The sequence below is a fragment of the Paracidovorax sp. genome, assembly GCF_057642795.1.
In genome coordinates, this window is record NZ_JBXYZY010000044.1 from 1 (window position 1) to 225,637 (window position 225,637).

Annotated in this window: 215 protein-coding genes, 2 tRNA genes and 1 pseudogene (1 of these 218 cut by a window edge); 120 read left to right on the plus strand and 98 right to left on the minus strand. The window is 68.6% G+C overall.

Going from position 1 to position 225,637, the window contains the following annotated elements; genetic code table 11:
* Positions 1–209: 209 nt before the first annotated feature.
* Together AC3A84_RS17335 and AC3A84_RS17340 are read right to left on the minus strand one after the other, a co-directional pair.
* Positions 210–1,253, minus strand: a complete 1,044-nt coding sequence (locus AC3A84_RS17335; RefSeq protein WP_487971277.1) for a phage portal protein — start codon at positions 1,251–1,253, stop codon at positions 210–212.
* Positions 1,254–3,140 (minus strand): terminase large subunit domain-containing protein, encoded by a 1,887-nt coding sequence (locus tag AC3A84_RS17340; RefSeq protein WP_487971278.1) that lies wholly within the window; start codon positions 3,138–3,140, stop codon positions 1,254–1,256.
* A gap of 150 nt (positions 3,141–3,290) precedes the next feature.
* Here AC3A84_RS17340 and AC3A84_RS17345 point away from each other — a divergent pair, with 150 nt between their 5' ends.
* The 25 genes from AC3A84_RS17345 to AC3A84_RS17465 all read left to right on the plus strand — a co-directional run bounded on the left by AC3A84_RS17345 (position 3,291) and on the right by AC3A84_RS17465 (position 24,492).
* The gene (locus AC3A84_RS17345) at positions 3,291–4,142 is read left to right on the plus strand and encodes a GPO family capsid scaffolding protein (protein ID WP_487971279.1); all 852 of its coding nucleotides are present in this window, start codon (positions 3,291–3,293) and stop codon (positions 4,140–4,142) included.
* 42 nt (positions 4,143–4,184) lie between these two features.
* On the plus strand, positions 4,185–5,189 hold the full coding sequence (locus AC3A84_RS17350) for a phage major capsid protein, P2 family (RefSeq protein ID WP_487971280.1): 1,005 nt from the start codon (positions 4,185–4,187) through the stop codon (positions 5,187–5,189).
* Between the two features lie 50 nt (positions 5,190–5,239).
* Complete coding sequence (gene gpM, locus AC3A84_RS17355; RefSeq protein ID WP_487971281.1) at positions 5,240–6,139, plus strand: phage terminase small subunit; 900 nt, start codon at positions 5,240–5,242, stop codon at positions 6,137–6,139.
* Between the two features lie 120 nt (positions 6,140–6,259).
* Positions 6,260–6,751, plus strand: coding sequence for a head completion/stabilization protein (locus AC3A84_RS17360; protein ID WP_487971282.1), 492 nt, complete (start codon positions 6,260–6,262; stop codon positions 6,749–6,751).
* Between the two features lies 1 nt (position 6,752).
* Positions 6,753–6,965, plus strand: a complete 213-nt coding sequence (locus AC3A84_RS17365; RefSeq protein WP_487971283.1) for a tail protein X — start codon at positions 6,753–6,755, stop codon at positions 6,963–6,965.
* Between the two features lie 32 nt (positions 6,966–6,997).
* Positions 6,998–7,480 carry a hypothetical protein gene (locus AC3A84_RS17370; protein ID WP_487971284.1) on the plus strand — a complete coding sequence of 161 codons (483 nt, stop codon included), beginning with the start codon at positions 6,998–7,000 and terminating at the stop codon, positions 7,478–7,480.
* Complete coding sequence (locus tag AC3A84_RS17375) at positions 7,477–8,049, plus strand: glycoside hydrolase family 108 protein (protein ID WP_487971285.1); 573 nt, start codon at positions 7,477–7,479, stop codon at positions 8,047–8,049. The genes AC3A84_RS17370 and AC3A84_RS17375 overlap by 4 nt, the downstream gene beginning before the upstream one ends.
* Positions 8,046–8,582, plus strand: a complete 537-nt coding sequence (locus tag AC3A84_RS17380) for a hypothetical protein (protein WP_487971286.1) — start codon at positions 8,046–8,048, stop codon at positions 8,580–8,582. The genes AC3A84_RS17375 and AC3A84_RS17380 overlap by 4 nt, the downstream gene beginning before the upstream one ends.
* On the plus strand, positions 8,579–9,076 hold the full coding sequence (locus AC3A84_RS17385; protein ID WP_487971287.1) for a phage tail protein: 498 nt from the start codon (positions 8,579–8,581) through the stop codon (positions 9,074–9,076). The genes AC3A84_RS17380 and AC3A84_RS17385 overlap by 4 nt, the downstream gene beginning before the upstream one ends.
* Positions 9,077–9,080: 4 nt before the next feature.
* Complete coding sequence (locus AC3A84_RS17390) at positions 9,081–9,548, plus strand: phage virion morphogenesis protein (protein ID WP_487971288.1); 468 nt, start codon at positions 9,081–9,083, stop codon at positions 9,546–9,548.
* Between the two features lie 78 nt (positions 9,549–9,626).
* On the plus strand, positions 9,627–10,310 hold the full coding sequence (locus tag AC3A84_RS17395) for a phage baseplate assembly protein V (RefSeq protein ID WP_487971289.1): 684 nt from the start codon (positions 9,627–9,629) through the stop codon (positions 10,308–10,310).
* The gene (locus AC3A84_RS17400) at positions 10,310–10,648 is read left to right on the plus strand and encodes a GPW/gp25 family protein (protein WP_487971290.1); all 339 of its coding nucleotides are present in this window, start codon (positions 10,310–10,312) and stop codon (positions 10,646–10,648) included. The genes AC3A84_RS17395 and AC3A84_RS17400 overlap by 1 nt, the downstream gene beginning before the upstream one ends.
* On the plus strand, positions 10,645–11,547 hold the full coding sequence (locus AC3A84_RS17405; protein ID WP_487971291.1) for a baseplate assembly protein: 903 nt from the start codon (positions 10,645–10,647) through the stop codon (positions 11,545–11,547). Before AC3A84_RS17400 ends, AC3A84_RS17405 begins: the two co-directional genes overlap by 4 nt.
* Positions 11,540–12,103 carry a phage tail protein I gene (locus tag AC3A84_RS17410; RefSeq protein WP_487971292.1) on the plus strand — a complete coding sequence of 188 codons (564 nt, stop codon included), beginning with the start codon at positions 11,540–11,542 and terminating at the stop codon, positions 12,101–12,103. Before AC3A84_RS17405 ends, AC3A84_RS17410 begins: the two co-directional genes overlap by 8 nt.
* A 5-nt stretch (positions 12,104–12,108) precedes the next feature.
* A complete protein-coding gene (locus AC3A84_RS17415; RefSeq protein ID WP_487971293.1) occupies positions 12,109–15,978 on the plus strand; it encodes a tail fiber protein in 3,870 nt (1,289 codons plus the stop codon).
* 14 nt (positions 15,979–15,992) lie between these two features.
* Positions 15,993–16,772 (plus strand): DUF4376 domain-containing protein, encoded by a 780-nt coding sequence (locus AC3A84_RS17420; protein WP_487971294.1) that lies wholly within the window; start codon positions 15,993–15,995, stop codon positions 16,770–16,772.
* Positions 16,769–17,962 carry a phage tail sheath protein gene (locus AC3A84_RS17425; protein WP_487971295.1) on the plus strand — a complete coding sequence of 398 codons (1,194 nt, stop codon included), beginning with the start codon at positions 16,769–16,771 and terminating at the stop codon, positions 17,960–17,962. The genes AC3A84_RS17420 and AC3A84_RS17425 overlap by 4 nt, the downstream gene beginning before the upstream one ends.
* 39 nt (positions 17,963–18,001) lie before the next feature.
* A complete protein-coding gene (locus AC3A84_RS17430) occupies positions 18,002–18,511 on the plus strand; it encodes a phage major tail tube protein (protein ID WP_487971296.1) in 510 nt (169 codons plus the stop codon).
* A 78-nt stretch (positions 18,512–18,589) separates the two neighbouring features.
* Complete coding sequence (locus tag AC3A84_RS17435) at positions 18,590–18,928, plus strand: phage tail assembly protein (RefSeq protein ID WP_487971297.1); 339 nt, start codon at positions 18,590–18,592, stop codon at positions 18,926–18,928.
* A gap of 8 nt (positions 18,929–18,936) precedes the next feature.
* Entirely contained in the window at positions 18,937–19,053 is a 117-nt protein-coding gene (locus AC3A84_RS17440) for a GpE family phage tail protein (RefSeq protein WP_487971298.1), read from the plus strand.
* A 15-nt stretch (positions 19,054–19,068) separates the two neighbouring features.
* Positions 19,069–22,299, plus strand: a complete 3,231-nt coding sequence (locus AC3A84_RS17445; RefSeq protein WP_487971299.1) for a phage tail tape measure protein — start codon at positions 19,069–19,071, stop codon at positions 22,297–22,299.
* A 17-nt stretch (positions 22,300–22,316) separates the two neighbouring features.
* The gene (locus AC3A84_RS17450; protein ID WP_487971300.1) at positions 22,317–22,766 is read left to right on the plus strand and encodes a phage tail protein; all 450 of its coding nucleotides are present in this window, start codon (positions 22,317–22,319) and stop codon (positions 22,764–22,766) included.
* Positions 22,763–23,908, plus strand: coding sequence for a contractile injection system protein, VgrG/Pvc8 family (locus AC3A84_RS17455; RefSeq protein ID WP_487971301.1), 1,146 nt, complete (start codon positions 22,763–22,765; stop codon positions 23,906–23,908). Before AC3A84_RS17450 ends, AC3A84_RS17455 begins: the two co-directional genes overlap by 4 nt.
* A gap of 40 nt (positions 23,909–23,948) precedes the next feature.
* Positions 23,949–24,215, plus strand: coding sequence for a BrnT family toxin (locus AC3A84_RS17460; protein ID WP_487971302.1), 267 nt, complete (start codon positions 23,949–23,951; stop codon positions 24,213–24,215).
* Positions 24,202–24,492, plus strand: coding sequence for a BrnA antitoxin family protein (locus AC3A84_RS17465; RefSeq protein ID WP_487971303.1), 291 nt, complete (start codon positions 24,202–24,204; stop codon positions 24,490–24,492). The genes AC3A84_RS17460 and AC3A84_RS17465 overlap by 14 nt, the downstream gene beginning before the upstream one ends.
* A gap of 12 nt (positions 24,493–24,504) precedes the next feature.
* Here AC3A84_RS17465 and AC3A84_RS17470 read toward each other — a convergent pair whose 3' ends face one another.
* Genes AC3A84_RS17470 through AC3A84_RS17480 form a run of 3 tightly spaced genes read right to left on the minus strand, consistent with a single transcriptional unit; the run spans position 24,505 to position 26,233 of the window.
* Complete coding sequence (locus AC3A84_RS17470; protein WP_487971304.1) at positions 24,505–24,960, minus strand: thermonuclease family protein; 456 nt, start codon at positions 24,958–24,960, stop codon at positions 24,505–24,507.
* Positions 24,961–24,968: 8 nt separating this feature from the next.
* Complete coding sequence (locus tag AC3A84_RS17475; protein ID WP_487971305.1) at positions 24,969–25,484, minus strand: hypothetical protein; 516 nt, start codon at positions 25,482–25,484, stop codon at positions 24,969–24,971.
* A 44-nt stretch (positions 25,485–25,528) separates the two neighbouring features.
* A complete protein-coding gene (locus tag AC3A84_RS17480; protein ID WP_487971306.1) occupies positions 25,529–26,233 on the minus strand; it encodes an XRE family transcriptional regulator in 705 nt (234 codons plus the stop codon).
* 113 nt (positions 26,234–26,346) lie between these two features.
* On the opposite strand from AC3A84_RS17480, the gene AC3A84_RS17485 reads away from it, so the two are divergent.
* From AC3A84_RS17485 to AC3A84_RS17570, 18 genes and pseudogenes are all read left to right on the plus strand, one after another.
* Complete coding sequence (locus AC3A84_RS17485) at positions 26,347–26,553, plus strand: hypothetical protein (protein WP_487971307.1); 207 nt, start codon at positions 26,347–26,349, stop codon at positions 26,551–26,553.
* A 224-nt stretch (positions 26,554–26,777) separates the two neighbouring features.
* Positions 26,778–27,065 (plus strand): hypothetical protein, encoded by a 288-nt coding sequence (locus tag AC3A84_RS17490; RefSeq protein WP_487971308.1) that lies wholly within the window; start codon positions 26,778–26,780, stop codon positions 27,063–27,065.
* 65 nt (positions 27,066–27,130) lie between these two features.
* On the plus strand, positions 27,131–27,823 hold the full coding sequence (locus AC3A84_RS17495) for an Ogr/Delta-like zinc finger protein (protein ID WP_487971309.1): 693 nt from the start codon (positions 27,131–27,133) through the stop codon (positions 27,821–27,823).
* Positions 27,824–27,943: 120 nt separating this feature from the next.
* Positions 27,944–28,366 (plus strand): hypothetical protein, encoded by a 423-nt coding sequence (locus AC3A84_RS17500; RefSeq protein WP_487971310.1) that lies wholly within the window; start codon positions 27,944–27,946, stop codon positions 28,364–28,366.
* Positions 28,357–28,521 carry a hypothetical protein gene (locus tag AC3A84_RS17505; RefSeq protein WP_487971311.1) on the plus strand — a complete coding sequence of 55 codons (165 nt, stop codon included), beginning with the start codon at positions 28,357–28,359 and terminating at the stop codon, positions 28,519–28,521. Before AC3A84_RS17500 ends, AC3A84_RS17505 begins: the two co-directional genes overlap by 10 nt.
* Positions 28,518–28,682, plus strand: coding sequence for a hypothetical protein (locus AC3A84_RS17510; protein ID WP_487971312.1), 165 nt, complete (start codon positions 28,518–28,520; stop codon positions 28,680–28,682). Before AC3A84_RS17505 ends, AC3A84_RS17510 begins: the two co-directional genes overlap by 4 nt.
* Before the next feature lie 20 nt (positions 28,683–28,702).
* On the plus strand, positions 28,703–29,107 hold the full coding sequence (locus AC3A84_RS17515) for a hypothetical protein (RefSeq protein WP_487971313.1): 405 nt from the start codon (positions 28,703–28,705) through the stop codon (positions 29,105–29,107).
* Between the two features lie 3 nt (positions 29,108–29,110).
* Positions 29,111–31,063, plus strand: a complete 1,953-nt coding sequence (locus AC3A84_RS17520; RefSeq protein ID WP_487971314.1) for a replication endonuclease — start codon at positions 29,111–29,113, stop codon at positions 31,061–31,063.
* Positions 31,060–31,326, plus strand: coding sequence for a hypothetical protein (locus AC3A84_RS17525; RefSeq protein WP_487971315.1), 267 nt, complete (start codon positions 31,060–31,062; stop codon positions 31,324–31,326). The genes AC3A84_RS17520 and AC3A84_RS17525 overlap by 4 nt, the downstream gene beginning before the upstream one ends.
* Positions 31,327–31,330: 4 nt before the next feature.
* A complete protein-coding gene (locus AC3A84_RS17530; protein ID WP_487971316.1) occupies positions 31,331–31,549 on the plus strand; it encodes a hypothetical protein in 219 nt (72 codons plus the stop codon).
* A 30-nt stretch (positions 31,550–31,579) separates the two neighbouring features.
* Positions 31,580–31,789, plus strand: coding sequence for a hypothetical protein (locus AC3A84_RS17535; RefSeq protein ID WP_487971317.1), 210 nt, complete (start codon positions 31,580–31,582; stop codon positions 31,787–31,789).
* 3 nt (positions 31,790–31,792) lie between these two features.
* Positions 31,793–31,999: a hypothetical protein gene (locus AC3A84_RS17540; RefSeq protein WP_487971318.1), complete on the plus strand. Its 207-nt coding sequence runs from the start codon at positions 31,793–31,795 to the stop codon at positions 31,997–31,999.
* Between the two features lie 10 nt (positions 32,000–32,009).
* Entirely contained in the window at positions 32,010–32,534 is a 525-nt protein-coding gene (locus AC3A84_RS17545; protein ID WP_487971319.1) for a hypothetical protein, read from the plus strand.
* Positions 32,534–33,340 carry a DNA-methyltransferase gene (locus AC3A84_RS17550; protein WP_487971320.1) on the plus strand — a complete coding sequence of 269 codons (807 nt, stop codon included), beginning with the start codon at positions 32,534–32,536 and terminating at the stop codon, positions 33,338–33,340. The genes AC3A84_RS17545 and AC3A84_RS17550 overlap by 1 nt, the downstream gene beginning before the upstream one ends.
* Positions 33,341–33,380: 40 nt before the next feature.
* A pseudogene (locus AC3A84_RS17555) lies at positions 33,381–33,845 on the plus strand (DNA cytosine methyltransferase); the annotation flags it as partial.
* 22 nt (positions 33,846–33,867) lie between these two features.
* Positions 33,868–34,833: a hypothetical protein gene (locus tag AC3A84_RS17560; RefSeq protein ID WP_487971506.1), complete on the plus strand. Its 966-nt coding sequence runs from the start codon at positions 33,868–33,870 to the stop codon at positions 34,831–34,833.
* Entirely contained in the window at positions 34,830–35,714 is an 885-nt protein-coding gene (locus AC3A84_RS17565) for a DUF4406 domain-containing protein (protein WP_487971321.1), read from the plus strand. The genes AC3A84_RS17560 and AC3A84_RS17565 overlap by 4 nt, the downstream gene beginning before the upstream one ends.
* A 326-nt stretch (positions 35,715–36,040) precedes the next feature.
* Positions 36,041–36,238: a helix-turn-helix transcriptional regulator gene (locus AC3A84_RS17570; RefSeq protein ID WP_487971322.1), complete on the plus strand. Its 198-nt coding sequence runs from the start codon at positions 36,041–36,043 to the stop codon at positions 36,236–36,238.
* Here the strand turns inward: AC3A84_RS17570 and AC3A84_RS17575 are convergent.
* From AC3A84_RS17575 to AC3A84_RS17590, 4 genes are all read right to left on the minus strand, one after another.
* On the minus strand, positions 36,214–37,410 hold the full coding sequence (locus AC3A84_RS17575; RefSeq protein ID WP_487971323.1) for a tyrosine-type recombinase/integrase: 1,197 nt from the start codon (positions 37,408–37,410) through the stop codon (positions 36,214–36,216). The genes AC3A84_RS17570 and AC3A84_RS17575 overlap by 25 nt on opposite strands.
* A 187-nt stretch (positions 37,411–37,597) precedes the next feature.
* A tRNA-Ser gene (locus tag AC3A84_RS17580) sits at positions 37,598–37,687 on the minus strand.
* 33 nt (positions 37,688–37,720) lie between these two features.
* The gene (gene serS, locus AC3A84_RS17585; RefSeq protein WP_487971324.1) at positions 37,721–39,037 is read right to left on the minus strand and encodes a serine--tRNA ligase; all 1,317 of its coding nucleotides are present in this window, start codon (positions 39,035–39,037) and stop codon (positions 37,721–37,723) included.
* 47 nt (positions 39,038–39,084) lie between these two features.
* On the minus strand, positions 39,085–40,026 hold the full coding sequence (locus AC3A84_RS17590; protein WP_487971325.1) for a threonine/serine dehydratase: 942 nt from the start codon (positions 40,024–40,026) through the stop codon (positions 39,085–39,087).
* A 218-nt stretch (positions 40,027–40,244) separates the two neighbouring features.
* Here AC3A84_RS17590 and AC3A84_RS17595 point away from each other — a divergent pair, with 218 nt between their 5' ends.
* Positions 40,245–40,931 (plus strand): CBS domain-containing protein, encoded by a 687-nt coding sequence (locus AC3A84_RS17595; RefSeq protein ID WP_487971326.1) that lies wholly within the window; start codon positions 40,245–40,247, stop codon positions 40,929–40,931.
* Positions 40,932–40,976: 45 nt separating this feature from the next.
* On the opposite strand, the gene AC3A84_RS17600 is transcribed toward AC3A84_RS17595, so the two are convergent.
* From AC3A84_RS17600 to AC3A84_RS17610, 3 genes are all read right to left on the minus strand, one after another.
* Positions 40,977–42,332, minus strand: a complete 1,356-nt coding sequence (locus AC3A84_RS17600) for a hemolysin family protein (protein WP_487971327.1) — start codon at positions 42,330–42,332, stop codon at positions 40,977–40,979.
* 183 nt (positions 42,333–42,515) lie between these two features.
* Complete coding sequence (gene ispH / locus AC3A84_RS17605) at positions 42,516–43,514, minus strand: 4-hydroxy-3-methylbut-2-enyl diphosphate reductase (RefSeq protein WP_487971328.1); 999 nt, start codon at positions 43,512–43,514, stop codon at positions 42,516–42,518.
* A 4-nt stretch (positions 43,515–43,518) separates the two neighbouring features.
* Positions 43,519–44,007, minus strand: coding sequence for an FKBP-type peptidyl-prolyl cis-trans isomerase (locus tag AC3A84_RS17610; RefSeq protein ID WP_487971329.1), 489 nt, complete (start codon positions 44,005–44,007; stop codon positions 43,519–43,521).
* A 60-nt stretch (positions 44,008–44,067) separates the two neighbouring features.
* Between AC3A84_RS17610 and radC the strand changes: the two genes are divergently transcribed.
* From radC to AC3A84_RS17630, 4 genes are all read left to right on the plus strand, one after another.
* The gene (gene radC, locus AC3A84_RS17615; RefSeq protein WP_487971330.1) at positions 44,068–44,769 is read left to right on the plus strand and encodes a RadC family protein; all 702 of its coding nucleotides are present in this window, start codon (positions 44,068–44,070) and stop codon (positions 44,767–44,769) included.
* Positions 44,766–45,953 carry an esterase-like activity of phytase family protein gene (locus AC3A84_RS17620; RefSeq protein WP_487971331.1) on the plus strand — a complete coding sequence of 396 codons (1,188 nt, stop codon included), beginning with the start codon at positions 44,766–44,768 and terminating at the stop codon, positions 45,951–45,953. Before radC ends, AC3A84_RS17620 begins: the two co-directional genes overlap by 4 nt.
* Positions 45,954–46,008: 55 nt before the next feature.
* On the plus strand, positions 46,009–46,671 hold the full coding sequence (locus AC3A84_RS17625; RefSeq protein WP_288508704.1) for a Smr/MutS family protein: 663 nt from the start codon (positions 46,009–46,011) through the stop codon (positions 46,669–46,671).
* A 110-nt stretch (positions 46,672–46,781) separates the two neighbouring features.
* Positions 46,782–48,161, plus strand: a complete 1,380-nt coding sequence (locus AC3A84_RS17630) for an amidase family protein (RefSeq protein ID WP_487971332.1) — start codon at positions 46,782–46,784, stop codon at positions 48,159–48,161.
* A 108-nt stretch (positions 48,162–48,269) separates the two neighbouring features.
* Here the strand turns inward: AC3A84_RS17630 and AC3A84_RS17635 are convergent, their stop codons facing one another.
* From AC3A84_RS17635 to apbC, 20 genes are all read right to left on the minus strand, one after another.
* Positions 48,270–50,372 (minus strand): bifunctional 2',3'-cyclic-nucleotide 2'-phosphodiesterase/3'-nucleotidase, encoded by a 2,103-nt coding sequence (locus AC3A84_RS17635; protein WP_487971333.1) that lies wholly within the window; start codon positions 50,370–50,372, stop codon positions 48,270–48,272.
* 189 nt (positions 50,373–50,561) lie between these two features.
* Positions 50,562–50,969, minus strand: coding sequence for a group II truncated hemoglobin (locus tag AC3A84_RS17640; RefSeq protein ID WP_487971334.1), 408 nt, complete (start codon positions 50,967–50,969; stop codon positions 50,562–50,564).
* Between the two features lie 54 nt (positions 50,970–51,023).
* A complete protein-coding gene (locus AC3A84_RS17645) occupies positions 51,024–51,779 on the minus strand; it encodes an alpha/beta hydrolase (protein ID WP_487971335.1) in 756 nt (251 codons plus the stop codon).
* A gap of 106 nt (positions 51,780–51,885) precedes the next feature.
* The gene (locus AC3A84_RS17650; RefSeq protein ID WP_487971336.1) at positions 51,886–54,495 is read right to left on the minus strand and encodes an ABC transporter permease; all 2,610 of its coding nucleotides are present in this window, start codon (positions 54,493–54,495) and stop codon (positions 51,886–51,888) included.
* Positions 54,496–54,570: 75 nt separating this feature from the next.
* Positions 54,571–55,476 carry a formate dehydrogenase accessory sulfurtransferase FdhD gene (locus tag AC3A84_RS17655; RefSeq protein WP_487971491.1) on the minus strand — a complete coding sequence of 302 codons (906 nt, stop codon included), beginning with the start codon at positions 55,474–55,476 and terminating at the stop codon, positions 54,571–54,573.
* A 104-nt stretch (positions 55,477–55,580) separates the two neighbouring features.
* Positions 55,581–55,985 (minus strand): hypothetical protein, encoded by a 405-nt coding sequence (locus tag AC3A84_RS17660; protein WP_487971337.1) that lies wholly within the window; start codon positions 55,983–55,985, stop codon positions 55,581–55,583.
* Positions 55,982–57,193, minus strand: coding sequence for a formate dehydrogenase subunit gamma (locus tag AC3A84_RS17665; RefSeq protein ID WP_487971338.1), 1,212 nt, complete (start codon positions 57,191–57,193; stop codon positions 55,982–55,984). The genes AC3A84_RS17660 and AC3A84_RS17665 overlap by 4 nt, the downstream gene beginning before the upstream one ends.
* Before the next feature lie 17 nt (positions 57,194–57,210).
* Complete coding sequence (locus AC3A84_RS17670) at positions 57,211–57,453, minus strand: hypothetical protein (RefSeq protein WP_487971339.1); 243 nt, start codon at positions 57,451–57,453, stop codon at positions 57,211–57,213.
* Positions 57,450–58,073 (minus strand): formate dehydrogenase FDH3 subunit beta, encoded by a 624-nt coding sequence (fdh3B, locus tag AC3A84_RS17675; protein ID WP_487971340.1) that lies wholly within the window; start codon positions 58,071–58,073, stop codon positions 57,450–57,452. Before fdh3B ends, AC3A84_RS17670 begins: the two co-directional genes overlap by 4 nt.
* A gap of 95 nt (positions 58,074–58,168) precedes the next feature.
* Positions 58,169–61,138 carry a formate dehydrogenase subunit alpha gene (locus tag AC3A84_RS17680; protein ID WP_487971341.1) on the minus strand — a complete coding sequence of 990 codons (2,970 nt, stop codon included), beginning with the start codon at positions 61,136–61,138 and terminating at the stop codon, positions 58,169–58,171.
* A 17-nt stretch (positions 61,139–61,155) separates the two neighbouring features.
* Entirely contained in the window at positions 61,156–61,371 is a 216-nt protein-coding gene (locus tag AC3A84_RS17685) for a twin-arginine translocation signal domain-containing protein (protein ID WP_092938372.1), read from the minus strand.
* Between the two features lie 140 nt (positions 61,372–61,511).
* Positions 61,512–62,144 carry a TorD/DmsD family molecular chaperone gene (locus tag AC3A84_RS17690; protein WP_487971342.1) on the minus strand — a complete coding sequence of 211 codons (633 nt, stop codon included), beginning with the start codon at positions 62,142–62,144 and terminating at the stop codon, positions 61,512–61,514.
* Positions 62,141–64,201, minus strand: a complete 2,061-nt coding sequence (locus tag AC3A84_RS17695; protein ID WP_487971343.1) for a 4Fe-4S dicluster domain-containing protein — start codon at positions 64,199–64,201, stop codon at positions 62,141–62,143. Before AC3A84_RS17695 ends, AC3A84_RS17690 begins: the two co-directional genes overlap by 4 nt.
* The gene (locus AC3A84_RS17700; RefSeq protein WP_487971344.1) at positions 64,161–64,862 is read right to left on the minus strand and encodes a DUF3306 domain-containing protein; all 702 of its coding nucleotides are present in this window, start codon (positions 64,860–64,862) and stop codon (positions 64,161–64,163) included. Before AC3A84_RS17700 ends, AC3A84_RS17695 begins: the two co-directional genes overlap by 41 nt.
* Positions 64,855–65,424 (minus strand): DUF3305 domain-containing protein, encoded by a 570-nt coding sequence (locus tag AC3A84_RS17705; protein WP_487971345.1) that lies wholly within the window; start codon positions 65,422–65,424, stop codon positions 64,855–64,857. Before AC3A84_RS17705 ends, AC3A84_RS17700 begins: the two co-directional genes overlap by 8 nt.
* A 114-nt stretch (positions 65,425–65,538) precedes the next feature.
* Positions 65,539–66,384 (minus strand): formate dehydrogenase accessory sulfurtransferase FdhD, encoded by an 846-nt coding sequence (fdhD, locus tag AC3A84_RS17710; protein WP_487971492.1) that lies wholly within the window; start codon positions 66,382–66,384, stop codon positions 65,539–65,541.
* Between the two features lie 341 nt (positions 66,385–66,725).
* Entirely contained in the window at positions 66,726–69,047 is a 2,322-nt protein-coding gene (locus AC3A84_RS17715; RefSeq protein ID WP_487971346.1) for an FdhF/YdeP family oxidoreductase, read from the minus strand.
* 109 nt (positions 69,048–69,156) lie between these two features.
* Positions 69,157–70,833, minus strand: a complete 1,677-nt coding sequence (locus AC3A84_RS17720) for an OFA family MFS transporter (RefSeq protein WP_487971347.1) — start codon at positions 70,831–70,833, stop codon at positions 69,157–69,159.
* Between the two features lie 329 nt (positions 70,834–71,162).
* Positions 71,163–72,116 (minus strand): LysR family transcriptional regulator, encoded by a 954-nt coding sequence (locus AC3A84_RS17725; protein WP_487971348.1) that lies wholly within the window; start codon positions 72,114–72,116, stop codon positions 71,163–71,165.
* Positions 72,117–72,184: 68 nt separating this feature from the next.
* The gene (gene apbC, locus AC3A84_RS17730; protein ID WP_487971349.1) at positions 72,185–73,276 is read right to left on the minus strand and encodes an iron-sulfur cluster carrier protein ApbC; all 1,092 of its coding nucleotides are present in this window, start codon (positions 73,274–73,276) and stop codon (positions 72,185–72,187) included.
* Between the two features lie 125 nt (positions 73,277–73,401).
* Here apbC and AC3A84_RS17735 point away from each other — a divergent pair, with 125 nt between their 5' ends.
* The 5 genes from AC3A84_RS17735 (at position 73,402) to AC3A84_RS17755 (ending at position 79,616) form a co-directional block, all read left to right on the plus strand.
* Positions 73,402–73,974, plus strand: coding sequence for a restriction endonuclease (locus tag AC3A84_RS17735; RefSeq protein WP_487971493.1), 573 nt, complete (start codon positions 73,402–73,404; stop codon positions 73,972–73,974).
* A gap of 16 nt (positions 73,975–73,990) precedes the next feature.
* On the plus strand, positions 73,991–75,241 hold the full coding sequence (locus AC3A84_RS17740; protein WP_487971350.1) for a patatin-like phospholipase family protein: 1,251 nt from the start codon (positions 73,991–73,993) through the stop codon (positions 75,239–75,241).
* Between the two features lie 74 nt (positions 75,242–75,315).
* Positions 75,316–77,067, plus strand: coding sequence for a ubiquinone-dependent pyruvate dehydrogenase (gene poxB / locus AC3A84_RS17745; RefSeq protein ID WP_487971351.1), 1,752 nt, complete (start codon positions 75,316–75,318; stop codon positions 77,065–77,067).
* Positions 77,068–77,166: 99 nt separating this feature from the next.
* Complete coding sequence (gene metG / locus AC3A84_RS17750; protein WP_487971352.1) at positions 77,167–79,293, plus strand: methionine--tRNA ligase; 2,127 nt, start codon at positions 77,167–77,169, stop codon at positions 79,291–79,293.
* 65 nt (positions 79,294–79,358) lie between these two features.
* Entirely contained in the window at positions 79,359–79,616 is a 258-nt protein-coding gene (locus tag AC3A84_RS17755) for a hypothetical protein (protein ID WP_487971494.1), read from the plus strand.
* A 130-nt stretch (positions 79,617–79,746) separates the two neighbouring features.
* On the opposite strand, the gene AC3A84_RS17760 is transcribed toward AC3A84_RS17755, so the two are convergent.
* Both AC3A84_RS17760 and AC3A84_RS17765 read right to left on the minus strand, forming a co-directional pair.
* Positions 79,747–80,379, minus strand: a complete 633-nt coding sequence (locus tag AC3A84_RS17760) for a YitT family protein (protein WP_487971353.1) — start codon at positions 80,377–80,379, stop codon at positions 79,747–79,749.
* A gap of 99 nt (positions 80,380–80,478) precedes the next feature.
* Positions 80,479–80,985 (minus strand): outer membrane protein assembly factor BamE, encoded by a 507-nt coding sequence (locus tag AC3A84_RS17765; RefSeq protein WP_487971354.1) that lies wholly within the window; start codon positions 80,983–80,985, stop codon positions 80,479–80,481.
* Positions 80,986–81,164: 179 nt separating this feature from the next.
* Between AC3A84_RS17765 and AC3A84_RS17770 the strand changes: the two genes are divergently transcribed.
* The 11 genes from AC3A84_RS17770 (at position 81,165) to AC3A84_RS17820 (ending at position 89,712) form a co-directional block, all read left to right on the plus strand.
* Positions 81,165–81,368, plus strand: a complete 204-nt coding sequence (locus AC3A84_RS17770) for a DUF3460 family protein (RefSeq protein WP_486160784.1) — start codon at positions 81,165–81,167, stop codon at positions 81,366–81,368.
* 150 nt (positions 81,369–81,518) lie between these two features.
* A complete protein-coding gene (locus tag AC3A84_RS17775; RefSeq protein ID WP_487971495.1) occupies positions 81,519–82,316 on the plus strand; it encodes a segregation and condensation protein A in 798 nt (265 codons plus the stop codon).
* A gap of 133 nt (positions 82,317–82,449) precedes the next feature.
* Positions 82,450–84,051: an L-aspartate oxidase gene (gene nadB, locus AC3A84_RS17780; protein ID WP_487971355.1), complete on the plus strand. Its 1,602-nt coding sequence runs from the start codon at positions 82,450–82,452 to the stop codon at positions 84,049–84,051.
* Positions 84,052–84,096: 45 nt separating this feature from the next.
* On the plus strand, positions 84,097–85,449 hold the full coding sequence (gene bioA, locus AC3A84_RS17785; protein WP_487971356.1) for an adenosylmethionine--8-amino-7-oxononanoate transaminase: 1,353 nt from the start codon (positions 84,097–84,099) through the stop codon (positions 85,447–85,449).
* Positions 85,446–86,126 carry a dethiobiotin synthase gene (gene bioD / locus AC3A84_RS17790; protein ID WP_487971357.1) on the plus strand — a complete coding sequence of 227 codons (681 nt, stop codon included), beginning with the start codon at positions 85,446–85,448 and terminating at the stop codon, positions 86,124–86,126. The genes bioA and bioD overlap by 4 nt, the downstream gene beginning before the upstream one ends.
* On the plus strand, positions 86,123–87,361 hold the full coding sequence (gene bioF, locus AC3A84_RS17795) for an 8-amino-7-oxononanoate synthase (RefSeq protein WP_487971496.1): 1,239 nt from the start codon (positions 86,123–86,125) through the stop codon (positions 87,359–87,361). The genes bioD and bioF overlap by 4 nt, the downstream gene beginning before the upstream one ends.
* Positions 87,358–87,996, plus strand: a complete 639-nt coding sequence (gene queE / locus AC3A84_RS17800; protein ID WP_487971358.1) for a 7-carboxy-7-deazaguanine synthase — start codon at positions 87,358–87,360, stop codon at positions 87,994–87,996. Before bioF ends, queE begins: the two co-directional genes overlap by 4 nt.
* An 84-nt stretch (positions 87,997–88,080) precedes the next feature.
* Positions 88,081–88,443 carry a 6-pyruvoyl trahydropterin synthase family protein gene (locus tag AC3A84_RS17805; RefSeq protein ID WP_487971359.1) on the plus strand — a complete coding sequence of 121 codons (363 nt, stop codon included), beginning with the start codon at positions 88,081–88,083 and terminating at the stop codon, positions 88,441–88,443.
* Positions 88,444–88,503: 60 nt separating this feature from the next.
* The gene (locus tag AC3A84_RS17810) at positions 88,504–88,863 is read left to right on the plus strand and encodes a 5-carboxymethyl-2-hydroxymuconate Delta-isomerase (protein WP_487971360.1); all 360 of its coding nucleotides are present in this window, start codon (positions 88,504–88,506) and stop codon (positions 88,861–88,863) included.
* A gap of 13 nt (positions 88,864–88,876) precedes the next feature.
* Positions 88,877–89,011, plus strand: coding sequence for a hypothetical protein (locus tag AC3A84_RS17815; RefSeq protein WP_487971361.1), 135 nt, complete (start codon positions 88,877–88,879; stop codon positions 89,009–89,011).
* Entirely contained in the window at positions 89,008–89,712 is a 705-nt protein-coding gene (locus AC3A84_RS17820; protein ID WP_487971497.1) for a tRNA-uridine aminocarboxypropyltransferase, read from the plus strand. Before AC3A84_RS17815 ends, AC3A84_RS17820 begins: the two co-directional genes overlap by 4 nt.
* On the opposite strand, the gene AC3A84_RS17825 is transcribed toward AC3A84_RS17820, so the two are convergent.
* From AC3A84_RS17825 to nadC, 3 genes are all read right to left on the minus strand, one after another.
* The gene (locus tag AC3A84_RS17825) at positions 89,642–91,534 is read right to left on the minus strand and encodes a chorismate-binding protein (protein ID WP_487971362.1); all 1,893 of its coding nucleotides are present in this window, start codon (positions 91,532–91,534) and stop codon (positions 89,642–89,644) included. The genes AC3A84_RS17820 and AC3A84_RS17825 overlap by 71 nt on opposite strands.
* Positions 91,535–91,568: 34 nt before the next feature.
* A complete protein-coding gene (gene nadA, locus AC3A84_RS17830; RefSeq protein ID WP_487971363.1) occupies positions 91,569–92,696 on the minus strand; it encodes a quinolinate synthase NadA in 1,128 nt (375 codons plus the stop codon).
* A gap of 70 nt (positions 92,697–92,766) precedes the next feature.
* Entirely contained in the window at positions 92,767–93,663 is an 897-nt protein-coding gene (nadC, locus tag AC3A84_RS17835) for a carboxylating nicotinate-nucleotide diphosphorylase (protein ID WP_487971364.1), read from the minus strand.
* Between the two features lie 167 nt (positions 93,664–93,830).
* On the opposite strand from nadC, the gene AC3A84_RS17840 reads away from it, so the two are divergent.
* The 3 genes from AC3A84_RS17840 (at position 93,831) to panC (ending at position 97,473) form a co-directional block, all read left to right on the plus strand.
* Positions 93,831–95,612, plus strand: a complete 1,782-nt coding sequence (locus tag AC3A84_RS17840) for a diguanylate cyclase domain-containing protein (protein ID WP_487971365.1) — start codon at positions 93,831–93,833, stop codon at positions 95,610–95,612.
* Between the two features lie 82 nt (positions 95,613–95,694).
* A complete protein-coding gene (panB, locus tag AC3A84_RS17845) occupies positions 95,695–96,585 on the plus strand; it encodes a 3-methyl-2-oxobutanoate hydroxymethyltransferase (protein ID WP_487971366.1) in 891 nt (296 codons plus the stop codon).
* 30 nt (positions 96,586–96,615) lie between these two features.
* Entirely contained in the window at positions 96,616–97,473 is an 858-nt protein-coding gene (gene panC, locus AC3A84_RS17850; protein ID WP_487971367.1) for a pantoate--beta-alanine ligase, read from the plus strand.
* Positions 97,474–97,732: 259 nt separating this feature from the next.
* Here the strand turns inward: panC and AC3A84_RS17855 are convergent, their stop codons facing one another.
* The 4 genes from AC3A84_RS17855 to AC3A84_RS17870 form a co-directional block, all read right to left on the minus strand.
* The gene (locus AC3A84_RS17855; protein ID WP_487971368.1) at positions 97,733–98,752 is read right to left on the minus strand and encodes an NAD(P)H-dependent glycerol-3-phosphate dehydrogenase; all 1,020 of its coding nucleotides are present in this window, start codon (positions 98,750–98,752) and stop codon (positions 97,733–97,735) included.
* Positions 98,753–98,813: 61 nt separating this feature from the next.
* Complete coding sequence (gene secB, locus AC3A84_RS17860) at positions 98,814–99,275, minus strand: protein-export chaperone SecB (protein ID WP_092938432.1); 462 nt, start codon at positions 99,273–99,275, stop codon at positions 98,814–98,816.
* Positions 99,276–99,447: 172 nt separating this feature from the next.
* Complete coding sequence (grxC, locus tag AC3A84_RS17865) at positions 99,448–99,708, minus strand: glutaredoxin 3 (protein ID WP_092938434.1); 261 nt, start codon at positions 99,706–99,708, stop codon at positions 99,448–99,450.
* 68 nt (positions 99,709–99,776) lie between these two features.
* A complete protein-coding gene (locus tag AC3A84_RS17870) occupies positions 99,777–100,184 on the minus strand; it encodes a rhodanese-like domain-containing protein (protein ID WP_487971369.1) in 408 nt (135 codons plus the stop codon).
* A gap of 72 nt (positions 100,185–100,256) precedes the next feature.
* Here AC3A84_RS17870 and gpmA point away from each other — a divergent pair, with 72 nt between their 5' ends.
* From gpmA to AC3A84_RS17890, 4 genes are all read left to right on the plus strand, one after another.
* Positions 100,257–101,000, plus strand: coding sequence for a 2,3-diphosphoglycerate-dependent phosphoglycerate mutase (gpmA, locus tag AC3A84_RS17875; RefSeq protein WP_487971370.1), 744 nt, complete (start codon positions 100,257–100,259; stop codon positions 100,998–101,000).
* 120 nt (positions 101,001–101,120) lie between these two features.
* Positions 101,121–102,557: a S41 family peptidase gene (locus AC3A84_RS17880; protein ID WP_487971371.1), complete on the plus strand. Its 1,437-nt coding sequence runs from the start codon at positions 101,121–101,123 to the stop codon at positions 102,555–102,557.
* A 118-nt stretch (positions 102,558–102,675) separates the two neighbouring features.
* Complete coding sequence (locus tag AC3A84_RS17885; RefSeq protein WP_487971372.1) at positions 102,676–103,446, plus strand: HesA/MoeB/ThiF family protein; 771 nt, start codon at positions 102,676–102,678, stop codon at positions 103,444–103,446.
* A 128-nt stretch (positions 103,447–103,574) separates the two neighbouring features.
* Positions 103,575–103,976 carry a response regulator gene (locus AC3A84_RS17890; RefSeq protein WP_487971373.1) on the plus strand — a complete coding sequence of 134 codons (402 nt, stop codon included), beginning with the start codon at positions 103,575–103,577 and terminating at the stop codon, positions 103,974–103,976.
* 162 nt (positions 103,977–104,138) lie between these two features.
* Here AC3A84_RS17890 and AC3A84_RS17895 read toward each other — a convergent pair whose 3' ends face one another.
* Positions 104,139–104,771, minus strand: a complete 633-nt coding sequence (locus AC3A84_RS17895; RefSeq protein ID WP_056662412.1) for a response regulator — start codon at positions 104,769–104,771, stop codon at positions 104,139–104,141.
* 161 nt (positions 104,772–104,932) lie between these two features.
* Here AC3A84_RS17895 and AC3A84_RS17900 point away from each other — a divergent pair, with 161 nt between their 5' ends.
* The 6 genes from AC3A84_RS17900 to AC3A84_RS17925 all read left to right on the plus strand — a co-directional run bounded on the left by AC3A84_RS17900 (position 104,933) and on the right by AC3A84_RS17925 (position 109,726).
* Positions 104,933–106,270: a sensor histidine kinase gene (locus tag AC3A84_RS17900; RefSeq protein WP_487971374.1), complete on the plus strand. Its 1,338-nt coding sequence runs from the start codon at positions 104,933–104,935 to the stop codon at positions 106,268–106,270.
* 220 nt (positions 106,271–106,490) lie between these two features.
* Positions 106,491–106,655, plus strand: coding sequence for a DUF1328 domain-containing protein (locus AC3A84_RS17905; protein ID WP_487971375.1), 165 nt, complete (start codon positions 106,491–106,493; stop codon positions 106,653–106,655).
* 54 nt (positions 106,656–106,709) lie between these two features.
* A complete protein-coding gene (locus AC3A84_RS17910) occupies positions 106,710–107,111 on the plus strand; it encodes a hypothetical protein (protein WP_487971376.1) in 402 nt (133 codons plus the stop codon).
* 74 nt (positions 107,112–107,185) lie between these two features.
* The gene (locus tag AC3A84_RS17915) at positions 107,186–107,755 is read left to right on the plus strand and encodes a ferritin-like domain-containing protein (RefSeq protein WP_487971377.1); all 570 of its coding nucleotides are present in this window, start codon (positions 107,186–107,188) and stop codon (positions 107,753–107,755) included.
* A 120-nt stretch (positions 107,756–107,875) separates the two neighbouring features.
* Positions 107,876–108,190, plus strand: coding sequence for a BON domain-containing protein (locus AC3A84_RS17920; protein ID WP_486160311.1), 315 nt, complete (start codon positions 107,876–107,878; stop codon positions 108,188–108,190).
* A gap of 249 nt (positions 108,191–108,439) precedes the next feature.
* A complete protein-coding gene (locus AC3A84_RS17925; RefSeq protein WP_487971378.1) occupies positions 108,440–109,726 on the plus strand; it encodes a zinc-binding metallopeptidase family protein in 1,287 nt (428 codons plus the stop codon).
* A 107-nt stretch (positions 109,727–109,833) separates the two neighbouring features.
* Here AC3A84_RS17925 and AC3A84_RS17930 read toward each other — a convergent pair whose 3' ends face one another.
* The 7 genes from AC3A84_RS17930 to AC3A84_RS17960 all read right to left on the minus strand — a co-directional run bounded on the left by AC3A84_RS17930 (position 109,834) and on the right by AC3A84_RS17960 (position 121,522).
* A complete protein-coding gene (locus AC3A84_RS17930; protein ID WP_487971379.1) occupies positions 109,834–110,841 on the minus strand; it encodes a transglutaminase family protein in 1,008 nt (335 codons plus the stop codon).
* Between the two features lie 37 nt (positions 110,842–110,878).
* Positions 110,879–113,572: a circularly permuted type 2 ATP-grasp protein gene (locus AC3A84_RS17935; protein ID WP_487971380.1), complete on the minus strand. Its 2,694-nt coding sequence runs from the start codon at positions 113,570–113,572 to the stop codon at positions 110,879–110,881.
* A 125-nt stretch (positions 113,573–113,697) separates the two neighbouring features.
* Positions 113,698–117,192: a transglutaminase family protein gene (locus tag AC3A84_RS17940; protein ID WP_487971381.1), complete on the minus strand. Its 3,495-nt coding sequence runs from the start codon at positions 117,190–117,192 to the stop codon at positions 113,698–113,700.
* A gap of 111 nt (positions 117,193–117,303) precedes the next feature.
* Positions 117,304–117,798: a pantetheine-phosphate adenylyltransferase gene (gene coaD, locus AC3A84_RS17945; RefSeq protein ID WP_092938464.1), complete on the minus strand. Its 495-nt coding sequence runs from the start codon at positions 117,796–117,798 to the stop codon at positions 117,304–117,306.
* A 137-nt stretch (positions 117,799–117,935) separates the two neighbouring features.
* On the minus strand, positions 117,936–118,610 hold the full coding sequence (gene rsmD / locus AC3A84_RS17950) for a 16S rRNA (guanine(966)-N(2))-methyltransferase RsmD (RefSeq protein WP_487971382.1): 675 nt from the start codon (positions 118,608–118,610) through the stop codon (positions 117,936–117,938).
* A complete protein-coding gene (locus AC3A84_RS17955; RefSeq protein WP_487971383.1) occupies positions 118,607–120,040 on the minus strand; it encodes a M16 family metallopeptidase in 1,434 nt (477 codons plus the stop codon). The genes rsmD and AC3A84_RS17955 overlap by 4 nt, the downstream gene beginning before the upstream one ends.
* Positions 120,041–120,058: 18 nt before the next feature.
* Positions 120,059–121,522 carry a M16 family metallopeptidase gene (locus tag AC3A84_RS17960; protein ID WP_487971384.1) on the minus strand — a complete coding sequence of 488 codons (1,464 nt, stop codon included), beginning with the start codon at positions 121,520–121,522 and terminating at the stop codon, positions 120,059–120,061.
* Between the two features lie 368 nt (positions 121,523–121,890).
* Here AC3A84_RS17960 and ftsY point away from each other — a divergent pair, with 368 nt between their 5' ends.
* The 6 genes from ftsY to AC3A84_RS17990 all read left to right on the plus strand — a co-directional run bounded on the left by ftsY (position 121,891) and on the right by AC3A84_RS17990 (position 128,825).
* Positions 121,891–123,027, plus strand: coding sequence for a signal recognition particle-docking protein FtsY (gene ftsY / locus AC3A84_RS17965; protein WP_487971498.1), 1,137 nt, complete (start codon positions 121,891–121,893; stop codon positions 123,025–123,027).
* Positions 123,028–123,301: 274 nt separating this feature from the next.
* Entirely contained in the window at positions 123,302–124,915 is a 1,614-nt protein-coding gene (locus AC3A84_RS17970) for a methyl-accepting chemotaxis protein (RefSeq protein WP_487971385.1), read from the plus strand.
* Positions 124,916–125,132: 217 nt separating this feature from the next.
* Entirely contained in the window at positions 125,133–126,074 is a 942-nt protein-coding gene (gene rpoH / locus AC3A84_RS17975) for an RNA polymerase sigma factor RpoH (RefSeq protein ID WP_487971386.1), read from the plus strand.
* Between the two features lie 139 nt (positions 126,075–126,213).
* The gene (locus AC3A84_RS17980; protein WP_487971387.1) at positions 126,214–127,275 is read left to right on the plus strand and encodes a Bug family tripartite tricarboxylate transporter substrate binding protein; all 1,062 of its coding nucleotides are present in this window, start codon (positions 126,214–126,216) and stop codon (positions 127,273–127,275) included.
* Positions 127,276–127,383: 108 nt separating this feature from the next.
* A complete protein-coding gene (locus tag AC3A84_RS17985; protein WP_487971388.1) occupies positions 127,384–127,764 on the plus strand; it encodes an oxidoreductase in 381 nt (126 codons plus the stop codon).
* A gap of 128 nt (positions 127,765–127,892) precedes the next feature.
* Entirely contained in the window at positions 127,893–128,825 is a 933-nt protein-coding gene (locus AC3A84_RS17990; RefSeq protein WP_487971389.1) for a Crp/Fnr family transcriptional regulator, read from the plus strand.
* A 20-nt stretch (positions 128,826–128,845) separates the two neighbouring features.
* Here the strand turns inward: AC3A84_RS17990 and AC3A84_RS17995 are convergent, their stop codons facing one another.
* From AC3A84_RS17995 to AC3A84_RS18015, 5 genes are read right to left on the minus strand one after another with little or no spacing between them, the layout of a single operon-like run.
* A complete protein-coding gene (locus AC3A84_RS17995) occupies positions 128,846–129,481 on the minus strand; it encodes an SCO family protein (RefSeq protein WP_487971390.1) in 636 nt (211 codons plus the stop codon).
* Positions 129,482–129,488: 7 nt separating this feature from the next.
* Positions 129,489–130,412 (minus strand): heme o synthase, encoded by a 924-nt coding sequence (gene cyoE, locus AC3A84_RS18000; RefSeq protein WP_487971391.1) that lies wholly within the window; start codon positions 130,410–130,412, stop codon positions 129,489–129,491.
* A complete protein-coding gene (locus tag AC3A84_RS18005) occupies positions 130,409–131,656 on the minus strand; it encodes a COX15/CtaA family protein (RefSeq protein WP_487971392.1) in 1,248 nt (415 codons plus the stop codon). The genes cyoE and AC3A84_RS18005 overlap by 4 nt, the downstream gene beginning before the upstream one ends.
* Positions 131,653–132,435, minus strand: coding sequence for an SCO family protein (locus AC3A84_RS18010; protein ID WP_487971393.1), 783 nt, complete (start codon positions 132,433–132,435; stop codon positions 131,653–131,655). The genes AC3A84_RS18005 and AC3A84_RS18010 overlap by 4 nt, the downstream gene beginning before the upstream one ends.
* Entirely contained in the window at positions 132,371–133,174 is an 804-nt protein-coding gene (locus tag AC3A84_RS18015) for an SURF1 family protein (RefSeq protein ID WP_487971394.1), read from the minus strand. The genes AC3A84_RS18010 and AC3A84_RS18015 overlap by 65 nt, the downstream gene beginning before the upstream one ends.
* Positions 133,175–133,189: 15 nt before the next feature.
* Here AC3A84_RS18015 and AC3A84_RS18020 point away from each other — a divergent pair, with 15 nt between their 5' ends.
* Positions 133,190–133,411, plus strand: coding sequence for a twin transmembrane helix small protein (locus AC3A84_RS18020; protein ID WP_487971395.1), 222 nt, complete (start codon positions 133,190–133,192; stop codon positions 133,409–133,411).
* A gap of 79 nt (positions 133,412–133,490) precedes the next feature.
* On the opposite strand, the gene AC3A84_RS18025 is transcribed toward AC3A84_RS18020, so the two are convergent.
* From AC3A84_RS18025 to AC3A84_RS18055, 7 genes are all read right to left on the minus strand, one after another.
* Positions 133,491–134,372: a cytochrome c oxidase subunit 3 gene (locus AC3A84_RS18025; protein WP_487971396.1), complete on the minus strand. Its 882-nt coding sequence runs from the start codon at positions 134,370–134,372 to the stop codon at positions 133,491–133,493.
* Between the two features lie 55 nt (positions 134,373–134,427).
* Positions 134,428–134,661, minus strand: coding sequence for a DUF2970 domain-containing protein (locus AC3A84_RS18030; RefSeq protein ID WP_288508894.1), 234 nt, complete (start codon positions 134,659–134,661; stop codon positions 134,428–134,430).
* A complete protein-coding gene (locus AC3A84_RS18035; protein ID WP_487971397.1) occupies positions 134,658–135,275 on the minus strand; it encodes a cytochrome c oxidase assembly protein in 618 nt (205 codons plus the stop codon). Before AC3A84_RS18035 ends, AC3A84_RS18030 begins: the two co-directional genes overlap by 4 nt.
* Positions 135,276–135,285: 10 nt before the next feature.
* Positions 135,286–135,396, minus strand: a complete 111-nt coding sequence (locus AC3A84_RS18040) for a cytochrome oxidase small assembly protein (RefSeq protein ID WP_487971499.1) — start codon at positions 135,394–135,396, stop codon at positions 135,286–135,288.
* Positions 135,397–135,420: 24 nt separating this feature from the next.
* Positions 135,421–137,052 carry a cytochrome c oxidase subunit I gene (ctaD, locus tag AC3A84_RS18045; RefSeq protein WP_487971398.1) on the minus strand — a complete coding sequence of 544 codons (1,632 nt, stop codon included), beginning with the start codon at positions 137,050–137,052 and terminating at the stop codon, positions 135,421–135,423.
* A gap of 37 nt (positions 137,053–137,089) precedes the next feature.
* A complete protein-coding gene (gene coxB, locus AC3A84_RS18050) occupies positions 137,090–138,259 on the minus strand; it encodes a cytochrome c oxidase subunit II (protein WP_487971399.1) in 1,170 nt (389 codons plus the stop codon).
* Positions 138,260–138,818: 559 nt separating this feature from the next.
* Entirely contained in the window at positions 138,819–139,730 is a 912-nt protein-coding gene (locus AC3A84_RS18055; protein WP_487971400.1) for a class I SAM-dependent methyltransferase, read from the minus strand.
* Positions 139,731–139,800: 70 nt separating this feature from the next.
* Between AC3A84_RS18055 and AC3A84_RS18060 the strand changes: the two genes are divergently transcribed.
* From AC3A84_RS18060 to AC3A84_RS18080, 5 genes are all read left to right on the plus strand, one after another.
* A complete protein-coding gene (locus AC3A84_RS18060; RefSeq protein WP_487971401.1) occupies positions 139,801–140,532 on the plus strand; it encodes a phosphoribosyltransferase family protein in 732 nt (243 codons plus the stop codon).
* 71 nt (positions 140,533–140,603) lie between these two features.
* Positions 140,604–141,092, plus strand: a complete 489-nt coding sequence (locus tag AC3A84_RS18065) for a tRNA (cytidine(34)-2'-O)-methyltransferase (RefSeq protein ID WP_343592720.1) — start codon at positions 140,604–140,606, stop codon at positions 141,090–141,092.
* 242 nt (positions 141,093–141,334) lie between these two features.
* Positions 141,335–141,970 (plus strand): glutathione transferase GstA, encoded by a 636-nt coding sequence (gene gstA, locus AC3A84_RS18070; RefSeq protein ID WP_487971402.1) that lies wholly within the window; start codon positions 141,335–141,337, stop codon positions 141,968–141,970.
* A gap of 19 nt (positions 141,971–141,989) precedes the next feature.
* Positions 141,990–142,955, plus strand: a complete 966-nt coding sequence (locus tag AC3A84_RS18075) for a Bug family tripartite tricarboxylate transporter substrate binding protein (RefSeq protein WP_487971403.1) — start codon at positions 141,990–141,992, stop codon at positions 142,953–142,955.
* Between the two features lie 16 nt (positions 142,956–142,971).
* Entirely contained in the window at positions 142,972–143,964 is a 993-nt protein-coding gene (locus tag AC3A84_RS18080; protein WP_487971404.1) for a Bug family tripartite tricarboxylate transporter substrate binding protein, read from the plus strand.
* Between the two features lie 45 nt (positions 143,965–144,009).
* Here the strand turns inward: AC3A84_RS18080 and AC3A84_RS18085 are convergent, their stop codons facing one another.
* The 3 genes from AC3A84_RS18085 to AC3A84_RS18095 form a co-directional block, all read right to left on the minus strand.
* Positions 144,010–144,474, minus strand: coding sequence for a MaoC family dehydratase (locus tag AC3A84_RS18085; RefSeq protein WP_487971405.1), 465 nt, complete (start codon positions 144,472–144,474; stop codon positions 144,010–144,012).
* Positions 144,475–144,560: 86 nt separating this feature from the next.
* A complete protein-coding gene (locus AC3A84_RS18090; protein WP_487971406.1) occupies positions 144,561–145,181 on the minus strand; it encodes a nucleotide-binding protein in 621 nt (206 codons plus the stop codon).
* 155 nt (positions 145,182–145,336) lie between these two features.
* Entirely contained in the window at positions 145,337–145,984 is a 648-nt protein-coding gene (locus tag AC3A84_RS18095; protein ID WP_487971407.1) for a LysE family transporter, read from the minus strand.
* 263 nt (positions 145,985–146,247) lie between these two features.
* On the opposite strand from AC3A84_RS18095, the gene kefC reads away from it, so the two are divergent.
* The 3 genes from kefC (at position 146,248) to AC3A84_RS18110 (ending at position 151,069) form a co-directional block, all read left to right on the plus strand.
* A complete protein-coding gene (gene kefC, locus AC3A84_RS18100; protein ID WP_487971408.1) occupies positions 146,248–148,134 on the plus strand; it encodes a glutathione-regulated potassium-efflux system protein KefC in 1,887 nt (628 codons plus the stop codon).
* Positions 148,135–148,233: 99 nt separating this feature from the next.
* Positions 148,234–150,408 (plus strand): TonB-dependent siderophore receptor, encoded by a 2,175-nt coding sequence (locus AC3A84_RS18105; RefSeq protein WP_487971409.1) that lies wholly within the window; start codon positions 148,234–148,236, stop codon positions 150,406–150,408.
* Between the two features lie 118 nt (positions 150,409–150,526).
* The gene (locus AC3A84_RS18110; RefSeq protein ID WP_487971410.1) at positions 150,527–151,069 is read left to right on the plus strand and encodes a cytochrome b; all 543 of its coding nucleotides are present in this window, start codon (positions 150,527–150,529) and stop codon (positions 151,067–151,069) included.
* Positions 151,070–151,090: 21 nt separating this feature from the next.
* On the opposite strand, the gene AC3A84_RS18115 is transcribed toward AC3A84_RS18110, so the two are convergent.
* The 6 genes from AC3A84_RS18115 to AC3A84_RS18140 all read right to left on the minus strand — a co-directional run bounded on the left by AC3A84_RS18115 (position 151,091) and on the right by AC3A84_RS18140 (position 158,663).
* Entirely contained in the window at positions 151,091–151,549 is a 459-nt protein-coding gene (locus AC3A84_RS18115; RefSeq protein ID WP_092938917.1) for a MarR family winged helix-turn-helix transcriptional regulator, read from the minus strand.
* Between the two features lie 60 nt (positions 151,550–151,609).
* The gene (gene pncA, locus AC3A84_RS18120) at positions 151,610–152,326 is read right to left on the minus strand and encodes a bifunctional nicotinamidase/pyrazinamidase (protein WP_487971411.1); all 717 of its coding nucleotides are present in this window, start codon (positions 152,324–152,326) and stop codon (positions 151,610–151,612) included.
* A gap of 81 nt (positions 152,327–152,407) precedes the next feature.
* On the minus strand, positions 152,408–153,724 hold the full coding sequence (locus AC3A84_RS18125) for an MFS transporter (protein WP_487971412.1): 1,317 nt from the start codon (positions 153,722–153,724) through the stop codon (positions 152,408–152,410).
* A gap of 263 nt (positions 153,725–153,987) precedes the next feature.
* Positions 153,988–156,888, minus strand: a complete 2,901-nt coding sequence (locus AC3A84_RS18130; RefSeq protein ID WP_487971500.1) for a c-type cytochrome — start codon at positions 156,886–156,888, stop codon at positions 153,988–153,990.
* Between the two features lie 23 nt (positions 156,889–156,911).
* Positions 156,912–157,469 (minus strand): (2Fe-2S)-binding protein, encoded by a 558-nt coding sequence (locus tag AC3A84_RS18135; protein WP_487971413.1) that lies wholly within the window; start codon positions 157,467–157,469, stop codon positions 156,912–156,914.
* A 36-nt stretch (positions 157,470–157,505) separates the two neighbouring features.
* Complete coding sequence (locus AC3A84_RS18140) at positions 157,506–158,663, minus strand: FAD-dependent monooxygenase (RefSeq protein ID WP_487971414.1); 1,158 nt, start codon at positions 158,661–158,663, stop codon at positions 157,506–157,508.
* Between the two features lie 129 nt (positions 158,664–158,792).
* On the opposite strand from AC3A84_RS18140, the gene AC3A84_RS18145 reads away from it, so the two are divergent.
* From AC3A84_RS18145 to AC3A84_RS18175, 7 genes are all read left to right on the plus strand, one after another.
* A complete protein-coding gene (locus AC3A84_RS18145; RefSeq protein ID WP_487971415.1) occupies positions 158,793–158,990 on the plus strand; it encodes a hypothetical protein in 198 nt (65 codons plus the stop codon).
* Positions 158,987–159,766 (plus strand): maleate cis-trans isomerase family protein, encoded by a 780-nt coding sequence (locus AC3A84_RS18150; protein WP_092938528.1) that lies wholly within the window; start codon positions 158,987–158,989, stop codon positions 159,764–159,766. The genes AC3A84_RS18145 and AC3A84_RS18150 overlap by 4 nt, the downstream gene beginning before the upstream one ends.
* A gap of 11 nt (positions 159,767–159,777) precedes the next feature.
* Complete coding sequence (locus AC3A84_RS18155; RefSeq protein WP_487971416.1) at positions 159,778–160,614, plus strand: alpha/beta fold hydrolase; 837 nt, start codon at positions 159,778–159,780, stop codon at positions 160,612–160,614.
* A 71-nt stretch (positions 160,615–160,685) separates the two neighbouring features.
* The gene (locus tag AC3A84_RS18160) at positions 160,686–161,771 is read left to right on the plus strand and encodes a 2,5-dihydroxypyridine 5,6-dioxygenase NicX family protein (protein WP_487971417.1); all 1,086 of its coding nucleotides are present in this window, start codon (positions 160,686–160,688) and stop codon (positions 161,769–161,771) included.
* A complete protein-coding gene (locus tag AC3A84_RS18165; RefSeq protein ID WP_487971418.1) occupies positions 161,768–162,445 on the plus strand; it encodes an N-carbamoylsarcosine amidohydrolase in 678 nt (225 codons plus the stop codon). The genes AC3A84_RS18160 and AC3A84_RS18165 overlap by 4 nt, the downstream gene beginning before the upstream one ends.
* A 48-nt stretch (positions 162,446–162,493) precedes the next feature.
* Positions 162,494–164,776, plus strand: a complete 2,283-nt coding sequence (locus AC3A84_RS18170; RefSeq protein WP_487971419.1) for a xanthine dehydrogenase family protein molybdopterin-binding subunit — start codon at positions 162,494–162,496, stop codon at positions 164,774–164,776.
* Between the two features lie 2 nt (positions 164,777–164,778).
* A complete protein-coding gene (locus AC3A84_RS18175; RefSeq protein ID WP_487971420.1) occupies positions 164,779–165,798 on the plus strand; it encodes an XdhC family protein in 1,020 nt (339 codons plus the stop codon).
* A gap of 24 nt (positions 165,799–165,822) precedes the next feature.
* On the opposite strand, the gene AC3A84_RS18180 is transcribed toward AC3A84_RS18175, so the two are convergent.
* The 10 genes from AC3A84_RS18180 to AC3A84_RS18225 form a co-directional block, all read right to left on the minus strand.
* Positions 165,823–166,827, minus strand: a complete 1,005-nt coding sequence (locus tag AC3A84_RS18180; RefSeq protein ID WP_487971421.1) for a Bug family tripartite tricarboxylate transporter substrate binding protein — start codon at positions 166,825–166,827, stop codon at positions 165,823–165,825.
* Positions 166,828–166,898: 71 nt separating this feature from the next.
* Entirely contained in the window at positions 166,899–167,183 is a 285-nt protein-coding gene (gene catC, locus AC3A84_RS18185) for a muconolactone Delta-isomerase (RefSeq protein ID WP_487971422.1), read from the minus strand.
* 58 nt (positions 167,184–167,241) lie between these two features.
* Complete coding sequence (locus AC3A84_RS18190; RefSeq protein WP_487971423.1) at positions 167,242–168,579, minus strand: short-chain fatty acid transporter; 1,338 nt, start codon at positions 168,577–168,579, stop codon at positions 167,242–167,244.
* 71 nt (positions 168,580–168,650) lie between these two features.
* Complete coding sequence (locus AC3A84_RS18195) at positions 168,651–169,379, minus strand: SDR family oxidoreductase (protein WP_487971424.1); 729 nt, start codon at positions 169,377–169,379, stop codon at positions 168,651–168,653.
* Positions 169,380–169,428: 49 nt separating this feature from the next.
* Positions 169,429–169,725, minus strand: coding sequence for a YciI family protein (locus tag AC3A84_RS18200; RefSeq protein ID WP_487971425.1), 297 nt, complete (start codon positions 169,723–169,725; stop codon positions 169,429–169,431).
* A 77-nt stretch (positions 169,726–169,802) separates the two neighbouring features.
* Positions 169,803–170,873 carry a cyclase family protein gene (locus AC3A84_RS18205; RefSeq protein WP_487971426.1) on the minus strand — a complete coding sequence of 357 codons (1,071 nt, stop codon included), beginning with the start codon at positions 170,871–170,873 and terminating at the stop codon, positions 169,803–169,805.
* A 14-nt stretch (positions 170,874–170,887) separates the two neighbouring features.
* Positions 170,888–171,688 (minus strand): 3-oxoadipate enol-lactonase, encoded by an 801-nt coding sequence (pcaD, locus tag AC3A84_RS18210; protein WP_487971427.1) that lies wholly within the window; start codon positions 171,686–171,688, stop codon positions 170,888–170,890.
* A gap of 13 nt (positions 171,689–171,701) precedes the next feature.
* On the minus strand, positions 171,702–172,910 hold the full coding sequence (gene pcaF, locus AC3A84_RS18215; RefSeq protein WP_487971428.1) for a 3-oxoadipyl-CoA thiolase: 1,209 nt from the start codon (positions 172,908–172,910) through the stop codon (positions 171,702–171,704).
* Positions 172,911–172,933: 23 nt separating this feature from the next.
* On the minus strand, positions 172,934–173,581 hold the full coding sequence (locus tag AC3A84_RS18220; protein WP_487971429.1) for a 3-oxoacid CoA-transferase subunit B: 648 nt from the start codon (positions 173,579–173,581) through the stop codon (positions 172,934–172,936).
* 29 nt (positions 173,582–173,610) lie between these two features.
* Positions 173,611–174,312, minus strand: a complete 702-nt coding sequence (locus AC3A84_RS18225; RefSeq protein WP_487971430.1) for a 3-oxoacid CoA-transferase subunit A — start codon at positions 174,310–174,312, stop codon at positions 173,611–173,613.
* 118 nt (positions 174,313–174,430) lie between these two features.
* On the opposite strand from AC3A84_RS18225, the gene AC3A84_RS18230 reads away from it, so the two are divergent.
* The 4 genes from AC3A84_RS18230 (at position 174,431) to AC3A84_RS18245 (ending at position 180,475) form a co-directional block, all read left to right on the plus strand.
* Complete coding sequence (locus AC3A84_RS18230; protein ID WP_487971431.1) at positions 174,431–175,234, plus strand: IclR family transcriptional regulator domain-containing protein; 804 nt, start codon at positions 174,431–174,433, stop codon at positions 175,232–175,234.
* Positions 175,235–175,407: 173 nt separating this feature from the next.
* Complete coding sequence (locus tag AC3A84_RS18235; RefSeq protein ID WP_487971432.1) at positions 175,408–177,243, plus strand: methyl-accepting chemotaxis protein; 1,836 nt, start codon at positions 175,408–175,410, stop codon at positions 177,241–177,243.
* A gap of 75 nt (positions 177,244–177,318) precedes the next feature.
* On the plus strand, positions 177,319–177,753 hold the full coding sequence (locus AC3A84_RS18240; RefSeq protein WP_487971433.1) for a DUF1841 family protein: 435 nt from the start codon (positions 177,319–177,321) through the stop codon (positions 177,751–177,753).
* 151 nt (positions 177,754–177,904) lie between these two features.
* Positions 177,905–180,475, plus strand: a complete 2,571-nt coding sequence (locus AC3A84_RS18245) for a bifunctional diguanylate cyclase/phosphodiesterase (RefSeq protein WP_487971434.1) — start codon at positions 177,905–177,907, stop codon at positions 180,473–180,475.
* Between the two features lie 109 nt (positions 180,476–180,584).
* Here the strand turns inward: AC3A84_RS18245 and AC3A84_RS18250 are convergent, their stop codons facing one another.
* Positions 180,585–181,247 carry a c-type cytochrome gene (locus AC3A84_RS18250; RefSeq protein ID WP_487971435.1) on the minus strand — a complete coding sequence of 221 codons (663 nt, stop codon included), beginning with the start codon at positions 181,245–181,247 and terminating at the stop codon, positions 180,585–180,587.
* Between the two features lie 101 nt (positions 181,248–181,348).
* Here AC3A84_RS18250 and AC3A84_RS18255 point away from each other — a divergent pair, with 101 nt between their 5' ends.
* From AC3A84_RS18255 to AC3A84_RS18295, 9 genes are all read left to right on the plus strand, one after another.
* A complete protein-coding gene (locus tag AC3A84_RS18255) occupies positions 181,349–182,203 on the plus strand; it encodes an AAA family ATPase (protein ID WP_487971436.1) in 855 nt (284 codons plus the stop codon).
* Between the two features lie 18 nt (positions 182,204–182,221).
* A complete protein-coding gene (locus tag AC3A84_RS18260; RefSeq protein ID WP_487971437.1) occupies positions 182,222–182,830 on the plus strand; it encodes a GNAT family N-acetyltransferase in 609 nt (202 codons plus the stop codon).
* 48 nt (positions 182,831–182,878) lie between these two features.
* Positions 182,879–184,066: a vWA domain-containing protein gene (locus tag AC3A84_RS18265; RefSeq protein ID WP_487971438.1), complete on the plus strand. Its 1,188-nt coding sequence runs from the start codon at positions 182,879–182,881 to the stop codon at positions 184,064–184,066.
* 126 nt (positions 184,067–184,192) lie between these two features.
* Entirely contained in the window at positions 184,193–186,061 is a 1,869-nt protein-coding gene (locus tag AC3A84_RS18270) for an autotransporter assembly complex protein TamA (RefSeq protein ID WP_487971439.1), read from the plus strand.
* A gap of 45 nt (positions 186,062–186,106) precedes the next feature.
* The gene (locus AC3A84_RS18275; protein WP_487971440.1) at positions 186,107–190,339 is read left to right on the plus strand and encodes a translocation/assembly module TamB domain-containing protein; all 4,233 of its coding nucleotides are present in this window, start codon (positions 186,107–186,109) and stop codon (positions 190,337–190,339) included.
* 170 nt (positions 190,340–190,509) lie between these two features.
* Positions 190,510–190,584 (plus strand) — tRNA-Arg (locus AC3A84_RS18280).
* 117 nt (positions 190,585–190,701) lie between these two features.
* Entirely contained in the window at positions 190,702–191,931 is a 1,230-nt protein-coding gene (locus tag AC3A84_RS18285; RefSeq protein ID WP_487971501.1) for a DUF3734 domain-containing protein, read from the plus strand.
* Positions 191,932–192,049: 118 nt separating this feature from the next.
* Positions 192,050–192,799: an acetoacetate decarboxylase gene (locus AC3A84_RS18290; RefSeq protein ID WP_487971441.1), complete on the plus strand. Its 750-nt coding sequence runs from the start codon at positions 192,050–192,052 to the stop codon at positions 192,797–192,799.
* An 84-nt stretch (positions 192,800–192,883) separates the two neighbouring features.
* Positions 192,884–193,666, plus strand: coding sequence for a 3-hydroxybutyrate dehydrogenase (locus AC3A84_RS18295; protein WP_487971442.1), 783 nt, complete (start codon positions 192,884–192,886; stop codon positions 193,664–193,666).
* Positions 193,667–193,768: 102 nt separating this feature from the next.
* Here the strand turns inward: AC3A84_RS18295 and AC3A84_RS18300 are convergent, their stop codons facing one another.
* The 5 genes from AC3A84_RS18300 to AC3A84_RS18320 form a co-directional block, all read right to left on the minus strand.
* Positions 193,769–195,064: an aspartate carbamoyltransferase gene (locus AC3A84_RS18300; RefSeq protein ID WP_487971443.1), complete on the minus strand. Its 1,296-nt coding sequence runs from the start codon at positions 195,062–195,064 to the stop codon at positions 193,769–193,771.
* A gap of 175 nt (positions 195,065–195,239) precedes the next feature.
* Entirely contained in the window at positions 195,240–196,643 is a 1,404-nt protein-coding gene (locus AC3A84_RS18305) for a phospholipase D-like domain-containing protein (protein ID WP_487971444.1), read from the minus strand.
* Positions 196,640–198,070: an ATP-binding protein gene (locus AC3A84_RS18310; protein ID WP_487971445.1), complete on the minus strand. Its 1,431-nt coding sequence runs from the start codon at positions 198,068–198,070 to the stop codon at positions 196,640–196,642. Before AC3A84_RS18310 ends, AC3A84_RS18305 begins: the two co-directional genes overlap by 4 nt.
* Positions 198,067–198,726 (minus strand): response regulator, encoded by a 660-nt coding sequence (locus tag AC3A84_RS18315; protein WP_487971446.1) that lies wholly within the window; start codon positions 198,724–198,726, stop codon positions 198,067–198,069. The genes AC3A84_RS18310 and AC3A84_RS18315 overlap by 4 nt, the downstream gene beginning before the upstream one ends.
* Before the next feature lie 162 nt (positions 198,727–198,888).
* Positions 198,889–200,433 carry a Do family serine endopeptidase gene (locus AC3A84_RS18320; protein WP_487971447.1) on the minus strand — a complete coding sequence of 515 codons (1,545 nt, stop codon included), beginning with the start codon at positions 200,431–200,433 and terminating at the stop codon, positions 198,889–198,891.
* A gap of 222 nt (positions 200,434–200,655) precedes the next feature.
* Here AC3A84_RS18320 and gspF point away from each other — a divergent pair, with 222 nt between their 5' ends.
* From gspF to AC3A84_RS18335, 3 genes are read left to right on the plus strand one after another with little or no spacing between them, the layout of a single operon-like run.
* Positions 200,656–201,888, plus strand: a complete 1,233-nt coding sequence (gene gspF, locus AC3A84_RS18325; RefSeq protein WP_487971448.1) for a type II secretion system inner membrane protein GspF — start codon at positions 200,656–200,658, stop codon at positions 201,886–201,888.
* 42 nt (positions 201,889–201,930) lie between these two features.
* Positions 201,931–202,881, plus strand: a complete 951-nt coding sequence (locus tag AC3A84_RS18330; RefSeq protein WP_487971449.1) for a 5'-nucleotidase — start codon at positions 201,931–201,933, stop codon at positions 202,879–202,881.
* Positions 202,881–203,348: an EF-hand domain-containing protein gene (locus AC3A84_RS18335; protein WP_487971450.1), complete on the plus strand. Its 468-nt coding sequence runs from the start codon at positions 202,881–202,883 to the stop codon at positions 203,346–203,348. The genes AC3A84_RS18330 and AC3A84_RS18335 overlap by 1 nt, the downstream gene beginning before the upstream one ends.
* A gap of 94 nt (positions 203,349–203,442) precedes the next feature.
* Here AC3A84_RS18335 and AC3A84_RS18340 read toward each other — a convergent pair whose 3' ends face one another.
* From AC3A84_RS18340 to AC3A84_RS18350, 3 genes are all read right to left on the minus strand, one after another.
* Positions 203,443–203,910, minus strand: coding sequence for a hypothetical protein (locus AC3A84_RS18340; protein ID WP_487971451.1), 468 nt, complete (start codon positions 203,908–203,910; stop codon positions 203,443–203,445).
* 190 nt (positions 203,911–204,100) lie between these two features.
* The gene (locus AC3A84_RS18345) at positions 204,101–204,598 is read right to left on the minus strand and encodes a cyanophycin metabolism-associated DUF1854 family protein (protein WP_487971452.1); all 498 of its coding nucleotides are present in this window, start codon (positions 204,596–204,598) and stop codon (positions 204,101–204,103) included.
* 37 nt (positions 204,599–204,635) lie between these two features.
* A complete protein-coding gene (locus tag AC3A84_RS18350; RefSeq protein WP_487971453.1) occupies positions 204,636–206,969 on the minus strand; it encodes a cyanophycin metabolism-associated ABC transporter in 2,334 nt (777 codons plus the stop codon).
* 233 nt (positions 206,970–207,202) lie between these two features.
* On the opposite strand from AC3A84_RS18350, the gene AC3A84_RS18355 reads away from it, so the two are divergent.
* From AC3A84_RS18355 to AC3A84_RS18365, 3 genes are all read left to right on the plus strand, one after another.
* Positions 207,203–209,440 (plus strand): cyanophycin synthetase, encoded by a 2,238-nt coding sequence (locus AC3A84_RS18355; protein WP_487971454.1) that lies wholly within the window; start codon positions 207,203–207,205, stop codon positions 209,438–209,440.
* A 70-nt stretch (positions 209,441–209,510) separates the two neighbouring features.
* Positions 209,511–212,096 carry a cyanophycin synthetase gene (gene cphA, locus AC3A84_RS18360; protein ID WP_487971455.1) on the plus strand — a complete coding sequence of 862 codons (2,586 nt, stop codon included), beginning with the start codon at positions 209,511–209,513 and terminating at the stop codon, positions 212,094–212,096.
* 16 nt (positions 212,097–212,112) lie between these two features.
* Entirely contained in the window at positions 212,113–212,610 is a 498-nt protein-coding gene (locus AC3A84_RS18365; RefSeq protein WP_487971456.1) for a CreA family protein, read from the plus strand.
* A gap of 99 nt (positions 212,611–212,709) precedes the next feature.
* Here the strand turns inward: AC3A84_RS18365 and AC3A84_RS18370 are convergent, their stop codons facing one another.
* Together AC3A84_RS18370 and AC3A84_RS18375 are read right to left on the minus strand one after the other, a co-directional pair.
* Complete coding sequence (locus AC3A84_RS18370) at positions 212,710–213,396, minus strand: DsbA family oxidoreductase (protein ID WP_487971457.1); 687 nt, start codon at positions 213,394–213,396, stop codon at positions 212,710–212,712.
* Positions 213,397–213,583: 187 nt separating this feature from the next.
* A complete protein-coding gene (locus tag AC3A84_RS18375; RefSeq protein WP_487971458.1) occupies positions 213,584–214,501 on the minus strand; it encodes a transglutaminase-like domain-containing protein in 918 nt (305 codons plus the stop codon).
* 321 nt (positions 214,502–214,822) lie between these two features.
* On the opposite strand from AC3A84_RS18375, the gene AC3A84_RS18380 reads away from it, so the two are divergent.
* Positions 214,823–215,194 (plus strand): response regulator, encoded by a 372-nt coding sequence (locus AC3A84_RS18380; RefSeq protein WP_487971502.1) that lies wholly within the window; start codon positions 214,823–214,825, stop codon positions 215,192–215,194.
* Positions 215,195–215,227: 33 nt separating this feature from the next.
* On the opposite strand, the gene AC3A84_RS18385 is transcribed toward AC3A84_RS18380, so the two are convergent.
* The 5 genes from AC3A84_RS18385 to AC3A84_RS18405 all read right to left on the minus strand — a co-directional run bounded on the left by AC3A84_RS18385 (position 215,228) and on the right by AC3A84_RS18405 (position 222,365).
* Entirely contained in the window at positions 215,228–216,400 is a 1,173-nt protein-coding gene (locus AC3A84_RS18385) for a hybrid sensor histidine kinase/response regulator (protein ID WP_487971459.1), read from the minus strand.
* Positions 216,397–217,020 (minus strand): chemotaxis protein CheB, encoded by a 624-nt coding sequence (locus AC3A84_RS18390; protein ID WP_487971503.1) that lies wholly within the window; start codon positions 217,018–217,020, stop codon positions 216,397–216,399. The genes AC3A84_RS18385 and AC3A84_RS18390 overlap by 4 nt, the downstream gene beginning before the upstream one ends.
* 5 nt (positions 217,021–217,025) lie before the next feature.
* Positions 217,026–217,883: a CheR family methyltransferase gene (locus AC3A84_RS18395; RefSeq protein WP_487971460.1), complete on the minus strand. Its 858-nt coding sequence runs from the start codon at positions 217,881–217,883 to the stop codon at positions 217,026–217,028.
* Positions 217,883–221,317 (minus strand): response regulator, encoded by a 3,435-nt coding sequence (locus tag AC3A84_RS18400; RefSeq protein ID WP_487971504.1) that lies wholly within the window; start codon positions 221,315–221,317, stop codon positions 217,883–217,885. Before AC3A84_RS18400 ends, AC3A84_RS18395 begins: the two co-directional genes overlap by 1 nt.
* A 196-nt stretch (positions 221,318–221,513) precedes the next feature.
* Entirely contained in the window at positions 221,514–222,365 is an 852-nt protein-coding gene (locus AC3A84_RS18405) for a ParB N-terminal domain-containing protein (protein ID WP_487971461.1), read from the minus strand.
* 307 nt (positions 222,366–222,672) lie between these two features.
* On the opposite strand from AC3A84_RS18405, the gene AC3A84_RS18410 reads away from it, so the two are divergent.
* Positions 222,673–224,022 (plus strand): diguanylate cyclase domain-containing protein, encoded by a 1,350-nt coding sequence (locus AC3A84_RS18410; RefSeq protein ID WP_487971462.1) that lies wholly within the window; start codon positions 222,673–222,675, stop codon positions 224,020–224,022.
* Positions 224,023–224,075: 53 nt separating this feature from the next.
* Here AC3A84_RS18410 and pdeM read toward each other — a convergent pair whose 3' ends face one another.
* Together pdeM and AC3A84_RS18420 are read right to left on the minus strand one after the other, a co-directional pair.
* Positions 224,076–224,783: a ligase-associated DNA damage response endonuclease PdeM gene (pdeM, locus tag AC3A84_RS18415; RefSeq protein WP_487971463.1), complete on the minus strand. Its 708-nt coding sequence runs from the start codon at positions 224,781–224,783 to the stop codon at positions 224,076–224,078.
* 23 nt (positions 224,784–224,806) lie between these two features.
* On the minus strand, positions 224,807–225,637 hold the 3' portion of the coding sequence (locus tag AC3A84_RS18420) for a ligase-associated DNA damage response DEXH box helicase (protein ID WP_487971464.1). Its footprint extends 2,133 nt past the window's final position; 831 of the gene's 2,964 nt are visible here — the last part of the coding sequence; its start codon lies beyond the right edge, outside the window; it ends in the stop codon at positions 224,807–224,809.

Sequence of the window (225,637 nt, forward strand, 5' to 3'; positions counted from 1 at the left end):
ATCGTGGGGGATAACGGAGCGAAAGCTTTGCTAATACCGCATACGATCTACGGATGAAAGCAGGGGACCGCAAGGCCCCGGGGGCGGGGAGCCCCAGGGAGGGGCGAAATCGGGCCAGGAAGGCGGGGAACGCGGCGCGGCGGGCTTGGAATGGAGCGGGCGCAAAAAAGGGCGCCGTGGCGCCCTGGTGGGTTGTGCGAACGCGCGGGCTACGCTGGCAGCTCCAGCGGCTTGAAGCGCACCACCTCCTGGCCCATCCACTCGTTGAGCGACCGCAGCCGCGTCTGCAGCGGCGCCACCTCGTTTGCGAAGAACACCCGCAACGCCTCGCCCGCGTTGCCGAACCCGCCCGTGTTGTTCGGGATGATGCCCAGCAGGCCGGGCGGCACCCGGTGCGCGGCCAGCACGTCGGCCATGCTGGTGCCCTTGATAGCGGCAAAGTCATCCTTCGCGGCGATCTCGCTGATGGGGATCAGCTTGAGCCCTTCCGGCTTGCCGCCCGGCGAGTGCAGGAACAGGTTGCGGAAATTGCCCGGTCCCTTGGAGTTGCGCAGCTGCTCGCGCAGCGTGTCCACGTCGGTGGTGCTCACCTGGGCGTCGGACAGGTAGAGGATGAAGCCCGCGTGGCTCCCGTTCTCGTAGTAGCGGCGCCGGAACATCGTCGCGGCCTCGTTCAGGTGGGCCGACTGCAAGGCGCTCAGGTACTCAGGCACGCCGTACACCTCTTGCGTCAAGTCATCCTCGCGCAGCTGGAACATCGATCCTTCGGCGAATTCATGCTCATCGAAGTAGTTGCGCGCGAAAAAGAAGCGGCCATCCTTGCCCCGTCGCGTGTACAGGCCCAGCGAATGCCGCAGGCCCAGGTCCGTGCGGAACACCGACCGCTCGCGCTCCAAGAAGGCATTGCCCAGCACGAGGAAATCCAGCACCAGCGCCGCGAAGGCCGAATGCGATAGCAGCTTGTGCGGCACGAACGTGGTGGCCAGCAGGTTGCGCTTGAGAAAGATCGCGCTACCGTGGTGCGGCGAAGAGCGGAAAACCCGCGCCAGGCCAGGGAACGAGACCGGCGGCTCATACCAACGGCCATTGAACGCGGTTTCCACGTAGTCCAGCAGGCTGCGCTGCTGGATCACTTCAGGTTCGCCGAAGGTGAACGCCTCCACGCTGCCAGCGGGTGCAGCCGCGGCGGGCGGCTGCGCCTCTGCTGCTGCATGGGGCGTGAAACGTGCGCGGCGCGCGCGGTGCTTTGCCATCTAGAAAATCTCCATCGAGGAATTGCCGCCGATCACATCGCCGGCCAGGGTTTCAAAATCGAATGCGTGCATGCAGGCCCAGGCCAGGTCCGCGTGGCCGGCCTCGTCGCTGCGGCCGGCGGTGTAGGTAATCTGGCGCTGCGAGGCCGTCAGCACCTTGCGGATCGCCATGAACGCCGCCGCCACATCGGTGCAGCTGCTGTCCATCTCGAACCGGCCCTTGCCGATCACCTGCTTGGCCTTGAGCACCAGCCGGCTTTTCACCTCCACGCTGTACTGGTAGGCCCGCGCGTTGGGGAAGAACTTCACGACGTGCTGATAGACACCCTGCCCCAGGCCCGTGGTGTCGATGCCGATGTTCACGACGTTGTATTGCTGCGTGATCTGCCGGATGGCTTCGGCCTGGGCCTCGTAGTCCGCGCCCTTGAACTGCTGGCGGTGCAGCAGCCGGAACTTGCCGCCCGGCGTGCGCGGCGGTGCGATCACCACCAGCGCCGCCGAGTCGCCCGTGTGCGATGGGTCATAGCCCACCCACACCGGGTGATAGGCATAGGGGCGCATCGCCAGCGGCTTGAAGTCATCCGCCCAGGCCTCCCAGCTGTCCACCATGCAGCCCTGCATTTCCTTCAAGCCGAACAGGCTGGCGCTGTCGTCGATGAACTCGCACATGAAGAGGTTGGCGAACTCTTCAACCGTGTACTCGCGTCGCAGCTCTTCGATGTCGAACAGCGTGCAGCCCATGCGCGCCGCATCCTCCACCGTCACGAAGTCGCGCCACCGGCCATCCGCGCAGCGCATGCCGCCGCGCAGCGCGCCATGGCTGGTGTCGATGTGGATATGGTCCGCCTTCGCCCGCCCCTTGTTCATCGACGCGCCCGTCCAGAACGGGTAGGCCTCATGCGACATGGCCGAAGGCGTGGAAAAGTAGGTGCGCCGCCAGTGCTTGTGCGTGGCCATCGCGCTGGCGACCTTGTTCAACACCGTGAAGCTAGGCACCCAGAAGAACTCATCGAAATAGAAGTCGCCGCTGCGCCCCTGCGCCGTCTTCGCATTCGTGCCCAAGAAGTGCAGCTCGGCCCCGTTCGGCAGCACGATAGGGTCGCCGCCCAGGTCCACGCCCACTTCCGCCGCGGCCTGCACCATGTAGTTCTTGAACTGATGCGCCTGGGCCTTCGATGCGCTCAAGAAAATCTGATTGCGCCCCTCCACCACCGCGCGCACCAGCGCCTCGTTGGCGAAGTAGTACGTGGCGCCGATCTGGCGGGCCTTGAGCAGGATGCGCGTGCGCTCCGCCTGGGCCTCGAACCATTTGGCCTGATACGGGAAGTTCGTGGAGTGAAACCGCTCCACCAGCTTTTCTATCTGCTCTTCGGTGAAGTAGTTGCGCTTCGGCCGCTTCTTCGGGCCCGCGTTGCGCGATGCGATCGCCGGGTTCAGGTCCCGTTCGTTGCCGGTGGACTGATACCGCTCCACCCGCGCCGTGCGCTCCAGCTGACGGCCCAGCAGGTCGATTTCCTTGAAGTCGCCGCCGGTCTTTTCGTCCTTCAGGATCAGCTGGATCATGCGGACTTCGATGGCGCCGTTCACCCGGTCCAGCGGCGCCGCGTCATCCCACTTTTCCGCATCCTTCCAGCCATAGACGGTGGACGGTGGCAGCTCCAGCTTCTCGGCGATCTGCTTGCACCGCCAGCCCTGGAAGTAGAGGAACCGCGCCTGCATGCGGCCTTGCGCATCGGCGCCCAGCGTGGGAACATGGTTTGCCGTGGCAGCGTCCACCACGGCGCCAGCATCACCCACAGCAGTGCGCGTGCATGCCTTTCCAGTAGCGGCACGCGGCTGTGCAGTCTTGCGCGGCGTCTCGCGCGTGGTGGTGGCTTTCTTCGGCATGGCTTGTAGCGTGCCGGCCACCCCTCTTTCCCTCCATCCCGCCCATCCGTCCCCGCCGCCGCTACACGCGCGCGGCGTTGAGCGTGCGCCGTGTCAGCGCGACATTGAAGCCTCTGCAGCAACGCACCTTCAACCACCGCCGACACCGCCATGAGCAAAACACCTAAGCCCAAGCAATCCCGCTTCTTCCGCGTCGCCGTCGAAGGCGCCACCACCGATGGCCGCAAGATCGAACGCGAGCATCTGGAGCAAATGGCCACCAGCTACGACCGCAACACCTACAGCGCGCGCATCAGCCTGGAACACATCAAGGGCATCGTCCCCGATGGCCCCTTCAAGGCCTACGGCGACGTGACGGCGGTGAAGACCGAAGAAGTCACCATCGCCGGCAAGAAGAAGCTCGCCCTCTTCGCCGCCATCGAGCCCACCGACGAACTGGTGGCGCTCAACAAGAAGAAACAGAAGCTCTACACGTCCATCGAAATCGCCCCCGAATTCGCCGACACCGGCGAGGCGTATCTGGTGGGCCTGGCCATCACCGACAACCCCGCCAGCCTGGGCACCGAGGCGCTGGAATTCTGCGCGAAGCACCCCAGCGCCAACCAATGGACGGCGCGCAAGGCCGACCCCGACAACGTGGTCACCGAGGCGCTGGAATTCACGTTGCAGATGGACGGCGAGAACGACGACGACGGCGAAACCACCGTCGCCAAGTTCCGCGCCACGCTGGCCACGGCGCTGGGCAAGTTCAAGAAGAAGGGCGCCACCGACGACGCCCGTTTCGATGCCGTCGCCGACAGCCTCACCGACCTGGGCGACGCATTCAGCGCGCACGCCGAAGACACCGCCGCGCGGCTCAAGGAAGCCACCGACAAGGTGCAGGCCCTCTCCAGCGAGCTGGAGGACATGCGCAGCAAGTTCGCCGCGCTCGACGCCCAGCCCTCCGGCAGCCGCCGGCCCGAAGCCACGGGCGGCAACGCCGATGCCGTCACGGACTGCTGATCGTCCGGCAGCACCCCATCGCAACCGCAAGAAGGAACCACAGTGAAGAACCCTACCCGCAAGAAATTCAACAATCTGCTGTCGCACCTCGCCACGCTCAACGGCGTGGATTCCGTCAGCACCGCCTTCAACGTCGCCCCCGCCATCCAGCAGAAGCTGGAAGCGCGGCTGCAGGAATCGTCCGCGTTCCTGGGCTCCATCAACGTCATCGGCGTGGATGAGCAATCCGGCGCCAAGGTCGGCATCGGTGTCAGCGGACCCACGGCCAGCCGCACCAACACCCAGGCCGGCGGCGTGCGCAAGCCGCGCAACGTGGCGGCCTCCGATGAGCGCGGCTACACCTGCGTGCAGACCAACTTCGACACGCAACTGCCCTACCGCCTGCTCGACGCCTGGGCGCATCGCCCCGAATTCCAGACGCTGATCCGCGACGCCATCGTGCAGCGCCAGGCGCTGGACCGCATCACCATCGGCTTCAACGGCGTGAACGCCGCCGCCACCACCGACCTGGCCGCCAACCCGCTGCTGCAGGACGTTAACAAGGGCTGGCTGCAGCAGTACCGCGAAAACGCACCCGCCCGCGTCATGGGCAAGGCCGACGCCAAGGTCAAGGTCGGCACCGCCTCCGGCACCGACTACAAGAACCTCGATGCCCTCGTGATGGACGCCATCCAGCTGCTGGACCCATGGCACCAGGGCGCGCCCGATCTGGTGGTGCTGGTTGGCCGCAACCTGCTGCACGACAAGTACTTCCCCATCGTCAACAAAGACCAGCCCAACACCGAAACGCTGGCGGCCGACCTCATCATTTCGCAGAAGCGCATGGGCAATCTGCCGGCCGTCACGGTGCCCTTCCTGCCGGACAACGCCATCTTCGTGCAGCCGCTGTCCAACCTGTCGCTCTACTGGCAAATCGCCGGCCGCCGCCGCTACATCAAGGATGCGCCCGAGGTGGACGCCATCCAGAACTTCGAGTCGTCCAACGACGCCTACGTGGTCGAAGACTACGGCCGCGGCGCCCTCATCGAGCACATCCAGCTGATGTAACCCCCACGGCGGGCCAACGCGGCCCGCCGGCCAGACCACACCGCCACACCATGCGAGAACTCACCCCCGCCCAGCGCCACCGCGCCCGCGTCCTGGCCGAACAGGCCCACGCGCAAACGCCCTACGGCCAGCACCTCGAAAGCTCCGCCTACCAGCTCATGCTGGTCAAGCTCGCGGCCGACAAACGCACGCTCAAGGGCATCGAATCCGTGCATGCCAAGGCCGCCATGAAAGCCAAGATGCTGCCTGCCTACGCCGACTGGATCGCGGGCGCCCTGGCCGGCGGCGGCGGTGCCGACGATGTGGTGCTCACCACCTGCATGGTGTGGGCCATCGACGCGGGCGCCTACGCCCTGGCGCTCACCATCGCGCCCTACGTGCTGCAGCACGGCCTGCCCATGCCAGACCACTACCAGCGCAAGGCCGCCTCCATCCTCGTGGATGAGATGGCCGACGCCTACCTGCTCGGCCGCTGGAACGCCATCACCTACGGCGCAACGGCCGAAGGGGAAACCATCCAGCAGCAAGGCAACGAAGGCGCGGTGGAGCTGCTGGCCCAGGCCCTGGCCCTCACGCAAGAGCACGACATGCCCGACCAGGCCCGCGCCAAGCTCTACAAGGCAGTGGCCTACGCCGCGCTCGGCAAGGTGCAAACGGCCGAAGTCGTGGACCTCGACAAGATGCCCCGTCAGACGCTGCAGGACGTGCGCGATTTGCTCGGCACCGCCGTGGCGCTCGACTCGATGTGCGGCGTCCGCAAAGACATAGAGCGCATCGACCGCAAGTTGGCCGCCGATGCCGCCGGCAAGGTCACGCTGCCCACCGCAGCGCAGGCCGCCGAAGCCGCCGCAACTCCCACCGCCACCACCGCGCGCATTGATTCCGCGCCCACCGCCCGCAAGCGCAGCGCACCGGCCACCAAGCCGGCCGCTCGCACCCGCAAACGGTAGGCGCCCACCAAGCACCACAGTGCCGGGCGGCTCGCAGTGCCGCGCCCAGGGCTTCGGCCCATCGGGCAACGCACTGCGACCACCGCCCACCTATTCCGCCAACGCCACCACCAGCGCCCCATGTCCTCGCTCATCGCCAACCCGCCCACCGTGCGGACCACCCCGCCCAGCGACCCTGCGCCGCTCGGCACGCTGCAGGCCGGCGCCTTCTGGCCCGCCATCGACCTGGCCCACCTGCGCGCCGCGCTGGTGGTGGACGGCACCGCCACCGCCGAACGCCTGCAGCACGCCGCCACCGAAGCCCTGGCCATGACGGTGGACCAGCTCACCGCCTGGGCCACCCGCCAGCAAGCCGCCGGCCACGACACCCTGGCTGCCGTGCCCGCGCCCGCCATCAACGCCGAAAGCGTGCAGGTCCAGCGCTTCCGCCGCGCCGTCTATGCCTACACCCAGGCCGCGCTGCTCACGCGCTACGCCGCCACCAGCGCCACCGGCCGCAGCGACGACGCCGCCGCGCTGCGCGACGCGCAGGCCGAACAGCACGCCCGCGACGCCCTCTGGGCCGTGCGCGACATCGCTGGCACCGGCCGCATGGCCTGCGAGCTGATCTGACATGGCCACCACCGTGCGGGCCATGCAGGGCGACACCGTGGACCTGATCTGCGCCCGCCACCTGGGCCGCACATCGGGCGCGGTCGAAGCCGTCTATGCCGCCAATCCGGGCCTCGCCGCGCTGGGCGCCGTGCTGCCCATCGGCACCCCCGTGGTGCTGCCCGCCCTTTCCTCCACCACCCCCACCGCCAAGACCGTGCAGCTATGGGACTGACCACTTTCCACACCACCACCAGGGCCACCACCATGACCGAACCCACCGCCGCCGGCACCTTCGCGGGCTACAAGCTCGCCCTCTTCACGCTGCCCATCGTCGCCAGCCTCATCGCCTTCTGGCTGGGACTGCGCTTCGTGCCGCTGCGGCGCGAAGACCCGCACGCCGACCTCATCAACCGCGTGCTCGCCTGCATCGTGTCGGCGTTCCTGCTGGGCATCACCGCGCTGGTGGCCCTCATGCACCACATGCCCCGCGCGTTCGATGCCGGCACAGCCCTGGCCCTCGTCGCAGGCCTGCCGCCCATCGCCGGCTTCTTCGCCATCACCCTCTGCGTATTCGTGGTGTGCTCCATCCCCGGCCCGTGGCTGCTGGCCGCCGTGTTCATCTGGCTGGAGCGCCGCAAGGGCCGCGACATCGCCGAGCTGGTGCAAGACGCCCGCGAAGAGGTAAGCCACATCGTCGCCGGCAAGACCACCGCCACCACCGCAACCACCACCGAAGCAACGCCATGAACCCGCGCGCCCTCTCCTACATCGCCGAAGTCATCCGCCGCGAAGGCGGCTACGTCAACGACCCGAACGACAGCGGCGGCGAAACCGCCTACGGCATCACCAAGGCCGTGGCCCGCGCCTACGGCTACCAGGGCGCCATGCGCGACCTGTCCGTGGGCGTGGCGCAGGACATCTACCTGCAGCGCTACTGGATCGAGCCCGGCTTAGCCAAGGTGGATGCCATCGCCCCCAACCTGGCCGAATGCCTGCTGGATTACGGTGTGCTCACCGGCCAGGCCACCGCCGCCCGCCACCTGCAGCGCGCCCTCAACCACCTCAACCGCCAGGGCACCGACTACCCCGACGTGGGCGTGGATGGCCGCATCGGCACGCTCACCCTGTCGGCCCTGGCCGCCTACAAAGCCAAGCGCGGGCGCGCAGGCCTCGACGTGCTCGCCGATCTGGTGGAGTCCCTGCACCGTGTCTATCTGGTGGAACTCACCGAGCGCCGCCAGAAAGACGAGGAATATGCCAACGGCTGGCAGGCACGGGCCGGCGCAACGCGCAACGCCGCAGGGGCCGCTGCATGACGGCCGCGCTGCAGGCTCTGCTGCAGCAGCTGCCGCGCCTGCTGCTGGTGGCCGCCATCGCGCTGGCTGCGTACACCATCCACGGCCTGGGCGTGGCCGCCGGCCGCGCCCAGGTGCAGGCCCGGTGGGACGCGCAGACCATCGAGCGCACCACTGCTGACCGCGACCAGCTTGCCCGCGCCATCGAGCGCACCGCCGCGCTGGGCGACCAGATAGCCACCCTCCAATCCGACAACCGAAAGGGCCAAGCCGATGCACTGCGCGCTTCGCAAACTCTCGCTGCTGACCTGCGCGCTGGCCGCATCAGCCTGTCAATCCCTGCCGCAGCAGCCAGCGGCGGCCATGTGCCAGGCGCCGCCGCTGGTGCCGCCGTTGGGCCTGACCAAGCGCGAACCGAACTTGACCCAGCGACTGGTGCAAACCTTGTCGCCATCACCGACGACGGCGACGCCGGCATCCGCGACCTCAATACCTGCATCGACGCATACGCCGCCGTCCGCGCCCAGGTGAACGCCGCCCGGGGCCAGCCATGAAAAAGGCCCACAGCCTGCGCGCCTTCCTGGCCAACGCCGTGCCCGAGCTGCGCGAACAGCCCGAGCGCCTGAAGCTCTTCGTGGAAGGCGGCCACATCCTCTCCACGGGTAGCGATTCGCTCTCCTTCGTGTACCGCTACACCCTGCGCGCCGTGCTGATCGACTTCACCGCCGACCTCGACGTGCTCACCGTGCCGGTCCTGCTCTGGTGCCGTGAACACGAGCCCGAGCTGCTGGACAACAAGGAACGGCGCGAGAACGATCTGCGCTTCGACGTGGAACTGCTCAACGACCAAGCGCTCGACCTCGTGATGCAAATCGACCTTACCGAGCGCGTGGTGGTCACGGATGAGGTGATCGACGGCCGCACCCGCCTGACGGTGCGCCACCCGGACGAAATCTGGTCCCCCGCCCCCTACGCCACCGGCGACTACGCCCTCTACCTGGGCGACCAAATCGGCAGCGAATGGCACACGCGGCCCGAGGTGGGGTAACGCCATGGCCGACAGCCTCGACCAGCTCGCCGCCTGGGCCGCGCCGCTGCTGGCCCAGCTGACGCCGGCCGCCCGCCGCGCCGCCATGCGCGAAGTGGCGAAGGTGCTGCGCCAGCGCCAGGCCGAACGCATCAAGGCCCAGCAGAACCCCGACGGCACGCCCTACGAGGCCCGCCGGCCGCGCCACCAGCTCAAGGCCAAAGCCGGCGCCATCCGCCGCGACATGTTCGCCCGCATGCGCCGGCCGGCGAACCTGCGCATGTCATCCAGCAGCGAAGAGGCGGCGGTGTTCATCAACACGCGCGCCGCCGCCACAGCCCGCGTGCATCAGTACGGCCTGCGCGACAAGGTGGACTGGCGCCAGGCAAAAAGCCCAACCGTGCGCTACGCGCGGCGGGAGCTGCTGGGCTTTGCCGACGACGACGTGGACGCCATCGCCGAAACCCTGCTGCACCACATCGACGGGCACTGACCCACCGGCATCCGTGCCCGCCGCAGGCACGCGCGCGGATGCTCGCGCGTACGCGGGCCGCCCGGCACTCTACGGGTCATGACATCGCCCGAGAACTTCGCCGGCAGCATGGCCGACGTGCAGCGCCTGCTGCATAACCTCATCCGCGTGGGCTCCATCCACGCGGTGGACCTCGCCAGCACGCCGGCCCGCGTGCGCGTGCTGCTCTCGGCCGAAGACGAAACCGCAGGCGGCCAGCTGGTCACCGACTGGCGCCCCTACTTCGAGCGCCGGGCCGGCACCACCAGCACCTGGAACCCGCCCACCGTGGGCGAACAGTGCGCCGTCATCTCGCCCGGCGGCGATCTGGCGGCCTGCCTGGTGCTGGTGGGCCTGCACAGCACCCGCAACCCGGCGCCCAGCAACTCGCCTGACCAGCACACCACGCGCTACCCTGACGGCGCCGTCATCCAGTACGACCACGCGGCGCACGCCCTCACGGCCACGCTGCCGGGCGGCGGCACCGCCACACTGGTGGCGCCGGGCTCCGTCACCATCGATAGCCCCGATGTGACGATCACCGGGAACTGCACCGTGCAGAAGACGCTCACCTACCTGGGCGGCATGGTGGGCCGGGGCGTGGCGCAAGGCGCCCAGGGCGCGGCCCAAATCGAAGGCAGCGTGCGCACCACGGGCGACGTGGTGGCCGGCGGCATCAGCCTGCAGGGCCACACGCACGGCGGCGTGCAGCGCGGCGGCGATTCGACGGGGGCGCCGCAATGATGGAAGCCAGCACCGGCCGCGCCATCGGCCAGGCCGCGCACATCGGCCAGTCCATTGCGGACATTCTCACCACGCCCATCGGCTCGCGCCTCATGCGCCGGCTCTACGGCAGCTACCTGCCCGCGCTGGTGGACCAGCCCGCCACGCCCGCCAACATCCTGCGCCTCAAAGCCGCCACCGCCCAGGCCATCATCAAATGGGAGCCGCGCACGCGGGTTTCCCGCATCGGCGTTGCCGTCACGGCGGCCGGCAACGTCGAAATCAGCATCGAGCGCAAGGACCGGGGCCAGGCCGCCATCGAGCGCCAGACCATCCGCATGGGCGGTGCAGCAGCATGAGCAACGCCCAGCTGATCGACATGAGCAAGCTGCCCGCGCCCGCCGTGGTGCAGGTGCCGGCGTTCGAAGCCATCCTCGCCGGCCTCAAGGCCGACATGGCGGCGGCCTACCCGCCCGCCGCCGACGTGCTGGCGCTGGAGTCCGAACCGCTCACCAAGTGGCTGGAGCGCCTGGCCTACCAGCTGGTGGTGGAGCGCAGCGCGCGCAACGACAGCGCCCACGCCGTCATGCTGGCCTACGCCCAGGGCTCCGACCTCGACCACCTGGGCGCCTTCTTCGGCGTGCCGCGGCTGGTGGTCACGCCCGCCAACCTGAACGCCATGCCGGCCGTGCCGCAGGTGATGGAAGACGATGACGCCTTCCGCGCCCGCATCCAGCTGGCGCCGCGCGGCTACAGCGTGGCCGGCCCGGTGGGCGCCTACGTGTTCCACGCCAAGAGCGCCGACGGCCAGGTGCTGGACGCTGCCGCCACCAGCCCGTCGCCCGGCCGCGTGGTGGTGTCGGTGCTGGCCCGTGCCGGCTCCGGCGTGCCCGGCGCCGATCTGCTCGCCAAGGTGCTCGCCGCCGTCAACGCCGACGACGTGCGCCCCCTCACCGATGAAGTCGTGGTGCAGGCCGCCGGCATCGTGCCCTACGCCATCGCCGCCACGGTGTACACGCTGCCGGGGCCTGATGCCTCCAGCGTGCTGGCCGCCATCCAGCAGCGCATTGCCGCCTATGCGGAAGCCATGCACCGCATCGGCCGCCAGCCCACGCTGTCGGGCATCTACGCCGCGCTGCATATCGAGGGCGTGGCCCGCGTGCAGCTCGCAAGCCCCGCCGCCGACGTGGCCGTAGGCCCCACCCAGGCCAGCTACTGCACCGGCATCGCCATCACCTTCGGGGGCCTCGTTGACTGACGCCGCCCTGCCCCTGTCCTCGTCCCTGCTGCCGCCCAACGCCACCGCGCTGGACCGCGCGGCCGAAGCCGTGGCCGTGGGCGCCCTGCGCGCCATCGGCCAGCCGCACCGCGCCCTCTGGAACCCCGACACCTGCCCGCTGGAGCTGCTGCCCTGGCTGGCCTGGCAGATGGGCGTGGAGGCCTGGCGCACCGACTGGCCCGAAAACATCAAGCGCGCCATCGTGCGCAACGCCATCAACGTGCAGCGGCGCCGGGGCACCCTCGCCAGCGTGCGCGACACCGTGGCCGCGTTCGGCGGCCAGATTGCCCTGCGCGAGTGGTGGCAGACGAACCCGAAGGGCCAGCCGCACACCTTCGAGCTGGTCTTCACCCTGGCCGGCCAGGCCAACCGATCCGCCGCGTTCGTGGAAGACGTGATGGCCGAGGTGGCCCGCGTCAAGCCGCTGCGCTCGCACTTCACCTTCATTCAGGGCCTGGGAACTTCGGGCTCTCTCAAGCTGGCCGCCGTGGGCCGCCCCACCGCCTACGCGCGCCTGGACATGCAGGCGCAGTGAACCCCATGCCATCCATCATCTTCAAGCTCACCCAGGCCGGCCGCGCCGCCCTCGTCAACCCCAGCAACACCGGCACGCAAGCCCGCACCGTGGTGTCGGTGGGCGTCACCGCTGCCGCCTTCACGCCCACGGATGCGCTCACGGCCATCCCCCAAGAGATCAAGCGCATCGGCACCCTGGCCGGCGACGTGGTGGACGATGACACCGTGCATGTGACGGTGCGCGACGACGGCACCGACAGCTACACCGTGCGCGGCCTGGGCCTCTGGCTGGACAACGGCGTGCTGCTGGGCGCCTACAGCCAGGCCGAGCCCATCGTGGAAAAGTCCCGCGCCTCCATCATGCTGCTGGCCTGCGACCTGCGCGTGCTCGACGGCGGCGTGGACATCTCCACCCTGATCTTCGGCAACAAGGATTTCCTGAACCCGCCCGCCACCACCGAACGCCAGGGCGTGGTGGAGCTGGCGACCGAAGCCGAGGCCGACGCGCTGGAAGACGCGCAGCGCGCCGCCACCCCGCGCAGCCTGCGCGGCCTCTTCACCCGCACCGCCCTGGCGGCCCGCATGATCGTGGCCGGCACCGGCCTGCGCGGCGGCGGCGACCTCTTCGGCGACCGAACGATCTCGCTCGCCAACACCACCGTGGCCGCCGGCCAGTACGGCAGCGCATCGGCCGTGCCCTCGTTCGTGGTGGACGCGCAGGGCCGCCTCACCTACGCAGGCGCCGTGACCGTGGCCGCGCCGTGGGGGAGCATTACCGGCATGCCCCGCTGGCTGCTGAGCGAACGGGGCTTCGTTTCCATGGACAGCGAAACCGTGGATTTCAACGACGTGCAGGAACCCGGCATGTATCAGACCAGCGGCCCGCGCCGCGTGGCGAAGAACAGCCCGCCGGCCTACCCCTTCGGCCTGCTGCTGGTGCTGGGCGCGGCCTGGGGGCCGCGCACGCAGCTGTACTTCTCGCACGATGGGCAGCAGCTCTACCGCACCAAATACAACGACGCCGACTGGTCCAGCTGGAAGCGTGCGGCCATCCTGGGCGATGACGCGGCGTTCAAGGATCTGAAGGCCGCCACCTTCGCAGGGAACGGCTACGGCCTTTCCGGCCTGCGCTGGGGCAGCGTCATCGAGCGCCCCACCACGCTGGGCGGCTATGGCATCACCGATGCCGCCCTGGCGGCGCGCCGCGTGATCGCCGGCACCGGCCTGGCGGGCGGCGGCGATCTGGCCGAAGACCGCACCCTCTCGCTCACCAGCACGGGCGTGGCGGCCGGCCAGTACGGCAGCGCATCGGCCGTGCCCAGCTTCGTAGTGGACGCGCAGGGCCGGCTGACCTATGCCGGCGCCTTCACCGTGGCCGCACCCTGGGGCGGTGTCACCGGCAAGCCCACCACGCTGGGCGGCTACGGCATCACCGATGCCTTGCCCCTGGACGGCACGCGGACCATCGGGCTGGCCAAGGGCTTCGACCTCAACGACCTGCGCACGACGGGCTTCTACCGGGGCGAGCAGCTGCTGAACGCACCGGATGCCGGCTGGTGGACGATCATCGCCGCGTCGCATGACTCTGCCGACGTGGCCAAGGGCTGGCGCCAGCAATTCGCCATCGCTTTCGGTGCGGGCAACGGCGTCCCCGCCGGCACCATCGCCAAGCGCATTTGTCCCGCGGGGAGCTGGGGCGACTGGGTCATCGTGGTGGACGCACGCAACACCGCCGCAACGGTCAAGGAACTGGCCGGCCCGGCCGCGTGGGCGCCGGACAAGACCGGGGGCGCCATCGAGGTGCGCGAAGCGGGCCGCAACGGCATGCAAACTGGCGCTGATAACGAAGCGCCTCGCGTGCGCTTCCACTGGAGCGGCAGAGCCGTCGCAGAAATGGGCATGGATGCCGCCGGCATCGTCAACCTCTGGGGCGAAGCGCCAGGCTCCAGCGCCGACGAACACCGCGACCTGCGGGTGCGCCGGATTTTCACGTTGGGCTACAGCCATGTGCAGGGCGATGCACGCACGGTGTACGGCCCGAACTCCAGCTACGGCGCCTCCCTCATCGTGGGCGGGAATGGCCGCGATGACGGCGAGACACGCGCCGGCATGGTCACCACCAACGGCAATCTGCACCTCGACTCCGCGCCAGGCAACGCCACTTACCTAAACTGGTACGGCGGCACGGCCGGGATCATCTTCGGCAATGGCTCGCGCGGCGAGGCGGGCCGGATCACCGCCGCCGGCGACCTGAGCATCAAGGGCAGCTTCTCCGCAGGCGCCGCACTGAGCTGGGGCGGCATCGCCGCAGGCCGGGGCGACAACATCACCGGCCTGAAGTGGGGCAACCTCGTGGGGCTCCCTGCCGGCCTGCTCTATTCGCGCGGGTCGCTCGACGCCCCCACCGCCAACTGGAACGACTACACCACCGAAGGCACCTATCAGGTGGGCGGCGCCAGCATGGGCGGCGCCAACTGCCCGCCAGGCGCTTACTCCTGGGGCCTGCTGATCGTCATGCGCGCCCAGGGCGAAGCCATGGCGCAGCTGTATATGGCGCACAACGGTGAACAGTGGCTGCGCTGCGCTTTCAGCGGCGCCTGGGCGGGCTGGGCCAAGACCGCCGCCCATGGCAGCGCCGCTGATTTCGCATCGCTCAAGGTGGGTTCGCGCACCAGCCACGGGCCGAACCCGGAATGGGCCGGGGTGCTGCACACAGGTTCTGGTGCTTGGGGCGCCTCGCTGCAGGGCCGCAGCGACGAAGCGTCCGTGCTCACCACGAACGGATCGCTGCATCTAGACGCTGGCGACACGCGCTCGATCTATGTGAACTACTACCGGGGCGACGGGGTGAAGTTCTGCAACGGCGCGGGCGACGTGGTGGCAAGCATCGCAAACGACGGCCGGGGCACCTTCTCCAAGGTGGACGCGGGGGCGTTCACGGGCTCTGGCTACGGCCTCACCAGCCTGCGCTTCGGCAACCTCACCGAACTGCCCGCCACGCTGGTTCTGGAACGCGGCCAGCTCGACACCAAGACCGCCGACTGGAACACCTACCTCACCGCAGGCACCTACGCCGTGAACGGCGATGGCTGGGGCGGCAGCAACTACCCGGCAGGGGCCTATCAGTTCGGGCTGCTGCTGGTGATGCGGGCGGGCGGAGCCATCACCACGCAGCAGTACTTCTCGCACCGAGGCGAACATTTCCAGCGCTCCAAGTTCAACGCGGCGGACTGGACGCCCTGGAAGAAAGCCACAGCGCACGGCGAAGTGGTCAGCTTCGACGGCCTCACCGTCGCCGGCTGCACCGGCGGCGTGGTGCCGCCCGGAACCATCATCCAATACGCCGGCCACAACGCCCCGGTGGGCTACCTGCGCGCCAACGGCGCCGCCGTGTCGCGCACCACCTACGCCGCGCTCTTCGCCGCCATCGGCACCACGCACGGCGCAGGCGACGGCTCGACCACCTTCAACCTGCCCGACCGCCGAGGCGTGTTCATGCGGGGCGTGGATGACGGGCGCGGCATCGACCCCGGCCGCGCGCTGGGCTCGTTCCAAGGCTCGCAGAACGCGGCGCACGGCCACGCCGCGACCATCCACGAAAACGGCTGGCACGGCCACGGCGCCAGCGCGTCCGGCGTGGGCGACCACGTCCACAACATGACGTTCCGCCCCTACCAGTGGGACCACGGCATCACCGGCGAGGTCGGCGACAACGGCGACCCCAACTACGGCGCGCAGGTCACCAGCGGAACCATGCAGGGCGCTGGCGCGCACGGACACACGATCTGGATCGAGGGCAGCGGCACCCACACCCACGCCATCTCCATCGCCGCCGACGGCGGCAACGAAGCGCGCCCCATCAACGCCGCCGACCTCTTCTGCATCAAGTATTGAACCGAGCCCACCCCATGAGCGAACCGAAGACCAAGGAAGTCCCCCAGCTGAACGCGCAGGGCCTCTTCACCGGCCCGGCCGTGGCCGACCTCTGCCCCATCGACGGGGTAACGTGGATCGTGCCCGGCGGCGCCGTGGATGCGCCCCTGCCCCGCCCGCTGGGCACGAACGAATGCGCTCGCTACGCGCCGGAAGGCGACCCGGCCGCCCCCTGGGAATATCTGCCCGACTACAGCCGCGCCACCGTGTACAGCCTGGAAACGGGCCAGCCCATCCGCGTGCCGCCCGGCTGGACGCTGGAACAGGCGCGGGGCACGCTGCAACCGCCCGAAGCTCCTGCACCGCAGGCTCCGGCCGAAGACACGCTGGAGGCCGTGCAGGCCCGGCTGCTGCAGGACGTGGCCGCCAAGCGCTGGGCCGTGGAAACCGGCGGCATCACCGTGGCCGGCCTGCGCGTGGCCACCGGCATCGAAGACCAGAACCGCATCACCAGCGTGGTGGCGAATGCCGAACTCGCCCAGGTGGATGCCGTGGACTTCAAGGGCGCCGACGCCTGGGCCACGCTCACGGTGGCCCAGGTGCGCGCCGTGGCCGGCGCCGTCGCCCGCCATGTGCAGCGCTGCTACAGCGCCGAACGCGCCCACGCCGAAGCCATCGCCGCCCTGCCGGACATGGACGCCGCGCGCACCTACGACACCACGGCCGGCTGGCCGGACCCCACGCAAGAAGCCGCCATCGCAACCAGCACCACAACCACCCCGACCACCAACGAAACCCAGAAGGAAACCCAATGAGCACCGAATACCACCACGGCGTCCGCGTCATCGAGAAGAACAGCACGGGCGCCGCCATCCGCGTCGTCGCTACCGCCGTCATCGGGCTGGTGGCCACCGCGCCCAATGCCGACGACGAAGCCTTCCCGCTCAACGTGCCCGTGCTGCTGACCAACCCGGCCGGCGCCGTGGGCAAGGCCGGCACGGCCGGCACGCTGGCCGGCGCGCTCGCCGCCATCAGCAAGCAAGCCCGCGCCATGACCGTGGTGGTGCGCGTGGCCGAAGGCGCCAACGCCGCCGAAACCACCACCAACATCATCGGCACCACCACCGCCGCAGGCCAGCGCACCGGCCTGCAGGCCCTGCTGGCGGCCGAAGGGCAACTGGGCGTGAAGCCGCGCATCATCGGCGCGCCAGGCCTGGACACCAAGGCCGTCGCCACCGAGCTGGCCAGCGTGGCGCAGCAGCTGCGCGCCTTCGCCTACGTGTCGGCCCGCAGCAGCACGGGCGGCTACGCGGCCAAGAAGGAAGAGGCCGTGGCCTACCGCGGCGACTTCGGCCAGCGCGAAGTGATGGTGGTGTGGCCCAACTTCCTGGCGTGGGACGGCGCGGCCGGCGACGCGGTAGAAGTGCCCGCCGTGGCCTACGCCCTGGGCCTGCGCGCCAAGCTCGACCAGGAAATCGGCTGGCACAAGTCCATCTCCAACATGGTGGTGAACGGCGTGCAGGGCATCAGCCGCGACGTGTTCTTCGACCTGCAGAGCCCGGCCAGCGATGCCGGCTACCTCAACAGCAAGGAAGTCACCACGCTGATCCGCCGCGACGGCTACCGCTTCTGGGGTTCGCGCACCTGCGAAGCGCAGGGCGGCAAGTTCTCTTTCGAGCCCTACACCCGCACCGCCCAGGTACTGGCCGACACCATCGCCGAGGCGCATTTCGTGTTCATCGACAAGCCCATGCACCCCTCGCTGGTGCGCGACATGCTGGGCTACATCAACAGCCGGTTCCGCGATCTGGTGAACGGCGGCTACCTCATCGGCGCCAACGCGTACTTCGACCCCGACCTGAACGCCAAGGAAGACCTCGCCGCCGGCCGCCTGCAAATCAGCTACGACTACACGCCCGTGCCGCCGCTGGAAAACCTCATCTTCAACCAGTCGATCACCGACACCTATCTGGCCGAGTTCGCCCAGGCCATCGCGGCCAGCTGATACCGCGCCAACCATCAACGCACGTAGGAGCACAACACCATGGGCATGCCCAACAAACTCAAGAATTTCAACCTCTTCGGCGACGGCAATATCTGGAAAGGCCTGATCGAAAGCGTGGCCCTGCCCAAGCTCACCCGCAAAGTGGAAGAGTGGCGCGGCGGCGGCATGCATGGCCCTGTCGAGGTGGACTTCGGCCTGGAAAAACTGGAGATGTCCTTCAAGGCCGGCGGCCTGCTGGTGGACGCCTTCCGCGCCTTCGGTGGCACCACGCACAAGTCCAACCAATGGCGCTTCGCCGGCGCCTATCAGGACGATGCGGACGGCAGCGTCAAGGCCTGCGAGGTGCTGGTCTATGGCCGTGTGAAGGAAATCGACTCCGGCGACGCCAAGGCCGGCGACAAAACCGAGCACACCCACACCATCGCCGTCAGCTATTACAAGCTGACCATCGACGGCGCCGAAGTGATCGAGATCGACATGCCAGGCCTTGTCTTCAAGGTGGACGGTGCCGACGTGCTGGGCGACATTCGCCGAGCCATCGGCCAGTAACCGCCCCCAGCGCGCGCCGCGCGCGCTGGCACCTTCTTCTTTCCTCCCGCTTCCTCTCTCCCCTTTGTTGGACACGCCATGACCACCACAACCGACACCACCGCCCGTACCACCACCGAAGAGCAAGCCGTGCCCGCCGGCACGGCGCTGGACTTCCCCATCCAGCGCGGCACCCAGACCATCACCCATGTGCAGCTGCGCAAGCCCATGGCCGGCGAGCTGCGCGGCATCAAGCTCACCGAGCTGCTGCAGCTGGACGTGGGCGCGCTGCAGGCCGTGCTGCCCCGCATCAGCGCGCCCACGCTCACGCCGGCCGAAGTCGCCGCCATGGACCCGGCCGACCTCACCGAGCTGGGCACGCAGGTGGTCGGTTTTTTTATGCGCAAGAGCATCCGCGAGGAATTTGCGAACACGTAGAAGACGCCATGGCCGACGTTGCCATGGTCTTCCACTGGCGGCCGGCGGACATGGACCCCATGACGCTGGCCGAACTGGCCGAATGGCGCGAACGTGCGCGCCTGAGATACCACCCACAGAAATAGCCCCCCTGCCCCACCATGGCCGCATCCCTGAAACTCCAAGTCGTCATGTCCATGGTGGACAAGGCCCTGGCCCCGCTGCGCGGCATCGACCGCCAGGCCAAGGCCACAGCGCAGGGCCTCAAGGCCACACGCGAAGCGACCGGCGCCCTAAGCAAACAGCTGAGCGACATTCGCGGCTTTCACCGGATGGCGAAAGAGCAAAAGGCGCTAGAGGCCACGCAAGCCAGCTTGACCGAGAAAATCAAAGCGGCGAACGCCCACGTTCAGCAGCAGGGCTCGAGAATCTCCAACATGGCGGCCAGCGTGAAGGTGGCACGGCAAGCCCATGACAAGCTGATTCAGGGCTTCCAAGATGGCAACATCGAGTCCGCCGCGTACATCCGGCAGATTGAACTCGCACGCATTACCTTGCTGAAGGTCACTCAGGCACACCGCAAAGCCACCGATGAGGTAAGACGCGAACAAGACGCCATCAAGGCCCACGAAAACGAGCTGGGCAAGCTTCGCCGCCGGCAGGAAGAGGTGAACGCATCTCTCAAGGGCTACAAGGGCCGTCTTGACGAATCAGGCGTGGGAACGACCCAGCTCGCCGCGAAACTGCGCCAGATCAATCGAGAGTGGAAGGCTGGCACCACGGAAGTGGAACGCCAGCGCGAGGCTATGGCGAAGGTGGCAGACCAGCACCGCAAGATGGCCGCGCTGAAAGAGGCGCACGGCAAGCGCATGGCCGGCACCGCCGCCATGGCTGGAGCAGGCGTGGCCGGCGTGGTCACGGGCGCCGCCGTGGCCCGGCCCGTGGCCGCCAGCATGGGCGCCTATGCCGAGCAAGAGAACGCCACGACCCAGCTGAAGGCCAGCATGATGGAGTCGGACGGCAGCGTGGCTGCGGACTTCGAGAAAATCGACGCGCTCGCCCAGCGCCTGGGCGACCGCCTGCCCGGCACCACGGCCGAGTTCACGGAAATGATGACGGTGCTCAAGCGCCAGGGCCTGAGCGCGAAGAGCATCCTGGGCGGCACGGGCGAAGCCGCCGCGCTGCTGGGCGTGCAGCTTCGCATGCCCGTCACCGAGGCGGCCGAGTTCGCCGCCAAGATGCAGGACGCCACCAGCACCACCGAGAAAGACATGCTCGGGCTGATGGACATGATCCAGCGCACCTATTACCTGGGCGTGGACAGCACCAACATGCTGCAGGGCTTCGGCAAGCTCTCGCCCGCCATGTCCATGATGAAGAAAGAGGGCCTGGAGGCAGCGAAGATCCTGGCGCCCATGCTGGTCATGATGGACCAGAAAGGCATGCCTGGGGAACAGGCGGGCAACGCCATCCGCAAGGTGGTGCAGGCCGGCTTCGATGAAAAGAAAGCCGGCAAGGCCAACGCGCTGCTGAAGAAGAACAAGGCCGGCTTCACCCTCGACTTCACCGATGGGAAGGGCGAGTTCGGAGGCGTGGAAAAGATGTTCGCCCAGCTCAAGCAGCTGGAGAAACTCAGCACCCAGAAGCGCACCAGCGTCATCAAGGAACTGTTCGGCGACGACGCCGAAACGCTGGACGTATTGAACGTCTTCCTGAGCAAAGGCATCGACGGCTACAAGGAAGTCGTCGGCAAGATGCAAGCCCAGGCCGATCTGCGCAAGCGCGTGGATCTGCAGCTCGGCACCATCACCAACGCGGTGGAGGCCGCCCAGGGCACCTGGACCAACGTGCTGGCCGCCATCGGCGAAACCGTGGCGCCGGACGCGAAGAATCTGGTGAACTGGCTCGGCGAGACAGCCGCTGCAGTGGGCGCATGGGTCAAGGCCAACCCGCAGCTGGTGGCCTGGCTCACCAAGGCCGCCGCCGCCGTGGCGGTGCTGTATGTCGGCATCGGCGGCCTCATGGTCGGCCTGGCCGGCATGCTCGCGCCGCTGCTGGTGGTGCGCTTCGCGCTGGCCGCCATCGGCGTGCAGGGCGGCGTGCTGGCGCTGGTGCTGCGCGGCCTGGGCGCAGCGCTGGGATTCGTCGGCACCGTAGTGGCCGGCGTGCTGCGGCTGCTGATGGCCAACCCCATCGGCGCCGCCGTGGCCGCCATCGCGCTGGCGGCGTATCTGGTCTATCGGCATTGGGGCGCCATCAGTAGCTTCTTCGCTGGCGTGTGGCAGCGCGTGCAGACCATCGCCGCAGGCGCGTGGCAGGCCATCACCAGCACCCTGGCCGCCGCATGGCAGGCCGTGCGCGGCATGGCCGAAAGCGCGTGGCAAGGCGTGGCCGGCGCGATCGAGGCGGTGTGGCAGAGCCTGCTGGCAGCGGCCAGCAGCGTGTGGCAGCAGCTGGGCGGCTCGTTCCCCGCCGTGCTGGCCACCATCGGCGCGGCCATCGTGAACTGGTCCCCGCTGGGCCTCTTCTACCAGGCGTTCGCGGGCGTGATGGGCTACTTCGGCCTGGAACTGCCGCAGCGCTTCACAGAGTTCGGGCGGAACATCGTGCAGGGACTGGCGAACGGCATCACCAGCACCGTGGGCATGGTGCGCGACGCCATCGGCGCGGCGGCGGATTCGGCCATCGGCTGGTTCAAGGAAAAGCTGGGCATCCACTCGCCCAGCCGCGTGTTCCTGGCCGCCGGCATCAACGTGGGCGAAGGCGCTGCCCTGGGCATCGAGGGCACCCAGCGCATGGTGCGCAATGCGGCCGGCGCCATGGCCGCCGCTGCGGCGGTGGCACTTCCGGCGCCCGCCATGGCCGCACCCCCCGCGCTGCCCGACCTTGTGCAGCGCGTGGCGCTCGCCGCCCCCCCGATGCCACAGCTGCCACTGCTGGCAGCGCGTCCCCTTGCCGTGGCGCCCCCTGCCCTGCCGGCGCCGGCCATCGCCCCGCCCGTGCTGCCCGCCTTGCCGGACATGGTGCAGCGCATCGTCGCCGGCACGCCGCCCCAGTTGCCCGACCTTGTGCAGCGCCTGGCGCTGGCCGTGCCCCAGGCCATGCCCCTGCCCGCCCGCGCAGCGGATGCCGGCGCCCTGCCCGCTCTGGCACAGGTGCAGCCGCTGGCCCCCATCGACCGCCGCCCACCGCTGCAGGCGCCACAGGTGCCCCGCCCTGCCGCCCCGGCGCCCGCCGCGCTGGCCGCTGGCGACCGCATCGAAATCCACATCCACGCCGCGCCAGGCATGGATATGCAGGCCCTGGCCGCAGCGGTGCGCTCCGAGCTGGACCGCCGCGAGGCCGACAAGCGCGCACGCGCTGGCGGCGGCTTCTACGATCTGAGCAATTGAGACAGAGAGGAAGAACCATGATGCTGGCCCTGGGCCTTTTCGTTTTCGCCATCGACACGCTGGCCTATCAAGAGCTGCAGCGCCGCAGCTCTTGGAAGCACCCCACGCAGGCCATCGTGGGCGGGCGCGATGCCTCGCAGTTCCTGGGGCCGGGCGAGGACACGATCACCATCACCGGCAACGTGGTGCCGGAGTTCGGCAAGCTCGACAGCCTCGACACCCTGCGCGCCATGGCCGATCAGGGCCTGGCCTGGGCGCTGGTGGAAGGCACGGGCCGCAACTACGGCGCCTACGTCATCACCGACATGCAGGAGACCAAGGGCCTCTTCTTCGCCGACGGCATGCCGCGCAAGACCGATTTCAGCATCACCCTGCGCCGCGTGGACCAGGGCGTAGAAGAAGCCGCCCCTGCGCCAGAGATGGGCGACCTGGGCGCCGTCGCCAGCGCGCGGGGGATGAGCCTGTGACCAACGACGTGCAGGCCATCGCCGCCACCCTGCCCGCGCCCCAGGTGCGCGGCGCCCGGCCCGCGCCGCCGGGCGTCCACATGCGGCCCGTCTGGCGCGTCACCGTCAAGGGCCAGGACATTTCCGCGCGCATCGCGCCCCGGCTGGTGCGGCTTGCCATCAGCGACAGCCGCGAGAACGCGGCCGACGAGGTGGAGGTGGTCATCAGCGACCACGACGGCGCCGTGGCCCTGCCCGAAACCGGCGACCCGCTCACCGTCGCCATCGGCTGGGAAACCGCCACCGGCACGCGCGACGGCAGCGGCGCGGGCCAGCCCATCGGGCTGGTGGACAAAGGCAGCTACACGATTCAGGCCGTGGAATACAGCGGCGCGCCCGACACCATCACCCTGCGCGCCCGCGCCGCCGACCTGCTGGACGAGCTGCGCATGCTCAAGGACCGCAGCTGGCACGCCACCACCGTGGGCGCCATCGTGCGCAGCATCGCCACGCAGAACAAGCTGAAGGCCCAGGTGGATGCCACCATCGCCAAGCGCGCCGTGAAGCACGCCGACCAGGCGCAGGAGTCCGACGCGTCATTCCTGCGCCGGCTGGGCCGGCAATTCGACTGCATCGCCACCATCAAGGCCGGCTGCATCCTGTTCAGCCAGAAGCGCAACGCCCGCACGCCGAGCGGCAAGGAACTGCCCCCGGTGCTCATCACGCGGATGGACGGCGACAGCCACCGCTACAGCCGCAGCGACCGCGAGGCCTACAGCGGCGTGAAGGCCTACTACACCAGCACCAAGGCCGGCGCCCGCAAGAGCGTGGTGGCCGGCATCAGCGGCCGGGCCAAGACCCTGCGCGCCACCTTCGCCAGCCAGGCCGACGCCATGGCCGCCGCGCGCGCCGAGTGGCTGCGCGTGCAGCGCGGCATCTACAGCTTCGAGATCACCCTCGCCTACGGCCGGGCCGACCTGACGCCCCAGCGCCCGGCCGCCGTGGCCGGCTACAAGCCGCAAATCGACGCCACGCCCTGGATGATTACCGCCGTGCGCCACACGCTGGAGGGCGGCGGCTACACCTCGCACATCACGCTGGAGACGATGCAGGCCGAGGGGGTGGAAGGTGGGGATGAGGCAGAGCCAGACGGAGATCGATAAAACACTAGACAAAGCGAATTAATGTACATACAATAATTCCATGCGCATCGAATTCGACACCGCCAAGGATGAACTCAACAAAGACAAGCATGGTGTTTCGCTGGCCTTGGCGGAACGCATCGAATGGGCTGATGTGCTTTGTGCCCCCGACGTGCGGCGCGACTATGGCGAGGTGCGAGAAATCGGCTTCGCCGTGATCGAGCGCCGGCTGTACATGGTGGTGTTCGTGCAGCGCGGCGATGCCATGCGCATCATCAGCCTGCGCAAGGCCAATACACGCGAAGTGAGGTTGTATGACGCGATCTAAAAAGCTCGGGCTGCTCATGCCCACGGCGGCCGAAGATGCCGCCATCGAGGCCGGCATCGCCGCCGACCCCGACACCATGGAAATCACTGCCGCCGACGTGGCACGCATGCAGGTGCGAGGCCGTGGGCGCCCCCGCCTGGCCGCGACCAAGGTGCCGGTGACCATGCGCCTGGATGCCGACGTGCTGGAGAAAATGAAGAGCACCGGCGAAGGCTGGCAGACGCGAGTGAATAACCTGCTGCGCGAGGCCGTGGAAAAGGGCAAATTGGCCGCGTAATCGCGGCGGCGGCTACCTGGGCACAGCCGCAGGCCGTCGCGCCTGTCGGCGCCAGTCCCATGGCGGCACTGCATCCGCATCGGCCCACAAGCCAGCGCCGGCCGCACGGGCGCGCCGCTGCAGGTCATAGAGCGGCGCATCCTGCGGCGTCGCATAGCGGTCATACACCCACGCCATGCCGGCAGCCACCTGAGCGCGCCCGGCGTCCTGGCCCGCGCATGCGACATCGGCCACCGTGCGCCCGTAGCGGTCCCTGGCGCGCGGGTGGATCACCGCCTCGCGCTGGTGGCAGAGCACCGCCAGATGCTGACGACTGGCACGGCCGAAAGGCTGGCGCGACTCGGGCGCATCGATGGCCGCCAGCCGCACGGTGATCTGCTGGTACGCGCCCGGATCGCCGCAGCGCGCCTTGAGGGTGTCGCCGTCAGTGATGCCAACGACAAGGCAAAGCAGTGTGGATGCAAGCAAGCTGCGGCCTACGCCCCGCCCATTGGCTTGCCGATGCTCGCGCAGTGCGAACTGGCTACGTCCACCAATTCGCCTATGTCTTCGCGCAGGCCTGGCACGGTCGTGCTCGGCGCCCAAATGTCGTCGCGGCGCAGCCACCCGCGCGCCTCTGGGTTGCGGCTACCGATCAACTGGTAGCGCTTGCCGCCAGCCTCAAGCGTGAGGTGGTTTGCATCCTCACAATGAACGACTACCTGCGACACCGTAAGCGGCCAAGGTTTTTGGAGATCGGCCGCAGTCAGCGTGCCAGGCGTAGGATTGACTTGGGAAGCAACGGTCGTGACGGGGCTTGATGGAATGAGCATCAGCAGGCCAATCAACGCCGGCGGAATAGGTGCCAGCCACGCCACAAGGAACATGCGCAGGCGTGTGGGCGGCCTACCGTCTTTGGTATTGATAGCGCTGGGCTTGATGAAACCCACCACGCCTATCGTGAAGAACACCACCGCCAGAAGCACGAACGCCCATCCGATAAAAGAAACCATGCCATCCCCTTGTTGCGGGCTCTACGCCCTGTTCTAACCTGGCGTCAAAAACGGCGCCCGTTCCATCCATACACCACCCGTCCGCAAATCCGCACCGGCTGCGAACCGTCGAGCACGTCCACCGTCCGAACGCTGGGGTTGTCGCTGCTGACGACATGCGCGCCGTCCATGCGCCGCGTCACGCGCTTGATGAACAGCTGGCCGTTGGCCTGCAGCACATAGACGCCATCGATGTCGGCAACCTTGGCGTCTGTGTCCACGATGGCGAAATCGCCGGATGCGAGGGTCTCTCCCATGCTGTCGCCGTAGGCATGGACCATGCGCAGCGCCTCAGGCCGGCTGCGCGGCAGGTGTCGGCTCAACCACTGGCGTGACACGGGCACGTCGCCCAGGATCACGTCATCGGGCATGAGTTCATTGCCCGGCCCCATGCTGCCGACAGCGTTCAAGAGAGGGATGTGGATGGAGTCAGCATCGTTGATCGGCGTCGGTGCGGACACGGGTCGAGCCGGAGCAGAACGGCGGCCAGTGATGATGTATTGAACGTCAAGCCCGAGTTCCTGCACATCGGCGAAAAATTCGGCTTTAGGGGAGGTTCGGCCTGCCTCCCAACTACTGACGGTTCGAACGGGCCAATCCCCATACCGGCCGTAATCTGCCTGCTTGAGTCCAAGACGCTCACGCTCCTCCCTCATCCTCAAGCCAATTTCCGCCCTCAAGGCGTTTTCCTGCTGGTTTTTTTCGTCCATATGTAATTTTTTGCTTGTGACCGGCAAAAAAATGCCGCACAATCCAGCGCATAAGGTAAACACGCCATCTAACACGATGGTACACGCCGCCATTTGCGCGGGGAGGCTTGGCTATGGCTTACGAAAACAGGGAAGAACACGCCCGCGTGTTCCGTCACACCGTCCGGTTCAAGCGCGCCGACCAGCAGCTGCTGGAAGTGCTGGCCGACCGCCTGGGCATGCAGAAAGCCACGCTGATCGAGAGCATGACCATGCAGGCCGCTGAAAAGGCACTGCAGGAACTTGGCTTGCAGGCGCTGCCCGCCCAGGCAGGCCGCTAAAGAGCGCAAGGCCCCATGCCCGATGCACACGAAAGACACCCAGGTGGATGTTTCCGCCCCGCTGGAAAGCCGCCTGGAGCTGCTGCGCCAGCACTACCAGCTGCCCAGCACCACGGCAGTGATCGAGCTGCTGATTAGCAGGCAGCTGGAGCGCGTCGTTCACGGAATGACGGGCAAACGGCCCGGCCCCCGGCTGGCCATCGACAACACGAAGGAATCCACCCATGCACAACGCGAACCACTCCAGCAGCAGCTTCCAGGCCCTGGTGCAGAAGAACCGGGCGGCCGGGCGATTGGCCGCCCCCGTTGAAGCGCAGCTGAAGCCCAAGATGCAGCAGACCGGCATGCGCCTGTGGCCCGAAGAACTGGCCGAGGCCGTGCAGCTGGCCCAGGCCGAAGAGCGCAGCGCGGCCAGCTTCATGCGCCGCGTGTACCTGCGCGGCCTGGAGGCCTACCGCGCCGAACACGGCCTGCCGCCCGCGGCCGAAGCGCAAGGCGCCCGCAGCAATTAGCCGCTGTTGAGCCGCTCAATAGCACCCGCACGCCCAGCCCGCACCCCACACAGGAAGCCCCGGACATGATGCACACCACGGCCGAACGCGAAGCGCTGCACGCCGCCGCGCAAGACCCGCACGCCTACATGCGGATCACCATTGCCTGCCCGCACTGCCGCAGCCGGGCCAAGGCCGTGCATAGCGTGGAGGTGTCGCCCACGCTGCGCGAGATAACCTACCAGTGCGCCAACTGGCGCTGCGGCCATGTGTACGTGGCCGGCCTGGAGGTGGCGCGCACCCTGGTGGCCAGCGCCACGCCGTCGCCCGCCGTGCGCCTGCCCATGAGCCGCTTTGCGCGGCGCGAGCAGCTGGCCTTCGACATGGCATCGGACCCCGAGGCCGACTACGCCGCCAACCTGCACCAACCCATGAGCGATTGGGGCGCGGTGACGGCAGCTTGCCGCGCCAGCAGCCACGCGCCGGCCGACCGCTACATGAGGATCACCACCACCTGCCCGCACTGCCGCCAGCGGGCGGTGGCCATCGATAGCCGCGAGATGAGCCGCACCATGCGCGAAATCACCTACCGCTGCAGCAACTGGCGCTGCGGCCATGTGTACGTGTCGGCGCTGGAGGTGCTGCGCACGGTGTCGCTCAGTTCAATGCCCGCCATGGATGTGGCCTTGCCCCTGGATGCCGGCGTGCGCCGCGAGCGCCTGGCGCTGCAGCTGGCACGGGCCGACACGGCCCGCAGCGGGGCGGCCATCACGACCTAGCTTTCCCCCCTGGAGCCGCTCAATAGCAGCGGCGCCCTACCCCATCCCACCCCCTGATTTTTGCAAGGCGGAAACGCCAGGCAGGGGGTTGCTTTGCCCGAAGAAACCGGAGGTTTGCCCATGTCGTCACGTTCCACCACCCGGCGCGATGAAGCGCCAAAGCCGCTAGGCGCACAGCTGCTGGCCTATGAGCATGCCCGCCACGCGGATCGGCTGGCCGGCATCAAGCGCATGGCCGCCCGGCTGGCGCTGCTGGATGCGTTCATGCCGGCCATCGCTGCAGCAGGCATCGTGCTGAATCTGGATGAGGTGCGGGACTGGGGCAGCAAGGCGATCTACCTGGGCTCCGGCGTCCTCGACCGCACGCGCAATGTCAAGCTGGCCAACGTGCTGATGGCCGCCGGCATGCGCGTGGACGTGCGCAAGGAATACGACTACGGCGACAGGGATTTGCGGCTGGAACTGGTGAAGGGCCGCCTGCGCGTGTCGATCAACATCGATGGCCGCGCCAAGCACCTGCTGGAGGTGCCGGCATGCGCGTGATGGCTTTCCGCATCGCCCTGCTGTCCATCGCGCTGGGCGTGGCCGGCATGGCGGCCGATGCCGCGCCGCTGGTGTGGCTGTCTCTGGCGCTGGGCTGCGTGGGCCTGGGCGCGTTCGCGGCAGCGCTGGCCGGCCCCGAAGGGAGCGGCCGGTGAACACCTACGCCATCACCTACCGCACGCCCGAAGGGCTGCGCATGCGCCCCGTGCAGGCCGCCAGTATGGCTGCAGCATGGGCTTGCGCCTTCGACGTGATCGAGGCCATGGGCGTGCCCGTGGCGGGCTTCGGCCTGCGCCGCGTGGGGGCCGCTGCGTGAATATGCGATTGCCCGAGGCCGTGCAATCCGCATTGGATGCCGAGCCACTGCCGCCAACATCGCAGCCGTTGCGGATGGTGTGCCTGAACTGCGCCAAGGTGATGGACCGGCCGGACAACAAGACGGCGCCGGCCCAGGGCGACGTGCTGACGCACCTCATGCAGCTGCGCGATGAACTCACGCGCAAGGCGAGCTTCGGCCGATTCGCGGATGCGGCGGCGTGCGAATGGCGCTCGCTGCCGCGCAGCTGGCGCGAAGATTTGCTGGTGCTGGCCGGCGTGGGCGAAAACATGGACGCGCTGCAGCAACTGGCCGGCCGGGATTGGCACGAAATCCCACCGCCCGAGCGCATGCGTATCAGCGGAGTGGTGCGCAGCGCCAAGCGCCACATCACGGGCTTGGTGGCCCTGGCGGCGAGGGTCTGAGCCATGGCGACGATTCCGCGCAAGCTGCCCAACGCGAGCCTCGCCGATTGGGAGAAAAACAAGCCGACGCCGCACATGGCGCGCACGCACATGGAGCGCGTCATCAAGTGCGCGCCAGCGGGCTGGCAGGCTGCAATCCGCGGGCGTTTCGATGTCGCCACGCCACCTATAGCGGCGGCGGGCATGTCGGCGGAAGAGTACCTGCGCCAGCCGCCCGAGTGGGCGAAGGCGTGGGACTTGCTGCAGGCCATCGCGGAGTTTGAAGACAGCTACGGCGCGGCCAGCCTCTGGAATCTGGATGACTACGATATTTGCGCCATGGCCAAACGGCTGGCGGCCGAGGCTGACGAGTTGGACGCGCTCGCCATGGGCCGTGGCGACGCGCTGGCAGCGCGGGTGCAGTCCATTCGCATGCTGGTGCGCTGCGTGGGCATCACCGAAGACAAGCCCATCGAGGGCCTGCCCAGCATCTTGCGGGCGCAGGATGCGGCATGGTGGCGCCGCCGGCTGCGCGTGCATGTGGCCCGCGTGGTGGAGGCTGGCGCCGTGGGGCTCGGGCTCGTACACAAGGGCCGCGGAGGGTACGTCAGCGAAGACGGCCTGCAGCGCCGGCAAGCGCAGCTGCAGCGCAATGCCGAGGCACTGAGCCGCACGCTGTATCGCAATGAGGCCGGGCAGGTGTACACGCTGGCCGAGCTGGCCACGCTGGGCACCGCGAACCCCATCATCCGCGGCGGCGAGCTGATGACGCGCATACGCGGCGCCGAGGAATACGCGGATGCGCGCGGGCATGTGGGCCTGTTCCTGACGCTCACGCTGCCCAGCCGCTTCCACCCGGTCAAGCTGGGCAGTGGCGGGCGGCCCATCCCCAATAAGAAATACGGCGGTGCCACGCCGCGCGACGGCCAGATGTGGCTGCGCGACAAGTGGGCCAAGACGCGCGCGGCCCTGGCCCGTGCGGGCGTGCGGATGTACGGGCTGCGCGTGGCCGAGCCGCACCACGATGCCACGCCGCACTGGCATGCCTTGATCTGGACCGAGGACGAAGAAGGCGCGCAGGACGTGGAAGAAATGCTGCGCCGCTACTGGCTGAGCGACGACGGCGACGAACGCGGCGCGCGTGAGAACCGCATCAATATCAAGCGCATGGTGAAGGGCGGCGCGGCCGGCTACGTGGCGAAGTACATCGCCAAGAGCGTGGGCCATGTGGCTCTGGCCGAGCACATGGACGTGGTGCAGGGCCAGCAGATTGCCCTGGACCTGGGGCCAACCGATGCGCGCGACGTGCGCGAGCCCGCCGCCGGCCACCGCCGCGTGGACGCCTGGGCCGCTACCTGGGGCATCCGGCAATTTCAGGCCATCGGCATGCCCAGCGTGACGGTATGGCGCGAGCTGCGCCGCGTGTCCTCCGACCAGCTGGAACTGTTCCAGCGCGAGGGCGACCGCGACACGGTGCGGGCATTCAGCGCATGCCACCGCAGCGGCACCATGCGCGCGGACTGGCGAATCTTCATGGAGGCCATGGGCGGCCACGCGCTGCCGCGCAAGTGCTGGCACCTGCGGCCCGTGCATCGTCACGTGGAGGCGGGCCAGGTCAACAAATACAGCGAAGAGGTGACGGTGGGCCGCATGGTGGGCCTGCAGCCGCAGCGCGGGCGCATGTGCGGCCGGTGGCTGGTGAGCCGCCGCATTGCCTGGGCGCCCGTGCTGGATGAGGCCACGCAAGCGCAGAGCGCCGGCAAGGGCCGGGACAGCGCCGCCTTGGCGGCGCCTTGGACTGGTTTCAATAACTGTACGGCCCGCCTGGACGGCGCGCTCTCGCAGGCCGTTCTGGCCCCCCGCGACCACGATCCAGCCGAGTGGCTGACCCCTGATGTGGTCGATTTCTTCAAAAACCTGCGGCCCGCCGAGCGGCTGGTGACTGCAGATGACGCTGCTGACGGGTGGGACTGGTGACAACGCGCCCCACTCCACGCACCACGGCCCGCCAGGCCGGCCGCGGCATGGGCGATTCGGCCGAACCGCTGCGCCGCGAAGTACTGCTGGCTTCCCGCCGCCGCTGCGACGACATGCACGACGGCCCCGAAGCCCGCGACGCCATGCAGCGCGACGTGCTGGCCACGCCCGCCGAGCTGCTGCCCGACCTGCTGGGCGCCTTTTCCATCGAGCGCATCGACCGTGCGCTCTTGCTTATCCCCACCACCGAACCAAAGGAGTGACGCCATGCCCGCCACAAGAACCGAGCCACGCGTGCATTGCTGGCAACGCCAGCGCCAGGGCGACTACACGCCGGCCGCCGGCACCACGCCCGAGCACCTGCGCGCCGTGTTCGACGCCGAACGCGAACGCCTGGCCAGCGCCGCCAAGCCGCGCCGCAAGCGCCGCGCACCGGCCGCGCCCGCTGCCGACACCCAGCAGGCCCAGCTGCAGCTGGTGGCCTGACCCCCTACCCCACCCATCACGAAGGAAACCATGCGAACCCATCACACCATCCAGCGGCAGCACAGCTACCGCGCCACCCTGGTGCCGAACGGCATCCACCCCGCCGACGTGGAAGACCTGGCAGACGCAGGCCTGCTGCCCACCCTGCGCCTGAAAGCCGCCAACGCCACCCAGGCCGAGGCCGGCGCCCACATCACCAGCGGCAAGGCCGTGCTGCGCGTAGAGCGCGTGGAGGCCTGAGCCATGACGAAGCCGAAAGCCGCCAACGCCCTCGCCCACCCCATCGAGCCCGCGAAGTGGGCCGGCATCCGCGAAGCCGAGCGCATCAGCTACGACGTGGCGCAGCCCATCCGCACGAACTGGAAGAGCGCGCCCACCTATTCCGGCGCCGAACTGCAGCACCGCAGCGCCGGCACGCACCGCCGCACGCTGACCAACTGCCCCCGCTGAAAGCCTCACCATGAAAACCACCAAGAAGACGAAGCGCCGCCACGGCCGGCCCGCACGGTCCCGCCAGCAGCTGGCGCAGTGCGGCGCCGTGGGCGTTGCCGTGGCGCGCGAAGAGATGCGGCGCCACATGCTGGACTTCTCCATCAGCCTGTTCCTGCGCGATGACGGCGCCGACGCTGCCGACCTGCTGCCCAATCTGGCCTGGGTGCTGGCCATCGGTTCGGAGATCGCCGCAGAGAAGTCCTTCGGCTCGCCCGAAGCGCGCAGCATCCACGCCGCGCTGCGCACCGTCATTCACATGAGCATGACGGGCCACCGCTGGCAGGCCGCCCAGGCGCCGGTGCTGCAAGCCGCCGCCACCGCAGCACACGCCCTGCTGTCGGCCAACCCCGTGCAGCCGGTGCCGCGCCGCGACGACGCGGACTGGATCGCCAGCCGCGTGCAGGCCGGCATTGCCACGTTGGCCGACGTGGCCGGGCCGGAACTTTATCAACGCCCGCTATGCCCGGCCGGTGCAGTGGAGGGCCAAGCCTGATGCACTCGAAAGAATTCATCAAGCCCGCCCCCTGGACGCTGGCACATGGCGACTGCATGTCGATGCTGATGCAGATGCCGGATGCGTGCGTCGATGCCGTCATCACGGACCCGCCCTATAGCAGCGGTGGCTTCTCCCGCGACGACAAGATGAAGGCGCCGGAAGACAAGTATCAACAGGGCGGATTCGCCCACAAGTACCCCACCTTCGGCGGCGACTCGCGCGACCAGCGCAGCTACATGACGTGGTGCGCGATGTGGATCGCGGAATGCGTGCGCGTGCTCAAGCCTGGCGGCTACTTCATGGCCTTCACCGACTGGCGGCAGTTGCCCGTGATGACCGATGCCGTGCAAGTTGGCGGCGTGTTCTGGCGCGGGCTGGTGGCCTGGGACAAGGGGCGCGGATCGCGCGCCCCGCACAAGGGCTACTTCCGCCATCAGTGCGAATACGTGGTGTGGGGCACGAAGGGGGCGGCGGTCATGCTGGAACACGACGGCCCGTTCGACGGTTGCCTGCAGATACCCGTGCGCCAGGCGGACAAGCACCACATGACGGGCAAGCCCACCGCGCTGATGTGCGAGCTGGTGCGCCCCGTGGTCTCGGGCGGCATCGTGCTGGACCCGTTCGCCGGCAGCGGCACCACGGGCGTGGCGGCGGTGATGACCGGCCGCCGCTTCATCGGCGCCGAGCGCGAGGCGGCCTACGTGAACATCGCACGGGAACGCCTCAAGACCGCCGAAGAGACGACTCGCACGCTAGGCGCGGCGGTACCGGCCCTGGCCGTGCAGATGGAAATGGTGAACTGATGTGGCTCTACATTCCATCGAAATATGCGCCGGCGTCGGCATGCTCGGTGAAGGCGTCCGCGCCGGATTCCAGCTACTCGGAACCGAGCACCGCACCGTTTGCTACGTGGAGCGGGAAGCCCCTGCAGCCGCGCAGCTTGCCCGCCTTATGGAAGCGGGAGCCCTTGATCCGGCGCCTATCTGGTCTGACTTGCTCACCTTCGACGGCGCAGCGTGGCGTGGATGCGTGGACGGCCTCATTGCGGGCTTCCCGTGCCAGGACATCAGCATTGCCGGAAAGCGCGCTGGGCTGGACGGAAAGCGCTCTGGCCTGTTCTTCGACATCCTCGACATCGCAGACGCTTGCGGTGCGTGGTTCCTCGTTCTGGAGAACGTCAGCGCCATCGCTACTGCCACCGCCACCGCTGTGGACGAAACCGAAGGCACGCTTGAAGAGCGCGCCGCCGCCCGAGTCGTGGGAGAACTGGCCGACCGCGGGTGGGACGCGGAATGGATCACTCTTTCCGCGTCCGACGTGGGCGCCAGCCATGGGCGCGCACGGTGGTTCTGCCTCGCATGGCGGCGAGTGGCTGACACCGAATGTCCCGAACGGTGGGCGCTGTGTCTCGCCGGAACTGGTAGCCGCCAAGGGACGCACCAGCTCGGGCGAGAAACGCACGGTAGGCCTGGAATCGCAGGCGAGGTATTGGCCAACGCCGGACACCGGCCACGAACGCATCAACCGCTCGAGATCACCGGGCGCGGCAGACAGGCCCACGATTGCACTGGCGGCCAAGCTCTGGGCCAGTCCGACAGCCCACGATGGCCGCCGGCCGGGCGCGGACTTGCATTCAACCCAGGGCGCCAACCTGAACCGGGATGCAGCCATGTGGATGACGCCCAGCGTGTCGAACAGCCAGGGAAACGAATACACGCGCGATCGAGGGATACCGGGACAGGAGCGGCTGACGCTGACGGGGCAGGCGCAGCACTGGCCGACACCGCGGGCGACGGATGGCACGAAGGGTGGCCCGAATCAGGCAGGCAGCAAGGGCGACTTGATGCTGCCCAGCGCGGCAGCGCAGTGGCCTACGCCGATGGCGATGGACGCCGAGCAAAGCGGATCGCCGAAGGCCTCAATGATGACTCTGGACCGCGCCAGCAAGCAGTGGCCAACCCCAGCCAGCCGGGACTACCGAACCCCGAACAGCCAAGCCAGCCAGGCCAGCCGCAACCACACGGGCGGCGAACAGCTGCCGAACTTCGTGGAACACCACTTTTCGCACCCGGTCCTCTCGACCCTCGATGGCCGGGAGTTATCGCCCACCGCCCGGACCTTGCCCCGGCGGTTGAACCCGGCGTTCGGATGCTGGCTGATGGGATGGCCTATCTGGTGGACGAATCCCGCGCTCACCAGCTGCGCCAGGTCGGAAATGGAGTCGTATCGCTGCAGGCTGCAGTGGCACTTGTCGAACTTGTGCGGCGCGCTGCCGCTTGAACTGGAAGAAGAATGAAGAAGCGTATCTACGTCGCCGGCCCGATGACGGGCCACAAGGATCTGAACTTCCCCGCGTTCCACGCCGCTGCCAGTGCGCTGCGTGCCCAGGGTCATCACGTCGAGAACCCGGCAGAAATCAACGCCGACCCGAACGCGCAGTGGCTGGACTGCATGCGGATGGACATTGCCCGGCTTGTCACCTGCGATGCGGTGTGCATGCTGCCGGGCTGGGAAGCGTCGCGCGGCGCGCGGCTGGAGCACACCATTGCCGTCGGCCTGGGCCTGGAGGTCATGCATGCGCCTAAAGCCGGATGGAGACGGAAAACGGTGGTCAAGTGCGTTCCTCGTCGGGGCAATGACGTGATCCTTGCGGAAGGATGGCAACTCAAATGCGGCGCTGTGCTGCACCGATCAATACTTGGACTGGCGAGCGCAAGGTTTGGCCGCTTTTGCCAAGAACAATGGACGGTCACGGATCGGGTGACTGGATTGGCGATAGCGAGAGGATGGGGAATGGCCGGGGCCGTGGCCGCGTACCGTGAAACGGTCCGCCGCTATGGTTCTTCGTGGGAAAGCGTGCTGGCGGAAAAAAGAAAAGAACACGGACCGGAAGCCGGCCTGGACCTGGAAATGATCCGCGCTGGTGTGCAAGTTTTCCCGATGGTGGGCGATGAAGATGAGTCCGACATGGGGAACTGGCAAGACGGTGCCACCAAGCCAGCAGAGGACGGAACCTACTTGCGCGAGTTCGATGAAGGCCAAGGCACCAGCGAGTTCTACAAAGGTCGGTGGCTGCGCGATGGATTCTTCCCATCGGACATCCAGAATGCGCGCTGGCGCGGCCGCGTAGCTCCTGCTGCTGCAGTGAACGCGCCGAGCGTGGAAGGGGGTGCGTGATGCTCACTCTGCAGCAGCTTGTTGACGGCGCGGTGGAACTCGCAAACCCCGACAGCACATGCCACAACGGGAGAATGTGGCAGTCAGTAGGCGGTCGCTCTTGCCCTATCGGCTGGTTTGACTGTTCGCAGACCGTCTATGTGGATGTGAAGACTGGCGCATACGATTACGGCGAACGCGGTGGCCCTGGCGCAGCAGACTGTGCTGCGCATTGTCCGCACGGTCGAGAGATTCCGCCGCCGGCCGAAGACGAGTCACCACCCAGGACCATCCGCGAAGGGGCGGCATACGGGCTGTGTGAGTAGGGGCGGCGCATGAAGCAACTCATGTTCAACAAGGCGCAGCTGCTGGAAGAACTGGACATTGTGGAGAACACGCTGCGCGCCCTCATCGAGCAGCGCGGCTTCCCCCGGCCGCGCAAGATGGGGGCGAAACTGTTCTGGCTGATAGCCGAGGTTTCCGAGTGGCTGCAGTCGTGCCCCAGGGCCTGGGGCGAAGATCAAGGCACGGGCGGCGCCGCGTAGTCGGCCCACTCTTGCATGATGGTGGCGCGCTTTTCCAGCATGTCGCCCCGCCGGTAGGCGGCTTCGGTTTTCGTGTCGATGGTGTGAGCAAGGCACAGCTCCACCGCGTCACGCGGGTGGTTCGTAGTCTCGCCCGCCCAATCCCGGAATGTGGAGCGGAAGCCGTGGGGCACGGCATCCAGCTTGTGCCGGCGCATCAGCGTGGTGAAAGCCATGTCCGACAGCGCGCCGGCCCGGTTCGATGGAAAGACATGCGCCACACCATCGCGCCGCGGCTGGGCCTTGAGCAAGGCCAGGGCCTGACGGGAAAGGGGCACGCGGTGCTCCTTTTTCGCCTTCATCCGGCTGGGCGGCACCGTCCATAGCGCTGCGTCTAAATCCACCTCATCCCAGACCATGCCGCGCACTTCACCGGACCGCGCCGCCACAAGCACCAAGAACCGCAATGCCCGCGCGCTCTGGCCGTCGATGCTGGCCAGCCGTCGATAAACGTCGGGCAGCTCGGCGAACGGCACGGCCGGGTGATGCGTGACGGGCGCAACCTTGTTCGGGTCGGCGAGGATGTGTTCCAGCTGCCCACGCCATCGGGCCGGGTTCGTGCCAGTCCGGTGCCCGTGGGCCGTGGCCCAGTCAAGGATCTGTTCGATGCGACCGCGTAGCCGTGTGGCGGTTTCCGTTTTTGTCTTCCAGATGGGCGTCAGCGCGCGCAGCACCATCCGCTGGTCAATCTCAGACACGGGCACCTTGCCGAACTTCGGCGATGCGTAGGTGGCCAGTGTGCTGCGCCACTGCTGCGCGTGCTTGAGGTTGCGCCAAGTGGTTTCGTGCTCGCGGATGAATGACTCGGCCGCCTCATCGAAGGCCAGCATTTGCGCAGCTGCCAAGCGCTCGGCCTCGCGCCGCTTGGCGCGGTCCACCTGCGGGTCGGTGCCGGCATCGCGTAACGCCATGGCCGCGCGCGCAGCGTCACGGGCGGCGGCCAGGGACACCGCCGGATAGCTGCCCAGGCTCATGCGGCGACGCGCGCGCATGAACACATACCGCAGCACCCACATGCGCGTGCCACCTTCCACGCGCAGATAAAGCCCCGTGGCACCGCCCACGGCGTGCGAGCCCTCCAGCCGTAGGCGGGAGACTTCGAGGGCCGTCATTTCCATGATCCGCTTAGGCATGGGCGAATTTGTAGGCCATCAGGTAGGCCAAAAAACTTTGAATTAAGGGTGATGAGCGGCTGATAGTCCGCTGAATGAATGCTGTATATAACGCCAGCAAACACAGCGTAACATATTGATTTATATAGGTCAACGCCCTGGAAACGGACGAAAAAAAACGCCCGCATGGGGCGTTTCTTTTGCTTTTTGGCGGAGAGGGTGGGATTCGAACCCACGGTAGTGTTGCCACTACGCCTGATTTCGAGTCAGGTACATTCGACCACTCTGCCACCTCTCCTGTGTGTCGAAGCCTGCGAGTATAGCAAGGTTTTCAGGCAGTGAGCAGGGCCACTCCGCCCATGTAGGGGCGCAGCACCTCCGGCACGACCACGCTGCCGTCGGCCTGCTGGTAGTTCTCGAGCACGGCGACCAGGGTGCGGCCCACGGCCAGGCCCGAGCCGTTCAGGGTGTGCAGCAGCTCGTTCTTGCCCTGCGCGTTCTTGAAGCGGGCCTGCAGGCGGCGCGACTGGAAGGCTTCGCAGTTGCTGATGGAGCTGATCTCGCGGTAGGTGTTCTGGGCGGGCAGCCAGACCTCCAGATCGTAGGTCTTGGCGGCGCCGAATCCCATGTCGCCGGCGCACAGCAGCATGACGCGGTACGGCAGGCCGAGCTTTTGCAGGATGGTTTCGGCGTGCCGGGTCATCTCTTCCAGCGCGTCGTAGCTCTTGTCGGGGTGGACGATCTGCACCATCTCGACCTTGTCGAACTGGTGCTGGCGGATCATGCCGCGCGTGTCGCGGCCGTAGCTGCCGGCTTCGGAGCGGAAGCACGGCGTGTGCGCAGTGAGCTTGATGGGCAGTTCCGCCTCGGGCACGACCACTTCGCGCACGAAGTTGGTCAGCGGCACTTCGCTGGTCGGAATAAGGTAGAGCGCGGCGTTGTCGGGCACGGGTTCGCCCTCCTGCCCGCCCTTCTTGGCGGCGAATAAGTCGCCTTCGAACTTGGGCAGCTGGCCCGTTCCCTTGAGCGAGTCGGCGTTCACGGCGTAGGGCACGTAGCACTCGGTGTAGCCGTGTTCCTGGGTCTGCACGTCCAGCATGAATTGCGCGAGGGCGCGGTGCAGCCGGGCGATGCTGCCCTTCATGACGGTGAAGCGCGAGCCCGAGAGCTTCACGCCCATGTCGAAGTCCAGGCCCAGGGGCGTGCCGATGTCCACATGGTCCTTGGCCTCGAAGGCGAAGCTGGGCGGCGTGCCCCAGCGGCGCACTTCCACGTTGCCGGTCTCATCGCTGCCTTCGGGCACCGAGGCGTGCGGCAGGTTGGGCACGGCCACCAGCATGGCCTGCAGTTCGGCCTGGATCTGTTCGAGCCGGGCGGCGGATTGTTCCAGCTCGATCTTGGACGCGGCCACCTGGGCCTTGGCGGCTTCGGCGCCGTCCTTGTCGCCCCGGCTCATCAGCATGCCGATCTGCTTGGAGAGCTGGTTGCGCTGCGCCTGCAGCTCTTCGGTGCGGGTCTGCAGCGTCTTGCGCTCGGACTCCAGCGCCTGGAAGGCCTCCACGTTCAGGAATGCCTGCGGCTTTTTGCGGGTTTCCAGCCGGGCGATGGCGGAGTCGAGGTCTTTGCGGAGAAGGAGGATGTCGAGCATAGGCGGCGATTTTAGAACGCGCTCACGATCTCCCAGGGGGTGCGAACTCAGGCGACGCCGGCGGGATCGCAGTTGGCGCCGCACAGGATGAGCGCCACGGTTTCACCCTCGCGTGGCCGGTAGGCGCCGCTCTGCAGCGCCGCGAGGCCCAACGCAGCGGCCGGCTCCACAGCCAGCTTGAGTTCGCGCCAGAGCCACTGCTGGGCGGCGCGGATGGCATCGTCAGTGAGCAGCAGGCTGTCGTGCACGTGCTGCTGGGCCACCTGCCAGGCGATGTCGCCGATGCGGCGTGCGCCCAGCGAGTCGGCCGCGATGCCGCCCACCTCCACATCGACCGGCCGGCCCGCCGCTCGGGCGCTGTGCAGCGTGGGCGCGCGCTCGGGCTCCAGCGCGACGACGTGGGCGCGGCTGTTCACCCAGGCGGCCACCCCGGCAATCAGGCCACCGCCGCCCACGCTGACGAGCAGCGTGTCGGGCAGGCGGCCGGCCTGGGTTTCCATCTCCTGCGCCAGCGCGCCGGCGCCGGCCACCACCTCGGGCTGGTCGTAGGCGTGCGTCAGCAGCGCGCCAGTGGCCTGCTGGCGCTCCAGGCAGGCCTGCAGCGCTTCGGAATACGCGGCGCCACGCACCATCACCTCGGCGCCCAGCTGGCGCAGGCGGGCCCGCTTGGCCTCGGGCGAGACCTCGGGCACGAAGACCTCGCAGCGCACGCCCAGCGCGCGGGCGGCCGCCGCCGTGGCGATGCCGGCATTGCCGCCAGAGGCGATGATGACGCCGCTCTCCGGCAGGGGGTTGGCGAGCAGCCGGTTCATCATGCCGCGCGCCTTGAAGCTGCCTCCCGTCTGCAGTTGCTCGAGCTTCAGCCAGACCTGCGCGCAGGGCACGCCCAGGGCGGCGCCGCTCAACTGCGCGAGGGGCGTGGCGCGCAGAAAGCCGGGGCGGGAAGCGAGCCGCTGGCTGGCGGCGGCGATGGCGGAACGATCGATCATGGGTTCAGGCATCCACGAAGGGAATGGGAAGAAGGGGAGGAAGAGGAAAAGGGCAAGCCCTGCAGTCTAGGGCGCCTGCACCGCCTGCCGCACCAAGGCCGCCCCGTTCACACAAGCGGATACACAGCCGCCCTGCGCCGGCAAGCACGGGCGCCGATAACAATGGCGACGGAGCGCCTGCGGTGCGGGCCCTGATTCGCTGAAGGGGAGATCGGTCCATGTTCTACGTGTTCGGCCCGTTGGGCCAGGTGTACCGGGGCGGCCCGGAAAAGCTCGCGCAGGTGGCGCCCGTGCGGCGCGTGCTGCGCCCGCAGGCCCTGCGCACGCGCGAGCAGGACGGCGACGCGCCGGTGTTCCACGCGCCGCCCTCGACGGCCACTCCGCCCCCGGCCCCTGCCACGCCGCCGGTGGGCATGCTGGCGCAGGCGGTGGCCGCCTACGCGCAGACGGAACAAGGCCCGCAGGAGCCGCGGCAGCCCCTGTCGCGGGTCAAGGACGTGATGAGCGAGGGCGCGGTGACGGTGCGGCCCGACGTGCGCGTGAACGATGCCTGGCAGACGCTGGCCGAGCACCAGGTGGCGCAGGCGCCGGTGGTGGATGAGCGCGGCCAGGTGGTGGGCCTGCTGCTGCGTGCCGACATGGCGCCGCTGGACCTGCTGCCCGAGCCCGGTGCCGTAAAGGATGCCATCGCGCTGGCGCGCCGGCCGGTGCAGGACGTGATGATCAGCCCCATCCCGACCGTCTCGGACGAGACCGAGCTGCGCCGCGTGGCGGGCGTATTGCTGGAGACGGGCCTTCCGGGCCTGCCGGTGACCGACGAGCGCGGGCAGCTCATCGGTTTTATCTCACGCACCGACATCCTGAAGGCCGTGGCGGCGGACCCGCCGCTGGATCTCTGGAGCTGAGGGCACCGCGCCGGCCCTGTGCGGCCGTCCTCTCTTTCCTGCCCCTCAGTGCGCCAGGGGAAGAGAGTTCTCTGCGATGTCCACCTCGGGGAGCGGGCTGGCGAGGACCTTGTCGATGGTCTTGCCGTCCATGTCCACCACCTCGAACTGCCAGCCTTCCCACTGCACGGTGTCGGTCACCTTCGGCAGCTTGCCGGTGAGCAGCATGACCATGCCGCTCAGCGTGTGGTAGCGGCCCCGGTCTTCTTCGGGCACGGAAGCGAGGTCCAGGCGGTCCTTCAGCTCGGGCACGGGGATGTGGCCGTCCAGCAGCCAGCTGCCGTCTTCGCGCTGCACGGCCCAGGAGGTCTCGGGGTCGCGGGCGTGGAATTCGCCGGTGATGGCCTCGATCAGGTCCTGCAGCGTGACGATGCCCTGCACCTCGCCGTATTCGTCGATGACGAAGGCCATGTGCAGGTCGGACTGGCGGAAGTTGTCCAGCAGTTCCATGCCGGTGATGGTCTCGGGCACGTAGAGCGCCGTCTGCAGCGGCTGGCGCGCCAGGTCGCGGCCGTTCGTCTCGGCATCGCCCACCAGCACGCCGTGGCCTTCGCGCAGCGTGCGCGAGAGCCACTGGCGCGCGTTCAGCACGCCCAGGATGTTCTCCATGCCGCCGCGCACCACGGGGAAACGGGCGTGGTCGGATTCCTCGATGCGGCGCAGGTTTTCCTCGAAAGGCTCTTCGACGTCGAGGTAGGCCACATCGGCGCGCGGCACCATCAGCGAGCCGATCTGGCGGTCGTCCAGCCGGAACACGTTGCGCACCATCTCGTGCTCGTGCGATTCGATCACGCCGGCGCTGGTGCCTTCGGCCAGCACGGCGTGGATCTCAGCCTCGGTCACGGCGCTGGCGCCGTTGTCCTTGACGCCCAGCAGGCTCAGCAGCCCCTGGGTGGAGGCCGACAGCAGCCGCACGAAGGGCTTGGTGGCCAGGGCCAGCCAGTTGATGGGGCGGGCGACCAGACGGGCCAGCGATTCGGGGTAGCTCTGGCCCAGGCGCTTGGGCACCAGTTCGCCCACCACGATGGAGAAGTAGGTGATGACCATCACGACCACGCCGGTGGCCGTGTAGCCGGCAGCCTTGTCGTGCATGCCCATGGCCCGCAGCCATTCGCCGAGCGGCTCGGCCAGGGCCGCCTCGCCGACGATGCCGTTGAGCACTCCGATGGAGGTAATGCCGATCTGGATGGTGGAGAGGAATCGGGTGGGGTCTTCACCCAGCTTCATGGCGGCGACTGCGCCGCTGTCGCCCTCATCTGCCAGCTTCTGCAGCCGCGCCTTGCGCGCCGAGACCAGTGCCAGCTCCGACATGGCAAACAGGCCATTGAGGAGGATGAGGGCGAAAAGTATTGCTATTTCCATAAAGGGGAAGCGAGATGCTTCCTCGGAGTCGAACAGGCCTGGATTGTAGGAAATCCGATGGCGGCCAGGGCTATGGCTGCCCGGGCCCCATCGGCGCCCAGGAGATTCTCGCGCCCCTGCTCAAACCCAATGCAGCTGCAGCACCCTGAAATCAAGGACATGCAGCTATCAAAAGAGTAGCAATCAATAGGCCGAAGGGCCGGTCTCGGGGTTGCGCACGCTGATTTCCAGTCCGGTCGCCGCGTCGATCTTCAGGCCCTTGGGCAGTGGGAACTTGATGGTTTCCTCGATGCCGTCCATCTTGCGAACCGACACGGCACCCAACGCCTTGATACGGTCGATCACATCGCGCACCAGAATTTCCGGGGCCGAAGCGCCCGCCGTGAGGCCCACGCGGGCCACCCCGTCGAACCACTCGGGCAGCAGCTCCGACGCGCCATCCACCATGTAGGCCGTAGTGCCCAGGCGCGCAGCGAGTTCGCGCAGCCGGTTGCTATTGGAGCTGGTGGGGCTGCCCACCACGATCACCAGATCAACCTGCCCGCTCAGCAGCTTGACCGCGTCCTGCCGGTTCTGCGTGGCATAGCAGATGTCCTGCTGCTTGGGCTCGCGCACCTTCGGAAAGCGGGCGCGCACGGCGGCGGTGATCTCGGCCGCGTCGTCCACGCTCAGCGTGGTCTGCGTGACCACGGCCAATTTCTCGGTTTGCGCGGGCTGAACGCGCTGCACATCGGCCACGTCTTCCACCAGGTGGATACCGTGGTCCAGCTGGCCCATGGTGCCTTCCACCTCGGGATGGCCCTTGTGGCCGATCATGATGAATTCGTAGCCCTCGCGTGCCAGCTTGGCGACCTCGACGTGGACCTTGGTCACCAGCGGGCAGGTGGCGTCGAAGATGGAAAAGCCGCGCGCCTTCGCCTCTTCCTGCACCGCGCGGCTCACGCCGTGGGCGCTGAAGACCAGCGTGGCACCGGGCGGCACATCGGAGAGCTCTTCGATGAAGATCGCGCCCTTGGCCTTGAGGTCGTTCACGACATAGGTGTTGTGCACGATCTCGTGGCGCACGTAGATGGGCGCGCCGAACTTCTGCAGCGCGCGTTCCACGATCTCGATGGCGCGGTCCACGCCGGCGCAGAAGCCCCGCGGCTCGGCGAGGATGATTTCCTGAAGCGACTCGGCCATGGCGTCAGAGCACCCCGATGAGTTCGACCTCGAAGGTCACCGGCTGGCCGGCCAGCGGGTGGTTGAAGTCGAAGCGCACAGCGCCGTCGGCACGCGCTTCCAGCACCACGCCGGCATAGCTGCCCAGGCCATCGGGCGTGGGGAACTGCACCACGTCGCCCACGGTATAGCGCTCGTCGGGATCACCCAGCTCGGCCAGCAGCCTGGCGGCCACCCACTGCTGCATCTCGGGGTTGCGCTCGCCGAAGGCCTCGCCGGCGGGCAGCTCGAAGGTGGCGCGCGAGCCCTCGGCCAGGCCGATCAGGCGCTGCTCCATGGCCGGCGAGAGTTCGCCCGCGCCCAGAGACAGCGTGGCGGGCTGGCCGCCGAAGGTGTTGATCACATCGCCCGCGGGGCCGGCCAGGCGGTAATGCAGTGTGAGGAACGAGCCCTCCTGCACGGTGGGGGCAACGGATGCGTCGGCGCGGGCGGAATCGGGGGCGGCAAAGGTCATGAAATGGGGTCTCGATAAACTGCCGCCATTGTAGGAAACGCCGTAAACCGGCCCCGCTCCATGGCGATCAAAGATTTGCCCACCGATTCGCAGCCGCGCGAAAAGCTGCTGGCACGCGGCCCCGCCGCGCTCACCGATGCCGAGCTGCTGGCCATCCTGCTGCGCACCGGCATCCAGGGCAAGGGCGTGCTGCAGATGGCCGAGGAACTGCTGTCCGCGCCCGGTTCGCAGGGCGCAGGCGGCGGCTTCGGTGGCGTCGCCGGACTGCTCCACGCGAGCGCGGAAGATCTTCGGCGCATCAAGGGCCTGGGCCCGGCCAAGCGGGCCGAGCTGGTCGCGGTGCTGGAACTGGCGCGCCGGGCCCTTGCACAGCAGCTGCGCGAGCGCGAGGTCTTCGATTCGCCCCAGGCCGTCAAGCACTACCTGCAGCTGCACCTGGCCGCCAAGGCGCACGAGGTGTTCGCAGTGCTCTTCCTCGACAGCCAGAACCGACTCGTCGCGCTCGAAGAGCTGTTCCGCGGCACGCTCACGCAAACCTCGGTCTATCCGCGCGAAGTGGTGCTGCGCGCCCTGCACCACCATGCCGCCGCCGTGGTGCTGGCGCACAACCACCCCAGCGGCAGCGTGCAGCCCAGCCGCGCCGACGAGGCGCTGACCCGTACCCTGAAGGCCACGCTCGCACTGATCGACGTGCGCGTGCTGGACCACGTCATCGTCGCGCCGGGCGCCGCCCTGTCGATGGCCGAGGAGGGCCTGGTATGACCATCCTCTTGCGCGCCACCCCCTGGGCCCTTCTGCTGGCAGCGGGTCTTGCCCTCAACCTCTCCGCCTGCGCGCCGCTCCCGCAGGCTGCGACCGCTGCGCCCGAGGCGGCCGCTACTGCGCCAGCCGCCACCCGACCCGCGCTGCGCCTCATCGGCAGCGCCGCCATCGCCCCCGGCACCGAGGTGCTGGGCACCACGTTCGGCGGCATCTCCGGCATCGACTACGACGCGGCCAGCGGCCGCTGGGTGCTCATCAGCGACGACCGCTCTGACCTGCAGCCAGCGCGCATCTACACCGCCACGCTGCGCTACAGCGAGCACGGACTGGAGACGCCCGCCACCACCGGCATGGTCGAGCTGCGGCATGCGAACGGGCGCACCTACCCCTCGCCGCGCCGCCCCGAGCCCGGCGTGGACGTGCCCGACGCCGAAGCCGTCCGCTGGCTGCCCGGCAGCGGCGGGCACTTCCTGTGGACCAGCGAGGGCGACTTCGGCCGCGGCTTCGGCCCGCAGCTGCGCGAAAGCCGCATCGACGGCAGCGCCGTGCGCGACCTGCCCCTGCCCGCCAGCTTCCAGCCCGACGGGGCGCACGGCCGCGGCCCCCGCTCCAACGGCACGCTCGAAGGCCTGGCCCTGTCGCCCGACGGCCGCACGCTCTGGCTCTCGATGGAAATACCCTGGCGGCAGGACGGCCCCCTGCCCACGCCCGTTGCGCCCGGGGGCCCCGTGCGCTTCACCGCGATCGACCTCGCCACCGGCCAGCCCCTGCGCCAGATCGCCTACCAGCCCGACGCCGTGGCCCACGCCCGCCGCATCCCCTGGGGCCCGCAGATGAACGGCGTGAGCGAGATCCTGGAAGACGGCCCCCACCACCTGCTGGTGCTGGAGCGCAGCTACAGCGCGGGCGCGGGCTTCGCCGTGCGCCTCTACCGCATCGACACGCGCACGGGCAGCGACACCCTCGCACTGCCCGCCCTCGCGCCCGGCAGCTACACCCCCGCCCCCAAGACCCTCGTGGCCGATCTGGCCACGCTCGGCGCCGGCACGCTCGACAACCTGGAGGGCATGGCCTGGGGCCCGCCGCTGCCCCGCGGCGGACGCGTGATCGTCTTCGTGAGCGACGACAACTTCAACCCGGCGGAAGCCACGCAGTTCATCGCGGCGGAATACCGGGCGCCATGACGGGCACCCTGCCGGCGGCACGGGTCAGGCTGCTTGGGGTACAACCCTTCTTGCCATGACCGTCAAAGCCCGCTCCCTCCAAGACCTCCAGCCGTTGCGCAAGGCGCTGGCCGAGGCCGCCGCGCGCGAGGCCGAGCGCCTGCGCGAACGGCAGGAGGCCGCCCGCCGCGCCCGGGCCGAACGCATGCTGTTTCAGGACGCCGTGGGCCCCGTGCAGCCGCTGCGCGGCACGCAGGAGCGCCGCTGGCACACGCCCGAGCCGCCCGAGCCGCTGCCGGTGCAGCGCACCCTGGACGAGGAGCGCGTGCTGCTCGAATCCATCAGCGACGAGTTCGACGTGACGACGCTGCTGGACGTGGACGACCAGCTGAGCTTTCGCCGCCCCGGCATCGGCCAGGACGTGACGCACCGGCTGCGCGCCGGCTACTGGAGCATCCAGCGCCAGCTGGACCTGCACGGCCTGCGCACCGACGAGGCGCGTGAGGCGCTGGGCGAATTCGTGCGCGTGGCCCACCGCACCGGCCTGCGCTGCGTGCGCGTGGTGCACGGCAAGGGCCTGGGCTCGCCGGGCAAGACGCCGGTGCTCAAGAGCCGCGTGCAGCGCTGGCTGGTGCAGAAGAAGGAAGTGCTGGCCTTCGTGCAGGCCCGCCCGGCCGAAGGCGGCGCCGGCGCGCTGGTGGTGCTGCTGCAGCCCGGGCGGCGGCGCTTGGCCGGCTGAGCATATTCAGCATGAAATCAGGCTGCAGCCCTTGATTGGCAAGCGCATTCAGCTATCCATTTGATAGCAGACATCATCACCTTCAGGGCCGACCGGCCCCGCCACGCACCATGACCCAAGCCCTCCACGACACCCTGCTCGCCGGCACCGCCAGCGCCCAGGCCGCAGCCCTCGCACGAGGCGACACCACGACCCTCGCCCTGTGCGATGCCGCCATCGCCCGCATCGAGGCGCAGGACGGTGCGATCAACGCCGTGGTCGTGCGCGACTTCGCCAACGCCCGCCTGCAGGCCCAGGCGGCCGATGCGGCGTTGGCACGGGGCGAGCGCCGCCCGCTGCTGGGCGTGCCGATCACCGTGAAGGAATCGTTCAACGTAGCTGGCTTGCCCACCACCTGGGGCTTCGAGCACGCCCGCGGCTTCATCGCCCAGGCCGACGCAGTGGCCGTGGAGCGGCTCAAGGCCGCCGGCGCCGTGCTGCTGGGCAAGACCAACGTGCCCGTGGCGCTGGGCGACTGGCAGAGCACGAACCCGATCTACGGCCGCACGAACAACCCGCACGACCTCTCGCGCACGCCCGGCGGCTCCTCCGGGGGCGCAGCCGCCGCGCTGGCGGCGGGCTTCGTGGCGCTGGAGCTGGGTTCGGACATCGGCGGCTCCATCCGCGTGCCGGCGCACTTTTGCGGCGTCTATGGACACAAGCCCACGCACGGGCTGCTGCCTGCGGCGGGCCACGACTTTCCGGGCTTTCCGCCCGGCGCGCCGAACGAGCTGGCGGTGATCGGCCCGCTGGCGCGCTGCGCGCAAGACCTGGAACTCGCGCTGGACCTGCTGGCCGGCCCCATCGGCGCCCAGGCCCGCGCCATGCAGGTGCGGCTGCCGCCCGCGCGGCCGGTGCAGCAGGCGCGCTGCCTGCTGATCGACAGCGGCCCTGGCGTGGCGGTGGCGAGCGACGTCCAGGCCCGCCTGCATGCGGTGGCCGATGACCTGCAGGCCAGCGGCTGCACGGTGGAGCGCGGCACCAGCGAACTGCTGCCCGATCTGGCCGCGAGCCACGCTGCCTACCACCGCCTGCTGATGACCTACCTCACGCGCGGCACACCCGGCGCCGCCAGCATGCCCGCGCACGAATGGCTGCAGCTGCTGGACCAGCGCGCGCGGATGCAGGCGCAGTGGCGGCGCTTCTTCGAGAGTTTCGACGCCCTGCTGCTGCCCGCCTTCGGCTGCACCGCCTATCCGCATATTCCGGCCATGGACTGGAGCACGGCGGCGGTGCCGATCGACGGGCAACCCGAGCTGCTCGGAGCCCAGTCGTTCTGGCAGAGCGTGGCGACCCTGCCCGGCCTGCCCGCCACCGTGGCGCCCATCGGGGGCGCCAGCGATGGCCTGCCCATCGGCATGCAGGTGATCGGGCCGATGTATGAGGACCGCACGCCGCTGGCGCTGGTGCGGCATCTGGAGGCCTGGAGGGCCGCAGCCGGCCGCACCTGACGGCACGCCCCCTCACCCCAGCCCAGCAAAACGGCGCGCAAGGCCCCAAGGCCCTGCGCGCCGTTTCGCTGCCCCGGTGCCGCCTGCGGGCGGCACCGGGCCGGGCGATCACTTGGACAGGTCGATCGCGTACTTGGACGTGCCCTTGCCCGAGCCGTCATCGGCCGCCACCAGCGACACGCCGGGCAGGCCCGCAGCCTGCGCCACGCTCAGGGCGCCCGCGCCGGAGCTGAACACCACCGCACCGGCCGTGCTCGCCTTGGTGAAGCGCCAGCTCTTGGCCGCGCCGTTGGCCGCACGGGTGACGGACGGGTTCTTGCGGATGTAGTCGATCACCACATCGCGGTTCGCATCGGGCGAGGCCCAGATGGTGCCGGAGCCGTCGAGCTTGTCGCTGAAGCTCTTGCCGCTGGTGGCGCGGTAGTTGTTGGTGGCGATCACGAATTCCTGCGCCGGGTCCATGGTGGCACCCTTGTAGGTCAGGTTCTTGATGCGGCTGCCGGTGGGCTGGGTCACGTCGATCTCGTACTGCACGTCGGCCGTGGTGAACATGTCGAAGTTGTAGCCCGGGAAGCTGCTGATGAGCTGCTGCTCGGTGGTCTTCGTCGTGCTGATCTGGTTGAAGCGCTTGGCAGCGGATTCGAGCCAGTTCTTGATGTCGGCGCCGTTGACCTTCACCGCATAGACGGTGTTGGGGTAGAGGTAGAGATCAGCCGCGTTGTTGATCGCCAGCGGGCCCACGGCCACGTCGGTGTAGTCGGCACCGCCCTGGAAGCCGGACTTGAACGGCGCGCTCACCGACAGCACCGGCAGGCTCTTGTACTGCGGCAGGTTGGCCTGGATGTAGGCCGACACGTAGGCCTGCTGCGCCTGGTTCACGATCTGGATCGCGCCGGGATCACCCACGTCGGCAAACAGCGTGCTCATGCGGAAGTCGGTGGAGCCGATGGGCGTCTTCACGTAGGCGATGGCGGCCTGGTGCTGGGTATCGACCAGCGGGGCGATGCTGGAGTCGGCGTCCACGTACACGTTGGCGCCGGAGGCGTCCTTGGTCTGGATGTTGCGCAGCTCGGACTTGGAGCCTGTCTTGTCCACGCTCCAGGCCTTGCCGTCCCACTTGAGCGACAGGCTGATCACGCCCAGCGCCTTGCCCCAGGAGCTGGCCATGACGGCGGGCACGCCGTTGATGGTGCCGGCCTGGTTGTCCACGCCGGACTGGGTGAACGCAGGCTTGGCACTGCGGTCGGGGAACACGCTGTGCTGGTGGCCCATGACCATGGCGTCGATGCCGGACACCTTGGACAGGTGCAGGCCGGGGTTCTCCATGGTGGCCGAATAGGCGCTGCCGTCCAGGCCGCCGTGCAGCAGTGCGACGACCACGTCGGCGCCCTTGGCGCGCAGTTCAGGCACGTATTTCTGGGCGGATTCGACGGCGCCTTCGGTATAGACCTTGCCGTCCAGATAGCGCTTGTCCCAGTTCAGGATGCCGGGCGTGGTGAAGCCGATCACGCCGATCTTCACCGGCAACTGCACCGTCTTGCCGTCTGCCGTCTGGGCGGTGATGGTGCGGTTCAGCAGAACGTACGGCTGCACCAGCGGCTGCTTGGTCTTGCTGCTGTACACATTGGCCAGAGCCATGGGGTAGCCAGCACCCGCGCACTTGACGGTGGGGTCCACGCCATCGACGTTGAGGCCGCCGCCCAGCACCTGGTTCAGGTAGGGAAGGCCGTAGTTGAATTCATGGTTGCCCAGCGTGCCAGCATCGAAGCCCAGCGCGCCCATGGCCTTGTACATGGACAGCTGCTGCTTGCAGTCGATAGGCTTGACCACGGCTTCGTAGTCGGCCAGCGCCGTGCCCTGGATGGTGTCGCCGTTGTCCACCAGCACGGTGTTGGCGAATTCCTTGCGCGCCTGGCGCACCAGCGTGGCGGTCCGCTCGAAGCCGTAGGTCTTGTCTTCGGCCAGCTTGAAGTAGTCGTAGCTGCGCACGTTGAAGTGCAGGTCGGTCGTCTCCAGTACGGCCAGCGTGGCGGTGGCCGGCGCGGATTGCGGCGTGGCCGGACTGGCAGGCGTGTTCGGCGTGGCCGAAGCGCTGTCGCCATCGCCGCCGCCACAGGCTGCCAACAGGGCCGCGCAGCCTACGGCGGCTAGCGCCCAGCGGCGGGACGGGAGAGCGGGCGAAACGCCCAGGATGCGAGAAAGTTGTGACATGCGATGCAATCCAGGAGGAATTGTGGAGAACCAACGAAAGCGCGAGTGTCGGCGCGCCAATTGACATGGGCGTGACACTGGGCGCTTGGTTGCCACTCCGCTCACCCCCCTGCTCTGCTCGCAGGGCCGCGCACGGCGCAGGCCGGGAAGCCTTCCTCCTCCCCGCTCGCTCTCTTCTCTCCAGCCCGCCTAACCGCCTCGGTTGCGCATCCAGTCGGCCGTGCCCATGAAGCTCTCCTTCAGGCGCACGCGCAGAGGCTCGGGCACCCCCGTCTCGCCCATGGCCTGGTCCATACAGGCCACCCACTCGTCGCGCTCCTTGATGCCGATGGCAAACGGCATGTGGCGCATGCGCAGGCGCGGGTGGCCGAAGCGTTCCTGGTAGTAGTCGGGGCCGCCCAGCCAGCCGCAGAGGAACCAGAAGAGCTTCTGCCGCGCGTCCTCGAGCGTGTTGCCGTGCGCTGCGCGCAGCACGGCGTAGGCGGGTTCCAGGTCCATCAGGTCGTAGAAACGGTCCACCAGGGCGCGCACCTGGGGCTCGCCGCCGATCCACTCAAAGGGCGTCTGCGGAGTGGGGTTCTGGAAATCCTCGGACATGGCGGCGTGCGGCTCGGGAGTGGGTGAAGCCCGCGATTGTCGGGCAGCGCGGGCTCAGGCCGCCGCCAATTCGGCGAAGAAGCGGCCCACGCGCTCGGCGATCAGGTCCTTGTCGTTGTCCAGCGTGGCGACGTGGTACGAATTCTCCAGCCACAGCAGGCGGATGTCGCCGGAGGCCAGCGTGTTGACGATGTGCAGCGCATTGGACGGCGGCACCACATGGTCCTCGCGGCCATGGATGACGAGCGCGGGGCAGGTGATGCCGCCCATCAGGGCGCCGGTCTGCGCGATGAGCGCCGTGATTTCGCGCATGCAGGCCACGGGCACCTCGGCATAGGCCAACTCCTGCACGCCACGGGCCTTGATGTCGGAGCCGATGCCCGGAATGCGGCGCGGCGCCGGGTCGAGCGCCAGCACGCCGGCGAATTCGCGCTTGAGCGGCCCCGCCGCCGCGGCGATGGTGGCGATGCCGTGCACCAGTTCCGGAAAGCGCGCTGCCATGTTCAGCGTCAGCGTGCCACCCATCGAGAGGCCCGTGACGAACACCTTGCGCTTGCGCGCCGCCAGGCCTTTGAGCTGCTGCTCGATCTCGCGCGCCCAGTCCAGGTAGCCAGTGGTTTCCATGTCGTCGGGCGAGGTGCCGTGGCCCGGCAGGCGCGGGCCGACCACCGTGAAGCCGAAGCGCCGGTGCAGCTGCTCGCCGTAATGGCGCATGCTCTGCGGCGTGCCCGTGAAGCCGTGCGACACCAGCACGCCGATATCGTTGCCTTCGAATGCGAAAGGCTCGGCGCCTGCGAGTACCTGGGTCATTGCTGTCTCCTTCGTTGCATGAATTGAATGGAATCGAATGGGCGCCGCACGCAGCAGGGAGCCGGGGTGGCGCAACGGCACGCCCTGCCCTGCTGCGCCGCTGCCGCTACTCCGCCGCCTGCCGCAGCGTGGCCATCACCGGCCGGCGCAGCACCCCGCGCAGCCCCCACCAGCCTGCCGCCAGCGCCAGCAGCGCACCGGCCAGGGCGCCGGCCAGCGGCACCCAGAGCGGCGCGGTCCAGGTGAAGTCGAACACGAAGCGCGCCAGCGCCCAGCCCACGGCCACCGCCACGCAGCTGGCCAGGAAGCCCGCGAGCAGCCCCACGCCGGCCAGCTCGGCCCGCTGCACCTGGCGCAGCAGCCGCGCCTGCGCGCCCACGGCCCGCATGATGGCGTACTCGCGCGCCCGTTCCTCGCGCGTGGCGGTGACGGCCGCGAACAGCACCACCACGCCCGCGGCGAGGGTGAAGCCGAAGAGGAATTCCACCGCGCGGATCACCTGCCCCAGCACGCTCTGCACCTGCGCCAGCGTGGCGCTCATGTCCACGTTGGTGATGTTGGGGAATTCGCGCACCAGGGCGTTGTCGAAGCTGGCGCTTCCCACGCCGGGCCGGCCCAAGGGGGACGCAGCGCCCTCGGCGGGCAGCGGACCTCGCGCAGCGGCGGAGCGTGGGGGCCATGCTTCAGGGGCCCGGTAGGCCGCCAGATAGGTCACGGGCATCTCGGGCGGCATCTGCGCGGTGGTGTACATCACGAAGAAGTTGGCGCGCAGCGAGCCCCAGTCCACCTTGCGCAGGCTGGTGATGCGCGCCTCGCTCGGCAGGCCGCCGATGTCGAAGCGAAGCGTGTCGCCCAGGCGCAGGCCCAGCGTCTCGGCGATGCCCTCCTCCACGCTGATCTCGCCGGCGGCGCCGGGCGTCCAGCGGCCGGCCACGATGGGGTTGTGCGGCGGCGCCTCGGCCGCATTGGAGAGGTTGAATTCGCGGTCCACCAGGCGCTTGGCGCGGTCTTCGGCGTAGTCGTCGGTGCTCACCGCCTTGCCGTTCACGGCCACCAGCCGGCCGCGGATCATGGGGTACCAGTCGTACTGCCGCACGCCCGCGCCGCGCAGCGCCTGCTGGAAGGCGTCGGCCTGCTCGGGCAGGACGTTGATCACGAAGCGGTTGGGCGCATCGGCCGGCGTGGCGCGCTGCCAGCTGCTGATGAGGTCGGTGCGCAGCAGCACCAGCAGCACCAGCGCCAGCAGGCCCACAGCCAGGCTGCTGACCTGCACCACTGCATAGGCCGGCCGCGCCGCGATCTGCCGCGTGGCCAGCACCAGCCAGCGCGGGGCGGTGGCCTCGTTCACGCTCTTGCGCAACAGGCGCACGGCGCACCAGGCCAGGCCCGCGAAGAGCAGCACCGCGCCCGCGAAGCCGCCCACCGCGATCAAGCCCAGCTTCACGTCGCGGCTGGCGGCCAGCAGCAGTGCGGCGAAGCCCGCCACCCCCACGCCCAGCACCGCGAGCGAGGCGGGCTTCAGCCCACCCAGGTCGCGCCGGATCACGCGCAGCGGCGGCACCCGCGCCAGCTGCAGCACGGGCGGCAGGCCGAAGGCGAACATCAACGTGAGGCCCATGCCCAGGCCGAAAGCCACCGGCCACGCGCTGGGCGCCGGCAGGGCCGAGTCCACCAGCCCGGCCAGCAGCGCCACGAAGACATGGTGGATGCCGTAGCCGATCGCCACACCCAGCAGGCTGGCGAAGAGGCCGATGAGCGCGAATTCGACGACGTAGCCGCCCGCGATGAGCCGCTGGCTCTGTCCCAGCACGCGCAGCAGCGCGGCGGCGTCCAGGTGGTCGTTGGCAAAGCCGCGCGCGGCCAGCGCCACGGCCACGGCCGAGAGCAGCGCGGCCAGCAGCGCGACCAGGCTCAGGAAGTTCTGCGCCCGGTCCAGCGTCTGGCGCATCTCGGGGCGGCCGCTGTCCAGGGTTTCGAGGCGCACGCCATGCAGGTCCGGCTGGTGCACGGCGCGGTCGGCCCATTCGGTGAACTGGCGCACGGCCGGCGCGGCGCCTGCCACCGCGAAGCGGTAGGTCAGGCGGCTGGCCGGCTGCACCAGCTGGGTGGCGGGCAGGTCGGCCACGTTCATCATCACGCGCGGCGCGAAGTTCATGAACCCGCTGCCCCGGTCCGGCTCCAGCGTGATGATGCGGCCGATGCGCAGCGCAGCATCGCCCAGCCAGAGCCTGTCGCCCACGGCGAGGTTCAGCGCCTCCAGCACGGGCGCATCGACCCAGACCTCACCGGGCGCCGGAATGTCGCGGGTAGCCTGGCCCGGCTGGCCGGATGCGGCTGCAGTCTGCATCTGCCCGCGCAGCGGATAGCCGGGTGCGACGCTTTTCAGGGCTACCAGCCGGCTGGCGCCGCCCTGGGCGTCGTCCGCCCGGCCCATGGTGGGAAAGGCCAGGGTGGTCGTGGCCGACAGGCCCAGCGCCCGGGCCCGCTCGGCGAAGGCCTGCGGCGTGGGGTTGTCGCTGACCACCACCGCGTCGCCGCCCAGCAGTTGCAGGGCGTCGCGCTGCAGGCCCCCCTGCAGCCGATCGGCAAAGAAGCCCACCGAAGTGAGCGCGGCCACCGCCAGCGTGACGGCGACGATGAGCAGGCGCAGTTCGCCGGCACGCAGATCGCGCCACAGCGTGCGCCAGCCCAGGCGGATGAAGGAAAGGTGCTGCATATGGTGCGGCACGTTATCGCAATTGCCCGCGCCTGGCGCGAGCTGGGGGCAATGGCGGCGCGGGACGTCCGGCCGTCAGGTCGCTGCGGAGGCCGGGCCGCCCTGCCCGGCCAGCTCGGGCTGCCAGACGATGCGGTCCTCGCCGCTGTAGCAGACGAAGCGGCGGTGCACGGCGCGGCCGATGGCGCACAGGTTCAGCTGCCGGGCCACGGCATGGCCCATCTGCGTCATGCCGCTGCGCGAGACAACGATAGGCACGCCCATCTGCGCGGACTTGATGACCATCTCGCTGGTGAGCCGGCCGGTGGTGTAGAAGACCTTGTCGCCGCCCGGCACGGGGCCGCCCGACTGCATCCACATCCACCCGGCAATGGTGTCGATGGCGTTGTGCCGGCCCACGTCCTCGACGAAAACCTGCATCCGCTCGCCCTGGAAGAGCGCGCAGCCGTGGACGGAGCCCGCCGACTTGTACGTGGATTCCTGCAGCCGGATGGCGTTCACCAGCCCGTAGAGCTGGGCCTGCGTGAGCTGCGCCGGCCCCAGGTCGATGCGTTCGACCTCGTCCATCAACCCGCCGAAGACGCTGCCCTGCCCGCAGCCGGTGGTGACCACCTTGCGGGCAGTGCGCTCCTCGATGCGCGCGATGCCGCTGCGCGTGGCCACGGCGGCGGCGTTCACATCCCAGTCCACGGTGATGGATTCGATCTCGTCGGCCGAGTCCACCAGCCGCTGGTTGCGCAGGTACCCCAGCACCAGCCATTCGGGGTGGGCGCCCAGCGTCATGAGCGTAACGATCTCGCGCCGGTCCACATACACGGTGAGCGGCCGCTCCGCAGGGATGTGCAGGGTCTCGCGCTCGCCGCGCTCGTTCATCACTTCAACGGCCTGCGTGAGCGGTGCACGCGCCTCTGTCAGCCGCGGCAGGCGCGCAGGCGGCTGCAGGAGCTGGGGGAAGGCGGGTGGATCTTTGAGGGCGGTCATCTGCGTCATGCACGCCAGCCTACACGTAACGGCCGGTGCGAGGGGCCCGTCAGAGGCTAGCCGCGCGGGGAGCAGCGGGCCGCAGAAAGGGCGTGCGCGTTAGATCAAGGCTTGCGGGCCTTACCGCTCGCCGCATCGGGCACGGCGGTATTGGGCGGGCTGCTGGCATTGCCCGGTGGCGAATGGGCTCCTGCCGACTCCAGGGGCTTGCTCTCCGGCGGGGTGTAGGCGAAAGGACCCGGGTCGGCACAGGGCACAGCGCCTTGGGCGGGCACAGGAGCCGGACTGGAGGCCGTGCGCCGGTAGTAGGCCGCCACCTTGTCCTGCGCTTGGCAGAGCCGGTAGGCATCGACCTTGGCGCTCCAGGCGGCCTTGGCCGCGGTCTCGCTGGCCTTGGCCTGGGCCTCGGGACTGAGCGGAGGCAGCTTGGCCAGTGCGGCCGATGCGAGCGCGGCGAGGGCCAGCCCCAGGGCGGCCTGCGAGAGGGTGCGGCAGTGCGTCTTCTTCATGGGGTGCTCCTTGCAGCGGCAGCGGGCTGGGCAGCGGCGGCGCTGGTGCGTTCTTCGCTGCTGCGCTGCGCCGGGATCTTGCCGTCGCGAATGTCTTGGGCCCAGAGCGCGTGGTGTTCGTGCGCCCAGGTCTCGCTGACGTAGCCGGTCTTCATGGCTTTGTAGGCGCCACACATGCCAATGGTGCCCATGTAGATGTGGCCCAGCAGCAGCGCCATCATCCACAGCGCCAGGCTGGCGTGGACCATGTGGGCGATGTGCATCTCGCCACGGAGCAGGCCCCAGCCGGGAATCAGCTTGTCCAGCACCAGGCCCGACAGCACCACGAAGATGCCGGGCACGGTGATGCCCCACCAGAACATACCTTTCTCGCCGGCATTGAAGCGATGGGAAGGCACTTCTTCGCCGCCTCCGCCCAGCATGCCGCCGCCCTTCTTCAGCCAAGCCCAGTCGGCCATGGTGGCGATGTTGTCCCTCACAAAGGTAAGGATGATGACGGCCAGCGACACCGCGAACAGCGGGCCCATGAAGTTATGCACATTTTTGAGCGCATAGGCCAGCCACCCAAAGAGCGTGGCTCCCAAAATGGGCAGCAGGAAGAACTTGCCGAAGGCCATCACAATGCCCGAGATGGCAAGCGTACAGAAGGCAATGGCGTTGGACCAATGCGCGGCGCGCTCAAAGGGCGTGAAGCGCTCGATACGGCGGCCCGGGCCATCGGCCGGCGCATGACCCATCGGGCCTTTGGCGAAATAGAAGATCGCCAGCGCCAGCAGCGTGATGCCCAGCAAGGCAGCGCCGTAGGGAATGATCCAGCGGTTGCGCACCTCTCTCCAGGCTTCGCCTGCATTGGTGAACCGCGAGCCCGGGTACTGAACGAAGCGCTGGATCAGGTTGCCAGCCTCGGGCGCCTGAGTCACGGGCAGGCTGCTATAGCCTGTCACGCCCTGCCCCACTTGTCGCCACATGGGCGCGTTGTTGCCCGGCTGCACGCGTGAGCGTTCACCGTTGGTCTGCCCGGCATAGCCGGGATCGGCGCTGGCGTCAGGCTTGACATCGAAGATGTTCTGGCTGCGCACCGCACCGGCTGCCGGTTGCGCGGCTTGCGCTGCGGCGGGCACGTCGGCAGATGCCGCGGGCGACGGCGCCGGGGCCTGCGCCCAGGCCGCGCCACCGGCCAGCAGCGCCGCGAACAGAAGGTGTTTCATGGCTGCCCTTCCCCGCCTCACCGGATGCGGTTGTATTCGTTCTGCCCGTACTGCATGCGGGCCTTCATCTCCTGCTCCCAGCTGCCTTTCTCGCCCGGCTTCCAGCCCGGGGCGGTGAAATGGCTACCGGTGCCGGCGTACAGCGGCGCGACGCCGCTCACGGCATGGCCGGTCTGCGGCTTCTCGCCACACGCGGAGAGCGCCAGCAGGGCGGCGGCTGCGCAAGCGAGTGTCGCTGCGCGGTGATGTTGCGGCTTCATGGCTTCTTGCCCTCCTGGGGCGGCTGACCCGCCTGGCGGGAGCCGTAGGCCGTGCCCCAGCCCCACACCTCGGCGCCCTTGCCGCGCTGCACCACGCGAGTACGGAAGATGTCGGCCACAACATCGCCGTCACCGGCCAGCAAGGCCTTGGTCGAACACATTTCGGCGCAGGCGGGAAGCTTGCCTTCGGCCAGACGGTTGCGGCCGTACTTCTCGAACTCGGCCTGACTGCCGTGCTCCTCTGGACCGCCGGCGCAGAAGGTGCACTTGTCCATCTTGCCGCGCACGCCGAACGTGCCCTGTGAAGGGAACTGCGGCGCACCGAACGGGCAGGCGTAGCTGCAGTAGCCGCAGCCGATGCAGACGTCCTTGTCGTGCAGCACCACACCCTCTTCGGTGCGGTAGAAGCAGTTGACGGGGCACACGGCCATGCAGGGCGCATCGCTGCAGTGCATGCAGGCGACCGAGATGGACTTCTCCCCGGGCACGCCGTCATTGAGCGTGACGACGCGGCGGCGGTTCACGCCCCACGGCACCTCATGCTCGTTCTTGCAGGCAGTGACGCAGCTGTTGCATTCGATGCAGCGTTCCGCATCGCAGATGAATTTCATGCGGGCCATGGATCAGGCCTCCCAAAAGGTGAAGGGCCAGCGGCGGGCGGTCGCGGGGGTCGTCATGGTCGGTAGGCTTTCTTGTTCTGTCTCGCTCGTGCGCTTCAGGCCGCTTCCACGTTGCAGATCGTGGTCTTGGTTTCCTGCATCATGGTCACGCTGTCGTAGCCGTAGGTCGTGGCCGTGTTGACGGCCTCGCCGCGCACCACGGGCGCAGCGCCCTTGGGGTAGTACTCCAGCAGATCCTTGCCCTGCCAGTGCCCCGAAAAGTGGAACGGCATGAATACCGTATCGGGCGCCACGCGCTCCGTCACCAGGGCCTGCACATTGATGCGCGCACCGGTCGGCGTGCTGAGCCACACGCGACCGCCGTTGCGGATGCCCCGGTCGGCGGCAATCTTGGGGTTGATCTCGACGAAGGCTTCCTGCTGCAGTTCGGCCAGCCAGGGGTTGGAGCGGGTTTCTTCGCCGCCGCCCTCGTATTCGACCAGGCGACCCGAGGTCATGATGAGCGGGAATTTCTCCTGCACGCGGTCGGCGATGTTCTTGTCCTGCACCGACTTGTAGAGCGTTGGCAGTCGCCAGAACGCCTTCTTGTCGTCGTGCGTGGGGTACTTGGCCACCATGTCGGGCCGGATGCCGAAGAGGGGCTCGCGGTGCTGCGGAATAGGGTCGGGAAAGTTCCACACCACCGCGCGCGCCTTGGCATTGCCAAACGGATGGCAACCGTGGTTCTTCATGACCACGCGGATGATGCCGCCCGAGTTGTCGGTCTTCCAGTTCTTGCCCTCGGCCACGGCCTTCTCAGCGTCGGTGAGCTCGCTCCACCAGCCCAGCTTCTTGAGCAGCACGTGGTCAAACTCGGGATAGCCCGTGGTGATGTCGGCGCCCAGCGAGCAGGAGCCGTCTTCCGCCAGCAGATTGACGCCGTCCTTCTCGACGCCGAAATTGGCGCGGAAGTTACCCCCGCCATCCATGACGTGCTTGGAGGTGTCGTAGAGGTTGGGCGAGCCGGGATGCTTGAATTCCGGCGTGCCGAAGCACGGCCAGGGCAGGCCGAAGTAGTCCCCCGTCAGGTCGTAACCGGTGTCCTTGTCCTTACCGCCCTTGGCCTTGAGGGTCTTCACGTCGAACGCGTGCATGTTCTTCATGTGCGCCTTCAGGCGCTCGGGGCTCTGGCCGGTATAGCCGATAGTCCACACGCAGCGATTGATCTCGCGCAGGATGTCCTCGGGCACGGGCTCGTCCATGCCCTTGACCTTCTGCAGCTTGTAGTTCTTGACCAGCTCCGGGCCGAAGCCGAGCTTCTGCGCGAACTGGTACATGATCATGTGGTCGGGGCGGCTCTCCCAGAGCGGCTCAATGACCTTCTCGCGCCACTGCAGCGACCGATTGGAGGCAGTACAGGAGCCGCTGGTCTCGAACTGCGTGGCGGCGGGCAGCAGATAGACCGCCCGGTTCGGGTTGAGGTCTTCGGGCTTTCCAGGCATCGCGGCCATGGCGGCCGTGGCTGAGGGATAAGGGTCCACGACGACGAGCAGGTCAAGCTTGTCCATGGCGCGCTTCATCTCCAGCCCGCGCGTCTGCGAGTTAGGTGCATGGCCCCAGAAGAACACGCCGCGCAGGTTGGAGTCCTGGTCGATCAGTTCGTTCTTTTCCAGCACGCCGTCGATCCAGCGCGAAACGGTGATGCCGTTCTTGCTCATCATGCCGGTGGAGGAATAGCGGCTCTTGATCCACTCGTAATCCACTCCCCAGGCTTTGGCAAAATGCTTCCAGGCGCCTTCAGCGAGGCCGTAGTAGCCCGGCAGTGAATCAGGGTTCGGACCGACGTCGGTCGCGCCCTGCACGTTGTCGTGGCCGCGGAAAATGTTGGTGCCACCGCCAGACTTGCCCACGTTGCCCAGAGCCAGTTGCAAGATGCAAGAGGCGCGCACGATCGCGTTGCCGATGGTGTGCTGGGTCTGCCCCATGCACCAGACCACGGTGCCAGGGCGGTGCTCGTTGAGCAGCGTGGCGACCTTGAGCACCTGGGCTTCCTTGACGCCGCAGGCCTCTTCGACCTTGTCGGGCGTCCACTTCGCCAGCACTTCCTCGCGCACCTTGTCCATGCCGTAGACACGGTCATGGATGTACTGCTTGTCCTCCCAGCCGTTCTTGAAGATGTGATAGAGCACGCCGAACAGGAAGGGGATGTCAGTACCCGAGCGGATGCGCACGTATTCGTCGGCCTTGGCGGCCGTGCGCGTGAAGCGCGGGTCCACCACGATGACCTTGCAGCCTGTTTCCTTGGCATGCAGCAGATGCAGCATGCTCACGGGGTGGGCCTCGGCCGCGTTGGAGCCGATGTACAGGGCGACCTTGCTGTTCTGCATGTCGTTGTACGAATTGGTCATGGCGCCGTAGCCCCATGTGTTGGCCACGCCGGCCACCGTGGTGGAGTGGCAGATGCGCGCCTGGTGGTCGCAGTTGTTGCTGCCCCAGAAGCTCACGAACTTGCGCAGCAGGTAGGCCTGTTCGTTGTTGTGCTTGGACGAACCCACGAAGTACACGCTGTCAGGCCCGCTGGCCTTGCGAAGTTCCAGCATGCGGGCGCTGATCTCTTCGAGGGCCGTGTCCCAGCTGATGCGCTCGTACTTGCCATTGACCAGCTTCATCGGATAGCGCAGTCGGTATTCACCGTGGCCGTGTTCGCGCAACGCCGCGCCCTTTGCACAGTGCGAGCCCAGGTTGATGGGCGAATCGAACACTGGCTCCTGGCGCACCCAGACGCCGTTCTCCACCACGGCGTCGACCGCACAGCCCACGGAGCAATGCGAGCACACGGTGCGGCGCACGCTCACCTGCGTGTCGCCCAGGCCGACCTTGGCGCCTTCGGCGGCATCGGCCTTGCGCACCAAAGTCAGCTGCGATGCCGCGAGACCCACGCCCACGCCCAGGCCGGAACGGCGCAAGAAGCCGCGCCGGTCCATGGTGGGCAAGGCCTGGGACAAGCCGCGCCGCAGACTATGGACAAAAGGAGATGCATGCGCGGCCTGCGACGGCGCGCCAGAGGTTTTCTTGGTGAGCAGCATGGGACGCCCCGCTTTCTTCAAAGCCGGGTGGTTTTGTAGTAGTGCTTGACGTGGTCGGAGAGGTGGTAGCCACCGCCCCGCTCAGGCGCGGGACGAGGCTCGGGCGCTGCGGCCGGTGCCGGTTCGATGGCGACCTGGGGCAGCACGGCCACAGTGGCGGCGGCTGCGCCGACGGTGGCTGCGCCGGCGAAGAAGCGGCGGCGCGAAGGGGGGGGAAGCTGGCGTTCCTGCATGTTCTGTCTCCAGGATGGCTCGCGGTAGTTATGCAATGTCTTGCATACAGTCTATGACAATTGGTTGCCTTACCGCAACGACTCCCGACCTGCGCGCTACCCTTTTGCAACGCTGCAAAACGCCGGGCGGCGCATTGGTATTAATCCAGCATGTCGAAGCCTTGCGACTCGACATCCATAAAAGCGGCCGTAAAGCGCGCCAGCGCCGCATGAAAAGCCGCCTGGGGATGAGCGGCCAACACGTCGCAGAGCTTGCCCACCCAGGGAGCCAGTTGCTCCGTAAAGAAGCGGCGCTGCGACTCCAGATGACAAACGCCGCCGTCATCGCCTGCAATCAGATAGCGCATCACTTCGCACAGGTAGGCGATGTGGTCCTCGGTCTCAGGCATGGCGTCGTCGCGACCGAGGCCCAGGCGGGACAGTTCGGCGCGCAGCCGCGCCAGGGGCTTTTCATTGAGGAAGCCGCTCAGGTAGTGCGATGCATAGAGGTACACCTCGGGCTTTCCCACGCCGCCGAAGAGGCGCTGGTATTCCTGCGCGATCTCGCTGTCGGAAAGAGCGCGCGCCGCGCCCACCAGGCGCTGCCAGGGCTCCTGCAGGAAAGCCCCCTCGGTCGGGGCCTCGGTGGGGGCAACGCGCAGGGCCGCGAGCAGCGCAGCGTCCGCCGGCGCGTAATACAGCTGCGCGAGCAGGCCGTAGATCTCGGCGCGCGCGGTTTCCTCGTCGAGCGCCGAGGCGGTGGGCGGTGCGGTCAGAAAAACAGAGGCACTCACAGCTGGGTCACTTTCGATTCGTTCTGCGCGGAATAGAGGTCGATCACGCGGCAGTCGCCGCACATCTTGAGCCGCTCCAGCGCCTCACCCTGGAACATGGGGTGGCCCGACAGGCGCGAAAGCATGGCCTCGATGGCCTTGAGCGTGCCAAAGGGCTTGCCACAGCGCACGCAACCCCAGGGCTGGGTCTCGTTCAGCACGCGGGGTTGCCCCCGCTCCGGCGACAGCAGCAGCCGAGGCTGCAACGCAATGGCGTCTTCCGGACAGGTGGTGGCGCACAGGCCGCACTGCACGCAGTTCTTCTCGACGAAACGAAGCTGCGGCGCGTTGGGGTTGTCCTGCAGCGCGCTGGCCGGGCAGGCGCTCACGCAGCTCAGGCACAGCGTGCAGCGGTCCTTGTCCACCAGCACCTGACCGAAGGGACTCGCGGCCGGCATTGCGATGGCGTCGGGAAGCTTTGCTGCGGGGGCATGCGCAGCCAGATGGTCGATGGCCAACTCCAGCGTGCCGCGCTTGTCGGGCGCGAGGCCGAACTTCGCAGCCACGGCGGGCCCCTCTGCACGCTGCGCGGACAGCAAACGCAGCGATGCGTCCAGGTCCATCGCCGATGTGGCGCGCACCAGATGCAGGTGCTGGCCGGCATAGCCCAGCCCGTTCAGCAGCGCCTGCGCCACCTCCATCTGTTCCTGCAGTCCCTCCATGTATTGGGGTGCCTCCTCGCCGGTCATCAGCACGGAGATCTGCGTGGCGCCCTGGGCGATGGCACCGAGCCACACGTCCAACCCGAGGCTGGCCGTGTGCCAGACCGCCAAAGGAATGACCTGGGCCGGCACGCCGTGCGCCACCCCCAGCCGCGCGGCACGGCCCAGCTCGTCGATCAGGCGCTGCCCCTTTTCCTGGCTGTGCAGGAGCAGCGTTGGCCGCCGGCCACCGGCTGCCGCATAGGTGGACAGCAGCGTGCGAATCTTCGTTCCCTGATCCTGCGCCGCCGGGTAGGCGAACGACAGCGCGCCGGTCGGGCACACCGTGGTGCAGGCGCCGCAGCCCACGCACAGGTGCGGGTTGACCTGGATCTGCTGACGCGCCTTGTCGCTGCGGATGGCCTCGGCCGAGCAGATGTCCACGCAGGCGTTACAGCCCACTTCCTGATTGCGGCTGTGGGCGCAAAGCTTTTGCCGGTAGGTGAAGAACTTGGGCTTTTCGAATTCGCCGACCAGTTCGCGCAGGCGCATCAGGGTCGCCGCGTCGCGCCCATCCCAGCGGAAATACCCCTGCGGCAGCGCATGCTGCATGAAGGTAGGCGTCGCATCCGCTGCACGCAGGTCCAGCACCAGGTCGAAGCGCTGACTGCGGGCCTCGGCCACGCGGCCGAACTGGATGGCACCGGCGACCTGGCAGGTCTTCACGCAGTCGCGGTGGTCCTTGCAGGCGGCCAGATCGATCTGGTAGTCAAGACCGATCGCGTTCTCGGGGCAGGCCGCCACGCAGGCATTGCAGCGGGTACACAGGTCCAGGTCGATGGGGTTGTCGGTAGCCCATTCGACATCGAAAGCACCCAGCCAGCCGCGCAGCGAAAGCAGGCGCCCGCCCTGCACGGGGTAGCGGCGCTCCTGCGCACCGCCGGCCGCGCCGGGGCCCTGGGTGAAGAGGGTCACCTCCAGCACGTCGCTCAGCAGCGCGGCGGCGCGCTCGGCGGCATCGAGCGGCCCGATGATCAACAGGCGACCGCCGCTGCGGAAGGTGACCGTGGGAACGGGCTCAGGCTCGGGCAGGCGTGCCGCCGCGAGCAGCGCGGCGATCTTGGGCGTGGCGGCCTGCGCGTCGCGGCTCCAGCCACCGGTTTCCCGGATGTTGACGAAGCGCACGGGCGACACGGCACCCTCGGTCTGCTGGCCCAGCTCGACGAACAGGCGCTGCTCCTGCGTGCAGGCGACAACGACGGCATCGCCGCTGCGCACGGCCTGCTGGAAGGCACCGGCCTCGCGCCGGCATAGGGTGGAATGGAGCGTCAGCTCCTCATGTAGCACCGCGCCCAGCGCCCGGGAATCGAGCGGCATGGTCCGGTTGCAGTCGCATATCAGCGTCTTGGACATCGGTGGATCGGCTGGCGCGCGCCAGGTCAGCCACATCGCCGGAGGGCGGTGCGGCCACGTCTGGCGCAGGCTGGCTAGGAATGGCTTTGCATAGGTCGGACTGTGCCACATCCGCCCCATGCGGCGCGTCCGCCGCCCCATCAGCCCCGGCATCGCAGTCGGACTTCGGCGGCAGCGCCGCCTTGCCATCAGGCCCCGCGGCCGGCGGCTCGGGGTCCGTCACCAGTCCCAGGCTGCGCGCGCTCACCATCTGCTGCAACATGTCGGGCGGCAACGGATCGGGGAGGGAGTAGTCCTCGATATACACATCGAGCCCGTCCATGACATTGAAATGCGGGTCGGTGAACAGCTTGCGCATGGCGGCATTGCGCACCTGCGGAGCCACCGACCGGGCGACGAAGGGCGCGAAATCGGACTCCGCGTGCAGCGCCTGCACGTCATCGAGAGTAGGCGCGGGAACAGCAGCTGGCGGTGCGGGTGCGGGCACCGGCTGTTCAGCAGCAGGCGCAGGAGCCACCCGATCACGGACCTCGCTGCCCGCGACGTCCGGCAGCGGCTGGCCGGTCTCGCGCGTCTGCTGCTTGCGGCGGGACCAGCGGCTGAAGAAACCGTCCGCCTCAGCCATGGGACTCTCCCGCGCCACCGCCGCCCCCGCGCCTCCCCTTGTCGGTGGAGACAGACGCGGGATTGCCGAAGCGGTCGGTCAATGGCTTGAAACTGTCGGGCCTGCGGCGGCGCTTGGGCTCGGGCGCGTAGTGAACGTCGACGAAGGCCTGTGCCCACTCCCGGATCGACTCCGGGGCCGGAACCTGGTCCACGTTTTCCTGCGCGTCCAGCCAGCGGCCGGCATCGTGGTAGCTGAGGCTCACGTCCACAGGCCGCGCCAGCTCGAGGCCGTCCGCGCCCGGGCCTTCGTCCAGCCGCCAGTGCACGAACCAGCAGGGAGCGGGCGACGTGAGATTAAGGTGGTAGCCCTCGGCATCGTCACGGAAAAGTTCCACCTGCAGACCGGGGAACAGCCAGCGCTGCTCCTGCGCGTCTTCGCGCAGCAGGCGCGGCGCCATGCCGAAGGCGGGTTCGGCGGGCACTACATCTTCCAGCGTCCAGCGCCAGGGCTGCCAGCGGTTATCGAGAAGTTCGCGCCGCATGATGACGGCGACGTCGAGGGTGGGACGGGCGGCAAGCATGCAGCGAATGTACCCGGCACGGCCGCCGCGCGGACGGCCACCCGGTCATTCCCCCTCGCGCCTGCGCGGCGGTCACCCGGAGCGCAGGGCCGCCCCTGCGCCGATCTGGTCCGCTCAGCGCGGCGACAGGGCCCCGGGCGCATAGAGCACGCCGCGCGGGGCGCGGCACAGCCCCCAGAGGCGCAGGCCGGCCAGCGCCGCCACCTGCACGCCCGTGGCCGTGGGCGCGGAGATGGTGGCCAGCGCACTCAGTCCCACACGGGCGCATTTGCGCACCAGCTCGTGGCTGCCGCGGCTGCTCATCAGGACGAAGCCGGGCTCGTCCAGCCGGCCGGCGCGCGCCAGGCGGCCGATGAGCTTGTCCAGCGCGTTGTGCCGGCCCACGTCTTCGCAGACGGCGGTCAGTTGCCCGTCGAGGCCGGCCCAGGCGGCGGCATGCAGCGCGCCCGCCTGTGCGTTGTGCACTTGCCGGGCGCCCAGCTGCGAGAAGGCCTGCAGCACCAGGGCCAGGTCCACCCGCTCGATCCAGTCGCGCGCCGGCAGGCGCTCGGGCGCCAGGTCGAGCGCGACGAAGCTTTCCACGCCGCACACGCCGCAGCCGGTACGCCCGGCCATGCTGCGCCGCCGGTGGCGCAAGCGCTCGAAGCAGCGCGGGGAGATCTCCAGATGCACCTCGACGCCCGGAACGCCCGGCGGCAGCTGGGCCACCGAACTCTCTGCGGCGTGCACGCTGATGCCGCGGCAGTCCTCGGCGCGGTCGAGGATGCCCTCGCTCAGCGCGAAGCCCAGAGCGAAATCGTCCAGCGCTTCAGGGGTGGCCATCATCACCGCATGCGAAATGCCATTGAACACCAGGGCGATCGGGATCTCGGTGGCGAGGATGTCGTCGCGCTCCACGCCCTCGGGCGGCAGGCCGGCTTCGCCGAACAAACGCACAGTGTGGCGAGCCAGCGGCGCCAGCGAGGGCGCGGCATCGGCGTTGGCATTGGCAGCGGGCTGGAGAACCTCACCGGCCGCTTCTGCGACCTGCCCCTCAACGAAGGCGCGGCCCGCCCCGGTGAGCCGGGCCGTCCAGCGGCCGCCCTCCTCGCGCACCTGCACCCAGCCGGGGCCGGGCATGCCGCCGATCACCGCGTCGCCCATCAGGCTGAGCTGGCGCATGAGCACGCTGACGCCCTGCCCGAGCCGTTTGCCGAGACGGGGCAGCGACACGGCAGCGCCGCCACCCTCTTCGGCCAGGGCCTGCAGAAGGGCCCAGGCCAGGGGTGAGACAGCCACCCGGGCCTGCGATGGCTGTTCGCTCACGCAGCAGCGCCCCGCGCCTCGGCCAACGGTGCCGCTTGCACGTGGGGCTCCAGGATCACGGGAATGGACTTGGAGGTGGGCGTGCCCGCCGCCTCGGCCACGGCCGAGAGCGGCACCAGCGGATTGGTCTCGGGGTAGTAGGCCGCGAGGTTGCCGCGCGGGATGTCGTAGGCCACCAGCTTGAAGCGGTCGGCGCGGCGCTCCTGCCCGTCGGACCACACGGTCTGGATATCGACCCAGTCGCCGTCCTTCATCCCCAGCTGGCGGATGTCCTCGGGGTGGATGAAGACCACGCGGCGCTGGCCATAGACGCCGCGGTAACGGTCGTCCATGCCGTAGATGGTGGTGTTGTACTGGTCGTGCGATCGCGTGGTGAGCAGCGTGAACACCACGGTGTCCTTCAGGCGCTTGCGCGCCTCGTGCGAAGGCGTATCGAGCGGGACCACGGGCGGAAAGAAGTTGGCCTTGCCGGTGGCCGTGGCCCAGACGCGCTCGCTGGCCGTGTTGCGCAGCCGGAAGCCCCCGGGCTGGGCCACGCGCTGGTTGAAGTTCTTGAAGTCGGGGAAGACCTGCTCGATGAGGTCGCGGATGCGCGAGTAGTCCTCGACCAGGCCCAGCCACTCGATCCTGCTGCGCTCGCCCAGTGTGGCCGCGGCCAGCCGCGCGATGATGGCGGGCTCGGACAACAGGTGCTCGGAGGCGGGCGGATTGATGCCCATGGAGATGTGCACCATGCTCATCGAATCCTCCACCGTCACGCCTTGCGGGCCCGCGCCCTGCACGTCGATCTCGGTGCGGCCCAGGCAGGGGAGGATCAGCGCCTCGCGGCCGTGCACCACGTGGCTGCGGTTGAGCTTGGTGGTCACATGCACCGTCAGGTCGCAGCGGCGCAGCGCCTTCCAGGTCTCGTAGGTGTCGGGAGTCGCCGCGGCGAAGTTGCCGCCCAGCGCGAAAAAGACCTTGCCGCCCCCGTCCCGCATGAGGCGGATGGCTTCCACGGTGTCCACGCCATGGGCGCGCGGCGGCTCGAAGCCGAACACGTCGCGCAGCCGGTTGAGCAGCTCGGCCGGGGGCTTCTCCCAGATGCCCATGGTGCGGTCGCCCTGCACATTGCTGTGGCCGCGCACCGGGCAAGGGCCCGCGCCCTCCCGCCCGATGTTGCCGCGCATCATCAGCAGGCTCACGATGGCCTGAATGGTGTCCACCGCATGCTTGTGCTGGGTGATGCCCATGCCCCAGCAGGCGATGACGCTGCGGGCACCGATATAGACCTCGCCCGCCGCGCGCAGCTGCGCCTCGGTCAGGCCCGACTCCTCTTCCAGCAGCGCCCACGATTCGGCGCGCAGACTCTGGGCCAAAGCCTCGAAGCCGGTGGTGTGCTCGGCGATGAAGGCATGGTCCAGCACGCCACCGGTCATGGCTTCGCGCTCCAGAACATGTTTCATCATGCCCTTGACTGCGGCCATATCGCCGCCCACGCGCAGCTGGAAATAGTGTGTGCTGATGGGCGTGGAGCCCAGCGTGGCCATCTCCAGCTTGTCCTGCGGATCGGCGAAGCGCTCCAGGCCGCGCTCGCGCAGCGGGTTGAAGCTCACGATGCGCGCGCCGCGCTTGTGCGCCTCGCGCAGCTCGCCCAGCATGCGCGGGTGGTTGGTGCCCGGGTTCTGGCCGAAGATGAAGATCGCATCGGTACGCTCGAAATCGTTCAGCGTCACCGTGCCTTTGCCCACGCCGATCTGAGGGCGCATGCCGCTGCCGCTGGGCTCGTGGCACATGTTCGAGCAGTCGGGGAAGTTGTTGGTGCCGTACTGGCGCACGAACAGCTGATAGAGAAAGGCGGCCTCGTTGCTGGCCCGCCCCGAGGTGTAGAAGATCGCCTGGTTGGGATCGGGCAGCGCGTTCAGGTGGCGAGCGATGAGCGAGAAGGCGTCGTCCCACGCGATAGGGCGGTAGCGGTCGCTGGCCGCGTCATAGACCATGGGGTGGGTCAGGCGCCCCTGGTCTTCGAGCCAGAAGTCGCTCTGCTCAGCGAGCTCGGCCACGGTGTGGCGCTGGAACAGTTCCGGGCCGGCGCGGCGCGCAGTAGCCTCGGCGGCGACGGCCTTGACGCCGTTCTCGCAGAACTCGAAGGTAGAGGCGTGGTCGCGGTCGGGCCAGGCGCAGCCCGGGCAGTCAAAGCCGTCGGGCTGGTTGGCCGACAGCAGCGTCTTGGCTCCCTTGAGGGGAATATCCTGCCGCAGCAGTGTGTTCTTCACGCTGTTGAGCGCCCCCCAGCCGCCCGCAGGCCCTGTGTAGAACTCGATCTTTTCCTGTTTCATCATGATCTCCGAGGGGTGAACCTACTGCCGCGCCCTACGGGCCGGTGACAGTGGGGACCGGCTGGCCGTGTCAGCGCGGAGGGCGCCCACCTCCTCCGTGCAGCCGGTCTTACTGGAAGAACTTCGCAGCGCTGACCAGGGTCTTGTAGACACCCCAGGCCAGCGGCAGCCCCACGGCCAGCCAGGCGAAAGCCACCAGCGCCGGGCTGGTAGTGCCGCCGGCCCCGCTGCCGATGCCGACTTCGGCCGCCACGCTCTTCTCATGGGCGAGCTTCTTTTCGTGGGCGAGTTCCTCGTCGCTCATGAACCACTTGTCGGCCAGCGGGCGCACCAGCAGGTTGGCGATCAGGCCGATGACCAGCATGCCGACCAAGATGTACATCGTCTGGTTGTAGACCTGATCGCGCGGCAGCCCCAGGCCCAGCTGGTATTCACGCATGTAGTTCACGACCACCGGCCCCAGGATGCCGGCCGTGGCCCACGCCGTGAGCAGGCGGCCATGGATGGCTCCCACGAACTGCGTGCCGAAGAGGTCCGCCAGATAGGCGGGCACCGTGGCGAAGCCGCCGCCGTACATCGACAAAATGACGCAGAAGGCGCCCACGAAGAGCAGCTTGTGGCCGGCAGCGGCCGAGCCGGGGATGCTGAAGTACATGAAGCCGCCCAGCACGAAGAACACCACATAGGTCATCTTGCGGCCGAGCCTGTCGGACAGGCTCGCCCAGACGAAGCGCCCGCCGATATTGAAGAGCGAAAGCAGCGCCGTGAAGCCGCCGGCCACCGCCGCCACGGCCGCCAGCTGGGCCTTGTCGAGTTCGGTGAACTTCAGGGGCAGGCCCACCAGCGCGCCGCCGAACACTTCCTGCAGCATGGGCGATGCCATGCCGATCACGCCAATGCCGGCGCTCACGTTCATGCAGAGCACCAGCCAGATCAACCAGAACTGGGGGATGCCCCAGACGCGCTTCACGTGGACGTGGCGCTGCGTGATCATCGCGTTGACGGTCGGTGCGGGCGGCGTCCAGCCGGCCGGCTTCCAGCCCGATGCGGGCACGCGATAGCCCAGGGCGCCCGCCATCATGAAGACGAAATACACCAGCGCCATGACCACGAAGGTCTGCATCACGCCCACGTCGGTGGGCGTGGAGAAGGAGCGCATCAGCTCCACAGCCAGTGGGGAGCCGATCATCGCGCCTCCGCCGAAGCCCATGATGGCCGTGCCGGTGGCCATGCCGCGCCGGTCGGGGAACCATTTGATGAGCGTGGAGACGGGCGAGATGTAGCCCAGCCCCAGCCCGATGCCGCCGATGACGCCTGAACCGAGGATCATCAGCCAGAACTGGTGCAGATGGATGCCCAGCGCCGAGAGCAGCATGCCGCCGCACCAGCACAGGGCAGACACCACGCCCGCCTTGCGAGGGCCGGCGCGTTCCAGCCAGCCGCCCCAGACCGCTGCGGAGCAGCCCAGAAAAACGAAGAACAGCGTGTACATCCAGCCCAGCGTGGCCACGCGCCAGTCGCAGCCGGTGGCGAACAACTCGGCGAAGAAGCTCATCTCCCTCGGGCAGGCTGCGCCGGTGCCGGCCGTGGCAAGCGCCTTGGACAGCGGCAGCCAGAACACGGAGAACCCATAGGCCATGCCGATGCACAAGTGGATGGCCAGCGCCGCCGGCGGCACCAGCCAACGGTTGAAGCCGGGTCCGGCGATGATGCGTTCCTTGTCCAGAAAGCCTGGAGCGGAGGAGTGACTGGACCCGGCGGCGGTCCCTGCCGATATTGCGGCCATGCGCTGTAACTCCCTATCTAGGCGGGGCCACGGATGCAAGCCCCTCATTGTTTCTAAATTTGACACAGATCAATGCGCCGGGGCGGAGTGTCTGGATGCGCCATGGCGGCGTCAAATGGAATCGATCTATGCAACGATTCAAGGGCTGAATGTATGCAAACGTAAGCATAGGCGGCGATGACCGATGGCAGCCGCTGTGTCCCGCCGATGCCTCTCGGGACAGACGCCACGGAGCAGCCGAACTCCGCAAAGCCTGCGGAGACGATGAGAGGGGTGACCCCCAAATTCCCCACTCGGCTCACCCGCAGCCACAGCGATGTCTCAGTCCCTCACTTCAGCACACCGCTGCTCGCCGCGACCTGCGCACGCCATGGCGGTTCGTCGAGCAACGCGATGGCAGCAGCCAGCGTCCGCGAGGGCCGGGGCCGGCGCTGCGTCATGAAGCCGATCGGCGTCCCGACTTCGGGCGAGATCAAGGGCAGCGCCTCCAGCGAGAGCTCCTCACGCGATGCCGCCACCATCGCCCCGGGCAGGATGCTGCAGACCTCGCCATAGACCACGCTATGCACCAGAGTGAGCACGGAATTGGTCTCGATGGCCGGCTGCGGTTCCACGCCCGCCGTGCGCAGGGCATCATCCACAATGGATCGGTTGAACATGTCGGGGGTGAGCAGGCACAGCGGCATCCGCCCGGCCTCCGACCAGGGCACGGGCGCGCCGATGCGCATGCGTTCGGGCACAGGACCCGTCGCGGTTGCGGCAACACGGCGCAGCAGGTAGTAGCGCTCGGTGCATTGGGGCCAGGAACGCAGCGGAGCGCGCTGCGCCTGCATACGCTCGCTATAGCCCAGGGCCAGGTCCAGCGACAGGTCTTCCAGCCCCCGTTCGAGCTCCTGGGAACTCATGGAGAGCACCACCGGCTGGACGCCCGGATGCCGCTGGCGCAGCAGCACGGCGAAGCGCGACAGCAACGGCATGGCCGTAGGCGTGGCTGCCATGCGCAGGCGGCCCTGGGGCGTACCCTCGGTGCTGCGCAGTTCGCTGCGCAACACGTCGGTATCGCGCAGCATGCGCCGCGCCGCAGCCAGCACTGCCAAGCCCTCGTGCGTGAGCCCGGCGAAAGAACGGTCGCGCTGCACGATGGTCACGCCGAATTCCTTTTCCAGCGCGCGCATCGCGTTCGACAGCGCCGGCTGCGTGATGTGGCAGGACTGCGCCGCCCGCCCGAAGTGGCGGTGCTCGTCGAGCGCGACCAGATAGCGCATGGCGGCCAGCAGGTTCATGGCGGTGCGGTGCAGCCCGGGCGCTTTCCAGGGCTATGGACTGGGAGTGCGCCGGTCTTCCTCTCGGCTCAGGTGTTCTGGCTGATCGAGATCGTGGGGAACTTCGCGGAGAAGTCCTTGGCCTGCATGGCGATCTTCACCGCCACGTCGCGCGCCACCTTCTTGTAGATCTGGGCCACCTCGCCGTCCGGGTCGGCCACCACGGTGGGCTTGCCACTGTCCGCCTGTAGGCGGATGGACATATCCAGCGGCAGCGCGCCCAGGTAATCCATGCCGTATTCGGCGGCCATCTTGCGGCCGCCGTCGGCGCCGAAGATGTGCTCCACATGGCCGCACTGGCTGCACACGTGCGCGGCCATGTTCTCGACAATGCCCAGGATCGGAACGCCCACCTTCTCGAACATCTTGATGCCCTTCTTGGCGTCCAGCAGCGCGATGTCCTGCGGCGTGGTGACGATCACGGCGCCGGTCATGGGCACGCGCTGGGAGAGCGTCAGCTGGATATCTCCGGTGCCGGGAGGCATGTCGATGATGAGGTAGTCCAGATCCTTCCAGTTGGTCTGGCGCAGCAACTGCTCCAGCGCCTGGGTGGCCATGGGGCCGCGCCAGATCATGGCCTCGTCCTGGTCGATCAGGAAGCCGATGGACATCACCTGCACGCCGTGGTTCTCCAGCGGCTCCATGGTCTTTCCGTCCTCGCTCTCGGGGCGGCGGCTGATGCCCAGCATCATGGGCTGGCTGGGGCCATAGATGTCGGCGTCCAGCACGCCCACGCTGGCGCCTTCGGCAGCCAGCGCCAGCGCCAGGTTGGCGGCCGTGGTGCTCTTGCCCACGCCGCCCTTGCCGGATGCCACGGCGATGATGTTCTTGACCTGCGGCAGCAGCTGCACGCCGCGCTGCACCGCGTGAGCCACGACCTTGGTGGCGATCTGCACCGACACGTTCTCCACGCCGGGCACGCCGCGGGCGGCCGCCACCAGCTGGCGGCGCAGTTCGGGCACGAGGCTTTTGGCCGGGTAGCCCAGTTCGACGTCGAAAGCCACGTCGCCGCCGCTGATCTGCACGTTGCGCAGCGCGCGCGTGGAGACGAAATCCTTGCCCGTGTGGGGGTCGCACACCTGTGCGAGGGCCGCCAAGAGGCCCTGTTCTGTGACTGCCATGCTGTTCTTCACTCCTGTGGGTCGGGTAGTCTATCGAAGGCCTGCGCCCCTGCCGGGCTGCGGGACAATCCCGCCCAGAATCCCCAACCACCGCCTGCCAGCGAAGAACGCCCGTGACACTCAAGATGGCCCCCAACTCCCTGTTCGCAATCCTGCTGCGCTCGCCGTGGTGGATCAGCTTCGCGGCCGCCGCCGGCATCGCGCTGCTGTGCGGAGCGCTGCTGCCCTCGCATGTGGCGCCCTATGCGGCCGTGGGCGTGCTGCCGCTGGTCATCGTGGGCGGCATGGCCGCCTGGCGGCAGTGGCAAGCACCCAGCGCGGCGCGGGTGGAAGCTGTGCTCGCCGCCGCTGCCTCCATGCCCTGGCGCGACTTCTGCGCCGCACTGGAACGCGCCTGGCAGGCCGAAGGGCATACCGTGCAGCGCCTCAATGGCCAGCCGGCCGACCTGCGCCTGGAGCGTGGCGGCCAGACGCTGCTGGTCAGCGCCCGCCGCTGGAAGGCCGCCACCCACGGCGCCGAGCCGCTGCGCGAGCTGCACGCCGCCGTGCAGGCACAGCAGGCATCCGCCGGCGTGTATATCGCACTGCAGGGCCAGGTGAGCGAGAACGCGCGCGATTTCGCACGCAGCCACGGTCTGGTGCTGATGGAAGCGGATGCGCTTGCAGCGCTGCTATTGAAGGCTCCCGCCGCCTCCTAACCACCCCCATCGCGCCATGCCCGCCCGCACGCCCCCGGCAACGCACCCGGCCCGCGCCACGGCAGGCCTGGTGCTGACCGGCGGCGGCGCCCGCGCCGCCTATCAGGTGGGCGTGCTGGAAGCCCTGTCGGACCTGCGCATCGCCTGCGGCGCTGGGCGCGACCCGAACCCTTTCCCCATCCTCACCGGCACCTCGGCCGGCGCCATCAACGCCGCGGCACTGGCCTGTGGGGCCGACCATTTCGACCGCTCCGTGCGCCGCATCGCCCACGTGTGGCGCCACTTCCACGCTGAACAGGTATACCGCGCCGATTCACTCAGCGTGATGCGCAGCGGCGCGCGCTGGCTCACGCTGCTGTCCATGGGATGGATGCTCACGCGCTGGCGCCGCCTGCGGCCGCGCTCTCTGCTGGACAACGCGCCGCTGGCTGAACTGCTGGACAAGCTCGTCCCGCTGGAACGCCTGCCGCGCCTCATCCGCCAGGGGCACCTGCACGCCCTGGCCGTGACGGCCTCCAGCTACAGCTCTGGCGCACACGTCACCTTCTTCGAGGCCAGGGGCTCGACCCGGCCCTGGGTGCGCTCGCAGCGCAAGGCGGCGGCTGGCCGCATCAGCCGTGCGCACCTGCTGGCCTCCTCCGCCATCCCTTTCGTCTTTCCCGCCACCGCGCTGGAGATGGACGGCCACCCCGAATATTTCGGCGACGGGTCCATGCGCCAGTCGGCGCCGATCGCGCCGGCCATCCACCTGGGGGCGGACCGCATCCTGGTGATCGGCGCGGGCCGCATGCACGAACCCGGCGGCGAAGGCTCGGCCCCCGCCACGCCCGACTACCCTACGCTGGCCCAGGTGGCAGGCCATGCGCTCTCCAACATCTTCCTGGACGCACTCTCGGTTGATGTGGAACGCGCGCTGCGCATCAATCAGACGCTGTCGCTGATACCGCCCGAAGCGCGCGCCCACAGCCCCCTGAGGCCGCTCGACCTGCTCGTGATCGCCCCCTCGCAGCGACTGGACGCCGTGGCCGCGCGCCATGTGGGCCAGTTGCCGGGCCCCATCCGCACCCTGCTGGGCGCCCTGGGCGTGACCACCAGTGCCGACGACGTGCGCGGTGCGGCCCTGGCGAGCTACCTGCTGTTCGAGGCCGGCTACACCCGCGAACTCATGGCGCTGGGCCGCGCCGATGCGCTGGCCCGGCGTGCCGAGATCTGCGCCTTCTTCGGCTGGAAAGACACGGGCAATGCCGTGCGCGCGCCGGTCCGTTGAAGGCGGCGCCCAGAGAACCAAGGGTTAACCCTGATCTCAAAGCACTACATCGCCACCAAGAGGAGTTAGCAGTCATGGGTATCTTTGGTTCTCGGAAAGCCAAGTCCGTCGCCGACCTGCTGGTCGAAACCCTGGCGGATGCGGGCGTGCAGCGCATCTGGGGCGTGACCGGCGACAGCCTCAATGCCGTCAACGACAGCCTGCGGCGCCATGGCGGCATCGAATGGATGCATGTGCGCCATGAAGAGGCCGGCGCCTTCGCCGCCGGGGCCGAGGCCCAGATCACGGGCCAGCTGGCCGTCTGCGCCGGAAGTTGCGGGCCGGGCAACCTGCACCTCATCAACGGCCTGTACGACTGCCAGCGCAACCACCAGCCGGTGCTGGCCATCGCCAGCCACATCCCCAGCAGCGAGATCGGTCTGGGCTATTTTCAGGAAACCCACCCCACCGAACTATTCCGCGAATGCAGCCATTTCTGCGAGATGGTGCAGCACCCCGACCAGCTCCCGGAACTGCTGCACCGGGCGCTGCGCACGGCCATCGGCCAGCGCGGCGTGGCCGTGCTGGTGATCCCGGGCGACGTCTGCACGCTCGATGCGCCCGAAGGCGCGCGGCCCCACTTCGCGCCACCGGCGCCCGCGCGCATGCTGCCCGACCCGCAGGCTCTCGCCGATCTGGCGGCCCTGCTCAACGGCTCCAAGGCGGTGACCATCCTCGCAGGCGCCGGCACCCAGGGCGCGCATGACGAGGTGGTGGCGCTTGCCGAGGCCCTGGCCGCTCCCATCGTCCATGCGTTCCGCGGCAAGGAATTCATGGAGTGGAACAACCCCTACGACGTGGGCATGACCGGCTTGATTGGTTTCTCGTCCGGCTACCACGCCATGCGGGAATGCGACGCGCTGCTGATGCTGGGCACCGACTTCCCCTACCGCAATTTCTACCCGGAAGACGCCGCCATCGTGCAGATCGACCGCGACCCCGGCGCTCTGGGCCGGCGCGCGCAGCTGCGCCTGGGCCTGGTGGCCGAGGTGCGCGAAGCCGCCACCCTGCTGGCGCCGCTCATCCAAGCGGGGCGCGACACCACCTTCCTGGAAAAAGCCCGAGAGCACTACCGGACCGCCCGCAAGGACCTGGATGCGCTGGCCTCGCCGCGCAGCGGCGACCAGCCGCTGCACCCGCAGTTCGTCGCCGCCACGCTGGACCGGCTGGCAGCCGACGACGCGGTGTTCACCTTCGACGTCGGCACGCCCGCCATCTGGGCCGCGCGCTACCTGCGCATGAACGGCCAGCGCCGGCTGATCGGCTCCTTCAACCACGGCTCCATGGCCAACGCCATGCCGCAGGCGCTGGGCGCGCAGGCCGCCCAGCCGGGCCGCCAGGTGGTCTCGCTTTCGGGCGACGGGGGCCTGGCCATGTTGATGGGCGACATGCTCACGGCGGTGCAAATGAAGCTGCCCATCAAGATCGTGCTCATCAACAACGGCGTGCTCGGCTTCGTGCAGATGGAGCAGAAGGCCTCGGGCTTCCTCGATACGAATGTGTCGCTGCAGAACCCCGACTTCAGCGCCATCGCGGGCGGCATGGGTTTCCTGGGCCTGCGCGTCACCCGCTCGGACGCGCTGGAGGCGGCGCTCGCCCAGGCGCTGGCGCACGAGGGCCCGGCGCTGGTCGATGTGGCGGTCGATCCCATGGAGCTATCGCTGCCGCCCAAGATCAAGGCCGAGCAGGTCAAGGGCTTTAGCCTCTATGCGGCGCGGGCGGTGATGAACGGCCGCGGCGACGAACTGATCGAACTGACCCAGACCAACCTGCTGCGCCGCCGGTAGGTGGCCCGAGTCCGGGCCGGGTCTTAAAATCGCGCGTTCCGCCCGGCCGGCCCTTCGGCCCAGGCGACGACACGACGCTCCCCAGAAAGCCAGCCCCTGATGTCTGCACGCCACCTCTTCGTCACCACCGCCCTGCCCTACGCCAACGGCAACTTCCACATCGGCCACATCATGGAATACATCCAGGCCGACATCTGGGTGCGATTCCAGCGCATGCGGGGCCATGCGGTGAACTTCGTGGGCGCCGACGACACGCATGGTGCACCGATCATGATCGCCGCCGAAAAGGCCGGCAAGACGCCGCAGCAGTTCGTGGCCGACATCGCTGCCGGCCGCAAGCAGTACCTGGACGGCTTCCACATCAGCTTCGACAACTGGCACAGCACCGACGCGCCGGAAAACCACGAGCTGGCGCGCCAGATCTATCGTGACCTGCGCGACGTGGCGGCCGACCAGGGCGGCAGCCTGATCGAGGTGCGCACCATCGAACAGTTCTTCGACCCCGAGAAGAACATGTTCCTGCCCGACCGCTACATCAAGGGCGAATGCCCCAAGTGCCACGCCAAGGACCAGTACGGCGACAACTGCGAGGTCTGCGGCTCCGTCTATGCGCCCACCGACCTGATCGAGCCCTTCTCGGCACTCTCGGGCGCCAAGCCTGAACTGAAGACATCGGAGCACTTCTTCTTCAAGCTTTCCGACCCGCGCTGCGTGCAGTTCCTGGAACGCTGGACGCAGGACGGCAAGCTGCAGCCCGAAGTCGCCAACAAGATCCGCGAATGGTTCACCGTGCGCACCAACCCGGACGGCACCACCAGCGAAGGCCTGGGCGACTGGGACATCAGCCGCGACGCGCCCTACTTCGGCATCGAGATCCCCGATGCGCCGGGCAAGTACTTCTACGTCTGGCTGGACGCGCCCGTGGGCTACCTGGCCTCGCTCAAGAACTGGTTCGACAAGGGAGGCCCCAAGGAAAAGCACGGCGACACGCGCAGCTTCGACGAATACATGGCGGCGCCCGACACCGAGCAGTACCACTTCATCGGCAAGGACATCGTCACCTTCCACACGCTGTTCTGGCCCGCGATGCTGCACTTCTCGGGCCGAAAGACGCCCGACAACGTGTTCGTCCACGGCTTCCTCACCGTCAACAACGGGGAGAAGATGAGCAAGAGCCGCGGCACCGGCCTGGACCCGCTCAAGTACCTGCGCCTGGGCATGAACGCCGAATGGCTGCGCTACTACCTGGCCGCCAAGCTCAGCGCCCGCAACGAAGACATCGACTTCAACGCCGAAGACTTCATGCTGCGCGTCAACAGCGACCTGATCGGCAAGTACGTCAACATCGCCAGCCGGGCCGCGGGCTTCCTGACCAAGCGCTTCGAAGGCCAGCTCACCAGCGACTTCGGACCCGCCGGCAGCGCGCTGCTGGCCGAAGTGCGCAGCGCAGGCGACGCCCTGGCGCAGATGTACGAGGCCCGGGAATACGGCCGCGCCACGCGCGAGATCATGCTGCTGGCCGACAAGGTCAACGCCTACGTCGATCAGAACAAGCCCTGGGACCTCGCCAAGGACCCGGCCAACAACCAGGCGCTGCACCAGGTGTGCTCCGTGCTCGTCAACGCCTTCGCCGCGCTCACGCGCTACCTGTCGCCGGTGCTGCCCGGCCTGGCGCAGGCCGTGGAGGGCTTCGTGGGCCAAAGCATGCAGCAGTGGACCGTGGCCGGCGACGTGCAGTGCATCCAGCCCTACCAACACCTGATGCAGCGCGTGACGCCCGAGCAGCTCGAAGCACTTTTCGAGGCCCCAGCCCAGGCAACGCCTGCGCCAGCCGCTACTGAAACCGTAGCAATCTCGGCCCACCCCGGCGGCGAGGAGATCGCGCCCACGATCACCATCGACGACTTCGCCAAGATCGACCTGCGCATCGCGCTGATCGTGAACTGCGAGCCGGTCGAGGGCTCCACCAAGCTGCTGCGCCTCACGCTGGACGCGGGCGAGGGCCGCCACCGCAACGTCTTCAGCGGCATCGCCAGCGCCTACCAGCCGGCCGACCTGATCGGCAAGCACACGGTGATGGTCGCCAACCTGGCGCCGCGCAAGATGAAGTTCGGCGTCAGCGAAGGCATGGTGCTGGCCGCGAGCCACGGCGACGAAAAGGCCCAGCCCGGCATCTACGTGCTCGAACCCCTGCCTGGCGCCACGCCCGGCATGCGCGTGCGCTGAGCGCGCCCGCACTTCATCGCCCCACCCTTCAGGCACGCCCCATGCGCCCCACTCTTTTGCACCGCATGCGGCACAGCCTGCTCGCCCCGGCCGTGGCCACCACCGCCCTGGCCGGGCTCGCCTCCGGCTGCACGGTGATCACCGTGGCTGGCACGGCGGTGAGCGTCACGGCCAGCGCCGTGGGGCTGGCGGCCGATGCGGCGGTGGGCACGGTCAAGATCGTGGGCAAGGGCGTGGGCATGGCGGCCGATGCGGTCACGGGCGGCAGCTCGGACAACAGCGGCATCCAGGTGCACGAGTCGATCCGGCCGGCGGGCTCCTGAAACACTGAAGCACCGAGCATCCGGCCTGGAACCGGGCGAAGTGGTTCTCGCCAGGTGCCGCATCGCAGTTACCAGCAGCGCCACGGCAAGGCGCGGCCACGACGCGCCAAGGGGGGTGCGAGCCGCCCTCTCAGTGCCCGACGTAGCGGCCAGGGCGGTGGCTGATCCACAGAAAACCGCTCATCACCAGCACCGCCAGCACCGAATAGGCCACGCGCTCGGGCGGCACCACGAAAAGCGCCAGCAGCACCACCCCCCCGTCGATCGCCATCTGCACCTTGCCGGCCCGGATGCCGTGGCTTTGCTGCAGGTAGAGCGACACGATGGTGGCCCCGCCCAGGCTGGACTTGTGGCGCGCCAGGAACAGGCATCCCGTGCCCAGCAATAGCCCGCCCAGCACGGCGGCGAAGAGCGGGTTGAGGTAGTCCACATGCATCACGTGGGGGAACAGTTCGGTCAGCACCGACAGCAGCGCCACCGACAGAAAGGTCTTCACGGTGAATTCGCGGCCCATGCGCGTCCAGGCGAACCAGTAGAACGGCAGGTTGATGACGAAGAACAGCTTGCCGAAGGAAATGCCGGTCACGTAGTGCAGCAAAAAAGCGATGCCCGCCGTGCTGCCGATGAGCAGGCCCGCCTGGCTGAACAGCATCAGGGCCATGGCCACGAAGAGCGTGCCGGCAAAGAGCGCCTGGGCGTCCTCGTAGTGGCCGTGGCGCAGCGAGGGCGTGGCGGGGGGCTGCGGGGTCGCGGGCTGGGTCATGGCGTCAGAGAGCGGGAAGGCGGGGAGAAGAGAAGGCAGGCGAGGCGGCTGCAAGCACAGTGCAGCAGCCATGCAAGCGGCGAGCCAGGCCAGCGCGCATCAACGTCCCCCCTGCTGGATCTCGATCACGCTGCCGCTGCGCAGCACGCGCCCGTCGCTGCCGAACACGGCCGTGAAGATCATGGGCTGGGTGCCCCCGTCGTTCCAGCGCCAGTCCCACTCGGTCTCGTTCTTGAGGGCGTAGGTCATCACCTTCATGGGCTTGCCCAGGCGGCGGCGCACCTCGTCCACCGTCATGCCGGGCACGATCTGCGCGAACTCGGCCGGCGCCAGCACCTGGCGCAGCGCGGCCAGGCGGCCATCGGGGCCGATGGTGATCATGTAGTTGACCGAGCCCGCGGGCTGGCGGTTGTATTCGAAGGTGCGCGCTCCGCCGGGCTCGTCCCACACCCTTTCGGGCTCTCCGAAGCGCTGGCGCACGTCGGCCTCGGTGGAAGTGCCCACCTGCAGCTCGCTCAGGCGCTGCAGGTCGCAGCCCGCCAGCGCGCCCAGCAGCACCAATACGGCCGCCACCAGGGCGGCGAGCTTCCAGCCTTGCAAGTCCATGCGTCGTCTTCCTTTTTCGTCGATCCAGGCCGCACTCTAGCGCGCCCGGACGGTGCCCAGGGCACGGGGGACTTGCCCCGAGGCGCTGCCGCCCCCAGCCCCCGCGAGGAGGCTGGTTCAGCGTTGCCCTAAAATCGCGCGCTCCCACCGCTGACCCCACACATCCTCTGCACGCCGCCATGTCCTTCTTCCGCCGCCCCGACTATCAGTCCGAAGCCACCCAGTTCATCAACAAGCTCAAGGCCGACAAGCCCGAGCTGGATGTGCAGCAGCGCGAAGGCCGCGCCCTGCTCTGGGACAAGCAGGTGGACCACCGCGCCTGGCAAGAGTACGACGCCGCCCAGGTGGCGCAGCAGCCCTACGTGTACCAGACACGATCCTGAAACTGAAGCAACCCACAGGCTGCCAGCCCTTGCCACAAGGGCGCAAGCCGCTATTCGAACCATAGCATCATGGCAGCCAGCAGCGCAGCCCCCCCTTCCCGCCACGACGCCGGCGAGGCCGCCCTGCCCTCCGCCGGCGAGGGCCGCGGCATGCCCGAGGTGGTCGATCAGGTGGCGCTGGCGCGGCTCTACGGCGAGCCGCTCTTCGCGCTGCCGCAGGACCTCTACATCCCGCCCGATGCGCTGGAGGTGTTCCTGGAGGCCTTCGAGGGGCCGCTGGACCTGCTGCTCTACCTGATCCGCAAGCAGAACTTCAACATCCTCGACATCCCCATGGTGGGCGTGACGCGGCAGTACCTCGCCTACGTGGACGAGATCCGCAACCGCAACCTGGAGCTGGCGGCCGAATACCTGCTGATGGCAGCCATGCTGATCGAGATCAAGTCGCGCATGCTGCTGCCGCCCAAGAAGCAGGAAGACGGCGCCGAGCCCGAGGACCCGCGCGCCGAGCTGGTGCGCCGCCTGCTCGAATACGAGCAGATGAAGCTCGCCGCCATGCAGCTGGGCCAGCTGCCGCAGTACGGGCGCGACTTCCTCAAGGCCCAGGTCTATATCGAGCAGAGCCTCGCGCCGCGCTTTCCCGAGGTCCACGTCGTCGATCTGCAGGAGGCCTGGCGCGACATCATCAAGCGCGCCCGGCTGGTGCAGCACCACCGCATCACGCGCGAGGAACTCTCGGTGCGCGAATACATGAGCCACGTGCTCAAGCGGCTGCAAGGCGAGCGCTTCATCGAGTTCGAAGACATCTTCGACCCCGCCCAGGGCAGCACCGTGCTGGTGGTGACCTTCATCGCGCTGCTGGAGCTGGCCAAGGAGACGCTGATCGAGATCACCCAGGCGGAGGCCTTCGCACCCATCTACGTCCGCCTCGCCTATGTACCGGCTTAGCACCCCTTGAGCCGCACGCGGCGCTGGCCCTTTCACCCGAAAAGAGGCAGACGCCGCCAGCGGCCCGGCCGGGCTGGCTCCACGGCGCCCCGGCACCGGGCAGCGCCCGATTCTCAGTCTCCGGAAAGCACCCATGCATTCACACGACTTCGACGTTCTCATCATCGGCAGCGGCTTGGCGGGCCTCAGCGCCGCGCTGCACCTGGCGCCCACGCACCGCGTGGCCGTGGTCACCAAGCGCCAGTTGCAGGACGGTGCCAGCGGCTGGGCGCAGGGCGGCATCGCGGCCGTGCTGGCCGAGGGCGACAGCGTGGACGACCATGTGCAGGACACGCTGGTGGCTGGCGCGGGCCTGTGCGATCTGGCGGCCACGCGCTTCGTCGTGGAGAACGCGCCCGACGCCATCCGCTGGCTGCAGCAGCTGGGGGTGCCGTTCTCTCTGGAGGAGGTGGGCGGCGCCCTGCATCTCACGCGCGAAGGCGGCCACGGGGCGCGCCGCATCGTGCATGCGGCCGACGCCACGGGGGCGGCCGTGCAGCGCACGCTGATCGAGCAGGTGCGCGCCACGCCGGGCATCACGCTCTTCGAGCAGCACACGCTGGTGGATGTCATCAGCGCGGGCAAGCTGGGCTTGAAGGCCAGCGGCGGCGAACGCTGCCTGGGCGCCTACGTGCTCGACGAGGCGACGGACGAAGTCCACACCTTCCGCGCGCCGCACACCATCCTGGCGACGGGCGGTGCGGGCAAGGTCTATCTCTACACCACCAACCCCGACACCGCCACGGGCGACGGCATCGCCGCCGCCTGGCGCGCCGGCTGCCGCGTGGCGAACCTGGAGTTCATCCAGTTCCACCCCACCTGCCTCTACCACCCGCATGCCAAGTCCTTCCTCATCAGCGAGGCCGTGCGCGGCGAGGGCGGCCAGCTGAAGCTGCCTGCGAGCGCCGGGGGCGCCCGCTTCATGCCACGACACGACGAGCGCGCCGAGCTGGCCCCGCGCGACATCGTGGCCCGCGCCATCGACTTCGAGATGAAGACCCACGGGCTGGATTGCGTGCATCTGGACATCTCGCACCAGAGCCCGGCCTTCCTGCAGGAGCACTTTCCCAACATCCTGGCGCGCTGCGCCGAGCTGGGCATCGACATCACGCGCGAGCCCATCCCCGTGGTGCCGGCCGCGCACTACACCTGCGGCGGCGTGCTGACCGACCTGGCCGGCCGCACCGACCTGCCCGGCCTCTACGCCATCGGCGAGACCGCCTGCACCGGCCTGCATGGCGCCAACCGGCTGGCCAGCAATTCGCTGGTCGAATGCATGGTGTTCGCCCGCGCCGCCGCGCAGCACATCGCCGCGGCCGTGCCGCAGCCCCTGCCCTCGCTGCCCGCCTGGGACGACAGCCGCGTGACCGATGCCGACGAGTGCGTAGTCATCTCGCACAACTGGAGCGAGCTGCGCCACTTCATGTGGAACTACGTGGGCATCGTGCGCACCGACAAGCGGCTGGAGCGCGCCGCGCACCGCATCGCGCTGCTGCAGGCCGAGATCGCCGAGTTCTACGCGAACTTCCACGTCTCGCGCGACCTGCTGGAGCTGCGCAACCTGGTGCAGGTGGCCGAACTCATCGTGCGCTCGGCCCAGATGCGCCACGAAAGCCGCGGCCTGCACTACAGCCGCGACTGGCCCGAGCGCGCCGCGCCGGCCGCGCCCACCATCCTCGTGCCCGGCGCGCGCTGACCCCAAGCGCCCCGCCCACCCCCAACTACCCCCATGCACACCCCCATGGCCGACACCCTCGCCGCCCGCAGCCTCGCCAGCGTCTGGCACCCCTGCACCCAGATGAAGCGCCACGAGGCCGAGCCGCCCGTGGCGATCGCGCGGGCGCAAGGGCCCTGGCTGCACGGCACCGACGGGCGCCGCTACCTGGACGGCATCAGCTCCTGGTGGGTCAACCTGTTCGGCCACGGCCACCCGCACATCCAGGCGGCGCTGGCCGACCAGCTGGCGCGGCTGGACCACGTGATGCTGGCCGGCTTCACCCACGCGCCGGTGGTGGAACTGTCCGAGCGCCTGGCCGCGCTCACCGGCCTGGGCCATGCCTTCTACGGCAGCGACGGCGCGGCCGCCACCGAGATCGCCCTCAAGATGAGCGCCCACTACTGGCGCAACCAGGGCCGGCCCGGGAAATGCCGCTTCATCGGCCTGGCCGGCGGCTATCACGGCGAGACCGTTGGCGCGCTGGCCGTCACCGACATTCCCCTCTTCCGCGAGGCCTACGCGCCGCTGGTGCGCCTGGGCGACGTGGTGCCCAGCCCCGATGCGCGCGGCGCCCAACCCGGCGAAAGCGCGCTGGACGCGGCCCGCCGCGCCGCCGCCGCCCTGGGCGACTGGCTGGCCGAGCACCACGCCAGCACCGCCGCGCTGATCCTGGAGCCGCTGGTGCAGTGCGCCGCCGGCATGGCCATGCACGATGCCGAATACCTGCGCCTGGCCCGGGCCCTGTGCGACCGCTACGAAGTCCACCTGGTGGCCGACGAGATCGCCGTGGGCTTCGGCCGCACCGGCACGATGTTCGCGCACCAGCAGGCCGGCATCCGGCCGGACTTCATCTGCCTCTCCAAGGGCCTCACGGGCGGCACGCTGCCGCTGTCGGCCGTGCTGACCACCGACGCGGTCTATGCCGCCTTCTACGCCGACGACGTGGCCCGGGGCTTCCTGCATTCGCACTCCTACACCGGCAACCCGCTGGCCTGCCGCGCTGCGCTGGCCACGCTGGAGCTGTTCGAGAGCACCGATGCGCTGGCCGCCAACCGACAGCTCGCCGCCGCCATCGACGCCGCTTGCGCGCCCCTTTCGGCCCACCCGCGCGTGCGCCACGCGCGCCGCCTGGGCATGATCTGGGCCTGGGACGTGGACACCTCCCTGCCCGACTTCGCCCGCCGCTACCACCGCCACGCCATGGCCCGCGGCCTGGTGCTGCGGCCCATCGGCAACACGCTCTACGCCATGCCGCCCTACGTGCTGGACGAGGCTGAAGTGCAGCACCTGGCCACCCAGGCCCTGGCCGCGCTGGAGGCCACGCTGGCCGAGGAAGCACACGGCATCGGCGAGCACCGCGAAGGAGCCCTGCCATGAGCTGGGGCTGCTTCATCACGGGCACCGACACGGGCGTGGGCAAGAGCCTGGCCAGCGCCGCGCTGCTGCACGCCCTGGCGCGCCACCACGCCCGCGTGGTGGGCATGAAGCCCGTCGCGGCCGGCGCCGAGATCATCGACGGCGTGCTGACCAACGAAGACGCGGTGGCCCTGCGCGCCGCATCGACCCTGGCCGTGCCGCCCGAGCTGGACAACCCCGTGCTGCTGCCCGACCCGCTCTCGCCCCACATCGCGGCGCAGCGTGCCGGCGCCCCCATCGACATCGGCACGATCGTGCGCGCCCACCGGCAACTGGCCGAGCGTGCCGATGCGGTGGTGGTCGAGGGCGCGGGCGGCTGGCACGTGCCGCTCTCCGCCACCGCCACCGGCGCCGACCTGGCCCAGGCCCTGGGCCTGCCCGTGGTGCTGGTGGTGGGCCTGCGGCTGGGCTGCCTCAACCATGCGGCGCTGACGGCCGAGGCCATCCGCGCGCGCGGCCTCACGCTGGCCGGCTGGATCGCCAACCGCGTCGATCCGCACATGCTGGCGCCCGAAGACAACATCGCCTGGCTGCGCCAGCACCTGCGCGCCCCGCTGCTGGCCGAGCTGCCCCACCAGGCCAGCCCCGACGCCTGCGCCCTGGCCGCCTGCTACCACCTGCCTCCCGAATGGACATGACCCCAAAGACACCACCCACCGCCTCCTGGCTGGACGAGTTCCCCGCGCGCATCGCCGCGCTGGACGCCGCCCACCTGCGCCGCCACCGCCGCGCCGTGCGCCCGCTGCAGGGCGCACACCTGGAAGTGGACGGGCAGCCCATGCTGGCCTTCTGCAGCAACGACTACCTGGGCCTGGCCAGCCACACGGCCGTGTCGCTGGCCGCCTGCGACGGCGTGCGCGAGTACGGCGTGGGCTCGGGCGCCTCGCCGCTGGTGAGCGGCCACAGCGTGGCCAACGCGGCGCTGGAAGCCGACCTCGCCCACTTCGTGCAGCTGCCCCGCGCGCTCTATTTCTATTCCGGCTATGCCACCAACACCGGCATCGTGCCGGCGCTGATCGGCGAGGGCGACGCGCTCTTTTCCGATGCGCTCAACCACGCCTGCCTGATCGACGGCGCCCGGCTCTCGCGCGCCTCCATCCACCGCTACGCGCATGCCGACCTGCCCGCGCTGGGCCGCCTGCTGGCCGCCAGCACCGCGCGGCGCAAGCTGGTCGTCACCGATTCGGTGTTCAGCATGGACGGCGACGTGGCCGACATCCCCGCCTTGCTGGCGCTCTGCGAAGCGCACGACGCGCTGCTGCTGCTCGACGATTCGCACGGCTTCGGCGTGCTGGGCCCGCAGGGGCGCGGCGTGCTGGCCGAAGCGGGCCTGGCCGGCCGCAATGCCTCGCCGCGCGTGCTCTACATGGCTTCGCTGGGCAAGGCCGCGGGCGGGGCCGGCGGCTTCGTCGCGGGCAGCGATGCGCTCATCGAATGGCTGCTGCAAAAGACACGCAGCTACATCTTCGCCACCGCCGCGCCCGCCCTGCTGGCCCGCGCCATGCAGGCCGCGCTGGACCAGATCGAGCGCGGCAGCGCGCTGCGCACCCAGCTGCAGGGCCGCATCGCGCAGCTGCGCGACGGCTTGGCACCCGTGCTGCAAGGCACGCACTGGCAGCTGGGCGCCTCGCGCACCGCCATCCAGCCGCTGCTCATCGGCCCCAACGCCGAAGCCCTGGCCGTGATGGAGGGCCTGCGCGCGCGCGGCATCTGGGTGCCGGCCATCCGCCCGCCCACCGTGCCCGAAGGCACGGCGCGGCTGCGCATCGCCCTCTCGGCCGCGCACACCGAAGCCGATGTGGACCGCCTCATCGCCGCGCTGGCCGAACTCTCGCCCACGCGCCAGACCCACGCACCGAAAGCCTTCGCATGACCTACAGCGTCAAGGAAATCTTCTACACCCTGCAGGGCGAAGGCGGCCAGGCCGGCACGCCCGCCGTGTTCTGCCGCTTCGCCGGCTGCAACCTCTGGAGTGGCCGCGAGGAAGACCGCGCCAGCGCTATCTGCCGCTTCTGCGACACCGACTTCGTCGGCACCGACGGCACGCTGGGCGGCAAGTTCGCCACCGCCGATGCGCTGGCAGATCTGATCGCCGCGCAATGGCCTGCCCATGACGATCAGCACCGCCTGGTGGTGCTGACCGGTGGCGAGCCGCTGCTGCAGGTTGATGCCGCACTGGTCGATGCGCTGCACGCACGGCGCTTTCGCATCGCCGTGGAGAGCAACGGCACCGTGGCGGCGCCCGCCGGCATCGACTGGCTGTGCATCAGCCCCAAGGCCGGCGCTGACTGGGTGCAGCGCGAAGGACAGGAGCTCAAGCTCGTCTGGCCGCAGCCCGGGTTCGACCTGGCCGCGCTGGAGGCGCAGACGCGCTTCACCCACCGCTTCCTGCAGCCCATGGACGGGCCCAACCAAGCCGCCAACACGGCGCTGTGCATCGAGGCCTGCATGCAGCGCCCGGCGTGGCGCCTGAGCCTGCAGACCCACAAGCTCACGGGTATTCGCTAGCGGAACGGCGCAAGGAAGCCTTCTGGCGTCGTTGCGCCGCCTTCGCGTTGATTGTTATTTTTTTCTTCCCTGTTTTTTCGCACCATGCAGTTCACCGTCCACCAACGCTTCTTCTTCGACGCCGCCCACACGCTGCAGCGCGAGATCGAGGCCGAAGGCAGCCGCCGCATCCACGGCCACACCTACCATGCCGAGATCTCGGTCACCGGCCCGCGCCATCCCGACAGCGGCATGGTGATCGACCTGGGCCATCTGCGCGCGCGCTGCGACCGCCTGCGCGAGCAGCTCGACCACCATCTGCTCGACGAAGTGCCCGGCCTGGGCCCGGCGACGCTGGAGAACCTGTGCGTCTTCATCGCCAAGGGGCTCACCGACATGCAGCCCGCACCCAGCCGCGTGCGCGTCTGGCGCGATGCGCTGGGCGATGGCTGTGTGCTCGATCTGTGACGCGCCGCCCTTTCCTTTTCCATTGACCGACCGACACCCCTTCCTGGAGCCGACCACGCCATGCCGCACCTGACCATCGAATACACCGACAACCTCGCCGGCTTCCCGGAAGCCGAGGTCCTGCAGGCCGTGAACGCCGCCGTCGCCTCGCATCCGCAGATCCCGGAAGAGGCCGACCTCAAGACCCGCCTGGTGCGCGTGAGCCGCTTCGAGATAGGCACCGCCCCCGCGAACCGCGCCTTCATCCACGCCCAGCTGCGCCTGCTGTCGGGCCGCAGCCCCGAGGCCAAGAAGGAACTGACCACCCGCATCGCCGATGTGCTGCGCCGTCTCGCTCCCCGGCCCGAGGGGGTGATGGTGCAGCTGAGCGCCGAGATCGTGGACATGGATCGCCCCTCCTACGCCAAGGAACGGCTCTGATCGCATCAGCGGCATGAGCGCAGGCTCAGAGCCCCACCAGAGCACCCACCCCATCCCGGCCGCCATGGCGTTTGCCACCGCCCCTATAGACCGGCAAGGCCCCCACCGTGGCATCGTCGCCACCGAGATGCCGCAGTGGAAGATCTGAGCCGCGGGACGCCGGACGCCGCCCGGCGCGCGCGCTGCCCGGGATGCCTGCGGCCGGCGAGCGCCTGCTTCTGCGTTCTGGCAGCGCCGGTGGCGCACCACGCCGAGGTGCTGATCCTGCAGCACCCGCTGGAGGCCGGCCATGCCAAGGGCACGGCACGCCTGCTGCACCTGTGCCTGCCTCGCAGCCGCATGGAGGTGGGCGAAGCCTTCGAGCCGGCTGCGCTGCAGGCCTGGCTCCACGCCGACTGGCCCGGTACCGCCGCACCGGCAGGGGCCGGGACGCGGGCCGTGCTGCTGTACCCGCCCTCCCCACACGATCCGACCCTGCCGCTGGCAGCGCCACCGCCACTGCCTGCGCACTGGCTGGCGGGTGATGCCGAAATGCTGCGGCTGGTGGTGCTGGACGGTACCTGGCGCAAGAGCCGCAAGATGCTCTATGCCAATCCGCTGCTGCAGGCCCTGCCGCGCCTGCCGCTGCCGCCGGATCTGCCCGCAGCACGCTACGGCCGCATCCGCCGCGCGCATGCGCCGCACCAGCTATCCACGCTCGAAGCCACCTGTGCGGCGCTCGCGTTCGTCGAAGGCGATGCGGCGCGCTATGCGCCGGTGCTGAGTGCGCTGGAGGCGTTCATGGACCGGCAGGCGCAGCGGCAGGTGGAAAGGCCAGTTCCGCCGGCAGCCAGCCCCGCAGGCTGTTGACGAAGGCCCAGGCGCGCACGCGCGGCAGGTCTTGAAGTCGCAACACCGCCTCGGCCACCCGCCCTTCGCGCAGGGCCACGGCCCGGCCCACGCCAGGCAGCAGGCCCGAGGCGAGGGGCGGCGTGATCCAGCGGCCATCATCCATTTGCGCGGCGATGTTGCCGAAGGTGCCTTCGGTGATCTCGCCCGCCGCGTTGTAGAGCATGGTGTCGAACACGCCCGAGCCCGGCGCGGGCGCGAAGGCCGCGTAGTGGGCGCGGCGCGTGGTCTTGTGGCGCACGAATTCGCCATGCGCTTCCAGCAGAGGCCTGCCGGCCAGGGCCAGCCGCACCGGGTCTGTGGCGGCGGGTGCCAGCGCGAAGGCTTCGGCGCGCGGCAGGCCGTCGGCACGCAGCAGCAGGCGCACGCGCCAGGCGCCCTGCGGGTGGGCCTCGGCCAGGGCCTGCAGGCAGGCGCAGACGCGGGCCTCGTCCCACGGCACGTTGAAGTGCGCGGCCGATGCGGCCATGCGCGCCAGATGTTCGGCGCGGTGGCGGAAGGCGCCATCCACCAGCGCCAGGGTTTCCAGGATGTCGAAGGGCTCGCTCGCGCGCACGAGGAAGGCGCGCTTGTGCTGCCATTCCTGCCATTCGAGCTCGGCCTGCGCATCGTGGGTGATGCCGCTGCCGATGCCGCAAAGGGCCTCGGCACCGCGCAGCTCGACGGTGCGGATCGGCACGTTGAACGTGGCAGCCAGCCCGCCGCCGGCGCGCGGGCGCACCACACCCAGGGCCCCGCAATACCAGCCGCGCGGGCCGTCTTCCAACGCATGGATGGCCTGCATGGCGCGCACCTTGGGCGCTCCAGTGATGGAGCCGCAGGGGAAAAGCGCCGCGAAGACCCGCTCCAGCGTGGTGCCGGCCGGCGTATGGCCCTGCACGTCGGACGTCATCTGCCAGACGGCCGGCAGCGCCTGGGTGGCGAAGAGCGCCGGCACACGCACGCTGTGCGGCGTGGCGATGCGCGAGAGGTCGTTGCGCAGCAGGTCCACGATCATCACGTTCTCGGCCCGCTCCTTGGGGCTCGCGCGCAGGGCGGCGGCCCGGGCGGCGTCCTCCTCGGGCGTAGCCCCGCGCGGGGCCGTGCCCTTCATGGGCCGGGCCAGCAGCGTGCCGCCGTCCTGGCCCTCGCCCCCGTCCTGCCAGTCGAAGAACAGTTCGGGCGAGACCGACAGCACCTGCTCCGCGCCCATGTCCAGGCACAGCGCATAACCGCCGGGCTGGGCGCGCTGCAGCGCGGCGAAGAAGGCCTGCGCCGTGGCGGCGGCATCGGCCCCCGGTGCGGCGTGTGCCCGGCCGCGCAGCCGGGCGGTGTGGTTGACCTGGTAGTACTCGCCCGCCGCGATACCTTCGTGGATGGTGGCCAGCGCCGCATCGAAGGCCGACCGCTCCGGGGCGCCATGCCAGTCCACCGTGGGCTCGTGTGCCACGGGTGGCGCCTCGGCAGGCCAGGGCGCGGGGGCGTCGAACACCGCGAACCAGGCCAGCGCCTGGCCGGCCTGCGGCGCATGGGTGCGCAGCGCAGCGTCGAAAGCAGCGGCGGCTTCGTAGCGCAGGCCGCCCACGCACCAGGCACCGGCGCGGGCGGCGGCATCCACCTCGCGCAGCACGTCGGGCACCTCGGCCAGCGTGCGGGCGGCCAGCACCCGGCGCGGAGTGCCAAAGGCGTGGCGCAGGCGGCCGGCCGCGGCCAGCGCGCTATGGCGCGGCAGGTGCTGCACGCGCGGGTCGGCAAAATCGATCAGGGCGACAGGGGAAAAATCAGGCTCTAGCGCAGGATTCATCAGGGCAGGAAGCTATATCTTTAATAGCAAACGATCAGGCAGCGCCCAGATGCGGCACCAGCGCGCCGGCCGGCTGGCCGCTCTTGAGCGCGGCGGTGAAGGCGAGCATGCGGTCGATGGGCTGGCGCGCGCGCGGGATCAGGGCCGGGTCCACCTCGACGGCATTGGCGCCGGTTTCCAGGACGCGGGCGACGTCGGCCAGGCCGTTCATGGCCATCCAGGGGCAGTGCGCGCAGCTCTTGCAGGTGGCGCTGCTGCCGGCGGTGGGCGCTTCGTGGAAGGTCTTGCCTGGGTTGAGCGTGCGCAGCTTGTGCAGCATGCCGTTGTCGGTGGCAACGATGAATTCGTGCGCATCCATCTCGCGCGCGGCCTTCAGGATGGCGCTGGTGGAGCCCACGGCATCGGCCAGGGCCACCACGTCGGCCGGGCTTTCGGGGTGCACCAGCACCTTGGCGCCCGGGTGCCGGCGCTTGAGGTCGAGCAGTTCCTGCGCCTTGAATTCGTCATGCACGATGCAGGCACCGTTCCAGAACAGCATGTCGGCGCCGGTCTGCTGCTGGATGTAGCCGCCCAGGTGCCGGTCGGGCGCCCAGAGGATCTTGTGGCCCGCGGCCTTCAGGGCGGAAACGATCTCCAGCGCGCAGCTGGAGGTGACCAGCCAGTCGGCGCGCGCCTTCACGGCCGCGCTGGTGTTGGCATAGACGACCACGGTGCGGTCCGGGTGCTGGTCGCAGAAGGCGCCGAAGGCGTCGGCGGGGCACCCCAGGTCGAGCGAGCAGGTGGCGTCCAGGTCGGGCATGAGCACGGTCTTCTCGGGCGAGAGGATCTTGGCCGTCTCGCCCATGAAGCGCACGCCGGAGACGACCAGCGTCTGCGCCGCATGGTCGCGCCCGAAGCGCGCCATCTCCAGCGAGTCGCTCACCAGGCCGCCGGTCTCCTCGGCCAGGTCCTGCAGGTCGGGGTGGACGTAGTAGTGCGACACCATGACGGCGTTCTTCTCGCGCAGCAGGGTGCGGATGCGGTCTTTCAGCGCAGCGCGCTCGACCGGGCCGGGCTCGGCGGGCACGCGGGCCCAGGCATGGCGGGTGGAGCACACGCCGCCGCCCGCGTCGGCGGGCTGTTCGTATTCCACGGGCTTGAGGGCGAGGTCGGCGATGGTCATGGCAGGTGTGGCGGGCCGGGGTGGGGCGGCCTCGTGGTGGATACGGAAAGTGCGCCGCAGTTCGGCACGTTCAGGCGATATCGTGCATTCGCATCGAGAAATCGGTGGCCTTCACGTCCTTGGTCAGCGTGCCGATGGAGATGCGGTCCACGCCCGTCTCGGCCAGCGCGCGCAGGCCCTCCAGCGTCACCCCACCGGAGATTTCGAGAATGGCCGGGCCGGCCGGGTGGGCGGCATTGAGGCGCACGGCCTCGTGCAGCATGGCCAGCGGCATGTTGTCCAGCAGCACCATGCGGGCGCCGGCGGCGAGAGCTTCGTCCAGCTGCTCCAGCGTCTCGCATTCGATCTCGATGAATCGCGCCTGCGCCGCGGCGGCCTGGGCGGCCCGCAGCACGGCGGTGACGCCGCCGGCCGCAGCGATGTGGTTTTCCTTGATGAGCACGGCGTCGTGCAGGCCGATGCGGTGGTTGGTGCCGCCGCCCACGCGCACGGCGTATTTCTGTGCCAGCCGCAGGCCCGGCAAGGTCTTGCGCGTATCGACGATGTGCGCGCGTGTGCCGGCCACGGCATCGACGTAATGTCGCGTCTTGGTGGCCACGGCCGAGAGCAGTTGCAGGAAGTTGAGCGCCGTGCGCTCGGCGCTCAGCAGCGCCCGGGCCTGGCCTTCGATCTCCAGCACCACCTGGTCGGCCGCGCAGCGCTGGCCTTCCGCCACGTGCCAGGTCAGCCGCACGCCCGGGTCCAGCGCCCGCAGCGCGGCCTCCGCCCAGGGCGCGCCGCAGATCACGGCCTCTTCGCGTGCCAGTACGCGGGCGCGCACACGCCGGGTCGGATCGATCAGCGCGGCGGTGAGGTCGCCCGCGCCCACGTCTTCCTGCAGGGCGCGGGCCACGTCGGCGCGCACCACGGTCGGCAGGTCCTCCGCATCGCCGGGCATTCCGGATGCGGGCTGAAACAGATTCGTCATGGGCCGCGAGCATACCGGCAACCCGCGGCTTGAGGGGCTCCCAGGGGGAGCTGCGGGCTCCATGATCTTCTACACTTGCGCGCCGTGATGCCCCTCGCTTCCTCCCCGCCCGAGCCTGCCGCGCCGCACCCGCTGGCCGTGGCCGCGCGCCTGCACCCAGATCGCGCATGAACGGCATGCGCGTCATCGCCCGGCACCGGGCCACCGCTTGGTGGCTACTGGCTGCTTGGTGGCTGGCTGCGCTCTGGAGCCCTGCGCATGCCGGCGTGGCAGCGCTGCGGCTGGAACCGGGAGAGGGTGCGCAAGACGTATGGCCGGCGGTGACTCTGCTGGCCGACCCCACGCACGCGATGACGGCACAAGACGTCTGGAATCACCGCGACGATTTCGCGCCACCGGCCGCCGCGAACGGCTCACTGGGTCTGCGCAAGGAAACCATTTGGCTGCGCCTGCCGCTGGTCGTCGGGCAAACGCCGCAGGACCCGTGGGTGGCAGCATTGGACTATGGGGCGATGCAGGAGGTGGACTTCTACCTGGTCCGTGACGGCCACGTACTGCAGCATGCTCCGCGGGGCTATCTGCGTCCGGTGACCCGGCAAACCCTGGCCAGCCGCACCCCTGAAATGCAGCTCGACCTGGCTGGCGGCCAGCACTACGACCTGCTGATCCGCGTGCACACGCCCGGTCCGATGATCCTGCCGCTCTCGGTCAGCGAACGGCCGGACCGCTCGCGGGCGGGCCAGCGCGAACTGCTCCTGCAGGGCCTGCTCAACGGGCTGGCTTTGTGCCTGATCCTCTACAGCGTGATGCAATGGGTCGCGCAGCACGAAAAGCTGTTCGCCTACTACGCCCTTCTGGTCCTGGGCAGCGCGGGGTTTTCCCTGCAGTTCTTCGGCGTCGGGGCGCAGTTCATCTGGCCGGGCGAGATCTGGCCACAGCGCCATTTGGCCATCCTCTCGGGCTTCATCGCTCTGGCCGGATCGTTCCTTTTCCTCAGCCAGGCCCTGGCCTCCGAGGCGCCGCAAAGCCGGTATGCGCGCGGCATGCGGGCGGGCGCCGCGCTGATGGCGACTGCTGGCATGGCGCATGCGCTGGGAGTGATCGGCGTGCAGACAGCCACGGCCATCATGACCCTCTTCAGCCTGGCGCCCTCGGCGGCCAGCCTGCCGAGGGCGTTTCGCCGCATGCGCCAAGGCGATCCGCTCGGCGGCGTGCTGCTGGTGGGGTGGACGCTCTACGGCGTGGCGGCGGGCATCTTCGCCGGTCTGGCCCAGGGCGTGCTGCCGGCCAATTTCTGGACACTGCATTCGTTCCAGATCGGCGCTACGCTGGACATGCTGATCTTCCTGCGGGTGCTGGGACTTCGGTCCGCGGCCTTGCGCCTGACCGCTCACGCCGCGCTGGTCGAGCGCGACACGATGCGTTCGCTGGCCCATACCGACGCCCTCACCGGTCTGCTCAACCGGCGCAGCATGCAGCTGGAGCTGCAGGCTGCGCTCGCGCATTGCGCGCCCGGCAGGCTGGTCGCCGTCTATTTGCTGGACCTCGACGGCTTCAAGCCCGTGAACGACCGCCACGGGCACGACGTGGGCGACGAGCTGCTGGTGGCTGTCGCCCAGCGGCTTCGAGAAGTGGCAGGACCTTCACGCCCGGTAGCCCGGCTGGGGGGCGACGAATTCATCGTGCTGGCCCCGGGCCTGCAGCAGCCAGAACAGGCCCAAGCGCTGGGCTGCTCCATACTGCACGCCTTCCGCGCGCCGTTTGCGCTGCGCCGGAACGGGCTGCACGTGGGCCTGTCCATCGGCTATGCGCTGGCGCCGCTGGACGGCACCCATGCCGGCGAACTCATCGCCCAGGCCGATAGGGCCATGTACCGCGGCAAGCAGGCCGGCAAGCACCGCCTGCATCGGGCCGGCGAGCCCGACGAGCCCCTGGTCGCAAAAGCCTGAGGCATCCCCGCGAGATCCCAGAGCATCGTGCCGCTGCGCTCGCATAGACTCGCGGCTCATTCGCGCCAAGAGGATTGCCCGCATGACCACGCCATCGCCGACACCCGCCCCCGCCGCCACGCCCTACGGCACCCTGCCCCCTGCATCGCCCTTGCCACAGCGCCGCCCCGTGAGCCTTCCGCGCCTGGCGCAGATGCGCGAGGCCGGCGAGAAGATCACCATGCTCACGGCCTACGACGCCACCTTCGCCGCCGTGGCCGACGCTGCGGGTGTGGAATGCCTGCTGGTGGGCGATTCGCTGGGGATGGTCTGCCAGGGCCTGCCCAGTACGGTGGGCGTTTCACTGGACACGATGGCTTACCACACGGCCAGCGTGGCGCGTGGCCTGCACCGGGTGCAGGGCACCGCCTGGCTGATCGCCGACCTGCCCTACGGCAGCTACGCCGAAGGCCCCGAACAGGCCATGCGCAGCGCCTGCGCGCTGATGCAGGCCGGCGCGCATATGGTCAAGCTCGAAGGCGGCGGCTGGACGGCGCCCACCGTGCGCTTCCTGGTGGAGCGCGGCGTTCCCGTCTGCGCGCACCTGGGCCTCACTCCACAGACGGTGCACGCACTGGGCGGCTACCGTGTGCAGGGCCGCAGCGACGAGGCCGCGCGCACGCTGCGCAGCCAGGCCGCCGAGCTGCAGGACGCGGGCGCGGCCATGCTGGTGCTGGAGATGGTGCCCGCTACCCTGGCACGCGAGGTGACCGACGCCCTGCCGCGCTGCCACACGATCGGCATCGGCGCGGGCTGCGGAACAGCCGGCCAGGTCCTGGTGCTGCACGACATGCTGGGCGTGAACCTGGGCAAGAACCCCAAGTTCGCGCACGACTTCATGGCCGAGGCCGGCAGCGTGCGTGGCGCCATCGAGGCCTATGTGCAGGCCGTCAAGCAGGGGCGCTTTCCCGATGACGCCCTGCACGCCTGGTGAGCCCATGCCCTCCTTCATTCCCCCATGTCCATGATCGTCACCCACACCATCGCCGACCTGCGCGCCGCTCTGGCCGGACGCGGCCGCCCCGCCTTCGTGCCCACCATGGGCAATCTGCATGACGGCCACATCGCGCTCGTGCGGCAGGCCAAGCCGCTGGGCGACGTGGCCGTCGCCAGCATCTTCGTGAACCGGCTGCAATTCCTGCCGCACGAGGACTTCGATAGCTATCCCCGCACGTGGGAGAGCGACTGCGCGCAACTCTCCGCTGCCGGCTGCGACGTGCTCTTCGCCCCGCGCGAGGCCGATCTCTACCCCGAGCCGCAGACCTTCAAGGTGCAGCCCGACCCGGCCCTGGCCGATCTGCTGGAAGGGCACTTCCGGCCCGGCTTCTTCACCGGCGTGTGCACGGTGGTGATGAAGCTCTTCTCGGCCGTGTTCTTCGCCAGCGGCGCGGGCGGCGGCACGGCGGTGTTCGGCAAGAAGGACTATCAGCAACTGATGGTGGTGCGCCGCATGGTGCAGCAGTTCGCCCTGCCTATCGAGCTGGTGGCAGGCGATACGGCACGTGCCGCCGACGGCCTGGCGCTCAGCTCACGCAACGGGTATCTGAGCGCCGAAGAGCGCCAGCGCGCCGTGCAGCTGTCGCAGGCGCTGCGCGCCCTGGCCGACGCGGTGCGCGGCGATGCGAACGCGCCAATCCCTGCACTGGAGGCCCAGGCCATGCAAGCCCTGGGAGTCGCAGGCTGGGTGCCCGACTACCTCACCGTGCGCCAGCGCCACGACCTGCAACCGCCGCAAGACGGCGCCGCACGCAGCGGCCCGCTGGTGGCCCTGGCCGCAGCGCGCCTGGGCGGCACACGGCTGATCGACAACCTGGAATTCTGAAAGGCACGAAGCAGCCGACCCCAGCGAAAGCCTACGGCCACCGGCGCCGCCGCCTACAGGACATGCACCGGGCGTCGCACAATCGGCGGATTGGAGGCCAGATACCTTTGAGTCATCCCTTCAACCTCTTCGTTCAGGAGTGACTCATGCCCATCATCCTCTGGCTTCTCGGCGTTCCCCTCTCGCTCGTTCTCGTGCTGATGCTCTTCGGCGTGCTCTGAGCACGCGCAAGAGTCCCGGCCCAAGCAGGCCACCCCGCTCAACGCAGCAGCAATTCAGCAGCGGGATCCCGTCCCATCAATGCGGCCACTGCTTCGGCAGGCCGCATTTTTGCGTTCAGTAGATCGACAACCGCACGGGTGATGGGCATGTCCACTCCCAGCGCCGCAGCGCGCATCGCTACGGTGCGTGCCGTATAGACGCCTTCGGCGACGTGGCCCAACGAGGCGATGGCCTCGGCCAGCGTCTGGCCTTCGGCCAACAGCAGCCCCACGCGGCGGTTGCGCGAGAGGTCTCCCGTGGCCGTCAGCACCAGATCGCCCAACCCTGACAGGCCCATGAAGGTGTCAGCCCGCGCGCCCAAGGCCACACCCAGGCGCGTCATCTCGGCCAGCCCGCGGGTAACGAGCGCCGCCCGGGCATTCAGCCCCAGCTGCAGCCCGTCGCACAGGCCCGTGGCGATGGCGAGCACGTTCTTCACCGCCCCGCCCACCTCGACGCCCACCACATCGTCGTTGGCATAGACGCGCAGGCTCGGGCAGTGAAAAGCCTGCACCAGCAGCTCGCGCACGTCGGCATGGGCACTGGCGGCCACCAGAGCGGTAGGCCGGGAGCGGGCGACTTCCTGCGCGAAGCTAGGGCCGCTGAGCACGCCCGTGCGCAGGCTGGGGGCCGTCTGCGCGCAAACCTCATGGCCCATCAGCCCGGCAGCGCCGGGCAGGCCGTCGGCAGGCGCCTCGAAGCCCTTGCAGAGCCAGGCGACGGGGGCGGCCAGCGACTGCAGCCGCGCCAGCGTGCCGCGCAGCGCCGCCATGGGCGTGGCGACGATCACCAGGTCGGCCGCGTGCGCAGCGTCCAGCACGTCGCCGGACACCACTCGCAGGCAAGGAGAGAAATCGATGCCCGGCAGATAACGGGCGTTCTGCCGCGAGGCCGCCATGGCCTCGGCCTGGGCTGCGTCGCGCGCCCACAGCGTCACGGCATGCCCTGCCGGGTGCGAGGCGGCGCAAAGCGCCATCGCCGTACCCCAGGCGCCTGCGCCAAGCACTACTATTTTCATAGCTGTCAGCGCTTGTTAGGCAAGCGCTGCAGGCCATTCGGGCTGCAGCGCCAGCCGCATCTCACTGCGTGAGGATGGAAGAAGGCTCGCCAGCGGCCTGGGCCTGCTGCTGCTCGTACATGGCCTGGAAGTTGATTTCTGCCAGGTGCACAGGCGGGAAGCCAGCGCGGGTGATCAGGTCGGCCACGTTGCCGCGCAGGTAGGGATAGACGATCTGCGGGCAGGCGATGCCCATGATGGGGCCCATCTGGTCTTCCGGCAGATTGCGGATCTCGAAGATGCCAGCCTGCTTGGCTTCGACCAGGAACACGGTCTTGTCCTGGATCTTCGTCTGCACGGTGGCCGTGACGGCCACTTCGAAGATGCCTTCGGCCACGGGAGTTGCTTCCACGCCGAGCTGGATATCCACGCTGGGCTGCTGCTGTTCCAGCAGGATGGCCGGGGAGTTCGGCTGCTCCAGGGAGGCGTCCTTCAGGTAGACGCGCTGGATCTGGAACACGGGGGTTGCTTCTTCGTTGGCCATGATGTTCGGGGTTCTTTCAAACAATCGGTGAGTGAATCAATCAATGAATGCATCGCGCCGTGCCGGGTACCGGCCCGGGCCGGTCCGACACGACAAAGCCCGCTGCGGAAGGGACTCCCACAGCGGGCGATCGGGCCGCATTATGCAGCCCAGCAAGCCTGTTCACGGGCGGTCAAGCCGGGTTCAGCAAAGGCATCAAGCCGCCGCGCCCGTCGAGCGCGACGAGGTCGTCATGACCGCCCACATGCGTGTCGCCGATGAAGATCTGCGGCACCGTGCGGCGGCCGGTGATCTCCATCATGTGCGCACGCGCGGCAGGGTCCATGTCCACGCGGATCTCTTCGATCTGCTCGACGCCCTTGGACTTGAGGATCTGCTTGGCGCGAATGCAATAGGGGCAGACGGCGGTGGTGTACATCTTCACGGCTTGCATGGCGACCTTTCTGGAATGCGGGGAAAACGGCAAAAAAGGGGGGCGTGTCAGCAATAACTGGTGACGGCTCAGGCTTTTTCAACCGGCATCGAGGCATCGCGCCATGCCTTCATGCCCCCGGCCAGGGCCTGGGCCTTGTCGTAACCCAGCTTCTGGGCCACACCCACTGCGCGCTGCGCCCGCGCGCCCTTGGCGCACACGAGCACCAGTGGCAGCGCCTTGTTCTTGACCACCATCGGCAGGCGTTCTTCCAATTGCGCCAGAGGCACGTTCTTGGCGCCGCCCACGTGGCCGGCAGCGAACTCCTCGGGCTCGCTCACGTCGATCACGACCGCCTTTTCGCGGTTGATGAGGAGCACCGCGTTGGCCGGGGTGAGCGTTCCGCCCGCAGCTTCGCGCACCAGAGGCGCGAGCAGCATGCCGCCCGAAGCCAGCGCGATGAAGAACAGATACCAGTTGTCGATGATGAAATTCACGTCGGTCCTCAGGGGATGCAAAGCCGGCAATTCTAGAATGCCAGGTTTTGAACCTGACTCCTTGAGGGAAACATGCACAAGCTCGTCCTGATACGCCACGGAGAATCCACCTGGAACCTGGAAAACCGTTTCACCGGCTGGACCGATGTGGACCTGACCCCCACCGGCATCGAGCAGGCCAAGAACGCGGGGCGGCTGCTCAAGGCCGAGGGCTACGAATTCGACCAGGCCTACACCAGCATGCTCAAGCGCGCCACGCGCACGCTGTGGCACGCGCTCGACGAAATGGACCGCACCTGGCTGCCTGTCCAGCACAGCTGGCGCCTGAACGAGCGCCACTACGGCGCGCTGCAGGGGCTGAACAAGGGCGACATGGCCAAGCAGTACGGCGATGCGCAGGTGCTCGTCTGGCGCCGCAGCTACGACACGCCGCCGCCGGCGCTCGAAGCCACCGACCCGCGCAGCGAACGCGGCGACATCCGCTATGCAGGCCTCGCACCCGAGCAGATCCCGCTCACCGAATGCCTCAAGGACACGGTCGCCCGCGTACTACCCTTCTGGAACGAGACCATGGCACCGGCCATCCGGTCGGGCCGCCGCGTGGTCGTGGCCGCGCACGGCAACTCGATCCGCGCACTGGTCAAGTACCTGGACAACATTTCCGACGACGACATCGTCGGCCTGAACATTCCCAACGGCATTCCGCTGGTGTATGAACTGGACGACGATCTGCGACCGCTGCGCCACTACTACCTGGGCGACGCGGAAGCGGCCGCCAAGGCTGCGGCGGCCGTGGCATCGCAGGGCAAGGCTTGAGCCGAGATCGGTAAAGCCTGGGTAAAGCTGCGCCCAGGCGCCGGCCCGAACCAGCCCGCAGGGAACTGCGCGGAGCGCGGGTCTTCCAAGGTGTGTATATTGAAGCGGTAAAGGTGTTGTATGGGCCAGAAACTGAAGATTACGGGCTGGATTGCGGTGGGCGTCGTTGCAGGCGCGCTCACCACGGTGTCGCTGCAAACCGTGGCGCGCGGCGCCATGACGCCGTTGCCGCTGGAAGAGATCCAGCAGCTGTCCGCCGTATTCGGCCTCATCAAGACGGACTACGTCGATACGGTCGATGACAAGAAGCTCATCACCGACGCCATCTCCGGCATGGTGTCCAGCCTCGACCCGCACTCGCAGTATTTCGACAAGAAGTCTTTCAAGGAATTCCGCGAAGGCACTTCCGGACGCTTCGTCGGCGTCGGCATCGAGATCACGCAGGAAGACGGCCTCATCAAGGTCGTCTCGCCCATCGAAGGCTCTCCCGCATTCCGTGCCGGCATCAAGACCAACGACCTGATCACCAAGATCGACGACACCGCCGTCAAGGGCATGGCCCTGAGCGACGCCGTCAAGAAGATGCGCGGCGAGCCCAACACGCAGGTCACGCTGACCATCCTGCGCAAGGACGAAAGCCGCAGCTTCCCGGTGACCATCACGCGCGAAGAGATCAAGACCCAGTCCGTCAAGGGCAAGGTCATCGAGCCCGGCTACGCCTGGGTGCGCCTGTCGCAGTTCCAGGAACGCACGGTCGATGACTTCGTGCGCAAGATCGACGAGATCTACAAGCAGGACCCCAACCTCAAAGGCCTGGTGCTGGACCTGCGCAACGACCCGGGCGGCCTGCTGGATGCTGCCGTAGCCGTGTCGGCCGCCTTCCTGCCCGAGAACGTGACCGTGGTGTCCACCAATGGCCAGTTGCCTGAAAGCAAGGCCGTATTCAAGGCTGCAAGCGAGTACTACCAGCGCCGCGGCAGCGGCGACCCGCTCAAGCGCCTGCCCGCAGCCCTGAAGACGGTGCCCCTGGTGGTGCTGGTCAACGAAGGCTCGGCATCGGCCAGCGAAATCGTGGCCGGCGCACTGCAGGATCACCATCGCGCCGTCGTCATGGGCAGCCAGACCTTCGGCAAGGGCTCGGTCCAGACCGTGCGTCCGCTCGGCCCCGACACCGGCATCAAGCTGACCACGGCCCGCTACTACACCCCGAGCGGCAAGTCGATCCAGGCCAAGGGAATCGTGCCCGATGTGATGGTGGACGAAACGGCCGAAGGCGACCTGTTCGCCGCGCTGCGCATGCGGGAAGCCGACCTCGAAAAGCATCTGGCCAGCGGTCAGGGCGAAGAGGTCAAGGACGTGGCACGCGAGCAAGCCCGTGAAGAAGCGCGCAAGCGTCTGGAAGAAGACGCCAAGAAGCACATCACCGAGCCCAAGATTCCCGAATTCGGCTCGGCCACCGACTTCCAGTTGCAGCAGGCGCTGAACCAGCTCAAGGGCAAAACGGTGCTGGCAAGCAAGACGCAGACCGAGCGCAAGGAAGAGAAGAAGGACAACTGAGCAGGCAGCGGAGGCCCCCAAAGGCCCGCTCGCTGATCGCCCAAGGCCGGGCCTTTCGAGGCGACCGGCCTTCTTCTTTTCAGCGCCGCCCCATCTCACCCATCGACACGCCTCCGCCATGACCGACGATCAGCTTCTGCGCTACTCCCGCCACATCATGCTCGACGAGATCGGCATCGAAGGCCAGGAGCGGCTGCTGGGCTCGCATGCGCTGATCATCGGCGCCGGCGGCCTGGGCTCGCCGGCGGCCCTGTTCCTGGCGTCAGCCGGCGTCGGCACGCTGACGCTGGTGGATGACGACACCGTGGACCTGACCAACCTTCAGCGCCAGATCGCCCACACCACCGACCGCATCGGCATGGCGAAGGTAGATTCCGCCGCCATCGCGCTGCGCGCCATCAACCCCGATGTGCGCGTGCGGGCCCTGCGCGAACGGGTCGATGCTCAGCGGCTCGGCATCCTGGTGCAGGAGGCTGATGTGGTACTGGATTGCAGCGACAACTATGCAACGCGCCAGGCGGTCAACGCTGCCTGCGTGGCGCACCGCACGCCCCTCGTGGCCGGCGCGGCGATCCGCCTGGATGGACAGGTCACGGTGGTCGATCCGCGCCGCCCGGATGCGCCCTGCTACGCCTGCCTTTTCTCACCGCACGCCCGATTCGAGGAGGTGCAATGCTCCACGATGGGCGTCCTCGCACCCATGGTCGGCATCGTGGGCAGCGTGCAGGCAGCCGAGGCGATCAAGCTCCTGGTTGGCGCCGGCACTTCGCTGGCCGGCAGCCTGCTGATGCTGGACGGCAGATCCATGGAATGGACGCGCATGCGCACGGCCAAAGATCCGGCGTGCCCGGTATGTGGCGCCGTTTCAGCCAACCACCTCGCTGCATGAGCTGAGGGAGTGACGGTAGGATTGTTCCTACCCCCTGACCGTGCCGCTACTGGCAAAATGAATTGTGTCCTGAGCTTACATTCAAGTCTTGGTCATATCATCTTTAGCGACCTGGACAGGAACCCCCAGTGAAATTGCGTACTTACATCGTTGAAGACAACGCCACTATTCGCGAGAATTTGATTGGTACGCTGGAAGAACTTGCCCAGGTCGAAGCCGTCGGCATCGCCGAGACTGAAGACGACGGCAAGGACTGGCTCACCGCACACCCTGCTCAGTGGGATCTGGCCATCGTGGATCTGTTTCTTCGACAAGGCAGCGGGCTAGGCGTGCTCGCAGCCTGCAGAAACCGCACTGCCGGCCAGAAAATGGTGGTCCTCAGCAATTACGCGACACCCGATGTGCGTATGCGCTGCGCGCAACTGGGCGTAGACGCGGTTTTCGATAAATCCAATGAAATTGATGCGCTGGTGGATTACTGCATCCAGCACAGCTCCAGCTCGGGCGACGCGCACATGGTCGCGGGCTGATTCAGATACATTTACTTGCACTGTCGAGAAAAACGACAGTGATGCAAATAAAAAATAAAGCCGGTATTTCTACCGGCTTTATTTTTGCGCGCCGCTGAATGCAAAGCCCAAAACGCACACCACCGGCCCCTCTCTGGCGCACCGATGGTGGAGCGACAGATATCAATCGATCAGCTTGTTCTTTAGAGCGTAATAGGTCAGATCGCTGTTGGAAGACAGGGCCATTTTTTCCATGAGCCGTGTGCGATACGTGCTGACTGTCTTGACGCTCAGCGACAGCGACTTGGCGATGTCGCCTGCGGTTTCGCCCTTCGCCAGCTTCAGGAACACCTGGAACTCGCGCTCGGAGAGCTGCTCATGCGGCGGGGCATCATCCTTGCGGTTGAGCTGCTGCGCCAGCAAGTCGGCCACGGCGGGCGTGAGGTAGCGCCGGCCCAGCGAGATCGTGCGGATGGCCTCTACGATCTCCTTGGGGTCGCATTCCTTGTTGAGGTAGCCGCTCGCACCCTGACGGATCAGGTTGATGGCGTAGTGCTCCTCGGGGTAGCCGCTCAGGATCAGAATGCCCATGTCGGGCGCCTTGGCACGCAACATGGCGAGGGCGTCCAAGCCGCTCTGGCCGGGCATGGAAAGATCCATCAGCAGCACGTCAATTTCTTCGGCGCGCACGAGGTCAATGGCTTCACGGCCATTGGACGCTTCGCCGACTACCCGAAGGTCGACATGCTCGGACAGAAATTGCCGCAGCCCGGAGCGGACAATCGCATGGTCATCAACAATCCCGATCTTGATCATTAAGCTTTCTTTCTGAAGGTCGCTCTTTACGCGGTATCGTTCGGCCGCTGGTAGCCGTCGGACGCAAAGCTTATCTGCGTTGTGCCATCCGACATGCGACGAGCTGCCTGCATTTGACATTATCCAGAAAACATCTGCTTGCCGTCCGGAGAAACCTATATATGCGCTGGCCCAATTTCCGCAAGATGGCCATCAGCCTGCCTCTGGCATTGCTGGCGGTGTCTGTGCTGGTGGGCATCAACGAGGTCGGCTACTCACGCTCGCGCGACGCCGTAAGCGCACTCTCTCGCACCTACGCCACCCGCGCGGCGATTGATCGCCTGATGCTCAACATGCTGGATGCGGAAACAGGCTTGCGCGGCTACCTGCTCACCGGAGACGATCGCTACCTCGAGCCCTACCAGAAGGCGGTCACCACCATCAACGGCAATTTGGACGAGTTGCGCAACATCTTCATCAACTCGCCCGAAGAGTTGGGCAACCTGGCACTGATGTCGCGGCAGATCGCCCGCAAGATGTCGGAGATGGAGTTGAGCCTGGTGCTGCGGCGGCAAAACAACAATGACGCCTGGAAGTTCGTCCTGTCCACCGATGTCGGCAAGGAGAACATGGACGCCATACGCACCTTGGGGGCGCGACTCGTCGAGCACAGCACGGCACAGACGCAGCGCAGCACCGAAGCCATCCTGCACTCGCTACTGCTCTCGCGTATCGGCATCGCCACCTTCGCGGCCATCTGCCTGCTGGCTTTCTATATGTATCTGCACCAGGCGATCACCCTGCAGGCGGTCAGCCAGCGCGAGCAGGAAATCCTGGCGCGTGAACGAGACCGGCTTGAACAACTGGTGCGCGAGCGCACTGCTTCACTGACCGAGCTGGCCAATCACTTGCAGCAGGTGCGCGAGGATGAGCGGGGCCACCTGGCGCGCGAACTGCACGACGAGCTGGGCGCTCTGCTCACCGCCGCCAAGCTGGACGTCGCGCGGCTGAAGCCGCGGGTGGACGTTCAGGTACCCGAAATCGCCGAGCGCCTGCGCCACCTGACCGAAACGCTCAACAGCGGCATCGCCCTCAAGCGCCGCATCATCGAAGACCTGCGCCCCTCCTCGCTCTTCAACCTGGGCTTGACCACGTCGCTGGAAATCCTGACCCGGGAATTCGCCGAGCGAAGCGGCATCGTGGTGGACGTGAACCTCGAAACGGTGGACCTGCCCGAGCAAGTGCAGCTGACCGTCTATCGCATGGTTCAGGAATCCCTGACCAACATCGGAAAGTACGCCGGCGCGGCCAAAGCACTGGTCGCGGTGCACAACTATCCCACCCATGTCTCGGTGCAAATCAGGGATGACGGTACGGGTTTCGACACAACGGCCATCAACGTCAGCTCGCACGGCCTGATGGGCATGCGCCACCGTGTCGAGGCGGCCGGAGGCCGGCTGACGATCACCTCGCAGCCTGGAGAAGGCACTCTGGTGTCGGCCGTTCTGCCCTACGCCTGATTACGCTGTCGGCCCGTGGCGGGCCGCGAGCGCAGGTAGAGGGCAGGAGCGACATAACCGGCTCACTCCCAGGGCGGGGGCGCAGTCCTACATCCCAGCGCGCAGGCCACCGGCATCTCGTCCGATGCCTCCTGAATACATTGAACACATGCACCCAAGCCCTTCGGTGCTCTAGTTCAATCACCGGCGCCTAAGGCACCCCGGTCTTCAGGAGATGGTTATGTTGCACTACGCAGTCGTTTTTCTGGTCATTGCCCTGGTGGCCGCGCTCTTTGGCTTTGGCGGCATCGCCGCTGGCGCCGTCGGCATCGCGAAGATCCTCTTCTTTGTGTTCGTGATCATGGCCATCGTGACCTTCGTGATGGGCCTGATGAATCGCCGCTGAGTCGGCCAGTGTGTCTGGCACTGCTCTCGAACATCTACCAACGAAAGGTTTCCCATGAATTTCCAATCTGCCACCCAAAAAGCCGCCGATACCGCGCACTCCGTTGCAGATGGCGTGCTGGACTCCGCCAAGGATGCCGTGCAAGCCACCCGCCGCGCAGCGAACACATCGCTGGACAAGGCAGAGGCGGGCGTTGACGGGCTCAAGACGACCGTGAATCCCACGATCGACGATCTGGCCGCCCGCGCCCAGGAACTGGCCAACCGCAGCATCACCTACTGCGCCGACGCCAGCGAACGCGCACGCCGCCAATTCAACCAGGCCGCCGAAGCCACCACGCGCTACGTGAGCGACCAGCCCGGCAAGTCGGTGTTGATCGCGGCCGCTGCCGGAGCCGCCTTTGCCACCCTGCTGTTCCTGACACGGGGCGACAGCCGCCGCCGCGGCGACTACTGAATGGTTGCAGGCAGCAGCGCAGCCATCCAGTCACGCCACCGCCACGCTTTCTCCACGATTCCAACGAGTGCCCCATGAAAAACACGACGAAGATGAAGAGCTCGGCTGATAGGGATGCCGACAGCCAACTGGTGCTGGACGAAGCCGCATTGCACCAAGCCGCCACGGCGGATTTGGACGAGGGTGCTGTGACGCCGGCCTACGGTCCCCACCGGGATGCGATCGTCAAGCTGCTGAACGATGCACTGGCGACCGAACTGGTGTGTGTGCTGCGCTACAAGCGCCACTATTTCACGGCCGACGGCCTGGAGTCCCCTGCTATCGCAGCCGAGTTCCTGGTGCATGCAAACGAGGAATCGGCACACGCCGACCTCATCGCCCAGCGCATCGTGCAACTGGGTGGCGAGCCTGACTTCGCCCCCGACCGCCTGCTCCAGCGCAGCCATGCCCAGTACGACGAGTCGTCCGACCTCAAGGCCATGGTGCGTGCCAATCTGGTGGCCGAACGCATTGCCGTCGAGGCCTACCGCCAGATGATCTCGCTCATCGGTGACAAGGACCCGACTACCCGCCGCATGCTGGAAGGCATCCTGGCGGACGAAGAAGAACATGCCGACGAATTGAAGGACTGGCTGCACCGCTGACCAGCGGCTGCGCCAACCGCACCCACAGTCCATCGACCACGGAGGGTGCAATAGGTCGATGAGCTGAAGCTTCCCAGCACCCGTGTTATGACCAACGATAGATCAGAAAAGGAAACAATCATGAAATACGCACGTGCACTCGCTTTCGCAGCACTGGCTGGCGCCACCATCATCTCCGCTGGCTGCTCCGTGGCCCGCGACCAGCAAACGGTGGGCTCGTACATGGACGACGCGGGCATCACCACCGCTGTGAAGGCCAAGATGGCCGAAGACAAGACCGTTTCCGCCACGGCCATCAGCGTCGAGACGCTGAACGGCACGGTGCAACTGTCGGGCTTCGCCAAGTCGCAAGCCGAAAAGAACCAGGCAGAAGCCATCGCCCGCAACACCAAGCATGTGCGTGACGTGCGCAACAGCATCGTCGTTCGCCCCTAAGGTGCTTTAGAGCGGAGACGCTCGTAGCTGCTCAGCCCGCTTGCGCCGGGGGAGCCACAGGCAGGCTCACCGCCTGACTGGAACTGGCCATGTGCTGAGCGGCTTGCAAAGGCCACGGTGTTTCCTCTTGGAAACCCGTGGCCTTTTTCCATGGCACAAGCCCGCCTCCGCTCTCATGGCCTCCCACCGCCTCGCTCCTGACTCCTCGAGCGCACAGCCCATTCCCCAAAACCCTCAGGCCCTTCCATCATGCGACTCTTCCATTGCACTCATTGCGGCTCCCTGGTGTTCTTCGACAGCACGGAATGTCTGGGTTGCGGGTCCACTCTCGCCTTCGACCCGCAACGGCTGGACATGGTGGCCCTGCAGCCTGTCGCAGCTGTGCCGGGAACGTGGGAACTGTTGGGCAGTTCGCCCTCATCGACGGATTCCGCCACCGACCTGGGGAACGAGTCAGGCAACGCGGTAGCCGAGCCCCCCTCCCCCGCCGAGGCCCCGCCGCACTATGTGCTGTGCGCCAACCGTGAGGCGCATAACGCCTGCAACTTCGCGATCCCCCAGGAGGCGGGCAGCGACGGTAGGGAGGAAGCCGAGACACCGCATCTGTGCGTGTCGTGCCAGCAGACACGCGTTCTGCCCGACCTGTCGGACACGAACAACGTGCGCCGATGGACCGCCATCGAGAACGCCAAGCGGCGCCTCTACTACACCCTGGCGCAGATGGGCATCGCCCATGTGGAGGGTGAGAGCGGGCCGGTCTATGAATTCAAGGCGGATACGCCGGAAGCCAAGGTGCTCACGGGCCATGCCGACGGGGTGATCACGCTGAACGTGGCGGAAGCGGACGACGACGAGCGTGCCCGCCGCCGGCTCGACCTGGGCGAGCCCTACCGCACCCTGCTCGGCCATCTGCGCCACGAATCCGGCCACTACTACTGGGACGTGCTGGTGCTGCGCGGCGGCCACGCAGATGCTTTCCGCGCCGTGTTCGGGGACGAACGCGCGGACTACGGAGAGGCGCTCAAGGCCCACTACGCCAGCGTGCCGCACACCGGCTGGCAGGATGACTTCGTGAGCGACTACGCCACCTCGCACCCCTGGGAAGACTGGGCGGAGACCTGGGCGCACTATCTGCACATGGTGGACCTGCTCGAAACCGCGCAGAGCTACCGCACCGAGGTTTCCATCCCCAATCCGCACAGCGAGCCGCGCTATGCGATGGTGAACCCCTTCGGCCCGCCCGCGCCCGATTTCGACGCGATGCTGACCGCCTGGGTACCGCTCACGCTGCTACTCAACAGCCTGAACCGAAGCCTCGGCCAGTTGGACGCCTACCCATTCGCGCTGGGTACCGGAGTGAGGGAAAAGCTGCGCTTCGTGCATGCGCTGGTGCATGGCCAGTTGACGCCCGCGGCCGTGGAGCAGTCGGTGAACGACATGGCGAACGCGCCGTCTGCAGCGCCCGCCGCGGCCCCGGTGGATGGCTCCGGCATGGCGCCCCCGCCAGTGCAGACGGCCGAAACAGCGCCGGCCTGAGTCGAGCCTGCGGGGCGGGATGAGGCACCCCATCCCGCTCCAGCGAATCGCTCATCAAAAAACATAGCAGCATGCGCAGGTGCAATGCGCGCTGCGGCCCGATTTGCCTACAGGCCTTGATCAGGCCGAGGTGACTCCACCAGCACCTCGTCGGCCGGAGCTACCGTCACAGCGACGCGCAGGATGTGCCGGGCGCCGCCATGGATCACGCCGCGCAGCGGCGACACGTCGGCATAGTCGCGCCCCACAGCCAGGGTGACGTAGTCCTCTCCCGGAGCGCGGTCGTTGGTCGGGTCCAGGTCGTGCCAGATGCCGCCGGCCTGCGCACCGTCGCCATCGCCGGGCACCCACACCGCCACCCACGCATGCGAGGCATCGCTGCCCACGAGACGCGGCTGGCCTGGGGGCGGCTGGGTCAGCAGGTAGCCGCTGACGTAGCGCGCCGCCAGCCCCAGCCCGCGCAGGCAGGCGATCATGATGTGGGCGAAGTCCTGGCAGACGCCCCGGCGCATGGAAAGAGCCTCCAGAGCCGGTGTGCCGACATCGGTCTCGGCCGGGGCGTAAGTGAAATCGGCATGGATGCGCGACATCAGTTCCCACGCGGCTTCCAGCAGCGGACGGCCCGGCGCGAAGCTGGGCTCGGCATAGGCCACGAAGTCGGCGTGGCGGGGGATATGCGGCGAGGCGAAGGCGAACTCGGCGGCCGGCTCATAGGCGGCGCCCCGGCGGTAGCGCAGCAGGTCACGCACCTCTTCCCAGGCCGGGCTGGGCGGCAGGACGAGAGCGAGATCGTCAGCGTCCACGCCCTCCTCCAGCTCCAGCGGCTTGCCGGCATCTTCGCGTTCGGCGGCGGCGAAAGGCGTGCTCGTCTCGACCAGGCTTTCGGCACGCACCCGCAGCGATTCATGCGCGAAAGGCAGGCTGAAGAAGGCGCGCGTGTTGCCGAAGACGTCGGTGCGCTCCAGGCACTGGGCGGGCGGCGGCTCGATGCGCAAATGGTGCTCCAGCAGCCGCTGGCCCGGCACGTCGAGCGGCCGCAGATGCGCCATGTGCTGGGCATTGCTGACCGACGGGGCATATTCGTACACCGTTTCGTGGATGACGCGCAGCAGCATCGGGCAGGTCTTTCCGGGTGACAGGGTGGACGATCGATCAGGTGCCCAGGCTCTGGCGCTGCTCGCCCGAGTGGGTGAAATAGCGTGCGCCCAGCTGGTCGGACAGGCGCCACGATTCGCTCGTGCAGCGCGCCAGCGTCTCGGCGAGCGCGGGATAGCGGCCCGCCTCGTCCTGCGCGCAGAGCTCTTCCAGAGGCAGCTCAGCGGGGTCGAACAGCGTCAGCTCCGATTCGCCATCGGCCAGCCCCGGGCCGGCATTGTGCTGCGCGCCGCGGTGCAATTTGCGCAATCGCCCGCGCAGGGTCTGCGCCACCCAGGCGAGCGAGCGAGGGTTGTCCTGGTCCAGCACCAGCAGATCCACCAGGGCGGCCACATCGTGGCGCAACTGGTATTGCGCGCGGAAGGTGATGGTGCTGTCGAACAGGGCGACGATGGCCTCGAAGCCGCCCTCGTCGGCCACGGCGGCGGTGTCTAAGCCGCGCGCAAGCGCATCGGAGAGGAAGCCCAGGCGCTCCAGATTGCGTCCGATGGAGAGGAGCCGCCAGCCGTCGTCGCGCATCATGCGGTCGGTCTGCGCGCCGGTCATGGCGGCCATGTGGCCGCTGAGCACCTCCAGCACGCGCAGCGATTCAGGCGCGGAGTAGTCGCCCTCGTGCGCACCCGTGGGACATTGCTGGAAGAAATCGACCTCGGCGCGCACGATCAGGTTCCACTGTTCCTGCGAGAGCCGGTCGCGGACGGCCGCCGCCGCACTCCGGATGCCGCGCAGGTTGTAGCCCACGCTCGTGGCGCGCGCAGTGTCGGCCAGGCCGGCGATCAGCGCGCGCTCGAACACGCGCCGGCCACGGGGAGCACCGGGCACCTGCGGCAGCATCAGGCCCTGGCGCTGCGCCAGCGAGCTGATCCAGGCCAGCAGGGGCTGGGAGGACTGGTCTTCGCCGTTCAGGCTCTGCAGCGCCAGCCGGGCCAGGCGGATGGTGTTCTCGGCCCGCTCGGTGTAGCGGCCCAGCCAGAACAGATTCTCGGCCGAGCGGCTGGTGACCTGGCGGCTGCGGTGGGTCACCGCCGGCGCCGCCTGTGCGGAGGGCAGCAGCGTGGTGGTATCCACCGCGCCGGAGGTCAGCGCCCACACGTCGGCACTGCTGCCGCCGCGCTGCATGGAGGTCATCTCGTGCGTGCCGGTGGCGATGCGCGCCAGCCCGCCCGGCAGCACGCGCCAGGCGCCCGGCCCGTCGGACACGGCGAAGACGCGCAGCATGACGGAGCGCGGCGCGATGTTGCGCCCACCCGTGGCATTGCGCCAGGTGGGCATCTGCGAGAGCGGCTGGTAGGCCTGCACGGTGTAGGCATCGCCTTCGCGCTGGATGCGCTCGCGCCAGACGGCGAGCTCCGCGGGCGTGAGGCTGTGGCAGAGCACGGGCATGGCGGCTTCGCCGGCCGCCGCCGCGCCGGGCCACGTGGGGCGGATCACGCTCTGCGCCAGCTCCGGCAGCACCGCCTGCCGGGCCGCGTCCTCGCCGCACCACCAGGTCGGCAGCGACGGCAGGGCCAGCTCCTCGCCCAGCAGGTGACGCGAGAGCGCCGGCAGAAAGCCCAGCAACGCGGTCGATTCAAGAAAAGCCGAGCCCGGCGCGTTCGCCACCAGCACGTTGCCGGCGCGGATGGCCTGCAGCAGCCCGGGCACGCCCAGGCGCGAGTCGCTGCGCAGCTCCAGCGGGTCGAGGAATTCGTCATCCAGCCGCTTGAGGATGCCATGGACCGGCTGCAGGCCGTGCAGGGTCTTCAGATAGAGATGCTCGCCGCGCACGGTGAGGTCGCTGCCCTCCACCAGCGTGAGGCCCAGGTAGCGCGCCAGGTAGGCATGCTCGAAATAGGTTTCGTTGTAGGGCCCGGGCGTGAGCAGCACGATGCGCGCATCGGCACCGGCCGTGGTGCGCTGGCGCAGGCTGTCGAGCAGCGCGCGGTAAGTGGCGGCCAGGTGCTGCACCGGCATCTGGCCGAAGGCATCGGGAAAGAGACGCGAAACGAGCAGCCGATTTTCGAGCAGATAGCCCAGGCCGGAGGGCGCCTGGGTGCGCTGCGACACCACCCACCAGTCGCCCTGCGCATCGCGCGCCATGTCGAACGCCGCGATGTGCAGGTGCGTTCCCCCCACCGGCGCCACGCCATGCATGGGCCGCAGATAGCCGGGGTGGCCCTGCACCAGCGCGCTGGGCAGCAGCCCCTCGGCCAGCAGCTGCTGCGGGCCATAGACGTCGGCCATGATGCGTTCGAGCAGCTGCGTGCGCTGCAGCACGCCGGCTTCGATGCGGCTCCAGCAATGCGGCGTGAGGATCAGCGGGAAGAGGTCCACGGCCCAGGGGCGCTGCGGCCCATGGGCGTCGGCATAGACGTTGTAGGTGATGCCGTTGTCGCGCACCTGGCGGCGCAGGCTGAGCGTGCGGCGGTCCAGATCGGCAAAGCCGTCCTGGCCCAGATGGCCGAAGAATTCGGCCCATTCCGACGTGAGGGGCGCGGCGGCTGCAGCACGCGCAGCCGCCGCGGGGCCGGCGGACGCTGCCGTGCCCGATGCAGCCGCGGCGGCATCGGCCGCGTCTTCGGCCACCGGCACACCCATGCCGCGCAGCTCGTCGTAGTGGCCGGGCAGCGCGGGCGGCGCAAGCGCCGCCGCAAGATCGGCCGGGGTTTCCGGCGACTCGGGCGTGAAAAGGGATTCGTTGGGGTGTTCCACAGCCCCGGGATTGTCGGGTAAATCCGATCCTGCGGTCGTGGGCACCCCGCCGCCGCCGTTCGGCGCCTCCACAGCGACATCGGCCCGCGCCTCGTCCGGTGGCGCGGGCCGCCCTGCGTCCTCGCTCAAGGTCGCATGGCGCGGCGCAGGTCGAGCGTGAACGGAAACTCGCGGCTGCCGGGCAGTTCGATGGTGGCGGGTGGTACGGCCATGGGGCCGGGCGTGTGGCCCATGCGGAAGAAGCGCGACAGGCGGCGGCTTTCAGCCTCGTACGCGTTCACCGGGAAGGTGACGTAGTTGCGCCCGCCCGGATGCGCCACGTGGTACTGGCAGCCGCCCAGCGAGCGCTGCGACCAGGTGTCCACGATGTCGAAGGTGAGCGGCGCATGCACGCCGATGGTCGGGTGCAGCGCGCTGGGCGGGTTCCAGGCCTTGTAGCGCACGCCGGCCACGTATTCGCCCGCCGTGCCGGTGGGCTGCAGCGGCAGCGGCTGGCCGTTGACGGTGACGACGTAGCGGCTCTCGTTGAAGCCGGTGACCGAGATCTCGATGCGTTCGAGCGAGGAATCGACGTAGCGCATGGTGCCGCCGATGACGCCCTCTTCGCCCATCACGTGCCAGGGTTCGAGCGCGTTGCGCAGGGTGAGCTCGATGCCGCGCGACTGCACCTGGCCGACCAGCGGGAAGCGGAATTCGAAGTGCGGCGCGAACCAGGCGTCGTCGAAGGCATAGCCTGCCTCGCGCATGTCGGCCAGCACATCGTGCAGGTCCTGGCGCACGAAGGTAGGCAGCAGCCAGCGATCGTGCAGCTCGGTGCCCCAGCGGGCCGCGGGCGCCTTGTAGGGCGCCTTCCAGAAGCGGGCGATGAGCGCGCGCAGCAGCAGCTGCTGCACCACGCTCATGCGCGCATGGGGCGGCATCTCGAAGGCGCGCAGCTCCAGCAGGCCCAGGCGGCCGGTGCTGCTGTCGGGCGAATACATCTTGTCGATGCAGAACTCGCTGCGATGGGTGTTGCCCGTCACGTCGATCAGGATGTTGCGCAGCGTGCGGTCCACCAGCCAGGGCGGCATGTCCTGGCCATAGACGGCTCGGTTCTTCTCGATCTCGCGCAGGGCGATCTCCAGCTCGTAGAGCTGGTCGTTGCGGGCTTCGTCCACGCGCGGCGCCTGGCTGGTCGGGCCGATGAACATGCCGCTGAAGAGGTAGCTCAGGGACGGGTGGTTGTGCCAGTAGAGGATCAGGCTGGCCAGCAGCTCGGGCTTGCGCAAAAAGGGCGAATCGGCCGGCGTGGCGCCGCCCATCACGAAGTGGTTGCCGCCGCCGGTGCCGGTGTGGCGGCCGTCGGTCATGAACTTCTCGGCCGACAGGCGCGTCTCGAAGGCGGCCTGGTAGAGGAATTCGGTGTGCTGCACCAGCTCGCCCCAGTGGTGGGCGGGGTGGATGTTGACCTCGATCACGCCGGGATCGGGCGTGACCTGCAGCAGCTTCAGTCGCGGGTCGCGCGGCGGCGGATAGCCTTCGAGCACGATCTGCACGCCGAGCTCTTCGGCCGTGGCTTCGACTGCGGCGAGCAGGTCGAGGTAGTCCTCCAGGCGCGCCAGCGGCGGCATGAAGACGTAGAGCACGCTGCTGGCCTCGCCCACCGTCTCGGCCTTGGGGCCGTTGGCGCGGCGCGGGTCGCGCGCTTCCACGCAGAGGGCGGTGCGGGTGTGGCCCTGGGCGGATTCGAAGCGGGCCGGCGCCTTCACGAAGTCGGCGGGCTCCTGCTGGACATCGCCCTGGCCGTCGGCCGCGGTGGACGCATAGGTGCTGCCATCGGCGCGCATCTGCATCACGCGTCGGGCTTCGCGCGGGGCGTTCACGGCGGTCTGCGGCGCGGGAGCGCCGGGCGCATAGCGGGCACGCAGCACGTGGGCGGCCGGCAGATTCTGGGCGGCGACGGAGGGATCGGCCGGCACCAGATAGGGGTAGTCGCCCTCGCTCACCCAGGGCAGGGAATCGAGCGGCAGGCGGTAGCCCATGGGCGAGTCGCCCGGGATGAGGTACATGCGTTCGTCGCGGAAGAACCAGGGACCGGTCTTCCAGGCCGTGCCGGAGAGTTGCGGCACGCCTTCGGCCGGCTCCAGCGGCAGCACGTAGCCGACCACGCTGTCGAGCTTCTGCGCGAAGACGCGGCGCAGGCGGGCGCGTTCGAGCTCGTCGTCGAGCCGGGCGTCGAAGGGATCGACGTTGACCGGCAGGCGGCGTTCGCGCCAGAGGTAGTACCAGGTGTCCTCATAGCCCGGCTGGATGTGCCGGCCGGTCAGGCCCAGCTTGCCGGTGAGGTGGTGGATGAAGCGGCGCGCGTCTTCGCTGGTGTAGCGCTGGGGCGTGCGCTCGTCGGCAAAGAGCGCCGGGTTGTTCCAGGCGGGCTGGCCGTCGGCGCGCCAGCAGATCGAAAGGGCCCAGCGCGGCAGCTGCTCGCCCGGGTACCACTTGCCCTGGCCGAAGTGCAGGAAGCCGCCGTGGCCGTATTCGGCGCGCAGCTTGTGGACCAGTTCGGTGGCATAGCCGCGCTTGGTGGGGCCGAGGGCGTCGGTGTTCCATTCCGGCGCGTCGCGGTCGGCCACGGCGACGAAGGTGGGCTCTCCGCCCATGGTCAGGCGCACGTCGCCGGCCACGAGTTCGGCGTCCACCGCCTCGCCCAGGGCCAGCACGTCCTGCCACTGCTCTTCGGAGTAGGGCTTGGTGACGCGCGGCGATTCGTGGATGCGCGTGACGCGCATGTCGTGGCGGAATTCGACCTCGGCCTCGTCCACCAGCCCTTCGATGGGAGCGGCGCTGGAGGGCTGCGGCGTGCAGGCCAGCGGGATGTGGCCTTCGCCGGCCATCAGGCCGCTGGTGGCGTCCAGGCCGATCCAGCCGGCGCCGGGCAGATAGACCTCGCACCAGGCGTGCAGGTCGGTGAAGTCATGGTCGGTGCCGCTGGGGCCGTCGAGCGACTTGACGTCCGGGGTGAGCTGGATCAGGTAGCCCGACACGAAGCGCGCCGCCAGGCCCACGTGGCGCAGCATCTGCACCAGCAGCCAGGCGGAATCGCGGCAGGAGCCGCTGGCCTTTTCCAGCGTTTCCTCGGGCGTCTGCACGCCGGGCTCCAGGCGGATGAGGTATTGGATGTCGCTGGCCACCTGCTGGTTGATGGCGACCAGGAAGTCGATGGTGCGACGCTCGGTGAGGTCGATCTTGTCCAGGTAGCTCTGCAGCAGCGGCGTGACCGGATCGGTGACCAGATAGGGGGCGAGTTCCTGCGCCTGGGATTCGCTGTAGCGGAATGGGAAGTTCTCGGCGTGCGGCTCCAGGAAGAAGTCGAACGGGTTGTAGACCGACATCTCTACCACCAGGTCCACCGTGACCTTGAATTCGGTGGTCTTCTCGGGGAACACCAGCCGCGCCTGGTAGTTGGCGAACGGGTCCTGCTGCCAGTTGATGAAATGGTTGGCGGGCTCCACTTTCAGCGAATACGAGACCACGTGGCTGCGGCAATGCGGCGCCGGGCGCAATCGCACGATCTGCGGACCCAGGCCGATCGGCCGGTCATAGGCGTAGTGGGTGACGTGGTGGAGTGCGGCGTGGATGGACATATGAGGCCATCCTAGCAAGTCCCGAGCCCATTGAGATGACGGGCACCTGCCCTGCAGAGATTTCCCCTGAAGCCGGGCCTTCTTTTCTCAGGCCCCTTGGCGCGGGGGGGCTCAATCGGCGCGGCCGACCTTGGCCTTGAGCCGCGCGAGCACCGGCGGCGAGACGAACTTGTCCACCTCGCCGCCCAGCGAGGCGATCTCGCGCACGAAGGTGCTGCTGATGAACTGGAAGCGGTCGCTGGGCGTGAGGAACACGGTCTCGACCTCGGGCATGAGGCTGCGGTTCATGCCGGCGAGCTGGAATTCGTAGTCGAAGTCGGTCACCGCGCGCAGGCCGCGCACCATCGCCTTGCCGCCGCGCTCGACGACGAAGTCGCGCAAGAGACCCGAAAAGCTCTCCACCTGCACCTGCGGATAGGCGGCGACGGCCTCGCGCACCATGGCGATGCGTTCGTCCAGGCTGAACAGGGTCTTCTTGTGGTGCCCCGCCGCCACGGCGACGATCACGCGGCCGAAGAGCTGCGTGGCGCGGCGCACCACGTCTTCGTGGCCCAGGGTGATGGGGTCGAAGGTTCCGGGATAGACGGCGAGGACGTTCTGGGCCATGGCGGTGGGGTGTGGGGCTGATGGGTGGGCGGATTATGCAGTGCCGCCCACCCGGCCCGCAGGCCATGATATTTCAAGCAAAAACCGGCCGCAGCGCTTGATCCATCGGGGCTATTAGCTATTTATTTAATAGCAGATCAATCGACAGCTGCGGCCGAGGTTCCGCCAGGCACCGCCCGCAGCAGATGCGCGTGGACGGCGCCGGCCTTCAGATGGCGGTGCAGCTCCAGCCCCAGTGGCGCGATCGCCTCGGCCGCGCAGGCGGCGGGCGCCTCCAGGTAGATGAAGCCGTCGGGAGCCAGGGCGCGGGCGGCGGCGGCCAGCGCCGGGGCGAACAGCTCGCCGGCGAAGGGCGGGTCGATCAGCACCAGATGCTGGCTGCCGGGCGCGAGCGCGCGCAGGGCCGCCACGCCGTCGCCGCGCTGCACGCGCACGGCCTGGGCGCCCAGGCGCTCGCGCAGGGTTTCGAGCTGCGCGGCCAGGCCGGGGTCCTGCTCGACCAGCACGACCTGGGCGGCGCCGCGCGAGGCGGCTTCCAACCCCAGCGCGCCAGTGCCGGCGAAGGCGTCGATGCACCGCCAGCCGGTCAGGTCCTGGCCCAGCCAGTTGAAGAGCGTCTCGCGCACGCGGTCGGGCGTGGGGCGCAGGCCGGGGCGATCGGCCACGGGCAGGCGGGTGCGCTTCCAGAGGCCGCCGATGATGCGGATCTCGCCCGCACCGCCGCCGGCTCGGGCAGCGGGGGATTTGCGGGCGGCGGGGGCTGCGGCGGCCTTGGCCGGCTGGGCGGCGGCGTTGCGGCGCGGGGCGTTCAAGGGCGGGCTCCCGGCGCGGAAGCGGCCCGCGCGGGCGCAGGAGCCGCCGCGGCCTGCGCGGCAGGGGCGGCCGCGCCGCCCACCACCACGGTCACCATGCGGTCCGGCTGCAGCTTGCGCTGGAAGGCGGCGCGGATGTCGGCCACCGTGAGCGCGGCCACGCGGTCGGTCCAGTGCTCCAGGTAGTCGAGCGGCAGATCGTTGGTGGCGATGTTGACCACGTTGCCCAGCAGCTTGCGGTTGCTGTCGATGCGCAGCGCGAAGCCGCCGATCAGGTTGTCCTTGGCGGCGCGCAGTTCGGCCTCGGTCGGGCCCTGTTCGACGAAACGCTTGAGCACTTCCTGCGACACCTGCACCGCCTGCGCCGCCTGGTCGGGCCGGGTCTGCAGGCCGATGACGAAGGCGCCCGCGTTGAGGCCGGGCGAAAAGCCGCTGCCCACGCTGTAGCTTAAGCCCCGCTTCTCGCGCACCTCGTTGGTCAGCCGCGAGGTGAAGCCGCCGCCGCCCAGGATGTGGTTGCCCACCAGCAGGGCGAGGAAGTCCGGGTCCTTGCGCACGATGCCGGGCTGGCCGATCAGCACATGGGCCTGGGCCGAGGCGAAGGGAATGTTCTGGTCCACCGCCTTGGCGAGCGGCTGCACCGCCGGCACGGGCGGCAGCGCGGCGCAGCCCTGGCCCTGCGGCGGCTGGGGCAGCTGCGACAGCAGCGTCTGCACCAGGGCCTGCGCCTGCGCGCGGCTCACGGCGCCGACGATGGCCACGCGGGCGCGACAGGCCTGCAGGTAGCGCTGGTGGAAGGCCTGCAGATCGGCCACGCTGATGCGCGCCAGCGTCTCGGCCGTGGCGCGCTGGCCGTAGGCATGGCTGCCGAACACGTCGGCGGCGAAGGTCTGCGCGGCGATGGTGCCGGGGCGGGTTTCGGCTTCCTTGATGGCCGCGTCCCAGCGCGTGCGCTCGCGCTGCCAGATGTCGGCGGGGTAGCTCGGGTGCCCCATCTGCCGCGCGGCCAGGCGCACGGCACGGTCCACCAGCGCGGGATCGGTCAGCGAGCGCAGCGAATAGCTGAATGCGTCGCGGTCGGCGCTGGCATCGAAGCCGGCGCCCAGATCGGCCCAGGCTTCGCCCAGCGCGTTCTCGTCCAGCGCGGGCGCGCCGTCAGGCCCTGCCGCCACGCCGCGCGAGGCCATGAGGGCCGCCGCTTGGGCCAGGCCCGCCTGCGCGGCCGGGTCGCGCCGGCTGCCGGCGTCGAAATTGACCTGCACATCGACCATGGGGATGCCGGGGCTTTCGACCAGCCACACGCCGGCGCCGCTCGGCTCCGTCCAGTGCTGGATGGGCAGGATCGCCCAGGCGGAATGGGCGTAGAAGACGGCGCCCGCGCTGACGAACAGTGCGCGAGCCGCTATCTTTTTGAGAGTATTGGAGAACATGGGCAGAGCGATCGGGGGTCAGTGCAGACGGCCAGCGGCATCGGCAGGCAGGGCCGGCGCGCGCTGGGCGGCCGGGTCGATGGGCTGGGGCACCAGGGTGCCGACGGTGAGCAGGTCGTCACCGAAGTAGCGCGCCGCCACCGACTGCACCTCGGCCGGGGTCACGCCGCGCAGCAGCTCCAGCAGGCGCATGTCCGCGTCCAGCGGCAGCCCCTGCACCCAGTTGCTGCCCAGGTCGCTGGCCTGGCTCTGCAGCGAATCGCGCTCGTAGATGGTGGAGGCCGCCCACTGCGTCTTCACGCGGTTCAGCTCGGCCTCGCTCACGCCTTCGCGGGCGATGCGGGCGACCTCGGCGCGCAGGCCCGCTTCGACCTGCGCCGCCGTCTTGCCGGCCGAGGGCACGCCTGTCAGGAAGAACAGGCTGGGGCCACGGCCCACCACGGACGCGCCGCTGCCGGCCTGGTCGGCCACGCGGCCCTCTCCCTGGCGCAGGGCGCGCTCCAGGCGGGCGCCGTCGTAACCGCTGAGCACGCCCGACAGCGTCATCAGCGCCAGCGCGTCGCGGTCCTGCGCGGTCATGCCGTCGATGCGCTGGAGGCTGGGCACGCGGAAGGCCAGCGCCACGTAGGCCTGCTCGGCCGGCGCCTTGAAGCTGATGCGGCGGATGCCGCGCTGCTCGGGCTCGGGGCGCGGCTTGCGCACGGGCACGGCGCGGGCCGGAATGCGGCCGTAGGCCTGCTCGGCCAGGGCGCGCACGCGCTCCGGGTCCACGTCGCCCGCGACCACCACCACGGCGTTGGCCGGCACATACCACTGGCGGTGGAACGCGCGCACATCGTCCGGGGTCATGGAATCGAGGTCGCCCATCCAGCCGATCACCGGCCGGTGGTAGGGCGAGGCGACGAAGGTGGCGGCATTGAGCTGCTCCATCAGCGCGGCGCGCGGCTGGTCGTCGGTGCGCATGCGGCGCTCTTCCTTGATGACCTCGATCTCGCGCTTGAACTCGTCGTCCGGCCACTGGTTGTTGGCGAAGCGGTCGGACTCCAGCTTCATCACGTCGGCCAGGCGGCTGGCGGGAATCTGCTGGTAGTAGCCCGTGTAGTCGCGGCTGGTGAACGCGTTCTCCTGCCCGCCCAGCGCCGCCACGCGGCGGGAGAACTCGCCCGGCTTGACCACCCTGGAACCCTTGAACATCATGTGTTCGAGCGCGTGCGCCACGCCCGAGGTGCCATCGACCTCGTCGATGGAGCCCACGCGCACCCACACCATGTGGACGGCCGTGGGTGCCCGCCGGTCGGGCCGCACGATGAGGTGCATACCATTGCCGAGCGTGAATTCACGCACCACCGGGCCGGCGGCAGCCGATGGCTGCGGGGTGGAAGAGGCCGTGCTGGGGGGCACGGTGGAGGCAGGTGACGCCGCGGGCTGGGCCCCGGCATGCACGCAGGCCAGCAGGCCCAGGAGGGTGATAGCGCGTTTCATAGAATGGCTGCGATTCTAAGAACCCGCCAATGTTCAGTTTTTTCAAGAAAAAGCCCCCCACCCCTACCGAGGGCGTCGCCACGCCCGCGCCGCCCCCACCCACCGATGCGGCGCCTGCCGCACCCGCTGCCGATCCGGCACCGGAAACGGCCCTGTCCAAAGGCCTCGGCTGGCTGCGCAATCCCTTCGCTGCCAAGCCTTCGGCCAGCGACGCCGCGCCTTCAGCCGGCGAAGCCGCTGCGCCCGGAACGGGGCAGGCGCTGCCGCCTGCGCCTGCTGCGCCGGCCGTCGCGCCAGAACCCGTCGCTCCGGCTCCTGCGGCCGTAACGCCGGCCGTGCAGCCGTCCACTGCGCCAGCGCCGGCGCCTGTGAGCTTCACGCCGGCGCCTGCCGCCTATGTGCCCCCTCCGGTCGCCGGCCCCGCGCCGGCGGCTGCGCCTGTGGCGGCTCCGGCTCCGGCGCCCGCGCCTGCTGCACCCGTGCGGTCGGCCACGCCGTCCGCTCCGGCCTTCGTGCCCCCGGCCCCCGCTCCCATGATGGCAGCCGCGCCCACGCCGGCACCAGCACCAGCACCAGCACCCGCTGCAGCGCCGGCACCCGCCCCCGAGCGCAAGGGCTGGCTGGACCGCCTCAAGACCGGCCTGCGCAAGACGGGCAGCAGCATCGCCACCGTCTTCACAGGCACGCAGATCAACGATGCGCTCTACGAGGAACTCGAAGAGGCCCTGCTGATGGCCGACACCGGCGTCAAGGCCACGCAGCATCTGCTGGACGACCTCAAGCGCCGCGTGAAGGAAACCAAGACCACCGAGCCCGCCGCCGTCAAGGCGCTGCTGGCCGACGCGCTGGCGGACCTGCTGCGGCCGCTGGAGAAGTCGCTGGTCATCGGCGAGTACACGCCCACCGTGATCATGGTGGCGGGCGTGAACGGGGCGGGCAAGACCACGTCCATCGGCAAGCTGACCAAGCACCTGGCGAACGAAGGCGCGGCGGTGCTCCTGGCAGCGGCCGACACCTTCCGTGCCGCGGCGCGGGAGCAGCTGGGCGTCTGGGCCGACCGCAACACGGTCGAGATCGTGAGCCAAGAAGGCGGCGACCCTGCGGCCGTGAGCTTCGATGCCGTCACGGCCGGCAAAGCGCGCGGCAAGGACGTGGTGCTGGTGGACACGGCTGGCCGCCTGCCCACCCAGCTGCACCTGATGCAGGAGCTGCAGAAGATCCGCCGCGTGGTCACCAAGGCCGACGCTACCGCGCCGCACGAAGTGCTGCTGGTCATCGACGGCAACACCGGCCAAAACGCGCTGGCCCAGGTCCGGGCCTTCGACGACGCGCTACAGCTCACCGGCCTGATCGTCACCAAGCTGGATGGAACGGCCAAGGGCGGCGTGCTGGCGGCCATCGCGCAAGAGCGGCCGATTCCGGTCTATTTCATCGGCGTGGGCGAAAAGCTCGAAGACCTCGAAACCTTCGACGCTCGCGAGTTCGCCCAGGCTCTGCTGTCCTGAACGCCTGGAGATTCACCCGACACCAGGCGCGGGAACGACCACCAGAAAGAAGGGGCGCTTGGGCGCCCCTTTCGCGTTCTGCTGCGTAAGGTGTCCGCCAGCCGTCCACGCGACAAACACACGGATGGGCATGAAAGGACATCGGACTACAACGCCGTGTCAATTATTACTTTAGATTACATTTCCACCACCTCTTGGATCAGTTATGAGCGTCTTATCCAAGTAATTCCCCCCTACTGGCCGCTCCCCATTCCGAATTTGAAGGCACGAGACGATGAACTTGAATAACTGGGCAATACGCACCAAGCTGCTGGCGGGCTTTGCACTGGTGCTGGTCGTGGCCTGCATCGTCAGCCTGCTCGGCATCGCCAATCTCTCCAGCATGAACGCACGTTCGGCAGAGATTTCCAAGAAGGCCTTGCCCAGTGTGGCGGCCGCCGGGGCCATCAGCCGCAACCTGTCCGCGCTGCGTATCGGCCGCCTGGGCCTGATTCTCACGGGACCCAATTCGCCGATGCCGCAGGCCATCAAGGTCGTGGAGAACGCCAGCGTCGCGCTCACTGCATCGGTCGATGCCGCGGCGCCGCTTTTCGAGACCCCGGAAGAACGCGCGCTCTATCAGGAAGTGCGCACCCAGGTGATCAACTACGGTTCCACCCTGCCCGAGCAGCTGAACTACGCCCGCGAGAACAATATCGACGCCGTGCGGGCGATCTTCGTGGGCCCCGCAGCCGTGGCGTACCGCGCGGCCAATAAGGCGCTGGACGACCTGATCACCATCAACAACAAAGGCAGCCAGACCGCGGCCGATCTCGCCGCCGCCACCTATCAGCGGGGCCGTATCGAGCTGATTGCCGGCCTCGCGATCATGGTGGCCCTGAGCGCGGTCGTCGCCGTGATGCTGGCCGGCAACCTCGCGCGCCGCGCCCGCGAGTGCGCCGAAGCCGCCGCACGCATGTCGCAGGGTGACCTGAGCCAGGCCACGGCCGTCTCCGGCAAGGATGAGCTCGCCCAGATGCTGCTGGCGCTCGAAGATATGCGGGAGAACCTCCGCACGACGGTGGGCAACGTGCGTCACAACGCCGAAGCCGTGGCCACCGCCAGCGCCGAAATCTCCCAGGGCAATCATGATCTGAGCGGACGCACGGAAAGCCAGGCCAGCACCCTTGAACAAACCTCCGCCTCCATGGAACAGCTGGGCTCGACCGTCCAGCAGAACGCCGACAACGCCCGCCAGGCCAACCAGCTGGCTCAGAACGCCGCCATGGTCGCGGTGCGGGGCGGCCAAGTGGTGGATCAGGTCGTCACCACCATGAAGGGCATCAACGAAAGCTCACGCAAGATCAGCGACATCATCTCGGTGATCGACGGCATCGCCTTCCAGACCAACATCCTGGCGCTGAACGCGGCGGTGGAAGCCGCCCGTGCAGGCGAGCAGGGCCGCGGGTTCGCCGTGGTGGCCAGCGAAGTGCGCAGCCTGGCGGGCCGCTCCGCCGACGCAGCCAAGGAGATCAAAAACCTGATCAGCACCAGCGTGGAGCGGGTGGACCAGGGCACGGCTCTGGTGGACCAGGCCGGCAGCACCATGGCGGAAGTGGTGGGCGCCATCCAGCGCGTCACGGACATCATGGGCGAGATCAGTGCCGCCAGCGTGGAACAGGCCACCGGCGTGGGCCAGGTCGGCCAGTCCATCACGCAGATGGATCAGGCCACGCAGCAGAACGCAGCGCTGGTCGAAGAGATGGCGGCGGCCGCCGGCAGCCTGAAGAAGCAGGCGGACGATCTGGTCCGTGGTGTGTCCACCTTCAGCCTGGGCTCGGACCACGCACTGCAGCACACGCCGCAAGGAGGCTCTACCCATCCAGCACTGGCGCTGGAGCGTGGTTAGAAGCGGGTCAAAGGCGCAGGGGGCTGCCCCCTGCCCGCAGCGGGAGCGCTCCATCCTCCGACGTCACTGCAGCCCCTCCCGGCAACGCGTTTGCGCCGCCAAAGACTTTCAACACGCTCTCAGACAGCCCTGTCCTACGCAGGGTGAGGAACTTTCGCTTTAGCACTCCCTCCAACAGACTGCTAAAGTGAAACCCATGGAAGAAAGGATTTCTGGAATGACGCTTCAGTCTGGAACCGCTGCGAACGCCCTGGCACCTGCCAGTCCGTGGGCCCTCATCCCCCCGCTGGGCAACCTCGACGCTTACATCTCGGCGGTGAACCGCCTGCCGATGCTGACGGCTGACGAGGAACGTACCTACGCTCGCCAACTCAAGGACAACAACGATGTGGAGGCCGCCGGCCGCCTGGTGATGTCGCACCTGCGCCTGGTCGTCTCCATCGCCCGCCAATATCTGGGCTACGGCTTGCCACATGGCGACCTGATCCAGGAAGGCAACGTGGGCTTGATGAAGGCTGTCAAGCGCTTTGACCCTGACCAGGGCGTGCGCCTGGTCAGCTATGCCATGCACTGGATCAAGGCCGAGATCCACGAATACGTGCTGAAAAACTGGCGCATGGTGAAGGTGGCGACCACCAAGAGCCAACGCAAGCTGTTCTTCAATCTGCGGTCGATGAAGCAAGGCTTCAAGGCCGATGCGGCCGCGCAGGACGCAGCGACCCACCGCGAGACCCTGTCCGACCAGGAGATCGACGCCGTCGCTGCACAGCTCAACGTCAAGCGCGAGGAAGTCATCGAGATGGAGACCCGGCTGTCGGGCGGCGACGTGCTGCTGGACCCGGCTCCCTCCGATGACGGCGAGCAGGCCTTCGGCCCCATCGCCTACCTGGCCGACGGCTCACACGAGCCCACCGCCATGATCGAGAGCCGCCAGCGCGACGTGATGGCGACCGACGGCATCGCATCCGCGCTGGAGAGCCTGGACGACCGCAGCCGCCGCATCGTGGAAGAGCGCTGGCTGAAGGTGAACGACGATGGCTCGGGCGGCATGACGCTGCACGAACTGGCAGCCGTGTATGGCGTGAGCGCCGAGCGCATTCGCCAGATCGAAGTGGCCGCCATGAAGAAAATGAAGAAGGCCCTGGCCGAATACGCCTGACCCGCAAGCCCCCGCTCCGTCACGGGGCCGGCCCATAATCGAGCGCGCAGACCCTACCGGCCTGCGCGCTTTTTTCATGGCCCCTGGCCTGCATTCCACTGGGATGCGGCCCGCCGCGCCCCGCAGGAGATACCACCCCATGAAGCTTTCCCGCCGTACCTGGCTGGCTGCCAGCCTGGCCAGCACCGCCCTGCCACTGGCCCTCTTCGCCACCACCGCCCTGGCGCAGCAAGCCGGCGGCGCTACCAAGGCTGGCGCCACGCCGGCCCCCAGCGCCGTTGCCGCCACTCCGGGCTGGCCCACCCGGCCACTGCGCATCATCGTGGGCTTTCCGCCCGGCTCTTCACCCGATCTCACGGCGCGCACCTTTGCCGATCCGCTCGCCCAGGCCCTGGGTCAGCCGGTCATTGTGGAGAACAAGGTGGGCGCAGGCGGCAACGTCGGCGCCGACGCGGTGGCGAAGGCAACGGATGGACACACCATCGGCCTTTTCATCAACGGCAACCTGACCATCGCCCGGCTCATCAATCCCCACGTTCCCTACGACCCGCACAAGGACCTGGCGCCGCTCAGCCTGATCGGCGTGTCGCCGCTGGTGCTGGCCGCTCCGGTGAGCCAGCCCGACGTGCCGGCCGGCGCGGACGGACGCGCCTTCCTGGAAGCGGCTCGCCGCGCGGGCGACCGCTGGAGCTACGGCACGCCCGGCGTGGGTACGGTCGGCCATCTGGGTACCGAACTGCTGAAGGCCCGCGCCGGCATCGCCCCGGTGCATGTGCCCTACCCCGGCTATCCGCAGGTGGCCACCGCCATGCTGGGCGGCCAGCTGCAGATGGCGCTGCTCCCCCCCGCGCTGGCGCTCGCGCAGGAGCGCGCCGGCAAGCTGCGTCTGATCGGCGTGACCTCCAGCGGGCGCAGCTCCCTGGCGCCGGGCGTGCCCAGCATGGCCGAGGTGGGCGTGAAGGACTTCAACCTGGAGATCTGGAACGCCTTCGCGGCGCCGGCCAGCATGCCGGCGCCGGTGCGCGCGCGGCTCGCGGCCACGCTGGCGAATATCGCCCGCACGCCCGACGTGCGCTCCAAACTCTTCCAGCAGGGCTGGCAGACCGTGGGCTCCTCACCAGAAGGCCTGGCCAATCGTATCGACACCGATACCGCCCTGCTGGGCCGGGTGATCCGCGAGCGCGGTATTCGGCAGGATTAGCCTCGGCGCCAGGCCTGGCGGGCCCGTTCACGGGCCTTTGATCCAGGTCATGCCCCCACGGCGCGGTCGCCGGCAGACTGCGGCTTTCGACCACGGGGAGAGTTCGCCATGCCAGGGTTCCGCATCGCAATCATCGGCGCCGGACAGACCGGAACGCCGCTGCTGCGCCAGTTGCTGAGCGCGCCGTTCGTGCAGATCGTCGGTGTAGCCGACCTGGACCTGTCCATGCCCGGCATCGCGCTGGCACGAGAACACGGCGTGCCGGTCACTGCGGACTTCATGACGCTGCTGCAACCGGACGGCTCGCCCGTCGATGTACTCATCGACACGACCGGCGTACCGGCCGTGCGCGACACCCTGCGCCGCCAGATGGTGGCCACGGGCAACTACCACACGCTGATCATGCACGAGCGCATCGCGCTGCTGCTGATGTCGCTGTCGGCGGGCGAGCTGATCACCAGCCGGCACACGGATCTGGCCTACACCTGAGGCGGCATGAAAGATTCCGCCATGCCCGTTACCCGCCGGGGAGATTGCTGCTATTTTCATAGCAATCAACCCCATCAGAAAAAGCGCCCACGGAACTTTTTATCCCCCATCTCAGAGCGGGCCTGCGCATGAACCCGCGCGCACTGGACCACAAGGCCTGCGCCGACTGCGCCAGCCGGCCGCACTGCCTGCTGGGCCGCCAGGAGAAAGCCTTGCGTGCAGCCTGGGAGCCGCACATCCGCGAACGGCGCGTGCAGCGCGGCGAGGTGCTGCAGCGCCAGGGCGCGGAGCAGGCCTTCGTGCAGATCGTGAAAGTGGGCACGGTGCTGTTGCAGCGCAGCGCAGGAGACGGCGTGCATCGCCCCATCGGGCTGGCGGGCTGCGGGCAGACGCTGGGAACGCCCGGCCTGCTGGAGCAGCCGGCGGACCTGTCCTGCGTGGCGGTTCTGCCAGGACGGGTGTGTGAGATCGACGTGGCGACGCTGGCGCGCAGCGAGCTGCTGGCCGGCAACGCCCTCCTCGACCTGGCGCGGGAACAGCTGCGGGCTTATGCCTTGCTGGCCGACTGGGCGCGCATCCTGCGGGTGCGGGGCGCGACGGGCCAGCTGGCCGGCGCGTTGCTGCTGCTGGCCGATGCGCAGCGCAGCACGCGCGTGAGGTTGCCGAGCCATGCAGTGCTGGCGTCCCTGCTGGCAACGACGCGGGAGACGGTGGCGCGCAGCATCACCCAGCTCACCCGGCTCAACGGACTGGTGCGCCACGACCGTTGGCACTGCGAGATCGTGCGGGACACGCTGGCCGTGCTGGCGGAAGGTTGCCCCCCCGGCGGTGCCGCGACGACAGAGCGGCCAGAGGCGCCAGCCCAGCCGGTGGTCATCGAAACGGCGGAGCCGGTGGCCTCGGTGCCCCAGGTGGCTCCGGCAGCGCCGCCGCTACCCCCGATCGCGCCCCATGCAGCCGGGGCAGCCCCCGCACGGCTGCCGGCGTTTCGGCCGCTCACGCCCCGCAGCACACCGGCATCGCCTGCCAGACGCGAGCCGGCTGCCAGGCGTGCCGCCTGAGTGCCTGCCGCTGGGCCGTTTCAGCCAGCGGCGGTCGCCGGCTCCCTGAGCAAGACCTGCACGTCGTGCAACAGCGCCTGGGCGCCGCTGCCGTAGCGGTTGTAGACGCGCAGGCGGCCCTGCGGGTCGTACACGTAGCTGCCTGCCGAATGGTCCATGGTGTAGCTGGTGGGCGTCTGGCCGTCCACCTTCTTGTAATAGATCTTGAAGTCCTTGGCCACGGCCGCGAGCTGCTCGGGCGATCCACGCAGCGCGAGGAAGCCCGGGTCGAAGTTGGCCATGTAGGCGCGCAGCACCTCGGGGGTGTCGCGCTCAGGATCGACGGTGATGAAAATGCCCTGCATGCGGTTGCTGTCGGAGCCGAGTGCGCGCTTGACCTCGGCCAACTCGACCATGGAGGTGGGGCATACGTCGGGGCACTGCGTGTAGCCGAAGAACACCACCACGATCTTGCCGGCGAAGTCCTTCAGGCTGCGCACCTGTCCGTTCTGGTCGGGCAGCTGGAAGTCGCGGGCGTATTCGGCGCCGGTGATGTCCACCCCTTTGAACTCGCTCACCTTTTCTTTTTTGGAGCAGGCCGCCAGCAGGCCTGCAGCGCCCGAGGAAAGGGCGCCTGCAGCTATCAATCGGAGAGCATTGCGTCGTTGCGTCAACATGGATCGGTCAAAGTACGTAGTGGTCCACCAGCAGCGCCGCGAAGAGCAGGCTCAGGTGGATCAATGAAAAACGGAAGGTCTTGCGCGCCAGTTCGTCGGAGTAGTTGCGCCACAGCGCGAAGGCATAGCCGCAAAAGCCCAAGCTCAGCACCACGGCCGCGGCCAGGTAGATCCATGAGCTCATGCCATAGACGAATGGCATCAGGCAGCCGGCGAACAGAATCAACGTGTAGAGGAAGACCTGCAAACGGGTGAATTCGTTCCCGTGCGTCACGGGCAGCATGGGCAGGCCGGAGCGGCGATAGTCCTCCACCCGGTAAAGCGCCAGGGCCCAGAAGTGCGGCGGCGTCCAGAGGAAGATGATGAGAAAGAGGATCAGCGCCTCCGGGCCCACGTCGCCCCTCATGGCCGCCCAGCCCAGCACCGGCGGCATGGCGCCGGAGGCGCCGCCGATCACGATGTTCTGCGGCGTCAGCGGCTTGAGGATCACGGTGTAGACCACCGCATAGCCCACGAAGGTGGCGAAGGTGAGCCACATGGTCAGCGGGTTGATCCACACGTAGAGCAGCGCCGAGCCCGCCGTGCAGAGCGCCGCCGAGAACAGCAGCGTCTGCAGGTTGGACAGCTCGCCCTTGGCCGTCGGCCGCCAGGCCGTGCGCTTCATGCGCGCGTCGATGCCCTGCTCCACGATGCAGTTGAAGGCCGCTGCCGCACCGGCCACCAGCCAGATGCCGGCCGAGGCCACGGCCATGCGGGCCCACTGGCCCGCATCGGGCAGGCCAGGCACGGCCAGCACCATGCCGATGAAGGCGCAGAAGACGATCAGCTGCACCACGCGCGGCTTGGTCAGCGCATAGAACTGCGACCAGCGCGACGGCAGGGACAAGGGGGGCGCCGGGGAATGGGGCGCGGGGGCGGGAGCGGCACTCATGCGGAAATTCTCGTGGCGCCATGCGATGGCGCCGGGGTCGATGTCGATGGCGGAACCGGGTCCGCCGGAGGGAAAAAGGAAGCGTTGCCAGCCACCTCGCCCGTCAGGGCCGAGCGGCTGGACGTGAGCGCCCAGGTCAGCACCACCACCAGCGCGGCGGCGCCGCCGGTGTGCAGCACAGCGGCCACCAGGGGCCAGTCGAGCACCACGTTGGACAGGCCCGTGGCGAACTGCATCAGCGCCAGGCCGGCCAGCCAGCGCGCCTGCGACGGCAGCGCCCCGGCGCGGCGCAGCCGCCAGACCAGCAGCGCCAGCGCCGCCAGTACCACGTAGGCCGCCAGCCGGTGGACGTAGTGGATGGCCGTGAGCCCGGCGAAGCTGATGTTGCTGCCGTCCTGCAGCATGCCCAGCGGGCGCCAGATCTCGAAGCCCTGGGCGAAGGCCATGTCGGGCCACCAGCTGCCGTGGCAGGTGGGGAAGGTGGTGCAGGCCAGCACCGCGTAGTTGGTGCTGACCCAGCCGCCCAGCACGATCTGCACCGCGACCAGCGCCGTCGTGCCTGCCAGCAGCCAGCGCAGGCCGGTGCCGATCGGCAGGCGGGCCGTGCCCTGCGCGGCCTGGGTCTGCCGCACGGCCTGCACGCACAGCAGGGCCAGCAGCACGATGCCGCCGATGAGGTGCAGCGTGACGATGGCCGGGAACAGCTTCATGGTGACGGTGAGCGCGCCGAACGCGCCCTGGAGACACACCCAGACCAGCGTGGCGGTGGGCCACCAGGGGCTGAGCGCCGGCCCGTGCGCGGCGACGCCACTGCGGCGAGCGCGCCGCCACTGGCGCCAGGCGATCACCGTGAGCACGATGATGAGCACGCCCACGCTGGTGGCGAGGTAGCGGTGGATCATCTCGACCCAGGCCTTGCCGTGGGTAACGGGGCCGGTCGGCATGGCCTGCTGCGCGGCCGAGATTTCGGCATGCGCGCCCACCGGGCTCGCGTTGCCGTAGCAGCCGGGCCAGTCGGGACAGCCCAGGCCGGAATCGGTGAGCCGGGTGAAGGCACCGAACATGACCAGGTCGAAGGTGAGGAACAGCGTGAGCACGGTGAGCGCCTGCACGCGGCGCAGCGGAGAGCTGCGACGGTTGCGCAGCCACACCCAGGCCAGCGGCCCCAGGGCGATGAGCGCCCCGAGCAGCATGAGGCGCAGCAGCGGCGCCAGGTCGTAGAGCGGTTGTTGCACGTCGTTCATGGTTGGGCGGCGGTGGGCGCCGGCAGGTCGGTCTGCGGACGGCCGGGCTGATCCCAGGAGGACGAAGCGCGCAGCAGGCGATCCAGATCGCGCTTGGCCTTGGCGGCGCCGGCACGGTCCAGTCCGGCGGGAAAGCGCATCATCCAGTGGCCCAGCGGATCGACGAGGTAGAGGTGGTCGGCCAGCGCCTGGCCCGGCGCGGGCTGCAGCCACTGCGCAATGGCGGCCGCATCGCCGCGCAGCACGGTGGCGGTCTGCAGGCCGGGGGCGATGTCGGCGGGCACGGGAGCGGCGTCGGACACCAGCCAGACCCAGTCGAGCCGGTCCTTTTCCTTGCCCAGGCTCTCGCGCAGCTGGCGCTGCAGGTAGAGGTGATTGCGGCAGTCCTCACCGCAGGCGCCGGGCGCCACGCTCACCAGCAGCCACTGGCCGGTCAGCTGGCCCAGCGTGCCGGCCTTGCCGTCCAGGGTGGTCACGGGCAATTGCGCGGGCAACGGCGGCTGCTGGGCGATGAGTTCGCCGAAGTTGCGCCGGCCCTCGGGGCGCAGCACGTAGTAGGTGAGATACGAGGCGATCACCGGCGCCGCGCAGACCAGCATGACGGCCAGCATCTTCCAGCGGCCGGCGCGCGAGCGCTGGGCATCGTCCAGTGCCGCACCGGTGCCGGGCAGGCTGTGGATGGTCAGCCCGAGCGGGTGCGCGCCGTCCGCCGCTTCAGGCGGAGGTGGCAGGCTCGCCGCGTGGGCGAAGGAGGCGTCGGACGATTTGGAACCAGACATAGAGGATTACCACCAGGCCGCAGAGCCCGAACCATTGGAATGCGTAGCCGTAGTGTTTGGCGACGCCGCTGTCGATGGCGGGCCAGTCGCGCCGCAGCCCCTGCGGGCCGGCATCGTCGCTGCCGGTCTGCAGCAGCGACAGGGGCGCCAGCGCCAGGCCGTGCTCGGCACCATAGGCGGCGAGGTCGAGATTTTGCCGGATGCGGGAAGACCCCTCCGGCGCGGCGGTTCCGCCGGGCTCGTAGAGGCGCGAAGGCGGTGGGGCGATGCGGCCTGCGATCTCGACGTCGCCCGCAGGCGTGGGCACCTGGGGCAGCCGGGTGCGGTCCTGGAAATCGCGCGGCACCCAACCGCGCTGCACGGCCACCACCACCTCGGGATGCGTCGCCAGCCTGAGGAGCGTGACCACGAAAAACCCCGGTCGGCCCTGCATCTGGCGGTTGTCGAGAAAGACGGTGGCCTGCGGCAGCCACTGGCCCCGCAGCCGCGCCTGGCGGTGCAGGAGCGCATCGACGGAATCGGCCGGCGCGCCCAGGGCTGCTGCGAGCTGGGCGGCGTCCAGGGGCGGCAGCGCCGCGCGCTGGTCCATGGCGGCTTGCAGGGCCTCCTTCTGCGCGGCCCGCTGGAGCTGCCAGCGGCCCAGCGATGCCGTCAGCAGCACGGCCGCGAACGCCGCGGCGGCGATGCACCAGAAGCGCAGCCCCAGGGCGGCGCGCCGGGGACGCGGAAGGATGTTCACGGGATAATGCCTCGCATGCGATACATAGTGGTGCTGGCTTTTCTGGGCATTCTGGCCAGCCTGGGCTCGGCCCTCTTCTTCATGATGCGCAACGGCCGCGACAACCGGGCCCGCAGCGGCCACATGGCCCGCGCCCTTGCGCTGCGCGTGGCCTTGTCGATTGTGCTCTTCCTCGGCTTGCTCGCCGCGTGGAAGCTGGGCTACATCCAGCCCACGGGCCTGCCGGCCGGCAAGTAGCCCGGGACCTGACCGAGAAGGAAAAAAGCGAAAAAGCGCCCTCGGGCGCTTTTTCTTTTTCCAGGGCCCAATGAACCGGTCAGAACCAATAGACCAGCACGTAGAGGCCGAGCCACACCACGTCCACGAAGTGCCAGTACCAGGCCGCGCCTTCGAAGCCGAAGTGGCGCTCGGGCGTGAAGTGGCCCTTTTGCAGCCGCAGCGTGATGAACAGCAGCATCAGCATGCCGATGAACACGTGGAAGCCGTGGAAGCCCGTGAGCATGAAGAAGGTGGAGCCGAACACGCCCGAGCTGAGCTTGAGGTTCAGGTCGTTGTAGAGGTGGTAGTACTCGTAGCCCTGCACGCAGAGGAACACGAACCCCAGCACCACCGTGGCCCACATGAAGCCGACGGCGCGCGAGCGGTGGCTTTCGCGCAGCGCATGGTGGGCGATGGTGAGCGTCACGCCCGAGGTCAGCAGCAGCGCCGTGTTGATGGTGGGCAGCCAGAACGGGCCCACGGTCTGGAAGGGCTCGACGATCTCCGCGGGCGATGCCGTGGCGCCGGCCGCCATGCTGGGCCAGACGGCCTTGAAGTCGGGCCAAAGCAGCGCGTTGTCCAGGCTGCCCAGCGCTGGCACGGAATGCGCGCGCGCCCACCACAACGCCGTGAAGAAGGCGCCGAAGAACATCACCTCGGAGAAGATGAACCAGCTCATGCTCCAGCGATAAGAGAGGTCGATCTTGTGGCCATAGAGCCCGCCCTCGCTCTCGCGCACCGCGTCACTGAACCACTGGTAAAGAACGAACAGCCACCAGGCCAGCCCGAAGGCAAGCGAATACTTGCCCCAGTCGTGGCCGTTGATCCACTGGCCCGCGCCCAGGATCACGAAGAAGAGGCCCGCCGCCGCCATCACCGGGTGGCGCGACTCGGCGGGCACGTAGTAGTAGGGCGTGGTGCCGGGGGTGGATGCGCTCATGTCTCAGCTCCTCAGTCTCGGTATTCTTGTGTCGTCGTTCGGTCGGTCCGGGCCGTCAGGCGTGCACGACCCAGTTCACGGCCACCATCAGCAGCGCTACGAAGAGGAAGGCCGCCACCAGGCCGATCACGATGATGTGCAGCGGCTGGATCTTCTCCAGGTCCTGCCGGTATTCGGCCCCCTTGCGCACGCCCAGGAAGGACCAGGCCACGGCACGCACGGTGCGCAGCAGCGAGCCCTTGCGCGCCGGCGCGGCGGGTGGCGAAGGCGTGGCGCCGTCCTGCTTCATGAGCCCGCCTGCGGTCGCTGCGCGGGCGCGGCCGCGGTCGTCTGGGGCGCGGGCGGCGTCTTGCCGCCCACTTCGAAGAAGGTGTAGGACAGGGTGATCGTGGTCACGTCCTTGGAAAGCTTGGGGTCGATGACGAAGGCCACCGGCCACTGCTTCTTCTCGCGCGGCTCCAGCGTGTACTGGTTGAAGCAGAAGCATTCGAGCTTGTTGAAATGCGCCGCGGCCTGACGCGGCGCATAGCTGGGGATGGCCTGGGCCGCCATGCGGCGGTTCTGCACGTTCTGGAATTCGTACATCACCGTCGTCAGCTCGCCCGGATGGACCTTGACCGAGCGCTGCGCGGGCTTGAAATCCCACGGGCCGCGCGCGTTGGCGTCGAATTCGACGGTGATGGTGCGGCTCAGGTCCACCTGAGTGTTGGCCGGCAGCTTCACGTCGCGGCCGGCCGTGCCGTTGCCGGGCACCTGGCGCTCCGACAGCGACAGGATGTTGATGCCCGTCACCTCGCAGATGTGCTTGTAGATGGGGATGAGCACATAGCCGAAGGCGAACATGCCGGCCGAGATCACGGCCAGCTTGCCTACCATCTTGAAGTTCTCTCGGCGCAGGCTCATGGCGGGGCGCTCAGTGCAGCCAGAGGATCTTGGCCATGAAGCCGACGAAGAAGGCGATGGCGATGGACAAGAGGACCAGGGCCATGCGCAGGTTGGCTTTTTTCTGCTCGGGGGTCGCCATCATGTGCCTCGATTTCCTGCGGCGTCAGCCAATCACGCGGGTAGCGGAAGCGTCGAGCTTCGGCGGGGTCTCGAAGGTGTGGAAGGGGGCCGGCGAAGGCACTTCCCATTCCAGACCCTCAGCAGCTTCCCACGGGCGCTGGGGCGCAAGCTCGCCCTTGCCGCGCATGGCGGGCAGCACGACGGCGAGGAAGAAATACACCTGCATCAGCCCGAAGCCGAAGGCACCGATCGAGGCCACCATGTTGAAGTCGGCGAACTGCATGGGATAGTCGGCGTAGCGGCGCGGCATGCCGGCCAAGCCCAGGAAGTGCATCGGGAAGAAGGTGATGTTGAAGGTGATGAGCGAGCCCCAGAAGTGGATCTGGCCGCGCCGTTCCGAATACATCACGCCCGTCCACTTCGGCGCCCAGTAGTAGTAGGCCGCGAACATGGAGAACAGCGAGCCGGCCACCAGCACGTAGTGGAAGTGGGCCACGACGTAGTAGGTGTCCTGCAGTTGGATGTCGATGGGCGCCATCGAGAGGATGAGCCCGGTGAAGCCTCCCATGGTGAACACGAAGATGAAGCCCACCGCGAACAGCATCGGCGTCTCGAAGGTCATGGAGCCACGCCACATGGTGGCGATCCAGTTGAAGATCTTCACGGCCGTGGGCACCGAGATCAGCATGGTGGCGTACATGAAGAACAGCTGGCCCGTGACCGGCATGCCCGTGGTGAACATGTGATGCGCCCACACGATGAACGACAGGATGGCGATGGACGAGGTGGCATACACCATGGAGGCATAACCGAAGAGCTTCTTGCGGCTGAAGGCCGGCACGATCTGGCTGATGATGCCGAAGGCCGGCAGGATCATGATGTACACCTCGGGGTGGCCGAAGAACCAGAAGATGTGCTGGTACATCACCGGGTCGCCGCCTCCCGCGGGGTTGAAGAAGCTGGTGCCGAAGTGGCGGTCGGTCAGCGTCATGGTGATGGCCCCGGCCAGCACGGGCATCACGGCGATCAGCAGGTAGGCGGTGATGAGCCAGGTCCAGCAGAACATCGGCATCTTCATGAGCGTCATGCCCGGAGCGCGCATGTTCAAAATGGTCACGATGATGTTGATCGATCCCATGATGGACGAGGCACCCAGGATGTGCATGGCGAAGATGCCGGCATCCATCGACGGACCCATCTGCAGCGTGAGCGGCGCGTAGAGCGTCCAGCCCGCGGCAGGCGCGCCGCCGGGCATGAAGAACGAGCTGACCAGCATGAGCGCGGCCGGAATCATCAGCCAGAAGCTGAAGTTGTTCATGCGCGCGAAGGCCATGTCCGATGCGCCGATCTGCAGCGGGATCATCCAGTTCGCGAAGCCCACGAAGGCCGGCATGATGGCCCCGAACACCATGATGAGCCCGTGCATGGTGGTGAGCTGATTGAAGAGCTCGGGGTTCACGATCTGCAGCCCAGGCTGGAACAATTCGGCACGGATCAACAGCGCCAGCACCCCGCCGATCATCAGCATGGTGAACGAGAACAGCAGGTAGAGCGTGCCGATGTCCTTGTGGTTGGTGGCAAACACCCAACGGCGCCAGCCCGTGGGGCCGTGGTGGTGGGCGTGGTCGTCGTGGTGGCCGGCGACATGCCCGTGGTTGTCGAGAACTGCGCTCATCTTGGATTCCTCAATGCGTGGGGGCGGCTGCCGGGCTTCACTTGCCGCGCTGGGCCAGGACTTCGGAAGGCTGCACCAGCTGGCCTGTCTTGTTGGACCAGGCGTTCTTGGTATAGGTGGCGACGGCCGCGAGGTCGGTGTCGCTCAACTGCGCCCAGGACGGCATGGCGCCTCCGGCCGCGCCCTTGAGCAGGATCTGGATCTGCTTGGCGTGGTCTTCGTCCTTCACGATGGCGGAGCCGTCAAGCGGCTTGATGGGGCCCGCGCCCTTGCCGTTGGGCTGGTGACAGGCCGCGCAGTTGGCGGTGTAGACCTTCTCGCCGCGCGGCAGCATGGCCTCCAGCGCCCAGACCTTGTTCGGGTCGTCGGCCTTGGCGGCAGCCTTCTTCTTCTCGGCGGTCACCCACTGGGTGTAGTCCTCGGCGGACACCACCTTGACGTGGATCGGCATGTAGGCGTGCTCCTTGCCGCAGAGCTCGGCGCACTGGCCGTAGTAGTCGCCCACCTGCTCGGCGCGGAACCAGGTGTCGCGCACGAAGCCGGGAATCGCGTCCTGCTTGATGCCGAAGGCCGGCACGGCGAAGGAGTGGATCACGTCATTGGCGGTGGTGATGACGCGCACCTTGCGGCCCACCGGCACCACCAGCGGATGATCCACCCGCAGCAGGTAGTCGGCCGGGGCGTTGGCGAGGTTGCCGCTGTCGGACATCTGGCGCTGGCCCACGTCGAGCGTCGAGATGTAGGCCAGCCCCTCGCCTTCGCCGCTCAGGTAGTCGTAGCCCCACTTCCACTGGTAGCCGGTGACCTTGATGGTCAGGTCGGCATTGGTGGTGTCCTTCTGCGCCACCAGCACCTTGGTGGCAGGCAGGGCCATCAGGATGACGATGATGAAGGGCACGACCGTCCAGGCAACCTCGACGGTGACGGATTCATGGAAGTTGGCGGGCTTGGCGCCGCGCGACTTGCGGTGCTTCCAGATCGAATAGAACATCACCGCAAACACGCCCACGAAGATCACCGTGCAGATGATGAGCATCATCCAGTGCAGGTAATGCTGCTCCTGCGCGATGCGGGTGACGGGCGGCGCCAGATTCAGCTGGCGCACGGCTGGGCCACCGGGCAGGTCCTGCACCGCATGGGCGGCAGTGCCTACCCAGGCCCCGGACCACAGCAGCAAAGAAGCCAGCGTGTTGGAAATGCTCTTCATAGTTCTCACTTAACTTCCTGCCTCGATTTGGGGACCCGTCCCTCGCGGCGCCTGCGTGGGGTCAGGCGGCCGGCAAGGCCCTGCAAAAATCTCTTGCCAAACGGCCGATGCGCGCCACCGGGCAGCGCCACCGACACGCCATGGCGGCCCATCGGCCCGGCTTGTCTCCATCCGTTGGCAAGCATGCCCACGCCAGCGGGTGAATGCAATACGCAATAGCCCGAAACATGGGCACGGGGGCGACGCGAAGGGAAAGCACGGGGGCGCGGCATCGCCGGCAAGAGGGGAAAGCCGTTCCAGCAAAGCGCCCGACAGGCCCCGCGGGCGCTACAAACCGAAGGCATGAACGAACGACGGCCCACCGAAGCTTCGTCCACCGGCACCATCGCCCCGGCCCGCCGCGCGCACGTTGACGGGCGTTGGGCGCACAAAGACCGAAATTGTAGCCCGACCTGCCAAAATACGCGGCCTTCCCGGCACAGCGCGTTCAGCCGTTCAGCCGTTCAGCCGTTCAGCCGTTCAGCCGTTCAGCCGTTCAGCCGTTCAGCCGTTCAGCCGTTCAGCCCTGAGAGGCTGCCCGGCCGCTATGCAGCATGGCGCGCATGTCCTGCAGCGACACGGCGCTGCTCTCGCTCACCCGCATGCGGGGTGCCGGCTTGAAGGCGTGGCCGTAGATGATCTCGAAGGTCAACGCCAGCTGGCCATCGGGACTGGTGCGGCCCAGCTGGTCGGCCAGTGCCTGCGCCAGCCGCTCGCGCCAGGCGCGGCCGCGCAGGCCGGCAAACCGCTGTGGATGCAGATTGCAGCCCAGCTCGCGCAGCTCCTGCAGCAGTCGCTGCGGGGTGGCGAAGGTCAGCGTGACCCTCTCCATGTCCATCACCGGCTCGGCGAAGCCGGTCTGCACCAGCATGTCGCCCCAGTCGTGCATGTCGGTCATGGCGTGTCCCGCGGGCGGCCAACCCAGCGCGGCATAGACGCCGTGCAGCTCGCGCACCGTGTCGGGGCCCAGGCAGGAGAACATCAGGTAGCCGTCCACCGCCAGAGCGCGGTGCCAGCGGGCGATCAGCGCCTGCGGGTCCGCTGCCATGTGCAGCGCCATGTTGGACCAGAGCAACTGCACACTGCCATCCGCCGGAATGCCGAAGCGCGGCGCCCCGCCCGTCCAGCGCGCCGGGTTCCACCACGGCGGCGCGAAATGCGCCTGTGCACGCGCCTGGGCAGCCGGTGACGAGGTTTCGGCGATGTGGCGCTGTGCCTGCGGGTAGCGCTGGCGCACCCGTTCATGGCCCTCCAGCCCGCCGCGCAGCGGGTCCCAGTCGCACCAGGCGGCAGGCGCCTGCCGGATCCACTGCAGGCGGTCGTCCATGCGCCGCGCGATCTCCTCGTGCAGCCAGGGAGAAGACGCCGGAGCGGCGGCATGCCAGCGGGCGGCGGCGACCGGGTCGATGGTGGGCGGCAGGGAATTGGACATACGTAAGAAGCGGGCAGGAACGGCACGGCCACGCAGCGTGGCGGACAAGGGCCGCGAGTATATTGAGCCCATGCCTGCGACGCAGTCCCAAGGGAAATCGACCACCTGGCGCCAGCGGCTGGCCGCTGCCCTCTCGCAGCGCGTGCCCAGCCAATGCGCGGTGTGCCACGCCTGGCCGGCCGAGCGCGTCTGCGTCTCCTGCGTGGAACGCTTCACGGCGCGGGTCGCGCGGTGCCGCACCTGCGCCATCCCGTTGCCGCAGGGCGTTGCGCAGTGCGGAGACTGCCTGAGCCACCCGCAGGCGATCGATGCGTGCCTTGCCGCTGTGGACTACGGCTACCCCTGGGCCGACGTACTGGCCGAATTCAAGTTCCAGAGCGATCCCGGCTGGGCCGCGCCGCTGGCCGAACGGATGCGGGCGGCCCCGGGCGTACCTGAGGCATTGGCCGCGGCCGACTGGCTGCTGCCCATCCCCCTCTCGGACGAGCGCCTGCGCGAGCGGGGCTTCAATCAGTCGCTACTGCTGGCGCGGCAGCTGGATGCGCGCCGCACCCGGGGCGACTGGCTGCTGCGCCTGCGCGCCACGGAAACGCAGAGCCGCCTGACCCGCGACCAGCGCCTGCGCAATCTGCGCGGCGCCTTCGCGCTGGAGCCACTGGCCGCCGCGCAGATCGCCGGCCGCCGCGTGGTGCTGGTGGACGATGTGATGACCACCGGTGCCACGCTGCAGACCGCGGCGGCCGTGGTGGGCGAAGCCGGCGCCGCGCACATCACGGCGCTGATACTGGCACGCACGGCCTGACACGCGGGGCGCGCCGCTGGCGTTCGCCAGCAAGGCAGACAGACGGGTGCATACCGCAGGACAATGGCAGCATGTTCCATATCGTCCTGGTCGAACCCGAAATCCCGCCCAACACAGGCAACGTCATCCGCCTGGCGGCGAACACCGGCTGCACGCTGCATCTGGTCGAGCCGCTGGGTTTCTCGATGGAGGATCGCCTGATGCGCCGCGCCGGGCTGGACTACCACGAGTACGCCGACGTGCGCCGCCACGCCGGCTGGACCGCACTGCTGCGCGACGAGCAGCCCGACGCATCACGCATGTTCGCCATGACCACGCACGGCTCGCAATCGGTGTACGACACCGGCTTTCGGCCCGGCGACTGGCTGGTGTTCGGCGCCGAAACGCGCGGCCTACCCCCAGAACTACGCGAGACCTTTCCGCCAGCCCAGCGTCTGCGTTTGCCCATGGTGCCGGGCCAGCGCAGCCTGAACCTGTCGAACGCGGTGGCGGTGACGGTGTTCGAAGCCTGGCGGCAGAACAGCTTTCTCCAGCCATCCGCCGCTGAAGGCGGCGACTGAGCCGCTCAAGACAGACAGCAGCTCTTGCGGCATCCACGCCGCAATGGCTCGCGCCCTGCAGGCGCACGCCTGCTCGCAGCCACGCGAAGCCTCCCCTCTTCCCGCTCAGCTCCCCGCAACCACGAAAGCCTCAGCCCACCGGCTCGGCTCTTCTGCGCCCCCGTGGAATCGCCCTTTTAATTTGCCAATTTCTCGAATAGCATAAATAAAGCAATTTAAAGCAGGCGAAAGGCGGGCAATTCATGAAGCTTTATCACGAAGTGCGTGGCTGCTCCCTCGCCGTGGATATCGTGGCGCGCGAGCTCGGCCATCCGCTCCAGCTGGAATGGGTCGATATGAAGACGAAGCGGCTGCAGGATGGCTCCGACTATCTGCGCATCAACGCCAAGGGCACCGTTCCCACGCTGGAGCTGCCCGATGGCCAGCACCTGAGCGAAGGCAGCGTGATCACCCAGTACCTGGCCGACCAGTACCCCGGCAACACGCTGCTGCCGGCCGCCGGGCTGGCGCGCTACCGCGTGCTGGAGTGGATGAGCTTCATCGCGGCGGACCTGCACAAGGGTGGGTTCATGCCGCTCTTCAAGGCTGTCACCCCTCCGGAATACAAGGCGATCGCGCGGAGCTATCTCCACGCCCGGCTGAGCTGGCTGGACAGCCAGCTGCAAGGCCGCGACTTCCTCACCGGGGAGACCTTCAGCATCGCCGACGCGCACTGCTACACCATCGCGATGTGGACGCGGGCCCATGCCATCGACACCGGAGGCTGGCCGCATCTCGAGGCCTACCTGGAGCGTTGCGGCCAACGCGCGAGCGTCCGCGCTGCCGAAGCCACGGCGGCGGCGCAGGGCTCGCGCGAACGATCGGCGGCAGTGGGCTGAACACCGGCAGGCCACCACCATGATCGCCCTTCGGCGCCTGCTGCTCGCAGGCCTGGCCATGCTCCCCGCCATCGTTCTGGCCGGGGCCTACCCGGACACCACCATCCGCCTCGTGGTGGCCTTCCCGCCCGGCGGCGGCACCGATGGCGCAGCCCGCCTGGTCGCGGAAAAGCTGGCCGCCGAACTGAGCCAGGCCGTCGTAGTCGAGAACCGCGCTGGCGCCGGCGGCGTGATCGGCGCGCAGTCGGTGGCCCGTGCCCGGCCGGATGGCTACACCCTGCTCTTCGGCACCGGGGCCGAACTGCTGGTCAATCCGGCGACCCGCAAGACCGCACCCTATGAGGTGCTGCGCGACTTCGTGCCGATCGCGGAGGTCGGCCGTGTCGCCTTCGCGCTGGTGACTCCTGCAGCCTCGGCCACCCGCAGCCTGCCCGAACTCATCGCTGCGGCCAAGGCACGGCCTGGCGCGCTCAATTACGCATCCTTCGGCATCGGCTCCACCAACCACCTCATCAGCGAGTTGTTCCTCCGCGCGACTGGAATACAGGCCACGCACGTGCCCTTCCAGGGCAGCCAGCAGGCCATGGCCTCGCTGCTGGCGGGGGACATGGACTTTGCCTTTGACACCGCAGCCGTGGTGCTGCCGCAGATCCGCGCCGGCAAGCTGCGCGCCCTGGCCACCCCCTCACCCCATCGGCTGCCCTTGTTACCGGACGTGCCCACCCTGCAGGAGCTGGGCTACGACGGCCTGGTCACGGAAGGCTGGATGGGCGTGTTCGCCCCCGCGGGCACGCCTGCGGACATCGTCAAGACGGTGGCCACGGCCCTGGACAAGGTGCTGCGCGCGCCCGATCTGCAAGCCCGGCTGGACGGACGTGGCGTCGCCGTGAGCGCGGCCGATGGTCCGCAGTTCGCTCGCAAGCTGCAGGACGAACTGGGAACCTGGCGGCGCGTGGCACGCCAGGCCAACGTGTCGCTGGATTGACGGACAGGAAACCCCCATGCCCATTGAAACCCACCGCATTTCCCGCCGCGATGCACTCGGCCTGCTGTCGGCACTGGCCATGGCAGCTGCGGGGCCCGTACGGGCCGCCACATGGGCGGAGCGCCCCGTGAGCCTTGTCGTGCCTTTCGCCGCCGGCGGCGGCACGGACACCTTGGCGCGGCTGATTGCGCAGCGGCTGCAGGGTCCGCTGGGCACGCCCGTGGTGATCGACAACCGTCCGGGCGCGAACGGCCTGATCGCCGCGCGCAACGTATTGCAGCAGCCTGCGGATGGCCACACGCTGATGTTCGGCAGCAATTCCACCCACGTCATCGCGCCGCTGGCATCCCGGCAGCCCGTGGCGCCGGGCAAGTCGATGCAGGACAGCTTCTCCATCGTCAGCGTGGTGGCCAATGCGCCGCTGGTGCTCGCCGTGCGCGCCTCCAGTTCCGCTCAGGATCTTGCGACCTTCCTGCGCGAGGCCGGGCAGAAAACGCTCAGCTACGGCAGCTTCGGCCCCGGCTCCTCGGCCCACGTGATGGGCGAGACGCTGGCGGAGTCGGCCGGCGTGCAACTGCTGCATGTCCCCTACAAGGGCTCCGCGCCCGCCCTCACCGATCTGCTGGGAGGCCAGGTGGATGCGGTATTTCTCACCGTCGCAGCGGTCGAGGGCATGGTGGCGTCAGGAGTCGTGCGGCCCCTGGCGATCACCGGGGAACGGCGCCTTCCCACCATGCCCGCCGTGCCCACCTTCGGGGAGCTGGGAGTTCGGGACATGGGCAACGCCGGCTGGTTCGCTGTGTTCGCGCCTGCCGGCACGCCCGCCACGGCGATCTCCTCGCTGGCAAAAGCCCTGCGCGACATCGTGGCGGATGCGCCAGTGCAGGCCCGCATGGTGGCGCTGGGGCTGGAGCCCGTACTGAGCACGCCGGAGCAGGCACTGGCCATCTGGCGCCGCTCGCTGTCGCTCGCCGCGCCCATTGTCCAGCGTGCGCACATCGTGCTCTGAGCCTCTGCCGGCGAGGATCGCCAGGAGGCGCCGAACGCGCAGCGGCTACGGCGCAGCGCCGTAGCTGCGCGTGAGCGACTCGGCGATGCACACTGGCTTGTCGCCGCCTTCGCGCTCCAGCGTGGCCAGCCAGGTCATCTGCACACCGCCGGGTTCGGCGGGTTCCAGGGCCTGCAGCGTGAGGCGCGCCCGCACCCGGCTGCCGGCCGGCACGGGGGCGGTGAAGCGCACCCGGTTGAGGCCGTAGTTCACGCCCATCTGCGCGCCGACGATGGTGAAGGCCTCTTCGAAGAAACGCGGCAGCAGCGACAGCGTGAGAAAGCCGTGCGCGATCGTGGTGCCGAAGGGGCCCTTGGCGGCGCGCTCCGGGTCCACGTGGATCCACTGATGGTCGCCGGTGGCGCGGGCGAACAGGTCGATCTGCTCCTGGGTCACGGTGATCCAGCCGGTCACGGCCACTTCCTGGCCCACGCAGGCCGCCAGTTCGGCATAGCTTTGGAAGGTCTTCATACAGCCACTCTAGCGCCGGGGCGCTGCATGGGGCTGTCGGGCGGGCGACAACGGGCGCAATGCCTCGCGCGGCGCCTGGGAAAGTTTCAGGCCGCGTCCAGCCAATCGCACAACGGCTGCCACTGCTCCAGGTCGCGCGCCACGCGGCCCGGGGCCACGTCGAAGAGCGTCAGCCCCTGCGCCGCCAGGTGGATGTAGTTCTGCGTGTCGCGCACGTAGCCCAGCACAGGCAGGTCCAGGCCCTGCACGAATTCCTGCAGGCGTTCGGCTGCCACGGTGCGCGCATCCACCCGCATGCCGACGAGGCCGATCTGCACGCGGCCAGCATGCCGGCTGCTGGCCAGGTCGTCGAGGAATTCGCGCGTGGCGAAGATGTCGAAGACGCTGGGCTGCAGCGGCACGATGACCTTGTCGGCCATCTTGAGCACGTCCTTCAGGCGCCAGCCATGCAGGCCGGCGGGCGTGTCGAGCACCGCGTGCGTGGCGCCATTCGGCGGGCGGGTGATGAGGTCGGAAGCCAGGTCCCAGACGCCGATGGGCCGGGCCTGCGGTGGCCGCTGGCCCAGCCACAGATGGGCCGAGCGCTGGCGGTCCAGGTCGCCCAGCACCACGCTGTGGCCCTGGCTGGCGAAATAGCCGGCGATGTTGGTGGACAGCGTGGACTTGCCCACGCCACCCTTGGGATTGGCGACTACGACCACTGGCATGCAGGACTCCTCGGCAGGTTGTCGGTGCGGGAAAGCGGGTTGCAGTGGCGATGGTAGCGCGGGCCGGCGGACGCGCCACCGCCATCGAGGCGCATCCGGCCCTGACCCGCATTTGGCCTGGGCAATTAGCTATCCAAAAGATAGCACCCAACGATTCATCCGTGCTGCGCGCCGCGCTTGACGAAGAATAGCCCCGCCCCCACGGCCATCAGCAGGCCGCCGAACACCCGGTTCTGCGTGCGGGCCGCGCGCGGGCTGCGCATGAGCCGGCGCAGCGCGCTGGCGCTGGCGGCATAGCCGTGCATGACGGCCAGATCGACCGAGACAGTGGTGGCCGCCATCACCAGCAGCTGAAGCCAGAGCGGCCGGGCATCGGTCATGAACTGGGGCAGCACTGCCACCATGAAGATGATGCCCTTGGGGTTGGTGGCGTTGGTGAGAAAGCCGGTCAACACCCGGCGCTGCCAAGGGCCGGCACCGGCCGGGGCGGCCTGCGCATCCTCTTGCAGCGCGGCGGCGCCGGCGGAGCGCCACTGGTTGAAGCCCAGATAGATCAGATAGCAGGCACCCAGCGCCTTGACCACGCTGAAGGCCATCTCGGAGGCGATCAGCAGCGAGCCCACGCCCGCGCCGGCGACCACCAGGATCAGCACCAGCCCCAGCTGCAGGCCGGCAATGGTGGCGCTGGCCTTGCGCACGCCGAACGAAAGGCCGTGGCTCATTGCCAGCACGGCGCCGGAGCCCGGCGAGATGGCGATCAGGCACGACGCGGCGAGGAAGGCCATCCAGGTATGCAGGTCCATGGGAGAAAGCAGGAGAGCGAGAAGAAAAGGAAAAGGGCGCTGCGGCGCGCACGGCCGCCAGGCGCGCCGGCTCAGCCGGCGCCCGGCCAGACAGCCGATTCTAGAAGCCGCACCGCCCCACATCACCGCTGATTGCATGCAGAATAAGGCGGCAGCGCTTGTTCCGCATACGCATGCCGCTACATATTGCATAGCAACCGCGGCCCGCCTCCATGCGATGCTGCGCCCTTCCCCCCCCCCGCTCGCAGCCACCTCACCGCCCCATGCAACACGCCCCCACCTGGCTCACCTACGGATTCCTCTATCTGGCCGCTGCCGTGGTGGCCGTGCCCATCGCCCGCGCGCTGGGCCTGGGCGCCATCATCGGCTACCTGGCCGCGGGCATCGCCATCGGCCCCTGGGGGCTGGGCGCGGTCAGCAACGTGCAGGACATCCTGCACTTCGCCGAATTCGGCGTGGTGCTGATGCTGTTCCTGGTCGGCCTGGAGCTGCAGCCCAGCCGGCTCTGGAGCATGCGCCGGCCCATCTTCGGGCTGGGCACGGCGCAGGTGCTGGCCTGCGCGGCCCTGCTCTGGCTGGCGGCCTGGGCGTGCGGCGTGCCGTGGATCACCGCGCTGGTGGCGGCGCTGGGGCTGGCGCTCTCGTCCACCGCCATCGCGCTGCAGACGCTGGCCGAGCGCAACCTGATGCGCACCGACAGCGGGCAGAAGGCGTTCTCCATCCTGCTCTTCCAGGACGTGGCGGCCATCCCCATCCTGGCGCTGCTGCCGCTGCTGGGCGCGGCAGCGCTGGGGGCCGGAGGGGATGCGGCAGCCGCGCACCATTCGCCCGCCCACGTGGCACTGGAGGCGGCCAAGATCGTCGGCGTGGTGGCCGGTATCGTGCTGGGCGGGCGGCTGGCGCTCCGGCCGCTGCTGCGCTGGATCGCTCGCAGCAACACGCCCGAGATCTTTACCGCCGCCTCGCTGCTGCTGGTGGTGGGCATCGCCTACCTGATGGTGCTGGTGGGCCTGTCGATGGCGCTGGGCGCCTTCCTCGCCGGCGTGCTGCTGGCCGACAGCGAATACCGGCGCGAGCTGGAGGCCGACATCGAGCCCTTCAAGGGCCTGCTGCTGGGCCTCTTCTTCATGGCCGTGGGCATGTCGATCGACTTCGGCGTGCTGATGCGCTCGCCCGGGCTGATGGTGCTGGTGCTGGTGGGCTTTCTGGCCATCAAGGCCGTGGTGATCTACACGCTGGCCCGCGTCACCGGCACGCCCTACCAGGAGCGGCCGGTGTTCACTCTGCTGCTGGCCCAGGGCGGCGAATTCGCCTTCGTCGTCTTCCAGGCCGCGGCCACGGCAGGCGCACTGCCGTCCGAGACCGCCTCGCTGCTGATCGGCGCAGTGGCGCTGTCCATGCTGCTGTCGCCGCTCTTGCTGGTGCTGATGGACCGGGTGCTGCTGCGCCGCTACGCCACGCTCAAGACCGAGGTGCCGGCCGAGGCCGAGATCTCCGAGCCGCAGCAGGCGCCAGTCATCATCGCGGGCTTCGGCCGCTACGGTCAGATCGTGGCCCGCACCATGCTCACGCAGGACATCGCCACCACCGTGCTGGACCACAGCGTGGAGATGCTGGAAGTGGCCCACACCTTCGGCTACCGCGTCTTCTACGGCGACGCCACGCGGCTGGAACTGCTGCGCATCGCCGGTGCCGCGCAGGCGCGCATCCTGGTGGTGGCGGTGGACGACGTCGAGCAGTCGGTCAAGATCGCCGCGCTGGCGCGCTCGCACTTCCCGCAGCTCACCGTGGTGGCGCGGGCGCGCAACCTGGCGCACTGGAACGCGCTGCGCGACCTGGGCGTGGAGCATGTCGAGCGCGAGCTGTTCGAGTCCAGCCTGAAGACCGCGCGCACGGTGCTGGAGCTGATGGGCGTGCCCGCGCAAGACGCGCTGCATGTGGCCGACCGCTTCCGCGCCCACAACACCGACCTGGCCAATCGCATGTATCCGCACCACAAGAACCGCGAGAAATTCATCGCCGTGGCGCGCCAGGGCCGGCAGCAATTGCTCGAACAGATGGCCAAGGAACGGGCCGAAGCCAAGGCCCGCGCCACACAGGAACACGGAATCGAGGAAGGAATTCACCGTAATGCAAATAATTCTCAATAGAATTCAACACGTGCCACGACCTTCCACGTAGCCGCATGCCTGGCTGCGTGCGGTGTCAGGAGCGGATGGCGCTCCCGTTTCCACCGCACGCATCCATCCATGCCTTCCACCCACTCTTTCTCTTCGTTCGCCCGTACGGCGCTCTTCAGCGTTCAATCCACCCCCCGCCGCCCTGGCACTGCTGCTGCCCGCTGGGCACTGACCCCGTTGGCTGTATGCCTTGCGCAGGCGGCGCTGGCACAGCAGCCCCCCCAGCCCGGACACACTGCGCCACAGCTGCAGGAAGTGCGCATCAATGCCAGCACCGAGAAGGACGTGGGCTTTGCCGCCATCGAAGCCCAGACCGCTGGCAAGGCGCCGATGCGCCGGCTGGAAACGCCGCAGTCCATCAGCGTGGTCACGCGCGAACAGATGGAGTCGCGCCAGATCACCAACCTGCAGCAGGCGTTGCAGACCGTGGCCGGCGTGAGCCCCGTCAACTACGGCCGGCGCGGCTTCGACGACGTCAATCTCCGGGGCTTCCGCTCCACCGAATCCATCCTCATCGACGGCCTGGTGCAGACCACCAGCATGTGGACGCGGCTGAACCCCTATGGATACGAGCGCTTTGAGGTGCTCAAGGGCGCCGCCTCGGTGCTCTACGGCCAGGTGCAGCCCGGCGGGATCGTCAACGCCATCAGCAAGCGCCCCAAGCGCGACGCCTTGAGCGAAGTGGGCGTGGAAGTGGGCAGCTACGGCCTGCGCACGCTGCAGGCCGACCTGAATCGCCCGCTCAACGAATCGGGCAAGGCCGCGTTCCGCATCAACGCCCAAGTGTCCAACAGCGACGATCCGACCGACTTCGTCTATCGCCGCGACCGCTGGATCGCGCCGTCACTGTCGCTGGACCTGGGGCCGCAGACTGACCTGGTGCTGTTCGCCACCTACAGCCAGAGCAACTGGCTGCGCCAGCAAGGCGTGACGCCCTACGGCACCGTGCTGCCCAACCGCAACGGCGCGGTGCGGACCACGCTCTTCACGGGCGACCCGGGCTTCGGCGGCTACGACATCGAGACCAAATCGCTGGGTTATGCGCTGGAGCACCGGTTCTCGCCCGCGCTCACGCTGCGCCAGAACCTGCGCTACGAAACCGAGAGCGGCACCGGCAATCTGGTCGCCAACGCCGCGCTGCAGGCCAACCAGCGCCTGCAGAACCGCACCGCCACGCGCCAGTACATGGACGACGACATGCTGGCCACCGACACCTCGCTGCTGGCCCAGTTCGCCGCGCTGGGCGTGCAGCACCGGCTGGTGACGGGCCTGGACGCTCGCACCGGCAAGACCTGGCTGGGCCGCCGCAACTGCCGCATCGGCGCGCTGGACCTGTTCAACCCCGTCTATGGCATGACGGCCACCTGCCCCACGGGCTACTCCAACGATGCACCGGAGCGGCTCACCGTGGCGGGCCTCTACGCGCAGGACCAGATCAAGTTCGCCCCGCAATGGACGGCGCTGGTGGGCCTGCGCCGCGACTGGTCCAGAAACCGGATAGACGACCACGTGGCGCAGCAGCGAACCGTGCAGCGGGACGCCGCCACCACGCTCTCGGCCGGCCTGGTGCATGAATTCAAGCCCGGCTGGGCGGCCTACGTGAGCTACGGCGAATCCTTTCTGCCCGTGGACGGAACCACGGCGGACGGCAGGCCGTTCGCCCCCGAAACCGGCAAGCAGTGGGAAACCGGCCTGAAGTACGAGGCACTCGAACATGGCGTGACGGGCTCGCTCGCGCTCTTCGATCTCCGTCGCCGCAACGTGACCGTGAACGACCCCGTCAACAGCGGCTTCAAGATCGCCACCGGCGAGCAGCGCTCGCGCGGGTTGGAACTGGAAGTGGGCGCTGACCTTCGGCACAACCTGAAACTCACGGGCTCCTACACCTACATGGACGCCAAAGTCACGCAGGACACCGACCTCACCCTGGTGGGCCGGCCGGCGCTGCCCACGCCGCGCCACACGCTGGCGCTCTGGGCCACCTACAAGCTGCCGCAAATGCCGCAGGTCACGCTGGGCGCTGGCGGACGCTACGTGAGCGAGCAGCGCACCAGCTATTCCTTCAACCTGCCCGCCTACACCGTGGTGGATCTCTCGGTGGGCTACACCGGCTCCAACTACCGCATCATGGCCGGCGTCAAGAACGTGTTCGACCGGGCCTACTACGATGGCGCGATCAACGCCAACGTGATCTCGCCCTCGATGCCGCGCAACTTCAGCCTGGGCCTGACGTACTTCTTCTGACCCGGAGGCGCCATCGCCTGACGCAGCGCAAAGAGGTGGTGCGCGAGAAATGGCAAACTCGCGTGCTCCAGCGGCGGGCCCGTCCCCCTGCCCGCCGCCACGCCACAGGAGCCCCCCGATGCCTGCCCACTCCAACAACAAATACTCGGCCACGCTACGCACGCTGCACTGGTCCATGTTCGCGCTCGTCGCGCTGGCCTACGCCACCATCAACCTGCGCGGCGCGTTCGAGCGGGGCAGCGAGCCGCGCCTGCTGATGCTGGAATCGCACTTCCTGCTGGGCATGCTGGTGCTGCTGCTGGTGGCACCTCGCCTGCTGGCGCGCTGGCACTCGCCGAAGCCGCCCATCACGCCGCCGGTCTCCGACCCGATGCGCATCGGCTCCCAGATCGGCCACGCGCTGCTCTATGGCTTCCTCTTCGCGCAGCCGCTGCTGGGCATGGCCTGCCGCCTGCTGGGCGGGCGCGGCATCGCCCTGCCCTTCACCGAGGCCGTCATTCCCTGGCCCATCGAATGGGTCAACAAGGAATGGTCCGGCGCGCTGGAAGAGGCCCATGAATGGATGGGCACGGCCTTCTACTGGGTGATCGGCCTGCACATCGCAGCAGCGCTCTGGCACGCGTTCATGCGCCGCGACAACACGCTGCGGCGCATGTGGTGACCAATCACTGCGCGGGCCCGCTCATTCGCCCTCGTCGCTCTCCAGCATCTTGCGCAGCAGGAAATCGAGCGCCAGGCGCTCGGCAGGGTTGAGCCGACCGTAGGTGCTCTGGGTGATCTTGCGGGCGAACGGCTGCATCTTGCGCACGAGATGGCGCCCCTCGCTGGTCAGCTCGATCACCACTTTGCGCCGATCCACACGGTCGTGGTCCACGCTGATAAGGCCGCGCTGTTTGAGCCGATCGACCACGCCCCGGATGGTGGCCTGATCGATCACCGTCGCCTTGACCACCTCTGCCAGGGAGCTGCTGCCCTGGTCGTGCAGCGAGCACAGCACCACGAACTGCGCTGCCGTCAGTTGGGAGTCCGGGATGTACTCCTGGAACAACGCCGTATGCCGCTGATAGACGCGGCGAAGCAAGTGCCCCACCTGTTCGGAGAACACATAACCCTCTTCCTGGCTATCGGTCTTGTTTGGCATGCAGCCATTGTAGGTAGCGCCCATGGCGAAGCTCTACGCAGCCCGGCCCACCATGGCGTATCAGACGGCCAGGTCGGTGGACTGGATGCGTCGCACGCCCGCCTTCTCCATCGCCTCCCAGGCCTTGGCCAATGAACCGTTGAGGTCGATGGCGCGGGTGGCGTCCTCAATGACATACACCTTGAAGCCCAGCTTGCGGGCATCCAGCGCCGTCCAGGCGACGCAGAAGTCCGTGGCCAGCCCAGTGCCATAGACGGTGTCGATGCCGCGGTCCTTCAGGTAGCCTGCCAAGCCAGTGCGGGTCTTGTGATCGGCCTCCTCGAAGGCGGAATAGCTATCGATGTCCTGCTGGAAACCCTTGCGCACGATGACCTGGGCCGTGGGAAGCTTCAGGTCCTTGCGCAGATCGGCATCGGCCGTGCCCTGGATGCAGTGGTCGGGCCAAAGCACCTGGGTGCCGTAGGACAGCTGGATGGTCTCGAAGGGCCGCTTGCCGGGATGGCTGCTGGCGAAGGAGGCATGGTGGCTCGTATGCCAGTCCTGCGTCAGCACGATGTTGGCGAAGGCCAGGCTGATCCTGTTGATTACCGGCACCACCTCCGCGCCGCCCCTGACGGGCAGGGTTCCGCCATCGACAAAGCAGTTCTGGACATCGACCACGATCAGGGCCGAGCGGTCGTCGGGCGTCAGGCCCTGCGCCTGTGCCGCCAGCAGCTGCGACCCGAAGCCGAGCGCGGCTAGCTGGCTGATCAGTTGGCGACGAGAGATAGCTTTCATGATGGCATCCTCATGGATCTGGCGGGCTCGCACCCGCCTTTGTTTGAAGAAAGACCCGCTGGCGCAGCACGCAGGGCTTGATCAGTCGAGCGCGCGGTTGCGCGATTCCACGTCCACGGCCCAGATGGAGAGCGCGCCGCCCACCAGCATCGCGGACAGTACGGCCAGCGCCAGCGTGAAATGCGTGGCCATGATGGGCGCAATGATGGCCGGCGCGAACAGGCCGCCAAAGCGCGCCACGGCACCCGCCATGCCCATGCCGCTGGCGCGCAGGTCGGTGGGATAGACCTCGGGCGTGAAGGCGTAGAGCGCGCCCCAGGTGCCCAGCAGCGAGAAGCTCATGAGCAGCGTGGAGCCGACGACCACCATCGGCGACGAGCCCAGGCTGTAGAGCATGCAGCCGACGGCGCTGAGCAGCAGGAAGCCGATCAGCGTGGGCTTGCGGCCCCAGCGCTCCACGCCATAGGCCGAAAGCGCGAAGCCGGGCAGCTGCACCAGCGCCAGCACTACCAGGAAGACCTGGCCGCGCATGAAGGCGAAGCCCTCGCTGCCGAGCTTGACGGGCAGATAGACGAAGACGCCGTAGTAGGCGATGGAGATCAGCGCCCAGGCCAGGAACAGCGCCAGGCTGCGGCGGCGCAGCTCGGGAGAGAAGAGCGAGAGCAGCGACTTGCGCTCCTGCTTCTCGGGCTGCAGCGGCGGGATCTGTGCGGAGTTGCCGTTGACCTTCGCCACACGTTCGAGCACCTGGCGCGCCTGGTCGGACTTGCCGTTGCGATTCAGGAACATCGGCGATTCGGGAATGTAGAAACGCAGCACCACGCCGATCAGCGCCGGGATGCCGGTCACGAAGAAGATCACGCGCCAGGCGTCATTGCCCCAGGACACGGCCACCAGGGCAAGGATGGCCAGGAAGATGGTGCCGACGGCCCAGAACGATTCCAGCAGCACCAGCCAGCGGCCGCGGCGGTCGCTGGGCAGGAACTCGGCCATCATGGTGTAGTCCACCGGCAGCGTGCCGCCCACGCCGATGCCGGTGATGAAGCGCAGCACCAGCAGCCAGGCGAACTCGGGCGCGAAGGCCGACGCCACGCCGGCGCAGGCATCAATCACCACAGCCATCATCAGCACAGGCCGGCGGCCGATGCGGTCGGCCAGGCGGCCGAAGACGAAGGCACCGATCAGCATGCCGATGAAGAAGAAAGTGCCGGTCTGCAGCGCCTCGGGCACCGTCTTGCCGAAGGTCTTGGCAATGGACGGCGCACTGAAGCCGATGGACAGCACCTGCATGGCATCGGCCAGCCAGACCAGTCCGAAGATCACGAAGAGCCGGTACTGGAACCGGCCGACACCCGCTGTCTGGATGCCTTTTTCCACCGAAACAAATGAAGATGACATGGAAACTCCTTGGTTGTTCATCGCCTACCCGTTGATTCCTCGTTCCGGCAAGGCGCGCTGGCATGCCCTGCCTGAAAACCTCTGGCGCAAGCGGTCCCGCCGGCCCTTGGGGAAGGGTCGTTCAAGAAAACCGCTTATTCGCTATGGCCGTCCGGCGCCGGGGCGCCGCGGTGGCGCACTGCCGGTTCCGGCGTCAGATCGCTGTCAGGCGCAGGCCGGTGCCGCGCCTCGCCGCTGCCCGGACGCCGCTGGGCCCGCCCGGCTCACGGCGCCGCATGCGCCGCGGCACGCAGCCGTCTAATAGTGGTTGTCGTATCGTCTGGCCACACTTTTTCCTCCGGTGCAAATCTCGTGCGCAGATAGCCGAGCAGATCGGCGATCTGCCGGTCGTCCAGGCTGTCCCTGAAGCCCGGCATGTAGCCCAGGGCATCGTCGGCGGGTGTCTGTATGCCGTTCAGGATGACCTGGACCAGGTTGTCTGGTGTCGCGGCATGCAGGTTGGTGTTGAGCCCCAGCAGCGGCTTGACACCGAAGAGGGTCGGGCCGCTGCCTGCCTCATGGCAAACCGCGCAGGCGTTCTGGTAGATGCGTTCGCCGTTGACGTGTCGATCCAGGGTCCCGGTGGGAGGTGGATGCGGCGCAGGCACCGGCGCGGCGACTGTCATCGGCGCGGCTGCGGCCTGCCGGGCCTGGCCCGGCAATTCCATCAGGTAGGTAGCCATGGCACGCACATCGGCATCGGGCAGCTCGGCCAGGCCGTGGATCACGGGGGCCATAGGCCCTGCGGCCACGCCGTGGCGTGCGGAGAAGCCGGTGCGCAGGTACTGGTACAGCTCTTCGCGGTTCCAGGGCAGCTTGCCTCCGGCCAGCTGGTTGAGTCCTGGGGCGCTCCAGCCCTCAGCCTCTCCGCCCTCCAGGTAGTGGATGCCGCTCTTCTCGGCACCCAGCGCGTTGCGCGGCGAGTGGCAGGCCGCGCAGTGGCCCGCCCCCTCCACCAGATAGGCGCCCCGATTCCATTCGGGGCTGCGGGCAGGATCCGCCTTGAACGGCGTGGCGTCATGAAACAGCAGGTTCCAGCCGGCCATGGCCGGACGCAGGTTGTACGGGAAGGCGAGCTTCGTCTCGGGTGCCCGGGCCTTCACAGCGGGCTGGGACATCAGGTAGCCATACAGCGCCTGCAGATCGCCGTCGCTGAGCTTGGCGAAGGCCGTGTACGGAAAGGCCGGGTAGAGCTGGCGCCCATCTTGGTGGATGCCCTGGCGCATGGCGCGCTCGAACGCCGCGTACGACCAGCGGCCGATGCCGGTTTCCGTGTCGGGCGTGATGTTGGTCGAGTAGATGATGCCGAACGGCGTCTCCAGGCCCAGCCCTCCTGCGTTCGCCGCACCGCCGGGCGCGGTGTGACACACGACGCAGTCCCCGGCCGCGGCGACGAGGCGCCCGCGCTCCAGGGCCTGCGGCGAATAGAGCGACACATCGGGCCCGTCGGTCAGCGGCAAGGCCTGCTTTAGCGGCCACACCATGGCCCCCAAGCCCGCGATGGTGGTGATGCCGGCCGCCAGCCAGCCCAAGCCGCGGCGCAGTGCTGGTCGGGCCAGGGCTCGGTTGCCAGAGCCCGCCTCGCCGGCCAGCGCCAGGCGCAATTGCTCGGGCTGGAAGGGCACTTCGCGCAGGCGCACGCCCGTCGCATGACGGATGGCATTGGCAATGGCGGCGGCAGCGGGCAAGGTCGCGACACCATCCAAGTCCAGCTGACCGTGGCGGATCAGGGCCGCTTCGCCCGCATTGCCGGCCAGCAGTTGGCCGCCCGCGGCCGGTGCCTCGGCAGCGCCGGCAGAGCTGCCCCATGCGTCGAAAGCCGCCGGTGCGCCCAGCAGCCGGCGCGCGCCGGCCAGCCATTGCGCATCCTGCTGCACGACTTGCGTGTGCAGGCCTGCGCCCTGCGCGGCCTGCAGATGCTGGCTGTCGTGACCCGCGACCACGCGGGTGACCTCGATCTCGCCGGTCTGCGGATGCACGGCGACCTCGGCCACCCAGGCGCTCCAGGCCGTGCGGTCCCGGCCCTCGGCATCGAGGGTCTGCAGTTGGGCGGTGGCAAAGCCGCGGCCATGCAGGCGCCCATCGGTGCCCGGGGCGGCATCGGGCCACGCGGCCTCCTGGGCCACACGCGCAGCCAGCTCACGCGCAGGCCCCTCGGGCAGATGGCGCAGGCGCCAGTCCAGCGGATCCCGCCCCAGTTCCAGCGCCTGTTCATGCCACAGGCTTTCATGGGCGAAAACCTGGGCCGCGTTGAGTTCGTCCACACCTGCCTGTGTGAGGCCGGTGGCGGCCGGGCCCGACTGCACAGAGCCTGCGCCCAGCACCGTGGCGCGGCCCGCGGCGCGGGCCCGTGCAGGCTGAGCCAACAGCCGCGCGCAGCTGGGACGCACGGCCCAGGGCCGTTCGGACGCGAAGGCCAAGGCAGGTGGCGCCACTGCCGTTGTCTCGGCAACGGTCGGCCGCAAAGCGGTACCGTCAGCGGCAGCAGCAGGCACTGCCATGGGCTGCAATGCCAGCGCCGGCGCTTCGATGCACACGTCGCACGCCACGCTGACGGGCCGGCCCACGGCCTGGGACAGCAGCGCCGCATCGGCGGCCGCGTCCATCAACGCAAGAGAGTGCGGCGCGTGCCCTTCCAGCTGCAGCACCTGTACGGACCGCAAGGAGCACTGCAACAGCTCGGCGATCTCGCCGACCACCATGGCCTGCACGTCAGGGGCGCAGCGGGGCAGCCACAGGCTGGTGCGGCCATCTAGGCACCACGCGATGGCCTGCGCGCCTGCCGGCCGATCGGCGTGGGGAGCCCGCCAGACGAAAGCCTCGCCACCGGCTGCGCGGACGCGGCCATCGCACCACGGCGTTCCGGCATCGGCGCCGTGCCAGTGTGGCGCCAGGCCGGCGGCCGCCTGGCGCGCGTGGACGGGTGACATGGCGACCACGCCGAGGAAATTCCTGTACTGCACCGCGGCGACCACACCGGCCATGGCGCGCGCCTCGTCCAGCCGCGCACTGATCAGTTGGGTACCCTGGTACCGTTGCCCGTCCCAGCCCATCTGCGGCGGCCGGACGGCCAGACCATGCAGCAGGTCTGCAGGCAGTGCCACTGCGTCAGCGGACGAGGGCATGGCGACGGAAGGGACCTGCAGGTTCACGGCCGGGCCTCCTGCGCTTCAGGGGACAGGGACAGGCTGGAGCGGCCTGCACGCAGCTGCACCGCACGCAGCGCGGCCTGCACGATCTCCACATGCGTGCCGCAGCGGCAAAGGTTGTGATGCAGCTCGTTGCGCAGCTCCTGCTCGGTGGGCTGGGGGTTGCGGCGCAGCAGGGCTTCGACGGTCATGACCATGCCGTTGAGGCAGTAGCCGCACTGGGCGGCCTGGCAGTCGATGAAGGCCTGCTGCGTGGGGCCGGGGCTGCGGCGCGAACCGAGCCCCTCGAGCGTGCCCACATCGCGGCCGACGGCCGCCTGCACGGGAATCACGCAAGAGCGCGCTGCCACGCCGTCGATCAACACGGTGCAGGCGCCGCACTCGCCCAGGCCGCAACCGTACTTCGGCCCGTTCAGCTCCAGATCATTGCGCAGCACATGCAGGAGCGCGGTGCCAGGCGCAGCTGGCACTTCGCACTCGCGCCCGTTCACCCGCAAACGGATACCGGCAGGAATGGCCGCGGTGCTGCTGGATCTGAGGGGAACAGGGCTTTTCATGAGAGACGTTCGGCTGCGGGATGGAAGGTCGGGGACTCAGGCGGCGGCCGCGACCTTGGGTTCCACCAGGGGCACGTTGAACACGTCGTAGCCGAAGCACCAGGACGGATCTTCGTTCGTGCGCAGCCAGGTGTTGTCGTGCGAGATGCGCTGGACCTTGCTGGCACGCTCGGCGCGGTTGGCTTCGTACAGAGCAAAGGCGAGCTCGTGGTTGTGCGCACCGACCTCCTTGAGGCAGCGTGCCAGCATGGCGCCGTCCTCGATGGCCATGGCCGCGCCCTGCGCCATGTGCGGCTTCATGGGATGGCAGGCATCGCCCAGCAGCACCATGCGGCCACGGCTCCAGAGCGGCAGCGGATCGCGTTCCAGCAGCGACCACTTGGTCACTTCGACGGTGGCATCGATCAGCGCCTGCACCGTGGGATGCCAGCCCGCGAAGGCTTCGCGCATCTCGTCCTTGCTGCTGGGCAGCCAGCGGTCGTTGAGGTCCCACTTCTCGACGGGCACACCGGTCACGTAGTAGAGCTCGTCCGCCTTGCCAGTGACGAAGTAGGTCATCATGTGGCGGTCATCGCTCCACCACTTCACGCACGCGTCGAAGGGCAGCATGCCGGCCTTGATCTCAGGCGTCGGAAACACGGCGCGGTGGGCCAGGTAGCCCGCGTATTTGGGCAGTTCGGGGCCGAGCAGTTCTTCGCGGATGCGGGAGTTCACGCCGTCGGCGCCGATGACGATGTCGGCCTCTTCCGTCGTGCCGTCGGCGAAGTGCATGACCACCACATCGCCACGGTCCTCCACCTGTGTGAGGAACTTGCCGTAGGCCATCACGCTGCCTGGCAGTGCATCGATCAGCAGCGCGTGGAAGTCGCCACGGTGCACGGTCAGGTAGCTGGCGCCGTACTCCTTGACAGCGTAGTCACCCAGCGGAATCTGGGCCAGCACATCGCCGGTCTGCCAATGACGGCTGTACCAGTAGTCGGGGTGCGAGCCCTGTTCGTTCAGCGCGTCCTCGATGCCGATGCGGCGCAGGATCTTCATCACGTTGGGCCCGACGTGGATGCCGGCACCCAGGCGCGAGAAGCTGGGAGCCTGCTCGTAGACACGGACATTGAATCCTTCCTGCAGCAGCAGTTTGGCGGCAGCAGCGCCGCCGAGGCCGGCGCCGACGACGGCGATACGAGGGGATTGGGACACGTTTTCTCTCCTTGCGGGAATGTTGAAAGTCGGACGGATGGCCGTCGCTGCAGCTGGCTCCTGCCATGGTCAAAGCACTATCCATGCCATGAAAAAACACCACTTATTTAAGTGTGTGCACTCTATTGATTGATTCAAATCAAGCGCACCACAAAGCAGAAGAATAAAACTCATCGCGCCTTTTTTGGTGCAATTAACGCACAAAATGAGTGCAAACCCCTAAGAAAACAGCGTTTGCCAGACGGCACGCCTTTTGCAAAAATAGAGCGCATACACCCATCTGATCTTTATCAACGCGCGCATCCCGCGAACAAGGCAAAGCCATGACTCAGACATTCCGCATCGGCCAGATCGTCCCCAGCTCGAACACCACGATGGAGACCGAAGTGCCGGCCATGCTACAGGCCCATTCCACGCTGCGTCCGCAGGACCGCTTCACCTTCCACTCCAGCCGCATGCGCATGAAGAAGGTCCAGAAGGAAGAGCTCGCAGCCATGGATGCAGAGAGCGACCGCTGCGCGCTGGAACTGAGCGACGCGCGCGTGGATGTGCTGGGCTACGCCTGCCTCGTGGCCATCATGGCCATGGGCCGCGGCTATCACCGCGTGTCGCAAAAGCGCCTGACCGAGCGCACCGAAAGCAACGGCGCCACTGCCCCCGTGATCACCAGCGCGGGCGCGCTGGTCGAAGCACTGAAGGTCATGGGTGCGAAGAAGATCGCTCTGGTGGCGCCCTACATGATTCCGCTGACCCAGCTGGTCATGGACTACATCGCCGCCGAGGGCTTCGAGATCGTGGACTGGCGCGCGCTGGAGATACCCGACAACCTCGAGGTCGGCCGACACGATCCCGCCAAGCTGCCCGGCATCGTCGCCGGAATGAACTACGCCGACGCCGACGTGATCGTGCTCTCGGCCTGCGTGCAGATGCCCTCGCTGCCGGCGGTGGCCCAGGTAGAGGCAGCGACCGGCAAGCCCGTGCTCACGGCCTCCATCGCCACCACCTACGCCATCCTCAAGTCACTGGGCCTGGACCCGGTGGTACCGGGCGCAGGCGCGCTGCTGTCGGGCGCCTATCCCTACGACAACGCCGCCAAGGTCTGAGGAGCATCCGCATGAGCCAAGACACCAGCACCCTCCTCTACGGCGGCCATGTGCACGCCAACGGCATCCGCCAACACTACCTGCGCTACGGCGGCGCCCAGGGCCAGCGCGCAGGGCGCGACGCCGTCATCCTGATCCCGGGCATCACCAGCCCGGCAGTGACCTGGGGCTTCGTCGCCGAGCACCTAGGCCGCCAGTTCGACACCTATGTGCTGGACGTGCGCGGGCGCGGCCTCTCATCGTCCGGCCCGGGCCTGGATTACGGCCTCGACGCTCAGGCTGCCGACGTGGCCGCGCTCGCTGAGGCCCTGGGCCTACAGCGCTGGGCATTGGTAGGCCACTCCATGGGCGCACGCATCGCCGTACGTGCTGCACGCAGCCAGCCGGACGGACTCACGCGCCTGGTGCTTGTCGATCCGCCCGTATCCGGCCCCGGCCGCCGCTCCTACCCGGCCGCCCTGCCCTGGTACGTGGATTCCATCCGCCAGGCCACGCAGGGCATGGATGCCGAGGCCATGCGCGCCTTCTGCCCCACCTGGACCGATGAGCAGCGCCAGCTGCGCGCCCAGTGGCTGCACACCTGCTATGAGCCTGCGATCGTGCAGAGCTTCGAGGACTTCGGCCGCGACGACATCCACGCCGACCTGCCCCGGATCGCTCAGCCCATGCTGCTCGTCACCGCCGAGCGCGGAGACGTTGTGCGCGCCGAAGACGTGGCCGAGTGGCAGGGCTTGGCGCCCCAAACACAGCACGTGCGCGTGCCACAAGCCGGCCACATGATCCCCTGGGACAACGAGGCCGGCTTCTACGCCGCGCTGGGCGACTTCCTGGGGTCGCGGGTGGACTGACGGCGATCCGGCCCGGATCGCCTCTTGCTTGACCTCTCTCATACCTTCATCGCGACACCAAGGAGACGCACATGTCCGTCAGCGATACCGATCTGATCCAAGCCTGGAAACAGGTGCTCACGCTGTCCCGGCTCGAAGCCGGGCAAACCGTCACCGTGCTCACCGGCGCAGACACGCACCCGCAGACGCTGCGCTGCGCCATCGCCGCCGCCAGCGACATGGGGGCACGCGTCAACCGGCTGGACCTGCCGCCCGTCAACGCCGAAAAGTCGCTCAGTCGCGATTCGCTCGCCTACCTGGGAACGACGCCGCTGACAGGCAACCCAGCCGCCATCGCCGCGCTCCAGGCCAGCGACCTGGTGCTGGACCTCATGACCCTGCTCTTCTCGCCAGAGCAGCACGAGATCCTGCAGACCGGCACCAAGATTCTGCTGGCCGTGGAGCCGCCTGAGGTGCTCTGCCGCCTCGTGCCCACCGAGGGTGACCGCGCGCGCGTGCAGGCCGCGTCGAAGCGCATCGAGGCCGCCAAGCAGATGCGCATCACCTCGGTGGCCGGCACCGATCTGCGCTGCCGGCTGGGCGAGTTCCCCGCCATCTGCGAATACGGCTTCGTGGACCAGCCCGGCCGCTGGGACCACTGGCCCAGCGGCTTCGTGCTGACCTGGCCCGACGAGGGCCACAGCGACGGCCGCGTGGTGCTGGACCGCGGCGACATCCTGCTGCCCATGAAGGACTATGTGACCGAACCCATCGAACTCACGATCGACCAGGGCTACGTCACGCGCATCAGCGGCGGCCTGCAGGCCGAGATCCTCAAGGAATACATGGCCGCATACGAAGACCCGGAGGCCTACGCCGTCTCCCACGTCGGCTGGGGCCTGCAGCCCCGCGCCCACTGGTCCATGCTGGGCCACTACAACAAGGAAACGCACATCGGCATGGACGCCCGCGCCTTCGAAGGCAACTTCCTCTGGTCCATGGGCCCCAACAACGAAGCCGGCGGCAGCCGCACCACGGCCTGCCATATCGACATACCCATGCGCCACTGCACCGTGGCGCTGGACGGCACGCCCGTGCTGATCGACGGCGTAGTGCAGGACGAACAAGGACTGGCGCGTGCCGCCAGAAGATCCCAGCAAGGCAAGGACATCGCATGACGAACCCCATCACCAGCGCCCAGGACATCCCCGCCGCAGGCGTGCAAGGCGACATCTCCGCCTACGCCCGCCAGGGCTTCGGCACGCCGCTGCCGCTCAAGGCACCCTTCGGCCTGCTCATCATCGACTTCGTCAACGGCTTTGCCGACCCGGCGGTGTTCGGCGGCGGCAACATCCCCGGAGCGATCGCCCGCACGCGCGGCCTGCTGGCCCATGCGCGCGAACGCGGCTGGCCCGTGGCGCACAGCCGCATCGTGTTCTCGGACGACGACGCGGACAGCAACATCTTCTGCCTGAAGGTGCCAGGCATGCTGACGCTGAAGGAGGACAGCCCGGCCAGCGCCATCGTGCCGGAGCTGGCCCCCGCGGCCGGCGAGTACGTTGTGCGCAAGAGCACGCCCTCGGCCTTCTTCGGCACCATGCTCGCACCCTGGCTGGCCCAGCGCGGCGTGCAGACGCTGGTGGTGGCAGGCTGCGTGACCAGCGGCTGCGTGCGCGCCAGCGTGGTCGATGCCATGCAGTCCGGCTTCCGTCCTCTGGTGGTGGCAGACTGCTGCGGCGACCGCGCCCTGGGTCCGCACGAGGCCAACCTGTTCGACATGGCGCAGAAGTACGCGGCAGTGATGCCCCTCGACCATGCCCTGGCCGACACCGACGCGCTGGAAAAACGCTGAACAAGCCCCTGGCATGCCCGATCGCGTGCCAGCGAAGACCGCCACCCCATGAACCTTCCCCAGCCCCAAGCCCTGCACGCGCAGCTGCTCGATCGCACCGACGCCCTGCTCGTGCTGCGCCAGCCGGTAGCGCCTCCACCACCCGCACCGGGGCAGCCGGGCTCGGCCACCAATTACGTGCCCGCCGCGCCAGAAATCTTCGTGGCCGTGCTGGCCGACGCCGATGCGCCGCAGGGCTGGCGCGCCCTGGCCTTCAACGGCCATGTGGACCTGGGCACGGGCATCCGCACGTCCCTGGCACAGATCGTGGCCGAAGAGCTCGAAGTGCCGCTGGACCAGTTGGACATGGTGCTGGGCCACACGTCCGCGTCGCCCAACCAGGGGCCGACCATCGCCAGCGCCAGCATCCAGATTTCCGCCGTGCCGCTGCGCCGCGCCGCCGCCCAGGCGCGCGAACAGCTGCTGGCGCTGGCCGCCGCGCACTGGGGCGTCGCCGCCGACCAGCTGCAGGCCCGCGACGGCCTGGTGCGCTTCGCCGATGAAGGCGATGCGCGTACGCTCCATTACGGGCAGTTGCTGCAGGACCAGCAACTGCACCTGCCGCTTGCAGCGCCCGAGCAGGCAGTCAAGCTCAAGCCCGCCAGCGACTACCGGCTGGTAGGCCGCGGCGCTGCGCGCGTGGACATCCCCGCCAAGGCCACCGGGGAGCTGAGCTTCGTGCACGACGTGCGCGTGCCAGGCATGCGCCATGGCCGCGTCGTGCGCCCGCCGCACCCGGGCCGCGACAGCGGCGGCTTCATCGGCCGCTGCCTCGTCGCGGTGGACCATGCCTCGGTCGTCCACCTGCCGGGCAATGTGCAAGTGGTCGCCGAAGGCGACTTCGTCGGCGTGGTCGCCGACCGCGAGGAGCAGGCCATCGCAGCCATGCGCGCGCTGCGCGTGCAGTGGCGCCCGGTGCCACCCGCCCCCGACCTGAGCGACCTGGCCGGCGCCATCCGCGCGAACCCGGCGCAGCGTCGGGCGCTGGTGGACGAAGGCGACGTGGATGCGGCCTTCAAGGGGCCGGAGACCGCCGCCGTGCTGGAACGCAGCTACGTCTGGCCCTACCAGATGCATGCCTCCATCGGCCCGTCCTGCGCGGTGGCCGACTTCCAGCAGGGCCGGCTCACGGTGTGGGCCGGCACGCAGAACCCGCATATGCTGCGCACCGACCTGGACCGGCTGCTGCAGCTGGGCGAGGACCGCATCGAGGTCGTGCGCCTGGAGGCGGCGGGCTGCTACGGCCGCAACTGCGCCGACGACGTCTGCGCCGACGCCGCCCTGCTCTCCATGGCCGTGGGCGCACCCGTGCGCGTGCAGCTCACGCGCGAGCAGGAGCACCAGTGGGAGCCCAAAGGCACGGGCCAGCTCATGGACGTGCGCGCCGCCATCGGCCGCGATGGCAGCCTGCAGGCCTACGACTTCGCCGTGCGCTACCCCTCCAACGATGCGCCCATGCTGGCACTGCTGCTCACCGGCCGTGTGCCGGGCCAGCCGCGCACGCTGGAGATGGGCGACCGCACGGCCGTGCCGCCCTACCGCTACGCCAGCCGGCGCATCGCCTGCCACGACATGGCGCCGCTGGTGCGCTCCTCCTGGCTGCGCGGCGTGTCGGCCCTGCCCAACTCCTTCGCCCACGACTGCATGATCGACGAACTGGCCCATGCGTCCGGCGCCGATCCCGTGGACTACCGGCTCCGCCACCTCGACGACCGGCGCGCCATCGAACTAGTCGAAGCCACGGCCCGCCATGCGGGCTGGCAGTGCGGCGGCCCGGGCACCAGAGGAGTGCCCGGCGCAGACGGCCTGTTGCGCGGGCGTGGCGTGGCCTATGCGCGCTACGTCCACAGCCGCTTTCCCGGCTTCGGCGCGGCCTGGGCCGCCTGGGTCATCGACATCGAGGTCAACCCCGCCAGCGGCCGCATCGCCGTGCGGCGCGTGGTGGTGGGCCAGGACACGGGCATGGTGGTCAACCCCGACGGCGTGCGCCACCAGATCCACGGCAACGTCATCCAGACCTTGAGCCGCAGCCTGATGGAACGCGTGGCCTTCGATGCCCAGGGCGTCGCAAGCCGCGAGTGGGGCGGCTACCCCATCATCGGCTTTCGCGACGTGCCGCCCATCGAGGTGGTGCTCATGCCCCGACAGGACGAACCGCCCATGGGTGCCGGCGAATCCGCCTCGGTGCCGGGCCCGGCCGCGCTGGCCAACGCGCTTTTCGACGCTACGGGCCAGCGCTTCTACCAGGCCCCGTTCACCCCGGATGCCGTGCGCGCCGTGCTCGAAGGCTGACGGTGGAGCCCACGGACCTCGACAGCCTGGTGCTGCGCACGGCGAACAGCTGGCTGCAGGCCGGCATTCCCGGCTGGCTGGTGAGCGTTGCGCGCACCTGGGGCTCGTCGCCCCGGCCGCCGGGCTCGCTCATGACCCTGAACGCTCACGGTGAGGTGGTGGGTTCGGTCTCGGGCGGCTGCATCGAGGACGACCTGATCCGCCGCGTGCAGCAGGCCGCGCAGGGGCCGTCGCCATCGTTTTCGACCGCGGCCGTGCCCGAAGTGCTTCGCTACGGCATCTCGGCGGATGAGGCCCACCGCTTCGGCCTGCCCTGCGGCGGCACCATGGAACTGGTGATGGAACCCCTGCAGCCCCACAGCCGGCTCCCCGAGTTGCTGGACGCCTGCGCGCAGCGGCGTTACGTGGAGCGCACGCTGCATCTGGCCACCGGCAATGCGCTGCTACGCGAAGTGCCGCACGGCGCGGCGCCGCAGCTGGATACCGAGCGCTTCGTGGCATGCTTCGCCCCGGCCGCCCGCCTGGTCGTCATCGGCGCGGGCGATACGGCGTTCTACGTGTGCCAGATCGCACTGAGCGTCGGTTTCGACATCGTGCTGAGCGATCCGCGCCTGGAGCGGGCGCCCGCCTGGGCGCAGGGGCGCATCGCCTTCACGCGCGAGATGCCCGACGACGTAGTGCTGGCCCTGCGGGAAGACGCCAGCACGGCCGTGCTGGCGCTGAGCCACGACCCGAAGCTGGACGACCTGGCCCTGATCGAGGCCTTGCGCTCACGGGCCTTCTATGTCGGCGCCATCGGATCACGCAACAACAGCGCGCGGCGGCGCGAGCGGCTGCAGCAGCACTTCGGCCTGAGCGACACCGAGATGGATCGCTTGCATGGCCCCGCCGGCCTTTTCATCGGCAGCAGGACGCCGGCCGAGATCGCGCTCTCGATGATGGCCGAGGTAGTCGCGGCGAAGAACGGCGCACTCGTAGCACCGGCCTTCGCCCAGCAGACCCCGCGGCCCCTCTACGGATAAAGGCAAGTCCGCGCCCGCAGCCGATCAGTCCACGCTGGCGCCGGATTCCTTCACTACCTTGCCCCACTTCACGCTCTCCTTCTGGATGAAGGCGGCGAACTGCTCGGGCGTCTCGCCGGCGGCTTCGGCACCCTGCTCTGCGAGCTTCTTGCTCACCTCGGGCTGGGCCAGCACCTTGACGATGGTGGCGTTGAGCTTGGCGACCACCGGCGCGGGCGTTCCGGCCGGCGCGAACATGCCGAACCATGAGGTGGCCTCGTAGCCGGGCACGCCGGCCTCGGCGATGGTCGGCACGTCGGGCAGTTCGGGCGAGCGCTTGGCGGTGGTGACGGCGATGGCGCGCAGCTTGCCCGAACGCACATGCTGGATGGCCGAGGGCATGTTGTCGAACATGATCGCGATCTGGTTGCCCAGCAGGTCCGTCACGGCCGGCGCGCTACCTTTGTAGGGCACGTGCTGCATGTCCACCTTGGCCATGCTCTTGAAGAGTTCGCCCGAAAGGTGGATGGAGCTGCCGCTGCCCGAGGAGCCGAAGTTGATCTTGCCCGGATGGGCCTTGGCATAGGCGATCAGCTCCTGCACCGTCTTGAAAGGCTGCGCGGGATTGGCGACCAGCAGGTTGGGCACGTTGGCCACGCGCGTGAGCGGCGCGAAGTCCTTGATCGGATCGAAGGGCATCTTCTTGTAGAGCGCCGCATTGATGGCGTGCGTGCCCACCGTGCCCATGAAGAGCGTGTAGCCGTCGGCCGGTGCCCGCGCGGCCAGCTGGCCGCCGATGTTGCCGCCCGCGCCGGCGCGGTTGTCCACCACCACCGGTTGGCCCAGCTCCGCGCCCATGCCCTGGGCGACGATGCGCGCCAGGATGTCGGTGGTGCCCCCGGCCGCGAAAGGCACGACGATGGTGATGGTCTTGCTAGGGAACGCACCTTGCGCCGCGGCCAGGCCGGGCAGGAGCGCGCAGGCGATTGCGGCGGTGCCAGCGGCGGCGATCAGGCCGCGGCGCAGGATCGGGGAATGGGAAAGGGTCATGGTTTGTTTCCTCTATCTCTTCTTCTATGGGGATGGCGATGCGGGGAGCGGCGGGCACCTGGCCCGCGCGTTCACTCCTGCACGATGGACGATGGGTGGTTGGCCAACGGCGTCACCTTGATCTGCATGTAGGGAAAGAGCGGCAGGCCACTGAGCAGGGTGTGCAGCTCATCGTTGCTGGCCACATCGAGGATGCTGACGTTGGCGTACTCGCCCACCACGCGCCACAGGTGGCGCCACTTGCCTTCGCGCTGCAGCCGCTGCGAATATTCCTTTTCCTTGCGCTTGATCTCCTCCGCCACTTCGGGGGCCAGGGTGGACGGGATCTGCACGATCATCTGAACCATGAACAGCATGGGTTTCTCCTTCGGGGGTTGAGCGAAATTCAGGCGGCCGAGCCGCCTCTCGGGAAACTCAGAGTTGCGGCCAGATCAGCATGGTGGCCGCGTAAATGGCGCCCACCAGCAGCATGGAAACCACGGTGTAGCCCATGATGTCCTTGAGCTTGAGCTTGGACAGCGCCAGCGCGGGCAGGATCCAGAAGGGCTGGACCAGATCGTTCCAGCCGTTGCCCAGCATCACCGACATGGCGGTCTGCGCCTGCGATGCGCCCAGCGTGCGGGCCGCGTCGATCATGAACGGGCCCTGCAGCACCCAGTGGCCGCCGCCCGAGGGCGCGAAGAAGTTGATGACGAAGGAACTGACGAAGCCCCAGAGCGGCAGCGTGGCCGCCGTGGAGATGTTCACGAACACGTGGGCGATGGACTCCACCAGCCCCGAGCCGTGCATGATCGCCATGATGCCGGCGTAGAACGGGAACTGCAGGATGATCCCGCCGATGGTCTTCACGCCCTCGTTGACCTTCTCCACGTACTGCATCGGCGTGCCCAGCAGCAGCACGCCGAGGAACAGGATGAAGAAGTTGATCATGTTCAGGTCGAGGTTGCCGCCCTTGATGAAGTGCATCGCCACATAGGCCATGCCGCACAGGCCGATCAGCAGGCTCAGCAGGCGGCTGTGGTTCAGGCGCCAGGCCAGCGTCTTCTCGTCGCCCAGAAGGCCTTCGGCGCTGGCGGCGGGTTTGGCATCCGCCACGGTGGCCGGGTCCAGCTCGATCACGGTCTCGCCGCGCTGGGGGTGCATGGCGGCATTGAGCAGCGGCAGCGTAACCAGCACGGCCAGGCTGGTGAGCAGGATGGGTGCGGAGAAGATGGTCTGCGTGAGCGGGATCAGGCCCATGCTGCCCTCGAACGCGTGGCCCTTGGTGGAGATCAGCACCGGGATCGTCGCCGAGAAGCCCAGGCTGTACATCGTGAAGCCGGTATAGGCCGAGGCGATGATGAGCGGGTAGTGCACGCCCTTGACCTTCAGCGCCAGCTTGCGGGCCATGATGCCGCCGATCACCAGGCCGAAGCCCCAGTTGAGATAGCTGCCCACGCCTCCCACGATGGTCGCGACAATGATGGCCTGGCGCGGCGTCTGCACGCGCGCCGCGATGCGGTCGAGAAAGCGGTCCACGATGGGGGCGGTGGCCAGCACGTAGCCCATCACCAGAATCACCGCCATCTGCGTGGTGAAGGCCAGCAGGCTCCAGAAGCCCTTGCCCCAGTCCTGTACCACGGCATCGATCGGGCGGCTCTCCACGCCGAAGGCCAGGGCCATGGTCAGCAGCGTCAGCAGGATCGCGAAGACGAACGGATCGGGCAGGTAGCGCCGCATCAGTTCGGTGAAGAAGGCCGTGATTTTCGACATGGAGTTGTCTCTTTGGAGTTGTGTGGATTTCTGAGAAAACGAAGGCGGATCCGGGGGACGAACGGCAGTCGTCAGACCCCGGCGACGCCTACCGTCATGCCGCCGCAGACATAGAGCACCTGGCCCGTGACGAAGCCGCTGCGCGCATCCAGCAGGTACGACACGGCATGCGCCACGTCATCGGGCGTGCCCACCCGCTTGACGGGCACCGCGTCGATGATGGCCAGCGTGCGCGGCGCATCGGGCGGGTTGGCGCGGTCGAACAGCTCGGTGCGGATGGGCCCGGGGCCGATGGCGTTGGCCGTGATGCCGTGGCGGCCCAGCTCCAGCGCCCAGACCCGCGTCATGCCGATCAGGCCGGCCTTGGTGGCCGAATACGCGGTGCGCAGTTCCTTGCCCAGGGCGGCGCGCGAAGACATGTTCACGATGCGCCCGAACCCCGCGGCCTGCATGCCCGGCAGCAGCGCCTGCATGCACTGCAGGCTGCAGCGCAGGTTTAGCGCCACGGCCAGATCGAACTGCTCCAGCGTCTGCTCCGCCGCCTCGGCGGGCACCACGATGCCCACGTTGTTGACCAGCCGCGTGATGGGGCCGCCGGCCAGTGCCTGCTGCAGCGCACGCGCCGTCTCCGCGGGGTTGGACAAGTCGGCCTGGATGCCGCCCGGCACGTGATCGACCGTGCGGTCAATGACGACCGGCTCGTAGCCGTCCGCACGGCAGCGCTCAGCCGTGGCCGCGCCGATGCCGGCGCCGCCGCCGGTGATGAGGACGCGCTCGCGCACGGAAACGGAGGAGTTCATGGAAGTCTTTCTGGGCAACGGGAAACGCCAAAGGAGCGCGTGACACGCGCTACAGGTAGCACTGCCCGTCCACATAGGCCTTGCGCCAGCGCGTGAGCGTGACCCGCTCGAACAGGCCGGCCGCGTGGAACGGGTCGGACTCGATGAAGCGCTGCGCCTCCTCGCGCGAATCCAGCGCCACCACGTAGAGGCCCCCGCCCAGGTCCCGGCCGTCGTCGTCCAGCTTGGCGCCGCAGGCCAGCAGCAGGGCCTTGTGCTGGTCGAGGAACTCCAGGTGCGCGGCGCGGTGGGCCTGGCGCACCTGCTGGTGGCCGGGCTTGTCGAAGGTTTCGATGATGAAAGGCATGTCGGCTCCTTCAGGAAGGCAGAAAAGCAAAGGCGAAGGCCTGGGCCGGGCGACGCCGCAGCAGGCGCATCGAGGACTCACACCGTGGCAACGGGCGTCACGGGCGAGCCCACGGCGCCGGGCAGGTTCAGCGGCGGCGCCGTCAGCAGGAAGCGGTGGCGGCCGTGCCCGCGCAGCCAGCGGGCCAGCGGCGTCAGGTGCCAGAGCTCGCCCAGGTGCACGCCCAGCTTGAACAGGCAGTGCTCGTGCAACGGCAGCGCGGCACAGCAGGCCGGGCCTGGGCGCGCAGGCAGGCCCTCGACGGCGTAGTTGTCGGCGGCGAGGGCGGCGAGCTGGCTGTCGGTGATCCACTGCAGCAGCTTCTCGTCGCGGCCGTCGAGCACCGCGCAGGCGCCTTGCAGCACGGCCGGATCGGGGTGGCGGCGCATGCCCAGCACCACATCGGCAAAGCCGGTGTGCAGGCAGACGATGTCGCCCGGCTCCACCGCCACGCCGTCGGCTTCCAGCACACGCATCAGCGCGTCGTAGCCGACCAGGGTGCGGGCGTCGCCCCAGTGGGCGCGCAGGTCGATCATCACGCCCCGGCCCTGCACACCGGTGCGGGCCATGTTCTCTATGCCCAAGGCATGCGCAGCCGAGGTGCTGGCGCCCGCGCGTGCCGTGGCTGGAACGCCCGTGTCGTCCAGGTGCAGCGGGCCCACGATATGGCGGCCGGCCGCATAGCCGTTGTAGTAAAGCGCTTCGGGCAGGCCGTCGCCGTTGGCGTCGAACATGGAGCCGGCATGCGCCAGGCTGTCCCACTGCGTGGAGTACTGCAGGTACAGGATGGCCAGGTCGTCCGACATCACGTCGGTGCGGCCCGGCTCCAGTTCGGCCAGCAGGCAGTTGAAGTTGACCAGCCCGCGGCGCACGGACGGGCGCAGCACCGGCGGATGGCGGGCCGGGTTGAGCGCGCTGCCGCCGGGGTAATCCAGCGGCAGGCTGAGCGCGAAACTCAGTCCCTCACGCACCTCCGCCACGCCCTGGCGCACCTTCTCGGGCGTGAGCAGGTTCAGTCGGCCCAGCTGGTCGTCGGGCCCGAAGTCGCCCCAGGTGGAGCCAGGCGGGCGCTGCTTCCAGCGAGGGTTCGTAGGCGGGGACGGTTCCATGGCGGCACTCCTTGCTAGGCGGCTCGCAGGAAGGCGGCCAGCGCGGCCTCGAAGGCCTCGGGCGCTTCGAGGTTCGAGAGATGCGAGGCCGGCACTTCGGCCAGCTGCGCGCCCGCGATGGCGGCCTGCATGGCCTGCGCGTCGGCCACCGTGGTCACCGGGTCGGCCATGCCGGCGATCAGCAGCGTGGGCACGGCGATGGCGCCGATGGCCGTGCGCAGGTCAGCCTGTGCCAGCGCTTCGCAGCAGGCGGCATAGCCTTCGGGCGGCGTGCCGGCGATCCAGCCTTGCGCGCGGCGCACCACGTCGGGCTGGGCGGCCGTAAAGGCTTCGGTGAACCAGCGCGCGGGCGACGAGGCCGCCAGCTCGGCCATGCCGGCCGCGCCCTTCTCGCGCACCATGGCGGCGCGGGTGGTCCAGCCATCGGCCGTGCCGATCCTGGCGGCGCTGTTGGCGACCACCAGGCGATCGAGCCGCTGCGGCGCGTTCACGCCCAGCCAAAGGCCGGTGAAGCCGCCCATGGAAATACCGCAGAAGCTGGCCTTGTCGATGCCCACCGCATCAAGCAGCGCGACCACGTCGCAGCCCAGCTGGTCGAAGGTGTAAGGCCCGGGCGAGGTCACGCTGTCGCCGTGGCCGCGCGTGTCGTAGCGCACCACGCGGTGGGTGCGGGCGAAGCGCTCGACCTGGGCGTCCCACATCTCCAGCGTGGTGCCCAGCGAGTTGGAAAGCACCAGGGCCGGCGCATCGGCGGGCCCCTGCACCCGCACGCGGAAGCTGCCCGCGGTGGTCTTCAGCACTTCGTTCATCGACATGTCGGCGCCCCGCTCACACGCGTTCCAGGATCACCGCAATGCCCTGTCCCACGCCGATGCACATGGTGCAGAGCGCATACCGCCCGCCCGTGGCGTGCAGCCGGTTGACGGCCGTGGTGGCCAGGCGCGCGCCGCTGGCGCCCAGCGGGTGGCCCAGGGCGATGGCGCCGCCCCAGGCGTTCACGCGCTCGTCGTCGTCTTGCAGGCCCAGCATGCGCAGCACGGCCAGGCCCTGGGCGGCGAAGGCTTCATTCAGCTCGATCACGTCGAGCTGCTCCAGCGTGAGCCCGGTCTGCGCCAGCACCTTCTGCGTGGCGGGCGCGGGGCCGATGCCCATCACGCGCGGCGCCACGCCGGCCGTGGCCATGCCGACCACCCGGGCCTTCGGCGTGAGGCCGTGCTTGGCGGCCGACGCTTCATCGGCCAGCAGCAGCGCGCAGGCGCCGTCGTTCACGCCGCTAGCGTTGCCGGCCGTCACTGTGCCGCCTTCGCGCACCACGCCCTTGAGGCGGGCGAGCGCCTCCAGGCTGGTGGCGCGCGGGTGCTCGTCCTGGTCCACCACGATGGCATCGCCCTTCTTCTGCGGGATAGTGACGGCGGTGATCTCGCGGGCCAGGTGGCCGGCCTGCTGGGCGGCCACGGCCTTGAGCTGGCTGGCCAGGGCCATGCGGTCCTGCGCTTCGCGCTCGATCCGGTATTCGTCGGCCACGTTCTCGGCCGTCTCGGGCATGGAATCCACGCCGTACTGCGCCTTCATCAGCTTGTTGACGAAGCGCCAGCCGATGGTGGTGTCATAGACCGCGTTGCTGCGGCTGAAGGCGGTTTCGGCCTTGGGCATGACGAAGGGCGCGCGGCTCATGCTCTCCACGCCACCCGCGATCATCAGGCCGGCCTCGCCCGCCTTGATGGCGCGCGCCGCCGTGCCCACCGCGTCCAGGCCGGAACCGCACAGGCGGTTGAGGGTGGCGCCGGGCACCTCCAGCGGCAAGCCGGCCAGCAGCGCGCTCATGCGGGCCACGTTGCGGTTGTCTTCGCCGGCCTGGTTGGCGCAGCCGTAGAGCACGTCGGTCACCGCGGCCCAGTCCACGTTCGGGTTGCGCGCCATCAGCGCCTTGAGCGGGATGGCGCCCAGGTCGTCGGTGCGCACGCTGGACAGCGCCCCTCCGTAGCGGCCGAAGGGCGTGCGGATGGCGTCGCAGATGAAGGCTTGCGAAGAGGTCATGGTGTCGTGTCTCCTTGAAGGGTTCAGGCGCGGCGGATGGGCAGGCCCACCAGGCGTTCGAGTTCGGCGTGCTCCAGGCCGGGCACGGCGTCGATCAGCGCCAGCCCGTCGGGCGTGCAGGCCAGCGTGGCGAGTTCGGTGTAGATGCGCTTGACGCAGCCGATGCCGGTGAGCGGGTAGCTGCATTGCGCCACCACCTTGGACTGGCCCTGCTTGGTCAGCAGATCCATCATCACCCAGGTCTGCTTGGCGCCGATGGCCAGGTCCATGGCCCCGCCCACGGCGGGAATGGCGCCGGGCTCGCCCGTGCTCCAGTTGGCCAGGTCGCCCGTGGCGCTGACCTGGAAGGCGCCCAGCACGCAGATGTCGAGGTGACCGCCGCGCATCATGGCGAAGCTGTCGGCATGGTGGAAATAGGCACCGCCCGGCAGCAGGGTGACGGGCTGCTTGCCGGCGTTGGTGAGGTCGTAGTCCTCCAGCCCCGCAGCCGGCGCCGGGCCCATGCCGAGGATGCCGTTCTCGCTGTGCAGGATGACCTCGCGGTCGGCCGGGATGTGGTTGGCGACCAGGGTCGGCTGGCCGATGCCCAGATTGACGTACGCCCCTTCGTGGATGTCCTGCGCCACACGGCGGGCCAGCTCATCCTTACTACGCTTTTGATAGCTGCTCACGCTGGTTCCTTCTACGCTCAAGGCCGATTTCATGCCGATTTCTTGAAGCCCGCGGCCTGCGTGGCCGTGCGCTCGACGCGCACGATCTGGCTCACGAAGATGCCGGGGGTGACGATGGCCTCGGGGTCCAGCCCGCCCAGTTCCACGATCTCGTGCACCGTGGCGATGGTCTGCCTGGCAGCGGTGGCCATCACCGGGCCGAAGTTGCGCGCCGACATGCGGTAGGTCAGGTTGCCCCAGCGGTCGCCGCGCTCGGCCTTGACGAGGGCCACGTCGCCGTGGATGGGGTACTCCAGCACGTACTGCCTGCCGCCGATCTCGCGGGTCTCCTTGCCCTTGGCTAGCTCGGTGCCGTAGGCCGTGGGGCAGAAGAAGGCGCCGATGCCGGCGCCGGCGGCGCGCAGGCGCTCGGCCAGGTTGCCCTGGGGCACCAGTTCCAGTTCGAGCTGGCCGGCGCGGTAGAGGCCGTCGAACACCTGACTGTCCACCTGGCGCGGAAAGCTGCAGATGATCTTGCGCACGCGGCCAGCCTTGAGCAGCGCGGCCAGGCCCGTCTCGCCATTGCCGGCGTTGTTGTTGACCACCGTGAGCTCGCGCGCGCCCTGCTCGATCAGGCCGTCGATCAGCTCGCCCGGAATGCCCGCCGTGCCGAAGCCGCCGATCAGCACCGTGGCGCCGTCCTGGATGCCGGCCAGGGCCTGGGCGACGGAATCCGCAATCTTGTTGATCATGTCGTTGGAGAAGGGGGGGAAGACGGGAGGGACAATCCGCCGGGCCGCCGCAATAGGCCGAGCCATTTGTTCGCCTATCGAACATTTGTTCGTATAATGAATTCTAGGACCATTCCCCATGGATGACACCCCCTCTTCGACTAGTGATAACCCTAGACCGGGCGACAGCTATGTGCAGTCGTTCGCGCGCGGGCTGGAGGTGATTCGCTCGTTTAGCGCCGCCGCCCCCCAGCAGACGCTGAGCGAGGTGGCCGCCGCCTCCGGCCTCACACGCGCCGGCGCCCGCCGCATCCTGCTCACGCTGCAGACGCTGGGCTATGTGGAAAGCGACGGCCGGCTGTTTCGCCTGACGCCGCGCATCCTCGACCTGGGCTTTGCCTACATCTCGTCCATGCCCATCTGGGATCTGGCCGAGCCGACCATGGAAGCGCTGGTGGACCAGCTGCACGAGTCGTGTTCGGCCGCCGTGCTGGATGGGCGCGACATCGTCTATGTGCTGCGCGTGCACACCCACAAGATCATGAGCACCAACCTGGGCGTAGGCTCGCGCCTGCCGGCCTTCTGGACTTCGATGGGCCGCATGCTGCTGGCCGGCCAGAGCGACGACCGGGTGCAGGCCCTGCTGGACGGTCTGCCGCGCCCGGCCCTCACCCCCCACACGCGCACCAGCGACGAGGACCTGCTGGCCGCCGTGCGCCAGGCCCGCACCCAGGGCTGGTGCCTCATCAACCAGGAGCTGGAGGAAGGCCTGATCTCCATCGCCGCCCCGCTGCGCAACCGCGCGGGCGAGACGGTCGCAGCGCTCAACATCAGCGGCCAGGCCAACCGCACCAGCGCGGAGATGATGCAGACCCAGTTGCTCCCCCACCTGCTCAAGGCGGCGGAAACCATTTCGCGGCTGCTGGGCACGCGGCGGCGCTGATCATTCCTGCCCGCGGAATGGCCTGAAATCCCGGTGGCGGTCGTGAAGGCGGCAGTGCAAAAGACCCACCATCGCCCTGCCGTCGACCGCTGATCTGAGCAAGCAGGGTGACAACTTGTCACAATCCGCACTTCCTCCGTCCTCCGACCCTCCACGTCACTAGCGCCCCTACCATGAAAAACCTCAAACTGGGCCCACGCCTCGGGCTGGGCTTCGCCCTCGTGCTTGTTCTCATGGCCCTGGTCACTGCACTGAACCTCGTGCGGCTGGGCCAGCAGGACAGCGTCTCGCAGAACCTCGTCGCCGAGATCTACCCCAAGGCCAACACCAGCCAGCAGCTGTCCTACGTGACGCTGGACCTCTCCCGCGTCGTACGCAACATCATCATCCTGAGCGACGAAGCGGAAATGGCACAAAACAAGGCCGTGATGGACAAGACCATCGCGCAGACGGCCGACTACATCGCCACGCTGGAACAGCTGGCCGATACGTCCGAGGAGCGCGCGCTGATCCAGGACATCAAGACCCACAGCGCGGCCTTTATCGCTTTCAGCAAGGACGTGGCCGAGCTGGGCTTGCAGAACAAGAACACGGAGGCGCAGCAGCTGCTGTTCAGCCCGCGCTATGCCACCCAGGGCGCCTATCTGGCCAGCCTGAAAAAGATGGTGGACTTACAGGAAAAGAACATGAAGGAAGGCGGTGCCGCTGCGCACACGGCCTACCTGCAAACCCGCACCATGGTGCTGGTCGCCTCTTTCATCGCGGCGCTGATGGCCGTGGGCTGCGCCATCGTCATCACCCGCTCCATCACCCGCCCTCTGCAGGAAGCCGTCGACGCTGCCGACCGCGTGGCCGACGGCAACCTGAGCGTGGCGATCCACACCGACGCCCGCGACGAAACCGGCGCACTGCTCAAGGCGCTTCAGCGCATGCAGGACAACCTGGTGAACACCGTGCGCACGGTGCGCGGCAATGCCGAGAGCGTGGCCACAGCCAGCGCCGAGATCGCACAGGGCAATGATGACCTCAGCCGGCGCACCGAACAGCAGGCGTCGGCCCTGGAGGAAACCGCTGCCTCCATGGAGCAGCTGGGCGGCACCGTGCGCCAGAACGCCGACAACGCCCGCCAGGCCAGCCAGCTGGCGCAGGAGGCCAGCGATGTGGCCGTCAAGGGCGGCGACGTGGTGAACCAGGTGGTGGACACCATGAAGGGCATCAACGAAAGCTCACGCAAGATCAGCGACATCATCTCGGTGATCGACGGCATCGCCTTCCAGACCAACATCCTGGCGCTGAACGCGGCGGTGGAAGCCGCCCGTGCAGGCGAGCAGGGCCGCGGGTTCGCCGTGGTGGCCAGCGAAGTGCGCAGCCTGGCGGGCCGCTCCGCCGACGCAGCCAAGGAGATCAAGGACCTCATCAGCACCAGTGTCGAGCGGGTGGACCAAGGCACGGCCCTGGTCGATCAGGCCGGCCACACGATGCAGGAAGTGGTGGCCTCGATCCGGCGGGTGACCTCCATCGTCGGAGAAATCAGCGCCGCCAGCCGCGAGCAGAGCGAAGGCGTGGGACAGGTAGGCGAGGCCATCTTGCAAATGGACCAGGCCACCCAGCAAAACGCCGCGCTCGTCGAAGAAAGCGCCGCCGCCGCGTCAGGCCTGCGCACGCAGGCCCATCAACTGGTCCAGGCGGTGGCTGTGTTCCAGCTCGCCCAGGGCAGCGGTAGCCACGTGGCGGCACCGTCGCCCACCCCGGCAGCGCAGCACTCGCCCGGCAGCACGGCCGCGGCAACGCCGGCGAAGTCCGCCAAGCTGGCCGCAGCGCGCCTGACGTCCGCCCCCGCGCCGGCCCGCAAGGCAGCATCCCCATCGGCAGCCCCCTCGCCGGCGCCCGTGGCCGCACCGGCCGCTCCATCCCAACCGCGCCCGGCCCTGGCCCCTGCGACCCCCAAGCCGGCGCCCGCCGCCACCGCCGGCAAGAAGCACGACGACGACGACTGGGAAACCTTCTGATCCCGGCATCGAATGCGCCCGTCCCCGGCAGCCGCGCTGCCGGGGACAGCCACAGCCCGTGCTACGCTGACCGCCATGTTCAATCCCTCTCAAGCCGACGTACGGCGCTTTTTCTGCAGCGTGTACGCCAAGGACCGGGCCGGCCAGCCCATGGAAGCGATCGAGACGCTCGCCAGCCTGTGGATTGCGGAACACCCGGAGTACCACGCCGACCTGGCCGACGTCGATGCGGCGCTGGCCCGCAACTACGACGAGACACCGGAGCGCACCAACCCCTTTCTGCACCTGTCCATGCATCTTTCCATTAGCGAGCAGTGCAGCATCGATCAGCCCCGGGGCATCCGCCAGGCGGTCGAACTGCTGGCCGCGCGGCTGGATTCGCTGCAGGACGCCCATCACGCCGCCATGGAATGCTTGGGCCAGATGCTGTGGGACAGCCAGCGTTCGGGCCGCCCTCCCGACGGCGACGCGTACGTCGCCTGCGTCCAGCGGCGCGCCACGCGCGATTGACCGCAGCGGCCGAAACGCCGCCCAAGTTGCTCATCATTTCATAGCACAATGACGCCATTGCAAAAGCGCTGCAAGCCTCAAAGATGACTCAACTGGACTCCCCATCCACCGCCGGCGGAACACCCCTGCGTGAAGCCGGCGTGGCACGCTGATGCATCCCCGCCGCTGGCAGCCATCGCTGCGCCTGGCCATCGCCCTCCCGATGGCATTGCTGTTCGCCTGCACCGTGGGGTTGATGGCAATCAGCCAGCACCAGCAGGTGCAGAACCTGATCGATCAGGAGAGCATGCGGCTGCTCAACGCCATCACCTCCACGGCGAACAGCCGCCTCTCCAGCTATCTCGACGGGCCGTTCCAGGCACAGCGCACGATGGCGGACGCGATCTCGCGCGAAGACCTCTACCGCCCCGGCGACATGCGCCACATAGCGAGCTACCTGATGGATGCCGTCTCGCGGCGCTATGCGGAGTACACACAGATCGGCGTGATGGGCTTCGGCGGCCGGGATGGCAGCTACGTCGCAGTGCGCCGGGCCGATGGCCTGCAACTCATCGAACAGGACCGCACCACCGGGGGGCGCCTGAACATCTACCGGGATGCCGACCCCCGGCATCTGTCTCGCTCCATCGAGGGCTTCGACCCCACCCGCAGGCCGTGGTATGTGGCGGCGACGCAGTCCGGCCGCTCCATATGGTCGCCCATCTACACCACGATCAGCACGCAGGGCGATGTGATCCTGTCCGCCACCACGCCTGTAGTGGTGGGTGGAGAGACCATCGGCGTGGTCGGCGCCGATGTCCGATTGGATGCGCTCCATCAATTCCTGCATGACGAGCCGCTGCGCGGCAACGGCATCATCTTCATTACCGAGCCCGACGGCCTGCTGGTGGCGCAGAGCGAACCGGAGCCCGTCATGGGCGAGCGCACCGGCTCATCGCCGCTCGCGCCGCGCACCCGGCGGGCCGCTGCCGCCAGCGCCAACCCGCTGATCCAGGCCGCGGCATCGCATCTGGCCGCTGCCACGCACGGCGACGCCACCTTCAGCATCCAGCAGGACGGTGCTGTGTATTTCGGCCGTGTCAGCCGCTTCACCGGCGCCCCCGGGCTCGACTGGCGCATCGTTGTGCTGCTGCCCGAGTCCGACCTGCTGGGCAACACGCGCACCCAGTTGCGCTACCGTACGATGGCTGCGGTGATGGGGGCCGTTCTGGCCCTGCTCGCAGCGCTCTGGGCCGTGCAGCGGGTGTCCCGCCCCATCCTGCAGACGGCCGAGGCCGCGAACCGGCTGGCGCAGGGCGACTGGTCGGCCGTGCCCGTCGACCGGGACTGGTTGCGGGAAACCGCCGCACTCTCGCAGGCCTTCAACGGCATGGCCTCGCAGCTGCAGCAATCCTTCGGGCAATTGCGCGATCAGCTCATGACCGACCAGCTCACCCGACTGCTGACCCGCCGCGGCCTGCTGGAGCGGGCAGACTGGCACGGCGAGCGCACCGTGGCCCTCACCCTGCTCGGGCTGGACGCCTTCCGCGCGCTCAACGACAGCGTGGGCTTCGGCACCGCTGACCGCCTGCTGCAGGCAGTGGCGGACCGGCTGCGCAGCCGTTTGCCCGAGCCGCTCTTGATCGCACGCACCGCCGGCGACGAGTTCGCGGTGCTGCACCTGGGTGTGGAAGGCCTCTCGGAACAGGCCATCGGCAAAGCCGTGCTCAATCTCTTCGCCATGCCGTTCACGGCAGGCGACGACGAACTGCAGATCAGCGCATCGGCGGGCGTGGTGGCAGGGCCGCTGCACAGCGCCGACTTGCCGGAATGGCTGCGCCGCGCCAGCATCGCCCTCGGCGAAGCCAAGCGCGGCGGCCGCAACCAGTGCGTAGTGTTCGAAGCGCCAATGATGGAGCGCTCGCTCGAACGCTCAAGCCTGCTGACCGAGCTGCGCCAAGGCCTCGACCGGGAGCAGCTGGTGGTGCATTACCAACCACTCATCGACCTGCCCACCGGCCGCGTGACCGGCGCCGAAGCACTGGTGCGCTGGAACCATCCCATTCGCGGGCTGGTGCCCCCCAACCTCTTCATTCCCCTGGCCGAAGAGTCCGGCCTGATCCTGCCGCTGGGCGAATGGGTGCTGCGCCACGCCACGCGAGCGATTGCCGAGCGCCTCGGCACGCTGCCTGCCGACTTCAACCTGCACGTGAACGTATCGGCACGGCAGCTCATCCAGTCGGACTTCACCACACGGCTCAAGCAGGTGCTGCGCTCCAGCGGACTGCCCGCCGGCCAGCTCACGCTGGAACTGACCGAGTCGCTCAGCATCGGCGATGGCGACACGGGTACACGCGCGCGACTGGCGGCCATCCGCGCCATGGGCGTGAAGATCGCCATCGACGACTTCGGCACCGGCTACTCGTCCCTCGCCTATCTGAACGACCTGCCGCTCGACTGCCTCAAGATCGATCAGCGCTTCGTGCGCACGCTGCTGCAGTCGCCGCAGGACGCGGCCATCGTGGCATCAGTGCTCAGCCTCGCCCGCGGCCTGGGCGTGCCGGTGGTGGCCGAAGGCGTGGAAACCGAGTCGCAGGCCGAGGCCCTGCGCGGCATGGGCTGCGACGCCGCCCAGGGCTACTGGCTGGGACGGCCGGTCCCTTTGGATGCACTCAACCTCGCATCGCGCACGATCGGCCCGCAGCCGGGCAAAGACAGGGCCGACCACGACACCGCCGCCTGAGGCGGCCCGAGGGCGTCAGACGCCCCACGCGCCAGAAAGAAAAAAGAAAAGGCCCGGTCGATCCGGGCCCTGGAAAGACAGATGGCTGGGCGGCCGCGAAGACCGTATTTCAGCGAAAGCGCGGCTGCGGCACTACCTGGAGATCGCCATCCAGCGAAGCGATGTAGCCCGCCATCGCCTTGAGCTCGGCATTCGTGAACTGCTTGGCGACGCCGGCCATGACGGCGTTGGAGCGCCCCACCTTCGGGTTCTTCTCGGTCTTGTACGCCTTCAGCGCCACGTAGAGATAGTCGGCATGCTGGCCGGCGATCTTGGGATAGGAGGCATTGATGGGCTGCGCGAAGTTGGCGCCGTGACAGGACACGCAGGCACCCTTTTGCAGCAGCGCGGCCACCTGGGCACTGGGTTCGCGGCCGGGCCGGGGCGGCGGCGCGGCATGGCCCACGGACTGCCCTGCGTAGTAGGCAGACACATCGGCGATGTCCTGTTCGGAAAGCGAGTCGGCGATGCCGCGCATGGTGGGATGGCGGCGGTCACCCTTCTTGTAGGCGTCGAGAGCGGAGGCGATGTAGGCCTCGCCCTGGCCCGAGATCATGGGCACCTTGTAGACCTCGGGAAAACTCGCCTGGTAGCCCGGGATGCCGTGGCAGCCGATGCACATGGCCACCTTCTTGCTGCCGGCCTGCACGTCGCCCTTGGCCGCCTCGGCCAGCGCCACACCCGTCGCACACGCGACAACCAAGCCGAATACCGTGTTCCGTGTCTTGTTCATTTTGCGCGCACAATTCCGTGGGTGGTTGTCTCTCTAATGAGCAGAAATTATAGGAGGGGGTCCCCAGCTCCCTTTATCAACGATTACCCTATTCACGGCCCATGAAATTCCAAGGTTCCGAGAGTTACGTCGCCACCCAAGACCTGAAACTGGCGGTCAATGCCGCCATCACGCTGCAGCGCCCGTTGCTGGTCAAGGGAGAGCCCGGCACTGGCAAGACCATGCTGGCCGAAGAGGTCTCGCGCGAGCTGGGCCTGCCGCTGCTGCAGTGGCACGTGAAGTCCACCACCAAGGCGCAGCAGGGCCTCTACGAGTACGACGCGGTCAGCCGCCTGCGCGACAGCCAGCTGGGCGATGCCGACAGCAGCGAGCGCGTGAAGGACATCCGCAACTACATCGTGCAGGGCGTGCTGTGGCAGGCCTTCACCGCCGATCAGCCGGTGGCCCTTCTGATCGACGAGATCGACAAGGCCGACATCGAATTCCCGAACGATCTGCTGCGCGAGATCGACCGCATGGAGTTCTATTGCTACGAGACGCGCGAACTCATCCGCGCCAAGCACCGACCACTGGTGTTCATCACGTCGAACAACGAAAAGGAGCTGCCGGACGCATTCCTGCGCCGCTGCTTCTTCCACTACATCAAGTTCCCTGACGCGGACACCATGCGCCAGATCGTGGCTGTGCACTTCCCCACACTCAAGGGCGAGCTGCTGGCCGTGGCGATGAAGACCTTCTACGACGTGCGCGCCCTGCCCGGCCTGAAGAAGAAACCCTCCACCAGCGAGCTGATCGACTGGCTCAAGCTGCTCGTGGCCGAAGACATCCCGCTCGCTGCGCTGCAGAGCGCCGACCAGAAGGTCGCCGTGCCGCCGCTGGTGGGCGCGCTGCTCAAGAACGAGCAGGATGTGAGCCTCTTCGAGAAGCTGGTCTTCATGAACCAGCGCAACCGCTGACAGCGCCAGGAACACGCCGTGGCAGCAGCTGCTTTCGTCAAACCCGTCACGCTGGAGGGCCGCGGCGTGCGCCTGGAACCGCTGTCGCTGGAGCACGAGGCCGGCCTGGCCGCAGCCGCCGCCGACGGCGCGCTCTGGAACCTGCGCATCACCTCGGTGCCCGAGCCCGAGAACACGCGCGCCTACATCGAAACGGCGCTGCAGGGCCGCGCCGACGGACACCGCTTCGCCTTCGCGGTGCTGGACGATGCCTCCGGCCGCGTGCTGGGCACCAGCAGCTACCACGACATCGTGCCGGCCCTCCAGCGGCTGGAGATCGGCTGGACCTGGTATGCGAAGAGCGTGCAGCGCACGCACGTCAACACCACGGCCAAGCTGCTGCTCATGGCGCATGCCTTCGACACGCTGGGCTGCCACGTCGTGGGCTGGCGCACCGACAACTTCAACTTCGCCTCGCAGCGCGCCATCGAGCGCCTGGGCGCCAGGAAGGACGGCGTGCTGCGTGGCCACGCGCTGCGGCGCGACGGCACCATCCGCGACACCGTGATGTACAGCATGCGCAGCGGCGAATGGCCCGAGGCCCGCGCCCAGCTGCTCTATCTTTTGCAGCGCCACGCCCAGGCCTGACGCGCGCAACCGGCCATCCAGATCCTTGAACACCAGGAAGCACCGGGCATGCTGATCGACTTCTTCTACACGCTGCGCGCCGCCGCGCTGCCCGTTTCAGTGAAGGAGTACCTGACACTGCTGGAGGCCCTGCAGGCCGGGGTGGTGGGCCCCCGCTCGGACGACGGCTGGAGCCTCGACGACTTCTACCATCTGGCCCGCACCGTGCTGGTCAAGGACGAGAAGCACTTCGACAAGTTCGACCGGGCCTTCGGCGCCTACTTCAAGGGCGTGGAGATGGTGGCCGACTTCCGCAAGGAGATTCCGGCCGACTGGCTGCGCCAGGTGCTGGAGCGCGAGCTCACGCCCGAGCAGAAGGCCGCCATCGAAAAGATGGACTGGGACGAGCTGATGGAGACGCTGAAGAAGCGCCTCGAAGAGCAGCAGGAGCGGCACGAGGGCGGCAGCAAGTGGATCGGCACCGGCGGCACCAGCCCCTTCGGCCACGGGGGCTACAACCCGCAGGGCGTGCGTATCGGCGGCCCCGGCAAGAACAAGAGCGCGGTCAAGGTCTGGGACCAGCGCGCCTACCGCGACTACGACGACACGCAGGAGCTGGGCACGCGCAACATCAAGATGGCGCTGCGCCGACTGCGCCGCTTCGCGCGCGAAGGCAATGCGCTGGAGCTGGATCTGGACGACACCATCCGCAGCACGGCCGCCAACGCGGGCTACCTGGACATCAAGATGATCCCGGAGCGCCACAACAACGTGAAGCTGCTGCTGCTCATGGACGTGGGCGGCACCATGGACGAGCACGTGCAGCGCGTGGAGGAGCTCTTTTCCGCCGTCAAGAGCGAGTTCAAGCACCTGGAGTTCTATTACTTCCACAACTGCGTCTACGACTTCATGTGGAAGAACAACCGCCGCCGCTTTGCCGAGAAGTTCCCGACCTGGGACATCATCCGCAAGTACAACAAGGACTACAAGCTGGTCTTCGTGGGGGACGCGACCATGAGCCCCTACGAGATCCTGCAGCCCGGCGGCAGCGTGGAATACAACAACGAGGAAGCCGGCGCCGAGTGGCTCTCGCGCCTGCTGCATGCCTTCCCGCGCCATGCCTGGATCAATCCCGAGCCCCAGGGCGTGTGGCAGTACCGCCAGAGCATCGCCATCATCCAGCAGATCCTCGGCCAGCGAATGTTCCCGCTGACCCTCAAGGGCCTGGAGGAGGCGATGCGGCTCTTGTCGAAATAGTCCTACGGGCGGGATGGAAGCCCGAGGGCGCGGCGCAGCACGTTAAGCTGACACCATGCGCCACCATTCTTCGGGCTCCCTTTCTTGAAAGCACTTCTCTCCACCGCATTGCGACGGCCCTGCCTCATGCTCCGCCGGTCCTTGCTGCTGCCGTTGATCTGCGGGGTGCTGGCGCTGCAGGGCTGCAGCCTGCTGCCGGGCGGCAAGCAGGACGATGCCGAGAGCGACGCGAACGCCACGCAGACGCTGGGCGATGCCAACGCGCCCGACGCCTTCTCCCTCCAGGTGCAGGCTCCCAAGGACATCGCCGAATACCTCACGCGGTATATGGAGCTGCAACGCTACCGCAAGCTGCCCGGCCTGCAGGCGAGCGAACTGTCGCGCCTGCTGGGCGCGGCCGACACCAACGCGCGTGACCTGCTGGGCACGATGGGCTATTTCAGCCCCACCATCACCATCGAGATGCGCGAGAGCGCCGCACCCGATGAGCCGCCGCGCACCATCACCGTGACGGTGGCTCCCGGGCCGCGCACCGTGGTGCAAAGCGCTGACATTCGCTTTACCGGCCCAAGCGCCGATGCCCCCCGCTTCGCCAACCGGCGCGCGAGCATCCAGCGCAGCTGGTCGCTGCCGCCCGGCCAGCCCTTTACGCAAGAAGCCTGGGACAGCGCCAAGTCGCAGGGCCTGCGCCAGTTGCAGACGCGGCGCTACCCCACCGCTCGCGTCGATGCGAGCCGCGCCGAGATCGACGCCGACAAGAGCGAAGCCAAGCTCTCTGTCACCTACGACCCCGGCCCTGCCTACCGTTTCGGCCCGATGCGCGTGTCGGGCAGCGAGCGCTACGACCCCGATGGCGCACGACGCATCGCCCGGCTTCCCGTCGGCTCCGACTACAGCGAATCGGCGCTGCTCGACGCCCAGCAGCGCCTGGCCAGCAGCGGTTATTACGACGCGGTGTTCCTCTCGCTCGACACCGATGGCAACGACCCGCAGGCCGCGCCGGTGGTCGCCCAGGTGCGCGAGGCGCCGCTGCAGAAGGTCGTCTTCGGCGTGGGCGTTTCCACCGACAGCGGCCCGCGCCTGAGCCTGGACCACGTCCACAACCGCATGCCCTGGCTGGGCTGGCGTGCCGTCAGCAAGCTGTCGGTGGACCGCAAGAACAAGCTCGCTTCCACCGAGTGGACGGCGCTACCGGAAGAATCCGGCTGGCGCTGGTTCACCGGCGCACAGGTGCAGCGCGAGACCACGGGCAGCTACGAGGTCAACAGCGGCCGGGTGCGAGGCGGCCGCACCAAGAGCACCGACCGCATCGACCGCAGCTACTTCCTGCAGTACGACATCGCCAAGAGCCAGGGCGAGAGCGCCCCGCCCTCCAGCTCGGCGGTCAGCGCCAATTACGGCTGGACGGGCCGCTACTTCAACAACAACACCGCTCCCACGCGCGGCTGGGGCCTGGGCGCCGAGCTGGGCGTGGGCACCACGCTGCGGCCCGAGCGCGCCCCCTTCATCCGCGCTCTGCTGCGCTGGCAAGGCTTCGTGCCGCTGGGCACGGTGGACATGGGCGAGGGGATCAAGCGCGGCAGCCGGCTGTCGCTGCGCGCCGAAGGCGGCGCCGTGCTCGCCCGCCAAGGCGCCAACATCCCCGTCACCCAGCTGTTCCTGACCGGTGGCGACACCACCGTGCGCGGCTACGGCTACCGCAAGATCGGTGCGCGCACCGACAACGACACGCTCTACGGCGGCCGCTACATGACCGTGGGCAGCGTCGAATGGCAGCGCCCCATCGAACTGCGCGGCAACCGCACCGACTTCGAGAGCGCCGTCTTCATCGATGCCGGCGCGGTGGCCGACCGTGTGGGCGAGCTGCAGCCCCGCGTGGGCGTGGGCGCAGGCCTGCGCTGGCGCAGCCCGGTGGGCCCGCTGCAAGCCGACGTGGCCTATGGCGTGAAGACCCAGGAGGTGCGGCTGCACCTGCGGCTGGGCTTCAGTTTCTAATCCATCATCTTTTTTCCCGGACCAGGCGTGCGCGCCGACACCCGCATGGCCACACACCAGACACCGAACCCCTACGCTGCCGCCGTGGCGCCCCGGCCCCCGCCGCGTCAGCGCCGCGGCTGGCGCATCGCCGGCTGGACCATCGCCGCCCTGTTCGCACTGCTGGCCGTCGTGCTTGGCGGCGCCTGGTGGTGGGCCGGCAGCGACACCTCGCTTGCCGCCGCCCTGAGCCGCGCTGCCCGCTACCTGCCTGCCGGCCAGACGCTGGAGAGCCGCGACGTCACCGGCTCGCTGCGTGGCGGCGGGCGCATCGGCTGGCTGCGCTGGAGCAGCCCGGGCCTGGCCGTGGAAGTCGATGACGCACGCATCGGCTGGCGCCTGGCGCCGCTGGTGCTGGGCCGCCGGGTGCAGCTGGGCGAAGTGCATGCGGCGCGCGTGCAGATGATCCCGCAGGCCACCGAAAAGGCCGCCGGCCCCGTGCAGCCGCTGCAAAGCCTGCCGCTGCCCGTGCAGGTGGACCTGCCTTTCCGCATCGACCAGCTGGTGTGGTCCCCGCCCACATCCAAGCCGCTCCACATCGCTCAGCTGGCGGGCCGCTACGACTACGACGGCAGCCGCCACCAATTGGTGATCGAGAACATCGACATCGCCCAAGGCAGCTACTTCGGCCGCGCCACGCTGGGCGCGCAGGCACCCATGCCGCTCGACGCGCAGCTGAACGGCAAGGTCCGCACCGCCCCACCCGGCGGCGGCGCAGAGCTGGAGGCCACGGTTCACGCCACCGTGCAGGGCACGCTGGCCACGGAGGCCGCGCGCCTGCAGGTGGCAGCGCAGCTGCGCTCGTCGCTCGGCGACGGCGATGCGGCCCCACCAGCATCGGCAGCTGCGGCACGCGCCGCAGAGCCGGCACCGCGCAAGACCGCAACGGCAGCCGCACCCGTGCTGCCCGCCGAGCCCATGCAGGCCGACGTGCAGGCCCAGATCGCCCCGTGGGCGCCGCAGCCGCTGCTGCAGGCCCAGGCCGCCCTGCGCGCGCTGGATCTGGCCGCGATCTGGCCACAGGCCCCCGTCACCCGCCTGAGCGGCGAGGTGCGCGCCGAGCCCACGGCCGCCACCTCCGCAGGCCCCGCCGTGGGCAACGGCGCGGCCGCCGCCGCCGCCGGCTGGAATATCTCCGCGCAGCTGAAGAACGCCCTGCCCGGCCCCTGGGACCGCCAGCGCCTGCCGGCCAGCACCATCGAGGCCCGCGCCGCCTTCGACGGCACGCAGTGGACCGTGCCCCAGGCCGCCATCACCGTGGGCGAGAACCAGGGCCGGCTGGAGGCCGAGGGCACATACACCCCCGCCACCCGCGCCCTGCAGGGCCGCGTGAAGCTACGCGACCTGCGCCCCGACGCCGTGTACAGCACGCTCGACCGCGCGCCGCTCTCCGGCACCGCCACCGCTCGCGGCGACGACGACGGCCTCATCCGCTTCACGGCAGACGTGCGCAGCGCGACCGCCGCTGCAGCGCGCACCGGCGGCCGGCCGGCCGGCACCGCTCCGCTGCGCATCGACCGCCTGGCCGCCGAGGGCAGCTGGCGCGACGGCCGGCTGGATCTGGCCCGCCTGCAGCTCGACGGGCTGCAGGCCCAGATCAGCGCACGGCAGGTGCAGATCGACACCGCCGGCCTCTCCGGCCGGGGCCAGCTACAGGCCGCCGTGCCCGGCGCCAGCCTACAGGCCAACGGCCAGATGGCACCACGCTCCGGCGCCGGCACGATGGACCTGAAGGTGGCCGATGCCCAGCGCCTTCAGCGCTGGATCGAGACCCTGCCCGGCGGCGCAGGCGCGCTGCAGGGCGCCCTGCTGGAAGGCAACGCCACCCTGGCCACCCGCTGGAACGGCGGCTGGCAGACGCTGCAGCGGCAGCTGCACGCGGCAGGCCTCCTGGGCGGTGCGGCCCCTGAAGGCGGTGCAGGTGGCAGCGGCTTCACGCTGCAGGCCCAGCTCGACACCCCGCGCCTGAAGGCCGATCTGCCGCCCCGGCCGGGCACCAACACCGGCCCGCAATCCCTGCAACTGACCGACGTACAGGCCAATCTTTCGGGATCGCTCCAGCAATTCACCCTGGCTTGGGACGGCCACCTGCGCCAGGGCGAGCAACGCGCCACCCTGCGACTGCGTGCCGGTGGTGGCCATGCCGGCGCGCCGGGCAACTGGCGCGCCCAGATCGGCGAATTGCGCGTGGTGGCCTCCATCGACAAGCAGCCCGGCCCGTGGACGCTGCAGCTCGCGCAGCCGCTCTCGGTGACGGCGCGCCAAAAGCCCACCCTGCTGATCGAAACCTCGGCCGGCGGCGCCAGCGTGACCGGGCCCCTGCCCGGCACGGCCCGCCTGAACTGGCAGCCCGTGCGCTTCGCACAGACCGCCAAGGGCGGCGTGCAGCTGCGCACGCAGGGCGAACTGCAGGGCCTGCCCACGTCCTGGGCCGATGCCTTCGCCGGCAACGACGGCCCCTGGCTGCAGCGCCTGGGCCTGTCCAGCAATGTGGTGCTGGGCGGCGAGTGGAGCATCGATCTGGGTGACACCCTGCGCGCCAGCGCCACCGTGCGCCGCGCGAGCGGCGACCTGCGCATCCTGGCCGGCGATATCGGCAGCGTGCCGTCCACCGTCGTGGTGCGCAGCAGCGGCCAAGGCGCGGGCAAGGGCGCCGCGCAGGTAGGCGACGGCTCGGGCACGATGGCCGGTATCCGCCAGGCCGAAATGCGCATCGACGCCGAAGGCGATGCCGTGCGCGCCCGCCTGCTGTGGGACAGCGAGCGCGCCGGCCGGCTGCAGGCCGATGGCGGCACGCGGCTCGCCCGCGGGACGGACGGCGGCTGGCTCTGGCCGGTCGATGCGCCACTCGCGGCCACCGTCAAAGCGCAGCTGCCCGACGTAGGCGTGTGGTCCGCCCTCGCGCCGCCGGGCTGGCGCGTCAAAGGCACGCTGCAGGCCGACGCCACCCTGTCAGGCACCCGCACCGCACCGCGTTGGAACGGCACGCTGGGCGCCGACCAGATGGCCGTGCGCTCGCTGCTCGACGGCGTTGATCTGCAGGATGGCCGGATGCGCGCCGTGCTGCGCGGCGACCGGCTGGAGATCACCGAATTCCGCGTGAACGGCGGGCAGGGCAGCAACGCCCGCATCCCGGGCTTCAGCGGCAACCTCACCCCGGCACCGACAAGCGGCGGCACGCTGACGGGCACGGGCACCGTTTCGTGGGCCGGTGCGCAGGGCGGCGCCGCAGGCGGCTCCGGCATCGCCATGGATTTCAACGCCCAGGCGCGCGCCCTGCAGGTACTGGTGCGCGCCGACCGGCAGGTCAGCATCTCGGGCAACGTGCAGACGCGGCTGCAGAACGGCCAGCTCACGCTGCGCGGCAAGCTCACCACCGACCGGGCCACCATCATCCTGCCCGAGGCCGGCGCACCGACGCTGGGCTCCGACGTGGTGGTGCGCTCGGCCGCGAAGGACCGCGAGGCCATGGCGCAGGCCCTGAAGGCCGCCCAGGCCGAGGCCCGGGTCGAAGCCACCCGCCCGCCGGACATCGCCATCACCCTCGACCTGGGCAATGACTTCGCGCTGCAGGGCTACGGCATCACCACGCGCCTGGCCGGCGATCTGGACATCCGCAGCACCAGCACCGCCGGCGCGCCGCCGCGCGTGACGGGCGAGATCCGCACCGTCCAGGGTCGCTACCGCGCCTGGGGCCAGTCGCTGGACGTCGAAACCGGCCTGCTGCGCTTCAACGGTCCCTACGACAACCCCGCGCTGGACGTGCTGGCCATCCGCCCGAACATCAGCGTGCGGGCCGGCGTACAGGTCAGCGGCACGGCCAAGATGCCCCGCGTGCGCCTGTACTCCGACCCCGACCTGCCCGATGCCGAAAAGCTCTCCTGGGTGGTGCTGGGTCGCAGCGCCGCCGCCGGCGGAGCCGAAGCCGCGCTGCTGCAACAGGCCGCACTCGCGCTGCTCAGCGGCAACGGCGACGGCGGCTCGGGCAACTTCGCCCGCCGCCTGGGCCTGGACGAGATCGGTTTCCGCGGCCCCGGCAGCGGCGAAGACGCCAGCGGAGCAGCGCTGACCTTCGGCAAGCGCCTGTCCAAGGACCTGTATGTGACCTATGAGCGCAGTCTCTCGGGCGCCCTGGGCACGCTCTACATCTTCTATGACCTGTCCCGGCGCCTCACCCTGCGCGGCCAGACCGGCGCGCAGAGCGCGGTGGATCTGATCTACACGCTGCGCTACAACTGAGCCCGGCAGGCCCTGCCAGTGCCACCGGCAGGGTTTCAGGCAGAAATCGATCTCCAGCCCAGGTGGAATGGGCGCATCATGCTATTTAATAAATAGCAATCAGCCTCCCTGTCAGGCACCCCGCCCCAGCCCGAGACAGGGCCGGAGTGCGTTCTACAATGGCGGGCTGTCTCCTCATAGTTCAATGGATAGAACGAGTGCCTCCTAAGCGCTAGATGCAGGTTCGATTCCTGCTGAGGGGACCACGGGTGCGCCGCCCCTGTACTCCGAGCGACCGCCTGCTCTGTAAGACAAAGCCGCATGACTGCGCTTTGGCTGCCGACACCGCGGAACCTTCCATGGCTGCCCCACCACAATGGGGTATGCGCCCCACCGCCTCCCGCTCCACCTCCACCCGGCCCGGCTCCGGGCATGGCCCCTCCCTGGGCTCGGCCGACCGGGCCCTGGTCCTGCAAGGCGGCGGTGCGCTCGGTGCCTATCAGGCGGGCGTGTACGAGGCCCTGGCCGAAGCCTCCACGACGATCGGCTGGGTCGCGGGCGTGTCCATCGGCGCCACCAACGCGGCCCTTATCGTGGGCAATGCGCCCGAGCACCGCGTGGCCCGGCTGCGCGAATTCTGGAATCAGGTGTCCTCCGGCTGGGGCCAGCAGACCCCGCCCGGCCCGTTCTGCGACCGCACGGTGCTCAACCAGTGGAGCGCCGCCACGGCCGTGCTGTTCGGCATCCCCGGCTTCTTCCGGCCGCGCTGCGAGCCGGCCCTGGCGCTGCTGGGAGGCAACGCCCCCACCACAAGCTACTACGACACCAGCCCGCTCAAGCACACGCTGGAGCGGCTGATCGACTTCGACCGCATCAACCACGGCGATGCGCGCCTGAGCGTGGGCGCGGTCAACGTGCGCACCGGCAATTCGGTGTACTTCGACAGCCAGCAGCAGCCGCTGCGCGCCGAGCACATCATGGCCAGCGGCGCGCTGCCGCCGGGCTTCCCGGCCATCCACATCGACGGCGAGGACTACTGGGACGGCGGCGTAGTGTCGAATACGCCTCTGCAGTACGTGCTGGACATGCACCCCCGCACGCGGCCGCTGCAGGTGCTGCAGGTCGATCTCTTCAGCGCCCGGGGCAACGTGCCGAGCACGATGTCTGAAGTCGCGCAGCGGCAGAAGGACATCATGTATTCCAGCCGCACACGGCTCAATACCGATGCGCTGTCGGCCAACGTCAACTTGCAGCAGGCCATGTCGGACCTGATGGCCAAGCTGCCCCAGCAACTGCGCAACGACCCGAGCGTGAAGGCGCTGTGCGCCCAGCTCCGGCATGAGCCCATCGAGATCGTCCACCTCATCTACCGCCACCGGCCCTACGAGCTGGACTCCAAGGACTACGAGTTCTCGCGCGCTGCGGTGCTCGACCACTGGGAGGCCGGCATGCGCGACATGCGCCACACGCTCTCGCACCCCGACTGGCTGGATCGCCAGACGCAGCACGGCGTCACCACGTTCGACCTGTCGGATGACGGCCTCGCTGCCCCCGTGCGCAGGCCGAAGCTGGACCTCACGCCGGACTCGGCCACTGGGCGCGGCAAGCGCTGAAGACGGCTCGGTGCGATACGTTGCGATACGGTGCGATGCAGCGTACCTCCTGCCTCTTTAAGTCCGGGCTAAGTGCCGCGATCCACACTGTGTGCCACCACTGCCCAGGAATGCAGCCATGAAGATCGAAGACGTTCGCAGCCAGGCCTTCGCGATGCCGCTGACCAGCCCGGCCTTTCCGCCCGGACCCTACCGCTTCGTGCGGCGCGAGTTCATGGTCATCACCTACCGCACCGACATGGATGCGCTGCGCGCCGTGGTGCCCGAGCCGCTCGAAGTGACCGAGCCGGTGGTGAAGTACGAATTCATCCGCATGCCCGACTCCACGGGCTTCGGCGACTACACCGAGTCGGGCCAGGTGATTCCGGTGCAGTTGCGCACCGCGCGCGGCGTGGAGCAAGGCGCCTACGTGCATTCGATGTACCTCAACGACCACCCGCCGATCGCCGGCGGGCGCGAGCTCTGGGGCTTTCCGAAGAAGCTGGCCCAGCCGGCCTTCCGCTACGAGACCGATGTGATCGTCGGCACGCTGGACTATGGCCGCGTGCGCGTGGCCAGCGCCACCATGGGCTTCAAGCACCGGCAGCTCGATCCCGGCCCGGTGCTGGCCGGCATCGCGCAGCCGAACTTCCTGCTCAAGATCATTCCCCACGTCGATGGCACGCCGCGCATCTGCGAGCTGGTGCGCTACCACATGGTCGATGTGAACCTGCACGGCGCATGGACGGCGCCCGCGTCGCTGGAGCTGCACCCGCATGCACTGGCACCCGTGGCCGACCTGCCGGTGCTTAAAGTGGAGTCCGCCGTGCACTACATCGCCGACATGACGCTGGCGCTCGGCACCGTGGAGCACGACTATCTGGTCTGAGCCCGACCGGAACCGCTTCCTGCCCATCCATCCACCCAGTCAGCCATTCGTTCGTTCATTCATTCATCAACCGAGGAGAACTCCATGCAACTCAAGGACAAGGTCGCTTTCATCACCGGCTCGGCCAGCGGCATCGGCAAGGAAATCGCCACCGTCTTCGCCAAGGAAGGCGCCAAGATCGTGATCGCCGACCTGAACAAGGACGCGGCCACGGCGACGGCCGAGGAACTGAAGTCCACGGGCGCGCAGGCGATCGGCGTGGCCGTCGATGTGACGGACGAAGCCCAGGTGGATGCGGCCGTCGAGGAAGCTGCCAAGGCCTTCGGCGGCATCGACATCCTGGTGAGCAACGCCGGCATCCAGATCGTGCATCCGGTCGAGGAATTCAGCTTCGCCGACTGGAAAAAGATGCTGGCCATCCACCTGGACGGCGCCTTCCTTACCACCCGCGCCTGCCTCAAGCACATGTACGCACAAGGCCGGGGCGGCAGCGTGATCTACATGGGCTCGGTGCACTCCAAGGAAGCCTCCAAGCTCAAGGCCCCCTACGTCACGGCCAAGCACGGTCTGATCGGCCTGTGCAAGACGGTGGCCAAGGAAGGCGCGGCGCACGGCGTGCGCGCCAACGTGATCTGCCCCGGCTTCGTGCGCACGCCGCTGGTGGAAAAGCAGATCCCCGAGCAGGCCAAGACGCTGGGCATCACCGAAGAGGAAGTGGTGAAGAACGTGATGCTCAAGGAAACGGTGGACGGCGAATTCACCACCACCAACGACGTGGCGCTGGCCGCGCTGATGTTCGCGGGCTTCCCGACCAATGCGCTGACGGGTCAGTCGCTGGTGGTCAGCCACGGCTGGTTCATGCAATAAGAGCAGGCGGGGACATCGCTGCGGGCGGCCCGAGGCGGCGGCGCCCCGCCAGCGCCCCGCCGCAGCCAACCCGCGCCCACCGCCAACGAACGGCAGCCCCCGTCAATCCAATCCGTCGAACATGGCATCGTCCGGCCCCACATAGCGGGGGGACCGCCACGACACATCGCGCAACGCCCCCGCCACCTGCTTCTCTACCCCCATCAACACCGCGAACAGCGCCATGCGCACCGCAATGCCGTTGTCCGTCTGCCGGAAGATCGCCAGACGCGGGTCGTGATTCAGGTCGGTGCTCAGATCGTTGGCCCCGGGCCGGCCATCGCGCGGCAGCGGGTGCATGAGGATGGTGTCGGGCTTGCACACCGCATCCACCAGCGACTTGCGCACCTGGAATTCAGGCGTGTAGCCCTCGATGGCCTCGCCCTCGAAGCGCTCTTTCTGCACCCGCGTGGCATACACCACATCGGCGCCGGCCAGGCCCGCCTCCAGCGAGGCCACGGTCTCCACGGCATGGCCGTTGCGGGCCGCGAGTTCGATGAGATGGGCCGGCATCTCCAGCGACGGGGGCGCCACCAGCGTGAACCGCAGACCCCGGTACAGCGAGAGCAGCCGGATCAGCGAATGCACGGTGCGGCCGTACTTCAGGTCACCCACGATGGCGATGTGCGATCCGTCGAGCAACTTGCCCTGGCGCGAGAATTCGCGCTGGATGGTGTAGAGGTCCAGGATCGCCTGGCTGGGATGCTCGCCCGGACCATCGCCGGCGTTGATGACGGGAATGTTCGTGGCGCGGGCGAATTCGGCCACCGAGCCCTGGTCCGGGTGGCGCACCACCAGCGCATCGACATACCCGCTCATCACGCGGCTGGTGTCGTAGATCGATTCGCCCTTGGCCATCGACGAGAAGGTGAAGCCCGTGGTGTCGCAGACGCTGCCGCCCAGGCGGCAGAAGGCCGCACCGAAGCTCACCCGGGTACGGGTGCTGGCCTCGAAGAACAGGCTGCCGAGCACGGCGCCTTCGAGCACGCGGCACACCTTCTGCCGGCGGGCGATGGGTTGCATCACGTCCGCGACATGGAACAACTCTTCCAGGCTGCCCCGATCGAACTGCGAAACCGAAAGCAGATGGCGCTGCCCGTCCACGGCGATGCGGTCGGCCAGCGGCCGCGTGTCCGGCGCCCCCGCGAAGTCCGGCGACGGCCGCGCTTCATTGCGGAGGATCTCGGCGAGGAATTTCTCCACCATCTCCGGCATGGCGCGCGACTCCGAAGACTCCGCCGGCAGCAGCCAGGTATCGAGCGCCCGGCGCCGCACTCCCAGCCGTTCGGCCAAGGCATTGCGAGTGAGGTTGAGGCGGCGCATGGCGTCGCGCAGGATTTCTTGCTGCTGCAGGGACATGTATATATACGCAATGCGTTTTCAATGCGCCGATTATTCTACGCATTGCGCATACAAACAAGAACCATCCGAGACGATAGCGTCCGAAATGCCTGCAGCCCGCATGCCTGCTCGGCCTGGCGCTATCGAAAAAGAAGTGGCGGGAGAAAGAAGCGCCGCCGGGCGCAGGCGGGGGCTAGAGCTGGAAGCCCACGGCACGCACCACGCCCTCCGCCACGTCCCTCGCCCAGGACGGCCTGCGCGCGCGATAGCGCTGCGCCCGGCCGATCTCCGCCGCGCACCAGTCCGACAGCCAGCGCACCTCGGCCGGCGAATAGAACGCCGTCATCGCCTCGTAGTTGAGGAACAGGCTGCGCGCATCCAGGTTGAGCGACCCGCACATCGCCAGGTCATCGTCGATCAGCACCGCCTTGGCATGCACCATGTGCGGCGCCAGCCAGACCTGCGCGCCCGCGGCTACCAGTTCGCGCAGGGCGCGCTCCCGGGCCCAGTCGGCCAGGCGGTGGTTGGAGCGCGCGGGCACCAGCAAGGTCACCTGCACCCCGCGCCGGCACGCCAGGCACCAGGCGTCGAGCAGCGCATCGTCGGGCACGAAGTACGGCGTGAACGCCACGATGCGCTGGCGCGCGTGGTAGGCGCCAGCCAGCAGCAACGCATGCACAGTGTCGTCGGCATGGTCAGGGCCGCTGGGCAACCACTGGGCCAGCGGACCGGCCGGCCGCTCGGCCACCGGCGTGCGGGGCAGCACGGTGCGCGGTGCGCGGCCGCTGGCGGCCTGCCAGTCGGCGGCGAATTGCAGCGCGGCCTGCGCGGCGAGCGGCCCCTGCGCTTCGTAGCTCAGATCGACCCAGGCCGGCTCACCGGGGCGGTCCAGAAAGTATTCGGCGGCCAGGTTGCGCCCGCCGCTCCAGAGCCTGGAGCCGTCGGCCACCGCCAGCTTGCGGTGGTTGCGCAGGTTGGTACGGCCGCGCAGCGGGTTGTGCAGCACGGGCATGAAGCGCTGCACCTGCACGCCGCCGCGCCGCAGGGCGCGCAGCAGGCGGTGCGGCAGGTGCAGGCTGCCCACGGCATCGACCAGCAGGCGCACGGCCACGCCGCGCTGCACGGCCCGCAGCAGGCCCCGCGCCACCCGTTCGCCGACCTCGTCGTTGCCGAAGACGAAAGTGCAGACGTCCAGGCTGCGCTCCGCGCTTTCGATGGTGTGCATCAGCCCGCGCAGCGCAGCGGCGCCGTCGGGGTGCAGTTCGACGCCGTCGTTGCGCGCCGCGGGCGCCAGCTCCATGCAGGCCAGCAGCTCGAGGGCCCAGGCGGGGCCGCCTGCGGGCAGCGGAGCGTCGTCCGTGCCGCCGCCGGCAGGAGTGTGCGCATGGCGCATGGGCCGGGCGAACTTGCGCGTGCCGAACAGCAGGAAGAGCGGGACGGCGAAATACGGAAACGCGATGATGGCCAGCACCCAGCCCATGGCCGCGGAGGGGTGGCGCCGCTGGTGCCCGATGCGCGTGGCCATCACGTAGATCAGCAGCCCCACGGCCACGAAGACCGCGTGGCTCAGGCCCGAAAGCACCGCCACGCGAATCATGCGCCGCCACTCGCTCGTTCTGCCCCGGCCGGCCGCAGGGGCAGGCGCACGCTCACGCTCAGGCCGCCCAGGCGGGCGGAGCTGCCCAGATCCAACACCGCGCCGTGCATGCGCGCAATGGTCTGCACGATGGACAGGCCCAGCCCGCTGCCGGCGATGGGCCGCCCCTGCGCATCGGCCTGCGTGGCGCGATGGAAGCGCCCCAGCACCTGGGCGCGGTCTTCGGGAGCAATGCCGGGGCCGCTGTTCTCCACGGCCAGCACCAGGGCGTCGTCGCCCTCGGCCCGCGACACGCTCACGTCCACCGTGCCACCGGCGGGCGTGTATTTGAGGGCGTTGTCGATCAGGTTGCGCAGCAGGATGCGTAGCGCGTCCACATGGCCGGGGACGGTGCCGGCGTCGGCGCGGCCCAGCCCCAGGTCGATGCCGCTGGACTGCGCGTGCGGGGCCGCATCCACCACGGCCTGGCGGGCCAGATCGGCGAGCGGCACCGGGATGGGCGGGGCACCGGCGGTCAGCTTGGCCTCCTGCCGGGCCAGGGCCAGCAGCTGCTCGACCAGCGCGGTCGCGCGGTCGATGCCGGCGGCCAGCCGGCCCACGGCGCGCTCGCGCGTGGCCTCGTCGGGCGCGCGCTGCAGGCCCTGCACCTGCAGCTTGAGCGCCGCCAGCGGCGAGCGCAGCTCGTGCGCCGCGTCGGCCACGAAGTGCTGCTGCGCCTCGAAGGCGCGCTGCACGCGGCCCAGCAGCAGATTCAGTTCATCGACCAGCGGACGCACCTCGGCGGGCAGCGCGTCGCCATCGACCGGAGAAAGATCGTCCACCTGCCGGCGCGCCACCTGGCGGCGCACGCGTTCGACCGGCGCCAGCGAGCCGCTGACGGCCCACCAGACGGCCAGCGCCAGCAAGGGCGCCAGCAGCGCAATGGGCGCGGCAGTGCGCAGCGCCAGCGTGCGCGCCATGGAGCGCCGCGCGGCCATGTCCTGCGCCACCTGGATGACCTGCGTCTGCGTCTGCACCGACAGCACGCGGTAGGTGGTGCCGTTCGCCGCCACGTTGGAAAAGCCCAGCACGGCCCGCTGCGGCAGCGCGGCGCCGATGGCGGATTCATAGACGCGCAGGCCGCTCGATGACCAGACCTGCACCACGAATTCATGGTTCTCCCGCTCCCCCGGCAGCAACGCAGCGCTGCCCGAAGGCAGGGAAGGCAGGCCCGGCCGCAGCGCCTGGGCGGTCTGCTGCATGTGGTAGTCGAACAGCACGTCGGCCTCGTCCAGCGCAGCGCGGTAGGCCAGGCCGATCTGCGCCAGCGCCGCGAGGGCGATGGCCGCCAGCAGGAACCACAGCAGCCGGGCGCGCAGCGACGGCGCACGCGCAGCGGTGCCGTCAGCCGCCGACGGCCTGCGGCGGTCGGGCGGATCACCCGTCATGCCTTGGGCACCATGTAGCCCACGCCGCGCACGTTCAGCACCAGCTCGGCACCCAGCTTCTTGCGCAGGCCGTGGATATAGACCTCCACCGCGTTGCTGCTGATTTCGTCGTTCCAGCCGTAGAGCTTTTCTTCGAGCTGCTGGCGCGAGAGCACGGCGCCCGGGCGGGCCAGCAGCGCTTCCAGCACGGCCCACTCGCGGGCCGAAAGCACCACGGGCTGGCCCCCGACGGTGACTTCGCGGGTCGCGGGGTGGATGACCACGCCCTGGTGTTCGTAGGCCGGCTCGGCACGCCCCGCGGCGCGGCGGGTGAGCGCGCGGATGCGGGCCAAGAGCTCGTCCATGTCGTAGGGCTTGAGCAGGTAGTCATCGGCGCCGGCATCCAGACCCTGCACGCGCTCGGACACGGCATCACGGGCCGTGGCGATCAGCACGGGCGTACGGTCCTTGCGGGAGCGCAGCTCGCGCAGCACCGCCAGGCCGTCGCGGCGCGGCAGGCCCAGGTCCAGCAGCACCAGGTCATAGGCCTGGGTGCGCAGGGCGGAATCGGCCATGGCACCGTCGCGGGCCCAGTCCACCGCGTAGTGCTCGGCACGCAGCAGGTCATGCACGGCCTCGCCGATCATGGTGTCGTCTTCAACCAGCAGCAGACGCATGCGGCAACTCCGAGGGAATGCGGGACACGAAAGCCGCCGCCGCAGCGGCCAGGGCCCCGCGGCGGCGACGTGCGGGGCAGCGCGAATCGGCAGGGCGCAGAGTGGGCGGCGGCATACCGCCAAGCATAGCGGCAGCCCGCGGCCCTGCCAGAGGCGCCCGGCTCAACCCAGCTGCACGGGCACGAAGATGCGGTTGCCGTCGCGCTCGATCAGCAGCGCCACCGACTTGCCCGACTTGGCCACGGCTTCGCGCACCTGGTCCAGGCTCTTGGCCGGGGTGCCGTTGATGGCCAGCAGCACGTCGCCCGGCTCCACGCCGGCCAGCGCCGCCGGGCCGCGCACCTGCTCGATCACCAGGCCGGTTTCGATGCCGGAATCGCGCCGCTCCTGCGGCTGCAGCGGGCGCAGCGCCAGACCCAGCTGGCCTTTGCCCACGGCCTGGCTGGCGTCGGCCACCTGCGATGCCTTCTTGTCGTTCACGTCACCCAGCGTGGCGACCAGCTCATCCTGCTTGCCACGGCGCCAGACCTCCATCGTCGCCTTGGTGCCCGGCGCGGCCTGGCCCACGAAGGCGGGCAGGTCGCCCGACGCCACGATGGGCTGGCCGTTGATGCTGAGGATCACGTCGCCCGACTTCAGCCCCGCCTTGTCGGCCGGCCCGCCGGGCTCCACGCCCGCCACCAGCGCGCCTTCGGGCTTGGGCAGCTGGAAGGAATCGGCGAAGGCCTGGTTCACCTCCTGCACCGACACGCCCAGGCGCGCATGGCTGGCCTTCCCGGTCGCCATGATCTGCTCCTTCACCCGCTCGGCCACCTCGATCGGGATGGCGAACGACACGCCCTGGTAGCCACCCGAGCGGCTGTAGATCTGCGAGTTGATGCCCACCACCTGGCCGCGCGTGTTGAAAAGCGGGCCGCCGGAATTGCCCGGGTTCACCGCGACGTCGGTCTGGATGAAGGGCACGAAGCTGTCGTCGGGCAGCGCGCGGCCCTTGGCGCTGACCACACCGGCGGTCACGCTGTTCTCGAAGCCGAAGGGCGAGCCGATGGCCAGCACCCACTCGCCCACGGCCAGGTTCTTGGTGCTGCCCAGCTGGACCACCGGCAGATCCTTGGCGTTGATCTTCAGCACGGCGATGTCGGTCTTCGGGTCGGAGCCCAGTACCTTGGCGCGGAACTCGCGGCGGTCGGTCAGCTTCACCGTCACGCTGCTGGCGCCCTTGACCACGTGGGCGTTGGTCAGGATCACGCCGTCGGGGCTGACGATGAAGCCCGAGCCCTCGCCGCGCATGGGTACGTTGCGCTGCTGCGGCATGCCGCCGCCGGCACCCGCGCCGGGGAAGCCGAAACGCTTGAAGAACTGGAAGAAAGGGTCGTCCGGGTCCATGCCCTGCATGCCGCGCTGCTGCGCAGAGGCGGCGCTGGCATCGTCGCCGTCATCCCCCTCGTCGGACGTCTTGGTGGTGCCCACCACGCTGATGTTCACCACCGCAGCGCCGTTGCGCGCGGTGATCTGGGCGAAATCGGGCATGGCCACGCCCCCGCCGCTGATCGGCGCGGTGGGCACGGCAGCCGAGATCTGCGCGGGCGGCTGCTCGGCATGCCCCGGCCGCATGTTGGTGACCAGCCCGGCACCGGTGGCGCCAATGGCACCGGCCGCGACCAGCGCCAGCGTCAGGCGGCGAGGAGTGGAGAGGATGGAATTCATGGCAGACCTTTCGGTGGGTTGTTGCATGGCAGGGAGTGTGCGAAAGGAGACTTAGACAAGGCTTAGGGTTGCGATCGGACACACAATCGCGGGGGCGCAGGGCGGCTGCGTCACGCCGCCCGGCAATCCGCGCCTGACATGCGCAGCCGCTACCATCACCGACTCCCGGGGCGCGCCAGAGCGCCCCACCGAACCGAACGTTTTCGCCACCCACCCAACCGCATGCCCGCCTTTTCCTTCGAAGCGATCGACTCCCAGGGCCAGTCCCGCAAGGGCACCATCGAGGCCGATTCGCCCAAGGCGGCGCGCAGCCTGCTGCGGGCGCAGTCGCTGGTGCCGCTGGCGGTGGAGCCGCTGGCTTCGGGGCCGTCGCAGGGCGGCGGGGCGCCGGGGCTGGGGGAGCGGCTGATGACGCGGCCGGTGTTCAATTCGGCCGGCCTGGCGATCTGGACACGGCAGCTGGCGGGCCTGGTGGGCTCGGGCCTGCCGCTGGAGCGGGCGCTGACGGCGCTGGCCGACGAGGCCGAAGGCGATCGCCAGCGGCATCTGGTGGCGGCGCTGCGGGCCGAGGTGAATGCCGGCTCCACCTTCGCGCGGGCGCTGACGGGCCATCCGCGCGAGTTCTCCGACATCTACTGCGCCGTGGTGGGCGCGGGCGAATCCAGCGGCAGCCTGGGGCTGGTGCTGGAGCGGCTGGCCGACGACCTGGAAGAGCGTCAGACGCTGCGCGGCAAGCTGATCGGCGCGGCGCTCTACCCGGCCATCGTGACGCTGGTGGCCATCGTCATCGTGCTGTTCCTGGTGGGCTACGTGGTGCCGCAGGTGGCCAGCGTGTTCGCGGGCACCAAGCGCGCGCTGCCCTTCCTGACGGTGGCCATGCTGGCCATCAGCGATGCCGTGCGCAACTACGGCTGGGCGATGCTGATCGCTCTTGTTTTGATAGCTATAGGCGGTCGCTATGCCTTGGCCCGGCCGCTTTTCAGGCAAAAGTTCGACGGCTGGTGGCTGACCCTGCCGGTGGTGGGCCGGCTGGCACGCGGCTATAACGCGGCGCGTTTCGCCGGCACGCTGGCCATGCTGGCGGGAGCGGGCGTCCCCATCCTCAAGGCGCTGCAGGCGGCGGCCGAGACGCTGAACAACCGCGCGATGCGGGCCGACGCCATGGAGGCGCTGGTGCTGGTGCGCGAGGGCGCGCCGCTGGCTTCGGCGCTGGCGCAGAAGAAGCGCTTTCCCGGCCTGGTGTCGATGTTCGCGCGGCTGGGCGAGCAGACCGGCCAGCTGCCGGTGATGCTGCAGCGCGCCGCCATCCAGCTGTCGGCCGAAGTGCAGCGCCGCTCCATGCAGCTGGCGACCATCCTGGAGCCCCTGCTGATCGTGGTGATGGGGCTGGTGGTGATGCTGATCGTGCTGGCCGTGCTGATGCCCATCATCCAGCTCAACCAGTTCGTGAAATAAGCGCCGCTCACACCCTCAACCCTGCAGCTACTGCACACCGCCATGGCCCTCACCCTGGACGACAAGCTCGTCGTCGCCATCTCGTCCCGCGCGCTGTTCGACTTCGAGGAAGAGAACCGCATCTTCGACGCGAAGAACCCGCTGCCCTACATGAAGCTACAGCAGGAACGTCTGCACGTGCCGGCCAAGCCGGGCGTGGCCTTCGCGCTGGTGCGCAAGCTGCTGGCGTTCAACACCGCACAGACGCGGCGGGTGGAGGTGGTGATCCTCTCGCGCAACGACCCGGTCAGCGCGCTGCGCATCTTCCATTCGGCGCAGGACGCCGGCCTGCCGCTGGAGCGCGGCGTGTTCACTCAAGGACGCGACCCGTTCAAGTACCTGCGGCCGCTGGGCGCGCACCTGTTCCTGTCGGCCAACGAGCATGACGTGAGCGAGGCGCTGGCGCTGGGCTTTCCAGCCGCGCGGGTGCTCACGCACTCGGCGGCAGCGGGCGACAACTACCCGGGCGAACTGCGCATCGCCTTCGACGGCGACGCCGTGCTGTTCTCCGACGAGGCCGAGCGCGTCTATCAGGCCGGGGGCCTGGCCGCGTTCCAGTCGTACGAGACGAGCAAGGCCGCACTGCCACTGTCAGGTGGCCCCTTCAAGCCGCTGCTGGCCGCACTGCACCAGCTGCAGCAGCAGGCCGATGTCTCGGGCATGCGGCTGCGAACGGCGCTGGTCACGGCGCGCAGCGCGCCGGCGCACGAACGCGCCATCAACACGCTGATGGAGTGGAACCTGGCGGTGGACGAGGCGATGTTCCTCGGCGGGCTGGAGAAAGGGCCTTTCCTGCGCGAGTTCGAGCCCGACTTCTTCTTCGATGACCAGACCGGCCATGTGGACTCGGCCGCACGCCATGTGCCCGCAGGCCATGTGCGCTCGGGCATCTCCAACGAGGCCATGGCAGAGGCCGGAGCGGAACCCCTGGCGCCCGAAGCGATCCCACGCTGATGCGTTTCGATTCCTACCTGCAGAACCTGCCGCTTGCAGCGGCCCGCGCCGCCCAGGCCCTGGCGATGTGCCTCGCCCTGCCCGCAGCTGCTGCGCTGGCCGCTGACGAAGCGGCACAGCCGGCCACGCCCGCCGCCAGCGCGCCCCTGAGCAAGGGCGAGCTCAAGGCGATCCGCGAATTCAACATGCTGGACTTCAACGGCGACGGCAAGCTCAGCCGCAACGAGGTGGCGATCGTGCCGCGACTGGCGGCCGCCTTCGACGACGCAGACACCGACCACGACGGCTTCGTGACGCTGGACGAGGTGCGCGCCTTCACCATCAAGTACCGCGCCGAGCGCGATCGCGCCAAGTCAGCAGCTGCTGCAGCGGCAGCCAGCCAGCCATCGCAAGACCAGGCGCAGCCGCAAGCACCGGCGCAGCCTTCACCGGCAGATGACGCCGGCGCGCCCCAAGAAAAAGAGTGAAATCAGCCGCCAGCGCTTGCAGCGCGCGGGCAATCAGCTACAAAAAATATAGCAAAACTTCGCGCCATTAGCGGGGCGGAAGCTGTAAGCCCGCTCAGGGCAGCGTGCTGGGGGTGCGCTTGACCTTCAGTTCGGAATAGGTGAGCCGCGGCTGCTGCTCGGGGTCCTGCAGCTGCTGCCCCTGCGCCAGCCGGTCCTTCATCGCCGCTTCGTTCACCTGCTGCGCCATCTCCACGGCGCTACCGCTCGCCCGCCACATCGACTGGATGAATTCGAGCAGCATCTTGTAGATGGGCTCCTTGGGCGGCTCCTCGGCTTCCTTGGCGGCTTCCTGCTTCTTGCGCTCGGTCCAGTCCTTGTTGATGGTATCGGCCGGCGACGAGGGCTTGTCAGGCTGGCCCAGCTTGGCGCCCTCCCCCAGCCGGTCCATGGACTCGACAGGCGCAGGCGCACTGCCGCCCCCCGCGCGCGTCGCCGGAATGGCGGGAGCAGCGCCCGTGGGGTACAGATCGGCGCCCTGGGGGCGCCAGCTCGGCGAACGGTCGATGGATGGGATGGACATGGCAGGTTCCTCGCAAGAGCAGCTTCGGCAAGGCGGAACGACCCCCTTGTCGTACTCTATAACGACAAAAAGAAGGGCAAATTGAGGCCTTTTTCGGCTTTATATCCAAAAATACGGGTTTCTACCTACCTAACACCCGCACTCAGGATCCCGCCCTGTCCCGCAGGCCGCACCGGGCCTGGGGGTGCTGCTACAAAAACCGTTCGAGCAATTTGCGCGAATGCCGGTCGAGCGCGCCCACGTCGGGCACCCGGAACTGCACGCCGTCACCCGCCGCGATCAACAGCGAGGTACGCGCGCCCAGGCGGCGGATGTCTTCCTCGCCCTTGAGGACAAGCTGCGCCGGCCCCCGGTCGGTCTGCACCGACCAGGTGCTGGGCGTGGAAAAGCTGGACACGACAGTGATCCGCTCGATCACGGGAACGAACTCGCGTGCGGCCAGTTCCTCGTCGATCAGATGCCGCTGCTCGGCGGGCAGCGCACTCAGGCGCTCGATCCAGACACGCTCGTGCCCGTCCTGGCCAATCAGCGAAACGCCCTCGTCGGGCGCGCCGATGGGAAAGGCGCGCACGGGAACGATGCCGACGTGTTCCGCGCCGTCCGGCAGCCGCAGCACCAGCCGGCCATGGGCATTGCGCTGCAGCGTGAAGGACGGCGCAGCCAGGGTGAAGTTTGGGGGGGTCGTCATAGGGAGCGTTTCCTCGGGCTGGTGCTCTGGGCTTGCATCAGGACTGACCCGCCGGGTGAGCGGAGTGCAGCAGCCCGCTTTCCACGATGACCACACCGGCGGCCTGCGCGTCTTCTTCGGCGCGGCGCGCCTGGGCTTCGTACAGGCGCCAGTAGGCACCCTTCTGAGCCATCAGCTCGTCGTGGGGGCCCACCTCCACCACCTCGCCCCGATCCATCACCACGAGGCGGTCGGCCTTGCGCAATGTGGAAAGCCGGTGGGCGATGGCGATGGTGGTCCGGCCCTGGACCAGGTTGTCCAGCGCTTTCTGGATCTCCTTTTCGGTCTCGGTGTCCACGGCCGAGGTGGCTTCGTCCAGGATCAGGATGCGCGGGTCGATCAGCAGCGCCCGGGCGATGCTGATGCGCTGGCGCTCCCCCCCCGAAAGGCCCTGGCCGCGCTCTCCCACCAGCGAGTCGTAGCCGTGCGGCAGGCGCAGGATGAATTCGTGCGCATGGGCGGCCCGGGCGGCAGCCACGATGTCGGCGCGCGAGGCATCGGGCTTGCCGTAGGCGATGTTCTCGGCGATGGTGCCGAAGAAGAGGAAGGGCTCCTGCAGCACCAGGCCGATGTGGCTGCGGTAGTCGGCCACCCGCAGGCGGCGCACGTCCACGCCATCGACCTGGATGGAACCCTCGCTCACGTCGTAGAAGCGGCTGATGAGGTTGACCAGCGTGCTCTTGCCCGAGCCGCTGTGGCCCACCAGGCCGATCATTTCGCCGGGGCGGATGTCCAGGTTCAAGCCCTTGATGACCGCCCGGCTACCGTAGCGGAAGCCCACGTTGCGCAGGGTGAGCGCACCTTCCACGCGATCGAGCTGCGCGGGCTGCACCGGGTCGGGCACGTTGCTCACGTGGTCGAGGATGTCGAAGATGCGTTTGGCGCCCGCCGCCGCCTTCTGCGTGACGGACACGATGCGGCTCATGGAGTCGAGACGGGTGTAGAAGCGCCCGATGTAGGCGATGAACGCGGCCAGCACACCCACGGTGATCTGGTTGTGCGCCACCAGCCAGATACCGAAGCCCCAGACCACCAGCAGGCCGATCTCGGTCATCAGCGACACGGTGGGGGTGAACAGCGACCAGGTGCGGTTGAGCCGGTCGTTGACTTCGAGGTTGTGCTGGTTGGCGTCGCGGAAGCGCTGGGCCTCGCGCTTTTCCTGGGCGAAGGCCTTGACCACGCGGATGCCAGGAATGGTGTCGGCCAGCACGTTGGTCACCTCGGACCAGACACGGTCGATCTTCTCGAAGCCGGTGCGCAGCCGGTCGCGCACGTTGTGGATCAGCCAGGCGATGAAGGGCAGCGGCACCAGCGTGACCAGCGCCAGCCAGGGGTTGATCGAAAAGAGGATGCCCGCCGTCATCAGGATCATCAGCACGTCGTTGATGAAATCCAGCGCATGTAGCGACAGAAAGACGTTGATGCGGTCGGTTTCGGAGCCGATGCGTGCCATCAGGTCCCCTGTGCGCTTGCCCCCGAAGTAGTCGAGCGACAGCTTGAGCAGGTGCTCGTAGGTGGAAGTGCGCAGGTCGGCGCCGATACGCTCGGACACCAGCGCCAGCGTGTAGGTGCGAGCCCAACCCAGCCCCCAGGCCAGCAGCGCGGCCAGCAGCAGCCCGCCCAGGTACATGGCCACCAGGGTCACCGGAATGGCCTGCCCGTTCTGGTAGGGAATCAGGATGTCATCCATCAGCGGAATGGTCATGTAGGGCGGCACCAGCGTGGCGGCCGTGGAGGCCACGGTCAGCGCGAATCCCGCGGCCAGCTGCTTGCGGTAGGGCCGGGCGAAGCGCCAGAGGCGCAGCAGCACCCAGGTGGAGGTCTGCGGGGCCTGCACGCGGGCGCAGGCGGGGCATTCCTCGGTATCGGGCGGCAGGGGGGTGCCGCAGTCCTGGCACAGCGTCTCCTCGACGGCTTCGGCCGCCACGGTGGCATGGGCCGGAATGTCCAGGCGGGCGAGCTGGCGATCGACGCGCTGCACGAAGCGCAGCGCCTCGCTATGGGAGCCGAGCGTGAAGCGCCAGAGCGCCAGGCGGCCGGCGGCGGTGTGCAGTTCGAGTGTGCCGACGCCCGCATGGTCGATCAGGCGCAGGGACATGCCGGGCGCGAGTGCCCAGGCCTGGAAGCTGCCGCCCCCGCCGTCGGCATCGAGGGACAGCAGGCGGGAATCGGTCAGCATCAGCAGGCCCGGCACAAAGCGCAGGGCCGGGCTCAGGTCAACCTCCAGCGTCGCCAGCACGTTTTCTGCAGGTGCGAGCCTGGCTCGCAATTCGGCCCCCAGAGGGCCCGTCAAGACACTCGAGGCGTCCACAGAATGATGAGTTTGCTGCATTGTGTTTGGTTCTTGCCCCCTGCAGGGCGCGGCGGGGCGAACGCCCCGGCGAAGCCGCATTGTCTCCGACACCCTCCCCGCGGCAACGGCATGGTGCAATAACGCTTGCTCGCCACCCCTGGCTGACAGTGGGCAACAGCCCTCCGAAGTCGGCGCACAATTCGCACATCCGTCGGCACGTCCCGCCGCCCGCCCTGCCGCAGGGCTCCCTGCACTCCTACCCGCTGCACCCCATGGCGACCTTCAACGACATCCAACTGCTGCGCATCAATTACCTGCGTGGCCCCAATATCTGGACCTACCGCCCCGTGCTGGAGGTCTGGCTGGACCTGGGAGCGCTGGAAGACCACCCCTCCAACGTCCTGCCCGGCTTCAACCAGCGCCTGACGGCCTGGCTGCCCGCGCTGATCGAGCACCACTGCGGGGTGGGCGAGCGCGGCGGCTTCCTGGAGCGGCTGGAGAGCGGCACCTGGTGCGGCCACGTGCTGGAGCACATCGTGATCGAGCTGCTGAACCTCTCGGGCATGCCCACGGGCTTCGGCCAGACGCGCTCGACCAGCCAGCGCGGCGTCTATCGCATGGTGTTCCGGGCGCGCGACGAACGCGTGGCCCGCGTGGCGCTGGAGCAGGGCCACGCCCTGATCATGGCCGCCATCAACGACCAGCCCTTCGACGTGCAGGCCGCCGTGTCACGGGTGCGCACCGAGGTGGACGACCAATACCTCGGACCCAGCACCGCCTGCATCGTGGCCGCGGCTACCGACCGCGGCATCCCGCACATCCGACTGAACGACGGCAATCTGGTGCAGCTGGGCTACGGCGCCTCGCAGCGCCGCATCTGGACGGCCGAGAGCGAGCTGACCGGCGCCATCGCCGAAGGAATCGCCAGCGACAAGGACTTGACCAAGAGCCTGCTCAAGTCCTGCGGCGTGCCCGTTCCCGAAGGCCAGGTCGTCAACAGCCCCGCCGAGGCCTGGGAGGCTGCGCAAGACATCGGCCTGCCGGTGGTGGTCAAGCCCTCCGACGGCAACCATGGCCGGGGCGTGACGCTGGACCTGCGCCGCCAGGAAGACATCGAAGGCGCCTACCACGTGGCCTACCCCGAGGGCAGCGACGTGATGGTCGAGCGCTTCATCCCCGGCAACGAGCACCGCGTGCTGGTCGTGGGCGGCAAGGTGGTGGCCGCCGCGCGCGGCGAGGTGGTGAGCATCACCGGCAACGGCCGCTCGACCGTGAGCGAATTGATCGACAGCCAGCTCAACTCCGACCCGCGCCGCGGCTACGAGGAAGAGTATCCCCTCGAGATCATCAACGTGGCGACCGACGCCAAGGTGCAGCTCGAACTCAAGCGCCAGGACCTCACTGCCGACTCAGTGCCCGCCGCGGGCCGCCAGATCGTCGTGCAGCGCAACGGCAACGTGGCCGTGGACTGCACCGACGAGGTCCACCCCGAAGTCGCCTACATCGCCCAGCTGGCCGCCCGTGTGGTGGGCCTGGACATCGCCGGCATCGACCTGGTCGCGCAGGACATCTCCCGCCCGCTGCAGGAGCAAGGCGGCGCCATCGTCGAGGTGAACGCCGGCCCCGGCCTGCTGATGCACCTGAAGCCCGCCGTGGGCGCGCCGCGCCCGGTAGGCCAGGCCATCGCTGACCACCTCTTTCCCTCCGACGAGGGCGGCGCAGGCCGTATCCCCCTGGTGGGCGTGGCCGGCACGCGCGGCACCAGTACCATCGCCCGCGTGGTGGGCTGGCTTATGCATCTGGGCGGCCATCACACCGGCCTGGCCTGCCGCGAGGGCCTCTACCTCGACCGCCGCTGCGTGGACACCACCGACAGCGCCCACTGGGAGGCCGCCCACCGCCTGCTGATGAACCGCATGGTGCAGGCCGCCGTGATCGAGAACGATGCGCGCACCATCCTGCGCGACGGCCTCGCCTACGACCGCTGCCAGGTGGGCGTGGTCACCGACATGGACGGCCTCGCCTCGCTGGCCGAGTTCGACGTGCTGGAGCAGGACCAGATGTACAAGGTCATGCGCACCCAGGTGGACGTGGTGCTGCCCGAAGGCGCCGCCGTGCTCAACGCGGCCGAGCCGCAGGTGCTGGAACTGGCGCCGCTGTGCGACGGCAGCGTGGTGCTCTATGCACAGGACGGCAGCCTGCCGGCCATCGCTGAGCACCGCGCCCAGGACAACGGCCGTGCCGTGCTGGTCAAGAACGGCCGTGTGGTGCTGGCCACCGGCTCGGCCGAACACGTGCTGGGGCCGGTCTCCGAGCTGACCTTCGGCCGCAACGCCGTGCCTACCGACACCGACACCCTGCTGGCCATCGTCGCCACCGCCTGGGCGCTGGATATCGCGCCCGACCTGATCGGTGCCGGCATCAAGACCTTCGAGCCCGAAGCGCTGCCGGTCACGCCCCCCGTGGTCCCCGCCACGGGCCTGGCCGCCAACGCCGGCGGCGTGCGCTGAACACCGCAGCGCCCTGCCCGTCCCCACCGCCCCCCGACCGCACGATCACGACAAGAAAGAACGATTCGTCATGGACGTATCCCGCACCCGGGCCCTGCGCGGCCCCAATCTCTGGAGCCGGCACACCGCCATCGAGGCCATCGTCAAATGCGCCGAACATGAGCGTGCCATGCACCAGATCGCCGGCTTCGAGAGCCGCCTGCGCGCACTGTTCCCCGCCATCGGCGTGCTGCACGCCGAGAACACCGACACCGACATCTCGCTGGCCCACGTGCTGCAGGCCGCAGCCCTGGCGCTGCAGGCCCAGGCCGGCTGCCCGGTGAGCTTCAGCCGCACCGCGGCCACGCCGGACGCGGGCATCTACCAGGTGATCGTCGAATACAGCGAAGAGGCCGTGGGCCGGCAGGCCTTCGAAGATGCCCAGGCACTAGTCCAGGCCGCCTTCGAGGGCAGCCACTTCGACGCAGAGGCCTCCATCGCCCGACTGCGCGAGCTGGACGAAGACGAGCGTCTGGGCCCGAGCACCGGCTCCATCGTCGATGCGGCCGTGGCGCGCGGCATTCCGTACCGGCGCCTCACGCGCGGCAGCCTGGTGCAGCTGGGCTGGGGCTCCAAGCAGCGCCGCATCCAGGCGGCCGAGCTCGACTCCACCAGCGCCGTGGCCGAATCGATCGCGCAGGACAAGGACCTGACCAAGCGCCTGCTGCACGCCGCCGGCGTGCCGGTGCCGCTGGGAGCGCCCGTCGCCACCGTGGACGAAGCCTGGGCCGTGGCCCAGAAGGTGGGCCTGCCGGTCGTCGTCAAGCCGCAGGACGGCAACCAGGGCAAGGGCGTGACGGTCAACATCACCGACCGCGCGCAACTGGACGAAGCCTTCCGCACCGCCGCCGAATACGGCACCGTGATGGTCGAGCGCTTCCTGCCCGGCCACGACTTCCGCCTGCTGGTGGTGGGCGACCAGCTGGTCGCCGCCGCCCGGCGCGACCCGCCCCAGGTGCTGGGCGACGGCGAGCGCACGGTGCGCGACCTGGTGCATCTGGTCAACCTCGACCCGCGCCGCGGCGAAGGCCATGCCACGTCGCTCACCAAGATCCGGCTGGACGACATCGCCGTCGCCCGCCTGGCGCTGCAGGGCCTCACGCCCGATTCCGTGCCCGCCAAAGGCCAGCGCGTCATCCTGCGCAACAACGCCAACCTCTCCACCGGCGGCACCGCCACCGACGTGACCGACGACGTCCACCCCGACGTGGCCGCGCGCGCCGTGGCTGCGGCGCAGATGGTGGGCCTGCACATCTGCGGCGTGGACATGGTGGCCGAAACCGTGCTGCGCCCGCTCGAAGAGCAAGGCGGCGGCTTCGTCGAAGTCAACGCAGCCCCGGGCCTGCGCATGCACCTCACGCCCAGCTACGGCAAGCCGCGCAACGTCGGCCAGGCCATGGTGGACAAGCTCTTCGCCCACGGCCAGGACGGGCGCATCCCCACCGTGGCCGTCACCGGCACCAACGGCAAGACCACCACGGCGCGCTTGATCGCCCACCTGTTCTCGGCCCAGGGGCTGCGCGTGGGCATGACCAACACCGACGGCGTCTATGTGAACGGCCACCAGATCGACAGCGGCGACTGCTCCGGCCCCAAGAGCGCGCGCAACGTGCTGCTGCACCCCGAGGTGGACGCGGCCGTGTTCGAGACGGCGCGCGGCGGCATCCTGCGCGAGGGCCTGGGCTTCGACCGCTGCTCGGTCGCCGTGGTGACGAACATCGGCGCGGGCGACCATCTGGGGATGAACTACATCAACACGGTCGAAGACCTGGCCGTGCTCAAGCGCGTGATCGTGCAGAACGTCTCGCCCGACGGCTATGCGGTGCTCAACGCCGCCGACCCCATCGTCGCGGCCATGGCCTCGGCCACCACCGCCAAGGTGATCTACTTCGCCAGCGACCGGCACCACCCCGTCATGGCCACGCACCGCGCCCAGGGCCACCGCTCGGTCTATATCGATGGCGACGGCGAATCCATCGTCGCGGCCGAAGGCTCCTGGCGCGAGACCATCCACCTGCGCGACGTGCCGATCACCCAGGGCGGCAAGATCGGCTTCCAGGTCGAGAACGTGATGGCCGCCGTGGCCGCCGCCTGGGGCGTGGGCCTGCCGTGGCAGACCATCCGCCGAGGGCTGTCGGGCTTCGTGAACGACAGCGACAACGCGCCCGGCCGCTTCAACGTGATGGACTTCGGCGGTGCCACCGTGATCGCCGACTATGGCCACAACCCCGACGCCATGCGCGCCCTGGTGCAGGCCGTGGACGCCATGCCCGCGAAGCGCCGCAGCGTGGTCATCAGCGGTGCGGGCGACCGGCGCGACGAAGACATCCGCGAGCAGACCGCCATCCTGGGCGCCGCGTTCGACGACGTGATCCTCTACCAGGACGCGGCCCAGCGCGGCCGCGCCGACGGCGAAGTCATGGCGCTGCTACGCGAAGGCCTGGGCGAAGCGCCGCGCACCCAGCATGTCGAAGAGATCCGCGGCGAATTCATCGCCATCGACACCGCGCTGGACCGCCTGCAGCCGGGCGACCTGTGCCTGGTGCTGGTGGACCAGGTAGAAGAAGCCCTGGCCCATCTGGCGCGCCGCTGCGCCGAAGCCGCATCCGCCGCCTGACGAGGAGATCGAGACCATGCCCCGCCCCACCACCCCGCGCGCCGTCGCCGTAGCACTGGCCCTGGCCGGCGCCGCCCTCTCGGCCCAGGCCGGCGCGGACACCATCGGCACCGTGGACACGGCCTTTAAGCTGCTGGGCCGCGACCACGACATCATCGTGGAGGCCTACGACGACCCGGCCGTGCAGGGCGTGACCTGCTACGTCTCGCGCGCCCGCACCGGCGGCATCAAGGGCTCGCTGGGCCTGGCGGAGGACAAGTCCGAAGCCTCCATCGCCTGCCGCCAGACCGGGCCGCTGAGCTTCGCCAAGGCGCCGCTCAAGAAGCAGGAGGAGGTGTTCAGCGAACGCACCTCCATCCTGTTCAAGCGGCTGCGCGTGGTGCGCATGGTCGATCCCAAGCGCAACACGCTGGTCTATCTGAGCTATTCCGACCGGCTGATCGACGGCTCGCCGCAGAACAGCGTCACCGCCGTGCCGGTGGACCGGAGCACGCCCATCCCCCTCAAGGACTGACCGCAGCGGGCTTCAAGCCCCAGGCGCCCGCAGCGCGCATCCAGCAAGCGCCCACCGCTATTTTTTCGATAGCGGTGGGCGTTGTGCCTTGGGCGGTGCTCAGCCCCCTGCGGCGATCTGGCGCAGCGCCTGCTCGAACACCTCCACCGGCTGGCCGCCCTGGATGAGGTGGCGCTGGTTCACGATGACGGCCGGCACCGAATGGATGCCGTGCTGCTGGAAGAACGCCTCGCGCTCGCGCACCGCTTCGGCGAATTCGTCCGAAGCCAGCACCGCCCGGGCGCGCTCCACGTCCAGGCCCACTTCGCCGGCCAGGCGCAGCAGCACGGCGTGGTCGCCGGGATTCAGGCCTTCGGTGAAGTAGGCGCGAAAGAGCGCGTGCTTGAGCGCCGCCTGGCTGCCGGGTGCGCCCTCTTCCTCGGCCCAGTGCAGCAGCCGGTGCGCGTCGAAGGTGTTGTAGATGCGGCTGCGCTGGCCCATGTTGAAGGTGAAGCCCAGCTCCGCGCCGCGCTGGGTGATGGCGGCACGGGTCTGCTGCGACTGCTCGGGCGTGGCACCGTACTTTTCCATCAGGTGCTCGCCGATGTCCTGGCCTTCAGGGGCCATCTGCGGGTTGAGCTCAAAGGGCTGGAAATGCAGGTCCAGCGCGACCTCGCCCTCTAGCCGCCTTGCCGCCTGCTCCAGCGCATTCAGGCCGATGGCGCACCAGGGGCAGGAGACGTCGGAGACGAAGTCGATCTGCAGGCGGACGGGGGAGGACGAGGAAGCGGTGGCGGAGGTGGTCATGCGAGGGGTTGCCCGGCAGCGGGTCGTTGAAAGCCAAAGCCCGGATGCTAGACCCAAGCCGGCCACCCTGCAGGCGCGGGGCTGCTGAAGCGGTATGCCATGCGGCACACACACACCCTGATGCTATATTTTCAATAGCATCATACCCATGAGGATTAAGGGCCAGAGCCCCGATCCGCTCATGATCTCAGCGCGCCAGCCGCTGCCCGCGCTCAGGCGCAGGGCCGTCGGTAGAAAGAGCCAGCGAGGAATGATGCGGCAGCTCGAAGCCACGCGACGGGTCCTGCACGGCCCACGCACGGATCTTGGGCGCCTCGGTGGCGACACTGCCGAAGATGGTGGCGAAAGCCACGTCGGCGGCATCGCGGCCGGTCGCCAGACGGATCATGCCCATGGGGATGGCCGTGCCCGAGGGGTCGAACAGGTACCAGCGGCCGCCCAGATAGGCTTCGACGTAGGCATGGAAGTCCGGCGGACCCAGTGCGGGGTCGGCGCCATAGTCGGTGCCGGTGACGAAGCGCGCCGGAATGCTCAGCGCGCGGCAGATGGCGATCATCAGGTGGGCGAAGTCGCGGCACACGCCCATGCGCTGCACGAAGGTGTCGAGCGCCGAAGTGGCCGACGTCGAGGTGTTGGAGCGGAACTCCACATGCCCGTGGACCCAGTCGCGGATGGCCTGGACGCGGCTGTAGCCCTGCCAGAGGTGGCCGAACTCGCGGAAGGCCAGCGTGGTCAGCTGGTCGGACTGGCAGTAGCGGCTGGGGTAGATGTACTGCAGCACGTCATCCGGCAGTTCGCGCACCGGCACCTCGGGGATGCGGGCGGGGTCGGCCACGTCGTGGCGCATATCCACCGTGGCGGCATAAGCCAGCTGCAGCGGCCCGGGGCCCGTGTGCAAGCGCAGGCAGCGCGTATGGGTAGCCGGGTCGGTCGAAAGCTGGCCAGGCACGGTGACGGTGGACGAACCCTGCTGCTGGGTGATGACCAGCGTCTCGTCCTGCACCGTCTGGTGGCGGGTGTGCGCAGCGTGGATGTTGAAAAGGAAATCGCCCCCCGGACCGCTCACGGTGTAGGCCAGGTCCACTTGCAGTTTGATTCGGATCATTGGGGCGCGTCGCAGTCTCTGTGGATACCAGGCCATGCAAGACGCACGCCATCGGGGCAGAAGCACAGTATGTGCCCTGCGACGGCGACGGTCTGTCGGCAGACGCCTCCAGGGAGCGCAGTACCGCACTGCGGCGCACTGCACCGCGCTTTTGTCCTACAGGTCGATGGGGTGAAGTCGCAGAAAATCGGTCGATATCACCGCATAGGGCCGGGCTGGGGCGCTTCCCTTCAGCACACGGCTCGTGGCGGCAGTGATGGCACCCTCCCCGCACTCCCAACCCACCCACTAACAGCGCTCTGCGCTGCCTGCATGACAACCCTGCGCCTGCTGTACGTCGAAGATAACTGCGAACTGCGGGATGCCATGAGCCTGCTGCTGGAAAGCGATGGGCGCGAGATCGTCAGCTGCGCCACCGCCGAGGAGGCGCTCAGGCTCGATGCCCAGGCGCCTTTCGATCTGGTCATATCCGACGTCAGCCTGCCAGGGATGTCCGGTGCTGAGCTGGCCCGCAAGCTGCTAGCGCAGGACCGTGCACGCTGGGTGGTGCTGTGCTCAGGCTATCAGCTGGGCGACGATCTGCGGGCCCTGGGGCCGAACGTCCGCTCACTGGCCAAGCCCTTCGAGATGGATGCACTCGACCGCCTGCTGGACGAAGCGCAGACCGCCCACCAAGCGCCCACGCCGGCCTGAGCCACCCAGCAACTCAGGCCGCACCGCGCCGCATCAGCGCGCCGCAGCACTCCCGCTGTGGCTGCGCGGCAGTCGCACCTCGAACTCCGTAACACCGCCTTCCGACTGCACCGTGATGCGGCCCTCGTGCGCCAGCACGATCTGGTGGACGATGTAGAGACCCAGCCCGAGCCCCCGGTGCTTGCCGGGCGCGAGTTGCTGAGCGCTGCCCCGGAACGGGTCGAAGAGATGGGGGAGCAGCTCCGGCGCAATGGTGCCGCCGTTGCTGGTGCGCAGCACCACCTCGTTCGGTGCGCTACCGTCGAGCAGGAGGCTGACGGGCCGGTCCGGCGTACCGTGGTGGACGGCGTTGCCCAGCAAGTTGGCGATCACCTGGCAGAGCCGCTCTCCGTCCCACCAGCCGTGCAGATCGCCATGCGACTGCAGCTCGATGGAGCGCTCGGGGTGGGTGTCGCGCAGCTCCTGCACGGTGCGCTCGGCCGCGTCGCCCAGGTCGGCCAGTTCGCTGCGGCTCATGACCAGGCCGCCGGCCTGCCGCACCCGCGTCACATCCAGCAGGTCTTCGATCATTCGGCTCATGCGCCGGCCGCTCGCCTGGATCTTGCCGGCCAACAGAGGCACCTTCTCGGCGTCGTGAGGACGCTGCAGCACCACGGCAGACGCGAGGATGGCGCTCAACGGGCCGCGCAGGTCGTGGCTGAGCACGGCCATGAACATGTCGTTGACGCGCAATGCCTCCGTGCGCTCCTGCAGTTCGCGGGCCAGCGCCAGCTTCTGCTGCTGCAGCTGGAAGAAGACATTGGCCTTGTTGACCAGCATATGCGGGTCGATGGGCTTGTAGAGAAAGTCCACCGCGCCCGATTCATAGCCCTTGAACTGCCAGTTCTGATCGCGCGATCCGGCGGTCATGAAGATCAGCGGGATGTGCCGCGTGCGCTCGCTGCAGCGCAAAAGCTCCGCCAGCTCGAAGCCGTTCATTTCGGGCATCTGCACATCCAGCAGCGCCAGCGCCACATCCGAGTACCGCAGCAGCAGTTCCAGCGCCTGCGGGCCGGAGGCAGCCTTGAGGATGTCCACATCGCATTGGCCCAGCAGCGCCTCCAGCGCGATCAGATTCTCCTGGACGTCATCGACGATGAGGCACTTCACGCGCGGTGGCTGGGCCACAGCGCCTGCGTGGGAGGCAGGAGCAGAGGAAAGAATCACAGACGTCTCCCTGAATGCCATTCGAGCAGCAGCGCAGCCATGCCCTCCGGCGTCATGATGTGGCCCGGCTGCATCACGGCAAGAGCAGCCTCGGGCATGAAAGGCACGGCACAGCTGGCAGGCAGCTGCACCAGCGTGGTGCCACCGGCGGCCTGCACGGCTGCCAGCCCCTGCGCGCCATCGGCATTCGCGCCCGAGAGCAGGATGGCAAGCAAGCCGCTGCCGCAGGCATCGGCTGCGGTCTCGAACAGCACGTCGATCGAAGGGCGCGAGAAATGCACCGGGTCGTCGACCGACAGCGCCAGCGTCGGGCCGGCGTCGAGCAGCAGATGGTAGTCGGGCGGGGCGAAATAGATGGTGCCCGGCTCCAGCGGCTCCTTGTCCTGGGCCTCGCGTACAGGAAGGGCGCAGCGCGGCTGGAATATCTGGCTGAGCAGACTGGGCCGCTCGCGCGGCAGATGCACCACCACCACCACGGCCGCGCGCAGCGTGGCAGGCAGCGCCGGCAGCAGCACCGCGAGCGCGTCGATGCTGCCCGCCGAGCCGCCGATCACCACCACCTGCAGGGGCTCATCCGGCAGGGCGGCCAGGCCGCGGCCCTGGCCCACCTCATCGCCCAGTGCGTTCACAGCCCTGCCTTTTTGCGGTAGATGCGCTCTTCGGGCACAAAGCCATCGAAATTCGCCGCCTGGGTGGAAAAGCGCAGCGACTCCTTGGAGCCGAGTCCCAAAAAGCCCTTATGGCAGAGCGCCTCCTCGAAGAGCGAGAGGGCCCGGTTCTGCAGGTCGCGGTCGAAATAGATCAGCACGTTGCGGCACGACACGAGCTGCATCTCGGCGAACACGCTGTCGGTGGCGAGGCTGTGATCGGAAAACACGATGTGCCGGCGCAGCGTCTTGTCGATCAGCATGCGGCCATAGGCGGCGGTGTAGTGCTCCGAGAGGGAACTGCGCCCGCCCGAGGCGGCATGGTTCTCGGTGAAGCCGCGCGCACGCTCGATGTCGTAGATGCCGGCCTCGGCCTTCTGCAGCGCGCTGGCGTTGATGTCGGTGGCGTAGATCAGCGTGCGCTCGAGCAGGCCTTCCTCGCGCAGCAGGATGGCGAGCGAATACACCTCCTCGCCCGTGCTGCAGCCCGCCACCCAGATCTTGAGCGAGGGGTAGGTGCGCAGGAAAGGCACCACCTTCTCGCGCAAGGCCTTGAAGTAGGCGGGGTCGCGGAACATCTCGCTCACCTGCACCGTGAGGTATTCGAGCATGGCCGGGAACACCTCGGGCTCGTGCAGCACCAGGTGCTGCAGCTGCGACAGCGTGCGGCAGTCGAAACGGGTGAGTGCCGTCTGCAGGCGCCGCTTGAGCGAGGCCTGCGCATAGCTGCGGAAGTCGTAGTGGTAGCGGTGGTAGATCGCCTCGATCAGCAGCTGCTGCTCGATGTCGAAGGTCTTCTTGCGCTGCGGCACGGTGGCATCTCTCTCCATCACCATCATTTGGGCATCCACACGCGGACCAGGGAGAGCAGCTTCTCGACGTCGAGCGGCTTGGCGATGTAGTCGTTGGCACCTGCGGCCAGGCACTTCTCCTGGTCGTCCTTCATGGCCTTGGCGGTGAGGGCGATGATGGGCAGGCGGCGCCATTCGGCCCGCTTGCGGATCTCGGACATGGCGGTGAAACCATCCATCTCCGGCATCATGATGTCCATCAACACCATGTCCACCGGGGTGCCGCCCGCGCCCTGGGCACGCTCCAGCGCCTCCAGGGCCTCGCGCCCGTTGCGGGCGATCTCGACCCGCGCGCCGGTCGGCTCCAACACGCTGGAGAGCGCGAACACGTTGCGGACGTCGTCTTCCACGATCAGGATGGTGCGGCCCTCGAAGCTGGAGTCGCGGTCTCGGGCCACCTGCAGCATCTTGCGCCGCTCCACTGGCAGGGCCGACTCCACCTGGTGCAGGAACAGCGTGACCTCGTCCAGCAAGCGCTCGGGGGAACGTGCGTCCTTGATGATGATGGACTTGGAAAAGCGCCGCAGCTGCTGCTCCTCGGCCGCCGTGAGCGAGCGGCCCGTATAGACGATGACCGGCGGAAAGGCCACGTCTTCCTGGCCGGCCATCTGCTCCAGCAGCTCGTAGCCGCTCAGATCGGGCAGGTTCAGGTCCATCACCATGCAGTCGAAGGTGCTGGAGCGCAACAGTTCCAACGCACGGCGAGCGGTCCCCGCGCCTACGATCTCCACGTCGCCGTTGGCAAGCAGGTGGCCCACGCTCTCGCGTTGGCGCTCGTCGTCTTCCACCACCAGCACGCGGCGCAGGCTCTGCGTGAACTTGGCTTCCATGCGCTCGAGCGCCTGCACCAGTTCTTCGCGCTTGACCGGCTTGAACGCGTAGCCCACGGCGCCGCGCCCCAGAGCCTCTTGCGCATAGTCGGCCACCGACACCACATGCACCGGGATGTGCCGGGTGGCCGGGTTGCGCTTGAGCTGATCGAGCACGCCCAGGCCGGACAGGTCCGGCAGGTTCATGTCGAGCACGATGGCTTGAGGCTGGTACTCCAGCGCCGCAGCAAGGCCTTCGCCGCCGGCGTGGGCCACCACGCACTGGAAGCCCATCTCGCGTGCAAGCTCGTACAGGATGCGGGCGAAGCGGTGGTCATCCTCGATGACCAGCATCGTGCGCCGGCCAGCCTCGAGCTGATCGCGGTCATCCTTCACCCCGCTGGAGCGCCGGGGCACGGGGGGCTGGGGCAGTGTCGCCTCCGGGGGAAGCGCCTGCGTATCCGTGCCTCTGGCAACCGGCATGGCCTGCGGCGCGGCGGGGGTGGCTGCAGCAGCGGGTTTCTTCTCGGGAACGCTGGCTGACTCGGGCGCCTGAACGGGCAACAGCAGCGTAAAGGTGCTGCCCTTTCCGGGCGCGCTCTGCACGCGGATGCTGCCGCCCAGCAACTGGGCGAGATCACGCGAGATCGAGAGGCCCAGTCCCGTGCCGCCATATTTGCGGTGGGTGCTGCCATCGGCCTGGCGGAAAGCCTCGAAGATCAGTGCCTGCTGATGCTCGGCTATGCCGATGCCGGTGTCCTGCACTTCGAAAGCCACCATGCCGTCGGCCTGCTGCAGCACGCGCAGCGTGACTTCGCCATGCTCTGTGAACTTGAGCGCGTTCGACAGCAGGTTCTTGAGCACCTGGCCAAGACGCTGCGGGTCGGACTGGATGGTCGCGGGCACGGACGGGTCCACGCTGGAATGCAGGCGCAGGCCCTTGTCCTCGGCCAGTGCTCGCAGCGGCTCGACCCAACCCTGCACCGAGCGCGCGACATGGACTGTCTCCACCGAGATGGAGGCCTGCCCGGCCTCGATCTTGGACAGATCGAGAATGTCGTTGATGAGGGCGAGCAGGTCGTTGCCCGCGCCCAGAATAGTCTGCGCGTATCGAACCTGATCCGGCGTCAGGTTGCCCTGTTTGTTATCGGAGAGCAGCTTGGCCAGGATCAGGCTGGAATTGAGCGGGGTGCGCAGCTCGTGGCTCATGTTGGCGAGGAACTCGCTCTTGTACTGGCTGGCCAGTTCCAGGTCGCGAGCCTTGTCGCCCAGCGCGTCCTGCGCGCGCAGCAGCTGCTGCTTCTGGTATTCGAGCTGCTGGGTCTGCTCTTCCAGCTGGGCATTGGTCTGCTCCAGCTCGGCCTGCTGCGCCTCCAGTTGGGCCTGCGATTCCTGCAGCACGCGGCTTTGTTGCTCCAGCTCTTCATTGCTGACGCGAAGCTCCTCCTGCTGGGCCTGCAACTCTTCGGCCTGGCGCTGGGTTTCGGACAACAGCGCCTCCAGCTGCGTGCGGTCGCTGGCAGAGCGCAGCGAAAGGGCTACCTGCTCGGCCGCACGCTGGAGAAAATCGATATCGGTGGGCGTGAGTTTGCGCAAGAAGCCGAGTTCGATCAGACCGTGTACGGCCCCGAACAGCAGCGCGGGCACGATGACGATTTCGACCGGCTGGCCTCGGCCCAGGCCGGAGGTGATGGGGAGATAGCCCTCTGGAACATCCCGCACATGCAGCAATTCGCGGGACTGCGCGGCCTGTCCCAGCAAGCCTTCTCCCTTGACCACCCGGTTCTTGTGCTGTCCGTCCTCCAGCCCATAGCCTCCCATGCGCTGAAAGAGGCCATGGCCTTCGGTCAAATAGGCCGCCCCGACCTTGGCACCCATGCGCTGCGCCAAATACTCCACGACCCGCTGGCCCAACTCTTCCAGGCGGTGGTCGCCCTGCAACCGGGCCCCCAGCGCGACCAGGCCGCTCTTGATCCAGTTCTCGCGCGCCTTGTTGCGATAGTCCAGCGCGGTCATGGCGGCAGAGGCGCAGATCAGCAGCAGCAGAACCAGCGCGCTGACCCAGGTGAAATAAGCGCCGTAGGAGGCCGCGCGCTCCCACGAATCGCGGTACCGGTTCAGCGAATCGTTCTCCGCCACCAGCATCTCGCGCAGCGCGGCGCGCAGCTTGTTCATCAGCTCCAGGCCTTGGTCGCTCTGCACCAGTTCCAACGCGTCAGAGACCTTGCCCTGCCGATGCAATTCGATGGTGCGGAGCATTTCGCCCATCTTCTGCGCCGACATGCTCTGGACGTTATCCAGACGCTCCAGCTGTTCGGGACTGTCGGCAAGCGCCTGCTTGAGGGCAGCGAACTCAGCACCGAGCGACTTCACGGAAGACTCATACGGCGCCAGATAGCGCTCCTTGCCGGTCAGCAGGTAGCCGCGCTGGCCCGTCTCGGCGTTCTTGAGCGTCGCCAGCACCGCCTGCACTTGCGATATCACCTCCACCGACCGGTTCATTCGGTTCACGGCAGCCGCACGATCCTGGCTGCTCTGGTAGGTGAACAGTGCGATCACCACGGTGGCCAGGGCGGCCAACATGAAGCCCACGAACAGGCGCAGGGGCATGGCGAAGCGCTCTAGGCGCCGCTTGTCTTCATCCACGGAGGAGTTCACGGAAATGGGGGGGGGTAATGGGAACGGTGGCGGATGATAGAGGCGTACGGTCTGCCCTCCTGTAGGCAAAGACCTGCAAACGGCCTCGCAAACGGGCGCGCGCAGGCTCGGGCGGCGCCCCCTCCCTGATGGATGTCAACAGGCGCGCTCAGAACGGCGCTTCGGCGTCCTGAACACCCAGGGCGTGCAGCCTCGCGCGCAGCGCCGCGTTCTCGGCCGTGAGGGCAGCCACCCGTTCGCGCAGGGTCCTCAGTTCGTCGGCCGGGGTGGCTGCGCTGGCGCCGCCTTCGGACGCGGCCGCGCCCTCGTCGGCCACAGCCGTGACGGCCGGCTTGCGCCTGGCTTCGCGCACGCGCTTGGCGGCCTGGCGCAGTTCATCCTTGCCGGCCGTGGCCGCCGCCACCTGCTCTTGCTGCGGCAGCGTGGCCACGGCCGCCGCGGCGTTGATGGAGATCACGCCCGACTTCACGGCCTCCACCACCTCGGGCGCCGCCTGGCTGCGGATCTTTTCGATCATCAACACCTGGCTGCTGCTGATGCGCGCCGCGCGGGCGATGGCTTCGCGGCTGGCCAGCGACTCCTCGCCGGCCGCGGCCGCGGGAGCCGCGGCGGGTGCCGTCGCGGCGTCGGGCCCAGGCGCATCGCCCTCGGGCGGGGCGGCTGCCGCACGCGCCTGGCGCGCCTGCACGATCTCCTTCTTGCGCAGCGCCAGCACGCCGCGCTGGAAGTCCGACACGCTGCGCCGGCCCAGGTGCTGGTCGATCATCCAGAGGTGGACGTCTTCCATGGTCTGGAAGCGCGTGGCCTGCACCGTGTTGAACGGCAGGCCGTGCTGGGTGCAGATGCCGTAGCGGTTGTGCCCGTCGATCAGCAGATCGCCCCAGAGCACCAATGCATCGCGGCAGCCCTCGGCGAGGATGCTGCGCTCCAGCGCCTCGTGTTCCTGCGGGGTAAGCGGGTCGATGTAGGCCTTGAGTTCTTCGTTGACGACGATGTTCATGATGGGCGGTTCCGGCGCTCCCGGGCGGGCAAAGGGCGCGATTCTAGTGTCACGGGTCGTAGCCGGGGCCGCGCTGCAACGCCTGCGTGGAGGGGGGATGGCGGGGCGGCATCGCAAGCCGCACCAGCGACGGTCTGTCGCGGCTGACGCCGCTCGCCCGGGCGCCAGCGCCATCGCCATCGCCAGTGCCGTGGTGTATCTTGCACGGAATCCTGCGGAGCCCACGCCGCACCCTCAAGCTCGCTGGCGGCTGCGACCATGGCCATCGCGGCACAATGGATGCGGCCACGAGACGTATCCCTGCCTCATGCAACGCATTTCGCCCATCAACATCATGGACATGCTGCTCGACGCCGTGTGCGTCGTCGAGCAGGACAGCACCATCGTCTTCGTCAGCGCCGCTTTCGAGCGCATTTTCGGCTACGCGCCAGCGGAGGTGATCGGCAAGCGCATGCTGGACATGGTGCATCCCGAGGACCTGCCCGTCACCCAGAAGCAGGCGCGGAGCGTCAGCGCTGGCGAGCTCCAGCTCAACTTCGAGAATCGCTACATCCGCAAGGATGGGCGCATCGCCCACATCCGCTGGACGGCGCGCTGGATCGAGGAGCACCAGGTTCGCCTGGCCGTTGCGCACGACATCACCGAGCGCAAGGCCACCGAAGCGCTGCAGGCGGCGATCTACGATATTTCGGAGGCAGCGCAGACCGAACCCACGCTGGAGTCGCTGCTCGAGCGCATCCACCGGATCATCGGCAGGCTGCTGCCCGCCACCAATCTCTCCGTCGCGCTCTATGACGCCACGGCGCAGACGCTGAGCTTTCCTTACTACGCCAACGAATACCACGCTGCCCCACCTCCGTTGCCGCTGGCCGAAGCTCCGCTTTGCGCCGAGGTGATCCGTACCGGGGCCACGCTGCTGCTCACCCCCGAAGCCTTCGCGGCACGAAAGGCTCACCTGCCCGAGCCTCAGCCGCATTCATGGCTGGGCCTGCCGCTGCAAGCCTCCAGCGGCATCTTGGGCGTGCTGGTGTTGCAGGGTTACTCGGACACGATGCGCTACACCGAAGAGGACAAGGAACTGCTGCAGTTCATCTCCAGCCAGGTGACGGCCGCCATCGAGCGCAAGCAGATGCTCGAGCGCCTTCGGCACATGGCGCAATACGACCCGCTCACGCAGCTGCCCAACCGCCAGCTGTTCCTGGACCGCCTCAGGACCGCACTGGCGCGGGCTCGGCGTGAACAGCATTCGCTGTCGCTGCTGTTCATCGACCTGGACCGCTTCAAGGAGGTGAACGACACGCTGGGGCACTCCATGGGCGACCTGCTGCTGCAGCGCGTGGCTCAGCGCCTGCTGGAATGCGTGCGGGCGTCGGACACCGTGGCCCGGCTCGGCGGCGACGAGTTCGTGGTGCTGATCGAGGACTGCCATCTGGCAGAGCACGCCACCCGCACGGCCGAGAAGATACGGGGCGCCTTCGGGAACGCGTTCGACCTGCGGGGCAACCGCCTGCACATCCGGCCCAGCATCGGCATTGCCAGCTACCCCGACCACGGCGATGAAGAGCACCGCCTGCTGGTGCATGCCGACGAGGCGATGTACCAGTCGAAAAAAAGCGGTGGCAATCGCGTTCACATGGCTTCCGCGCCGGGTGCGTGAACACCTGGCGGGCGCGCACAGCGATGCCACCGCGCCATGCACTCGCGCGCGGGTTAGCGGCCTGCCGGCACCGGCCAGACCCGCCCGCCGCCCACGGCGAACAGGCACCGCTCCGGCGACGAGGCCAACCCGGCGCTGCCAGTGAAGAGCCCGAAGGCCGGCAGCAGCGTGAGCTGCCCGGTCACCGCGAAGCACGGCAGCCGCACCGCGTCGCGCCCCGGCCCGCGCAGCACGGTGGACGGATGCACGTGGCCTGCCAGCACATGCTGGGTGGGATGGGCCTGCGGATGGTGGCAGCCGGCGAACGGGCCGGTGTGCCAGGGCTCGTCCACCACGGCGATGTCCAGGTGAGGGGGCGGATCACCCGCATGCCCGTCGTGATTGCCGCGCACCAGCACCATGGCAACGCCGGCATGCCGCGCACGCCAGCCGCCCAGCGCCTCCAGCAGCGCGGGGTTCCGCGCCTCGGCCGCATGCAGGAAGTCGCCGAGCACCACCAGTCGCTGCGCGCCCAGACCGTCCAGCAAACCCGTCAGCCGCTGCAGGTTGCCCTGCGTGGTGCCGCCCGGCACCGGAATGCCGCGCGCACGGAAAGTGGCGGCCTTGCCCAGATGCACGTCGGCCACGAACACCGTGCCGGCGGCGGGCCACCACAGGGCGCGCTCGGGCAGCAGCCGCACAGCTTCGCCTGCGATCTGCAGGGCGTGTGAGCCCGTCAGCGGATCGGGAACGAAGGGCGCGGTTGCAGAAACGGAAGGCATGCCGCCGATGGTAGCCAGCCGCCTCACAAGGGCGGCAAGGGGCGCGAGGGCTTGCGCTCGCGGCGGGGTCGGCGCAGGCTGGCGGCGCCCTCGGGCACCTCGGCGCTGGTGAGCGAGAAGTCGAGCATGCGCCGCACCGAGGCGGCTGTAGCCTGCAGCGGTCCGGGCTCCACCGGCGCCACGGCCTCTGCGGCCTCGGGCGCGGCCTGGCCTGCCGTCCCCGCCTTGCCCGCCGTCCGTCGCCGGCGTGGCCGCTCGGGCGGATCGGCGGGCACCACGTCCTGCACGCGCGGGGCGGCGGGTTCGCCCTCGCCGGCCGGCACGTCGGCCGCGCCGTCGAGCTGGGCCAGCATGCGGGCGATGCGGTCGGCCAGCTCTTCGTTGCTGAGCTTTTCGCGGAAGCGCTCCACCATCAGCGGAAAGGCGAAGGGGCTGGGCCGCACCAGCGCCCGCACTTCGAGCCGCTGCGCCTGCATGCGGCGCAGCGCGGCCAGCAGCTGGGCCACGTCCAGTTCCTGGCTCAGCACCTCCTCGTCGGCCTGGCGCAGCAGCAGATTGGCCGCGTCGTACTGCCGGAAGACCTCGAAGAAGAGCTGCGACGAGGCCTGCAGCTGGCGGGCGCTGCGGCGCTCGCCCGGGTGGCTCTGGAAGATGAGGCCGGCCACGCGGGCGATCTCGCGGAAGCGCCGGCGCGCCATTTCGGTGGCGTTGAGGCTGGCCAGCACCTCGTGCAGCAGGGCGCGGCGGGCGGCGGCGCCCTCTTGCTCTTCGCCCGCATCCGCGTCGGCCAGGGCGTTGGCCGTGTTGCGGATGGCCAGGGCCTCGTCGGCCCCCAGGCCGGGGGCTTCGGCTGC

Bases quoted from the DNA above. Each gene is read 5' to 3' on its own strand.
- AC3A84_RS17335 (WP_487971277.1), bottom strand. From the start codon at position 1,253: ATGGCAAAGCACCGCGCGCGCCGCGCACGTTTCACGCCCCATGCAGCA.
- AC3A84_RS17340 (WP_487971278.1), bottom strand. From the start codon at position 3,140: ATGCCGAAGAAAGCCACCACCACGCGCGAGACGCCGCGCAAGACTGCA.
- AC3A84_RS17345 (WP_487971279.1), top strand. From the start codon at position 3,291: ATGAGCAAAACACCTAAGCCCAAGCAATCCCGCTTCTTCCGCGTCGCC.
- gpM (WP_487971281.1), top strand. From the start codon at position 5,240: ATGCGAGAACTCACCCCCGCCCAGCGCCACCGCGCCCGCGTCCTGGCC.
- AC3A84_RS17360 (WP_487971282.1), top strand. From the start codon at position 6,260: ATGTCCTCGCTCATCGCCAACCCGCCCACCGTGCGGACCACCCCGCCC.
- AC3A84_RS17365 (WP_487971283.1), top strand. From the start codon at position 6,753: ATGGCCACCACCGTGCGGGCCATGCAGGGCGACACCGTGGACCTGATC.
- AC3A84_RS17370 (WP_487971284.1), top strand. From the start codon at position 6,998: ATGACCGAACCCACCGCCGCCGGCACCTTCGCGGGCTACAAGCTCGCC.
- AC3A84_RS17375 (WP_487971285.1), top strand. From the start codon at position 7,477: ATGAACCCGCGCGCCCTCTCCTACATCGCCGAAGTCATCCGCCGCGAA.
- AC3A84_RS17380 (WP_487971286.1), top strand. From the start codon at position 8,046: ATGACGGCCGCGCTGCAGGCTCTGCTGCAGCAGCTGCCGCGCCTGCTG.
- AC3A84_RS17385 (WP_487971287.1), top strand. From the start codon at position 8,579: ATGAAAAAGGCCCACAGCCTGCGCGCCTTCCTGGCCAACGCCGTGCCC.
- AC3A84_RS17390 (WP_487971288.1), top strand. From the start codon at position 9,081: ATGGCCGACAGCCTCGACCAGCTCGCCGCCTGGGCCGCGCCGCTGCTG.
- AC3A84_RS17395 (WP_487971289.1), top strand. From the start codon at position 9,627: ATGACATCGCCCGAGAACTTCGCCGGCAGCATGGCCGACGTGCAGCGC.
- AC3A84_RS17400 (WP_487971290.1), top strand. From the start codon at position 10,310: ATGGAAGCCAGCACCGGCCGCGCCATCGGCCAGGCCGCGCACATCGGC.
- AC3A84_RS17405 (WP_487971291.1), top strand. From the start codon at position 10,645: ATGAGCAACGCCCAGCTGATCGACATGAGCAAGCTGCCCGCGCCCGCC.
- AC3A84_RS17415 (WP_487971293.1), top strand. From the start codon at position 12,109: ATGCCATCCATCATCTTCAAGCTCACCCAGGCCGGCCGCGCCGCCCTC.
- AC3A84_RS17420 (WP_487971294.1), top strand. From the start codon at position 15,993: ATGAGCGAACCGAAGACCAAGGAAGTCCCCCAGCTGAACGCGCAGGGC.
- AC3A84_RS17425 (WP_487971295.1), top strand. From the start codon at position 16,769: ATGAGCACCGAATACCACCACGGCGTCCGCGTCATCGAGAAGAACAGC.
- AC3A84_RS17430 (WP_487971296.1), top strand. From the start codon at position 18,002: ATGGGCATGCCCAACAAACTCAAGAATTTCAACCTCTTCGGCGACGGC.
- AC3A84_RS17435 (WP_487971297.1), top strand. From the start codon at position 18,590: ATGACCACCACAACCGACACCACCGCCCGTACCACCACCGAAGAGCAA.
- AC3A84_RS17440 (WP_487971298.1), top strand. From the start codon at position 18,937: ATGGCCGACGTTGCCATGGTCTTCCACTGGCGGCCGGCGGACATGGAC.
- AC3A84_RS17445 (WP_487971299.1), top strand. From the start codon at position 19,069: ATGGCCGCATCCCTGAAACTCCAAGTCGTCATGTCCATGGTGGACAAG.
- AC3A84_RS17450 (WP_487971300.1), top strand. From the start codon at position 22,317: ATGATGCTGGCCCTGGGCCTTTTCGTTTTCGCCATCGACACGCTGGCC.
- AC3A84_RS17460 (WP_487971302.1), top strand. From the start codon at position 23,949: ATGCGCATCGAATTCGACACCGCCAAGGATGAACTCAACAAAGACAAG.
- AC3A84_RS17465 (WP_487971303.1), top strand. From the start codon at position 24,202: ATGACGCGATCTAAAAAGCTCGGGCTGCTCATGCCCACGGCGGCCGAA.
- AC3A84_RS17475 (WP_487971305.1), bottom strand. From the start codon at position 25,484: ATGGTTTCTTTTATCGGATGGGCGTTCGTGCTTCTGGCGGTGGTGTTC.
- AC3A84_RS17480 (WP_487971306.1), bottom strand. From the start codon at position 26,233: ATGGACGAAAAAAACCAGCAGGAAAACGCCTTGAGGGCGGAAATTGGC.
- AC3A84_RS17485 (WP_487971307.1), top strand. From the start codon at position 26,347: ATGGCTTACGAAAACAGGGAAGAACACGCCCGCGTGTTCCGTCACACC.
- AC3A84_RS17490 (WP_487971308.1), top strand. From the start codon at position 26,778: ATGCACAACGCGAACCACTCCAGCAGCAGCTTCCAGGCCCTGGTGCAG.
- AC3A84_RS17495 (WP_487971309.1), top strand. From the start codon at position 27,131: ATGATGCACACCACGGCCGAACGCGAAGCGCTGCACGCCGCCGCGCAA.
- AC3A84_RS17500 (WP_487971310.1), top strand. From the start codon at position 27,944: ATGTCGTCACGTTCCACCACCCGGCGCGATGAAGCGCCAAAGCCGCTA.
- AC3A84_RS17505 (WP_487971311.1), top strand. From the start codon at position 28,357: ATGCGCGTGATGGCTTTCCGCATCGCCCTGCTGTCCATCGCGCTGGGC.
- AC3A84_RS17520 (WP_487971314.1), top strand. From the start codon at position 29,111: ATGGCGACGATTCCGCGCAAGCTGCCCAACGCGAGCCTCGCCGATTGG.
- AC3A84_RS17530 (WP_487971316.1), top strand. From the start codon at position 31,331: ATGCCCGCCACAAGAACCGAGCCACGCGTGCATTGCTGGCAACGCCAG.
- AC3A84_RS17535 (WP_487971317.1), top strand. From the start codon at position 31,580: ATGCGAACCCATCACACCATCCAGCGGCAGCACAGCTACCGCGCCACC.
- AC3A84_RS17540 (WP_487971318.1), top strand. From the start codon at position 31,793: ATGACGAAGCCGAAAGCCGCCAACGCCCTCGCCCACCCCATCGAGCCC.
- AC3A84_RS17545 (WP_487971319.1), top strand. From the start codon at position 32,010: ATGAAAACCACCAAGAAGACGAAGCGCCGCCACGGCCGGCCCGCACGG.
- AC3A84_RS17550 (WP_487971320.1), top strand. From the start codon at position 32,534: ATGCACTCGAAAGAATTCATCAAGCCCGCCCCCTGGACGCTGGCACAT.
- AC3A84_RS17560 (WP_487971506.1), top strand. From the start codon at position 33,868: ATGGGCGCGCACGGTGGTTCTGCCTCGCATGGCGGCGAGTGGCTGACA.
- AC3A84_RS17565 (WP_487971321.1), top strand. From the start codon at position 34,830: ATGAAGAAGCGTATCTACGTCGCCGGCCCGATGACGGGCCACAAGGAT.
- AC3A84_RS17570 (WP_487971322.1), top strand. From the start codon at position 36,041: ATGTTCAACAAGGCGCAGCTGCTGGAAGAACTGGACATTGTGGAGAAC.
- AC3A84_RS17575 (WP_487971323.1), bottom strand. From the start codon at position 37,410: ATGCCTAAGCGGATCATGGAAATGACGGCCCTCGAAGTCTCCCGCCTA.
- serS (WP_487971324.1), bottom strand. From the start codon at position 39,037: ATGCTCGACATCCTCCTTCTCCGCAAAGACCTCGACTCCGCCATCGCC.
- AC3A84_RS17590 (WP_487971325.1), bottom strand. From the start codon at position 40,026: ATGATCGATCGTTCCGCCATCGCCGCCGCCAGCCAGCGGCTCGCTTCC.
- AC3A84_RS17595 (WP_487971326.1), top strand. From the start codon at position 40,245: ATGTTCTACGTGTTCGGCCCGTTGGGCCAGGTGTACCGGGGCGGCCCG.
- AC3A84_RS17600 (WP_487971327.1), bottom strand. From the start codon at position 42,332: ATGGAAATAGCAATACTTTTCGCCCTCATCCTCCTCAATGGCCTGTTT.
- ispH (WP_487971328.1), bottom strand. From the start codon at position 43,514: ATGGCCGAGTCGCTTCAGGAAATCATCCTCGCCGAGCCGCGGGGCTTC.
- AC3A84_RS17610 (WP_487971329.1), bottom strand. From the start codon at position 44,007: ATGACCTTTGCCGCCCCCGATTCCGCCCGCGCCGACGCATCCGTTGCC.
- radC (WP_487971330.1), top strand. From the start codon at position 44,068: ATGGCGATCAAAGATTTGCCCACCGATTCGCAGCCGCGCGAAAAGCTG.
- AC3A84_RS17620 (WP_487971331.1), top strand. From the start codon at position 44,766: ATGACCATCCTCTTGCGCGCCACCCCCTGGGCCCTTCTGCTGGCAGCG.
- AC3A84_RS17625 (WP_288508704.1), top strand. From the start codon at position 46,009: ATGACCGTCAAAGCCCGCTCCCTCCAAGACCTCCAGCCGTTGCGCAAG.
- AC3A84_RS17630 (WP_487971332.1), top strand. From the start codon at position 46,782: ATGACCCAAGCCCTCCACGACACCCTGCTCGCCGGCACCGCCAGCGCC.
- AC3A84_RS17635 (WP_487971333.1), bottom strand. From the start codon at position 50,372: ATGTCACAACTTTCTCGCATCCTGGGCGTTTCGCCCGCTCTCCCGTCC.
- AC3A84_RS17640 (WP_487971334.1), bottom strand. From the start codon at position 50,969: ATGTCCGAGGATTTCCAGAACCCCACTCCGCAGACGCCCTTTGAGTGG.
- AC3A84_RS17645 (WP_487971335.1), bottom strand. From the start codon at position 51,779: ATGACCCAGGTACTCGCAGGCGCCGAGCCTTTCGCATTCGAAGGCAAC.
- AC3A84_RS17650 (WP_487971336.1), bottom strand. From the start codon at position 54,495: ATGCAGCACCTTTCCTTCATCCGCCTGGGCTGGCGCACGCTGTGGCGC.
- AC3A84_RS17655 (WP_487971491.1), bottom strand. From the start codon at position 55,476: ATGACCGCCCTCAAAGATCCACCCGCCTTCCCCCAGCTCCTGCAGCCG.
- AC3A84_RS17660 (WP_487971337.1), bottom strand. From the start codon at position 55,985: ATGAAGAAGACGCACTGCCGCACCCTCTCGCAGGCCGCCCTGGGGCTG.
- AC3A84_RS17665 (WP_487971338.1), bottom strand. From the start codon at position 57,193: ATGAAACACCTTCTGTTCGCGGCGCTGCTGGCCGGTGGCGCGGCCTGG.
- AC3A84_RS17670 (WP_487971339.1), bottom strand. From the start codon at position 57,453: ATGAAGCCGCAACATCACCGCGCAGCGACACTCGCTTGCGCAGCCGCC.
- fdh3B (WP_487971340.1), bottom strand. From the start codon at position 58,073: ATGGCCCGCATGAAATTCATCTGCGATGCGGAACGCTGCATCGAATGC.
- AC3A84_RS17680 (WP_487971341.1), bottom strand. From the start codon at position 61,138: ATGCTGCTCACCAAGAAAACCTCTGGCGCGCCGTCGCAGGCCGCGCAT.
- AC3A84_RS17685 (WP_092938372.1), bottom strand. From the start codon at position 61,371: ATGCAGGAACGCCAGCTTCCCCCCCCTTCGCGCCGCCGCTTCTTCGCC.
- AC3A84_RS17695 (WP_487971343.1), bottom strand. From the start codon at position 64,201: ATGCCGCTCGATTCCCGGGCGCTGGGCGCGGTGCTACATGAGGAGCTG.
- AC3A84_RS17700 (WP_487971344.1), bottom strand. From the start codon at position 64,862: ATGGCTGAGGCGGACGGTTTCTTCAGCCGCTGGTCCCGCCGCAAGCAG.
- AC3A84_RS17705 (WP_487971345.1), bottom strand. From the start codon at position 65,424: ATGCTTGCCGCCCGTCCCACCCTCGACGTCGCCGTCATCATGCGGCGC.
- AC3A84_RS17715 (WP_487971346.1), bottom strand. From the start codon at position 69,047: ATGAAACAGGAAAAGATCGAGTTCTACACAGGGCCTGCGGGCGGCTGG.
- AC3A84_RS17720 (WP_487971347.1), bottom strand. From the start codon at position 70,833: ATGGCCGCAATATCGGCAGGGACCGCCGCCGGGTCCAGTCACTCCTCC.
- AC3A84_RS17725 (WP_487971348.1), bottom strand. From the start codon at position 72,116: ATGAACCTGCTGGCCGCCATGCGCTATCTGGTCGCGCTCGACGAGCAC.
- apbC (WP_487971349.1), bottom strand. From the start codon at position 73,276: ATGGCAGTCACAGAACAGGGCCTCTTGGCGGCCCTCGCACAGGTGTGC.
- AC3A84_RS17735 (WP_487971493.1), top strand. From the start codon at position 73,402: ATGGCCCCCAACTCCCTGTTCGCAATCCTGCTGCGCTCGCCGTGGTGG.
- AC3A84_RS17740 (WP_487971350.1), top strand. From the start codon at position 73,991: ATGCCCGCCCGCACGCCCCCGGCAACGCACCCGGCCCGCGCCACGGCA.
- poxB (WP_487971351.1), top strand. From the start codon at position 75,316: ATGGGTATCTTTGGTTCTCGGAAAGCCAAGTCCGTCGCCGACCTGCTG.
- metG (WP_487971352.1), top strand. From the start codon at position 77,167: ATGTCTGCACGCCACCTCTTCGTCACCACCGCCCTGCCCTACGCCAAC.
- AC3A84_RS17755 (WP_487971494.1), top strand. From the start codon at position 79,359: ATGCGGCACAGCCTGCTCGCCCCGGCCGTGGCCACCACCGCCCTGGCC.
- AC3A84_RS17760 (WP_487971353.1), bottom strand. From the start codon at position 80,379: ATGACCCAGCCCGCGACCCCGCAGCCCCCCGCCACGCCCTCGCTGCGC.
- AC3A84_RS17765 (WP_487971354.1), bottom strand. From the start codon at position 80,985: ATGGACTTGCAAGGCTGGAAGCTCGCCGCCCTGGTGGCGGCCGTATTG.
- AC3A84_RS17770 (WP_486160784.1), top strand. From the start codon at position 81,165: ATGTCCTTCTTCCGCCGCCCCGACTATCAGTCCGAAGCCACCCAGTTC.
- AC3A84_RS17775 (WP_487971495.1), top strand. From the start codon at position 81,519: ATGCCCGAGGTGGTCGATCAGGTGGCGCTGGCGCGGCTCTACGGCGAG.
- nadB (WP_487971355.1), top strand. From the start codon at position 82,450: ATGCATTCACACGACTTCGACGTTCTCATCATCGGCAGCGGCTTGGCG.
- bioA (WP_487971356.1), top strand. From the start codon at position 84,097: ATGGCCGACACCCTCGCCGCCCGCAGCCTCGCCAGCGTCTGGCACCCC.
- bioD (WP_487971357.1), top strand. From the start codon at position 85,446: ATGAGCTGGGGCTGCTTCATCACGGGCACCGACACGGGCGTGGGCAAG.
- bioF (WP_487971496.1), top strand. From the start codon at position 86,123: ATGACCCCAAAGACACCACCCACCGCCTCCTGGCTGGACGAGTTCCCC.
- queE (WP_487971358.1), top strand. From the start codon at position 87,358: ATGACCTACAGCGTCAAGGAAATCTTCTACACCCTGCAGGGCGAAGGC.
- AC3A84_RS17805 (WP_487971359.1), top strand. From the start codon at position 88,081: ATGCAGTTCACCGTCCACCAACGCTTCTTCTTCGACGCCGCCCACACG.
- AC3A84_RS17810 (WP_487971360.1), top strand. From the start codon at position 88,504: ATGCCGCACCTGACCATCGAATACACCGACAACCTCGCCGGCTTCCCG.
- AC3A84_RS17815 (WP_487971361.1), top strand. From the start codon at position 88,877: ATGAGCGCAGGCTCAGAGCCCCACCAGAGCACCCACCCCATCCCGGCC.
- AC3A84_RS17825 (WP_487971362.1), bottom strand. From the start codon at position 91,534: ATGAATCCTGCGCTAGAGCCTGATTTTTCCCCTGTCGCCCTGATCGAT.
- nadA (WP_487971363.1), bottom strand. From the start codon at position 92,696: ATGACCATCGCCGACCTCGCCCTCAAGCCCGTGGAATACGAACAGCCC.
- nadC (WP_487971364.1), bottom strand. From the start codon at position 93,663: ATGACGAATCTGTTTCAGCCCGCATCCGGAATGCCCGGCGATGCGGAG.
- AC3A84_RS17840 (WP_487971365.1), top strand. From the start codon at position 93,831: ATGAACGGCATGCGCGTCATCGCCCGGCACCGGGCCACCGCTTGGTGG.
- panB (WP_487971366.1), top strand. From the start codon at position 95,695: ATGACCACGCCATCGCCGACACCCGCCCCCGCCGCCACGCCCTACGGC.
- panC (WP_487971367.1), top strand. From the start codon at position 96,616: ATGATCGTCACCCACACCATCGCCGACCTGCGCGCCGCTCTGGCCGGA.
- AC3A84_RS17855 (WP_487971368.1), bottom strand. From the start codon at position 98,752: ATGAAAATAGTAGTGCTTGGCGCAGGCGCCTGGGGTACGGCGATGGCG.
- secB (WP_092938432.1), bottom strand. From the start codon at position 99,275: ATGGCCAACGAAGAAGCAACCCCCGTGTTCCAGATCCAGCGCGTCTAC.
- grxC (WP_092938434.1), bottom strand. From the start codon at position 99,708: ATGCAAGCCGTGAAGATGTACACCACCGCCGTCTGCCCCTATTGCATT.
- gpmA (WP_487971370.1), top strand. From the start codon at position 100,257: ATGCACAAGCTCGTCCTGATACGCCACGGAGAATCCACCTGGAACCTG.
- AC3A84_RS17880 (WP_487971371.1), top strand. From the start codon at position 101,121: ATGGGCCAGAAACTGAAGATTACGGGCTGGATTGCGGTGGGCGTCGTT.
- AC3A84_RS17885 (WP_487971372.1), top strand. From the start codon at position 102,676: ATGACCGACGATCAGCTTCTGCGCTACTCCCGCCACATCATGCTCGAC.
- AC3A84_RS17895 (WP_056662412.1), bottom strand. From the start codon at position 104,771: ATGATCAAGATCGGGATTGTTGATGACCATGCGATTGTCCGCTCCGGG.
- AC3A84_RS17900 (WP_487971374.1), top strand. From the start codon at position 104,933: ATGCGCTGGCCCAATTTCCGCAAGATGGCCATCAGCCTGCCTCTGGCA.
- AC3A84_RS17905 (WP_487971375.1), top strand. From the start codon at position 106,491: ATGTTGCACTACGCAGTCGTTTTTCTGGTCATTGCCCTGGTGGCCGCG.
- AC3A84_RS17910 (WP_487971376.1), top strand. From the start codon at position 106,710: ATGAATTTCCAATCTGCCACCCAAAAAGCCGCCGATACCGCGCACTCC.
- AC3A84_RS17915 (WP_487971377.1), top strand. From the start codon at position 107,186: ATGAAAAACACGACGAAGATGAAGAGCTCGGCTGATAGGGATGCCGAC.
- AC3A84_RS17920 (WP_486160311.1), top strand. From the start codon at position 107,876: ATGAAATACGCACGTGCACTCGCTTTCGCAGCACTGGCTGGCGCCACC.
- AC3A84_RS17925 (WP_487971378.1), top strand. From the start codon at position 108,440: ATGCGACTCTTCCATTGCACTCATTGCGGCTCCCTGGTGTTCTTCGAC.
- AC3A84_RS17930 (WP_487971379.1), bottom strand. From the start codon at position 110,841: ATGCTGCTGCGCGTCATCCACGAAACGGTGTACGAATATGCCCCGTCG.
- AC3A84_RS17940 (WP_487971381.1), bottom strand. From the start codon at position 117,192: ATGTCCATCCACGCCGCACTCCACCACGTCACCCACTACGCCTATGAC.
- coaD (WP_092938464.1), bottom strand. From the start codon at position 117,798: ATGGCCCAGAACGTCCTCGCCGTCTATCCCGGAACCTTCGACCCCATC.
- AC3A84_RS17955 (WP_487971383.1), bottom strand. From the start codon at position 120,040: ATGTTCTCCAATACTCTCAAAAAGATAGCGGCTCGCGCACTGTTCGTC.
- AC3A84_RS17960 (WP_487971384.1), bottom strand. From the start codon at position 121,522: ATGAAACGCGCTATCACCCTCCTGGGCCTGCTGGCCTGCGTGCATGCC.
- AC3A84_RS17970 (WP_487971385.1), top strand. From the start codon at position 123,302: ATGAACTTGAATAACTGGGCAATACGCACCAAGCTGCTGGCGGGCTTT.
- rpoH (WP_487971386.1), top strand. From the start codon at position 125,133: ATGACGCTTCAGTCTGGAACCGCTGCGAACGCCCTGGCACCTGCCAGT.
- AC3A84_RS17980 (WP_487971387.1), top strand. From the start codon at position 126,214: ATGAAGCTTTCCCGCCGTACCTGGCTGGCTGCCAGCCTGGCCAGCACC.
- AC3A84_RS17985 (WP_487971388.1), top strand. From the start codon at position 127,384: ATGCCAGGGTTCCGCATCGCAATCATCGGCGCCGGACAGACCGGAACG.
- AC3A84_RS17990 (WP_487971389.1), top strand. From the start codon at position 127,893: ATGAACCCGCGCGCACTGGACCACAAGGCCTGCGCCGACTGCGCCAGC.
- AC3A84_RS17995 (WP_487971390.1), bottom strand. From the start codon at position 129,481: ATGTTGACGCAACGACGCAATGCTCTCCGATTGATAGCTGCAGGCGCC.
- cyoE (WP_487971391.1), bottom strand. From the start codon at position 130,412: ATGAGTGCCGCTCCCGCCCCCGCGCCCCATTCCCCGGCGCCCCCCTTG.
- AC3A84_RS18005 (WP_487971392.1), bottom strand. From the start codon at position 131,656: ATGAACGACGTGCAACAACCGCTCTACGACCTGGCGCCGCTGCTGCGC.
- AC3A84_RS18010 (WP_487971393.1), bottom strand. From the start codon at position 132,435: ATGTCTGGTTCCAAATCGTCCGACGCCTCCTTCGCCCACGCGGCGAGC.
- AC3A84_RS18020 (WP_487971395.1), top strand. From the start codon at position 133,190: ATGCGATACATAGTGGTGCTGGCTTTTCTGGGCATTCTGGCCAGCCTG.
- AC3A84_RS18025 (WP_487971396.1), bottom strand. From the start codon at position 134,372: ATGAGCGCATCCACCCCCGGCACCACGCCCTACTACTACGTGCCCGCC.
- AC3A84_RS18030 (WP_288508894.1), bottom strand. From the start codon at position 134,661: ATGAAGCAGGACGGCGCCACGCCTTCGCCACCCGCCGCGCCGGCGCGC.
- AC3A84_RS18035 (WP_487971397.1), bottom strand. From the start codon at position 135,275: ATGAGCCTGCGCCGAGAGAACTTCAAGATGGTAGGCAAGCTGGCCGTG.
- AC3A84_RS18040 (WP_487971499.1), bottom strand. From the start codon at position 135,396: ATGGCGACCCCCGAGCAGAAAAAAGCCAACCTGCGCATGGCCCTGGTC.
- ctaD (WP_487971398.1), bottom strand. From the start codon at position 137,052: ATGAGCGCAGTTCTCGACAACCACGGGCATGTCGCCGGCCACCACGAC.
- coxB (WP_487971399.1), bottom strand. From the start codon at position 138,259: ATGAAGAGCATTTCCAACACGCTGGCTTCTTTGCTGCTGTGGTCCGGG.
- AC3A84_RS18055 (WP_487971400.1), bottom strand. From the start codon at position 139,730: ATGTCCAATTCCCTGCCGCCCACCATCGACCCGGTCGCCGCCGCCCGC.
- AC3A84_RS18060 (WP_487971401.1), top strand. From the start codon at position 139,801: ATGCCTGCGACGCAGTCCCAAGGGAAATCGACCACCTGGCGCCAGCGG.
- AC3A84_RS18065 (WP_343592720.1), top strand. From the start codon at position 140,604: ATGTTCCATATCGTCCTGGTCGAACCCGAAATCCCGCCCAACACAGGC.
- gstA (WP_487971402.1), top strand. From the start codon at position 141,335: ATGAAGCTTTATCACGAAGTGCGTGGCTGCTCCCTCGCCGTGGATATC.
- AC3A84_RS18075 (WP_487971403.1), top strand. From the start codon at position 141,990: ATGATCGCCCTTCGGCGCCTGCTGCTCGCAGGCCTGGCCATGCTCCCC.
- AC3A84_RS18080 (WP_487971404.1), top strand. From the start codon at position 142,972: ATGCCCATTGAAACCCACCGCATTTCCCGCCGCGATGCACTCGGCCTG.
- AC3A84_RS18085 (WP_487971405.1), bottom strand. From the start codon at position 144,474: ATGAAGACCTTCCAAAGCTATGCCGAACTGGCGGCCTGCGTGGGCCAG.
- AC3A84_RS18090 (WP_487971406.1), bottom strand. From the start codon at position 145,181: ATGCCAGTGGTCGTAGTCGCCAATCCCAAGGGTGGCGTGGGCAAGTCC.
- AC3A84_RS18095 (WP_487971407.1), bottom strand. From the start codon at position 145,984: ATGGACCTGCATACCTGGATGGCCTTCCTCGCCGCGTCGTGCCTGATC.
- kefC (WP_487971408.1), top strand. From the start codon at position 146,248: ATGCAACACGCCCCCACCTGGCTCACCTACGGATTCCTCTATCTGGCC.
- AC3A84_RS18105 (WP_487971409.1), top strand. From the start codon at position 148,234: ATGCCTTCCACCCACTCTTTCTCTTCGTTCGCCCGTACGGCGCTCTTC.
- AC3A84_RS18110 (WP_487971410.1), top strand. From the start codon at position 150,527: ATGCCTGCCCACTCCAACAACAAATACTCGGCCACGCTACGCACGCTG.
- AC3A84_RS18115 (WP_092938917.1), bottom strand. From the start codon at position 151,549: ATGCCAAACAAGACCGATAGCCAGGAAGAGGGTTATGTGTTCTCCGAA.
- pncA (WP_487971411.1), bottom strand. From the start codon at position 152,326: ATGAAAGCTATCTCTCGTCGCCAACTGATCAGCCAGCTAGCCGCGCTC.
- AC3A84_RS18125 (WP_487971412.1), bottom strand. From the start codon at position 153,724: ATGTCATCTTCATTTGTTTCGGTGGAAAAAGGCATCCAGACAGCGGGT.
- AC3A84_RS18130 (WP_487971500.1), bottom strand. From the start codon at position 156,888: ATGCCCTCGTCCGCTGACGCAGTGGCACTGCCTGCAGACCTGCTGCAT.
- AC3A84_RS18135 (WP_487971413.1), bottom strand. From the start codon at position 157,469: ATGAAAAGCCCTGTTCCCCTCAGATCCAGCAGCACCGCGGCCATTCCT.
- AC3A84_RS18150 (WP_092938528.1), top strand. From the start codon at position 158,987: ATGACTCAGACATTCCGCATCGGCCAGATCGTCCCCAGCTCGAACACC.
- AC3A84_RS18155 (WP_487971416.1), top strand. From the start codon at position 159,778: ATGAGCCAAGACACCAGCACCCTCCTCTACGGCGGCCATGTGCACGCC.
- AC3A84_RS18160 (WP_487971417.1), top strand. From the start codon at position 160,686: ATGTCCGTCAGCGATACCGATCTGATCCAAGCCTGGAAACAGGTGCTC.
- AC3A84_RS18165 (WP_487971418.1), top strand. From the start codon at position 161,768: ATGACGAACCCCATCACCAGCGCCCAGGACATCCCCGCCGCAGGCGTG.
- AC3A84_RS18170 (WP_487971419.1), top strand. From the start codon at position 162,494: ATGAACCTTCCCCAGCCCCAAGCCCTGCACGCGCAGCTGCTCGATCGC.
- AC3A84_RS18180 (WP_487971421.1), bottom strand. From the start codon at position 166,827: ATGACCCTTTCCCATTCCCCGATCCTGCGCCGCGGCCTGATCGCCGCC.
- catC (WP_487971422.1), bottom strand. From the start codon at position 167,183: ATGCTGTTCATGGTTCAGATGATCGTGCAGATCCCGTCCACCCTGGCC.
- AC3A84_RS18190 (WP_487971423.1), bottom strand. From the start codon at position 168,579: ATGTCGAAAATCACGGCCTTCTTCACCGAACTGATGCGGCGCTACCTG.
- AC3A84_RS18195 (WP_487971424.1), bottom strand. From the start codon at position 169,379: ATGAACTCCTCCGTTTCCGTGCGCGAGCGCGTCCTCATCACCGGCGGC.
- AC3A84_RS18200 (WP_487971425.1), bottom strand. From the start codon at position 169,725: ATGCCTTTCATCATCGAAACCTTCGACAAGCCCGGCCACCAGCAGGTG.
- AC3A84_RS18205 (WP_487971426.1), bottom strand. From the start codon at position 170,873: ATGGAACCGTCCCCGCCTACGAACCCTCGCTGGAAGCAGCGCCCGCCT.
- pcaD (WP_487971427.1), bottom strand. From the start codon at position 171,688: ATGTCGATGAACGAAGTGCTGAAGACCACCGCGGGCAGCTTCCGCGTG.
- pcaF (WP_487971428.1), bottom strand. From the start codon at position 172,910: ATGACCTCTTCGCAAGCCTTCATCTGCGACGCCATCCGCACGCCCTTC.
- AC3A84_RS18225 (WP_487971430.1), bottom strand. From the start codon at position 174,312: ATGATCAACAAGATTGCGGATTCCGTCGCCCAGGCCCTGGCCGGCATC.
- AC3A84_RS18230 (WP_487971431.1), top strand. From the start codon at position 174,431: ATGGATGACACCCCCTCTTCGACTAGTGATAACCCTAGACCGGGCGAC.
- AC3A84_RS18235 (WP_487971432.1), top strand. From the start codon at position 175,408: ATGAAAAACCTCAAACTGGGCCCACGCCTCGGGCTGGGCTTCGCCCTC.
- AC3A84_RS18240 (WP_487971433.1), top strand. From the start codon at position 177,319: ATGTTCAATCCCTCTCAAGCCGACGTACGGCGCTTTTTCTGCAGCGTG.
- AC3A84_RS18245 (WP_487971434.1), top strand. From the start codon at position 177,905: ATGCATCCCCGCCGCTGGCAGCCATCGCTGCGCCTGGCCATCGCCCTC.
- AC3A84_RS18250 (WP_487971435.1), bottom strand. From the start codon at position 181,247: ATGAACAAGACACGGAACACGGTATTCGGCTTGGTTGTCGCGTGTGCG.
- AC3A84_RS18255 (WP_487971436.1), top strand. From the start codon at position 181,349: ATGAAATTCCAAGGTTCCGAGAGTTACGTCGCCACCCAAGACCTGAAA.
- AC3A84_RS18265 (WP_487971438.1), top strand. From the start codon at position 182,879: ATGCTGATCGACTTCTTCTACACGCTGCGCGCCGCCGCGCTGCCCGTT.
- AC3A84_RS18270 (WP_487971439.1), top strand. From the start codon at position 184,193: ATGCTCCGCCGGTCCTTGCTGCTGCCGTTGATCTGCGGGGTGCTGGCG.
- AC3A84_RS18275 (WP_487971440.1), top strand. From the start codon at position 186,107: ATGGCCACACACCAGACACCGAACCCCTACGCTGCCGCCGTGGCGCCC.
- AC3A84_RS18285 (WP_487971501.1), top strand. From the start codon at position 190,702: ATGCGCCCCACCGCCTCCCGCTCCACCTCCACCCGGCCCGGCTCCGGG.
- AC3A84_RS18290 (WP_487971441.1), top strand. From the start codon at position 192,050: ATGAAGATCGAAGACGTTCGCAGCCAGGCCTTCGCGATGCCGCTGACC.
- AC3A84_RS18295 (WP_487971442.1), top strand. From the start codon at position 192,884: ATGCAACTCAAGGACAAGGTCGCTTTCATCACCGGCTCGGCCAGCGGC.
- AC3A84_RS18300 (WP_487971443.1), bottom strand. From the start codon at position 195,064: ATGTCCCTGCAGCAGCAAGAAATCCTGCGCGACGCCATGCGCCGCCTC.
- AC3A84_RS18305 (WP_487971444.1), bottom strand. From the start codon at position 196,643: ATGATTCGCGTGGCGGTGCTTTCGGGCCTGAGCCACGCGGTCTTCGTG.
- AC3A84_RS18310 (WP_487971445.1), bottom strand. From the start codon at position 198,070: ATGACGGGTGATCCGCCCGACCGCCGCAGGCCGTCGGCGGCTGACGGC.
- AC3A84_RS18315 (WP_487971446.1), bottom strand. From the start codon at position 198,726: ATGCGTCTGCTGCTGGTTGAAGACGACACCATGATCGGCGAGGCCGTG.
- AC3A84_RS18320 (WP_487971447.1), bottom strand. From the start codon at position 200,433: ATGAATTCCATCCTCTCCACTCCTCGCCGCCTGACGCTGGCGCTGGTC.
- gspF (WP_487971448.1), top strand. From the start codon at position 200,656: ATGCCCGCCTTTTCCTTCGAAGCGATCGACTCCCAGGGCCAGTCCCGC.
- AC3A84_RS18330 (WP_487971449.1), top strand. From the start codon at position 201,931: ATGGCCCTCACCCTGGACGACAAGCTCGTCGTCGCCATCTCGTCCCGC.
- AC3A84_RS18335 (WP_487971450.1), top strand. From the start codon at position 202,881: ATGCGTTTCGATTCCTACCTGCAGAACCTGCCGCTTGCAGCGGCCCGC.
- AC3A84_RS18340 (WP_487971451.1), bottom strand. From the start codon at position 203,910: ATGTCCATCCCATCCATCGACCGTTCGCCGAGCTGGCGCCCCCAGGGC.
- AC3A84_RS18345 (WP_487971452.1), bottom strand. From the start codon at position 204,598: ATGACGACCCCCCCAAACTTCACCCTGGCTGCGCCGTCCTTCACGCTG.
- AC3A84_RS18350 (WP_487971453.1), bottom strand. From the start codon at position 206,969: ATGCAGCAAACTCATCATTCTGTGGACGCCTCGAGTGTCTTGACGGGC.
- AC3A84_RS18355 (WP_487971454.1), top strand. From the start codon at position 207,203: ATGGCGACCTTCAACGACATCCAACTGCTGCGCATCAATTACCTGCGT.
- cphA (WP_487971455.1), top strand. From the start codon at position 209,511: ATGGACGTATCCCGCACCCGGGCCCTGCGCGGCCCCAATCTCTGGAGC.
- AC3A84_RS18365 (WP_487971456.1), top strand. From the start codon at position 212,113: ATGCCCCGCCCCACCACCCCGCGCGCCGTCGCCGTAGCACTGGCCCTG.
- AC3A84_RS18370 (WP_487971457.1), bottom strand. From the start codon at position 213,396: ATGACCACCTCCGCCACCGCTTCCTCGTCCTCCCCCGTCCGCCTGCAG.
- AC3A84_RS18375 (WP_487971458.1), bottom strand. From the start codon at position 214,501: ATGATCCGAATCAAACTGCAAGTGGACCTGGCCTACACCGTGAGCGGT.
- AC3A84_RS18395 (WP_487971460.1), bottom strand. From the start codon at position 217,883: ATGGTGATGGAGAGAGATGCCACCGTGCCGCAGCGCAAGAAGACCTTC.
- AC3A84_RS18400 (WP_487971504.1), bottom strand. From the start codon at position 221,317: ATGCCCCTGCGCCTGTTCGTGGGCTTCATGTTGGCCGCCCTGGCCACC.
- AC3A84_RS18405 (WP_487971461.1), bottom strand. From the start codon at position 222,365: ATGAACATCGTCGTCAACGAAGAACTCAAGGCCTACATCGACCCGCTT.
- AC3A84_RS18410 (WP_487971462.1), top strand. From the start codon at position 222,673: ATGCAACGCATTTCGCCCATCAACATCATGGACATGCTGCTCGACGCC.
- pdeM (WP_487971463.1), bottom strand. From the start codon at position 224,783: ATGCCTTCCGTTTCTGCAACCGCGCCCTTCGTTCCCGATCCGCTGACG.